The organism is Priestia sp. SRI_019 (assembly GCF_057586255.1).
Genome location: NZ_JBYCZN010000001.1, coordinates 749,730 through 980,415 on the forward strand (window position 1 = coordinate 749,730; position 230,686 = coordinate 980,415).

The window sequence follows — 230,686 nt, forward strand, 5'->3', positions numbered from 1 at the left end:
ATTTTGGGAAAGTCGCAACAGCGATGGTAACGCCTTTTGATCATAAAGGAAATATTGATTTTGAAAAAACAACGCAGCTTATTAACTATTTAATCAGCAACGGTTCGGATGCGTTGGTTATTGCAGGAACAACGGGTGAATCTCCTACGCTTTCAACAGAAGAAAAGCTGGCGCTGTTCCGCCACTCAGTAAAGGTAGTAGATGGCCGTGTACCTGTTGTTGCTGGTACAGGAAGCAACAATACGTATGCATCAATTGAATTAACAAAAAAGGCAGAAGAAATCGGCGTAGATGCGATTATGATTGTAGCACCTTATTACAACAAGCCGAATCAGGAAGGCTTATATCAGCACTTTAAAACAATTGCTGAAAGTACAGAGCTTCCTGTCATGTTATACAATATTCCAGGGCGATCTGTGATCAATATGTCTGTTGATACAATTGTACGCCTAGCTGAACTGCCAAATGTTGTAGCGTTAAAAGATGCAAGCGGAGACCTTGACGCAATGACAGCTATTATCGCACAAACAAGCGATGATTTTGCTTTATACAGCGGTGATGATGGCTTAACACTACCGGTATTAGCAATTGGAGGAACTGGCATTATTTCTGTTGCCTCTCACGTTATTGGAAATGAAATGCAAGAGATGGTTAAGCTGTATGATTCGGGAAATCCGAAAGAAGCAGCAAAAATTCATCAGCGTATTGTACCCGTTATGAAATCTCTTTTTGCAGCTCCAAGTCCAACGCCTGTTAAAACGGCTTTACAGCTAAAAGGGTTAGACGTAGGATCTGTACGATTACCTTTAGTTCCGTTAACGGAAGAAGAACGCCAAACGTTAGTCAGCACATTAAATACGATATAAGCTCTATAAGTATGTTTTTTAAACGTCTCTTCATTGACCGTATATACGAGTCGATGAAGAGACGTTTTTTTCTTATAAGATAATAGAAGAGCAGATGACGGAAATAGACGAATGAAATTTCTTGTATTCCAATTCTTACTTCAGTTATAATGTAAGCAAATGAAATTGTACGGGTGAAAGTAAGTAGGAGGAGCTTATGGTACTAGAAAAGACAGAAAATATTAAAATTTCAGCCTTGGGTGGAGTCGGAGAGATTGGAAAAAACATGTATGTTGTGGAGATAAATGGAAACATATATGTGTTAGATGCAGGATCAAAGTTTCCGGGAGGAGAAATGTTGGGGATTGATATTGTCATTCCGGACATTACATATTTAGTAGAAAATCAGCAGAACGTAAAAGGCATATTTGTTACTCATGGACACGAAGAGCAAATTGGCGCTATTCCCTTTATACTTCAAAAATTGGATGTGCCTGTATATGGTACAGAATTAACGCTAGCACTCATCAAAGAAAAGTTAAAAGAGTATGGAATTAAAAAATATGAAGCTTTACATCCTATCACTTCGTCAACGGTTTTATCGTTTGAAGGAGTGGATATTTCATTTTTCAGAACGCAGCACAGCATACAAGATTCAGTCGGCATTTGTTTACAAACAAATCAAGGTGCGATTGTATATACAGGTGATTTTAAATTTGATCAAAATTCAGTCAGCATTCAAAGCGCGGATATTGGAAAAATGGCTGCCATTGGGGAAAAAGGCGTCCTGTGTTTGCTTTCAGACAGTACAAATGCGGATAAGCCGGGCTATACAGTTTCCGAAGCGGTTATCGGACAAAATATTACCGACGCTTTTTATAAAAGCAAAGGTCGAATCATTGTGGCTGCATACAGTTCCAATCTGCACCGCATTCAGCAAATCATTCATGCCGCATATCAGCACGGCCGTAACCTGATCGTTATGGAAAAAAGTATGCTGAAAATCATTGATATTGCAGCAAAACTTGGACATTTACAGCTGCCTGAGGATTTAATTGTTCCTGTGCAAAAGCTAAAAGATCTTCCAGAACATGAAACGGTTATTTTAACAACAGGCCATCACGGAGAGCCGATTTTAGGTCTTACTCGAATGGCTAAACAGTCCCATAAATTGATTCAAATCAAACAAGATGATACGGTCCTGCTGGCTGCTACACCTGTGGCGGGGCACGAAACGACCTTTTCAAAAACAATTGACGTCATCTTTCGTTTAGGAGCAAGCGTAGTGTTTGCTCAGAAGAAAGTGCAGGCTTCCGGACACGGAAGTCAAGAAGAATTAAAATTTATGATTAACTTAACAAAGCCGAAATATGTCATACCTGTGAATGGAGAGTATCGAAAACAAAAAGCTTATGCAAAGCTGGCCGGTCAATTAGGAATATCAGAAGATCATATTTGTTTGCTTGAAAAAGGTGAGCGAGTTGAGTTTAAAGATGCTCGCATGTACCCTAGCGGTTCTATTCAAGCAGGAAATACGCTCATTGATGGACTAGGCGTAGGTGATATTGGAAATATCGTTCTGAGAGACCGCAGGCTGCTGTCACAGGACGGAATCTTAACGGTAGTAGTTACGATTAATAAACGCCAAAAAACGGTAGTAGCGGGGCCAGAAATTATCTCCCGCGGATTCGTCTATGTAAGAGAATCAGAAAAGCTTTTAGAAGAAGCAACGAAGATTGTTCAGCAAATTTTAGAAAAGTGTATGGAAGACAAAGTGATCGAGTGGTCTTCATTAAAATTAAAAATGAGAGAAAGTTTAAATCAATTTTTATATGAAAAAACCCGTCGTAAACCGATGATTTTACCGATTATCATGGAAATCTAATGTGAAGCCTTCCCGCTGGGAAGGCTTTTTATTTGCAGCTGATGCGGATGTAATAACTATGAGAAGTTCATACTACTACTATCAATAAGTGAAAGGAGCTAGAATATGTTTGAAAATAACGAAAGATTACATTCTGATGAAGCGCCTCAGCAGCCTAATAAAAATGAAGAAAGCAAGGGCGGAATATTAGATAAAATTCAACAATTAGGACAGACCAACGTGGCTCAGCTTCCTCAGGATTCTAATATTCACTGTTTAACGATTGTAGGACAAATCGAAGGGCACATGCAGCTGCCTCCTCAAAACAAAACGACAAAATATGAGCATGTCATCCCGCAAATTGTGGCGATCGAACAAAATCCAAAAATTGAAGGATTGCTTATTATCTTGAATACAGTAGGTGGAGATGTAGAAGCCGGTCTTGCAATTGCTGAAATGATTGCTTCATTATCCAAGCCCTCTGTGTCCATTGTGTTAGGGGGCGGACATTCAATCGGTGTTCCAATTGCAGTTTCAACTGATTATTCGTATATTGCCGGTACAGCGACCATGACCATTCATCCTATTCGCTTAACAGGTCTTGTTATTGGTGTACCGCAAACATTTGAATACTTAGATAAAATGCAAGAGCGCGTGATTAACTTTGTGAGAGAACACTCTCATATTTCAGAAGAAAAGTTTAAAGAACTTATGTTTTCAAAAGGGAACTTAACGCGTGATATCGGGACAAATGTAGTTGGCGGAGATGCTGTTTCATACGGGTTAATTAACGAAGTAGGCGGAGTTGCTCAAGCGATCAAAAAGTTGAATGAATTGATTGAGCAAGGACGTCAGAATGAGGAGCAGCTACTGCAATGATTTTGTATACAATGATGCCGCAAGAACTAATCTTTCAGCAGTCTTATCAACAAGAACAATCTCAGCCAAAGCTTATTAGCCATAATGGAATCCCGGTTATTGTTGAAGAAAATGAACAAAAGCAACAGCAAATTGTGAGGATTTTAAGTACGAATCCTCAAGATTATTTGAATGAAAATTATTATCCTGGTCAAATTTTGTCGTAAGGATTTCAGTATAATTATGGTGAATATGGTATAATGAATATGATGAAGAAGGCAGCCGCTGTATTGGCTGCTTTTTTATTCAACTGATAAAAGAAACAAAATCAACATAGAGTGTTGGACGTTGATTGGAGTGGAAAAATGGCAAAGAAAAAACGAAGAGGTCAAATAAAAAAGGATGAATGGAAACGCATATTGCGCTTTGAGCTTATTGGCTTATTTTTATTAGCATTAACACTAATTTCCATGGCAGGACTTGGTGCTGTAGGACAGGCCCTTGTACTAGTGGTCCGCTTATTTATTGGCGAATGGTATATGCTGTGTTTAATCGGAATGGCTATTTTATCTGTTTATATTATTTGGAAAAGAGAAATGCCTCCTTTAGTGACGCGGCAGCTTATTGGTACATATCTCATTATTTTATCTATTTTACTGTTTAGTCATGTTACGTTATTTGAAAATTTATCAAAAAACGGAACGTTTACAGATCCGTCTGTCATTATGAACACGTGGGATTTGTATATGCTCGAAGCAACGGGCCAATCGAATCACAGTGATTTAGGCGGAGGGATGATAGGAGCTATTATGTTTGCTATGTTCTACTATCTATTTGATAGCTTAGGAACAGAACTTATCGCTGCCTTGCTTATTGTGATTGGGGTACTGCTTATTACCGGACGTTCGCTTCACGAAACGGTATTAAAACTTTTGTCACCTCTAGTGAATTTTTTAACAACGGAGTTAAAAGAAGGTTGGCAAGATATTCAGACGTGGAAACATAAAAAGAAAAAAGCTCCCAAAACAACAAAAAAGAGACGCCAAGAAAAAGCTGTTCAAGAACCTGAAGAAAGCATGGACATAGAAGTAGAAGCACCTTCGCCTCCAATTATTGAACACTTTGACTACGGAGAGGAAGAGTCTAGTCAACCTCCTGCTGCTCCTATGACTCCAGTGCCGCCGGTTGTGGAAGCGAAGCCTGTAGCTGCTGCACCGCAACAGCCAAGGCCGCAAAAGGAACAGGAAGAAGAAAAAGCTCCTATGATTACATTTACTGAAACGGAAAATAAAGAGTATGAGCTTCCTCCTATCAAGCTATTAACGATGCCAAAGAAAAGCAACCAGGCAAAAGAGCATAAAAACATTTATAAAAATGCCGAAAAACTTGAAAAAACGTTTCAAAGTTTCGGCGTAAAAGCAAAAGTGGCAAAAGTTCACCTTGGACCAGCTGTTACAAAATATGAAGTATATCCTGATGTAGGAGTAAAAGTAAGTAAGATTGTTAATTTAAGTGATGATCTAGCACTTGCATTAGCTGCCAAAGATATTCGGATTGAAGCTCCAATTCCCGGGAAATCAGCGGTAGGAATTGAAGTGCCGAATGAAGAAGTAGCGATGGTTTCACTTAGAGAAGTACTTGAAGCAACTGAAAATAACCGACCGGATAAAAAGCTATTAGTTGGTTTAGGAAGAGATATTTCAGGCGAAGCGGTGCTAGCAGAGCTTAATAAAATGCCTCATATGCTTGTAGCAGGGGCAACAGGAAGCGGAAAAAGTGTGTGTATCAACGGTATTATTATTAGTATTTTAATGAGAACAAAGCCTCATGAAGTAAAATTAATGATGATCGACCCTAAAATGGTTGAGCTCAATATGTACAATGGTATTCCGCATTTATTGGCTCCTGTTGTAACGGATCCGAAAAAAGCTTCTCAAGCCTTAAAGAAAGTTGTAAATGAAATGGAGCGACGTTATGAGCTGTTTTCACACAGCGGAACGAGAAACATTGAAGGATATAACGATTTAGTAAAACGTATGAATGACGATGGAGACGCGGATGCAAAACAGCCGACTCTTCCTTATATTGTGGTGATTGTCGATGAGTTGGCTGACTTGATGATGGTTGCTTCATCTGATGTCGAAGATTCGATCACACGTCTTGCTCAAATGGCTCGTGCTGCCGGCATTCATTTGATTATTGCTACACAGCGACCATCAGTAGATGTTATTACGGGAGTTATTAAAGCTAACATTCCTTCCCGAATCGCTTTTAGTGTATCTTCACAAACTGACTCTCGTACGATCTTAGATATGGGAGGAGCTGAAAAGCTTCTAGGAAGAGGAGATATGCTGTTCATGCCTGTTGGAGCTTCAAAACCTGTACGTGTGCAAGGTGCCTTTTTATCAGATGAAGAAGTAGAAGAGATTGTTGATTTTGTAATTGCACAGCAAAAAGCGCAGTATCAAGAAGAAATGATTCCAACCGATGCTCCTGAACAAGTTGATGATTTTGCAGATGAGCTATATGACGAAGCGGTACAGCTTGTAGCAGAAATGCAAACAGCTTCTGTTTCTATGCTGCAGCGACGCTTTCGAATTGGCTATAACCGGGCTGCACGCTTAATCGATGCAATGGAAGAGCGTGGAGTGGTGGGACCTTATGAAGGAAGTAAGCCGCGTTCCGTCCTGATTTCTCAGCAAAATGAGGATGTTGGATCTTAATAATGTTACTAGAAAAGATGACTTGCGTATGTGCAAGTCATCTTTTTTATGAAACGAAAGAGAGGAATAATAGTATCATACAAAAATATGTCATGCTAAATAAATGAAATAAAAACGAATATTAAAAAATTTAATGACTAAAATGTTTGGTTTTTATCTAATATTAGAAGAAAAGCAGGTTGTTAGGTATGCTGACATTAAAAAATAACAAAAATTCATTTTTTTAAAAAAATATTAAAAATTTTAATAAAAAATTAATATAACCTATTTATTTATCTGTCGAAAAATGATATATTATTTTCGATTAAGTAGTCGAACATCAGAGGTCTGATGACTTTTTAATATGGAGGAAGAGTGATGTCTATACGTGCGGATAATCGGCACTTGTATTTACAAGTGATTGATAAAATTAAACAAAATATAGAAAAAGGAATTTTTAAAGAAAAGGAAAGACTCCCTTCAGAGTTTGATTTATCAAAGCAGCTAGGGGTTAGCCGCGCAACGCTACGTGAGGCACTTCGCATATTAGAAGAAGAGAATATTATTGTTCGCAGACACGGCGTGGGAACATTTGTCAACACGAAGCCTACTTTTTTGTCAGGGATTGAACAATTAAATAGTATAACACATATGATCGAACAAGCCGGTATGAAGGCTGGAACAATCTTCTTATCTTCTCAAATACAAGAGTTGTCTGAAAATGATTTAGCACGTTTTGCATGCGGGGAAGACGAACAGATTTTATTTGTTGAACGGGTGAGAACGGCAAACGGAGAGCCGGTTGTATATTGCATGGACAAGGTTCCTCAAAGAATATTGCCTGAAAATTTCGAATATAAACAAGAGTCTTTGCTAGAAATTCTTGAAAAACAAGCAGGAAAGCACATTGCATACGCCGTGGCAAACATTGAGCCTCTTGGCTATCATGAAAAAGTTTCTCCTATTTTACAATGCGAGCCAGAAACCGCTTTGCTTGTACTGAAACAAATGCATTATGACCAGCATGATGAACCCATTTTATATTCCATCAATTATTTTAAAGCAGATCAATTCAGTTTCCAAGTACTGCGTAAACGCGTCTAGTTTTTTTGTAGTTAAATGTCAGAAAATTTCCAACTGTTTAACATTGTCCTTTTAAGGAGGTGTCAAATGTAGGTCACAAGGACGAAATAGAAAATTGGCTTTATACTTTTAAAACTATTCAGGGGGTTAAAACATGTTAAAACGTAAAACGGGACTTGCATTATCACTAGTATTAGCGGCAGGAACACTTTTAAGTGCGTGTGGCTCAGACGACGCAGGTAAGAGCGGCGGAGATAAAAAAGCGGCGGATTTTAAAGTGGGAATGGTAACAGATACGGGCGGGGTAGATGATAAATCGTTTAACCAATCTGCTTGGGAAGGTCTGACAAAGTTTGGGAAAGATAACGGACTTGATGAAGGGACTGGATATAAGTATTTGCAGTCTACAAAAGCGTCTGAATACGAGAGCAATCTTTCTAAATTTGCTGAGAGTGGCTACAACTTGACGTATGGAATTGGCTTTTTGTTAAAAGAAGATATTAAAAAAGCAGCAAAGCAGTATCCAGACGCTAACTTTGCATTAGTAGACGATACGCTAAAGTCAGAGAACTTAGATAACGTGGCAAGCATTCTATTTAAAGAAGAGCAAGGCTCTTTCTTAGTAGGTGTAGTGGCAGCTAAACAAACGAAAACAAACAAAATCGGCTTTATCGGAGGCGTTGAATCTCCATTAATCAAGAAGTTTGAAAACGGATTTAAAGCAGGTGTTAAATCTGTAAACCCAGATGCTGAAGTTATCTCTCAATACGCAGAAAGTTTTAACTCTCCAGAAAAAGGTTCGGCTATTGCTTCTACTATTTACAGCAAAGGCGCTGATATTATTTATCAAGCGGCTGGCGGTACTGGAAACGGCGTATTTACAGAAGCTAAAAACCGTTCAAAAGGCGGGAAAGACAAAAAGGTTTGGGTAATTGGAGTTGACCGCGATCAGCATGAAGAAGGTATGCCTGAAAACGTAACGTTAACTTCGATGGTTAAACGCGTTGACTTGGCTGTAGAAGATGTTGCTAAAAAAGCAATGGACGACAAATTCCCAGGTGGTAAAGAAGTTGTGTTTGGCTTAAAAGAAGACGGAGTAGGAATTGCTCCATCACAAGATAATGTAAGCAAAGATGCGTTAAAAGCAGTTGATGAGTATAAGCAAAAAATTCTAGACGGTGACATTACAGTGCCTCAAACGGATAAAGAATTTAAAGAGTTTGAAAAAACGCTTAAAAAATAAGCTGACGTCTGTTAAGCAATGATTATATGAGTATAAAAGGCTAGTGAAAACTAGCCTTTTTCATAGCCAAAAAACCGAAGACAGAATCCTGTAACAGGCAGGAATAGGGAGTGAAAGCAGTGGAATATGTTATTGAAATGCTAGATATTCGCAAAGAGTTTCCCGGTATTGTCGCTAATGACAATATTACACTCCAAGTGAAAAAGGGAGAAATTCATGCTTTGTTAGGAGAAAATGGTGCGGGTAAGTCAACGCTGATGAACGTTTTATTTGGACTTTATCAGCCTGAAAAAGGGCAGATTCGTGTAAACGGCCAAGAAGTCAAAATCACGGACCCTAACGTAGCGAACGACTTAGGGATTGGGATGGTTCATCAGCATTTTATGCTCGTTCAAAACTTTACAGTAACAGAAAATATTATTCTTGGGAACGAACCGACGCGAACGGGGAAAATCAACATTAAAAAAGCAGCTCAAGATATTCAAGAGCTTTCAAATCAATATGGATTATCGGTAGATCCATATGCGAAGATTCAAGATATCTCAGTTGGCATGCAGCAACGAGTGGAAATTTTAAAGACGCTTTACAGAGGAGCCGATATTCTTATTTTTGATGAACCTACTGCTGCCTTAACACCTCAAGAAATTACGGAATTAATTCAAATTATGAAAAAATTAATTCAAGAAGGAAAGTCAATTATTTTAATTACGCATAAATTAAAAGAAATTATGTCAGTGTGCGACCGCTGTACAATTATTCGAAAAGGTGTCGGAGTTGGCACGGTAAATGTGCAAGAAACGAACCCTGATGAACTTGCTGCTTTAATGGTAGGAAGAGAAGTTCATTTTAAAACTGAAAAGAAAACAGCGACTCCAAAAGAAGCTGTGTTAACAATAAAGGAATTAGTAGTAGAAGACAGCCGAGGAGTAGAGGCTGTAAGTTCACTTAATCTAAGCGTTCGAGCAGGCGAAATTGTAGGCATCGCGGGTGTAGATGGGAATGGTCAAACAGAGCTGATTGAGGCAATTACGGGTCTGAGAAAAATAAAGTCGGGTTCGATCACATTAAAACATCAAGAACTGTCTACGTTATCCACTCGTAAAATTACGGAGTCAGGAATAGGACATATTCCGCAGGATCGTCATAAGCACGGACTGGTATTAGATTATACAATTGGTGAAAATATCGGTCTTCAAACGTATTATCAAAAGCCGATGTCTAAATCAGGTATTTTGAATTATAAAGAGATGTATAAAAAGGCAAAAGAGTTAATTGCAGAATATGATGTGCGAACGCCTAGTGAATATACGCAAGCGCGATCGCTATCGGGCGGAAATCAGCAAAAAGCCATTATTGCCCGTGAAGTAGACCGCAGTCCGGAACTATTAATTGCAGCTCAGCCAACGAGGGGGCTGGATGTAGGAGCCATTGAATTTATTCATAAAAAGCTGATTGAAGAACGAGATAAAGGACGGGCAGTGCTGCTCGTTTCGCTAGAACTGGATGAAGTAATAAATTTAAGCGATCGCATTGCGGTTATTTATGAAGGGAAAATAGTTGACATTGTAGATTCAAAAGAAACGAATGAACAAGAGTTAGGCTTATTAATGGCAGGCGGTACGCGTGAGAAAGCGGGTGGAACAGCATGAATAAACTTGTGAAAAATGAACGTGTAATGATGATTTTGATCCCTGTTGTATCGGCCATATTAGGACTCATTGCCGGAGCGGTTATTATGTTACTAGGCGGCTATGATCCAATGCTTGGCTATCAATCTCTTTTTGACGGGATGTTTGGAACGCCAAAAGCCATTGGCGAAACGATTCGTGCCATGACTCCTCTTGCTCTGGCTGGTATTGCGGTTGCGTTTGCTTATAAAACCGGTCTCTTTAACATTGGAGTAGAAGGACAGCTTTTAGTTGGCTGGTTGGCTTCAGTATGGGTTGGGTATGCGTTTGATTTACCAGCAGTCATTCATATTCCTTTAGCTGTATTAGCAGCAGCTGCAGCTGGAGCAGTTTGGGCGTTTATTCCAGGATTTTTGAAAGCAAAATTTCATGTTCATGAAGTAATTGTTTCCATTATGATGAACTATATTGCTCTTTATACAACGAGCAGCTTAATCCGTACGTATTTATATGCGGGTAATGAAAAATCGTATGATATTAAAGAATCGGCATCTTTAGCATCAAGCTTTTTAGCACAGTTAACCAATAACTCTCGCCTTCATTACGGCATTCTTATTACCATCGCTGCAGCCGTCGTAATGTGGTTTATTTTGAATAAAACAGCTAAGGGCTTCGAGCTAAGAGCTGTTGGTTTTAATCAACATGCTTCACAGTATGCAGGAATGAATGTAGGCCGAAACATTGTTTTATCCATGGCGATTTCAGGCGCTTTTGCCGGGCTTGCCGGGGCAATGGAAGGGCTTGGAACATTTCAGTATATGGGCACATTCACTGCGTTTACGGGTACGGGGTTTGACGGTATCGCCGTAGCCCTTTTAGGAGCTAACAGCGCAATTGGAATTTTATTAGCTTCATTCTTTTTCGGAGGAATGCAAACGGCGGCTCCTCAAATGAACTTTATGACAGGTGTACCGTCTGAATTAATTCAAATTGTCATTGCGCTTATTATCTTTTTTGTTGCATCTAGTTATTTAATTCGCTGGGTGCTTGGCCGTGCAGGCAAGGGGGGAGCAAAATGAACTTCTTAGAGGTGTTAGCCATTATTATTCCAGCGGCGCTTTATTCAGCTGCACCGCTTATCTTTACCGCGCTCGGAGGGATATTTAGTGAACGTTCCGGGGTCGTGAACATCGGATTAGAAGGGCTGATGATGTTTGGCGCGTTCACAGGTATTGTTTCAACCCTTTTACTTCAGGATTCATTAGGTGCTTGGGCCCCGTGGGTAGCGATAGTAATTGCGGCTGTTGTTTGCGCTGTGTTTTCGCTGATTCATGCTGTTGCAAGTATTACATTAAAAGCAGATCAAACTGTAAGTGGTGTAGCGCTGAATTTTCTAGCTGCGGGTCTTTCAATCTTTTTAATCAAAAAGATTTTTGGGAAAGGACAAACAGATTTTATCCAATTCCGTATCGATAAAGTAAGTATTCCAGGTCTATCAGACATTCCAGTAATCGGCAAAATTTTGTTTTCGAATGTTCCTATTACGTCTTATATTGCAATTGCGCTAGCTTTTGCTGTATGGTACATCATTTATAAAACGCCGTTTGGTCTTCGTCTTCGTTCAGTTGGTGAACACCCAATGGCAGCAGACACGATGGGGATCAAAGTTGTGAGAATGCGGTACGTTGGCGTTATGATTTCCGGCATGTTCGCTGGAATCGGCGGAGCGGTGTATGCTACGTCTATCGCTACAAACTTTGCAGCGGGAACGATTGCTGGACAAGGGTTCCTTGCTATTGCAGCTATGATTTTTGGAAAATGGCATCCTATTGGTGCTTTAGGTGCAGCGATGTTTTTCGGATTAGCACAGTCTTTGAGTATCACGGGAGCTCAGATTCCGGTTATTCAAGATATCCCATCCGTCCTTTTAACCATTGCACCGTACGTATTAACAATCTTAGCACTCACTGGTTTTGTAGGACGTGCCGAGGCTCCTAAAGCGCTAGGCGTTCCTTATGAAAAAGGCCGCCGCTAATAAATCCTCTATACGAGGTCTAACAATGACTAAAGTTGGATAAATATAGAAGGTGGAGACAAAGAAATCATATTCTTTTCTCCGCCTTTTTTTCATTGAGAGAAAGAATATGAAAAGAAATGAGGAAGCGCGCGGCAAGTTACTTGAAAATGTTTCCTTGAATTCGATATAGTGGTTATAAGACTAAAATTAGCGTTAAAGATTCAAAATAGAAGTATTGTCTAGTTAATACATCAAAATTTAAAAGGAGGTTTATATATGAAATTATTGACTGAACAAAAACATGAACTAGAAGGATTGACTGTTCATACCATTCAAACAGCTAAGTACAAAACAAACACGTTCATTTTAAAACTAAATGCCCCTTTAGATAAGAAAACGGTGACAATGCGTGCCCTTTTACCTTATGTGCTTCAAAGCGCTACCGAGTCGCTGCCGTCTACGACAAAGCTTCGTACATATTTAGATGAGCTTTATGGTGCTACTTTACAAGTAGACTTAACAAAAAAAGGTGATAACCACGATATTACGGTTCGCATTGATATAGCGAATGAAAAATATTTGAAAGATTCAACTCCGCTTTTGCAAAAAGCGTTAGCGCTTCTTGGCGATATTTTATTAAAGCCAGCAGTTGAAGGGGACTCTTTTTTAAAGGATATTATGACAAAAGAAAAGCGTTCGCTTCGTCAGAGAATTCAAGCCGTATTTGATGATAAAATGCGCTATGCTAATTTAAGACTAGTCGAAGAAATGTGTAAGGAAGAACCTTACTCTTTACATGTAAACGGTCAAATTGACGACGTGGAAGAAATTACAGGTGAAAGTTTGTACGCCTATTATCAGCAGGTGTTAAAAGAAGATGCCATTCACCTTTATGCTATTGGAGATTTGCAAGTCGAAGAGGTTTTACAAACAGTAAAAGAAACATTTACTTTACCAAAGCGCGAGCAAAAAGACATTGAAGATTCTATTACCTCTAAAGATATCTCAAAAGTAAATGAAGTAGTGGAAAAACAAGAAGTAAAACAAGGGAAATTAAATATTGGCTACCGCACAAATGTTGTATACGGAGATAGACAGTATTTTGCTCTGCAAGTATTTAACGGTATATTCGGAGGTTTCTCACATTCTAAGCTATTTATCAATGTGCGTGAAAAAGCAAGCTTAGCCTATTATGCCGCTTCAAGGGTAGAAAGTCATAAGGGATTACTGATGGTCATGTCGGGTATTGATGCTAAAAATTACGACCAAGCCGTTACCATTATTAAAGAACAAATGCAGGAGATGAAGCAAGGGTCGTTCACAGACGGCGAAATCGCTCAAACAAAAGCCGTCATTCACAATCAGCTGCTTGAAACGGTGGATACTCCACGGGGACTAGTAGAGGTTATGTATCATAATGAATTAACAGGCAAAGACATTTCAATTGACGAATACTTAAAGCATATTGATGCGGTATCTAAGCAGGAAATTATTAAAGTGGCTGAGAAAATTGAAATGGATACAATTTATTTCTTAACAGGAACGGGCGGTGAAGAAAATGGAGAAAATTGAATTCTCGCAGCTTCAGGAACAGCTGTATCATGAAAAAATGGACAATGGGCTGCAGGTATATATTTTGCCAAAGCCGGAGTTTAACAAAACGTTTGCTACCTTTACAACGAACTATGGATCGATTGACAATCAATTCGTACCGCTAAATGAAAATGAAATGACAAAAGTTCCGGACGGAATCGCACACTTTTTAGAGCATAAATTATTTGAAAAAGAAGACGGGGATGTCTTTCAGCAGTTTAGTAAACAAGGTGCTTCGGCCAATGCATTTACTTCTTTTACGCGCACAGCTTATTTATTCAGCTGTACGTCAAATTTTGAAGAAAATCTTGAAACATTAGTGGATTTTGTACAAGAGCCGTACTTCTCAGAAAAAACGGTCGAAAAAGAAAAAGGCATTATCGGTCAAGAAATTACAATGTATGACGACAATCCGGACTGGCGCTTGTATTTTGGCACCATTCAAAATATGTACAAAAACCACCCTGTTAAAATTGATATTGCCGGCACGATTGAATCGATTTCACATATTAATAAAGATTTGCTGTATACATGCTATGAAACGTTCTACCATCCAAGCAACATGCTGTTGTTCATTGTAGGTCCTGTTGATGCGGAAAAGGTAATGAAGCAAGTTCGAGACAATCAGCAGAAAAAAGATTATAAAGAAATCTCTGACATACAGCGTCATTTTGACGAAGAGCCTGAAACGGTGGATCAAGAAAAACAAGTACTAAAAATGCCGGTGCAGTCTTCTAAATGTATGGTGGGTCTAAAAGCGAAAAATCCGCAGCGTTCAGGTGGAGAAATGCTTAAATATGAGTTAGCAATGAATATTATTTTAGATTACGCATTTGGAAAAAGTTCTTCGTACTATGAGGAGTTATATGCAGACGGGCTCATTGATGAAACATTTGCTTATGATTATACGGAGGAAAGAGGATTTGGTTTTGCTCTTATCGGAGGAGATACGGACCAACCCGAACAGCTGTATGATCGAGTTAAACAAATTTTACTTGAAATGAAAACAAAATCACTAACAGAAGAAGAGCTTGAGCGTATCCGTAAAAAGAAAATCGGCGGATTTTTACGTTCATTAAACTCACCTGAGTTTATTGCTAATCAGTTTACACGCTATGCATTTAATGATATGAATTTATTTGATATTGTTGAAACGCTGGAAAAACTGAAGGTGAACGAAATAAAAGATGTGCTAAACGAGATTATTGATGAAAAGAACTTTACGGTTTGTGAAGTAGTACCTAAATAAAGATGATTGTTGCCAAAAAAGCTGATGTTCATCAGCTTTTTTGCATGTAAAGGAGAGAAGGTTATGGAGAAATTTGCCCTTGTGACAGGTGCAAGCGGAGGAATTGGCACAGCGATTGCTAAGCAATTGGCTGAGGAAGGATATTCGCTTATTTTGCATTACCATCAACGAAGAGACAGAATAGAGGCGCTTGCACATGAGCTTGCGGAAAAGGTAAAAACCGTGTTTACGGTACAAGCGGATTTATCATGCAAAGAGGGAGTGGAGAAGTTTTTAGAGGAAATTATTGTTCCGGTAGAGGTTATTATTCATAACAGCGGACGAAGCGTTAGCGGGTTAATGACAGATACTCCGGCAAAAGAAACTGAAGAAATGATCTATCTTCACATCACGGCGCCCTTTGTTATTACCAAAGCTTTATTACCTAAAATGATTAGTGCTAAAAGCGGACAAATCATCATGATTTCTTCCATTTGGGGACTTACAGGAGCTTCATTTGAAGTCCTTTATTCCATGGTAAAAGGTGCACAAAATACGTTTGTAAAAGCTTTGGCAAAAGAGGTTGCACTAAGTGGGATTCGAGTAAATGGAGTTGCGCCCGGAGCGATTGAAACGGATATGATGGCTAGCTATTCAAAAGAAGAGGTTAAAGAGCTGGCTGAAGAGATCCCTTTAGGAAGAATAGGATATCCAAAAGAAGTGGCAGATGCCGTTTCATATTTAATATCTTCACGAGCTTCCTACATAACGGGACAAATATTATCGGTTAATGGCGGTTGGTACATATAAAGTGTGCATAAAATCAAAAACACGGTACAAACTATGATATGAATAAACCTTAAGGAGGGCTACTCATGTCAGTATTAGAAAACTGGGATAGCTGGAAAGATTTTTTAGGCGACCGTTTACATCATGCGCAAAACGAAGGAATGCAAGAGGAAGTTATTCATGATCTTGCTTATCAAATTGGTGGATATTTAGCAAACCAAGTTGATGCAAAAAATGATCAAGAGCGAATTTTAGCAGACCTTTGGAGCGTTGCTTCTAAAGAAGAGCAGCATGCGATTGCGAGCAGCATGGTGAAATTAGTTCAAAATAACGGATCAGTAAAATAAGTTATCGTTTCTAAAAAGGAGCTAATTCACCGCGTGTGAAAGCTCCTTTTTTCTTAGAATTAAATAGTACAAATAAATAAGCGCTTACATACATAACAAATGTAGAACTACTTGTCTTTAGGGTTTATAATATAATGGAAATCATTTATAGTTAAACTAGGTGAAAAAAAGGGGGCACCTCTCGAAGGCCAGCCAAGAAATGGGAGGGGTTTGATGGAGAAAATTGAGTGGTATTTAGAATATCAAATACAAAAAAATCGTCCGGGTCTTTTAGGTGATATTTCATCGCTTCTTGGAATGTTGTCAATTAACATTGTCACAATTAATGGAGTGGATGATATTCGCCGTGGGTTATTGCTGCGCTGTGATTCACATGAGCAAATAGACAGGCTTGAATCTATTTTGAAAACAATGGATAATATCATTGTGACAAAAATGAGACCGCCTAAATTGCGTGATAAGTTAGCAGTGCGTCACGGTCGCTATATTCAGCGGGACGCAGATGATAAAAAGACGTTCCGTTTCGTAAGAGATGAATTAGGTTTGCTCGTAGATTTTATGGCGGAACTGTTTAAACAAGACGGTCATAAGCTTATCGGCATTCGAGGTATGCCGCGAGTAGGCAAAACCGAATCCATTGTAGCAGCTAGCGTATGCGCGAACAAAAGGTGGCTTTTTGTGTCTTCTACACTCTTAAAACAAACGATTCGCAGTCAGCTTATTGCTGACGAATACAACGCTGATAATATTTTTATTATTGACGGGATTGTATCGACAAAACGAGCGAATGAAAAGCACTGGCAGCTTGTTCGAGAAGTAATGAATGTACCCGCGACAAAAATTGTGGAGCATCCGGATGTATTTGTACAAAATACCGAGTATTCGTTAGATGATTTTGCCTACATTATTGAAATAAGAAACGACCCCAATGAGAAAATTACATATGAAATAATGGAAGGTCCTCAAATGTTTCAAGACGGTGGATTATCGATGTTTGATTTTTAGCATAATTGGTAGGTGTTAGCATTGACAGAGTTAGGACAAAGGTTAAGACAAGAACGAGAAAGCAAAGGATTGTCGTTAGAGGATTTACAAAAACTAACGAAAATTCAAAAACGCTATTTACTTGGCATTGAAGAAGGCAATTATGAGGTTATGCCTGGGAAATTTTACGTACGAGCGTTTATTAAGCAATACTGCGAAGCAATTGGGTTGGACACAGATGCTATTTTTGAAGAATACAAATCAGACATTCCTTCAACTCAAACAGAAGACATGCCGCAGCAGCTTTCGCGCGTTCGCAGCCGCAAAGAAATTCCTCAGCATACAAAAGGAGTTTCAAAAGCATATGACTACCTTCCAACTGTTCTAGTGGTGGCGGGAGTTGTAGTTGTTGGGATTATTATTTGGGTAATCGCTCAAAATATCGTCTCGGATAAAAACAAGGAGCAGGCTAACCAAGAAGCTCCAAACAGCGAAGTTCAGCAGTCTAACACGCAGGAAGAAACGAATGAAACTACTGCAAAAAATGACAATAGCAAGTCAGAAGATGAACAAAGTGCTGCTGATAAGAAAGAACAAGAAAAAGAAAAAGAAAAAGCTGAAAAAGAAAAAGCCGCAAAAGAAAAAGCGGAAAAAGAAAAGAAAGACAGCGGTAAACAAGAATACAAGGAAGTTCAAAAAACAGGCAGAAGTGCTACGTATGCTCTTTCCGGTACAGATGCATTTAATCTAGAAGTAACATCCACTCAAGCAGATACTTGGTTAGATGTGAAAAATGGAAAAGGAAATGCTTTCTTTAGCTCCATTCTAAAAAAAGGTGAAACAAAAGAATTTGATTTGACGAAAGAAACTGAAGCACGTGTCAACATCGGTTATTCACCTGGAGTAGAGTTAAAAGTAAATGGAAAAGCGGTTGACTTGCCGTTTGATTCATCCAAGCAAGTTCGACAAGTTGTAACGATTCAATATCAGCCGGCAGAAGCACAGTAAACAGCCTGTTTTAAAAAGTGATCAGGGTGTAAATAAAGATAATATGTGAATTAATTACTCATTCACGCTATAATAAAACCAAAGCCGTGCAAACAACTTCGTTTGCACGCTTTCAGTTTGTAACAGTAATTGGAGGCAGAAGAAGTGAATTTACCAAACAAGATTACCATTTCGCGAATTTTTCTAATTCCCGTATTCCTCATTTTTATGATGGTGCCGCTACCATTCGGTACAGTGGAGGCAGCAGGAAAAGAAATTCCAATCGCTCACCTATTAGGGGCAGCATTATTTATTATTGCATCTACAACAGACTGGATAGACGGATACTATGCTCGAAAGTACGATTTAGTCACGAACTTGGGCAAATTTTTAGATCCACTAGCAGACAAGCTATTGGTTTCAGCTGCGCTTGTAGCTATTGTTGACTTAGATTTAATTGCAGGTGCAGGATGGGCTGCTATCATCATTATTAGCCGTGAATTTGCTATCACAGGTTTAAGACTTGTACTAGCAGGGGAAGGGGAAGTTGTAGCAGCAAATATGTTAGGTAAAATTAAAACATGGACTCAAATTTTAGCTATCTCAGCTATTCTGTTGTATAACTTGCCTTTTGAATGGGTTTCCATTCCATTTGCTAGCGTAATGCTTTGGATCTCAGTGATTTTTACGGTTATTTCAGGCTGGGACTACTTTGCTAAAAACAAACAGGCTTTTGTTAACTCAAAATAAGTAAGATGGAGATGATATGATGAACGCTGAAATTATTGGAGTCGGCTCTGAGCTGCTGCTTGGACAAATTGCCAATACAAACGCTCAGTATTTATCGAAAAAATTAGCCGAACTTGGAATTAATGTTTACTATCATACGGTAGTAGGAGATAATGCACAGCGCTTAAAAGAAGTGATTGCTACAGCTCAAACGCGTGCGGAGTTAATTATTTTCACAGGCGGGCTTGGTCCTACAAAAGATGATTTAACAAAAGAAACAATTGCGAGTGTGCTAGGAGTAGAGCTGACAACAAATGCAGAAGCGCTTGAAAGCATTGAAGCCTATTTCAAACAGTCAAATCGTATCATGACACCTAACAATAAAAAACAGGCAATTGTGCTAGAAGGTTCGGCAGTGCTCCCTAACGATTACGGAATGGCTCCAGGTATGGGGCTTACAGTAGAGGGAAAACACTATATGCTATTTCCAGGGCCTCCAAAAGAGCTTTATCCAATGTATGAATCGTATGGCCAAGAATTTTTAGCTCAAAAGCTTGAATTAAAAGAAAGTATTGAATCACGCGTTCTTCGCTTTTTCGGAATAGGAGAATCGCAGCTTGAGACGGAAATTGAAGATTTGCTTGATGCACAAACCAACCCGACGATTGCGCCGCTAGCAGGAGATGGGGAAGTGACGCTTCGCTTAACTGCTAAGCACGCTGATGCTGCTGAAGCACAGCGCATGTTAGACGAAGTGGAAAAAACCATTTCAGAGCGCGTAGGCGAGTATTTATATGGATACGAGGCAACTTCTTTACATAATGAATTGGTAAAAGAATTAACGGCACAAGGATTAACGATTGCTTCAGCCGAAAGTTTAACCGGCGGTTTATTCAGCGAACGTTTAACAACTGTTTCAGGTGCTGGAGAAGTTGTAAAAGGCAGCCTGGTCGCCTATCATTATGAAATCAAGCAAAATATTCTCGGAGTGAGCGAACACACGTTGAATCAGTACGGAGCCGTTAGCGAGCAGTGCGCGGCTGAAATGGCTCAGCGTATTCAACAGTTATACAAAACGGATATTGGCATCGGGTTTACAGGTGTAGCTGGGCCCTCCAAACAAGAAGGACATCCTGTAGGAACAGTATATATAGGGGTAGCCTATAAAGATCAAGCTCCTCAAGTTTACAGCCTGCAGCTATCCGGAAGCCGCCAGGGGATTCGTTCACGAACGGTTAATTATGGCTGTCATTACGTATTAAAGATGATAAAGAAATAAAGAAAAAAGGCTGTTTGGTTTTTCCAAAACAGCCTTTTTTTTATAAAATAATAAACGAACATTTATTCGCTTTTTGCTTGTCAAACGACTCAAAAACTAGTATAGTAAGTTATAGAAAGTTGTTAATTCGACATTGCTACTACATCGTAGTAAGTTTGCAGTTTATAGATGATTTCAAAGAGATAGAGGAGGAAATTGAGTGAACGATCGTCAAGCAGCCCTTGATATGGCTTTAAAACAAATTGAAAAGCAATTTGGTAAAGGTTCAATTATGAAACTAGGTGAACAAACGGAAAAAAGAATTTCTACGATTCCAAGTGGTTCATTAGCGTTAGATATAGCTTTAGGTGTAGGTGGATATCCACGTGGACGTGTAGTTGAAGTATACGGTCCAGAAAGCTCAGGTAAAACAACAGTTGCTCTTCATGCGATTGCAGAAGTTCAACAGCAGGGCGGACAGGCTGCATTTATCGATGCGGAGCACGCGTTAGATCCTGTATATGCTCAAAAATTAGGTGTGAATATTGATGAGCTATTATTATCTCAGCCTGATACGGGAGAACAAGCTTTAGAAATCGCTGAAGCTTTAGTTCGAAGCGGTGCAGTAGATATTATTGTTGTTGACTCAGTAGCAGCATTAGTGCCAAAAGCGGAAATTGAAGGAGAAATGGGAGACTCTCACGTGGGTCTACAAGCTCGTTTAATGTCTCAAGCATTGCGTAAACTATCTGGAGCTATCAACAAGTCTAAAACAATCGCTATCTTTATTAACCAAATTCGTGAAAAAGTCGGCGTTATGTTTGGTAACCCTGAAACAACTCCTGGTGGACGTGCGCTTAAATTCTATTCTTCAGTGCGTCTAGAAGTGCGTCGTGCAGAGCAGTTAAAGCAAGGAAACGATATTGTAGGTAACAAAACAAGAATTAAAGTTGTGAAAAACAAAGTAGCTCCGCCTTTCCGTGCTGCTGAAGTAGATATTATGTACGGAGAAGGTATTTCAAAAGAGGGCGAAATTTTGGATATCGCTTCTGAACTAGATATTGTTCAAAAAAGTGGATCTTGGTATTCATATAATGACGAGCGTCTAGGTCAAGGTCGTGAAAATGCAAAACAATTCTTAAAAGAAAATACTGATATTCGTCAGGAAATTGCCGGACAAGTGCGTGAACATCATGGTTTAGATCAAGATGGAGAGCCAGCTCCTGAGGATGACGATCAAGGCGATTTAAATATTTAATTTGCTGCGAGATAAAAAAAGACTCCTCTATTTCAAAGAAGGGGTCTTTTTTTTGTAAAAATTGTTAATGCTAGAAAAGTAACATACGAAATTTCAATATATACTGTAGAGGCAGGCTTGACAATAAAAATGCACAGATTTACAATTAAGATGTATATTTTCCCTTTTTAAAACATTTTAGCGTTTAAAAGCCTTTGTGTGTATATTGAAAGGTGAATACGATGTACATGCCGACATGAAATTTAAAACTTACAAGTTTATAGCAAGGGGAGGTGAAATGATGGATACTAATACAATCATCTTCGCTTTGCTTGGCCTAATCGTCGGTGCAGTTGTTGGCTTTTTTGTTTGTAAATCGATTGCTGAAGCTAAAATTGCGGGAGCAAAGTCTAGTGCAGAACAAATTATTGATGAAGGAACCCGCGAGGCGGAAGCTTTGAAAAAAGAAGCTTTACTAGAAGCGAAGGATGAAATCCATCAGCTTCGTACAGAGGCAGAACAAGATATTCGTGATCGTCGAGCAGAACTTCAAAAACAAGAAAATCGATTAATGCAAAAAGAGGAAAATCTTGATCGTAAAGACGAATCACTTGATAAACGTGAAGCGTTACTTGAAAAGAAAGATGATTCTCTTACTGTTAAACAACAGCATATTGAAGAGATGGAAAGCAAAGTTGAAGAAGTAGTACGTGCACAGCAAACAGAGCTAGAGCGCATTTCAAGCTTAACAAGAGAAGATGCAAGAGCGATTATTTTAGATCGTGTTGAAAATGAACTTTCCCACGACATTGCAATAATGGTAAAAGAAACAGAAAACCGTGCAAAAGAAGACGCCGATAAAAAGGCGAAAGAAATTCTTTCACTTGCTATTCAGCGTTGCGCAGCAGATCATGTTGCTGAAACGACTGTCTCAGTTGTTAACTTGCCAAATGACGAAATGAAAGGCCGAATTATCGGTCGAGAAGGTCGAAACATCCGTACGCTTGAAACTTTGACAGGAATTGATCTTATTATTGATGATACGCCAGAAGCAGTTATTTTATCAGGATTTGACCCAATTCGTCGTGAGACAGCAAGAATTGCACTTGATAAACTCGTTCAAGATGGTCGTATCCATCCCGCGCGTATTGAAGAAATGGTTGAAAAATCTCGCCGTGAAGTGGACGAATATATTCGTGAAGTTGGTGAACAAACGACGTTTGAAGTCGGTGTTCACGGGTTGCACCCAGACTTGATGAAAATTCTTGGTCGCTTAAAATTCAGAACAAGCTATGGTCAAAATGTGCTGAAACATTCGATGGAAGTAGCGCATTTATCAGGACTTATGGCTGCTGAATTAGGTGAAGATGAAACGTTAGCCAAACGAGCAGGATTGTTACATGATATTGGTAAAGCGATTGATCATGAGGTAGAAGGAAGTCACGTAGAAATCGGTGTTGAATTAGCTACAAAGTATAAAGAACATCCGGTTGTTATTAACGCGATTGCTTCTCACCATGGAGATACAGAACCAACATCAATCATTGCTGTACTAGTTGCAGCAGCGGATGCATTATCTGCTGCAAGACCAGGTGCTCGTAGTGAGACGTTAGAAAACTACATTCGTCGTCTTGAAAAGTTAGAAGAAATTTCAGAGTCTTATGAAGGCGTTGAAAAATCATTTGCGATTCAAGCAGGGCGTGAAGTTCGTATTATGGTTAAACCAGATACGATTGGTGATCTAGAAGCGCATCGACTTGCTCGAGATATCCGAAAACGAATTGAAGATGAGCTGGATTATCCTGGCCACATCAAAGTAACCGTTATTCGTGAAACAAGAGCAGTAGAGTATGCAAAATAAAAATGAAGTGGCGTTTCGCCACTTTATTTTTTTTCGTAGAGATGAAGATGCAGATTAAGAATGAAGTATAGGAGCTTTTACATGAGAATTTTATTTATTGGAGACGTAGTTGGTTCTCCAGGCCGTGAAATGGTTGAAGAATATTTACCAAGATTAAAAAGAAAGTACTCTCCGGGACTTACAATTGTGAATGGAGAAAATGCAGCTTCAGGAAAAGGCATTACTGAAAAGATTTATCGTCAGTTCTTGCAAGCAGGGGCTAACATTATTACCCTTGGTAACCACGCGTGGGACAAACGTGAAATTTTTGATTTTATTGACGATGCAAAAAATCTTGTTCGTCCTGCTAATTTTCCTGAAGGTACACCGGGCAAGGGAATTACGTATTTTACGTATAATCAGCTTGAGGTAGCCGTGATTAATTTACAAGGGCGCACGTTTATGGCCCCGCTTGATTGTCCATTTCAAAAAGCAGATGAACTGATTGAAGAAGCACGTCAGCGCACTTCGCTTATTTTTATTGATTTTCATGCTGAAACAACAAGTGAAAAGCAAGCGATTAGCTGGTATGTGGACGGTCGTGTCAGCGCTGTTGTCGGCACTCACACGCACGTTCAAACAGCTGACAATCGTATATTGCCAAAAGGAACAGCTTACATCTCTGACGTAGGAATGACGGGACCATATGACGGCATTTTAGGGATGGAGCGCGAAGCTGTTATTAAGCGTTTTTTAACGTCTCTTCCTGTTCGATTTGAAGTGCCAAAAGAAGGAAGAACGCAGCTTAGTGGAATCGTTATTGATATTGATCAAAAGACGGGGAAAGCAACAAAAACAGAGCGGATTTTAATTAACGAAGACCATCCGTTTTTTGAATAAAGGGAAAAAGTCAATGTGTCGAAAGACGATACGTTGGCTTTTTTATTTTGTCAAAAACGTAAAAAGAAAAAAGAAAGGTGTAGAAATATAAGTTTTTGAATATTTAGGAAAAACAAGCAGGAATACGTTTGACATATCGTGAATATAGTAACATTGAAATCAATTAAGTCATTGGTCTAATGATCTCTCATCATACATTGTAAAGAATAAGGAGGAGCTAGATATGGAAATATTAAAAGTTTCAGCAAAGTCTAATCCAAATTCAGTTGCTGGTGCCTTAGCAGGCGTACTGCGCGAACGCGGCGCAGCAGAAATTCAAGCCATTGGGGCCGGGGCGCTTAATCAAGCAGTAAAAGCTGTAGCAATCGCAAGAGGGTTCGTTGCACCAAGTGGGGTTGATTTAATCTGCATCCCAGCTTTTACAGATATTCAAATTGATGGAGAAGAGCGAACAGCCATTAAATTAATTGTAGAGCCGCGATAATTATAAAAACCACGGACCTGTAAAGCATAGAAGCCAAACAGGTCCTTTTTGTATAGAGTTAAAGGGGTGTGGGTTGTGGTATTTGATGCTCATTGTGATGTATTGATGAAACTCTGGTTAAATAAACGTTTATCTTTTACATATGATTCAGCGCTGCATGTGACGTTAGAAGGAATAAAGAAAGCAAAAGGGAAAGTTCAGCTATTCGCTATTTATATTCCAGAAGCGGTTCCCGCAGCTCAGCGCTTTGATGTTGCGTTAGAAATGATCCAGCTGTTTCAGAGTCATATTTTATCGCTTCCCGATGTGAAATGGGTTCGTTCAAAACGCGATATAGATAGCTTGAAAAAAGGTGAAATAGGAGCAATGCTGACGCTTGAAGGCTGCGATGCCATTGATACAAGTTTAGTTCGCTTAAAGACGCTTTTTTCACTGGGTGTGCGCTCAGTAGGTTTGACATGGAATTACAGCAATGCCGTGTGTGACGGGATTTTAGAACCTCGAGGCGCGGGGTTATCTTCTTTTGGAAGAGAAGTTGTTGAATTGAATAATGAACATAAAGTGTGGACGGATGTCTCTCATTTATCGGTAAGAGGTTTTTGGGATGTGATTGAGCTAGCGCAATATGTAGTGGCTACTCATTCCAATTCGCACGTATTGTGTTCTCATCCCCGGAATTTAAGAGACGATCAAATTCATGCTTTAATAAAGCGAAACGGCGTGATTGGCATTACGTTTGTGCCTGAATTTTTAACGAGTTCTGCCAAAGCACAAATAACGGATGTGATTCGTCATCTTGATTACATGTGTGAAAGGGGAGGCGAATACGCCGTTGGTTTTGGTTCGGACTTTGATGGCATTGACAAAACGGTTCATCGTCTCGGAAGATATGAACAGTATACGAATTTAATCGAAGAACTCCTTAAGCATTACACTGAAGAGCAGGTAAAACGCTTTCTGTTTCAAAACTTTGCTGATCGTGTATGCAGCTAATAAAAAAAGAGCTTTTTCTTCTTGGAAAAGCTCTTTTTTATAGAAATTATTTATATAATAATGCCTCATGTGAAGGCAGAAAAGATCATTAAAAAACTTCATCTTATTCATTAAATATAAATATAATTAAAACGATTGAGAATTCAATGGAAAGGGTTGCATTTTTCTGGCAATCGGAATAAAATTGAAAACGGATTATGGAGCTGCTCAAGCAGAAACGTATCCTGCACAGCGACAAGGTGCTGTGGGAGTTTTGCAGATGATTTTGGTTGGTGAAATGCAGAAGCAAATGAAATCGTTTGCTAATTTACTTTTTTCAGTTTTTATCAATAAAATAGATTTCTATATTATGAGCAATTAAAGGAGTGGCGTTGATTTATGGTACAGCAACTTTCATGGAAAGTTGGCGGACAGCAGGGTGAGGGAATCGAAAGTACGGGAGAAATCTTTTCAACCGCTTTAAATCGATTAGGTTATTACTTATACGGCTATCGTCATTTTTCTTCTCGTATCAAAGGTGGACATACAAATAATAAGATTCGAGTGAGTACAACTCAGGTTCGATCTGTGTCAGATGATTTGGATATTTTAGTTGCGTTCGATCAGGAAACAATCGATGTAAACGTCCATGAGCTGCGCGTAGGAGGCGTTGTAATTGCAGATGCGAAATTCAACCCAAGTCTGCCCGAAACATGTACAACTGCTACGCTATATGCTGTTCCGTTTACGGAAATTGCAACGGAATTAGGAACGTCGCTAATGAAGAACATGGTTGCTGTAGGCGCTTCAAGTGCTGTGCTTCATATTGACACAGAAGTATTTGAAGAAGTAGTGCTTGAAATCTTCGGTAAAAAGGGCCAAAAAGTTGTACAAAAAAACATGGAAGCTATTAAAAAAGGTGCAGATTACATTCGTGAACAGCTAGGCGAACAGTTAGAAACCATGAAACTAAATCCAGCGGATGGTAAAAAACGTATGTTTATGATTGGAAACGATGCGATTGCGCTAGGCGCTTTAGCCGGTGGGGCTCGTTTTATGCCAGCATATCCAATTACCCCTGCTTCGGAAATCATGGAATACTTAATTAAAAAGCTTCCTCAATTCGGTGGAACCGTTATTCAAACAGAAGATGAAATCGCAGCATGTACGATGGCTATCGGAGCTAACTATGCAGGCGTACGTGCGCTGACAGCATCAGCTGGACCTGGCCTATCATTAATGATGGAGTCGATTGGATTAGCGGGCATCACTGAGCAGCCTGTTGTGATTATCGATACGCAGCGCGGCGGTCCAAGTACAGGGCTTCCAACTAAGCAAGAACAGTCTGATTTAATGGCCATGATTTACGGTACGCACGGTGAAATTCCGAAGATTGTCATGGCGCCAAGTACGGTTGAAGAAGCATTCTACGATACGATTGAAGCGTTTAACTTAGCAGAAGAATATCAGTGTCCAGTTATTATGCTAACGGATTTACAGCTTTCACTTGGGAAGCAATCAGTAGAACCGCTTGACTATAACCGCGTTGAAATCCGCCGCGGTAAGCTTCAGCAAGAAGAGCTAGAAGAGCTGGAAGAAAAACAATATTACAAGCGCTACCGCGTAACAGAAGACGGCGTATCACCACGCGTCATTCCAGGAATGAAGCATGGTATTCATCACGTGACGGGAGTAGAACATGATGAGACAGGAAAGCCATCTGAATCTCCGGTGAACCGCGATGATCAAATGAATAAGCGTCTTCGTAAAACAAAAGGAATTCGTTTTAATACGCCAATTCATGTTCACTCTCATGAAAAAGAGTCTGATATTTTATTTGTTGGATTTAATTCGACGCGTGGAGTCATTGAAGAGGCAATGGAACGTTTGGAGCAGGACGGTATAAAAGTAAATCACGCTCACATTCGTTTGATTCATCCTTTCCCAGCTGACGAACTGCTTCCTTACGTGCAAGGAGCTAAAAAAGTAGTCGTCGTTGAAAACAATGCTACTGGACAGCTTGCTAATATTTTAAAAATGAATATTGCAAGTCATGATAAAATTCAAAGCGTATTGAAGTATGATGGAAATCCATTTCTTCCGCAAGAAGTATACGCAAAAAGTAAGGAGATGTTTGTGTTAAATGGCAACGTTTAAAGATTTTCGTAACAGTGTAAAACCTAACTGGTGTCCGGGGTGTGGAGATTTCTCCGTACAAGCAGCTATTCAACGCGCATCTGCTAACGTAGGTTTAGAACCTCATGAGCTTGCTGTTATTTCAGGTATTGGATGTTCTGGACGTATCTCTGGTTATATTAATTCATATGGTTTTCACGGTATTCACGGACGTGCGCTTCCAATCGCTCAAGGTGTAAAAATGGCTAATCGTGACTTAACCGTTATCGCATCTGGCGGTGATGGAGATGGGTTTGCTATCGGTATGGGACACACGGTACATGCGATTCGCCGAAACATCGATGTAACGTATATCGTAATGGATAACCAAATCTACGGTTTAACAAAAGGACAAACATCTCCTCGCAGTGAAGTAGGATTCAAGACAAAAAGTACGCCTGAAGGATCAATCGAGTCGTCTTTATCTGTTATGGAGCTTGCGTTAACTTCTGGAGCAACGTTTGTGGCGCAAAGCTTTTCAACGAATTTAAAAGAGTTAACAAGCTTAATTGAACAAGGCATCCAGCATAAAGGTTTTTCTTTAATTAACGTATTTAGCCCGTGCGTAACGTATAACAAAGTGAACACGTATGATTGGTTTAAAGAAAACCTAACTAGTCTTAGCACAATTGAAGGTTATGATGCAAACAATCGTATGCAAGCTATGCAGACGTTAATGGAGCATAAAGGGTTAGTAACAGGGCTTATTTATCAAAATGCGCATCAGCCGTCGTATCAGCAGCTTGTTCATGGTTATAGTGAAGAGCCGCTGTCAAAAGCAGACTTAGGTATGACTGAGGAAAAATTTGATGAGCTAGTAGCTGAATTTATGTAAAAGAGGCTGCAATAAAAGCAGTTTAGTAGAGGGAAAATCCGAACGGTGAACTGAGATTCTTGATGGAGAATCCAACTCGTTCGGATTTTTTCATAGTAATAGCGAACGTAGGTTTCATATAGGTGGTGGCTTCTGGCTGTTGAGTGGAGAGTAAGGTGAAGGCTCTTGCGGGAAAAGGGAAATAGGTGAGAACTCGCGGGAGCGACAAGGAAGCTCATCGGCTGCTCGCGGAAAGCGAAGGCTTGCACGGAAATCAACAGGGGTGGAATGAGCGATTTACATGAACTCTTTTATACCATTTGTTCGTCTCTAAAATAGATTAATTGAGTTATGTATCAATCTCTTTTTGTGATTTAATAAATGTTTCGAAAGTCGAATGAAATTTTAACGAAACAGGTATAGAAAATAGGTATATGATTGTGTTCGCTACTTGAAAGTTATATACTATGTTAATGTGATGAGTTTTATGCATAAGCATAAAGCTGTCACATTTTTTTGCGATTTACAGGTGCAACGTGACAATTGTCATGGCGAAAGGAGATTTTTTTATGAACGAAAAACAACGTTTAGAAAGCAACCAAGTTAATCCAGCGGACAAAAAATCCGAAAAGGATTACAGCAAATATTTTCAAACAGTATACATGCCACCTTCTTTAAAAGATGCGAAAAAACGAGGAAAAGAAGAAGTTTCCTATCACAATGATTTTGCAATCGATGAACAGTTTCACGGAATGGGACAGGGACGCAAGTTTTATATCCGTACGTACGGCTGTCAAATGAATGAGCACGATACAGAAGTAATGGCTGGTATTTTTCTAGGCCTTGGCTACGAGCCAACTGACTCTGTTGAAGATGCTCATGTTATTTTATTGAATACGTGTGCGATCCGTGAAAATGCGGAAAATAAAGTGTTTGGTGAATTAGGACACTTGAAGGCCTTAAAGCGCGAGCGCCCTGAGCTATTGATCGGCGTCTGCGGATGTATGTCTCAAGAAGAGTCAGTTGTAAATAAAATTTTACAAAAACATCAGCACGTGGATATGATTTTTGGTACACACAACATTCACCGTTTGCCTCACATTTTAAACGAAGCATACTTAGCAAAAGAAATGGTGATTGAAGTATGGTCTAAAGAAGGGGACGTTATTGAAAACCTTCCAAGAGCACGTAAAGGCAGCGTCAAAGCATGGGTTAACATCATGTACGGCTGTGACAAGTTCTGTACGTACTGTATCGTTCCGTATACGCGAGGAAAAGAACGAAGCCGCCGTCCAGAAGACATTATCCAAGAAGTACGTCATTTAGCTGCTCAAGGCTACAAAGAAATTACGCTTTTAGGTCAAAATGTTAATGCGTACGGAAAAGATTTTGAAGACATCACGTACGGCTTAGGCGACTTAATGGACGAAATCCGTAAAATTGACGTTGCTCGTATCCGTTTTACAACAAGTCATCCTCGTGACTTTGATGACCGTTTAATTGAAGTTCTTGCTAAAGGCGGAAATCTTGTCGACCACATTCACTTGCCTGTTCAATCAGGAAGCAGCGATATCTTAAAAATTATGGCACGAAAATATTCTCGTGAACATTATTTAGAGCTTGTTCGTAAAATTAAAGAAGCCATTCCAACAGCATCATTAACAACTGATATTATTGTTGGTTTCCCAAATGAAACGGATGAGCAGTTTGAAGAAACAATGTCACTATATCGTGAGGTTGAATTCGATAGTGCTTATACATTTATCTATTCACCTCGTGAAGGTACGCCAGCTGCTAAGATGCAAGACAATGTACCAATGGAAGTGAAAAAAGAGCGCCTTCAGCGCTTAAATGCTCTTGTAAATGAAATTTCTGCAAAGAAATTGAAGGAATATGAAGGTAAAGTTGTCGAAGTATTAGTAGAAGGTGAAAGTAAAAATAATCCGGAAGTATTAGCAGGCTACACGGAAAAAAGTAAGCTTGTAAACTTCAAAGCACCTAAGTCAGTGATTGGGCAACTTGTAAAAGTAAAAGTTACAAAAGCCAAAACATGGACGCTAAACGGGGAAATGGTAGAAGAAACAGCAGAGGTGAAGTAATATGGCGCAGTATAACAAGAGTGACGTAATTAAACGTGCTCAAGAGCTGGCAAAAATGATTGCTGAAACGGAAGAAGTAGATTTCTTCAAGCGTGCCGAAGCTCAGCTTAACGAAAATCAAAAAGTGCGTGAAACCATTGCAAGCATTAAAAGTTTGCAAAAACAAGCTGTTAATTTCCAACATTATGGTAAAACAGAAGCGTTAAAACAAGTGGAGGCAAAAATCGATCGTTTACAGGAAGAGCTGGATGAACTGCCGATTATTCAGCAGTTTCAAGAGTCTCAAATAAACGTGAATGATTTGCTTCAACTTGTTGCTAACACTATTTCAAACACAGTAACGGATGAAATTATTGTGTCAACAGATGGTGATTTACTGCGCGGTGAAACAGGTTCACAGGTGCGGAACAGCCCTGGATCTAGCTGCTCATAAAGAAAAAATACCTCAGCAATTTGCTGAGGCATTTTTTTGTGCATCCCGTGGCATGAAAATTGGGCAGATTTTCTCTCTAATAATTGTCACGTTTTTCTATATCCTTGCATACAATGGAACATAGGTTTTTTATGCCTTAAACCTAGTTTCTTAAAAATAATGTGCAAACAAGTGAATGAGCCTGCATAGGATGAAATGAAGATAGTTTGAGGAGGGTATGCTCACATGTCACAACACTATAGAGAAATTATTACAAAAGCAGTCGTAGGTAAAGGTCGCAAGTTTACACAATCGTCTCATACGCTTGCACCGAAAAATCGACCAACAAGCATCTTAGGGTGCTGGGTGATTAACCATGAGTACAAAGCAAAGAAAAGCGGCAGCAATGTAGAAGTTGACGGAAGATATGATATTAACATCTGGTATTCGTACAATAATAATACAAAAACCGAAGTTTGGACGGAAACCGTATCATACAAAGATAATATTAAGCTGCGCTATAAAGACGAAGATTCGATTGGAGACGATTACGAAGTAATTGTTCGCGTGCTGCAGCAGCCAAATTGTCTAGAGTGCACAATTTCACCAAATGGCAATAAAACGATTGTTCAAGTAGAGAGAGAATTGTTGGCGGAAGTGATTGGCGAAACCAAGGTTTGTGTTGCAGTAAATCCGAAAGGATGCGATGATGAAGACGAGTTTGATTTAGACGTAGATGACGATGAATTTGAGGATTTGGATCCTGATTTTATATTAGGGGACGATGAGTAACTAGGAAGAAGTTCTTCCTAGTTTTTTTATTTTTACTATTTTAAGAAAATTCTTATAAAAATAAAAAAATATATTGCTTTTTGTCGAATGCGCAGTGTATAGTAAATCTAAAGAAAATAATGCATTAATTTTCAGAAAATTTAGTTATATCAGATAAGTATTTTTGGGGGTTTACTATGAGCTTATTTCGTAAAAAATCAATTCAAACGTTAATTAGTGAAACCAACTCTAAAGGTGTTAAATTAAAAAAGGATTTAGGCGCTTTCGATTTAACGATGTTAGGAATTGGTGCCATTATCGGAACCGGAATTTTTGTATTGACGGGCGTAGCCGCCGCTGAACATGCCGGTCCAGCTTTAGTTATATCTTTCATCATGTCAGGACTTGCGTGTGTGTTTGCAGCTCTTTGTTATGCAGAGTTTGCCTCAACAGTTCCTGTTTCAGGAAGCGCATACACTTACAGTTATGCAACATTTGGTGAATTAATCGCTTGGATTTTAGGGTGGGATCTTATCTTGGAATACGGTCTTGCATCTTCTGCTGTAGCCAGCGGATGGTCCGGGTATTTCCAAGGATTGTTAGCAGGGTTTGGCATACATTTTCCAAAAGCTTTAACAAGTGCATACAATCCTGCAAACGGCACGTATATTGATATTCCAGCAATTATGATCGTGTTTTTAATCACATTGCTTTTAACGCAAGGAGTAAAAAAATCTTCACGTTTTAATGCTATCATGGTTATTATTAAACTGGCTGTTGTACTTCTGTTTATCGGGGTAGGAGTTAGCTATGTTAAACCAGAAAACTGGACGCCGTTTATGCCGTTTGGTTTCTCGGGAGTAGCGACAGGAGCAGCAACTGTATTCTTCGCCTACATTGGTTTTGATGCTGTAGCAACAGCGGCCGAGGAAGTACGCAAGCCTCAGCGGGATATGCCAATCGGAATCATTGCATCTCTTGCGATTTGTACAGTTCTTTATATCGTCGTATCGCTTATCTTAACAGGAATCGTACCTTATACAGAATTAAATGTTAAAAACCCTGTAGCATTTGCTTTAAGCTACATTAACCAAGACTGGGTAGCAGGCTTTATTTCATTAGGCGCAATTGTGGGTATTACAACAGTATTACTCGTTATGATGTATGGACAAACTCGTTTATTTTATGCGATCAGTCGAGATGGTCTATTGCCGAAGCCTTTTTCAAAAATCAGTGAGAAAAAACAAACACCAGTAGTAAATACGTGGATTACATGTTTACTAGTATCCATCTTCTCTGGTTTAGTACCATTAGGAAGATTAGCAGAGTTAACAAACATTGGTACTCTTTTTGCTTTCATGACCGTATCAATTGGAATTTTATATTTACGTAAATCAAAACAAACTTCAGAATCCACTGGTTTCCGCGTACCGTTCGTGCCGGTGATTCCAATTTTAGCTTTTGTGTTCTGTTTATACTTAGCACTTCAGCTTCCAAAATTAACATGGATTAGTTTCGTAATTTGGCTTGTACTAGGGCTAGTGGTTTACTTCTTATACGGACGTAAGCATAGTCATTTGAACAGCAGTAAATAATGAAAAGCTTCGGACAAGCTTCTTCCTTCGTCCGAAGCTTTTTTATTTGTTTTATAAAAAGAAATTGAAGATTGTTCTATTTGAATAAATTAAGTTTAAGAAAGACTTATGTTATAATACGTGTAGCAAAAACGCACAACTAGATGTGGTATGGAGGAATAGTATGGCAGCGTATACGCCAATGATACAGCAATATTTGAGAATTAAGGCAGAGTATCAAGATGCCTTTTTATTTTTTAGATTAGGTGATTTTTATGAAATGTTCTTCGAAGATGCTACGACAGCTTCTCAAGAACTTGAAATAACATTAACAAGCCGAGACGGAGGAGGACAAGAGAGAATTCCGATGTGCGGGGTTCCGTATCACTCTGCTCCTACGTATATCGAGCGTTTAATTGAAAAGGGATTTAAAGTAGCTATTTGTGAACAAGTAGAAGACCCTAAGCATGCAAAAGGTGTTGTAAAGCGAGAAGTGGTGCAGGTGATTTCACCCGGAACACTGATGAACGAACGCGGACTGCATGAAAAGGAAAATAACTATATTTGTTCTGTTACTGCGTTCGAGGATCAAACGTTTGGTCTTGCTCTTTCTGATTTGTCTACAGGAGAAAACAGCGTAACGCTTGTTAGTTCGTTCCACGATATAGTCTCAGAGATTTATGCAAAAGAAGCAAAAGAAGTCGTTGTAAGCTCTGAGTTTCCTGCTGACTTATTACAAACACTAAAAGAGCGCATGACGATTACCATTTCTTATGAGAATAGTACAGAGCAAGTAGAAGGACTAGATTATTTAGTAGAGTCGCTTCAGCAGCAAAAGCTTATCGCAACGTTTGCGCGTATTCTTCAGTATTTAACTCGCACGCAGAAGCGTTCGCTTGAACACTTACAGCCCGTGCAGTTTTATCAAATCAATGAATATATGAAAATTGATTTGTTCTCTAAGCGAAACTTAGAGTTAACCGAAACGATACGTTCAAAAGGAAAGAAAGGCTCGCTTCTATGGTTATTAGACCAGACCGTTACGGCAATGGGCGGCCGTTTATTAAAAAATTGGATTGACCGTCCGCTTTTAAAACAAGCGGATATTGATAATCGTTTGAATATGGTAGATGTCTTAATGAAACAGTTTTTTGAACGAGAAGAACTGCGTGAGTTGCTAAAAGACGTATATGATTTAGAACGCTTAGCTGGTCGAGTCGCTTTTGGTAATGTAAATGCTCGTGATTTAATTCAATTAAAAAAATCATTGCAAAATGTGCCTCATATCCAAGAGGTTGTGAATCGTTTGAATCATCCTTATGCGACAAAGCTTGTTGAAGACATTGATCCTTGTGAGCGATTAGCTAATCTTCTTGAAAGAGGATTAAAAGAGCACCCTCCTTTGTCAATTAAAGAAGGAGACATTATTAATGACGGCTATCATGAACAGCTTGATCAATACCGAGATGCAAGCCGAAACGGAAAAACGTGGATTGCGTCACTTGAACAGCAAGAGCGTGAGAAAACAGGGATCCGCTCACTGAAAATTGGTTATAATCGCGTGTTCGGCTATTATATAGAAGTAACGCGGGCAAATCTGCATCTTTTGCCTGAAGGAATGTATGAACGAAAGCAGACGTTAACCAATGCAGAACGTTTTATTACGCCTGAGCTGAAAGAAAAAGAAGCGCTGATTTTAGAAGCGGAAGAGAAAATTGTAGAGCTGGAATATGAATTGTTTTTACAAATTCGTGAGGAAGTAAAAGCATATATCCCAAGGCTGCAAGAACTCGCTAAAAAAGTAAGTGAGCTTGACGTACTGCAGTGCTTTGCAAAAATCAGTGAAGAACGTCATTACACGAAGCCTATTTTTTCAAGTGAAGATATTTCGATTCAAAATGGACGCCATCCCGTAGTAGAAAAAGTAATGAATTCACAGGAATATGTGCCAAACGACTGTCAAATGAAGGATGATAGTTCAATTTTACTGATTACAGGACCCAATATGTCTGGTAAAAGTACGTATATGCGTCAGGTTGCTTTAACGGCGATACTAGCTCAAATTGGCTGTTTTGTGCCAGCGGACGAAGCGGTTCTGCCGATTTTTGATCAAGTGTTTACACGTATCGGAGCAGCCGATGACTTAATTTCAGGGCAAAGTACGTTTATGGTCGAGATGCTAGAAACGAAAAATGCAGTGACAAATGCCACTCAGTCGAGTCTAATTCTGTTAGATGAAATTGGACGAGGTACGTCTACGTATGACGGAATGGCTCTTGCTCAAGCAATTATTGAATACGTTCATGAACATATTGGCTGTAAGACCCTATTTTCTACTCATTATCATGAATTAACCGTCCTCGATGAGTCGCTTCCTGCGCTTAAAAATGTTCATGTAAGCGCGGTTGAAAAAAATGGAAAAGTCGTCTTTTTACACAAAATCAAAGATGGTGCCGCAGATAAAAGTTATGGTATTCACGTAGCGGAACTAGCGGAACTTCCAGATCCGCTTCTAGAGCGAGCTCGCGTCATCTTACATGACTTAGAACAATCTTCTGAGCGTGAACCTGTACGTCAGGCTCCAAAAAGAGAAGAGATGACACAGCAAGTTCCACAAGAAGGTGCTTCTTTGGTTCAAGAAGAACGTGCAGATAGTAAAAAAGCAGATGAAGCCAATCAGCTTTCGTTCTTTGAAATAGAAAAGAAAAAAGAAAAGCCTGCGCTTTCGAAACGTGAAAAAGCAATTATAGATCGTTTAAAAGAGCTGGATATTTTAGAAATGACGCCTTTAGACGCAATGAATGCGATGTATGAACTGCAAAAATCATTAAAGAAGAAATAGAGTGAGAGGAGTGAGTCTGTGGGTAAAATTGTGCAGCTTTCAGACGAACTTTCAAATAAAATTGCTGCCGGAGAGGTTGTTGAACGACCTGCTTCGGTGGTGAAAGAACTAGTCGAAAATGCTATTGATGCAAACAGTACAGTTATTGAAATTGAGCTAGAAGAAGCTGGGCTTTCAAAAATTCGTATATTGGATAATGGAGACGGCATTGCTTCTGAAGACTGCTTGACCGCTTTTAAAAGACATGCGACAAGTAAGATCAAAACAGAACAAGATTTATTTCGAATTCGAACGTTAGGATTTCGCGGTGAAGCTTTGCCAAGTATTGCTTCGGTTTCAATGCTTGAACTCAAAACGAGTACGGGAGAAGAAGCCGGCACTCATCTTAAACTTAGAGGCGGAGAAATCGTTCATCACGAATTAACGTCAAGCCGAAAAGGTACCGAACTTGTTATTGAAAACTTATTTTTCAACACACCTGCACGTTTAAAATATATGAAGACGGTAAACACGGAGCTTGGTAACGTAACGGATGTCGTCAATCGTCTTGCAATGTCTCATCCTGAAGTTTCAATTAGGCTGATGCATCAAGGAAGACAGCTTCTGTATACGAACGGAAGCGGAGATGTGCGCCAAGTGCTTGCCGCTATTTATGGAATGGCAGTAGCCAAAAAAATGATTCCGATTAACGTTCAGTCACTTGATTATGAAGTGAATGGTTACGTCGCTCTTCCTGAAATCACAAGAGCTTCTCGCAACTATATGTCCACCATTATTAACGGTCGGTTTGTTAAAAACTACGGGTTGTTAAAAGCGGTACAGCAGGGCTATCATACGCTTTTACCTATCGGTCGTTTTCCGATTGTGTTTTTAACCATTACAATGGACCCTTTATTAGTGGACGTGAATGTTCATCCAGCAAAATTAGAAGTACGGTTAAGTAAAGAAGCGGAGCTGTTTGAGCTTATTGAACAAGGAGTGAAAGCTGCTTTTAAAAAGCAGCAGTTAATTCCAGATGCTGTAGTGCCAACTAAGTCAAAAGCAGCTGTGCAGCCAACTGAGCAGCAGACCTTTACATTTGATCATCAGTCTAAACCGTCTGGCTATCAGCCGTCTAATACGGTTCGCGAGCCTAGCTTTAAGGAGGCTCCTGCTCGTGTAGACGAGATCATGCCGCCTGTTAAAACAGAGGTCATACGTCAAGATGAAGAACTTGAACCAACGTTTCGAGAAATAGAACAATATGAAGAATCGGTGGGAGAAAACGCCCCTATTCCAGAACCAAACCATTCAGCCAAAGAGCAGCCAGAACCCCGTGTTCCTGCGATGTACCCAATTGGCCAAATGCACGGAACGTATATTTTGGCACAAAATGAAAAAGGATTATTTATTATTGATCAGCACGCGGCACAGGAGAGAATTAAGTACGAATATTTTAAGCGAAAGCTTGGAGAAGTAGATTCAGAAGTTCAAGAACTGCTTATGCCGCTTACGCTAGAGTTCTCGGGAAATGAAGCCTTGATTTTAGACGAGTACAAAGATATGCTTGCTGAAGTAGGAGTCTTTTTAGAACCGTTTGGACAAAACTCCTATATAGTTCGTTCGCATCCGCAGTGGTTTCCAAAAGGAGAGGAACAGGAAACCATTGAAGAAATGATTCAGCAAATCTTTACGATGAAACGAGTCAATATCGAAAAGTTACGAGAAGAAGCGGCTATTATGATGAGCTGTAAAGGATCGATTAAAGCGAATCATCATTTGCGAAACGATGAGATTTTTGCTTTACTTGAAACGTTGAGAAAAACAACAGATCCATTTACGTGTCCGCACGGACGACCAATTATTATCCATCATTCGACGTATGAAATGGAAAAAATGTTTAAGCGAGTGATGTAGGCAATGCGGCTAGCTGCAGCTGGCCGTTTTGTTGAATAAATCATGACCATTTGGATAAAATGGAATGATGTGAATGCCTATAGATGAAAGTAGTGTTGTTATGACGGGAGAGAAACCAAAACTTATTGTCATTATTGGACCAACTGCGGTTGGTAAAACAAAATTGAGCATTGAACTTGCCAAACAGTTAGACGGAGAAATTATTTCAGGTGATTCCATGCAAATTTATAAAGGGATGGATATCGGAACAGCAAAGGTATCAGAAGAAGAGATGCAGGGTATTCCCCATTACCTGATCGATATTAAGGAGCCGGATGAATCGTTTTCTGTGGCAGAATTTCAAGAGATTGTAAGAAAACAAATCGATGATATTCACGCTAGAGGAAAAATGCCGATGATTGTTGGAGGGACGGGTCTTTATATTCAATCCGTTATTTATGATTATCAGTTCACAGAAACTCCTAGTGATGAAAAAGTTCGTGAACGAATGGAAGTATTTATTAAAGCTCATGGCATTGATCCCCTGTATGAAAAGCTAAAAGAAATTGACCCAGACAGTGCAGCTGCTATCCATAAAAACAACCATCGCCGTGTAATCAGAGCGCTTGAAGTTTATGAAGTAACCGGCAAAAAATTCAGTGACTATACAAAAGAACAGTCGCAAGAGTTATTATATGACGTAAGCATTATTGGACTTACAATGGATAGAGACGTATTATATGAGAGAATTAATCACCGAGTCGATATGATGATGCAGGCTGGACTGCTTGATGAAGTCAAATCATTGTACGAAAGTGGTCTGCATGATGTACAATCAATTCAAGCTATCGGCTATAAAGAGCTGTATGCTTATTTTGAAGGACGCTGCACGCTCGAAGAAGCCGTTGAACAGTTGAAACAAAATTCACGCAGATATGCTAAGCGTCAGTTAACGTGGTTTCGAAATAAAATGCCTGTAAAATGGATAGAGATGGAAGTTGACAAATTTCCCGAAAAGTTTGCTGAAATTTTTACATATATTGCAGGAAAGCTGAAGAAAGAAGCGAATTAAGTAAACAGATAGAGAAACGAGGAGGCCGAATAATGAAACAATCAGTTAATATTCAAGACCAATTTTTAAATCAATTACGTAAAGAAAATATCTATGTGACGGTATTTCTTTTAAATGGTTTTCAATTAAGAGGACTAATTAAAGGATTTGATAACTTTACTGTCTTAATTGAATCTGAGGGAAAACAGCAGCTGATTTATAAACATGCGATTTCGACATTTGTACCAAATAAAAATATTACAGTAGAACTTGAATAGAGATTAAAGAGAAGCATCCGCATATTCGGATGCTTTTTTTATGCAAATAAAGGCTTAAAAAAGTTTCTTAACATTGTTTTTACTCATCGAACATAAACCTTATAATAGACGATTATTTCTTCGGTAATAAGAGATCATTGTCTTCGTATCGTTCATCGCATGCAGCTATGCGATACAGAGAAGTGGGATGAAACGAGAGGTGAACATGGTGGAGCAGCCGATAACTCTTAAAAATAATGGGCAAATTAATATCATTTTAAATAATGAAACAAAAAAGGAAAAATCGTACACGACATCAATTCCGCGTCCTGCCAAAAAAGCTGTCATAAATCATGAGCCGCTTCGGGAAATTGAACGAGAAATGAGCGGACTGGTTGGAATGGAAGAATTGAAAAAAATGATAAAAGAAATATATGCGTGGTTATATATTAACAAAAAAAGAGAGGAACAGGGCTTAAAAGCGGGAAAGCAGGCGCTGCATATGATGTTTAAAGGAAATCCAGGAACAGGGAAAACGACGGTAGCCCGCCTGTTAGGTAAATTATTTTTGAATATGAACATCTTGTCTAAAGGACATTTAATTGAAGCAGAGCGGGCAGATTTAGTTGGAGAATACATTGGCCATACCGCTCAGAAAACGAGAGATCTTGTAAAAAAAGCGCTTGGAGGTATTTTATTTATTGATGAGGCTTATTCTCTTGCAAGAGGGGGAGAAAAAGATTTTGGCAAAGAAGCGATTGATACATTGGTCAAACATATGGAAGATTCAAATGATAAGTTTGTATTGATTTTAGCTGGTTATCCAAGAGAAATGGAAAATTTTTTAAGTCTTAATCCAGGGCTGCGCTCTAGGTTTCCGTTTATTTTTGATTTTCCGGATTATGATGTAAATGAACTGATGGACATTGCCGGTCACATGATGAATGACAGGCAGTATCAGTTTAGTACAGAGGCCTATAAAAAGCTAAAAGATCATTTCATGGACGTGAAGTACAATCAGACGCCTAGGGATTTTAGTAACGGTCGATATGTGCGAAACATTATCGAACGTTCCATACGTACTCAATCCATGAGGCTTTTAGAAGAAGAAAGCTTTGAGCGCAACGAGCTTCTAACTTTAACGTCAAGCGATATTCAGCTGTAGAAAAAAAGCCTTTCGTCACGAAAGGCTTTTTTTCTACATATTTGGTTGTCGAATCGTTTTGATCGGCAGGCGCCATTTGTAAATATATGAACACATCCGAAGACCTACAAGTAAGATAAATAACGTATAAAGTTCTATAGGCGTATTTGTAATATGTAGCCCTACGCTAAATCCTGCGATAATCGCCCATACCGCATAAATTTCATCTTTAAGAACAGTAGGCTTTCGGCGTGCTAATAAATCTCGGATAATCCCGCCGCCGCTTCCTGTTAAGACCGCAGCTACAATAACCGCGCTAAGCGGATGGTTCATATGAGTGGCATAAAGCGCTCCTTGAATCGCGAATGCTGCAAGGCCGATGGCGTCCGAAAAGTTTCCCCATCGCTTCCAATGTTTTAAGATATTGTTTGGAAATAAAAAAGTGGCAGTAATAGATAATAAAGCAATCTGAAAAAAGAGTCCTTGTTCCCAAAGGGCAGACACGGGTACACCGATAAGCAGGTTTCGAATGGCTCCTCCGCCAAAAGCCGTTACGATTCCCAATATGTAAACGCCTAAAATATCATATTCCTCTTCCATGGCAATGAAAGCTCCGCTGATTGCAAAAGCAATCGTTCCAATAATGCTAAGTACGTCCCAAGTCATGATGCTATCCCCTTTATTCTGTTTTCACCAAGTAGCGACTAGTATTTTAAAATCAGGCAGCCTGATTCAAATTTCGATAAGTAAACCAATTCAAATTGTATACAGAATTTCGTGATATTTCAATGTTTTTTTAATCATCGTTTTATAGATTTTAAAAAGGGTGTTAAACTAGTAAAAGACAATGTATTCTGTCTCTTTTGCAAAGATGGAGAAATGGACATTTTTTTGATATGATATGAATGATTTGTCAATTTAATAGTAAGGGAAGGAAAAATCTTTGACAGCAGAAATGAATACTGAACTTGAACGCGTAATTTTAGTCGGATGTCAGCTTCATGACGATGACGAACGTTTTGAATATTCAATGGATGAGCTAGCATCTTTAACTGAGACTGCAAAAGGCGAAGTACTGGTAAGGTTAACGCAAAAGCGCGATCGCATTCATCCAGCTACTTATATTGGAAAAGGGAAAGTAGAAGAACTTGTGGCTCTTGAAGAAGAGTTAGAGCCTGATTTAATTGTATTTAATGATGAATTGTCACCGAGTCAAATCCGCAATTTGTCAGCAGGATTATCTGCGCGTGTTATTGACCGTACGCAGCTGATTTTGGATATCTTCGCACAGCGTGCTCAAACGCGAGAAGGAAAAATGCAGGTGGAACTTGCTCAATTAAATTATCTGCTGCCTAGGTTAGTAGGACAAGGTACCGCTTTGTCACGTCTTGGAGGCGGAATTGGAACAAGAGGTCCTGGTGAAACGAAACTTGAAAGTGACCGCAGACATATTCGCCGTAAAATTGATGAAATTAAGCGTCAGTTAAAGACAGTGGTAAGTCACCGCGAACGTTATCGAGAAAGACGTAAGCGTAATCATGTCTATCAAATTGCAATTGTGGGCTATACGAACGCTGGTAAATCGACGATCTTTAACCGCTTAACAGAGGCGGGTATTTTTGAAGAAAATCAGCTGTTTGCAACTCTTGATCCAACGACAAGACAGTATACGCTTCCGTCAGGACTAACCGCTCTGTTAACGGATACGGTTGGATTTATTCAAGATCTTCCAACAACGTTAGTAGCCGCGTTCCGTTCAACACTTGAAGAAGTAACCGAAGCTGACCTTGTTCTGCACGTGGTAGATTCATCTAATCCAGATTACAACAACCACGAAAAAACAGTGCATCGCTTACTAGAAGAGCTGAACGTAACGGACATTCCGATGCTGACAGTTTACAATAAAGAAGATATGCAGCATGAACTATTTGTCCCATCCGCTTCGACATCTTTATCAATGAGCGCTTTTAAAGCTACTGATTTAGTGAAGCTTGGGGAAAGAATTCAAGAAGAAATGAAAAAAGAAATGGCATTTTTTCATGTGCTGCTGCCGGCTTATGAAGGAAAAATGCTCGCTGAACTCAAAACGGTCTCTATTCTTGAGTCGTTAAAATTCAATGAAGAAACTGAGAAGTATCAGTGCAAAGGGTATATTGCAAAAGAGCATCCCCTTTACAAAAAGCTACAAACGCTTGAAGAAAGTTGAGGAACAAAGAAATGATGTTTGATCAGTTAAAAAACGGGGCACGCATTCGGGAACTTGCTGCAAAAGTAGAAAAACAAATTAAGCCCGTACATGAGAAAATTGACGAGCGCATTGAAGCAAATCAATTTCGGGTGCTGCAAAGCTTTCAGCAAAATCGAGTGAGTGATTCACATTTTAATCCGACAACGGGGTATGGATATGACGATCTAGGCCGCGATACGTTGGAGAAAGTATACGCGGATGTTTTTGGAACAGAAGCTTGCCTGGTGCGTCCGCAAATTATTTCAGGTACGCACGCAATTGGCATTTCGCTGTTTGGCGTACTGCGTCCTGGAGATGAACTATTATATATAACTGGAAAGCCTTATGACACTCTTGAAGAAATTGTTGGTATACGAGGAAGCGGCGTAGGCTCTTTAAAAGAATATAATATTAGCTATAAATCAGTAGATTTAACAGCGCAAGGTCAAGTGGATTTTGAAGAAGTGAAAGCGTCTATTCATGAGCACACAAAGATGATAGGCATTCAGCGCTCAAAAGGTTACGGCATTCGCCCTTCTTTTACAGTCGCGCAAATAAAAGAAATGATTTCTTTTGTAAAGAGTATTAAGCCTGACGTTATAGTATTTGTCGATAACTGCTACGGTGAATTTGTAGAAACAATCGAGCCAACGCATGTAGGAGCAGATTTGATGGCAGGGTCGCTTATTAAGAACCCCGGTGGAGGCCTTGCTAAAATCGGCGGTTATATTGCAGGACGAAAAGACCTAGTGGAAGCTTGTTCATACCGAATGACAACTCCTGGAATCGGTGCAGAAGCTGGAGCGACGCTGTATAGCTTACAAGAAATGTATCAAGGGTTCTTCTTGGCGCCGCACGTAGTCGGTCAAGCATTAAAAGGAGCGGTTTTCTCATCCGCTATGTTCGAAGAGCTAGGGATGCAAAGTGAGCCGAAGTGGAACAGTGAACGAACGGATTTAATTCAATCCGTGCAGTTCGATGACCGTGATAAAATGGTTTCTTTTTGTCAGGCTATTCAATTCGCCTCGCCAATTAATTCACACGTAACGGCCTATCCTGCTTATATGCCAGGGTACGAAGATGATGTGATTATGGCAGCTGGAACGTTTATACAAGGAGCAAGCCTCGAGCTGACGGCAGATGGACCTATCAGGCCCCCTTATGTCGCTTACGTGCAGGGCGGGTTAACATATGCTCACGTAAAAGTAGCAATATGTATGGCAGTAGATCAAATGCTGACGAAAGAACTTTCATAAAATATAAGATAGAAAGACTATTTTCTCCCCGCTAAGAAAGAAAAGATAGGCTTATAAAAATAAACCAAGTGCTATTTATTTGTATAGAAGAAATGTTCAGAAAAATTTATGTTAGAATTACTAACATTCGGTTGACAGGTGAACTAACATAGCATACAATGTAAATAGTTAATCCAAAGGAGGAACTGAAATGAGTGACAACATTCGAAGAAATACGCCACTTTTCCCAATTGGAATTGTGATGCAGTTAACTGAGTTGTCGGCTCGCCAAATTCGCTACTATGAAGAACATGAATTAGTTGCACCAGTAAGAACAGAGGGAAATCGACGATTATTCTCATTTAACGATGTTGATAAGCTGCTTGAAATCCGTGATCTTATTGAACAAGGTGTAAACTTAGCAGGTGTAAAACAGCTGTTTCATCTTCAAAAGGAGCAAAAAGGGCATAAGCAAGAAGAAAAAGTTGTGGCAGCAACAGCAAAGCCAGAATTAACGGATGATGAATTGCGAAAAATGCTTCGTGCAGAACTTATGCAAGCAGGCCGTTTTAATCGAGCAACTTTAAATCAAGGAGATATGTCCAGGTTCTTTCATTAATAAAGTTATCAATATTTATGCCGTTCGTATATGAGGGGTATAGATTATAAATATTATATAGAGATTTAGGGGAGGATCACACGATGGCAAAGTACACAAAAGAAGATATTTTCCGCAAAGTTCAAGAAGAGAATGTAAAATATATTCGTCTTCAGTTCACTGACATTTTAGGAACAATTAAAAACGTTGAAATTCCAGTAAGTCAATTAGAAAAAGCGTTAGACAACAAAATGATGTTTGACGGTTCTTCTATTGAAGGGTTTGTACGTATTGAAGAATCAGATATGTACCTATTCCCGGACATTGATACATTTGTTATTTTCCCTTGGACATCTGAAAAAGGTAAAGTAGCACGTTTTATTTGTGACATCTACAATGCAGATAGAACTCCGTTTGATGGCGATCCACGTAATAACTTAAAACGTGTGTTAAAAGAGATGGAAGAGTTAGGATTTACTGATTTTAACCTTGGACCTGAGCCAGAGTTCTTCTTATTCAAATTAGACGAAAAAGGCGAACCTACATTAGAATTAAATGATAAAGGTGGCTACTTCGACTTAGCGCCAACTGACCTTGGTGAAAACTGCCGTCGTGACATCGTATTAGAGCTTGAAGAAATGGGCTTTGAAATTGAAGCATCTCACCATGAGGTAGCTCCTGGACAACACGAGATTGACTTCAAATATGCTGCTGCATTAAAAGCTTGTGATGATATCCAAACGTTCAAACTTGTTGTAAAAACAATTGCACGTAAACATGGCTTACATGCTACATTTATGCCAAAACCATTATTTGGTGTGAATGGTTCAGGTATGCACTGTAACGTTTCATTATTTAAAGATGGTCAAAACGCATTTTATGATGAAAACGGTAATCTAGAGCTAAGTGATACTGCTCGTCAATTTATCGCAGGTATCATCAAGCACGCACACAGCTTTACAGCAGTAACAAATCCTACTGTAAACTCTTATAAGCGTCTAGTGCCTGGATATGAGGCTCCTTGTTATGTTGCATGGTCTGCTCGTAACCGTAGCCCATTAATCCGTATCCCAGCTTCTCGCGGCGTAGGAACTCGTGTTGAAGTACGTAGCGTAGACCCAGCTGCTAATCCATATTTAGCAATGGCTGTTCTATTAAAAGCTGGTTTAGATGGAATCAAGAACAACCTTGAAGCTCCAAAACCTATCGATCGTAATATCTATGTAATGACAAAAGAAGAGCGTGTTGAAGAAGGTATCGTAGATTTACCTGCAACATTAGCTCAAGCTTTAGATAGCTTCCAATCAAACGAAGTTATGGTTTCTGCATTAGGTGAACACTTAGCAGAGCACTTCGTTGAAGCGAAAGAAATCGAATGGGATATGTTCCGTACACAAGTTCATCCTTGGGAACGTGACCAATACATGAGCCAATATTAATTCTTAAAGGTCCGAGAGATCGTTTATACGTTCTCTCGGACTTTTTTGTTTTCAAAATGAATAACATTGCGCATATTAAATATTGAACTAAACTGTTCATAAAATAAGTATAGCTGCCTGTCGTACAATTTACGGAAGGCTTTTTGTTGTTTTGTTATATACAGGAAAGAATTTGGTTATATGAATTAAAAAGGATAAGCTTTTTGTCTCATTGAATCTATATGTAAAAGTAGTGTATAACAGATAGAGAGATTGTTTATGTGTTCACTCTGCACTTCAGTATAACTTCAGAGAATTTTCAGCCAGTCGTAGTGTCATTAGAAAATACTGTTGGAGAGGAATGGAATGAAAATGCAAGAAGGAAATTTTTTTAAAGGTTTAGTAATAGGCATATTAATAAGCATTCCAATTTGGATTATTCTCATTGTTATAGGCGTTCTGCTTTTTAAATAGGCCCGTTCTCATAATAGAATAGACAAAACTTTCCTTTTAGTGTATACTTCAAATGAAAATGATAATTATTATCATTTAATCAACGAATCAACACTCTGCATATAGCTGTCACTCCTTGAGAGCTATCCCTATTTATTTAATATTCTGTCTACAACGCAGAATAAACCGCTGCCTTTGAGTAGCGGTTCTTTTTTTTAGTAATTTTCTACTTAGTAGGCTAGTATACGTAGCACTTATTGACCTCATGCATATGTTAGCAATAAGGAGGGACAAGTAATATGAAAAAAATCTATCTTGACGCAGGACATGGTGGGGCAGATGCAGGAGCAGTTGGAGCGAACGGACTGTATGAAAAAAACTTAGTTTTAAAAATTCAACAATATTTAATAAGCTATTTAAATAGCACGTACAGTGATTTTACGATTAAAACCACTCGTACCACAGATGTTTTTTTATCGTTATCTCAGCGCGCTTCTCAAGCTAATTCGTGGGGCGCAGATGCATTTATGTCTATTCACGTAAATGCTGGTGGAGGAACGGGGTACGAAGATTATGTTTATAGAAGCGCTAGCAATGCCAGCAAAACGTTTCAATCGATTGTCCACGGCCAAGTACAGCCAGCGCTGCTGGCGTATAATCATCCGAATCGCGGTCGGAAATCAGCCAATTATGCGGTGCTTCGCTTAACAAATATGCCGGCAGTACTCACTGAAATAGCCTTTATTGATAACCGCACAGATGCAGCACTTCTTCAAAATGAAGCTTTTTTAAAAAGTATGGGTGAATCGTATGCAAAAGGAATTGCCGTCTATTTGAATTTACCTCGTCGTGCAGTTCCAAACCCAAATCCAACACCAACACCGAATCCATCGCCTTCTGAACCGGGTACAAAAACGTATACGATCAAGCAAGGAGATACGCTTTACAGTATTGCACAGAAGTACAGCATAACAGTGCAAGCGCTTCAAGAAGCCAATACAGGGCTTTCTGATCCTCTCACACTACAGGTTGGAAAAACAATTGTTATTCCTTCAGGGACTTCACCAAACCCATCTCCAACACCGTCACCAACTCCACCTTCGGAACAATATCCGCTTCCAAATGGAATTTTAAAACAAGGTGATTCTGGAGAAGCTGTGAAGCAGCTCCAAAAAGCATTAAACGCGGTGAATTTTAAAGTAGGATCAGTAGACGGAATATATGGAGTTCAAACGAAAGATGCAGTAAGGCGTTTTCAGCTTGTGTATCTTCCTTATGATGTGGATGGCATTTATGGTCCTCAAACAAAAAACAAGCTAGCAGCCGTTTTAAAAGCAAAAAGTTAAAGCAAAAAGGTCTTCTGAAAGCGGGCAGAAGGCCTTTTGTTTTGCTGTTAAAAGCGCCTTAAGTACTATTTTATGGTTTACGTAAAATAATGCTTTACAAACCATTTGTACGGGAGTATATTATCTAAGAACAAAGGATAGTTATGAAAGAAACATGTTATTGATCATACCCTTTAACCGAAAATTATATTGACCTGTTATCGCTTAATTCGTCAGAAGTGGGGGACCCAAATTTGTGCATTGTCACTTGGGGTGAATCCTTTTTTAAAGGTAGGGCTACTCTCATAGCCCGAATCCGACAGCTAACCCCATAAGCGTTTTGGAGAGGAGGTTTAAGCTGTGTAAAAACGCTGAGAACCCTTAGTGTTTTTTTTGTGCGCTTTTTTAACATAAAAAGGTATTTTTTAGGAATAATAGCACTTATTCATGAACTTGTAACGGCGCTTAGCAATGGACAGTAAATAGTAGCTAAGCGATCATCGGAGGGAAATTACGTGAACTATTCAGTTCTCAAAAGATTATTGATTGGAAAGCCGCTCAAAACAAAAGAGTTAGGCGATCAAAAGCTTAGTAAGCTTAAAGCACTGGCTATTTTATCATCAGATGCCTTATCTTCAGTGGCTTATGGAACAGAACAAATTTTGATTGTACTTGCAACAGTCGGCGTTCTTGCCTATTGGTATTCGATTCCAATTGCGATTGGGGTATTGGTGCTGCTGACGGCTTTAATTCTTTCATACCGTCAAATTATTTATGCGTATCCGCAAGGCGGAGGAGCTTATATTGTTTCCAAAACCAATTTAGGAGAAAATCCCGGGCTTATCGCTGGGGGATCACTGTTGGTAGATTATATTTTAACAGTTGCTGTGAGTGTTTCAGCAGGAACCGATGCTTTAACTTCGGCTTTTCCAACGCTGCATCATTACAATGTAGTAATTGCGTGTTTGCTGGTGATTTTTATTACCGTCTTAAACTTACGTGGTGTAACAGAATCCGCTTCTGTATTAGCTTATCCGGTTTATTTATTTGTTATTGCTCTTATTTTGTTAATAGCGGTAGGCTTGTTTAAAATAGCGACAGGTCAAGTTTCACCTGAGCTGCATCCCTCTCTCGGTACAGTAGTGCCAGGTATTAGTTTGTTTTTATTATTAAAAGCTTTTTCGTCAGGCTGTTCGGCATTGACAGGTGTAGAAGCCATTTCAAATGCAGTGCCTAACTTTAAAGAGCCAGGTGCAAAAAATGCTGTTCATACATTAATGCTGATGGGCGGTATTTTAGCCGTTTTATTTTCTGGCATCACGTTTTTAGCTTATTGGCTTGGCATTTCTCCAAAAGCAGATGAAACGGTTGTATCACAAATTGCATCGAGTGTGTTTGGACGAAATGGATTTTATTATTTTATTCAAGGCACAACAGCTCTAATTCTAGTGCTAGCGGCGAATACGGGGTTTTCAGCTTTCCCTTTGCTGGCTGTCAACTTATCGTCTGATAAATACATGCCAAGAATGTTTCAAATTCGTGGCGATCGATTAGGCTATTCAAATGGAATTGTGACCCTTGGAATTGCTTCTATTGTCTTAATTGTAGCTTTTAAAGGAGCGACTGAACAATTAATTCCTCTTTATGCAGTCGGGGTGTTTATTCCATTTACGCTTTCTCAAACAGGGATGATTGTCAAATGGGTCAGAGAAAAGCCCGCCGGCTGGCAAGGGAAGCTAGCTATTAACTTAATTGGGGCCCTCATTACCTTAACGGTGCTAATCATTTTGTTTACAACGAAGTTTTCACAAGTATGGTCCGTGCTCATTTTCTTGCCGGTTATTGTCTATATTTTTCATCGCATTCATACGCATTATGAAGCGGTAGGAGAGCAGCTTCGCATTAAGCAAGGAGAAAAGATTGGAAAGCTTGAAGGAAATGTGGTCATTGTTCCTGTAGCAGGAATGACAAAGGTAGTAGAAAATTCATTAAATTATGCACGAACGATTGGCGATACCGTTATTGCAGTGCACGTGGCCTTTGATCGAGAAAGCGAAAAGAGAATGGAAGAGAAGTGGGAGAAGTGGCAGCCTGATATTCGTATTGTTACGTTTCATTCTCAATACCGCAGCTTAGTGCGGCCGCTGTTTCGATTCATCGATATGGCCGAGGAAAAAGCGCGGGAAAACAATATGGCTATTACGGTCGTTATTCCGCAATTCATTACGAAAAAAAGCTGGCAAAATATCCTTCACAATCAGTCCAGTCTGTTGTTAAAAGCACATTTGCTTTACCGTAAAAATGTAATTGTTACAACTGTACCGTACCGTTTTAAAAAATAATGAAACATGACTAAAAACCTCCAACTTGTATGTTGGAGGTTTTTAATTTTTAAATTCACATACACTAACCGTAATCGAATCTCATCAAAGGCGCAAACGGAGGGATTGTATGAGTGAATTAATTAAATTGTTGCGAAAAGGAAATAAATCGGCCATGATGGCCGCTATAGTGAATACCATTATTTCCATTATTAAAGGAATTGCTTTCGCTTTAACAGGGAATGTAGCGATGTTTGCTGAAACGATGCACAGCTTAGGAGATGCAGCTAATCAGTTTTTTGTCTTTATAGGTTCGGCATTAAGTAAAAAAGCCCCGACCAAACGCTTTCCAAATGGTTTCGGCCGATTGGTTAATCTTGTTCTATTAGGAGCGGTTCTTGTAGTAGGGATTATGGCGTTTGAAACGATTAAAGAAGGATATCACCATATTCTTCATCCAACGAAGTCTTCAGGCTTTATTTTAAATATTACAGTACTTGGCATCTCGGTATTGCTTGAGATGTTTGTCTTATTTAAGGCAATGAAAGAAATTTTGCACGATGTCGGAATGAATACCGCAGAGGTCAATGTTTTTACGCAAAGCTTTGTTCATTTAAAGAAAGCAAAGCCAGCAACCAAGCTGGTCTTTATGGAAGATCTGGTAGCTACTGGAGGAGGCGTATTGGCGTTAATAGCCGTTTTCATTTCACGGTTTACACCTTTTCACCAAGCTGAAGGAATTGCTTCTATTTTAATTGGGCTTATGATGTTTTTCGTAGTAGGACGAGTATTTTTAGATAATGCTGCTGGAGCCCTTGGTGAAGCAGATAAAGAAATGGAAATAAAAATTGCCGCGATTGTCATGCAAGATGTACAAGTGCGGGATATTCAAACGTTAATGGTGATGAAAGAAGGAGAAGAGCTTCACGTTGAATTAAAAGTAGAAATTGATCCTTCTTTAACAGTGGCCGAAGCTGATGATATTAAAGATCGTCTGGAAAATCGTATTTTACAGGAAAAAGGAGTAACGGATGTTATTATTGAATTTGATGAAGATGATGGAATTCCGGACTGGGCGCCAAGTGATTTACAGCTTCAAAAAGAATAAAAACAAGGAAGAAAACAACTGTTTTCTTCCTTGTTTTTAGCTATATACTTTTTCACGTACGTTTGGAGAATCTGTTGAAGCTTTCGAAAAGTTAATGGTTTCACGTACAACGTAAATAGGTCTATTTTTACTTTCATCGTAAATTCTTGCGATGTATTGTCCGACTAGACCTAAACCAAGTAGCTGAATACCGCTAAAGAAGGTGATAGCTACCATAATGGAAGTCCAGCCAGGCTGAATATTTTTCCCTATCAGCCAAACAACAATCGAATAACTTAAAACTAAAAGTGATACAAAAACCGATAATAAGCCAATAACCATTACTAAACGCAAAGGCTTCGTTGAAAACCCAATAATTCCATCTGAAGCAAACTTGATCATCTTTTTTAAAGGATATTTTGTTTCACCAGCAAAGCGTTCATCACGCTCATATTCTACATATGTTTGCCTGAAGCCAATCCAAGACATCATTCCTCGTACAAAACGATTGCGTTCAGTCATTTTTTTGAATACATCCGCTACTTTTCGGTCGATAATACGAAAATCTCCCGTGTCTTTAGGGATTTCGATATCAGACATATAATTTAAAAAGCGATAAAAATACTTAGCCGTGGCTAATTTAAAAAAGGTCTCTCCGCTTCGTTTCTTGCGCTTTGCATATACAATTTCATAGCCTTGCTGCCATTTAGCAATTAATTCGGGAATCATTTCTGGCGGATCTTGTAAGTCCGCATCAATAATAACGATAGCATCACCTTGAGCATAATCAATGCCTGCTGTTACGGCAGTTTGGTGCCCGAAATTACGAGCAAAATCAATAACTTTTACGTTAGAATCCATAGCCGCTACGTCTTTCAAGATTTCAATTGTTCGGTCGGTGCTGCCGTCATTGACGAAAATGAATTCATAGTTAATATGATTTTTATGCATGACGGAAAGCAAGCGATTGTAGCATTCATTAGCTACTTCTTCTTCAAAATACATAGGTACCACAATTGAAATTAGTTCTCTCATGCTTTACCTCCTAGCGAGTGATGGTTTGTGTGCTTAAACGTCCATATTTTATTAAGGAAAAAATTGATAAACATTCCTATACAAGTAGACAACAGTTGTCCAATTATTGGATTAGCAGGTGTATAGTGTACAAGAAGGAATAAGCAGCTTGTATTAATTGCTAAAGTAATAAGGTTTACGATGAAAAATTGAGCTAACATCCATTTATGTACAGTTGCTTGAAACACCCACGATTTGTTCCAATAGTAGCTGTTTATGACGCCAATGAAATAAGATAGCACGTTAGCCAATATATAATTCATATCAAAATGAATGAGTGCTAAGTAACTGATAATAGTGAGCAGGGTATTCATTATCCCTACAAATCCGAATTTCAGGAATTTTATCACGGTTGTATAATCCCTTCTATTTAATTTATCTCTTCACATTTTGTCTTGGGTTCATTTTTAGTAAATCGTACTATTAAATAGGATAGAATCACTGAAATACCAAATCCTTCGAGCAGCATAAAGCTTGGAAAAATAAAGAATCGATAGCGAGTTTGAATTTCAATAAGCAAGTGAATAAGAACGTATCCTATGATTAGTAATAAAAACAGTGTATACGGATATTTATCCTGCTTCCTCAGGAATAAACATATAAGGACAATAATGGAAAGAATAGTAGTTGAAACATAAATGATTCTTTCATAACTTTGAGCAGCACTAATTAATTTCTCTTTATTAAAAGGTACATCTTCTTGAGGAGTTAATGAAATGCTCCAAAATGTAGATGCATCCGTTCCGCCCCACATATTTAGGAATTTAATGTGAAAGAGATCTAAAAGCTGCTCTTTATCTGCTACCCGTTCTTTAATTACCTCTTTTTCTGCTTCAGCTCGTTTTTCTCCAATTGGCATACCCATAAAACGACTAGCATCCTCTGAAGAATAAGAACCGCTTGTTTCATAATTAAAGCCAATGACGAACTTCCATAAAGGATCTCTGTTACTTAAAGGATATTTAGAAATACCGCTGGCTACAAAAGAATAGTTGATCAGCGCATTTGCAATAAAAAAAGTAGCCAGTATGCCTACGAGGTTTTTTCCTATTTTCTTTCGACGAGCTTTTAACTCAGCAGCATTCTTCGTTTTAATGTAAGGTTGAAGAATTTGCAAGATGAAATAAATGAAAACAGCGACGATAATAATGGGTCCTAGAGGGCGCATTAAATTTCCTAACGACAATAGAAGGCCAATATAAAGCCAGCTAAACTTGTTATGAGCATATCTTTTTATAATAAGGTAAAAAGCTGTATAAAATAAAAAAGTAGCTAAATGCTGGTTAGTTAACACTGAGCTATAGAGAATGTTCGGAATGTAGAACGCATATAGAAAAGCTGCCATTCTCCCAGCAAGTTCATTAAATACTTTTGCGCCAATTAAATAAATAAAAATAACGGTGCCAGTGGAATAAAAAATATTTAACAATTTTAATATAAAAATATTATCTCCAAAACAGCGAATAATAACAGATTCATAGAATGAAAAGCCTAGCTGATATACCCATGTAGTAAAATAAACGCTTTGGTTAAAGTCATAATTTCCTTTTGCGATATTACGCGCGGCATCTAACATGACAAGAAAGTCAGATTTTACAGGCGTTTGAACAGAAAGCATCCATGCTAGTCGAATACCTAAGGTCAAAACGATCAGTGAAATAAAAAAAACAGTTTTGTTCATGTATCTACTTGCAATAGCTATTAGAAAAATGACAAGGAAAGTGATAAATATTCCTTCAATAATAAATGAATTACTTAAAGCCAAGCCCTTTAATTCCAATGAATTTGTCATCGCATTATAACTGCCCCATAGAGACCACGTGAGAATAATGACACATAAAAAGATCAGGCTTTTGGATAAAAATGAGTTAAGCATATTACCTCCTGCAAATTATTTCAAAGATAAGGTACAAAATTCCTACCCTATGATACCATATTTTATTATTTTGTATATATTTTTCTTATAGAGTATAATATTAGACTGTTCTGAAATTACAACAGCGGCATAACGTTTGATAAAAGGGTAAGCGGAGTAGGCAGTGATTTAGTAATAGATAAAAGAGGTTGAGAAAAAAGGATTTTAGTCGAAGTGAAAAACGAACCATTAATCACCATGTTTGATTAGTGGTTCGTTATGGTGAACGTAGTTTCATTTGTTTAGTTCCTTCCAGCAGTTGATTGGAGGGCAAGACGAAGACTCCCGCGGAAAGCGAAGTCTTGCACGGAAATCAACTGCGGTGTAACAAGCAATCCCTACTAGCTTATTTATTCCATTTGTTCTCCTATAGATTCGCTTGATTTAGTTATGTCTCAATCTCTTCTTTTTTATCATGTGTTTTCTGATGCGAACAGCTTTTATGTTTTAAACCGATCTTTTAATAAATTCCATAGGGAACTCACTCCGAGACTAATGCTGATCAGAATTCCTGATAGAGCTACTATTAAAGCGATATATTCAAAGATAGAAAACTGCTTCATGCTATCCCAATTGATGTTTCCCTTTAGTTTGCTAATAACTAAATTCATTCCGTAAATACCGGAAAGAACCGTATAAATCGTTAAAATTAATAATAAGTAATTGTGACGTTTGGCTGCGATTTTCTCTTGATTTTGGTACAAAGTGCCAAGGGTTTCTTTGACTTCTTGATAAAGAGAATTGATGTGAAAGATTTTTTTAAAAAGCTCAGAAAACTCTTGACCTTCTGTGCGCGAGCTAATTTCTAAAAATAAATATTTACCTGAAAATACGGTAATAGAGCGGATTAGTCGTTCAATGCCCTCTGAATTTTTATGAAACGTGAGCTGAGAATACTCATAAGATAGTTTTAGCAACACGATTTTATAGAAAAAATGTAAAAATAAATTATAGTAATGCTGGCCAAATAGATGATTCATCAAAAGCTGATCCGTTTTAGAGTCTGTCGATTTAGAAATACATGAAAACACATGGTCTGTTATGACGTAATAGGTTTCAGGAGCCCACCTTTCATACACGTGTTTAGTATTATACGTTTTAATATACTCATGATTGTGTGCAGAAATAAACGCTTTCCCGTCAGGCGTATAGCTATTTAGCTGCCCAGTACGAAATAAAGTTGTGGAATTAATTTCTTGCTCTTGATTTACCGTTACATAACTTAACACAAACATCCGTTCATCGATAAAATAAGGAAGGCTCCCAACGTGCTGTTCACGCGTGGCTTCTTTCTTGATGTGTTCGTTCAAAAATGGCGCAAGCTGTGAAAAAATATAATCTTGCACTTTGCTATAGCGATGATGTTCATAGGTAATGGTGGATCCGTGCTCTTCAGCAAGCTTCGGTTCTAATACACGAAAATGATTCATGAATTCTAAAATATCATCATAGGTGTAATGATTATGGCTCATCTCAGTGCGAATGGTCATGACGCCAATTTCAAAAGGACATAAAAAAACATCCACAGACAGCACGTTGCTAGACACGGTGGTGGAGGAAGTGTGTAACGTAATGGTATGGTCTATTTTTTTTGAAAATCGAAGCAGCCCTTCTTTTTCGCACGAGTCAGGGAATAGAATACATTCAATGTAAGGAAGAAAATATTGATCCAGGCTATCATGAGATACGTAATACTGTTCTCCGTAGTATTCTTTTTCTAAATGTTTGTTTTGAATGGAAAAAAAATCGAACAAATTTTCTTTCAGTGCATGAACAAGCTGCTCTTTATTTTTTCGATCAAAGGAAAAAGGAAAAAGAAACATGTTCATTGCTTTGGTAGGTACAATGGTTTGAAATGGTTCTGTTTTCCTTGGTGTATTGGTCATAAACTACATCCTTCTTATGGTCGGTTGTATTTCCTTGTAAGAGTCGCGGAAATGCAGATAGAAAGTAAAAGGTGAAACAAGCTTTACAAAAACCGTTCTACCTGCCTGCGGTGATTCAACGTATCATTTATAATATGCCAATTTTTTTAGAAAACAAACGTAAAAAAAACCAACTAACATCATGATTAGTTGGTTTTACATACAGTGTCTGATTAGTGAATCGTGCGATATACACCAGTTACTTTTCCTAAAATCGTTACGTGGCGAAGAATAATAGGCGCCATCGTTGAATTTTCAGGCTGTAAACGAACGAAATTTTCTTCTTTAAAGAAACGTTTTACCGTTGCTTCGTTGTCCTCGGTCATAGCGACCACAATATCTCCATTATTAGCTGTTTGCTGCTGACGTACGATTACCATATCGCCATCTAGAATACCAGCTTCAATCATACTTTCTCCCATAATTTCAAGCATAAATACATGATCATCTGGAGAAACGAATTTATCTGGAAGAGGGAAATATTCTTCCACATTTTCAACGGCTGTTATAGGAAGACCCGCTGTTACTTTACCGATGACAGGAACATTAATGACATTGCTTTTAGGGATGTTTACTTCATCTAGCTGAAGAACTTCGATTGCTCTTGGTTTTGTTGGATCTCTGCGAATTAACCCTTTGCTTTCTAAACGAGCTAAATGCCCGTGTACAGTGGAGCTAGAGGCTAATCCTACCGCTTCCCCAATCTCGCGAACAGAAGGCGGATAGCCTTTTAATTTTACTTCGTGCTTAATAAAATCTAGTATGTCTTGTTGACGTTTTGATAGCTTCATATTTTTCACCTCGATTTTAGCTATTCTTTAGGTGAATTATACCACGTGGTGTGTCAATATACAAACATAAGTTCGAAGAATTCCATTGACAGAAACAAATGTTCTCAATAAAATAAGAACATATATTCTGATAGGGGGATCATAATATGCAACAATTCTTACATTCTATGAAACATTACGCTATTTTTTTTGCAGTTATCGCTGCACTTACATATGTATTGACGCTGGTTTTAGGAGCGGATAAAGTAGATTTAGACAAATATTCAACGGTTACTATTACAAAAGGAGATACGCTTTGGGACTTGTCCAACAAGTATCATAATCACCATCATTTGACCACCAATGAATTTGTCAAATGGGTTGAAGACGTTAATGATTTAAACTCAGATACTGCCCAGTCTTTATCTCCTGGAGATAAATTATATATTCCTGTTTTAAAAAATGAGTTACATAATCAAGTGGCAATTGAACAGTAGTGTGTAACGGCCGTTCCTGAATATTGTTAGAAGCCGAAAAGGTCGTGATAAAAGTGGACGCCATTATTTATTGCCGTGTCAGTACGGATAAAAAAACCCAAGAAACATCTTTACAGCGCCAGCAAGAAGAATTAAAAAAGCTTGCTAATCTTCATCATCTAGAGGTGAAAAAAGTCGTGATGGAAAAAGCAAGCGGATATGATGTAGACAGAGAGGGTATTTTGGATGTTCTTCATACAATGAAAGAAGAGAAAATATCCGTGCTGCTCATTCAAGACGAAACACGATTAGGCAGAGGAAATGCCCGAATTGCGCTGCTTCATGCTTTTCATAAAGAAAATGCTACCATCTATACGATTAGTCATCAAGGTCAGCTTCAGCTTTCAGAATCTGATTCAATGGTGTTAGATATTATTAGCTTAGTGGAAGAGCATCAGCGGAAATTACATAATGCTAAAATTAAAAGAGGAATGAAAAGAGCCGTAGAAAACGGTTATCGTCCGCAGAAAAATTTAAAAAATCAAGGAGTTAACTCGGGAAGAGAAAAAAAAGAAGCGCCGATTGAAGAAATTGTCCGCCTTCGTCATAACGGCTTAACCTTTGCTGAAATTTCAGTTACGCTAAAAGGTTTTGGTTATAATATTTCAAAAGCGACGGTACATCGCCGCTATCAAGAGTACCAAGAGAGTGCTCAATCTCTTGATAAAACGAAAGAGATTTAGTAAGATGACTACATGTTGCCGGAGCGGTTCGGTAATTTTAATTATTGATTATAAGGAGATAGGTTTTATATGCTATCAAAAGATAAACTTGCTCGTATTAATGCTCTTTCAAAAAAGGCAAAGGCTGAAGGGCTGACAGAATCTGAAGCGAAAGAACAGCAAGAGCTACGTCAGGAATATTTAAAAGTTTTCCGACAATCTATGACAAATCACCTTCATACGATTAAAGTTGTGGACGAAGAAGGTAAAGATGTTACGCCTAAGAAGTTAAAAGAGAGTAAAAAGAAGCGTCTTCACTAAGACGTTCTAGTAAAACTAGAGGGAGTGTTCCCTCTAGTTTTTTGTATATTTTTAATAAGGGGCACAAAAACTGTAAAAGTGGAAATTTTTTTGGTTCAAGTATTGTACAAATAAGCAAATCATTAGTATGATAACATATGTACATAGTTTTGAAAGGAATGAAGAGTATGACACAACGTATTGAAGATCTTTCGATTGCAACAATTCGTACTTTATCAATCGATGCGATTGAAAAAGCAAATTCAGGTCACCCAGGTATGCCAATGGGAGCTGCTCCAATGGCATATACATTGTGGACAAAATTCATGAACATCAATCCAAAGAATCCAAACTGGTTCAACCGTGACCGCTTTGTATTATCAGCAGGACATGGATCGGCACTATTATACAGCTTGCTTCATTTAGCTGGATATGACTTATCAATTGAAGACCTTAAAAACTTCCGTCAATGGGGAAGTAAAACACCAGGTCATCCAGAGTTCGGTCATACAGCAGGTGTTGATGCAACAACTGGTCCACTAGGACAAGGTATTGCAATGGCTGTTGGTAAAGCAATGGCAGAACGTCATTTAGCTGAAACATACAACAAAGAAGGTTTAGAAATTGTAGACCACTTTACGTATGGTATTTGTGGTGACGGAGACTTAATGGAAGGTGTATCTGCTGAAGCAGCTTCATTAGCGGCACACTTAAAATTAGGACGTTTAGTTGTTTTATACGATTCAAATGATATTTCTTTAGACGGAGATTTAGATCGCTCGTTCTCTGAGAACGTAGAAGATCGTTTCAAAGCTTACGGATGGCAAGTAATCCGCGTTGAAGACGGCAATGACTTGACAGCGATTGCAAACGCAATTGAAGAAGCAAAAGGCGATTTAACACGCCCAACGCTAATTGAAGTAAAAACAACAATCGGATTTGGTTCCCCAAACCACGCGGGTACTTCTGGCGTGCACGGTTCTCCATTAGGTTCCGATGAAACAAAATTAACAAAAGAAGCTTATGCATGGACATTTGAAGAAGATTTCTATGTGCCAGAAGAAGTGTATGCTCACTTCAAAGCTACAATTGCTGAAGATGGCCAAAAGAAAGAAAACGAATGGAACGATGTATTTGCACAGTATAAAGAAAAATATCCTGAACTAGGTCGTCAATTTGAACTAGCAGTAGAAGGAAAGTTACCGGAAGGCTGGGAAGAAACGCTTCCAGCATACGAAACGGGTTCAAGCTTAGCTAGCCGTGCTTCTTCTGGAGAAGTATTAAACGCAGTAGCACAAGCTGTACCTCAATTCTTCGGCGGTTCAGCTGACTTAGCTGGCTCAAATAAAACAATGATTAAAGGTTCAGAAGACTTCACTGCAGCTGATTACAGCGGACGTAATATCTGGTTCGGTGTACGTGAATTTGCAATGGGAGCTGCATTAAACGGTATGGCTCTACACGGCGGTGTAAAAGTATTCGGAGGAACATTCTTTGTATTCTCTGATTATCTTCGCCCAGCAATTCGCTTAGCAGCTTTAATGAAGCTTCCTGTAACATATGTATTCACACATGACAGTATCGCAGTTGGAGAAGACGGCCCAACACATGAGCCAATTGAACAATTGCCATCACTTCGTGCAATGCCAGGTCTTTCAGTGGTTCGTCCTGCAGATGCAAATGAAACAGCTGCTGCATGGCGCTTAGCATTAGAGTCAACTGACCGCCCAACGGCGCTTGTATTGACTCGTCAAAACTTGCCAACGCTTGAAGGTACAAAAGAAAATGCATACGAAGGCGTGTCTAAAGGTGCATATGTTGTATCTAAAGCTGGTAAAGACCAAGCGGATGCATTAATACTTGCAACAGGCTCTGAAGTAAGCCTAGCAGTAGAAGCACAAAAAGCATTAGCTGCGGAAGGCATTGACGTATCTGTAGTAAGTATGCCTGCATGGGATCGTTTCGAAGAGCAATCTGCTGAGTACAAAGAAAGTGTTATCCCTAAATCAGTGAAAAAACGTTTAGGTATTGAAATGGCTTCTACACTTGGCTGGGAACGTTATGTTGGAGACGAAGGACAAGTTCTTGGTATTAATCACTTTGGTGCATCTGCTCCTGGTGAAACAATCATGAAAGAATTTGGTTTTACAGTTGAAAATGTAGTAGCAAAAGTGAAAAGCTTGCTTAATGCATAATTCTTTTTCATAAGAAAGAGCAGACTCCTGTGGTCTGCTCTTTTTTTTCGACAAAAAAACAAAGGAATTTTTTCATCGATAGACAAGCATTGCGTACACCATTCGGTATAATGGTACAAAAAAGAACGAGCCGAAAGGGAGGATGAATCGTGAGAACGTATGAAGTATATTTAATGGAGGAAGAAGTTGCATCATCCTATTTTCGAAGAGAAAAGCTCATTTATCAGCTGCTGATTGAATATAGAATGAAACGTCACTTGCAGGAAACGCACTTACAAAAACAAGTTCATTACATTACTCGCCAACTGCCCATTTCATTTATTCAACGAGAATTGCTTCAGGCGTTTTCTCATTATCCTCATTTTTTTACTCATCAAGAGACGTTTGTGCTGGAATATCCTCATAAAAAAAGTCGAGCATCTATAAAATTAACGAATCGCTGTATAACAATTGAAGGAGATGGCAATGTTGATGCTGAGACAGCTTTTTTTGAAGTATTACGCAAGCTAGATCCTTGTTTTTTAGCAGTGAATTATGGAACGGATGAATACGGCTGGCTGAGGCCTGTGAAAACAAGAAAATTTGTGTAATTATTTAAGGAAATTGGAACGGAAATATTGTATAATAGCGTATGGTCTAGTACACTGTAAGTTAGACAACACGAAGGAGGAAGTAATACCATGGGAATGTATATTCTAGTTGGTGTTCTAGCATTAATTGTTGGGATAGCGCTAGGATTTTTCATTGCTCGTAAGTATATGATGAGCTATCTGAAGAAAAATCCACCAATTAATGAACAAATGTTAAAAATGATGATGATGCAAATGGGCATGAAACCATCGCAGAAAAAAATTAACCAAATGATGAAAGCAATGAACGGCCAAATTAAATAATGGTTAATTGGACAGACACTCTCTATTCAGAAGGGTGTCTTTTGTTTTATGATAGAGATAAGAAAATGGTTGTGGGGCTAGGGGGATACAATGAAAATTTTTCGAGAGTTATGGTGGTTTTTCAAACAGGAAAAAAAGTCTTACATAACGGGGGTAGCGCTGCTCATGATCGTGGCAGCATTAGAACTTCTCCCGCCTAAAATTATTGGTTTAACGGTAGATGGCATTAAAGAAGGGACGCTGAATGGAAAGCGCTTAATGCAGATGGTTTGCATTTTGCTAGGAGCTGCTGTTGTGGCCTATTTCACGAGATACATATGGCGTATTATGATATTTGGTTCATCTGTTAAACTAGCCAAGCAGCTGAGAAATACCCTCTACACTCATTTTACCAAGATGAATCAGGCCTTTTATCAACGCCGGCGAATTGGGGATTTGATGGCCCATGCAACAAACGATATTCAAGCTATTCAACAAACTGCAGGTTCGGGCGTTTTGACACTCGTGGATTCCATTGTCACAGGAGGGCTTGTTCTATGCACAATGGCCCTCACAATCAGCTGGAAATTAACGCTTATTTGCCTTATTCCTATGCCGCTTATGGCCGTTTTAACAAGTTACTATGGTACATTGCTTCATGCGCGGTTTCATCACGCACAAGCAGCATTTTCTACTTTAAATGATAAGGTTCAAGAAAGCATTAGCGGAATTAAAGTCATTAAGACGTTTGGGGAAGAAGCAGCTGATGTCGAAGAATTTCGCATCAAGTCTGCAGATGTTGTCCAAAAGAACATGAAAGTAGCCCGAGTAGATGCATTGTTTGATCCGACCATTTCGATTATTGTAGCACTTTCTTTTTTACTTGCTCTTATTTTTGGCAGCAAGATGGTTATTAGTGAAGAGTTAACACTGGGGCAGCTTGTTACCTTTACAACTTATTTGGGTCTTCTTATTTGGCCGATGCTCGCGTTTGGCTGGCTATTTAACATTGTGGAACGTGGAAGAGCATCATATGACAGGGTATTTTCTTTATTAAAAGAAGAAAATTCGATTGAAGAAGCAGCGCATCCTAGTGTTGAAATGCCAACAGGAAATATTGAAGCTGTTATTCATAGGTTTTCGTATGGTAAAGAAGACGAATATACGTTAAACGACATTTACTTTACACTTTCTCGCGGTCAAACGTTAGGTATTGTCGGAAAGACGGGTGCTGGGAAGACCACGCTTTTGAAGCTGCTGCTTCGTGAATTTGATGTAAGAGACGGAGCTGTTTTATGGGGAGGAAAAGATATTAAAGACTATGCTTTTGATTCATTGTACAAAAGCCTTGGATATGTTCCTCAAGATCACTTTTTGTTTTCAACAACAGTTGCTGATAATATCGCTTTTGGAAAAAGAGAAGCAAGCAATCAAGAGATTAAAGAAGCGGCTAAAGTTGCCAATGTACATAGAGACATCCTTGATTTTACAGATGGCTATCAAACAATAGTAGGCGAAAAAGGCGTTTCGTTATCGGGTGGACAAAAACAGCGTATCTCGATTGCAAGAGCTCTTCTATTAGATCCTGAGCTTTTAATTTTAGACGACTCGCTATCAGCGGTAGATGGAAAAACGGAAGCGGGTATTTTACAAGCGCTGAAGCAGAAACGTCAAAATCGAACAACGATTATTACAGCACATCGGCTGAGCTCGGTTACTCATGCAGACCTGATTCTTGTACTTGATAAAGGGAAAATTATTCAGCGAGGAACTCATGAGGAGCTGCTTAGCGTGAGCGGCTGGTACCAGGATATGTACGATAGACAGCAGCTTGAACGTGCGGTAGAAGAAGGAGAGACGAAAAATGAAAATTGAGCATTCTTCGGTACATAAACGTCTGTTTCGCTATACAATTCCGCATAAAAAATCATTTTTTTTAGCGTTCACACTATTATTAATTGCTACGGCTGCGGATTTATTAGGGCCCATTTTGATTAAAATTTTCATTGACGATTATTTAACTCCTAAGTATTTGCCTCTTCAGCCTCTTGTGTGGCTTGCAAGCAGTTATTTGCTTTTACAGCTTTTAAAAATTGTCGTTCAATACTTTCAGCTTCTGCAGTTCCAAAAAATTGCGCTTCAAATTATTCAGCAGATTCGAATTGACGTTTTTTCTCATGTTCATCGCCTGGCTCTTCGCTTTTTTGACAACACCCCCACAGGAAGCCTGGTATCTCGAATTACAAATGACACGGAAGCCATGAAAGAAATGTTTGTGGAAGTCATCGCGGTTTTTATTCAAAATGGGGTGTTTTTGGTCGGTATTTTTATAGCCATGTTTATGCTAGATGTGAAGCTGGCTTTTTATTGTTTAGTTCTTCTCCCGTTCATTTGGGGACTTATGAAGCTTTATCAGCGTTACAGCGCTATTTACTACGGACAGCTTCGAGAGAAACTAAGCCAGTTAAATGCCAAGCTTCATGAGTCTTTGCAAGGCATGTCTATTATTCAGTTATTTCGTCAAGAAAAGCGGCTGCGCTCGGAATTTGAAGAAATCAATGATGAACATTACAAAGCGGGGATGCGCAATATTAAGTTGGATGGTTTGCTGCTAAGGCCGGCAGTCAAAATTCTTTACATTTTAGCCGTTATTCTTGTGCTCAGTTATTTTGGTATTTCCGTAGCTGACAGTCCTGTTAAAATTGGTGTTCTTTACGCGTTTATCAACTACTTGGATCGTTTTTTTGAGCCTGTTAATGAAATGATGCAGCGTCTTTCTATGTATCAGCAAGCGATGGTATCAGCCTCTCGGGTATTTGACGTGATGGATGAAAAAGAAAAAAATCCAGTCATGACAGGAGAACAAAAGCAGGGGGTACAAAAAGGAACAGTAGAATTCAGAAACGTAACGTTTTCCTATGATGGTGTTCGAGATGTACTTTCTGATATATCGTTTACGGTAAATGAAGGAGAAACAGTGGCTTTAGTAGGCCATACGGGAAGCGGGAAAAGCTCCATCATTAATTTATTAATGCGTTTTTATGAGCAGCAAAAAGGAGACATTTTGATCGATAATAAACTGCTATCGTCTTTTTCAAATAAACAGCTTCGAGATGAGGTAGGGCTAGTGCTTCAAGATGCCTTTTTATTTGCAGATACCGTAAAACGAAATATTACGCTGCACGAAGACCATTTTTCTGATGAACAAGTAAAAGCAGCGGCGGAATTTGTGCAAGCTCACGCATTTATCGAAGCACTTCCTAATAAGTATAATGAAGTGCTAGTCGAAAGAGGTTCCACTTTATCAAGCGGCCAGCGTCAGCTCTTAGCATTTGCAAGAACGGTCATCCGGAATCCTAAAATCCTTATTCTTGATGAAGCAACAGCACACATTGATACAGAAACAGAAGAAGCGATTCAAGAAGTGTTAAGAGATATGGGAAAAGGCCGTACAACAATTGCGATTGCCCATCGTTTATCCACTATTCAACACGCCGACTGTATTTTAGTACTGCATAAAGGAAAAATCGTCGAAAAAGGCACACATACTGAACTGCTAAACAAAGGCGATTTGTACTATAATATGTATCAGCTTCAGCACAGTGAAAAAGAGGAGAATTTCAGCAAAGAAACAGGAGTAAAAGAGACTTATACAGAATTGATAGAGTGAAGGCAAAAAAAGAAACAACCTTCATGGAGAGGTTGTTTCTGTCGTTTGAGCAGGGAATTCATTGTAAACGTTTAATAAATGATCTAATTCTTGACTATGTTTAATAGCAGGTGGAGAGTTTAATCCACTTACTCGGACTATGCGGATGAGTTCTTCTCGTTTCTTTTCAATCGCTAATAGAATATCTTTTTTGGCCAATGCTATGTATCCCTTCTAACAAGTCGTTTACCTAATTATACAAGATAATGGTACTATTTGAAAGAAGTGAGATAAGACAATTTGGTTACAAAATGGTAACGAAAAAGAACAAAAAGAACAAAAAAGGGAAGTGTGAAATGTGGGAGATTTAAATTTGTTTTTGGCATTTGGCGCAGGTTTTTTATCGTTTATTTCACCTTGCTGTTTGCCTTTATACCCAGCTTTTTTATCGTACATAACGGGAGTATCAGTTAGCGAGCTAAAGGAAGGCGCTAAGTCGCATCAGCGAAAAGCTTTTATTCACACAGCTTTCTTTTTGCTTGGGTTTTCTGTCATTTTTATTATGATTGGTTTTGCGACGTCTTTTATTGGTCAGTGGTTTTTTAACTATAAGGATTTAATCCGGCAGATTGGCGCTATTCTTATTATTTTCTTTGGTCTAGTTGTACTAGGGATTTTTAAGCCTCGCATTCTTATGCAAGAACATAAGCTTAGATTCGCAAATAAGCCGGCTGGTCTCTTAGGTTCTTCTTTCATAGGCATGGCGTTTGCTGCGGGCTGGACTCCGTGCACGGGCCCTATTTTAGTATCGGTTATGGCGCTTGCAGCGACAAACCCAGGCTCTGGCCTTTTGTATATGATAGCTTATTCACTTGGATTTTCTATTCCATTTTTTATCATGACGTTTTTTATTGGGAAAATGAACTGGTTAAAAAAACATATGAATTCCATGATGAAAGTTGGCGGATACGCAATGATTGGCATGGGATTTGTTTTGTATTTTGACTGGATGACAAAAATTATTATTTATACAACGAGCGTATTTGGAGGGTTTACGGGCTTTTAAGGAAAATGATACAAAAAAGAATCTGATAATTGACAGATTCTTTTTATTTTTCAAAAGACAAAATAGTTACTTTCGCTCTTAGGAAATATACAAGAATATGGGGTAAAAAAATATATAGAAAAAATTTATTTTTACTATATCTTCTATAAATACGGAGTGATACAATGAAATCGTCATATTTTTAATTGTTAAAAAGAGGTGTGTAAATTGAAAGATATTTTGTTAATCTTGCTTTTGCAACTGATCTATGTACCGATCTTGACGCTGCGCACAATTTTTTTAGTCAAAGGTATGAGTATGTATGCCTCAGTTTTTGGATTTGTTGAAGCGTTAATTTATGTATTCGGCTTATCTCTTGTATTTTCAGGAGATCAAAGCACGCTTGCTATGGTTGTATATGCAGTTGGGTTTGGAGTGGGAATTATCCTTGGAAGTTATATCGAATCTAGGCTTGCTATCGGATATACAACATTCTTAGTTAACCTTATGACCAAAAATGAAGAGTTGATTAACCGCCTTCGACAGGAAGGTTTTGGTGTTACTGTTTACCAAGGAGAAGGAAGAGACAGTGCACGCTATAGATTAGACATTTTAACAAAAAGAAGTAGAGAAGAAGAGCTATTAGCATTCATTGAAGAATATGAGCCTCGTGCTTTCATTATTTCATACGAGCCGCGTAAATTTAAAGGCGGGTTCTTACTAAAAGCAATGAAAAAGCAAAAACAAAAGCAAAAAGCAAAAGCAGATATCACCTCTACTAAATAAAAACAGAAGAGATCCTCTTCTGTTTTTTTGTTGCACTTTTACTTCTGATGTTTTTTGGATTATAATATAAGTAAACACTAAACTATAGTAAAGGAAGGATTTCATTGGTTATTGCTTCGACACTTGTCGCAATTTTTATGGCTTCTTTCATATTAGTTGTTCGAATGAAAGCTGCTGATAAACCAACGAATGCAAAAAAAATTATACTTCCGCCTTTTTTTATGAGTACGGGAGCGTTAATGTTTATTTTCCCAATGTTTCGAGTAACGGGTGCAGAACTGCTTGAGGCGTTAATAGCAGGCATGATTTTCTCAATCCTGTTAATTAAAACGTCTAAATTTGAAATTCGTGACGATCATATTTACTTGAAGCGTTCAAAAGCTTTTGCATTCATTATTATTGGTTTGCTTATTATTCGAATTGCAATGAAAATATATTTAAGTTCTTCAATTGATGTTGGCCAGCTTGGCGGTATGTTCTGGATTTTAGCATTTGGTATGATTGTACCTTGGCGCATTGCGATGTACACATCGTACAAAAAGCTCGAACGAAAGCTGCATAATGATCGTCTTGCTAATACAACAATATTAAACTAAAAAAGGTGGCTACGCAGCCACCTTTTTTGATTTAAAATAAATGCTGATAGGGGACGGCATCTATTTTTTGTTTTTTTAATGTTTTTAATAAAAATTTATGATCACGTTTAGGCGTAGCTAAAATGTATCCACGTACGATTAAGTCTTCCGTTATAGAGGCTGCTTGTTCTTCAATTGCGAGTTCCCCAATTTTCCCCGCGATTTTTTGTTTGGCTACATCGCGAAACAGTTCAGGTACTGGTTCAACAAGAACGTTTAATAGCTGCTTTTGATCAGCTGACCAAAGGTGGACGGTTTTGGAAAGATAGTGATCTTGCCAATCAAGCTCAGACATGCCGTCTTCTTTTGGTAAGCGCTTTAAAAACTTCCTGAACATAAAAAATCCGCCGATAGCAAACATGCTCATTAAAAAGACTACCCAAAATAAAATAACCCATAAAAACCAGCCCTCTAGCATATTTTTCACTCCTTTATAAAGAGGTCACTCCTAATATTACTATATTTATACATTTATTATAAAAGCCTTGTTCCTTTTATGGCAATATAAAATTCCTGTACTTTGTGCGAGAGGGAAGTCTTTTTTGACTCGTCGATAAGTTTATATAGACTCATTAATGAGTGAATTATCGTTAGAATTGTCTAAAAATGCTTATTTTTCAGCTTTTTAAAAGTTGGCACGTTTTTTGCATATAAACTAATTGAAGAATTATTTAATATGAGAGGAAGATAAAAATGAGTCAAACTTTTAGCAAAGTAGCAACAAATTTACCGGGAGAAAATGCAAAGCAATTATTAGATAGAAGACACCGTGCCATTCCGAAAGGTGTAAGTTATGGCATTCCGACATTTGCTGATACGGCTGAAGGGGCGATCGTTAAAGATGTCGATGGCAATACGTTTATTGATTTCGTAGGCGCAATTGGCACAATCAATGTAGGACACAGTCATCCAAAAGTAAAAGAAGCGCTTCACAAACAAGTAGACCGTTTTATTCACACAGGATTTAACGTAATGATGTATGAGTCATACGTAGAGCTTGCAGAAAGATTAGCAGCAATTGCCCCTGGTGAATTTGACAAGAAAGTATTACTTTTAAATAGCGGAGCAGAAGCTGTAGAAAACGCAGTGAAAATTGCTCGTAAATATACAAAGCGTCAAGGAATTATTTCCTTTAACCGCGGTTTCCATGGCCGTACATTAATGACAATGACAATGACAAGTAAAGTAAAACCATATAAATATGAATTTGGACCGTTTGCTCCTGAAGTATACAAAGCTCCATATCCTTATGAGTATCGCCGTCCACAAGGATTATCAGTTGAAGCATACGAAGATTTCATGATTACAGAATTTAAAAACTTCTTAAATACAGAAGTAGCACCGGAAACGATTGCAGCTGTTGTAATGGAGCCGATTCAAGGTGAAGGTGGCTTCATCGTTCCAGGTAAACGTTTTGTGCAAGAAGTGTATCAATTATGTAAAGAGCACGGAATTTTATTTGTATCAGATGAAATTCAAGCAGGATTTGCACGTACGGGCCGCTACTTCGGTATTGAACATTTTGACGTGGCGCCTGATTTAATTACGGTATCAAAATCCCTAGGAGCTGGCGTACCAATCAGCGGTGTCATTGGCCGTGCTGAAATCATGGATGAATCTAATCCTGGTGAGCTTGGTGGAACGTACTGCGGAAGTCCTCTTGGATGTGAAGCAGCCTTAGCTGTACTTGATATCATTGAAGAAGAAAAGCTAAACGAACGCGGTGAGTACCTTGGAAAAGTAGTAACATCACGATTTGAAAAACTAGCAGAAAAATATGACTGTATCGGTGATATTCGCGGATTAGGAGCGATGTCTGCTATCGAGCTTGTAAAAGATCGTGAAACAAAAGAAGCGGACAAGGAGCTTACACAGCGTATCGTAAAAGAAGCAAACAAGCGTGGATTATTACTGCTTAGCGCAGGAGTATTTGGAAACGTTCTTCGTATCTTAATGCCAATTGTTATTACGGATGAGCAGCTAGAAGAAGGCTTAGCTATTTTTGAAGCAGCACTAGAAGCAAGCGTGCAGCAAACGGTTGAAGTATAAGAGAAACTGAGGCATGAGTGAAGAGAGGGCTCTTCACTCATTCTTCATGAATCACAAAGAATGGGTATGTTTGGACACTCTATTTATAGATTTTTCATTTTCTGATAAAATAAAATAATAATTATTTTTTGACGAAAAGGTGATTCAAATGACCATTCATAAAAGGCATATTCAGCAAATTAACGACGAACTTTACGATATATTTGAGTCATCATTTGATGAAATCTTTGTAACTGATGCGAATGGATATGTGTTAGTTGTAAATTCAGAGTGTGAAAAAAACTATGCTTTGAAAGTGGAAGATTTTATTGGAAAGCACGTAAAAGAACTGCAGGAAATGGGTATTTTTTATCCTTCGGCCACGTTAAAAGTGATTGAATCCAATCAAGCGATTGAATTGGTTCAAAAAACAAACTCCGGCAGGTATCTTCATGTGCGGACAAGGCCGGTATTTACAAACGACGGTCATTTAAAAAGCGTTATTAGCTATTCACGAGATCTCACAGACTTGATGGAATTAAAACGAAAAGTAGAAGAGATGGAAGAACAGCTTGAAAATTATAAAAAAGAGTTAAACGAAGCCGTCGATTTAGAAGGCATCGTGACAAAAAGCGAAGCGATGAAAAAAGTTTTTTCAACCATTCAACGAGTTGCTTCTGTAAATACAACCGTTCTTTTACTTGGAGAAACAGGAGTAGGAAAAAGCAGAGTAGCAAAACTGCTTCACCAGCTTAGTACAAGAAAACAGCAGCCGTATCATGAACTTAACTGTGCAGCGCTACCCGAACAGCTTATTGAATCAGAGCTATTTGGCTATGAAGGCGGTACGTTCACTGGAGCATTTCGAGAAGGGAAAAAAGGGATCATTGAGCTTTCCAACGAAGGCACGCTTTTTCTAGATGAGATTGGTGAACTTTCTCTTTCGGCACAAAGTAAGTTGCTCCACGTGCTGCAAGACCGTACCATTCGTCCCGTGGGCTCAACAAGAGCAGTATCAATAGACGTACGAATCATTGCTGCTACGAATCAAAATCTAGAACAAATGGTGGAAGAAGGAAAGTTTAGACGTGATTTGTACTATCGGCTAAACGTAGTGCCGATTATCATACCTCCTTTACGAGAGCGAAAAGAAGATATTCTGCCGCTTGTCTATCAGTTTCTTCACCATTTTAATACAGTATACGAACGTAATGTACGTTTATCACCAAAGGCGTTAGATGCGTTCTTAGGACAAGAATGGAAAGGAAACGTTCGTGAAGTGGAAAATATCATTGAGCGTCTGGTTGTTACAGGTGAAGAAATGATTACGCTTAAAGATTTGCCTTTTGCAAAAGAGTTTGCTGTCGATCCACCTGTCCATACGCTTCCTGAAATGATTGAACATGTGGAAAAAGAGATGGTCATAAAGGCGTTTGAACAGCATAGGTCGTCTTACAAAGTAGCGGAACAGCTTGGTATTAGCCAATCACAAGCGAGTCGTAAAATTCGAAAGTACGTTTCGGACAGCACAGAACAGTGAGTAGATAAATTTAAGCAGGGAGTGAAGAAATATGAAGCAAGCAAACTTATATATTAACGGAGAATTTGTTTCAGCAAATGATACATACGAAGTGGTAAATCCAGCAACAAATGAAGTAGTGGCTACTGTTGCAAAAGGTGGAGAAAAAGAAGCGAAGCTAGCAGCAGATGCTGCTTATGAAGCGTTTCAAACATGGTCTAAAAAAACAGCAGAAGAGCGCGGTAAATTATTATTTAAATGGCATCAGCTGATTGAAGAACATACCGATGAACTTGCTGAAATAATGACAGTCGAACAAGGCAAGCCTCTTAAAGAAGCAAAAGGTGAAATTGGCTATGCCAACGGATTCGTTTCATGGTACGCAGAAGAAGGAAAACGCATTTACGGAGAAACAATCCCAGCTTCTTCTCCTAATAAACGATTATTTGCTCATAAGCAGCCTGTGGGAGTCATGGCAGCTATTACACCTTGGAACTTCCCGGCAGCTATGATTACGCGTAAAGTAGCGCCAGCTTTAGCAGCTGGATGTACAGCGGTTATTAAACCGGCAGAACAAACGCCACTAACGGCTCTTCGACTAGCAGAGCTGGCACAAGAAGCGGGTATTCCAAAAGGCGTAATTAATGTAGTTACGGGAGATGCAAAAGCGATTGGAGAAGCGTGGCTTCAAGATGGACGCGTACGTAAACTATCGTTTACGGGCTCTACAGAAGTAGGTAAACTGCTAATGCGCGGAGCAGCTGATACGGTTAAAAAAGTGTCTTTAGAATTAGGCGGACACGCTCCGTTTATCGTAACAGCAAATGCTGATTTAGATAAAGCAGTAACAAATGCAATTGCTTCTAAATTCCGTAACGCTGGTCAAACATGCGTATGTACAAACCGCATCTACGTGCACGAATCTGTTGCTAAACCGTTCGCAGAGCAGTTTGCAGCGGCTGTTAGTCAGCTGAAAGTCGGAAACGGCTTAGAAGAAGGTACGGATATCGGACCTCTGATCGATGAAAAAGCGTTAGAAAAAGTAAAGCGCCACTTAGATGATGTTGTAGCAAAAGGCGGAAACGTCTTAACTGGAGGGGCTGTACGCGAAGAAGGAAGCGGACTTTTTGTTGAGCCTACGGTTGTAAATGGTGCAACAGACGATATGCTTTGTATGTACGAAGAAACATTCGGGCCAATTGCTCCAATTGCGACGTATCAAACAGAAGAAGAAGTTATTCGCCGTGCAAATAACTCGCCTTACGGATTAGCAGCTTATGTGTTCACTGAAAATATTTCAGAAGCTATTCGTATTGCTGAAGCTTTAGAATATGGTATTGTAGGACTAAATGATGGACTACCTTCTACACCACAAGCGCCGTTTGGCGGCTTTAAAGAAAGTGGACTTGGACGTGAAGGCGGACATTACGGAATTGAAGAATACTTAGAAGTAAAATATATTTCTTTAGGCTTTTAACAAAAAGTGATTTCGCTTTCCTGCGAAATCACTTTTTTTAGTAATAGTACACGTGGGGAATTTGTGCATGGATTGATTGAAAATTCATGAATAAAAAACAAAATTCTTCTAGAGTACAGCATTCAAGATCTTCGCAATCGTGAGAGTTAAAAAAATCTTCAAGTATAGTTGCCTCCACGTCTTTAAATAACCAGTGGTGTTCAACATCCTCAAAATTGCCGCGATAAACCTCACTTAACCCATAGAAGTCGAATATATCTTCCAACTGCTTCTGTTGCATAGCCATCCCTCCTCTTCCTAGTATAAGAAAAAGAAAGAGATATTAAACAAGCCGTCATACTACTTTGTTTTTTTTATAAAATCTCGTATAGTTAATAGTAATGACAAGCAAAGGAGTTTCGGTATGTTTACATATATCACGTTATTTGGTTTTCTTGGATTCGCTGTGTATTCGAGTACGTGGATTTATTCTATTGTCAAAAAAGATGGAAGAGCAAAGAAAAATGGAAAGGGTACTCTTATTAGTTTTCTTGTGATGCTTATTGGGTTAGTCGGTCTGCAGCTTACGTAATCATAGATTATTTTGACATTTTTACCACCTTCACTTATAGTTAACGTTGGGCGAACATATGTGTGATTTTGTTCACAGTGCTTGCCTTAAGTTGAAAAAGAAAGAAGGTGGCATATTTGAGATATCACACACATATTGCAACATCGATTGCTGCCGGTGCCGGTGTGGCTATAACAGGAGACGCTTCGTTTACATTTCCTTATGTTGTAGGCATTGCGATTGGAGCGCTGCTTCCTGATATTGATGAACCAAATTCATATATTGGTAGAAGATCTCTTGGTCTCGCAAAAGTCATTAAATCTATTTTTGGACACCGAGGTATTACGCATTCTATTCTTGCAAGTGGACTTATTTTTTATTTACATACGATGTATAACAACGATTTTACATTAGGGATAGCCTATGGATACGCTTTTCATATTCTTGGAGATTTCTTTTCTAAACGAGGGGTACCTTTTTTCTCTCCTCTTAGCAAGAAGAAGTTTAAGCCTCCTTTAACATATGAAACAGGTGGTGGAGCAGAGACTCTCATCTTTTACCTGGCAGTGATAGGAAGTTTTTATATGCTTTATAAGTATCAGCTGTACACTCAGCTGTTTTAAAGGAAGAAGAGGCTGGGACAACAGTATGTTAGCTGAGGTGAATGACGAACCATTGATCAAAATATTTGATCGGTGGTTCGTTTTTTATTGGAATGGTAAACGTGGGTGTTATCTGTTTTGTTGCTTCTAGTGGTTGACTGGAGGGCAAGGCGAAGACTCCTGCGGGGAAAGTAGACTAAGACTAGATACGACCCCGAAGGAGCCTAGCGACGAGAAGGCTCATCGGCCGCCCGCGGAAAGCGAAGCCTTGTACTGATATCAACAGCAGTGTCATAAGCGAGCGAGCCGTGCGATCTCATTTGTTCGTCTTTAAATGGAAGTGATTTAGTTATGTCTCAATCTCTCTTTTAGGCTTCCACTACGTAAAGTTCAGTCGTTTTCATAGGAAGGGTAATGGTAATACTTGTGCCGTCATTTTTTTCACTGGCTACATGAAAAAAACCATTATGTTCGTTAATAATTTTGTTGCAAATTGTTAGTCCTAGGCCTATTCCTCGTTCTTTTGTTGTATAAAAAGGCTCTCCTATATGAGGGATACGCTTTGAATCAATTCCACATCCATTGTCTTTTATCACAATGCACAGCGTTTCTCTAGCTGATTTTTCAATTGATACTGCCAGCTTGCCGCCGCTTTCCATCGAATCAATGGCATTTTGTATAACATGAATAAATACTTGGGTTAGCTGTGTTTTTTGTCCACTAATGAGCAGGGGATGTTCTTTTGGATAATGGCGAATGATGTGGATGTTTTTGACTCCAGTAGCCGGTTCAAATTGCTTTAATACCTCATCTAACAAGTCGGTAATAACAAGGTTGTCTGTATATACGTACTCTTGTTTAGCTAAACTCATAAACTCTGTGATAATATGTTCAATTTGTGAAAGTTCATGCTGAATGAGATCTCGATAAATCATTGTTTTTTTCGGTTGCTGTGTCTCACTGAACAGTTGTATAAACCCTTTAATGGTTGTTAAAGGATTTCTAACCTCGTGTGCGATACTTGCAGCAAGGTGACCAATGACAGAAAGTTTTTCTGAATTTCGGATCTTTTTCTCTGCTTGTCTTTTTTCTGTTACGTCTCGTGAGACAAATACAAACCCTTCGATTTCTCCCGTAGATGTGATAATTGGAGCGCCTTTACATTCTAATAAAACGATGGTGCCGTTCACATGAAACTTTCGGTATTCAAATGTGGAGGCCTCTTTTGTTTTGCTCATGTTAGCTAAAATAGTGGAGATTATGTGTTTGTCTTCGGGATACGCATTGATAAGCACATGTTGTCCAATAAGTTCATCGGGATAAACGCCTAACGTTTTAGCGTAAGAAGGAGAAGCGTATTCATAAATCCCATCTTCAGTAATAGCACATACTAAATCATGGGTATGAGATAAAATAGCTTGATGCTTTGGTTCATTGTCATCTGTAATGATTCGATCTTTTAATGGATAAAAAAGCTGATCTTCTTGGTTGGTGAAGGTGTGCCGAACTTGAGTGCCGCACATTCTACAAAAATTATAATCTTCCTTATAGTTACAAGAAGGACAAACGGACATCGAATCACTCCAATCAGATCTATGCAATGAGAGAGTTCTCAAGCATATATAATCATTATTATATATTCAAATTATAGGAAAAAATATGAAAAATCAAATGTGCTATAGGGAGGGGAATAGGGCTTGAAAACCCTATATAGAGATTTCAAATACATGTTTTTAGTTGCAAATAGATAAGAAAGGGAATTTTTTACACGTTTAAAAAATTCAGCATATCAAATAAGAGGCGTGATTTACCTCTTATTTGATATGCTGATAATGCTCTAGCGCGCGCTCTCTAGCTGCTTTATGATCGACAATTGGAGCCGGGTATGTTTTATTAAGTGTAACGTTTGCTTTTTCTAATACGTCTGCTGGGGCCTCCCAAGGTTTATGAATATAAGAAGAAGGAATATCCTTAAGCTCTGGAAGCCACTTTTTAATATATTCTCCTTCTTTATCAAATTTTTCTGATTGAGTAATTGGATTAAAAATACGAAAATATGGCGCGGCGTCTGCACCCGAGCCTGCAACCCACTGCCAGCCCATTGTGTTATTAGCTAAATCTGCGTCTACTAAGGTATCAAAAAACCAATTTGCTCCGTGTTTCCAATGAATTAAAAGGTGCTTTACTAAAAAGGAAGCAGCTACCATTCGAACTCGATTGTGCATAAAACCTGTTTCCCACAGCTCTCGCATTCCGGCATCGACAAGGGGATAGCCGGTTTTTCCATTTTTCCAAGCTTGAAGCTCTTCATTGCCGTCAGCCCACTGAAATTGCTTAAATTTTTCATTAAGCGGTTCAGTTGTAGTGTGCGGGAAATGATAAAGCAGCTGATAAGCAAAATCTCTCCATATAAGTTGACGAATAAACATTTCAGCTTGCTGTTCAAAAGCATCAGAACGTACTTTTTCAGCTTTAGTTCTCAAATAATGATAAAGGACTCGAGCTGAGAGCTGTCCTGTGGCAAAATAAGGAGATAGAAACGAATTTAATGCTTCAGCAGGAAAATCCCGTCCTTTTTCATAATGAAGCAGCTTATTCTTTAAAAACGTTTTGAAGACATCCACAGCGCCTTTTTCCGTAGCTTCCCACGTTGACCTAATCGTTTCATCCCACGGTATGCTTGGAAGCAAATCGAGATCGGAGACTGAAAGAGACTCAACAGGTTTAGAGGAAGCCTGTATGGAAGTAACTTTTTTTACAGCAGAAGATACGGAATGTTTTTGAGAAGCTTTATAATAAGCTGTAAATACTTTATAAGGGTCTCCATTTTCTTTTGTGATTTTCCAAGGTTCATGAAGGAGAAATCCCTCAAATGTGCGAATATTTATTTGTTGCTCTGAAAAAAAAGCTTGAAGCTCTTTATCTCTTTTTAGCGCATGTGGTTCATAGCATCTATTCCAATAAATATCTTGTGCATTCGTTTCATGGAGTAATTTTTGCAACACATCTTTAGGGTTTCCTTTTTGTACAATCAGCGTTCCTTCTATTTTTTCAATCGAGGTTTTAAAGTCATTCAGCGCATGGTGAAGCCACCATTTACTTGCACTTCCCATTGAGCTTTCTTCATAGTCGTCATGGATATAAATAGGTACAACTATTCCTTCTTTAGCTGCGTGAAATAGAGCTGGGTTATCAACCAGCCGAAAATCTTTTCGAATCCATACGATAATGGTTTTATTCATCATGTGCCACCTTTCTATCTGCAATTTGCCTCGATTATAGCTTTTTTCTTATACGTTCTACAATTTTGAATGTGTAGAAGGCCTATTTTCTTATGGACGAATTTCAGATTGATGGTAAAAAGAATAACGTAAACAGAGTAAGAGAATGGGAAGGAGCCCTTAAAAATGAGAAATTCGTATGGAATGAAACAAACCGGACAACCGATATCCAATCCATATATGCAAGCAGCACCTAAACCTGCTAAAATGCCGCCTATGCCTTCTGCAAAAGAAATGCAGGTAATGCCGATGCAAGAAGGCGCAAATCAAATGCCAATGCATGGAGAAATGCCGCCGATGCAAAAAGAAATGAATCAAATGCCAATGTACGGAGAGCTACCGCCAATGCATGAAGGAATGGGTCAAATGTCGATGCAAGACGGAATGCCAATGCACGGAGGAATGGGTCAAATGCCGATGCAAGGTGGAATGCCGCCAATGCACGAAGGAATGGGTCAAATGCCGATGCAAGGTGGAATGCCGCCAATGCACGGAGGAATGGGTCAAATGCCGATGCAAGGTGGAATGCCGCCAATGCACGGAGGAATGGGCCAAATGCCGATGCAAGGTGGAATGCCGCCAATGCACGGAGGAATGGGTCAAATGCCGATGCAAGGTGGAATGCCGCCAATGCACGGAGGAATGGGTCAAATGCCGATGCAAGGTGAAATGCCGCCAATGCACGGAGGAATGGGCCAAATGCCGATGCAAGGTGGAATGCCGCCAATGCACGGAGGAATGGGCCAAATGCCGATGCAAGGTGGAATGCCGCCAATGCACGGAGGAATGGGTCAGATGCCGATGCATGATTGCGGATGCCGCGATTTATCAGCACCAGTTGATCATCAGCAGCCTCATTCTTTAAATGATTGGATGTTCATGCAACAAACAAATCCACGTTCTTTTTAATAAACCCTTTACCCTAGATAAAAGGGATGTATTTTTGAATCTTTAGTATAAATATAGAATTTTATTAATTGAAACGTCATGAGAAAAAGAATAGTTCTTACTCTTTTTCCATGACATTCAATTTTTTGAAAATATTAATCACATCTTTTGGGTGTTTTCTTACATAAGAGAGTTTGGTAGAGTTTTTTAAGTATAAATACAGGGAAAAGAAGGCAAAAGCTCTATATTAAAGGGGAAAGGGTGTTTTTAGAATGATATTAGAAGTCACAGCTGCAACCTTACATGATGCTAAAGTTGCCCAGGAACATGGTGCCGATCGTATAAGCCTTGTAACTGGAATCGGTGAAGGCGGCTTAACCCCAAGCTACGGTTTGATGAAAAAAGTGAAAGAAACGATACATATCCCAATATTTGTGATGATTCGTCCGCATAATCAATCTTTTCAATATGATGAAGATGACTTGCAAACAATGATTGAAGATATTCACTATGCAAGAGAAATTGGCATTGATGGAATTGAAATGGGCTGTTTAACAGAAGACAAAATTATTGATGAGCAAGCTTTAAAGCGACTGCTGGATGCGGCAGGAGAAATGAATGTAACGTTCCACTTAGCATTTGATGAAATCAGTGATCAAGAAAAGGCGCTTGAAACGCTTTTAAGCTATAAGCAAATTCAGCGTGTCATGACTTCAGGAGCGGATAAAAGTGCACTAAACGGTATTCCTCATATTAAAAAACTGTTAAGAAGAATGAAAGATAAAGATATTATTTTAATCGGGACAAAAGGGCTGAAACCTGAAAATCTTCAAGCGTTCTTATCCGTTACTCCCGTGAAAGAAATTCGTATTGGTTCAGGAGTTCGAGTGAATTGTCAATATACGAAACCGCTTGACCCAAGGAGTGTAAAAGCTGCAAAAGAGACGATGAATAAACAAAAGTAACAGAAGTGCTACAAGAAATTGTAGCACTTTTTTATTTGCAAATAAAAAAGGACTTATGACATAGTTTTCCCAAATTGGAAAACATCACAAAGCCTATTAAACCCTTGATACGTATAAGAATGCTAAATTTTTAAGCGTCTAGAGTGGAATAGGAATAATTTCATATTTTCAGAATAATCATTGACAGTGATAATCATTATCATTTATTGTTGTAATTGTTAATGAAAATCATTATCAATTGAATAAACAGGAGGATATGATATGTCAACGTCAACGAAACAACTTACATCAAATGAAATGCTGCTTGCTATGCAAAATGAACGAGAATCCAATGCAAGGTCTTATCCGAGACGCCTTCCTATTGCAATTAAGCAAGCAAAAGGCGCCGTGATCACGGATATGGATGGAAAAGAGTATATTGATTGTTTAGCCGGAGCCGGTACGCTTGCTCTAGGTCATAACCATTACGTAGTTCATGAAGCAATTCAAGACGTTTTAGCAAAATCTATTCCTTTACATACATTAGATTTAACAACGCCTGTGAAAGAAGCTTTTGTTGATGAAGTATTCGCTAGTTTACCAGAAAACTTTGCAAATAAAGCGAAAATCCAATTTTGCGGTCCAACTGGAGGAGACGCGATTGAAGCGGCTTTGAAGCTTGTAAAAACAGCAACAGGCAACCGAACGATTTTATCTTTTCAAGGGGGATATCACGGCTCCACGCACGGAACGTTAAGCATCAGCGGTACAACGAGTCCCAAAAAGCACATTCATGCACTAGTACCTGATACACATTTTTTACCTTATCCATATGAATACCGCTGCCCGTTTGGCGTAGGTTCGGAAGGCCACACGTACATTAGTACATATATTGAAAATATGCTGGATGACCCGGAAAGCGGAATTGTGACTCCAGCGGGTGTTGTAGTAGAAATCGTACAAGGAGAAGGAGGTTCTGTTCCAGCGCCGATTCCATGGTTAAAAGAGCTTCGCCGAATCACAAAAGAACGAAATATTCCGCTTATTGTAGATGAAGTTCAAACTGGAATTGGACGAACAGGAAAGCTGTATGCATTCGAACACGCTGATATCGAACCGGATGTATTAGTACTATCTAAAGCAATTGGAGGAAGCCTGCCTTTATCCGTTGTTCTATATGATAAAAAGCTTGATCAATGGGAAGCAGGTGCACATATCGGCACATTTAGAGGAAATCAGCTTGCGATGGCTACAGGACGAGCTACTCTGCAATTTATAAAACAAGAAAACTTACCTGCACATGCTCATGAATTAGGAGCTTATATTCAGAGTCAGCTAAAACATATTCAAAAGCAAGTATTCTCAATTGGTGACGTACGCGGAAGAGGTTTAATGCTGGGCGTTGAAATCATCGACGCAACAAAGCCGGCTAATAAAATCGGCAGTCATCCTGCAAACGGTGAGTTAGCTAAGCTGATTCAAAAAGAATGTTTCGACAGAGGCGTCATTTTAGAAGTGGGCGGAAGACATGGTGCTGTTATTCGTTTGCTTCCTCCATTAATTTTAACGAAACAACAAACGGATGAAATATTGACGAGATTTGAAGAAGCGGTAAAAGCAGCAGAAGAGAAGTGGGTGAATAAATAGAATGGCGCCGTTTGAAAAGTGGTTTTTATCATCATCAAAAGAAAGCCTCGAGAATTATGAAGCGATGATAGGCGGAATGACTGAGATGATTAAACGTCACTACCATACACTAAAAGCCCCTTATACTCACAAAGACATTCACGAACTATCGAACTTAGTCAATCGCTCGGTCTATTTTAACGAGCATGAACAGCCGCTAGAAGATCTGTTTGATGACGTACAAGCCGTAGTGATGGATCATTCGCTTCATATTTCGCATCCGGGGGCAATGGCGCACTTGCATTGTCCTCCGATTATACCGGCCCTTGCTGCAGAAGTGATGATTTCTGCTTTAAATCAATCTATGGACTCGTGGGATCAAAGTCCGGCAGCTACGTATATAGAAGATCAAGTGATTGATGAGTTAACACAACAAATTGGTTATCCAAGCTCTTCTTCCGGCGTTTTTACAAGCGGAGGGACTCAGTCGAATTATATGGGACTTCTGCTTGCTCGTAATGAGTATTGTCATGCTGCATTTTCCATCGATGTTAATGAAGAAGGCTTACCGTTTGAAGCTAAAAAACTGCGAATTTTCTGCTCCGAAAAAGCCCACTTTACGGTACAGCAATCTGCAGCTCAGCTTGGACTGGGCATGAATGCGGTGGTGAGTGTAAAGTGCAATGAAAGGCACGAGATGGATATAGAAAATTTAGAAGAAGCAATACGGGAAGTTAAAGCACAGGGAAACCTTCCTTTTGCTATTGTAGCAACGGCAGGCACAACGGATTTTGGCAGTGTGGATCCTCTTTTTCAAATAAGTGAGCTAGCTAAAAAAGAAGGGCTTTGGCTTCATGCTGACGCCGCTTATGGAGGAGCGCTGCTGTTTTCACATAAATATCGTGAGCGCTTAAAAGCTCTTGAACGAGCAGATTCTATTACGATGGATTTTCATAAGTGGTTTTATCAGCCGGTAAGCTGCGGGGCATTTTTGCTGAAGAATTCAGCTATGTTCAAACACATTCAGCTTCATGCAGATTATCTAAATCCTGAAGAAGATGAGCATGTACATTTGGTAGATCGCAGTATTCAAACGACCAAACGATTTGACGCCTTGAAGCTATGGCTGACTTTCCGTGCAGTAGGTACAAATGAGTATGGAAAAATGGTTGATCATACGATTGAAACGGCTAAGCAAACAGCTGAACATTTACGAAAGCAAAGGAATATTGCGGTGTTAAATGATCCTTATATGAACGCGGTTGTATTTCGCTATGTGCCAGGCACTTTATATGGTGATTGTCAAAAACAGCAGCATTATGAAAATAAGTTAAATCAGCGTATTCAGCAGCATTTATATGAAAAAGGCACTTTTATCATGGCAAAAACAAAGCATAAAGAGCAAGCTTATTTAAAGCTAACGATGTTAAATCCTATGATTACAGTTGATTCTGTTGCCACTCAGTTAGAGGAAGTCGTGGCTTTAGGAAAAGAGTTGGAGAAAAAGGAGGAGCGATTACGTGAACGCTCAGTTATCGGCTAATTTTATTACGATGCAAAATATTATTAATTGCTATATTCGAGAAACAGGTAAGGGAGTATGGCAGTCCGTTTCAGAAATGAAAAGCGAGGAAACGCTCGTTCTTAGGCTAGAAAAACAGCCGGTAACTCTTTACTTTCCAGTAAAGTACCGCTCAGCTACCGGACGTCACTTGTTCTTTCCGGTCTTTTATTATCGCATTCAGAAAGAGGAGATCAAGGAGTTAGATGTCGTCACTCTTTTAGCCTTTCTTTTAAAAGAAGTAACAGATCATTTACTACAGGTGAATGAGTTAATTGTACGTGTGCTACTAAGCTATGAAAATATGAAATTGTTCATTGAAAAAAGACAGAAAGAGTTAGAAGCGTGCTATAAATGGGACAAAACGTTCTTAGAATCTGAGCAGTCCTTGCTTATTGGCCACCAGCTTCATCCAACACCTAAAAGCCGCCAAGGGATATTACCTGAAGAAGAAGAGGTATTTGGGCCTGAAGTGAACGGCAAATTTCAGCTTCATTATTTTAAAGCACATAAATCGCTTGTTGCAGAACAGTCCGCCGGGAGTCAAACCGCATCACAGCTTATTAAAGAGCAGCTGAAAAAAGATAAGAAGGTTTCTGACGAATTCATACAGTCGTATTGCCAAGCGGACGACTATTCACTTATACCTATGCATCCGCTGCAAGCTCGTTATCTTTTAGGAAAAGAAGAAGTGTGTGAATGGATTCAAAAAGGCAGGCTTGCTTATCTAGGGCCACACGGTCAGCCGTTTTACCCAACTTCGTCTGTTAGAACCGTATACAGCGAAGATGCAGATGTAATGTACAAATTCTCTATTCCGGTGAAGATTACGAATTCGCTAAGAGTGAATAAACGTAAAGAATTAAGCAGAGGTGTAGAAGTGAGTCGTTTATTGCAAAAGGGACTACAGGCGGAGCTTCAAGAAAATCATCCGGCTTTTCAAGTGATTGAAGACCCTGCTTACATCACGCTTGGAACAAAGGAGCTTGGGTTTGAAGTCATGATTCGAAGCAACCCTTTTCAAGGTGAGCACGGGAACCGTACAACGCTCTTAGCAAGTTTGTGTCAAGATCACGTGTTTGGGAAAGCTTCTCAAATTGAAAATATTATTAATCATATTGTTTCAAGTGAAAATAGCACGAATGAAGACATAAGCAAGCGCTGGTTTAAACGCTATTTAGATGTTTCTTTTCATCCTATGATGTGGCTTTACACTAAAAAAGGAATTGCGCTGGAAGCTCATCAGCAAAATTCCGTTATTAAACTTGATGAAAACGGATATCCATCGATGTTTTACTACCGTGACAACCAAGGCTATTACTTTATGAAATCAAAGGAACAAGAGCTTCGCAAATTGCTTCCTTCCTTAAACGGAGAAAGCGATACGGTATGTGATGATGCTGTAGCAGAAGAAAGATTTCGTTATTACGTATTATTTAATCATATTTTAGGATTAGTTAATGCTTTTGGTGCAGCTGGCCTCGTTCAAGAGTCAGATCTGCTATTGATTCTGCGACAAGAAATAGAGATGTACAAAGAAAAAGATCATACGAGGCTTGTTTCATCGATGTTAGAAGAGCAAGTGCTTCCTTGCAAAGCCAATTTCTTAACGCGCGTTCATGATATGGATGAGCTGGTAGGCTCTCTTGAAACGCAGTCTGTTTATGTAAATGTTGAAAATCCTCTGTACGAATCTGCAGGTGTACGGGTATGAAATCGGGATTACAAACGCAGTATCCATTTATGATTCAGCAAAAGGAGCAGAGCATCACCTTTCGCTCTGTTTCTTTTGCAAAAGATTTCGAACGGCTGTACAAGTGGATGCATGAACCGCATGTTATTCCGTATTGGAATTTAAATATTTCAAGACAGGCGTATGAGCAGCATTTAAAAACATTTCTAGCTGATTCCCATCAAAAACTGTTAATTGGAGAAATTGACGGTGTACCTATGAGCTATTGGGAATCTTATACGGTTGACGGCGATATTATCAGTAACTATTACCCTTACGAAAAAGGAGATCAAGGGATTCATTTATTAATTGGAGAACCTGCTTTTTTAGGAAAAGGCTATATTTATCCGCTCCTTCTTGGTTTACTAAAGCACAAGTTCGAGGTAGCAGATACTGCTAAAGTAATAGCGGAACCAGATATACGAAATGAAAAGATGATTGCAGTATTTAAAAAATGCGGCTTTCAATTTATGAAAGAAGTGTCGCTGCCTGATAAAACAGGTGTACTGCTGAAATGTGAAAGAAAAGTATTTGAAAGAAGGTGGAGCGAATGGAACAACGGGACATTTTAGACGTAATTGGAGTAGGAGTTGGTCCATTTAATTTAGGATTAGCAGCTTTAATTGATAAAGCAGATTGTACATATAAATGTTTTGAACAAAAAAATGAGTTTAATTGGCATCCAGGAATGCTTTTAGAAGGGACCACTCTTCAAGTCCCGTTTATGGCAGACGTGGTCACGATGGTGGATCCGAAGAGTCCGTACACGTTCTTAAATTATTTGCATGAGCAAGAGCGTTTGTATCAGTTTTATTTCTTTGAGAAGTTTCACATTCCGAGAAATGAATACAATCATTATTGCCGCTGGGTAGCAAGCCAGCTGAGCGGGCTTGAATTTAACAGCACAGTAAAAGAAGTAAAAATGCATGAAGATGCTAAACCTTACTACGAAGTAATAGTTGAAAAAGAAGGGAGGCTTCATACCTTTTACAGCTATCATCTTGTAACCGGAGTAGGTACTCAGCCCGTAGTGCCAAGAGACTTTCAATCAGTAGCCAGCGATACGTTCTATCACTCCGCTCAGTACAAAATGAATCGTGAACAAACGCTGAAGGCTAAAAGTATAACCGTAATTGGCTCTGGACAAAGCGCAGCTGAAATTGTCTACGATTTACTTCAACAGCAGCCTGAATTTGATTACAAGCTGAATTGGTATACGCGCTCAAAAGGGTTTTATCCGATGGAGTATTCAAAGCTTGGCCTTGAACATTTTTCACCGGATTATACCCGCTATTTTTACAGATTGCCCGAAGAGAAAAAAGAGAGCGTTTTACGAAATCAAGCTCTTTTATACAAAGGAATAAGCTTTGAAACGATCGGTGATATTTATGAGTTGATTTACGAACGAACGATTGGCGGGAAAGAAGTGCCGCTAACAATGCGCGCGCTTACGGAACTTGCAGGCGTTGAAAAGACAAACGATACACATCTTCTTACTCTTCACCAATACGAGCAGGACTCGTTTGAAAAAGAAGAAAGTGAAATTGTCATTATGGCTACTGGCTATCATGCAAAAGAGCCTGCTTTTATGGAAGGTTTAAAAGAACATTTGCTGTTTGATGAAAAAGGACAGCTGAAAATTAGCGAATTCTATCAAGTTGAGATGAAGAAAAAAGGCGCTCCGCTATTTGTTCAAAACGGAGAGCTTCATACACACGGGGTTGGAGCACCAGACTTAGGTTTAGGCGCTTATCGAAATGCTGTTTTGATTAATCAAATTGCAGGTAAAAACGTGTACAAAATATATGGAAATACTGTCTTCCAAAAGTTTGGATTTTAAGAAATGATTTCTCCGCGCTTTGTTTTTATCTGTTTGTTTATGACCATGACGTCAGAGGTATTATTATCACCATTTTATCCACAGTATTTTACAAATGCTTTCCATGTAGATGGAGTCGCAATGACGTCTTTTTTTATTATTTGCTGCCGGATTGTGGTCATTGTTATGACTCCTTTATGGGGAATGCTGCTTAAAAAGTGGAAAATAAAACATATAATCGTAGCGTCACTTCTAATGACAGCCTTAATTAAAGTCATTCTGAGCGAAGTTTCTACTTTTTATGGATTTTTAGCCACTTCGTTAGTATTACTTGTGTTTCAAAGCAGTTTATATCTTTTGTACCCATATTTAGTAGGCGGCATAAAAAATGGACAGAAAAAGGCAAGTGCCGCAACAACCTATGTATTTATTGTTCATACGGCTATTATTGTCGCTAGCTTGTTTGGAAGTACGATTATTGCATGGGAAATGCCGCTTAAAGTATATCAGTACTTTGCTTTAGCTGATATGGTACTGGCCGTATGGCTCATAACAAGAAAAGCTTCATCTTTAAAAAAAGAAAAAACATCAGCATACATTCAAAGTATAAACGAGCCTATTTTTTTCTATTTGCTGGCTATTTTCTTTTTTCACCTTGGACACAATGTCATTCGCCCTTATTTTACATTGTTTACAAGTGACACATATGGCATGAGCAGTCAAGGCAGCGCTTTGTTATATGTGATGCCGAGCATTATGGCGATCATCTTAAAGCTTACGGTACCTACAAAGCTATTTAATGGCAAAGTTATACCGCTTTTTTATGGCGTAACAGGTACTAGTGCTTTACTGCTATGTTTGCAAGCATATGCCGATCATCTCAGTATGTTTATTATAAGTCGAATTTTATATGGAGCCGGGTTTTATCTCAGCATGGTTATACTTGATATCTATTTATTTCAAAAAAGCAAAGAAGGAGCTGCTTACTATTACAGCTGGCTTATTGCTGTTCAAAACATTGCCCTGCTGATTGCACCGCTTTTAGCACTAGAAATCAGCAAAGTAAATTTAGCGCTTCCTTTAGCAGCTGGTGCCGCTGCTTTGCTAGCTGCTAGCGCTGTAATGCCGCTGCGTAATAAAACGATCCCTATTCTAAGACAAGTAAAGGAGAATGAAGGATGAAAATCAAAGAAACGAATCTTTCCGTATTTAATAAGCAATCATGGGAAAAAGCAAATCGACAGCTTTTAGCTAAAATGCTGCAGGAATTTATGTATGAACATATTATTGCACCGAAGGAACTGCAAAAGCAGGGGGAGATTTCCACCTACCAGTGGGAAGACCACCGGGGCGTTACGTATACATATCAAGCGAAACAGCGATTGTTTGACAGTTTTTCTGTACTGCCAGAAAGTATTAAGCTGACATCTAAAACGTCAATCCCTACATTTTCTGAGGCATTGCAGCTGTTAATTAGCCTATCTGAAGACAAAGGAATGTCTAGCTCAACCGCAGGTCACTTAGCAAAAGAATATTTTCATACGTTAATAGCAGACGTGCATTTGCAAAATCGAAAATCAGCTGATGAATTAGCAGATATGGATTATGCGGAGCTAGAAGGTGAAATGGCGGGACATCCTTGGATTACATACAACAAAGGCCGCATCGGATTTGGCTATGATGATTATCTGCGGTTTGCACCTGAGCAAAAACAAAAAATTCAGCTTTCATGGATTGCTGTAGCGAAGCAAATTGCTTCTTTTCATTCATTAGATACCCTCGGCTTTGACGATGTTATGAAACAGGAGCTAAGCAGTGAGAGGCTAGCTGAATTTGAAAAAGAATTAACAAGCCAAGACCTTTTAGCGGCGGACTATTACTATATTCCCGTTCATGAATGGCAGTGGATGAACGTGATTGTTCCTTTATTCGCTGAATACATTGCAAATGATTTAATTGTTCCGTTAGGAGAAGGTGAAGATCAATACTTGCCTCAGCAGTCGATTCGTACATTTGTGAATACAACAAATCGAGATAAATATCATGTAAAGCTTCCTATGAGTATATTAAATACGCTTGTGTACAGAGGTCTTCCAAGTGAGCGGACGGTAATTGCTCCTCAAGTAACTCAGCACATAAAAGGCATACGAGATCGCGATGCGTTTTTAAAAGATACGTGCAAAGTAGGACTTTTAGGTGAAGTGGCTACGTTAAACGTAACTCAGCCGACGTTTGCTTCTATTAAAGACGCGCCTTATCAGTATTTAGAAATGCTGGGAGTCGTTTGGCGTGAAAGCATCTATCAAGAGTTAGAAGAAGGAGAGCATGCGATTACGCTAGCTGCGCTTTTACATGTTGACAGTAAAGGGAAAGCTTTAGTTTCGTCGTATATAGAAAAGTCGGGCTTAACTCCTGCCGGGTGGATCGATGCGTTAACCAGCGCTGTGTTGCCCCCGCTTCTTCATTACTTGTACCAATACGGTACTGTATTTTCCCCGCACGGTCAAAATACGGTATTGGTGCTTAAACATAACAAGCCCGTTCGAATTATTATGAAAGATTTTGTAGATGACGTGAATATTAGCGATCAGCCGTTTGAAGAACTGCAGCAGCTATCTTTTGAATTGAAAGAAGTGCTGCGCAGCGAAGAGCCGGAAGGACTGACGCAGTTTATTTTAACAGGGTTATTTGTTTGTCACTTCCGCTATTTAGCAACTATTTTAGAAGAGCATGAAGGCGTAGAAGAAGCGGACTTTTGGAAAAGTGTACGAGCAGAAATTTTACATTATCAAGCATCATTTCCACATTTAAAAAAACGATTTGAACTATTTAATTTATTACGTCCAACCATTACGAAATTAACGTTAAATCGAAATCGAATGTTTGATTACGGATACGAAGATGACGGAGATCGTCCTCACGCAAGCGAATATGGCAAGGTACAAAATGCTCTGCATGAAGTGAGTGAAAAAGCTGTGCAATAATAAGGAAAAGTCGCTGGTGTTGTGCTGGCGGCTTTTTTATGGTTAATTCAAAAGCAGGAAGCGAAGGGGATGAGCTGCAGCACTTTAGGAAACACTCACTTTATGTATGTGTAGAATGTAAAGGTGAGTAAATGAACGATTTGATGTAGTAGATGTTAGAACAACAAATACACAAGCCGATGCAAACGTTTCGGCTTTCTTTTGTCAAAGCACTATTTCAATGTCGCATCGCTACAAGGATAATGGTACAATTGTCTGTATATTTAAAAAAAGAGAGGGAATTACATGAAATCGCATATTCAAAAACATTTAACTTCATATAAAGAGAAATATAAAAATCGAGGTCGGCTGCTAATTAGCTGTCCGGACAAACCGGGTATTGTAGCCGCTGTGTCTACGTTTTTACATGAGCACGGTGCAAATATTGTAGAATCAAGTCAACATTCAACGAACCATGAAGGGGGTATGTTTTTTATCCGTTTCGAATTTGAATGTGAGGATTTATTAGCTAAAGGAACAAAACTAGAAGAAAGCTTCAAAAAAATTGCCGATACATTTTCAATGAACTGGCAGTTTACATATGCTCATAATTTGAAAAAAACAGCTATTTTTGTGTCAAAAGAGCCTCATTGTCTACTAGAACTGCTGTGGGCATGGGAAAGCGGAGATTTGATGACAGACATCGCTGTCGTTGTGAGCAATCACGAAGATGCGCGCGAAGTGGTTGAATCATTCGGTATACCGTTTAAACATATACCGGCGACAAAAGACATTCGCCAAGAAGCAGAAGCCAAACAGCTGCAGGTATTAAAAGATTATAATATTGACGTGATTATTTTGGCGCGTTATATGCAAATTTTAACGCCAACTTTTGTGGCGGAAAATCCGTATCGTATCATTAATATTCACCATTCATTCTTACCGGCATTCATTGGAGCACGTCCATATGAACGCGCATATCAACGAGGTGTAAAATTAATTGGTGCTACGTCTCACTATGTAACGGACGACTTGGATGAAGGTCCAATTATTGAACAAGATATTGAACGCGTGAACCACCGTGATGATGCGGATGACTTAAAGAAAAAAGGCCGCTTAATTGAACGTACGGTGCTCGCACGTGCTGTGAAATGGCATTTAGAAGACCGCATTTTAGTGCATGAAAACCGCACAATTGTATTTAATTAACAAAGACTAAGCTATTAAAAAGTAGTTTAGCCGAAGGAAGATCCGAACGATGAATCGAGATTCTTGAGAGAGAATGAAATTCGTTCGGATTTTTTTATGGTCATGGTAAACGTAGATTTCATCTGTTTAGTTGCTTCTAGCGTTTGATTGGAGGGACTCCTGCGAGAAAAGCGGAACAGATGAGAGACCCCCCAAGTGCCCCCAAGTGTAAGCGAAGAGGAGGCTCATCGGCCGCCAGCCTTGCACGGAGATCAACCGCGGTGTCATAAGCGATTCATACGCGATTATTTAATTGATTTTGTTAGGTCTCATTCTCGTTTTTTCCGGGGAAATCGCGTATCTAAATGATAAAAAACTTTTCTGCATGAGCTGAGATTTAGTTGTTTACTTAGCTCGTGAACACTTATACAATAGAAAAGGACTTTTTAATAAAGGAAGTGTCGGAAGTGAAACAATATCTTGAACTTTGCGAGCATGTGTTAGCAAATGGAACAAAAAAAGAAGATCGGACAGGAACAGGTACAATTAGCACATTTGGCTATCAAATGCGTTTTAATTTACAAGAAGGTTTCCCGGTATTAACGACAAAAAAACTTCATTTGAAATCAATTATTCATGAACTGCTTTGGTTTTTACAAGGAGATACAAACGTTAAGTATTTACAAGATAACGGCGTGCGCATTTGGAATGAATGGGCGGATGAAAACGGGGAACTTGGCCCTGTGTATGGTCATCAGTGGCGTTCATGGCCAACTCCGGACGGAGAAAAAATTGATCAAATTACAAATGTTATCAATCAGATTAAAAACAACCCTGATTCTCGCCGCTTAATGGTAAGCGCCTGGAATGTGTCTGATGTAGACAATATGGCTTTACCGCCGTGTCACTGCTTATTTCAGTTTTACGTAGCGGACGGCAAATTGTCTTGTCAATTGTATCAGCGCTCAGCTGATATTTTCCTAGGCGTACCGTTTAATATTGCTTCATATGCGCTGCTTACAATGATGGTGGCACAAGTGTGTGATTTAGAGCCAGGTGATTTTGTTCATACGTTTGGCGATGCGCATATTTACAGCAATCACATTGAACAAGTAAACCTGCAGTTAACGCGTGAGCCTCATGCTTTGCCAAAAATGAAAATCAATCCAGACGTAAAGTCAATTTTTGACTTTAAATTTGAAGACTTTGAGTTAGTAGACTATAATGCGCATCCTCACATCAAAGGAGCTGTGAGCGTATGATTTCCCTCATTGTCGCAATGGATCAAAACAGGCTGATCGGTAAAGAAAATGATTTGCCATGGCGTCTTCCGGAAGATTTAAAGTATTTCAAGCGCATCACAACGAGTCATACGACTGTAATGGGAAGAAAAACATTTGAATCAATTGGACGCCCGCTTCCTAATCGCGAAAATGTGGTTCTTACGCGTCAAAAAGATTATCAACAAGAAGGAACAACCGTTATTCATTCAGTTGAGGAACTAGAAGCATTAGATGCTGAAAAAGAAGACGAGCTCTTCGTGATTGGCGGAGCTACTCTGTATGAGCAAACATTAGACGTTGCAAACCGACTTTATATTACGCATATTGAAGAATCCTTTGAAGGAGATACACATTTTCCTGCGATTGATTTAAGCGAATGGAAAGTTATTTCGAAGCAGCAAGGAATTAAAGATGAAAAAAATCCCTACACGTATTATTTTACCGTATACGAGCGAAGCTGATCTCTTTTGTTTGTAAAAAACGCGAGTCTGGTACAAAAGTATGTTAGTTGAAGAAAAATCCGAACGTTGAATCGTTCGGATCTTTTCATTATGAGGGTGAAGGTAGATTTTATGTATGCAGGTGCTCTTAGCAGGTGACTGGAGGCTCACGGGCCGCCCGCGGGAAGCGAAGTCTCGTATGGAAATCAACTGCGGTGTAACAAGCGCCCCCTACTAGCTAGCTCTTATATGCCATTTATTCGCCTTTAGGTTGATTTCATTATGTTTCAATCTCTTTTTATATTGATTTTAATTGCTTCATCATTTCGTGAAAAGCCGTTGGGCTCACAAACTGTTCAGGTCTCCAGTTAGCTTCAATCCATTCAATCAGTTCGCTTGGTGTATTAAAAACTTCTCCGCTCGTATCTGCTTTGCGAAGCATATATCTACCGTTTTCTTCATCTGCAACTATTTCGCACGGAACGGCACTTTCATGACTTTGAAGAGAAAACTCCATTTATTCCACAACCTTTCTTAATTTATACCTGTTATCGCCGCAGCTGCATGTAGAAAGTATGGGCAATTTTGCAAGTCTATTTAGCGTTTGCCAAACATATGTAAAGTATGTGGACAGTAAAATAGTTGGAAAAGTTTTTTTAGTTAGTATTAATAAAAAATAATGATTTTTCTAAATTTTTTGTGATATAATGTACAAATTAATAATGGTAGAAGAGGAAGGAAGTTGGTTATGAAACAACAAGTAGATAATCGAACAAAACACGTACATTTAGAGGACATCATGATTGCAAATCAATTGATTAAAGATGTTGTTGTGCATACACCACTACAGCGTAATGACGTTTTGTCTGAACGATATGAATGTAATATCTATTTAAAACGTGAGGATTTACAGGTGGTGCGCTCATTTAAAATTCGCGGTGCCTACAATCGAATCAAAAAGTTATCCCCAGAAGAATTAGAAAATGGAATTGCCTGTGCAAGTGCAGGAAACCACGCACAAGGTGTAGCATATGCGTGCCGTCATTTAAATATCGATGGTAAAATCTTCATGCCGAGCACAACACCGCGCCAAAAAATTAATCAAGTGAAATTTTTAGGCAAAGATAACGTAAAGGTCGTACTAATCGGAGATACGTTTGATGATTCTTATGAACAAGCTATTGCATGCAGTGAAGAGGAACATCGAACATTTATTCACCCATTTAATGATGTAGACGTTATTGCAGGGCAGGGTACAGTAGCCGTTGAAATGTTCAATGACTGTGAAGATGAAATTGACTACGTATTTGCGGGTATCGGCGGGGGCGGATTAATTTCCGGTGTCGGCACATACGTAAAAAGCATCTCGCCTCAAACAGCTGTGATTGGGGTAGAACCAGCAGGCGCGCCTGGCATGCAGACATCTTTAGCAAATGGAAATGTAGTGACGCTACCGGCAATCGATCCATTTGTAGACGGAGCAGCTGTTAAAACAGTTGGAACGCTTCCGTATGACATCAGTAAAGAACTTGTGGACGATATTGTAGTTGTTCCTGAAGGCAAGGTTTGTACAACCATTTTATCTCTATACAATGAAAATGCGATTGTAGCAGAACCAGCAGGCGCTCTTTCGATTGCTGCTCTTGACTCATACCGTGAGCAAATTAAAGGGAAAACGGTTGTTTGCGTCATCAGCGGAGGAAACAATGACATTGGACGTATGCAAGAAATCAAAGAACGTTCGATGATTTATGAAGGATTACAGCATTATTTTATCGTTAATTTTCCTCAGCGCGCAGGAGCTCTTCGTGAATTTCTTGACGAAGTGCTTGGACCGACAGACGATATTTCGCGCTTTGAGTATACGAAAAAGAATAACAAAGACAGCGGACCAGCACTTGTAGGAATCGAGCTTAAGCATAAAGAAGATTATTATCCATTGATTAATCGTATGGATAAAAAAGGATTCCCTTATACGGAAATTAATAAAGAAAGCAACTTATTTCACTTATTTATTTAAATAGAAGGTCATTTTAAAAAGGAATGCTTCATCAACTGTCGAATAAGTTGATGAAGCATTTTTATTTTAAAAAATATTTGTATTTTCTTTTTATTTTATCAAGACAGAAAGTGCCTCAAGCATTATAATAAAATAAACGGGTAAAAAGAGGGTTGATCGCCTTGCTATTAAAAAGCCTTGAATTTAAACATGTCAGTGGTCAAAGAGTAAAAATTACTGAAATTCCAGTTTTAGAGGAAAATAGCACGTTTCGGTTCATGTTATCTGCAAAACTTGATTTATTTATTAGACAAATCACGAACGAATCAGTTCCGAAGCAAACCTACTCGTTTCAAGAATATTTAAAACGCGTGTTGAAATGGAAAGATTACGAACAGCTCTTTAAGTCTCATGTATTAAAACATAATGCATAAACGTAAAAGTTGACTTTTCTGAATATTTCAGCAGAGTCAACTTTTTTTTGTTGATATAAAAGGTTGAACTTGCGTTTTACGAATTAGCAAAACTTGCATTCTATTATAACTATATTGTTGAAAGCGTTCATGTTATACTAGTCTGCAATGCATCTTATAGGGGTGAACACATGGCGAAAATTAAAGTGGTAACGGATTCAACAATTGATTTAACGTTGGAAGAAGCTGAAAAGTACGGTATTGAGATGATACCTTTATGTATTAACATTGATAATAAAACGTATTTAGATCGCGTGGAATTAACGCCGACAGATTTTATTGAAAAAATGAAAAATTCAAAAGAATTACCAAAAAGCTCTCAGCCAGCTATTGGTTCTTTTGTTGAAGTATATGAACGATTAGTTAGTGAAGGGTATGACGTCATTTCGATTCATATGACTGGGGGAATGAGCGGAACTGTTCGAGCAGCTGAAAGCGCGGCTCAAATGGTAGAAGGAAACATCACCGTTGTTGATTCTATGTACATTACAAAAGCTCTTTCGTTTCAAGTCTTTGAAGCGGTGAAAATGATTGAAGATGGGCATACAGTAGAAGAAATTATCACGCGCTTGGAAGAGGTGCGTCAAAATACGAATCTTTTTGTCGTAGTTGATACGCTTGAAAATTTGGTTAAAGGTGGACGTATTGGACGAGGAAAAGGATTGATCGGTTCTCTTTTAAATATTAAGCCGATTGCTTCTCTAGCTGACGGAGTATATACTCCTGTTGCTAAAGTGCGCAGCCATTCTCAAGTTGTTAAGTTTTTAACGAAACAGTTCGAAGAGCATACAGAAGGAAAAAGTATTAAAGGAGTAGGGCTTGTACATGCAGATGGATTTGGACTCGCCTCTAAATTAAAAGAATCAATTGTGAAGGCAAGGGGCTATACGCAATTTTCAATTGAAGATACGACGCCTATTATCTCGACGCATACAGGTATTGGTGCAATTGGTTTTATGTATTTTGCTGAATAAAGTGGGTTGCTTTTTGCAAGTCACTTTTTTGGCTTTCTCTTTTTTGGAAAAAGGGGAAAGAGAAGTGGACGAACGTATGATATAATAGAATCAACTTTCTACCAGCGAATGCTGTGCTGGTTACTATTCTTTTGAATCCGGAGTATACCGATGAAAAAATATATTCGAAATTTGAGTGTGTTTAACAAAACGGTTTTATTTTCTACTTTAATTGTAGTTGCCCTTGGAGTCATTTCTTTAGCCATTAGCTATCAAGTTCAAAAAAAGATGGCAAAAGAGACACTAACGCAGCACGCGTTAATTATGGCTGATTTATGGAGGGAGTCTTTATCTAAACAAGACGTAATAGCAGCAGTGGATTCAAGAAACGGGACGACTCCTGAAACAGACGAGCTAGAAAAGCAGTTTAGAAAGATTTATGAATTGCATCCGTCGTACTTGCAGGGATATATTATGACGACCGAAAAATTCAAGTCGCATGGAAATAAGATTATCGTAACAGCGAATAAGAAAATTAAGCAATCACTAGAGCCGTCCATGATTTACTATGGAGGAAAAGAATTTTACAAATCATTTAAGCAAGCAGAACAAGAAAAGAAGAATATCGTAACATCTACATACAAAGACGAATTCGGGACGTGGATAACCGTTTTATCGCCTATTACAAACAGCTCTGGAAAAGTTGTCGCTATTCTTGGTGTAGATATAGATGCAAGCGCTATCTATATCTACCAAAAACGTTTAATTGTGGCTTTGATCGTTGCGTTTACGATTTTGTTTACCTTCATTATTGTTATTCAAGACTGGGGACTAAGGCGATTAATGTCGCCCCTAGGGGAATTAATAGAAGGAATTCAAGCGGTAAGTCAAGGGAAGTTTGATGTGAAGCTGACACATGAAAATGATTCTGAGTTAGGGAATGTACACACAAGATTTAATGAAATGACCGAGCGGCTTCAGCAGCTTTTTCAACAAGTGTCAGCAACAAAAGAACAGCTGAACGTAGAAACGAATTTCAGTCATTCAAAAGATGGAATTGCTAAAGCGATTGATGAATTAGAAGTTATTATGGAAAAAACGAGGATGCAAAAGGAATTGCAGCGAGCAGAGAAAATGAATGCAATTGGTCAATTAGCTGCTTCTGTAGCGCATGAAATTCGAAATCCTATGACGGTGGTAAAAGGGTTTTTGCAGCTGTTTCAAGATAACACAAAGCTTTCAAACACTGAATTAAGTTACCTTCATCTTATGATTAACGAAATGGACAGAGCAGAAGCGATTATTCATGACTATTTATCTTTAGCCAAGCCGGATGTTCATCAGCATCGTTTTATTAACTGCTTAGAGTGTGTTACAAGCTTAGTAGACTTATTATCTTCTTATGCTTTGTTAACAAACAATATACTCATAGAATTAGACGCAAAAGAAGAGATGTATGTTCGCGGCAGCCGAAACGAATTGAATCAAGTTCTGCTTAATATTATGAAAAATGGAATTGAAGCTATGAGAGCTGGAGGAACGCTTCGAGTAGGACTTTACAAGCGACAAGGGCATGTACATATTCAAATTGAAGATACTGGTATAGGCATGACCAGTGAACAAGTGAACCGGCTGGGAACAGCGTTTTATTCTTTAAAAGAAAAAGGAACAGGGATTGGTCTAATGGTTTCTTATCAGCTGGTCGAACAAATGAATGGAAGAATTGAAGTGGAAAGCATACCAGGAAAAGGTTCAACGTTTACCTTGATTTTCCCTAGCTATGACTAAACTTTAACCGTGCAGGAGGAACATATGAAAAGCTGGTCTTATAAATTGTTTTTTTTACTGCTCATTAGTTGTATGATGTTAGCAGCCTGTGGTTCCAAAATAGAAAATCCGCTTAATTGGAAGATGAACTCTTTTTCTTATGTTAACCAAGATCAAAAGAAAGTAGGGCTAAGTCAGCTGAAAGGGAACGTTTGGATAGCTAACTTTATCTTCACAAGCTGCGAAACCGTATGTCCCCCAATGACGGCTCATATGGCTAAATTACAAAGAATGGCCAAGGATGAAGGGCTGGACGTTCGCTTTGTTTCATTTAGCGTAGACCCTGAAGTGGATACTCCACCAAAAATGAAGGACTATGCGACTAAATTTGGCGCTGATTTTTCGAATTGGAATTTCTTAACGGGGTATAAACAAGCGGAAATTGAGAAGTTTGCGCTGGACCAATTTAAAACGATTGTGAAAAAGCCGCAAGAAAATCCGCAGGTTATTCACGGTACAGATTTTTTTCTAATTGACAAAGATGGAGTCGTTCAAAAATCTTATCAGGGAGTGACTGACCCTCCTTATGAAGATATGTTAAAAGATATCAAAACCCTTCAGTAAGAGCTATAAATCCGTCAAAACTATCCGTCAAACACAGCTATCTTTATAGTGATGTGTTAGCGGATATTTTTATGAAAGAAACATGCTTATCCTTTTTTTTACATATACTATATATAAGAAACGTAGTAAAATATCAACTTGACATAGTATGATAAGATATAAAGATATAGTTATTCAGAGCGGTAAGCAGTATTGCTTGTGACAGCGAGAATACAGCATAGTTAGTAGGTGTTATGATGAGAAAATGGAAAAGTATAGTAATAAGCAGTATGAGTGCGGTGGTGTTAGCAAGCTGTTCGACGACGACTTTTTTGCCAACGGACAATAAAGAAGAAGCCGTTCAGAAAGAAGTGGATTTAACACCTAAAAAGCATATTCCGAAAGGGTTTTTTCCTGTAGATTTAGATATCGTAGCCATTGGTGACTCATTAACAGAAGGAGTAGGAGATGAGTCTAAAAAAGGCGGTTATGTACCATACTTAACTAAATACCTTTCTAAACAAAATGAAGTGCAAAATGTACGAACAGAGAATCTAGGCAAAAGAGGAAATCGGACGGATCAGCTATTAGCGAGGTTAAATCAGCCGGGAGTAGCAGCTGAAGTATCAAGAGCAGACATTGTTTTCTTGACGATTGGCGGCAATGACGTGATGAAAGTGGTAAGAGATTACTTTTACAATATCTCAATTAAGACGTTTGAATCACAGCAGTCAAAATATGAAAAACGTCTAAATGACGTGTTTTCACGTATACGTAAGCTGAACCCTAATGCTCATATTTATTTAATTGGTTTTTATAATCCATTCTTTAAATCGTTAAGTGATGTGAAAGAAATTAATGTTGTTATTAATGAATGGAATGCGGCAAGCGAGAAAATTGCTTCTCAATATGATAATGTAAGTTATGTAAAAATTGATGATATTTTTTATGATTCTGACGTAAATTTATTAGGGAAAGACGAGTTTCACCCTAATAAAAAAGGGTACAAACTAATGGCTGAACGCATTAGTAAATCATTGGAGGAAGAAGATCCTCTCGTTGGAGACCAGAAAAAGGAAACAGCAGAAGAAGTTACATCTGATGAAAAAGAGAAAAACACGAAAGAGAGTGGGAACGAGTAAGGAGATTGTTATATGAAGAAGTGGAAAACCCTATTTATCGCGTTATTAGGGATTAATGTTCTAGGGGCTATCCTTATTATTGCGTTTATTTTTCAACCGGTTGATAAGGCCAATCCAACTCCCTCTGAAAAAGTAGAAGGAGACGCAGAACTAACAATTTTGGCTAAAAAAGCGGACTTAAATGTACTGATTGATAAATATTTAAAAAAAGAATTTAAGAATCAGCCGCTTAACTACAAAATTACTCTTACGGATGTAGTAAGAGTAGACGGTACGATTCAAGTATTCGGCGATGATATTAATATTCGAATGACATTTGATCCAATCGTACAAAAAAATGGAGATATTGTGCTTGAACAGCAGTCGCTTTCTGTTGGAAAGCTGCAGCTTCCTGTCCGCACAGTGCTTCGATACGTAAATAATAACTTTGCGCTACCAGAATGGGTAACGATCGATCCAAAGAATGAATCAGTATACGTAGCGTTACAGCAGATGAAGTTAGAGAGTGATTTTGCTGTAAAAGTACAAAAATTTGATTTAAAAAATGATGATATTCGCGTACGTTTAATTTCGCGCAGTGAATAAAAAAACCTTCCAATTTGGAAGGTTTTTTTCGTTAACGATCTTGGGAAATCAGCGCTTCTAATGCAGGACGGTTCTTAGTAAATCCGACGGCATATACCGTATATGTTCGATTCGGACGAAGGTTCAGTGCCGGGATTTCGAGTACTACATTTTTGGTTCCTGCTATGCGCACACTAAGTTGAACATGCATGGGGGACAAAGGCAAATATTTTGTGACTTCTTTAAACTGCACGCCAGAAAAAATGACGTCTCCGCCTCTAGCCGCAATATCCACAGCAGGAGCATCAGGAGAAAGATGCACAAATCGAAGCTTTGTTTCTCCACTTGGCACATCCGTATTGTCATAGATAAATAATAAATCAAGCTTGTTTAGCTCATCTACCGCCGCTACCGTGTAATTTCGGTTTCCTTCAAATGTAAATGATTCCGTTAAAACAGGTCTTCCCGTTTCTCCAGCGGGATAAATAGAAATTGTATATCTTCCAGGTTCTTGTAATTCAATATAATCTGTTTCTTGTTTATAAGTTAAATTGCGAATCACTCGTTTGTTGTTAATATAAATATCTACAGATGGAGAATCTGGAGAAGCGTGAAGTATACGAATTTGCGGCGGGTTTACGCGCAGATTCGTATTTTCAGAAGAAGTTAAGATGGCCTGCTGGATATAGTACAAATGCTTTTGATAATAATGAATATGCTTAGATGGATCACTATACTTATAGTAGTTAGCTAGAAAATCGTATTTCATTGCTTTTTTAATATATTGATCAAAGGAATAATTAGCCATATGTTCAGCTCCCTTATTGTCGGAGTATAAAAATATTTCCATACGTAACCAAACATATGCTAAAACTCATAATTTATGCCGATCACTGATCACTCCCGAGACCTCCAAGAAGAAACAATGAGCCAAATGCCCTCTATGTGCATATACTGAATCAAATTATTGACTGAAGGCTTATTGTACGACCGAATTTAGTATAGGAAAAAGGAGTGAGAGCATGCGCGATTTTTATGCTCGGGTGCTACGGTTAATTATGTTAAGTTTTTTACTGCTGCTACTTTTAATTCAATTTACAGAGCGCTCTACTTCATTTAATCACATTACCCCCGTGCTAAATAAAGTAACCGAGCGAATTGAGCTGATTACCTATGATCAATAAATGTATGTTTTCCGCGTTTCGATATGTACTTGTTCTTTATGCAATTTGCTTTACATTTGTATTTGTTAGTACAGTTCCAAGCCTATTTGGTTTCACCGTGACCGTTCAAGAAACGGATTATCACCACCTGCATCGCGGAGATATAGTTGTCTTTAGAGACGAATCATCTTCTTCAAAAAATGAACTTGTACTGGCCCATAATCAAGAGCTTGATGTACTGGTTACAGCTCAAAGAGATTCTTTGCCTGCTTCTTTTAAAGTGAATGGAAGCTACGCATACCATCTCCCGTATATAGGGGTCATTATTGAGTTTATGAAAAGTTTTACTACGTTACTGGTGATGGGAAGTATTTTACTTTTGTTGTTTTCGTATACGCTGCAGCCTAAAAGGCGAATATGGCGTAAGAGAAAGTGAAAAATGGGCGAATACACATACAGGACAATCAACTAACGCATATAAAGTACAGTGTACGAAATGAAAAAAAACAAGAGGAGAGATTGCTATGTATAACTACGATTGTTACGACCCATGCCATCACGGAGGCTATCACCACTTATATGATACTTGCCATTATCCAATTGGCGGTTATCATCATTGTGGATCGGGCCAGTCATTTGCATTAATTGTTGTGCTATTTATTTTATTAATCATCATTGGCTGTACTTGTTTTTGCTGATTAGGCCTCATTTGCTCGCAGGTGCGAGCTTTTTATAACAGATGGAAAAGGACAAACTTACATATAAATTGTTTAAATAATAAAAAAATTTTGCCAAATCAACATTTACCATATTATACTATAGCTAGTAACTCAATAAGCGAAGGTGAATATATGGAAAAGGAAAAAGTATTTCAACAGCTATTTTCAATGTCATTTACACCAATGCTCGTAATGAATATGGATGGAGATATCCAAATTTTAAATGAAGCGTGCTGCCACCTTTTTAAAACGACGGAGGAACGACTTCTTTCCTGTAATGTATTTGAAGAGCCCAATCGCTTTTTTATTGAAAAGCATGAAGTGGGACCGTTAAGAAAGCAAGAGGAAGAAGTTGTTTTACTTAAGAAAAAAGTAGATCAGCAGTTTCCGATGCACATCCATATTCAGCGCACGGAAGGGGATATTCCACTCTTAGTTGTTCAGTGGAAAGAGTTTTCCTCAAGTATTGAAAAGCAAGAGGAAGTCATTCGGAAAATGAAGCAATATAAGCAGTTTGTCCAGCAAAGCCAAGATGCATTTATTGTAACAAGAGAAGGCAGAATTCAATATTTGAATCCCGCTGGTGTTAAACTTCTTGGCGGCGAGAAAAAAGAAGAGTATATCGGGCGTCCTTGGCTTCATTTTATTCATCCCGAACATTTAGAAATCGTAAAAGAACGAATGGTTCAGCTAATGAACGGAATGTCAGTGAGGCCGCGTGTTGATGTGAAACTATTGACTAAAAAAGGAGTCGTCATTATTGAATCTTCGGCAACCAAAATTAAGTTTGAAGGACAGGATGCCATTCAGTATATTATTCGCGACGTAACCGATCGAAAAAAATATGATGAAATGGCAAGCAAATCTGAAAAGCTTACAATGGTGAGCAAGTTAGCGGCAGGAGTAGCACATGAAATTCGTAATCCAATGACGGCGATTAAAGGTTTTATTCAGCTGTTAAAAGCATCAAAACAGTATAACGAAGAATACAATGATATTATGCTTGAAGAATTGAATCGCGTCGAATCCATTATTCAAGAATTTTTAACGCTTGCCAAGCCTAAAATTGAAAATTCATACCACCCAAAAAGTCTCAATCAAATCATCCGTCACGTGACATTACTATTAGATACACACGCCAATTATAAAAACTGTCGTATTATTAATGAAATTAGTGATGAGATTACAATCTTTTGTGAGGAAAATGCGCTTAAACAAGTTTTTATTAATTTGATTCAAAATGCGCTTGAGTCAATGAGCAAAGGTACAGTTAAAGTCACCGCTGAGAAAAGAAATGAATACGGCGTGGTCATTATCGAGGATGAAGGCTGCGGAATTGATGAGCAATCTTTAGCGCGGCTAGGTGAACCGTTTTATTCTACGAAACAAACAGGAACGGGGCTAGGGTTAATGATTAGCTACCGGATAATCGAACAGCATCAAGGGCATATTTCATTTGCGAGCAAAGTAGGAGTAGGAACAAAAGTAGAAATTGCTCTTCCATATATTAAAGAACCAGTGAACATTTCATAGCGCTTGCTATTCGTTCACTGGTTTTTATTTGATTGGAATAAAAACGAATATTTTTTTATTTTTTTATTTTAATGTTCGTGTATATTGTTGACTAAAGGGTTTGTTTTTGATATATTATCAAATGGCTAGAAAATAACCGAATGATAATAAAAAAAGAAAATTCGGTCAATAACTTTTATCTTTTACCCAAAGAAAAAAGATGATGGGAGAATGTACAATGAACTCAAATTATGATGTTATTGTGGTAGGGGCAGGACCCGCTGGGATTTTTACTTGCTATGAGTTAACGTTAAAATTACCGGAAGCAACTATTTTATTAATCGATAAAGGACACGATATCTATCGACGTAATTGTCCGATTCTTCAGAAAAAAATTGAAAAATGTCCGCCTGCGGTTGGCAAAAAAGAGTTTGCTGGCTGTTTGCCTGCTTGTTCTATCACAAATGGTTTCGGTGGAGCCGGCGCATATTCAGATGGGAAATTTAATATCACAAGTGAATTTGGAGGCTGGATGACGGATTATCTGTCTGAATCACAGGTGGTAGATTTAATTAAATACGTGGATGAAATTAATTTAAAACACGGAGCAACCGATACGATCACGGATCCGTTAACTGATAAAGTTCGTGAAATTGAAAAACGCGGATACGCAGCAGGATTAAAGCTCTTGCGTGCCCAGGTGCGTCATTTAGGAACAGAGCAAAATTTAGAAATTTTAAAAAGCATTTATGAATACTTAAAAGAAAAAATTGATATGCAGTATAAAACGGAAGTAGCCGATTTAATAACAGAAAAAGAAGATGGTCAGCATATCGTGCGCGGTATTGAATTGAAAAATGGTGAAAGAATTACGGCTGATAAAGTGGTGGTTTCACCAGGTCGAGACGGCTCGAAGTGGATGAGCGACTTACTAAAAAAACGTCGTTTGAAAATGATTAACAATCAAGTGGACATCGGCGTTCGAGTAGAAACATCCAACGTTGTTATGGAAGAAATCAACAAGCACTTGTACGAAGGGAAATTCATTTACAATACGTCCGTAGGTACAAGAGTCAGAACGTTTTGCAGCAATCCTTCAGGACATGTGGTAGTAGAGAATCATTCAGGTATTATGTTAGCAAATGGACACGCATACAAAGATCCGAAGCTTGGAAGTCAAAATACGAACTTTGCGCTGCTTGTTTCTCATAAATTTTCGGATCCATTTGATCAGCCGAACGAATATGCGCACGAAGTATCAAGATTAGCTAATATGCTGTCAAACGGGGGCTTAGTTGTTCAAAAGTATGGAGATATTTTAAAGGGCCGTCGTTCAACAGCGACTCGAATTAAAGAGGGCTTTTTAGAACCAACGTTAAAAGAAGCTGTACCGGGTGACTTAGGCTTAGTGCTTCCTTACAATACGATGAAAAGCTTAATTGAAATGACAGAAGCACTGGATCATGTAACGCCTGGGTTAGCATCTGAACATACGCTGTTTTACGGTGTGGAAGCGAAATTTTACTCAGCCCGCCCGAAGTTAAATGATAAGTTTGAAACTGAAATTTCCGGTTTATACGTGGGAGGAGACGGAGCTGGTATTACGCGAGGACTCGCGCAGGCAAGTGCGTGCGGTGTGTGGGTAGCGCGTGACATTGTTGAAAAATTAAAGAATCGCAAAGCAAGTTCTGAACCTGTTACTGTATAAGAAAAAGAGGCCGTCACGCCCTCTTTTTTTATATGTGTTAAATAACGAGAGGGAATAAGTAAAAAGTAAAGAACTTGTACCGCTCCAAATCCGATAGTTTTATATGATAATTACCCGCTCCTTTTTTAAAAGGTATTACGGGATCCATATTTCTATCGTGAGCAGAATTAAATAGAATAAGGCGAATTGACAATGTCCATTTATTTCTATCAACAAATTCAGTGAAATTTTAGAGAATTTATATCAAGCAATACAAGGATAAAATCAACAGTTGGAAAGAGTTATTTTTTGATGAGTAAAATATTTATGAAAGCAGTAAAGTACGTGGATGTTAGAATAATTATGCGAGTTTATGAATATAATTTAATGAGAAGAAAGTTCACTTTACAAACTATTTTTTGAATTAATTTTTTATCCATTAGATTTTAAGTCTTGTTAAATAACTATTTGTGGTTTATTGAAATATGATGTAAATATTTTAAAATATAACAATTCTCAACTTTTTATGATAAAATCATGCATTATTTTTGAATAAAAACTTGACAGAAACATATAAAATGAATTTTAATTAAAGTAAGAATTATTATCATGCAAAAATATTAAAGAAAATTATTTGCTTAATCTCTTTTGTTTTATAAGAGAACGGGGGACCCATATTTGTGCGTAGTGTACTTGGGGTGAATCTTGAATGAATCAAGTAGGGTAACTCACGTACCCGAATCCGACAGCTAACTCCGTCAGCATTCAGTGAGGGAATAACAGGTCTATGAAACCATGATATTCTCATGGTTTTTTGTATAGATAAAAATATTCCTAAACTATTAATCTGAAAATTTATAATATATTGTATATTTTGAGTGTTATCGTTCTCAATGCATGGTAAAATAAGTATGGTAGTTAGAATCATTCTAATATAATTTATTTACGGGAGGTAAATCTATGAAGCTATCGACAAAGATTATTATCGCGCTAATTGCTGGTGCTGTTGTAGGAGTGTTGATCAATGCTTTTGCTCCAAGTGCTTTTGCTCCGCTGGACAAGTACTTGTTTACACCGCTTGGCCAAATTTTCTTAAGCTTAATTAAAATGCTTGTTGTACCAATTGTGTTTTTCTCTATCACGTTAGGTGTAGCAGGTTTAGGAGATCCTAAAAAACTAGGAAGAATCGGGGCTAAAACAGTTTCCTACTTCCTAGTTACAACAACCGTTGCTATTATTATTGGTTTAATTTTAGCGTATGCAATTAAACCGGGTACGTTTGGATCTTTTGATACAAAAAACGCTTCTTTTGAAGCCGAAAAAGCACCGCCGGTTGGAGAGACATTCTTAAATATGATTCCAGTCAACCCAATTCAAGCGATGGCTGAAGGGAATATGCTTCAACTTATCGTTTTCTCTATCTTTATCGGTTTTGGTATTACAATGCTTGGAAGTAAAACAAAAGGGCTTTACAATTTACTCGAGCAAGGCAATGAATTGATGATGTATCTTGTAAATCTAGTGATGAAGTTTGCTCCTTACGGAACGTTTGGGCTTCTTGCAACCGCGGTTGGAAGTCAAGGCTGGGAGGCAATTAAAGCGATGGGGCTGTACATGATTGTAGTCGTGCTCGCACTGTTTATCCATTCGATCGTAACATATGGGGGATCAGTCGCTCTTATGGCCAGACGTAACCCTATTGAATTTTTTAAAGGTTTTGCTCCTGCGATGACAGTTGGATTCAGTACATCAAGCAGTAATGCAACGCTTCCGATTTCAATGAATGTGGCTCAAAAAAACCTTCGTGTCCCAGAGTCCATCAGCAGTTTTGTTCAGCCGTTAGGTGCTACCATTAACATGGATGGGACGGCAATTATGCAAGGTGTAGCGACTATTTTTATTGCACAAGTATACGGCGTTGACCTGTCGCTGGGCGCTCTTGTGACGGTTGTATTGACAGCGGTGCTTGCTAGTATTGGTACAGCAGGTGTGCCGGGAGTTGGTCTCATTATGCTAGCAATGGTATTGAGTTCGGTTGGCTTGCCTGTAGCAGGTATCGGATTGATTATTGGAATTGATCGCTTGCTTGACATGCTTCGTACATCTGTAAATATTACGGGAGACGCTGCGTGTGCCGTTATTGTGGCAGAGTCAGAAGCAAAGCGTATCGATAAATCTGTAACGCAATCAGCTTAATAAGCGTAAAAGCTCTAGCTATATGCTAGGGCTTTTTTTATTGGCAAGAAACTCTTCGTTTCAGCATACAGTTTAATAAGAGTGTATGTTTGAAAGGAGAGTGCGGAAATGAATAAAACTCATGTAATAAAGCCGCTGCTCGACGACGACTACCCAGTTATTTCATATGGAAAAGGAATTTATTTGTACGACCAAGATGGAAAAAGGTACATAGATGCTTCGTCGGGGGCAGTTACAGCAAGTATCGGACACGGCGTAAAAGAAATCATTGATGCGATGACCGATCAGGCACAGAAAGTTGCGTTTGTATATCGGTCGCAGTTTACAAGTGATCCAACAGAAGCCTTAGCTAAGAAACTATGTGAATTAAGCAGCAATCATTTCCAGTGGAGCTTTTTTGTTAACAGCGGGACAGAAGCGACTGAAACGGCTATGAAAACGGCAATTCAGCATTTTCAAGAGCAAGGAAAGCCAACCAAAACAAAGGTTTTGTCACGCTGGATGAGCTATCACGGTATTACAATAGGAGCTCTGTCTATGTCAGGGCACGTTGGAAGACGAAAACGCTTCTCGTCGTTGCTTGAAGATTATCCTTCGGTTTCACCTCCTTATTGCTATCGATGTCCGTTTCATCAAACCTATCCATCCTGTAATCTTGCTTGTGCACACGAATTGGAAACAGTTATCAAACGAACCGGCCCTGAACATATTGCTGCTTTTATTACAGAGCCCATTGTAGGAGCAGCCGGAGCAGCGCTTACACCTCCTCCCGGTTATTATGAAGTGATAAGAGAAATTTGCGATAAATATGATGTGTTATGGATTGCGGATGAAGTCATGACGGGAGTTGGGCGTACAGGCGTGATGTTTGCGTATGAGCACTGGGGAGTTAAACCAGACATCATGACGCTTGGAAAAGGAGTGGGAGCAGGATATACACCAATAGCCGTTACGTTGGCTAGCAGCAAAACGATTGAACCTATCATGAACGGATCCAAATTAATTATGAGCGGACATACGCTAAGCGCTAATCCGCTGTCATCCGCTGTAGGAATAGCTGTTTTAACCTATATTGAAAAGCATGATCTTGTTCAAGAAGTAGCGCTGAAAGGAGACTATTTAGTAGGGGAATTGAAGAAGCTTCAACTTCTTTACCCTATCATTGGTGATATACGTGGCAAAGGCTTACTAGTTGGTCTTGAGCTTGTGCAAAATCCAAAGACGAAGGAGCCTTTTTCATCTTCGGAAAATATGACGGCGCGCGTAATAAGTAAAGCCCAAAAAAATGGTCTTCTCCTTTATCCTTCACAAGCAGGAACAGACGGAGTCGAAGGAGACGGTGTTATTATTGCGCCACCATTTACGATTACTCATCGTCAGCTTGATGAAGCGGTCGATCTGCTTTCGAAAACATTGCATGAAGTGCAAAATGAAAAACAGGGAAATGAGGTGGAATGAGTGACAAAGGTCGAAAACTCATTTCAAAAGATGACAACTGTGGAACAAGCGATTGAATACGTGGATCATGCGGCTACGCTGATGATAGGAGGGTTTGGAGGAGTAGGCAGCCCGCCTTCTCTCATTGACGGTCTTATTGAAAGCGGAAAATCAAATTTTACATTGATATGTAATGATTCAGGCTTTCCTCATATTGGTGCGGGAAAATTGGTAAGCCAAGGAAGAATTCAAAAGCTGATCGCTTCTCATATTGGATCGAACCCAGTGGCTGGAACGCTGATGACGGAAGAAAAGCTAAAAGTTGAGTTTTCTCCTCAAGGAACGCTTGCTGAACGGATTCGAGCGGGAGGAGTTGGAATCGGAGGAGTACTGATTGATGTAGGAATTGAAAATGACATTATTCAATTTGGAAAAGAAAAAGTGGAAGTGGACGGCAAGACATTTTTAGTTGAAAAACCGCTCACAGCCGATGTGGCTTTTGTATATGCAAAAAAAGCAGATCCATTCGGCAACTTGCTTTATGATAAAAGCGCTCGAAACACTAATCCATTAATGGCTATGGCAGGTCGTATCACTATTGCTGAAGTGGATGAAATTGTTCCTCTTGGCGACATTGACCCAGAGAACGTGATGACGTCAGGTGTATTTGTGGATTATATTGTCCCTTCTAAAGGAGTGAATTGGAAATGGGTTTGGGAATAGATATTCGTCATCGTATTGCAAAACGTGCTGCGGCTGAAATCAAAAACGGCATGATTGTTAATTTAGGTATTGGCATTCCTTCTCTTATTCCTAATTATGTACCAAGCGCTGTTCATGTGATGTTTCATGCTGAAAACGGGATTTTAGGGTTAGGATCTTCCCCTCCTTTAGGTGAAGAAGATGAGAATGTTTGCAATGCAGCAGGCTATCCAACAACTACCGTTCAAGGAGCTTCATACTGTGATAGTGCTACAGCCTTCGCGATGATTCGAAAAGGATACGTCGATATGACCATTCTTGGTGCATTAGAAGTGAGTGAAAAAGGGGATTTAGCTAATTGGATTGTGCCAGGTAAGCGAGTTCCTGGGATGGGAGGAGCGATGGAATTAGCTCAAAAAGCGAAAAAAGTCATTGTGCTGATGAATCATACGAGCAAGACAGGAGAACCGAAGCTGGTTAAGACGTGTTCTTTACCTTTGACTGCTTCGGGCTGCGTGGGATTAGTTATTACAGATCGGGCGGTTTTTAAAGTAGAAAAAGATGCGCTTCTTCTAACAGAGTTAATGTCTCCTTATACCGTAGAGGATATTTTGAGTTCAACAGAAGCGACAGTTCGCCTGAGTGATCAATTGATTACGATACCATAAGGAGGACCATTACATGAACATACAGCAATCTATTCATAACTGGATGACAGAGCATCGTCAAAGTGCAGTGCGTTTACTCAAGCGTTTCGTAGAAGAAGCAAGCGTACAAGGTTCTGAAAAGCATGCGCAGGCAATTGTCATTGAACGCCTTCGACAGCTGCAGTTAGATATTGATATATGGGAACCCGACGAAAAAATACTTCGCAGCCATGAAGCTTTTGCCTCCAACCGTTCTACTTTTCGAGACAGCCCGAATGTGGTAGGCGTGTTAAAAGGGAAAGGCGGAGGCAAATCCATCATTTTGAATGGGCACATTGATGTAGTGCCACCCGGAGATCTTTCACAGTGGACGGAAGACCCTTATACGGCTGTTGTAAAAGATGGAAACTTATATGGACGCGGAGCAACGGATATGAAAGGAGGAAATGTGTCATTACTTTTAGCTATTCAAGCGTTGAAAGAGCTAGATATTTCACTAAAAGGAGATGTTATTTTTCAAAGCGTAGTAGAAGAGGAAAGCGGAGGTGCAGGAACACTTTCCTGTGTACTTAGAGGGTACAAAGCAGATGGTGCCATTATTCCAGAACCAACCAACATGAAGATCTTCCCTAAGCAGCAAGGCTCCATGTGGTTTCGAGTCACCGTGCATGGAGTAGCAGCACATGGAGGGACTCGGTATGAAGGCGTGAGTGCGATTGAAAAAGCAGCTGTGGTGCTTAAACATATTGAGGATCTTGAAAAAGAGAGAAACAGTCGAATTACCGATCCGCTCTATAATAAAATTCCCATTCCCGTGCCGATTAATATCGGAAATATACAAGGAGGAACGTGGCCTTCTTCAGTCGCTGATCAAGTAATATTAGAAGGCAGGATAGGAGTTGCTCCGCATGAAAAAATGAAAAATGTCAGAGCAGAAATGAAATCCTGGCTTGAACTTCTGCCTCAGTGTGATGAGTGGTTTGCTGAGCATCCTGCCGACTTGGAATGGTTTGGGGCCCACTGGCTTCCCGGTGAAATTGAATTAGAGCATCCGCTTATGACCTCTCTTTCGTCCTCTTTTTATCAAGTGAAACAGAATCAGCCGATCATTGAAGCATCTCCTTGGGGAACCGATGGAGGGATACTGTCACAAGTAGGGGATATTCCAACAGTGGTGTTTGGACCGGGAGTAACAGAAGTGGCCCACTTTCCGAATGAGTATATTTGTATTCAAACGATGCTTGACGCAGCAGAAATTATTGCTCTCACGGTAGCAGACTGGTGCAGTATTGCGGACTAAGCTAAAAAGGGAGAGGATACAAACAAATGGCGAAACAAGAAAATATTTGTCAACCAACCTTTGCTATGACTCTTTTTTTAGATGAATATAACAAGCGTCTGAGAATAGATGATTACCGGGGAAATGTGAATGATATTTACAGCTATATATATAAAGAAATTGATAAGGCAACGTACGAAAAGTGGATTATAAAAGCACGTGCTGAATATCTGTTGGACTGGATGAGCTTGGGATTTTCTTTAGAAGCAACTGTTCCCTACTATTTTAACGGAAGCGACGCGTATCTTTTATGCTACTATACGTCTCAATCCCGCCGAAACAGCGGGGAGACGTTAAAAGAAACAGAGCTGCTTCAAGATGTTTTGAATTTGCCGACATCTCATTATTCTCCTTTATCGAATCAACTGATCATGCGCCGAGCGATTTCATCTGACGCTAAACAACTTTCTCAGCTCTACCGTCAAATCTTCACAGTGTATCCTACTCCCCTCTACGAAGAAGAGTATCTCTCTAGTTTGCTTCAAGAAGATAGCTTGTTTTATATCATAGTTGACAAGAACGATATCGTTAGCGCTGCTTCTGCTGAAATTGACTATGTCTATCACAATGCTGAACTAACGGATTGTGCGACTCTCCCTGCTTACCGAAAGTATGGATTCATGAAGCATTTATTAAGCGCACTAGAGGCGGAGCTCAAACAGCGGCATATTTTTTGTGTATACACAATATCGAGAGCGCTTTCATTCGGGATGAACGCCGCCTTTCAGCAGCTTGGCTATACCTATACGGGACGGTTAACGAATAATTGTTACATTTATAAATCGTTAGAAGATATGAACGTATGGGTGAAGGATCTGTCAAAAAGTAAAGGGTGAGAAATAATTAACCAATTTATGGGCTGTAACATATAACAATAGTAAATCTTCATAAAGGAGCGATTGTATGTTATATGATTTATATAAGCCGTCCCGACATTGGAAAGACATTGAGTTATGGAAAGATGTTCCTGAAGAAAAATGGAATGACTGGATTTGGCAATTAACAAACACAATTCGAACGTTAGATGATTTAAAAAAGGTCATTAACTTAACTCCTGAAGAAGAAGAAGGAGTACGCATTTCAACCAAAACGATTCCGCTCAATATTACGCCTTACTATGCATCTTTAATGAATCCAGATGATCCCCGCTGCCCCGTCCGTATGCAGTCTGTTCCGGTTGGCAAAGAACTTCATAAAACAAAATATGATCTAGAAGATCCCCTAGATGAAGACGAAGATTCTCCAGTGCCAGGGTTGACTCATCGCTATCCTGATCGTGTTTTGTTCTTAGTTACCAATCAATGCTCCATGTACTGCAGGTACTGTACTCGAAGAAGGTTTTCAGGACAAATCGGAATGGGCGTTCCAAAAAAGCAGTTAGATGCTGCGATTGCTTATATTGCCAAAACACCTGAAGTACGAGATGTACTCATTTCAGGCGGTGATGGCTTGCTGATTAATGACAATATTTTAGAATATATTTTGAAGAATTTACGAGCTATTCCCCATGTGGAAATTATTCGAATTGGCACAAGAGCCCCCGTTGTGTTTCCGCAGCGAATAACGGAAAATTTATGTGCCATTTTAAGAAAATATCATCCAGTATGGTTAAATACTCACTTTAATACATCCATTGAAATTACGGAAGAGACAAAAAAAGCATGTGAAATGCTTGTCGATGCAGGAGTTCCAGTTGGCAATCAAGCGGTTATTTTAGCTGGGATTAATGACAGCGTAGCTATCATGAAAAAGCTTATGCACGATTTAGTGAAAATACGCGTTCGTCCTTACTATATTTATCAATGTGATTTATCAGAAGGAATTGGGCATTTCCGCGCACCTGTTTCCAAAGGGCTTGAAATTATGGAAGGGCTGCGAGGTCATACGTCTGGCTATGCTGTTCCAACGTTTGTTATTGATGCGCCAGGAGGAGGAGGAAAGATTGCGGTTCAGCCAAACTATATTATTAGTCAAAGCGCAAGTAAAGTTGTTCTGCGAAACTTTGAAGGAGTGATTACGACGTATCCGGAGCCAGAAAGCTATGTGCCTGGGCGTGCAGATGATTATTTTCGAGCTGTTTATCCAGCATCGGATGCTAAAGATTCTTCCATCGGCATCTCGGGTCTTATGAATGATACTCAATTCAACCTTGTACCGGAAGGGTTAGGGAGAGTAAAAAGACGTAAAACATATGAAAGTGACAGTGCTCACGAAAGCCTAAAAGACAAACGTGAAAAAAGAGATGAATTAAAAGATAAAAAGTTTAAAGCTCAATTGAAAAAAGACGGTAAAAGCGACGATGCTCCATCATCTTAAGGAGGTCCTGTAATATGACTGTTCAATGCGCATGGTGCGAAGAAGAAAAAGCGGTAGAAACAACCAATACCGCATACTGGGAATTGCCAGACGGAACGAGAAGTATTGAAATTACTCATATGCCATGTATCAGCTGTTCAGGTTGCGGGATGTCATATCAAGAAGAAGAGATCATAGAAGAAGTGGAAACACAGCTGCTTCTTGTCGATACAAAAAAACTTGATGAATCAATTCGGTATGATGAGCTATTAAAAGTGCCAAGATTATTAAAGCGCAACTACTTTAAATTCTAAAAAGCCGCCCCTTATTTTGTAAGGGGCGGCTTTGCTTATTGATAAGCCTTTGTTCCAGCAGTGCGCAGGCTGTAGGCGTGTTTTAAAGCTACTGTAACAGGACGGAAAATTGGAAGTTCGACTTCGTCTATTTTCGAAACGGGCAAGAGACCAACAGATGTGCTCGTAATAAAAACTTCATCAGCGTCTTTTAAAAAGGAAGGAGTCATATTTTGTTCTCGAATTTGAATGGCTTGTTCCTGAGCACATTCCAGTACGTTAGCGCGCGTAATACCCGATAGAATTTTTCTTGTGGCAGGAGTGGTGAACAAGACGTTGTCTTTTATCGCAAAGACATTGCTGCTCGACCCTTCGGTTATGTATCCGTCTTTTACTAAAATAGCTTCTTTACATCCTTTAGAAGCCGCAGCTTGTTTGGCAAGAAGGTTAGGAAGTAGGTTCAATGATTTGATATAGCAATTAGCCCATCGTTCGTCCTCCAAAAGAAGCGTGGAAATGCCTTTTTCATAGGCTTCTTCAGGTGTTTGGCGAGGATGGCGTATTGTGAGTGCTAATTGTGCAGGTACATCGGGAAATAAATGATTTCGAGGAGCAATCCCGCGCGTAACTTGAATATAAATATCAGCGTCTTTTAACGTTGATTTTTCCATTGCTTGGTGAATGATGTCCTTTAGCTCTTGTCTTGAAACCGGCAGTTCGATAAAGATTGCTTTTGCACTTCTTTCTAAGCGGTCTAAGTGACGTTCAATTGAAAACGGAATCCCTTTGTATACGCGAATAAATTCATAAACACCGTCTCCGAACTGGTGACCGCGTTCATCAATTGGAATAACAGCCTCTTTAATATCTCTAAACTCTCCAGCATAATATGCTAATTCCATCTTGAAAAACTCCCTTCCTTTAGATATTAAAACGTTAACATAAAATTCAGCAAAATGAAATTATTTACTTGGTTTCTTCGAAGAAAATGAAAAAAGTCATACTCCTTTAGGGGTATGACTTTTATGAAAACGTACGTTTGAATGCTAATGAAAATTTCTGAAGGGCTTTTTTAGGTGTAACAAACTGAACGATGAGCTTGGTACCGGTGATGAACCAATCGACAATACGGCTGCCGAGAAGCATCGTTACTAAAATGGACAGGGCGATTAAGACGATAATACCCCATGACGTTGGCTCTAGACTTTTTGAGAAGTCAGTTGTAAAGAACCATTTTAAAATGAAGCCGTGCAATAAATACACGTATAGCGATCGCTGTCCAATGCTTGTTAAAGCAAAACCGCGCGTTGGAATTAAAGCCATAAAGGCAAAAGATACAAGAAAGGCAATTCCATAGTGAGAAACGCGCATTAAAAATTCGGCCACATTGTCGTACGTGTTCGTTCCATACAGCATATCTGTGTAAGCCGTGTCGTCTAAGAAAGAATAGCTTCCGATTAATGTAACTAATAATACGATAGATGCAATGATTCGATTTCGCGCTGTCAAAAGATTTGTAAAAGGCTCTTGTCGCTGTGATAAATAGTAGCCTAAAAGGAAAAACGGGAAAAAGACAAACATTCGGCTAATGCTTAGAATTTTATCAAATCCGTCAATATCAATGAATCCCATTGCAAGTCCAAGCGAAATAGAGACAGTTAAGCTAATCCACATCGGGAATTTCGCAAAGAAAGGAAGCATTAATTTCCAAAAAATTAAGCTCAGTAGAAACCACATTGCCCATCTAGGAACCAAATATTGAAGCGTGTACGTTTCATCTGTATAAAGCACACTATAATAAAGGGTATAGATAGTTTGGAAAGCTAAATAAGGAAGAGCCACCTTTGTAAATATTTTTTTGTAATAGCCTTTCTTATGAAAATTTTTCGAGAAATAACCTGCTAGTAAAATAAAGACAGGCATATGGAAAATAAAGATAAAGTGATAAATGGACAGCATTCCGCTGCTATCTGTTCGGTACGGAGAAATCATGTGTCCGAATACAACTAAAAAAATTAATACGAATTTAGCGTTATCAAAGTAAGCATTTCGAGTATTCATAGTATTATTTTTCCTCAACATATGCTGATGTAAACCTCCCACCAACAAGATTTATTTAAATGGCGATTATTGTTAGAATAACCTTTCACTACGGAATTAAAACATGAATTCTTCTTTTTTGCAATTACATAAAGGCTTGAGAAACCTGTCGAATCAATGCTTTTGTTATAAAAACGATGTGTTTTTGTTACAAATGTCTTTTGGGAAAAAGAAAAATATTGATATAACAATATTTATTCGTTACGCTAATAGTGAAATTTGTTTTGTAACTGTAACATGAATTTAATATTTTTTGTCGGGTAAACCACTTATATTGCAGTGTTCGACATCTACATATCGCAGAAGAAAGTTGTAGATTTCTTGAAAAAATGATAGAAAAGATACACATACCGCTGGAGGGGGAGTACGATGAAATCCTTTTATCACTATATAATGAAATTCCGATCAAATAAAAAACATGATCGAATGGGAGAGTTTGCGCGAAGTGCTTACGATGATCACAGCTTCCCGAAATCTTCAACAGATTATGACGAACTGAGTTCTTATTTAGAGCTCAACGGACATTATTTATCAAGCATGACCGTATTTGATGAAGCATGGGAGCTTTATCAAAATAATGCGTGAGAAATAAAAAAGCAGGCTGATGGATATCCATCAGCCTGCTTTTTTTATTTTCTTAAGCTCATGTACTAAGCAGAGGTAAAAATGATAGAGAGCAATAGATAATAAAGGCTTGGTTCTAAAGATGTTATACTTCCCCTTTTTTAGTTACTGCATATAATATTGTAACTTTTCAGTAGGTGTATGTTTACTAAGGAGGTGCGACGATGGCAGGGAAGAAAAAACCTAAATACGGAATTGGTGAAACAGTCGTTGTAACAATATACGGGACCGTTGGCACTATTACCGATATAAAAGTGATGGATGGGATTTTTGTATACGAAATCAACCATAGTGAAGGTCTTTTTTTAGAAGATACAATTGAGCTTCTAGAAGAATATGAAGGTCAAATATTAGTACAGGAAAGAGTAGAGCTTGAATATAAATTTTTCTTCGGCGATATCGTCCAGGTTTTTAATTATGGAAAAGAGTTATTTAAAATCATTGGTATTCGAACAGAAATATGGCGTTATAAAGAGGATTCATGGGAAGACATTGTCTATGAATTGTCACGTGTAACAGATGGAGAATGGCTTGAGGCTAGTGAAGAAGAACTCATTCTCGTAACTCCTCATGAGGAAACAGAAAATTACGCTCAAAGTGTTGATATGTTGTATTTAGGTAAAGAAATTAAAAAGACGGAGTTGCTACCAAAGATGAAAAAACAAAACGGTTCTGAAAAAGAAGAAGTGAGGTTAACTAAAGAAAAGCATGAGATTATAAATGGTCTTTTAGATGTGTACAATGATTATAAATTTTTGTATGAGCTTTTTGAAGATGAAGAATACGCTGAAGTCATGAACTTAGTGCTGAAACATTTAAAAAAGATAGCAAAATCCGAACAAGGAAAATAGCAGGTAGATGCCTAATAAATAAAAGATAGCCGAGATAGATTATTACATCTCTCTTAGCTATCTTTTATTGTGTATACGGCGATGGTAATGAAAAAAATGGGTATAATTACCTTTCTGTTTAAACTGCTGAAATTTTAGACATACTATTGCCAAATTGTTCATAAATGTGTATAAGGTAAAACTTCAAGCAGAAGATGGAGTGAACCTATTTTTAAGAAAAATAAGGTACGCTAATCCGTTCAAACGGGATAAGGAGTGATATTGTGAAAGAAATCGAAGTGGTCATTGATACGGAAGAAATTGCGGAGTTCTTTTACAATGAACTAGTCAAGCGAGGCTATGTTCCCGCTGAAGAAGAGCTAGGCGAATTAGCGGATATAACTTTTGATTATCTCATTGATAAATGTATTATTGATGAGCAAGATGAAGAATAAAAAGATAGATACATCTGTAACGACGGGGGAACTCGTCGTTTTGTTTATGAGACAGTGGCTATGAAAAAGGGTTAGCAGCTTTAATAGCAGATTGCACTTTTATATGATGCTGAAGAGGAATTTTTTTTACTGAAGAAGCGGGAATAGACTCAAGGAGAGAAAATATGCTTTCGTCTTCAAACCACTCATCTTTTCTTAAAAAAAGGTGTACGCGGTCTCCCCAGCTCATATTTAACGTCGGGCTATACAGCTTTTTGGAATGATTTCGATTCTTTGTAAATATATCCGAATTATAATCGCTTCGAGACCCTGTGTGGGGGTGTTTGAGGCTAAATGTATAGATAGAATCATGCAAGTTTGAATAAAAAAGAAGAACGTATAAAGTTTTTCCCACTTCAATCCGCTTTAAGACAGACTCGAAATGATACACTTTTGTTCCACTTAAATCAATGTTATTACCTGAATAATAGGGAAAGACGATTTGAGTCATACCGAGAAAGTTTTGAGTGTGAAACTGCCAAGAGTGAAGAACATCCCGCTGAAACTCTTTTTTAAAGAGAACATTTTTTTCGATATGATACTGTTCGTTCACAATCAGGGCTATTGATAAGAGCGTTTTGTTTCTATGCTGCCAAAAGTCATTCCAAACAGCTTTCATAAAAGAAGATATGTGAAAAGCGGGAAGTAAATGAAACAGATTGCTGTTTTGCTCTTTGCTTTTTTCATAGAGTAAGAGCTGAGCGTAAGCATCATGAAAAATGGCGGAATTGGAATGTTCTAAAAACAAGAAGTACGCGTGCTGTTTTTCTGGAGAAAGCAGGGATTTTATTAAGGTAGTGGAAAGATCTGTCATGTAATAGCCGCCGTTTCGCGAAACCAAGTGTGCTAAAAAAGCCCAGTGAATTTCGGGGTGTTTTTGGTAATAGTCTAAATATGCTTGGGTACGTGTAACATTGTTTTGATTAGCTTTTTTTACTTTTTTTCGAATCTCTTTAATCAATTTTACGTCTTCTCCGATAAAAGACAGCGGGAGGGTAGCAGGAGGTTTGAGCTGCATCATCTGCTGCAGGCGAAGAACATCCTCCAATCTAATCAGGGGATTTGTGTCAGTAGAAGTCATGTTAAGCCTCCTTTGAAACGTTTAACTATATAAAAAAAGGGTAAGGGACTTTTTGAAACCTTTATAACATTTCGTACGTATAAAGGGTAACAAATGTTAAGAAAAGAGGTTTTCTTTATGTTCAGAAAAATTTTTGAATCATTAACTGGATCTAAACGTCGACGCTACAGCAGCAGCGATCGACACTATCGACGTCCTCGTCACTACAGCAGCAGTGATCATCACTACAGACGTCCTCATCACCATAGCAGCAGTAGCGATTATAAACGAAGCAAATATTATGACAGCCACAGTCATTCAAAATATGGCCACCACCATTACAAGCGCAAACGTAAAAGTGGAAGCTTCTTCTCAAGCTTTTTCTCAAGTTGATTTATGATGAAAAATCGAATGTTCAAACACCTTCATCGCTGGCTAGTTGACCGCCCTTTTAAAAAAGGAAAAGTCATTTCCGGGCGCTATGAAATCATAGATATACTGGGAATGGGAAGCTATGGTATAACATATGTTGCTAACGACATTGTGCAACAAAAAAAGGTAGTCGTAAAGCAACTCCGTAAAACAAAGCAGCGCACGTCTCAGGGGCTGAAGTCTTATCATTATGAAGCGAAATTGCTGTCTCAATTAAATCATCCTCAAATTCCTTCACTGTATGAAGCTATCGAAACAGATGAAGGTTGTTTCGTAGTGATGGAGTTGATTCAAGGGAAAACGTTTGAAGATTTAATTTTTGAAGAGAAGTGCGTGTATACGGAAGAACAAGCGCTTGACATTTTACTTAATATTCTAGACGTAGTTTCTGCTATTCATGAGCAAGGAATGGTTCACCGTGATCTTCGTATTCCAAATATTATTGATGTTAACGGAACCATCTATGTTATTGACTTTGGTCTTGCTAGATTTTTAGGAGACCATGAAGAAACAAGCACCCTTATAGAAGAACAGCAGTTTATGAGACAAACATCTGCTGCAAGCGATATCTATGCACTTGGTCATTTTCTTTTATTTTTATTATACTCTGGTTATGAGCCGACGGAAAAACAAGAAAGAAGCTGGGAACAAGAGCTACATTTGTCGGCGCCTATTAAGGCCATCATTCAAAAAATGCTGAGAGCAGATGAATCTTATGAAAGCATTAAAAGTTTACAAAAAGATATTTATGACTATATAAATAGTAAGAGCTCAGGGAGGGGAAAGTATGGCGCTATTTAATAAAGCGTTAGCCCGCATTGGAATTGGTGCAGCGCGAGTGGATGCTAAGCTTGTCAATGATGAATTTCGTGCTGGTGAAAAGATTGAAGGGATTGTTGAAGTATACGGAGGCAATGTTGAGCAGAAAATTGACAGCATCTATCTGCGTCTATTCACAACTTATGTAAAAGAAAGAGACGATAAAAAATACAAGCAGGATATTGAGCTTAATACGTTTAAGATTAACGACCCGTTCACGATTCAACCATCTGAAACGAAGTCTATTCCTTTTACCTTTCAGCTGCCTGATGATACGCCTGTTACATTAGGTAGAACCCGGGTTTGGGTGGCGACCAGTCTTGATATTAAAGATGCCGTTGATCCGTCAGATATTGATCATGTAAAAGTGCTTCCTAACCTTATGGTAACAAGCGCAATTGAAGCTATGGAACAGCTTGGCTTTCGCTTGCGCCAAGTTGAGTGCGAAGAAGCCCCTCGCCGGATGAGAAAAAGACTTCCTTTTGTTCAAGAATTTGAATTTGTTCCAAGCGGTGGAGTTTACGCTGGGAAAGTAGATGAAATTGAAATTATCGTGCAGCCGAGCGGCTTACATGATTACGATTTATTTATAGAAGTAGATCGACGTGCCAGAGGGTTTGGCGGCTTTCTATCTGAAATGCTGGATGCAGATGAGTCGCTCATTCATGTTCATGTTTCTGAAAAAGAAATTCCTCAGTTAAAAAATATATTAACCAGTATTATTTCACGCTATAGCTAACGTGCATAGCTCTCCTTTCTTTTTCGTATATTAAAGACAGTAAAAAGAAAGGAGAGAGGTATATGCCGCAATCAAAGCAAACGAAAAAAATAAATGCAAAAGAGGAATTTTCGGCTGAATTTGTCGTTCATCAAGCTCCTAAGCCGGAAGACTATATTCAGCCAAAACGTGTGAATAAGTAAAGCATGTAGAACGTTACATGCTTTTTCTTTTAATAGGTTGGAGGAAATAAAAAATGGGAAACCGCACTACAAAATATTCTCTATTTATTGTATCGCTTTTAGCTTTCTTTTTACTCATTTTATTTACGTTTAATACACCTTGGGTGAAACAGCTTGACTTTAATGTACTTCATACCATTGAAGGATGGAGGACGGACACGTTAACACCCATCATCATATTTATAACAACCGTAGGATCTTGGTATGTTACTGCGCCAATATGGTTTGCGATTATAGTAGTTCTTCTTTATAAACGAAAAGGGTTGCTCGCTTTATATATCACGCTTGTTTTTTGGGGAGTTCGCGCTTTAAATTGGGGATTGAAGGAGATTTTTGCAAGACCAAGACCTGATTGGAGTCAAGTCGTTCCCGCCTCTCACTATAGTTTTCCGAGCGGACATGCCATGAACTCAATGGCGTTTTACAGCGGAGTACTTTTGTTAATATGGATGTATACAAGAAGCAGGTCTATCAAAACGGCAGCTGCATGCGTAATTGCTATTGTTATTTTATTAATTGGATTTAGCCGTTTGTATTTAGGTGTACACTTTTTAACGGATATACTAGCAGGATATTGTTTAGGACTTGCTTGGTCCTTAGGGGTCTACCTCCTTTCTAAGCGCCTATATAACCAAAAATAGGAGCAATGGTTACATTTTTTTCGTTAATATTTCATTTTGTTTAAGTAGGCCTATTGATTCATCCATTCAAAAACAACTAATGATAAAATGGGAAACAAATATTTTATGTACATGTTTAATAAGAAAAAACTAGTAATTTCGACAAAAAACGTTTTGATTCGATAAAGGGTTTTCGGATTTTATCACTAATTATATAAGAATACATGACGTAAAAGAGTAAATACTTGCTTTTGGGTGGAGGGAAGAATGTTGAGTGTGTGGACCACAATAAAAAAACAATTTAATATTAGCACAGAATATGATGTAACCATTATGCAAACAGAAGAAAAAGGCGAAAAGCGCGGATATAAGCCTGTCCATCGTCTAACGATTACAGCATTCGATCATCAAGACGCAGCAACACAAGTATTTCAGATGTTTAATATTGCTGATAATTTGCCAAAAGATTGTGATGCGAGGTTTATCAGCACAGGCGATATTTTATTAATTGATGAAGGTACTCGAGGGAAGTATTACTACAAGCTATGGACAGACGGCTGGCAAAAAGTGAATCGCCTGCACGTACGTTAAACATAAGGTAAAAGCGACCTATCTGGCCGCTTTTTATTTATATGTTGACCCTTAGTAATCACGAGTATGATGGCCAGGGCCATTTTTTCGGTTTGTTGCTGAATATTCATCTCCATGGGCTTCATGTTCTGCTATAATTGCTTCCTTTGGAATATGATTATTCTTTTTAGGCGAATTTATTCGATTGCGATGTTTTTTCCCCATACATATCACCTCAGCTAACGTTAGTAAATCCCTTGCGCTATTAGCGTACCCTTATATAAAAAGACATACTACGCCATTTTTTGGGCCGTATGTCTTTTTATTTTTGTCGCATAATGTTAGAAGTAAATAGACAAGCAAGGGATACAATATGGTATAGTGAAAGCGTAAGATTTTTTACATATAGGAGGTACGAAATGAGCGTACATATTGGGGCAAAACAAGGTGATATTGCAGAAACGATTTTACTTCCAGGTGATCCACTTCGTGCAAAATACATTGCAGAAACGTTTTTAGAAGATGTAACTTGCTATAACGAAGTGCGCGGTATGCTTGGATTTACGGGAACATATAAAGGAAAGCGCGTTTCTGTTCAAGGAACAGGAATGGGTGTACCATCAATTGCTATTTATGTAAATGAACTAATGAATGAATATGGTGTTCAAAACCTAATTCGCGTTGGTACATGCGGAGCAATTCAAAAAGATGTAAAAGTACGCGACGTTATTTTAGCCATGTCTTCGTCAAGTGATTCACAAATGAACCGCGTTAAATTTGGTCCTATTGACTATGCACCGACAGCTAACTTTGATTTATTAAAGCGCGCTTACGATGCAGGTGTTGAAAAAGGCCTTCAGTTAAAAGTAGGAAGTGTATTTACATCTGATCAATTCTACAATGAAGACGGCCAGCTAGAAAAATTGGCAGCTCACGGCGTATTGGCAGTTGAAATGGAAACAACGGCTTTGTATACGCTAGCTGCTAAATACGGACGTAATGCTTTATCTGTTTTAACAGTAAGTGATCACATTTTCACTGGTGAAGAAACAACGTCAGAAGAGCGTCAAACGACGTTTAACGATATGATTGTTGTTGCGCTTGAAGCAGCAATTAATGAATGAATATAATTTCATTTCGTTTATTTGCTGAATGGCAGCGAAATGCTGCGGCGTAACAAATAAAAAGACGAGAAGCAATCAGGCTTCTCGTCTTTTTATTTGTGAAAATTAATTGTTTCCAAACGGGAAATTGTATGGTACGATTTGATACGTTAAAAACGGCTTTGATTTTCGTGAAAGTCGAAAATCGTATAAAAAATTCATAAGAGGTGATAAACCATCATGATGGCAAGTATTAAACAGCAGTGGTTTTCAAACGTTCGAGCAGATATTTTGTCTGGGATGACAGTTGCTCTTGCGCTTATTCCAGAAGCCCTTGCTTTTTCCATTATCGCCGGTGTCGATCCCATGGTTGGCCTGTATGCATCTTTTTGTATGGCAATTGTGATTGCTTTTACAGGCGGAAGACCAGCTATGATTTCAGCTGCAACAGGAGCAATGTCTTTATTGATGATTAACTTAGTCAAAGATCACGGCATTGAGTATTTATTTGCAGCTACTGTTTTAACCGGAATGATTCAAATTTTACTGGGTGTTTTGAAAGTAGGAAGGTTTTTATCATTTCTTCCTCAAACAGTTATGATTGGCTTTGTAAATGCGCTAGGTATTTTAATTTTCACAGCACAGCTTCCCCATTTTCAAGGAGCAAATTGGATGATGTACGCAATGGTAGCCGGAACGCTGCTCATCGTCTATTTGTTTCCGCTCATGACCAAAGCAATACCATCTCCGCTTGTTGCCATTGTCTTGATGACGATTGTAGCGATTGTCTTTCATTTAGATTTAAAAACGGTAGGAGATATGGGGAATATTACGCGTTCACTGCCGGTTCTTCACTTTCCAAAGGTTGATTTATCAGTGGAGACACTGCTTATCATTTTACCTTATTCGCTTCCTTTAGCGATTGTAGGCCTACTTGAATCTATGCTAACGGCAACGGTGCTGGACGAAATTACAGATACGCCCTCGAATAAAAATAAAGAAGCGCGCGGTCAAGGCATCGCTAATATTGTAACAGGTTTCTTTGGAGGAATGGCTGGCTGTGCCATGATTGGACAATCTATGATTAATGTAAAATCAGGGGGACGTGGAAGGTTATCTACCTTAGTCGCCGGAGTCTTTTTATTGTTCTTAATTATGGTGCTTGGCGATGTTGTTAAACAAATTCCAATGGCTGCTCTTGTAGGCGTTATGTTTATGGTAGCCGCCGGTACATTTGATTGGCAGTCCCTTAAAGACTTAACGAAATATCCACTATCGGATGCCATTGTAATGGTTGTTACGGTGGTTATCGTATTGTTTACACATAACTTAGCATTAGGCGTAATGGTAGGTGTTGTTTTAAGTACGATTGTATTTGGCTGGAAGATGGCTAAAATCAAAACAACTTCACAAATAGAAGGGAATATGAAGCAATATAGGGTTTCAGGGCAATTATTTTTTGCCACCATCAGCTTCTTCATGGATGAATTTCAGTATGAAACAGACCCGGATACCATCATTATTGATTTTAGTTCTTCTCATATATGGGATCAATCGGCCGTAATCGGCATCTCAAAAATTATCGATAAGTATGAGCGATTGAATAAAAAGGTTATTGTAAAAGGATTAAATAAAGACAGTAAAAAAATCGTAAGGCAAATTGGCATAACGTCGCTGTCGAACAAATAAAAGGTGTGCAGTAGCACACCTTTTTTACTTGTTTCGTTTTAGTAGCTGTATGAGCCAGGTGGAAAAAGAAGTTGTAGATGAAGATACGGATGTCTGTTTTAACAAAATAGCATAGGCTTTGCGCCGATATTGGTAATCAAGCATGCATATCTACTCCTTTTAAAACAGGATTTGGAAGCGTTTTCTTTATTGTAGCATGCTTAATAGGGAGATAAAAGAAAAAAGAGAGACCATCGTCTCTCTTTAATCATTTCCAAACATATAGCGTTTGTGGTGCCATGAGATTCCAAACATCAGACCCATTGCAAACATGTTCCCCATCAGTGAACTACCTCCATATGAAATAAAAGGAAGTGGAATTCCGGTAATAGGCAAGACTTGAATGGTCATACCGATATTTTGAAATACGTGGAACGTAAGCATTGAAATAACGCCTACACATAAGTAAGAATTGAATTCATTTTTTGTTTCAAGGCCTAGCTTGATCAAGTAATAAACGAGTACGAAGAAAAGACTAATAACAATGCTGGCGCCGATAAAGCCAAACTCTTCTCCGATAACGGCAAAAATAAAGTCGGTCTGTCCCTCTGGCAAATAGACAACTCCATTACCGATTCCTTTACCGTTTACCATTCCTGATCCAATTGCATCTAACGATTTCTTTAAATGATAACCCTCTCCAGAACTATACGACTCAGGATCAAGCCAAGAATAAATACGTCCAAATTGGTATTGCTTAACCCCTAGATACTTTTCTAATAGGCTAGGTGCATAAACAACAAGTCCCAAAATGACAGAACCAACCGCAGTAATACCTAAAAATGCAGGCGCGATGATTTTCCAGCTTACGCCTGAAACAAATACAAGTCCAACCGTGATTGCTAAGAACACAAGAGCGGTACCTAAGTCAGGCTGCTGCATGATTAATAATAAAGGTAAAGCAAGTACAGCACCCAGTTTACCAAGCAGTAAAAAGTCTTCTCTTACTGTCCGGATACGATATTTTTCATTGTGTTTCACAATGACCGTACTCAGTGTGATAATCAAAAACACTTTCATAAACTCTGATGGCTGTAACGAAAAGCCGGGAAGTGTGAACCAACTTTTTGCCCCGTTAATTTCTCTGGCAATGCTTGACGGAGCCACTAGTAAAAGAAGTAATAAAAAGTTCCCAAATCCATAAAAAACCCACGTTAGCTTTTGAAGCTGATCGGAGTCAAAACGCATGACAAACCCTATAATCACCATTCCGATTATATAAAAAACAACTTGTTGCGCTACGAAGTTCTTATCATACTGCCCAATTTTTTCAGCACTATGGATTGCCACAACGCTTACGCAAAACAATAGGAAGATTAGGAAAGCCAAGTTCCAGTCAAATCTACTAACATTTCTTTGATTTTCACCCATATTATTCACCTGTCACTATTAAATCTCATTCTTTCTTTATGATAAAAGAAAAATGCTGGTTTTTAATGCAAAGTCGATTAATGAAGAGTCGCACTAACCCCACTTTGCAGTTTTTGCTTTGAATATAGACTTGCTAAAAGTAAGAAAAGATATGTCGCAAGCTGCGTTACCATACAGCCTTTTATTATACATGAATTATTCTATAACATAAATAGGAGAAATGATAACAATTTCTTTTTTCTAAAAACTCTATTTGGAGGGACTTATTCAATTCATCTTCTTTATCTCCTTAAAGGTTAATATGAAAACATATTATAGGAATTTATCTTTTTTTGCACGTGAAAAGATAAAGAAACGTGTATATATATAACGAAAGAAAAGGCAAATAGTTTCATATGAACGACTGAAAAATTCTAAACTGCGAGGACTAAATCTAGCAAGCTATACATATGAATAATAGTAAAGATAAGAGAAAGTGTTCTACACTATCTTTTTCTACATGCAGACATTCAACTTCACTATCCTAAGTAAACAGTTGAGACAAGAATATAGTTATATTCTACTTTCTTGCTGATGAACGAACGTATGGAAGGTATATGGATGAATTACCGAATAAGAGACACAGGATATTAAGAAAATAATAGATAGAGATTAATAGAATCATAACGTAGAGAGGTGTGTTTATGATTATAGGGGCAAGTGTGACAGCATTTTTATTATTATGGTGGACAATTTTTTATAGCGGGCGCTACTATCATTATGTTTCAGAGCCTGTTGGCAAAAGAATTTCCCTTCACGTAGGGATACATGTCACCTTAGTGGTTGGAGTGAATGCATGTCTCTGGCTTGAGCAGCCGCTGCTTTTTTCTAGCATTTTAGCAGGATGTGCAGGACTAGGAGCCGGATGGTTTGTGGGGATTCCTTTTTCGGTAAAAAGTATTTTAAGTGGAATAATGGGGGGCATAGGAACGGGTGTTAGTTTTTATATCTCTATGAGCATGTGGATGGATCAATTTAACTGGCTATCTTTTTTATTAATAGGAACGAGCGTTATTTTTAGCGGAAGCTCGTTATTTCAAGTGTTAAAATCGATTCCGTCATTTGAAAAGGTACTGGTAAAAATGTGGATTCAACATCCTTTTGTGATAGCTCCTATTTTGATTACCGTATTTTGGCTGTATAATTTTATTGAAAAATATTTTCCGCAAGCAGATCCAACACGCAAGTAGTTTCCGTGTTGGATTTATTATTTCCTCCGATAAGACTCCCCTTTAAGTTTACCAAGTTTAACATCGTTCAATTAGTCTATAGAAGGTAAAAGTAGACATTCACCTATCTTCATTATGATGCATATTGTAACGTAGCAAGCATTATAAAGGGGGAGTGCGTATGTATCCATATCAATACGATCCACGTTTTCAAAATTTGTTTCCACCTGGAGGAGGCCAAGGGTTTCCATCGTTTCCACCTGGAGGAGGAGGTCAAGGATTTCCACCGCCGCCACCTGGAGGAGGAGGCCAAGGATTTCCACCACCGCCACCTGGAGGAGGGGGCCAAGGGTTTCCGCCGCAGGGAGGAGCGCAGCCGCCTTCAAGTCCACCGCCAGCTTTTACACCTGCACCAAAGCTAGGTTCAGGAGGTCCATCACTTTATGCTGTTGACCCAGGCGCTATTTCAGGATGCTTATACCGATATACCTATATATGGCCGAGAAATGGTCGACCTTACTGGTTTTACCCAACCTTTGTAGGCAGACGCTCAGTTGCAGGATATCGCTGGACAGGATTTTTCTGGGTGTATGCTGGGGTAGATGTAAATCAAATTCGAGAATTTCAATGTATATAAAACTCCGCTTGCGGAGTTTTTTTTGTGGGAAAAGGTTGACGCATAAAAAATGACGTTATATAATAAATCTCGAATTAAAGATAATTTATTTAGTAATATCTCGAATTAATAATAATAGACACTTTTTAGGAGATGACATTTATGGCAAATGTATTATATGTAAAAGTAAATCCGCAGGTTGATGAAGCATCATTTTCAACTCGTTTAGCACAGGTTTTCTTAGATGAGTATAAAACAGCAAATCCTACTGATACAGTGACAACGCTTGATCTGTATAAAGAAACAGTTCCGTTCATTGATGGAGATGTTTTAGCAGCATGGGGAAAAGCTGGAGCTGGTGAAGAATTATCAGCTGTTGAATTAGAAAAAGTAACGCGTATGGGTGAATTAGTAGAGCAGTTTTTACAAGCTGACAAAGTTATTTTCTCAGCTCCAATGTGGAACTTAAGCTTCCCTCCACTAATGAAAGCATATATTGATAACATTTTAATTGCAGGAAAAACGTTTAAATATACTGAAAATGGTCCAGTAGGATTAGCTTCAGATAAAAAAGTAGTGTTACTAGAAGCTCGTGGAGGCGTTTATTCAGAAGGCCCTGCAGCAGAGCTAGAATTTACTCAAAGCTATTTACGTACAGTGATGGGCTTCATTGGGGTCCAAGATTTCCAACTGGTTGTTGCAGAAGGCATGGCTTACACACCAGCAGAAGCAGACAATATTCTAGCAAAAGCATCTGAAAAAGCAAAAGAAGTTGCGTCAACGTTCTAATCTCAAAAGGCTGGGACAAAAGGATTTGATGAAGTGAAAAACGAACTACTGATCAAGATATTTGATTAGTGGTTCGTTTTTTTTTGTTACGGTGAACGTAGATTTCATGTTTGTAAGTCTTTCTAGCAGTTGATTGGAGGGCAAGCCGAAGACTCCTGCGGGAAAAGCGGAATAGGTGAGACCCCACAGGAGCGTATGCGACGAGGAGGCTCAGCATCCGCCCGCGGAAAGCGAAGTCTTGCACGGAAATCAACTGCGGTGTCAAAAGCGGTTCGGCTCATGTATACTAGTTGTTCATCTTTAGATTGGATTCATTTGTTTATGTCTCAACCTCTTTTTTAGGTTTAAAATTCAATATCCACCCTTCAGAAGATGTATAAAGGTTTACATGAAGTGCGACATAGAGAACGCACTTCTTATGAAAACGCTCATATATTTTTATTTACAAGACAAAAAAAGCATGGTTAAATAATGACCATGTTAACGTAACACGGGACAGGGGAAGTTTTTCTGCAGAATCATTGGGGTATGCTACAAGTACAATCTAAAAAAGGGTGATTGAGATGTTTAAAAAATTATTTGGTAATAAGACAAAATCAAAAGAAACAACCGTTCTAGCTCCGCTTTCAGGTAATATCCTGCCAATCAGCGAAGTGCCAGATCCAGTGTTCGCACAGAAGATGATGGGAGACGGTTTTGCAATCGAACCTTCAGAAGGACAAGTTGTTTCACCTGTTGCTGGGGAAGTCGTTCAGCTTTTCCATACAAAACACGCGGTAGGCTTAAAAACAGAAGCCGGTACAGAAGTATTAATACATATCGGCCTTGAAACAGTGGCAATGGAAGGCGAAGGATTCGAAGCTCACGTGGCACAAGGTGACAAAGTAAGTGTAGGAACACCTCTTATCACATTTGATTTAGCGCTTATTCAAGAAAAAGCGAAAAGCATTATCACACCAATTGTTATTACAAATAGTGATGCAAGTGAAAGTTTCGAGATTTTGGCTCAAGGGACGGTTCAAAAAGGCGAAACGGCTTGTGCAAAAGTAACGATGAAGTAATAAGCAAGGCCTTTTCCTTTAAGAAAGGAGAGCGCATTTGAAGATTTTAAAAGTGTTAAATAACAACGCCGTTGTCTTTAAGGAAGGCGGAGTTGAAAAGATTGCGATGGGTCCCGGCATCGCTTTTCAAAAAGGTAAAAATGATCTTATTAATGCTGCGAAAGTGGAGAAAGTCTTTGTCATGAAAGAAGAACAGGAAAAGTTTCAAGAACTATTAACAAACCTTCCTGAAGAGCATATTCAAGTGGCGGAAGAAATCATTTCGTATGCGGAGCAGCAGCTTTCTGCTACGCTAAGCCATCATGTGCATATTGCTTTGAGCGATCATTTATCCTTTGCTGTCGAAAGGATAGCCCGTGGAATTTCCATCCAAAATAAATTGCTTAATGAAATTAAATCTCTCTATCAGCCTGAGTATGCAATAGGAGTGTGGGCTCTTCAGCATATCAAAAAGAGGCTAGACATCACGATGCCGATTGATGAAGCGGGATATATTGCGCTTCATATTCATACGGCGAAACTGAATTCACCGGGAATGCAGCAGCTCATGATGCATACAACGATTATTAATGAAATGGTTACGATTATAAAAAAAGAGCTGAATATGGAGATTGATGAAAACAGTATGTCCTATCAGCGTCTGCTGACTCACTTGCGCTTTGCGTTAAATCGTTTAGCGCAAAATGAACCTTTTCATGAGATGGATGAAGAGATGCTCGACGTATTAAAAGTCAAATATAAAAAATCGTATCAATGTGCTGAAACGATAAAACAATTTGTCAAAGATGAGTACGAAATTAATTTTCCAGAAGCGGAGTTAGGCTACATCACGCTTCACATTTGCCGAATAGAGCAAAGAATGTAGAAAAAAGCATTGACGGATATTGCTGCTTTGAGTACAATGAAAGCGTATTAATTGAATAAGCGGGATTGTGACTGGTAAAGCAGGCAAGACCTAGAATGCGCATGAAGGACAACTATGTCTTTTATAAGTGTATTTTAGGTCTTGCTTTTTTTATGACATACAAAAAGGAGGAAGTAAGATGGATGTAAAAGAAATTGCTAAAAAACTTGTTCCGCTTTTAGGAGGAAAAGAAAATATTGCTAGTGCGCAGCACTGTGCTACGCGTTTGCGCCTCGTTATTCGAGATGAAAGCAAAATCGATCAAAAAGGTTTGGATGAAATAGAAGATGTAAAAGGGGCTTTTTCAAATTCAGGACAGTTTCAAATCATTTTTGGAACCGGTCTCGTTAATAAAATTCACGCTGCTTTTGTTAAAGAATTAGGCGCTGAAGAGGCTGCTGCCCCAGTAGATCACCAAGAAGAAATGAAGAAGAAGATGAACCCATTTGCTCGCTTTGCTCGCATGCTTTCAAATATTTTTGTTCCGATTATTCCAGCCATTGTAGCAAGCGGTTTATTAATGGGATTGCTCGGGATGATGAAAGCGTTCCACTGGGTCTCAGAAGATAGTGCGTTATTTGTCTTATTGGACATGTTCTCAGGCGCAGCATTTATCATTTTACCGATTTTAATCGGGTTTTCAGCTGCAAAAGAATTTGGTTCAAACCCTTATCTTGGAGCGGTTATCGGAGGGATTTTGACGCATCCGATGTTATTAAATCCATGGACATTAGCAGATGCTAAGCCAGAATATATGGATTTGTTTGGCTTAAGTATTCCGCTGATTGGCTATCAAGGTACGGTCGTTCCAATTTTATTAGCTATTTATGTGATGAGTAAAATTGAAAAGGGACTGCGGAAAATTGTGCCGAATTCGGTTGATTTACTTGTTACGCCTTTTTTAACTGTTATTATCACGGGCTTTGTGTCACTTGTGTTTATTGGTCCTTTCGGCCGCTATATTGGAGATTTAATTTCGATTAGCCTTCAGTCTCTATACGATGTAGCCGGAGTGTTTGCAGGAATTTTGTTTGGTGGCTTATATTCAACCATTGTATTAACAGGCTTGCAGCATAGTTTTCATGCTATTGAAGCAGGACTGCTTGCTAATCCGAAGATTGGCGTTAACTTCTTACTTCCTATTTGGGCATGTGCGAATGTGGCGCAAGGAGGAGCAGGGCTGGCTGTTTATTTTAAAACGAAAAATGCCAAAACGAAAAAAATTGCGATTCCAGCGGCTATTTCTTCCTTCTTAGGAATTACAGAACCGATTATTTTCGGCGTCAACTTACGACTTCGCAAGCCATTTATTGCTGCGGCTATAGGCGGAGCAGCCGGGGGAGGCTACGTGGTACTTATGCACGTAGTAGCCAACGCCTACGGACTCACAGGCATTCCAATGATGGCCATTGCTGCACCGCTTGGTATGAGCAATTTAATTCACTATATTATTGGCATGATTATTTCTGTAGGTGTTGCATTTGGTGTTACGTGGTTCATGAAACTAAAAGAAGACTGAGAACCAGCGGTAAGCATACGAGAATAGAGAATGGTATTAGATTTGCTCATCATATTTTATGGTGAGCAAATTTTGTGTCTTAAATATGAAACTTTTTAAAAAGTAATACGTAGGACAGTTAAAGAGATAAGTTGATGTTGTGTAACAGGAACGTAAATGCTACACTACATATATTGGATTGTACTATTATAGTCAGAAAGAGAGCTGGCACATGGAATTTTATCACGATCTTTTTCTATATGCGCCGTATTTATCTGCTTTCGTTTTATATATCCTTTGTTATTATATGCTTCGTGAAGCTAGGTTTACGGCTTTTCATGCGGAACCTGTCACCGACCATGTGAATGCAGGGATTGATCCTTCAGTATTAACAATATGGAAAAGACGAAATGTATTTATACATGTGTATAGAAAAACACCAGTTAAAGAGAAGAATAATGATGAAGAAGATCCTTTCCTTCTGAAAAACACTTCATACATTTAGTCATTATTAGGAGGAAAGAATATGAAAAGAAATAAAAAATTATTATTGCTTGGTTTAATGGGAGCGCTTCTTTTAGCTCTAGCCGGCTGTAGCAGCACAAAAACACCCGTAACCGCAACAAGCGGCGGGTTCTGGGATCATTATTTTGTTTACCCTTTATCTATGGCATTAACGAAAATTGCTGAATGGGCAGGCGGAAGCTATGGTCTTTCTATTATCATTGCGACGGTTATCATTCGTTTAGTTCTATTGCCGCTTATTTTAAAACAGCAAAAGAGCACCATGGCTATGCAAGCACTTCGTCCAGAAATGGAAAAGATTCAAAAGAAATATGCTGGTAAAAAAGATCCAGAAACACAGCAAAAGCAGCAAAAAGAAATGATGCAGCTTTACCAAACGCATAAAATTAATCCGGTTGGCGGATGTTTGCCAATCTTTATTCAAATGCCTATTATTATCGCATTTTATAATGCCATTGCAAGAACGCATGAAATTGCGCAGCATTCATTCTTATGGTTTAGTTTAGGAAAACCAGATCCTTTCTTTATTTTACCGGTAGTTGCAGCGATTACGACATTCTTACAAATTCGTGTAAGTATGACGGATGAAATTCAACCTCCAATGAAAATGATGATGAACATTATGCCAATCTTCATCTTAGTAGCGGGAATTTCACTTCCATCTGCTCTTGCATTGTACTGGGTAATCGGTAACTTATTCGGAATTGGACAAGGTTACTACTTGAAAAAACGTATGAATTTATTAAAAGAAAAAGATGCGGCTAATAATGCAGCACAAGCTAAAACAAAGCCATCACCAAAATCTAAGTCAAAATCATAATATACAAAAAGCGCAGCTATTCGCTGCGCTTTTTTATTTTTTCAAAAATGTGATGAGATGAGGAGATTTGTGTAACGCTATAAAAAAAGACAGGAGTGAACATGGTGAAAAAAATAGCGTTATGTCTGCTTTTTCTTATGTTGTTCCCTATGCAAATAAATGCTGCCAATACAGTGAAGGTCAGTTTTATACGGCAAGGAAACCTATGGGTATATGATAACGGTACCGAAAGGCAGTTATCCTATGCCCATCATGCCTCTATGCCTCAATGGTCATCACATGGAGATATAGTTGCTTATGCAGAAAATGATTCTTTAATGATTGCACCGTTAAAAGGAAAACCGCTACTGGTTGAACATGATGTGACTCATTATCAATGGTCACCGGTTGCTGAGGAACTTGCGTATATTTCGAATGGAATCTTAGTATATTACAACGTTAAAACGCACGAAAAGAAGCGTGTAGCCGTAGGAGTTGATCAATTTTCATGGTTTCCAGAAGGAGATCGATTTTTAATTACGTCAGCTGCTGCGCTGGCGCCCACGGGATGGGGACCGGTAAAGCTATATACAGTGAGCAAATATGCAGGGTTAGACGTAAAAAAAGTGGAGGCTTTTACGACGCTCCCAGCAGAAAATGATTCGTTTTTTGCGTATACAACAAGCAGCTTTAAATGGTCTCCTAACGGGCAATGGATTAGTTTTATCGCTATTCCAACGGCTTCAATGTCTGCAGATGCAAATAAGCTGTGCATCATTACAAAAGAAGGAAAAGCTTTTCAAGTAGTGGGAGATATGCTTAATGTGCCTAATTGGTTTAAGTGGAGCAATGAAGAGCAAGTACTGGCATTCATTAATGGAGAAGGAAGGTTTGCCACTGAAAATAAAAAGTTTACTTTAAAAGAGATGCCGGTTTTTAAAGAACATGTGTTTACTCCAAAAGGCTTCGCAGATTGGGATTTTACTTGGGCAGAAAAAGATAACATCATCATTTCACGTGTGCCCGAAGCAGGGTGGTCGAATGATGAAAAAAAGAGGCCACTGCCTTTTTTGTATAGCATGAACGTAAAGACCAATAAGCAAAGTCAGTTCACATTTCCACAAAAAGGATTAGGAGATTATGCGCCTGTTTATCATAAAGCAACGAATCAAACGATGTGGATTCGTACAAATCGAAAACAAGCAAATCTTTTAACACGCGTAAAAGATACGAAAAATGATAAGGTACTTATTTCAGGCTTAGACCTACCGGGAAATTATTATGAGCTGTATCGGTGGAATGAAGTATTTAGCGTGTACAGCCCTTAATAGCTAATTAAAACATAAGAAACTAAGGTGAAAAAATGAATATACGATTGTTGGTAAAAGAAGACGCTGACGTGTACTTTGAACTCCGTCTTCGTGCTTTAAAAGATCATCCCGAAAGTTTTATTTTAAGTTATGAAGAAGAATATGAAAAAGAAATTGCTGATATCCGAAATTATTTTCCAAGCAGCCAATCAGAATTTGTAGTAGGAGCTTTTATGGAAAAACAGCTTGTGGGGATCGTGGGGTTTCAGCAGCAAAAGCCTTTAAAAGTTCAGCATAAAGGAGATATTTGGGGGATGTACGTAGCCCCTGAAGCAAGGGGGAAAGGTCTTGGAAAGAAGCTGTTAAAAACCGCTGTTGAACAAGCTTTTTCCCAAACCGAGGTATTGCAAATCTACCTGGCCGTTGCTGCTAAAAATGAAGGAGCAAAAGCCCTATACAAAAGCCTCGGTTTTACTTCTTATGCGTATGAAAAAAGAGCTCTTCAAGTAGATGGTGAATTTATCGATGAAGAGCATATGGTATTGTCTATAAGAAGCCTTTGACCAGATTAAAGGCTTTTTTATACGGGAAAATTTAGCTGAAACGTATAGAGATGGAAGCACATTCCCCATAAATATGCTATGATTTAACATATAGGATTATGGAGAGGCGAGGCAGCAGATGGAAAAACTGATTGAATTAAAAAATGTTGCAAAAGTATACAAAAAACATACCGTATTAGAAAACATTCATACGACCCTTTATAAAGGAGAGACTGTCGCGATTGTTGGAAAAAACGGTGCGGGAAAAAGTACGTTTTTAAAGCTAATTGGCGGATTATCGAAACCGACTAAAGGGACAATTAACCTTCATAAAGAAACCGGTACGCCTGGATTTGTGGTGGAACAATTTCCTCAGGAGCTGCGTTTTACGCTAGCAGGTTATTTACAGCACATGGGACGAATTCAAGGATTGTCTAAGAAAAAGCGCACCTCTCGAATTGAAGAGCTGCTCGAAACTTTCGAAATGGTAGAGTTTAGACATGAAGAGATCATTTCTTTTTCAAAAGGAATGAAGCAAAAAGTCAACATGATGCAAGCGCTGCTGAGTTCTTCTAAGCTGCTATTGCTTGATGAACCTCTATCAGGATTAGATGCTCGTGCTCAGCTAGAAGTAGAACGAATTTTTACAAAGCTCAAAGAACGAGGGATGACCATTGTATTTACGTGTCATGAAGAAAGGCTCATTCATGCTGTAGCGGATCGTGTTATCACCATTGGCTCACAGCGCATTTTAAAAAATGAGCGCGTTCAACTCATTGAGCATTTAACGGTTATTGAAGCAAATGTCATTCTTAATAAGCCACTTCGTTTATTAAAAGAAAAGTGCACGAAAATTGAACAGCACGGAAACTACTGGATTTTTTATATAGATAAAAAATATGTAAACGAGTTTCTTGCAGAATTACTTGCTGTTCAAGGTGAAGTTGTAAAGTTATATCATATGGAAAGGGAAGAAATTTAAGATGGGTGCATTGATTCGCTATCATTTTATTACATATATTAAATCGTATCGATATATTCCGCCGCTTGCACTTTATATTATTTCGCTGTGTATGAACTATACATATAGACCGAACCCGGTGCTTGATAGCTTTTTTAATACGGCGCTTTTCCTCTTTTTTCTAACCACTTGGTTTACAATGTCGCTGTTTCACGCGGAAGATTCCAGTCAAGAAGTTATTACAAAACTTCATGTAGGGAAAAAGAACAAGTACTTTATAAGCAAGCTTATTAGCTGTATGCTGCTGTTTACGTTTTTATCAGCGGTTTCCATTGCTTATCCCGTGCTGCTTGATATGTTTGAAGTGGATATATCCACTAAGCAAATGGTGTTTGGGTTTATTATTCACTGGACGTTTAGTTTGCTTGGTATGAGCATAGGCCTTGTTTTCACAAGAGATGTTGTAAGAGAAGGCAGCTTATCGTGGTTTGGACCTCTATTTATTTTAATCGTTACGCTTGCAGCGGCAGGCGTTTCATTTCCGTATCAAGGAGGGGGACTGCTGCTGTATGTATTGCCGCCCGTATCTGCAATCATTCAATTTATTAACGAAGGATTAAACAAATTTTTGGTGTTTGGCTGGGCTTTGCTTTATGCCATAGTATTAATTAGCCTGTATTTGTGGAGAGCGAATAGAAGAGATGTATAAAGAATAAACACTTGCCGCGGCAAGTGTTTATTTATTATGAAGTACGTTATAAAGACGATCCGGGTAATTAGTAAACATGCCGGTTACGCCCCACTCGATAAGCATTCTCATTTGCTTTTCATCATTTACTGTATAAGGATGAACGTCTAAATCATATGAGCGAGCTTTTTGTACATATGACTTTGTCAGCGTGTTTGCATTAGGACCAATCCCGTTCGCGTACTTTTTGATTTGTCTGAACTGCTGATCTGTTAACATATTGGTTTGCTTAGAACGAATCAGTTGAATTAGTTTCATCGTAGGTCGGTATCGATGGACGGTTTTTAAGCTTTCAGGACTAAATGATTGTACAATGACGTGATTGGTATGAATGTTGTACTTAGCCATCAACGTCAACAATTCCTTTTCCATACCTAGATATTCATGAGGAGATTTTGTTTCAATATAATAGTTTGTTCGATTGCCAAACGTACGGAATATTTCTTCTAAAGTTGGAATGACGGCTTTTTTATTACCTTTTCCTGCGTTCAAACGCTGAAGCTGCTTCACTGTATACTGTTTTACATATCCTGTTTCATTTGTCGTTCGATCAACTTTGTAGTCATGAATTGCTACAAGCTGCTGATCTTTAGACATGTGAAGATCAAGTTCAATGTAATCCGCTTTTTGCTGGACGGCCGCGAGATAAGATTGCATCGTATGCTCTGGCTCGTATCCTGATGCGCCTCGATGAGCAATAATGGCTACGTTTTCTGCTTGAGTAGAAGCTGCCTGCGTATGTATAAACATAAAAATGCCGCATAAACAAAGAGTGAGTGAGCTTACAAACCACCATTTTCGTCTCATATCAAAACTCCTTTTTATTGAGGGGTCGTGCATTAGTTTACTAGTGAGATGTTGTGTTCATATTAAGGCTGTGTAAATATTTAAATAAAACGAACCAGTATGTAATTAAAAGTAATAAACGCCGATGTTTAGTGAGAAACATCGGCTGTTTTTTCCGGACGGAGGCTTGTATAAATAACGAGCCTGCGCTCATGAGTTTTCTGTTTATGATCAAACGTTCCTGTACAGGTGATTAAATTAAGCTGGTGTTGAAAAGTTGGACCAAAAATCTCTCTGATAGGAGCAGAATCTCGGGGATAAGAAGCTTTATTCGTAACAACGAAGGTCAGCTGATCCCCTTGCTGATCGGTTACAAAAATTTCGTCTCCTTTTGTGAGCTTGTCGAGATGATAGAAGATAGCGGGTCCTTTTTGATCATCAACATGTCCTGCAATGACCGCATTTCCTTCCTCTCCAGGTCTTGCTCCAAGCTTAAACCAAGCTACATCATGACCATTATCAGGAACGCTCATTTCACCTTGGTTAGTAAGGCCCATTCCTTTTATAAAAGCCTTAATATGAAGCTTCGGAATAATAAGCTGAGATGGAAGAGGCGTAGAAGCAGTTCCTGAAGATTGCAAGGATTGAGCTGATTTTGTTTCAGCCATCTTCACAACAAAATCCGTCGAGCCGTTTGCAATTGCTGATTGGGCAAACCAGGTGCTCATGAATAGTATCAAAGAAAAGGTGAAAACCCCTCCTATCCATTTCATTCGCTTTCGTATCCTCTGTGACGACGAACAACAAATATAGCGACTGCTCCAATTCCTAATAAAGTAAGAACTGGCACAATTGAATTATAATTATCCTGTGAAGCACCGCCCATACCTGTTTTTGGCATTTCGGAAGGCATAGCCGTATTATCTTTTAATAAAAGCGTTTCAAGACTGTCGGCTTTGTTAATAGCGAGCACCGTGTAGACCGTGTTAGCTTCTAAATTAAGGTTTGGAATGTCCAGTACTTTTTTATTGTCTTGACTAGTTGCAATGGTTAGATCATAGGTTCCGGCATCTACTTCAGAATAATTTGTTATTTGTTTAAAAGCAGTGTCTTTAAACAAAGTAGGGCCGTGATTAATACCTACATTAACAGCGGGAGCATCTGGAGAAAAGTGAGCAATTCGAATTTTACTCTTTCCTTTAGCTACGTTCATATCATCTTGAGCTACTTTTAATTCCAAGTGTGCAACTTGGTTAATAGCAGCAAGAGTATAGGCCTTGTTTGCTTCGACGGTTACATTAGTGGAAATGACAGGTTTTTCTTTTCCTTTTGTACCTATGGCATATACCTCTATTTTATGAGACCCCGCAGGTACTTTAAGGTAATCTGTCACATCTTTAAACGATGCGCCGACTACGATGCTTTGATTGTCCACATATATATCTACTTCAGGTGCATCAGGTGATGCATGCACAACTCGTATCATCGCCTCCTGCACAGCTGCAGAAGTGAAATTATCTGAAAAAGCTAGCAATAAAACTGCGAGTAAAGAAGCAGCAATAATCTTTACACGGTTCATAACGTTTTACTCTCCTTTTAATCTAAGTTTGTCCTGTTAGTCCCGTATGAAAAGTGGTGGGCATTCATTCACTTTTGAACGTACTCGGGCATTTATTCACTTGTTATCATCTACAATTTTATCCAATATATGCACAATTTATTTCATTAGATGAAATTTTTGTAAAAGGCCAGGTAAATAGTTTGAATTTTGTGATAATATTAAAATAAGGGTTTGGTTAGTAGTTGATGTCTCTATTACAAAAGGAGGGGAAGTTATGTGCTGCAAACGAATCATGAAATAAAAAAGGTTGTTCATCGTTCGCTATCAGCTAAAATGATTGTAAAGCGCATGCTGTTTATTTTAGTGGGAGCCCTTTTAATGGCCGTCGGGCTAGAATTTTTTCTTGTCCCTAATGAGGTTATTGACGGTGGAATTGTAGGTATATCTATTATTTTATCCCATTTAACGGATGTTCAAATCGGCTTTTATATCTTCGTATTAAATCTTCCATTCTTCTTTATTGGATACAAGCAAATTGGAAAAACATTTGCGCTATCTACGCTTTTAGGTGTTATCATTCTATCCATTGCTACCTCTATTTTTCACGACTTGCCGGTCTTAACAGGTGACCCTCTTTTAGCCACTGTGTTTGGCGGAATTGTTCTCGGTGTGGGAGTAGGAATTGTTATTCGGTACGGAGGTTCGCTAGATGGCACCGAGATATTAGCTATTTTATTTAATAAGCGTACGCCTTTCTCCGTAGGTGAGACGATTATGTTTTTTAATTTATTTATTTTGGGAAGTGCCGGTTTTGTATTTGGCTGGGATCGCGCTATGTATTCTTTAATGGCTTACTTCATTGCTTTTAAAACGATTGATATTGTGATTCAAGGGTTAGATGAGTCTAAGTCAGCTTGGATTATCAGCGAACAATATGAACAAATTGGCGAAGCAATTCTTGCTCGTTTAGGGAGAGGCGTCACGTATTTAAATGGGGAAGGGGCATATACGGGAGATGATAAAAAAGTCATTTTTTGTGTGATTACCAGGCTTGAAGAAGCAAAGCTAAAAGCGATTATCGATGAGATAGATCCATCTGCTTTTTTTGCTGTAGCAGCTATTGCTGAAGTTAGAGGAGGGAGGTTTAAGAAACGAGATATTCATTAGTGAAGGTTGTCTGCTAATGAGGCTGTCCCGTTATTACATGCAGCAGCCTTTTTAATTTTCTCTTTTTGTTTCGAGTATATGGAATGGTTTATGTCACTTCTGCTGCATCCTGCTTTGGGCATATCGAACCTCTCTTTTTTCTTGTATATCTTTAAAACAAACTTGTAAAATGTCTAAAAGATATAAAAAGAGTACATAGTAAAAAACAGAAAGAGGGAGTGACATGAAAAAAACGTTAAAAATAGTAGGAGTCGGTCTTGCCGTTCTTGTGGCGGTAACCGTGGCTTTTTTTGTTATATGGTCAGGTTTTGATTATGAACCTTCAAAGCAGCTTCACTCACTAGTAGATGAGAAAAAAGTAGTGAAGAAAGACAATTATTACGTATTCAAGCCTCAAACGAACAAAGAGATAAAAGCCGGCTATATTATTTATCAAGGTGCTAAAGTAGAACCGTTAGCATATGGCTATTATGCTCAGCAAATTGCAAATGAAGGATATCTTGTTGCTGTTGTAGATTCTCCGTTTAATATGAGTTTTTTTAGTCAAAACAAAGCGACGGATATTGTGAAGAGCTATCCGAAGATTTCCGCATGGTTTATCGGAGGGCATTCCCTTGGAGGAGTGAGTGCAGCCTCTTATGCGTATGATCATCAAAACTCAATAAAAGGCTTAGTTCTTTTAGCATCGTATCCGATGAATAAAAATAATTTTTCAACTTCCACTTATCCTATTTTGTCTTTAACCGGTGGAAAAGATGGTTTGTCGACGCCTGAAAAAATTAAAGAAACCAAGCATTTACTTTCAAAAAATACGGAGCTGGTTCAAGTAAAAGGAGCTAATCACGCACAGTTTGGAATGTACGGGAAACAAAAAGGCGACAACAAAGCCAGTATTTCCCCTAAAGAACAGCAGGATGAGCTAGTAAAAAGAACGGTCAAGTGGTTAAACAGTCAAATGAAAAAGTCCGCCAGTAACTAACTGACGGACTTTTTTCTTTTTTTTTGGAAATAATACTTGAAAAAATAACCAGTTAGTTATATAGTTAGTTACATGAGTAATGAACCACTTAAGTGAGGTAGTCAAAATGAAACAATCATTAGATCATCAGCGACCAATTTTTCAACAAATCAAAGAAACCATCGAAGAAAATATTTTGAATGATGCTTTTCCAGAAGAAGAAAGAGTACCGTCTACGAATGAATTTGCCAAAATGTATCGCATTAACCCTGCAACAGCAGCTAAAGGAATTAATCAGCTAGTTGACCACGGAATATTGTATAAAAAGAGAGGGATAGGGATGTTTGTATGTGCGGGCGCCAAAGAAGTATTGCTTACACAAAGAAAAGAAGAATTTTATAACCGTTTTATCATTCCCATGAAAAAAGAAGCACAGCATTTGGGAATTACGGTAAACGAGTTAAAAGAGCTGTTAGACAAGGGGGAAATAAAATGAATATAGAAGCGCAGCTATTAAATAAATGCTATGGATCTAAACAAGTGTTAAAAGACATTTCACTTACGCTAGCACAAAATAAAATATACGGGTTGCTAGGTAGAAACGGAGCGGGCAAAACGACTCTGATGCAAATTGTAGCCGGGCATATTCCAGTTACGACAGGAGAGGTAAAAGTAGGAAATCAATCTCCATTTGAAAACCGCTCTGTTTTGCAAAATATCTGCTTAATTAACGAAAGCGGAAATTTCAAAAAAACATTAAAAGTCAAAGACGTGCTAAAAATTGCGTCACTTTTTTATCCTTATTGGAGCCAAGAAGCTGCTGAGAGGCTGATGGAAGAGTTCGATTCAGATGGTAATATGAAAGTGAAAGCATTATCTAAAGGTATGGAATCAGCATTAGGAATTATTGTTGGGCTATCTTCTCGAACGAGCATCACAATCTTTGATGAACCTTATATTGGACTTGATGCTGCGATGCGAGCGCGTTTTTATGAGCTTTTATTGGATGAATATGAAGAATATCCACGTACGTTCATTATCTCAACGCATTTAATTGATGAGGTAAGTAATTTATTTGAAGAAGTACTTATTATGCAAAAAGGAAAGCTGATTCTTCAGGATACGGCAGAAAATTTGCAGCAGCGCTGTGTAAGTGTGAAAGGACCTAAAAGTCAAATTGAAGAATATGAAAAAGGAAAGCAAGTAATCCATGAACAAGTATTCGGAGGAGAGAAAAAAATAGTGCTCTTTAACGAAGATATTTATGCTGAGGAGCTTATAGACAGTTCATTTCATGTAGAAGCTGTTCACATACAGGATATTATGATTTATCTTACAGCAAACCGTGGAGGTGTAGCGTAATGAAAGGACAGTTTGCCGCCATTAGTTATTCGCTCTACGTTGAACTAAAGTATTTAATGATTCGCTTTTGGACGATTCTCTTAGCTTTTGTTGTAGTAGATATTTTAGTGTTCAGTCAGGTGAATGAGCATCTTCTATTAGTAACAAGTATGCCGCAGTACATCTTTTCAGGTATTGTAAGTTTTATTATCATTCGAAAAAGTTTCTCCTTTTGCTTAAAGTTAGGAGCTACCCGTAAAGCATATCTTTTAACGATGACCTGTGTTTTTGCTTTATTTGCAACTGTAATGTCCCTTATCAATGTTGTCATCATGAGCATTTCAATAAAAGTGATTAATAGTTTGAATTTAATGAATGTTCAGCTTTATTATGCGAGTGACTTTATCTTTCATGACCCTACTGTCGCTATTCACTTTTTAACGGACGCTGTATTTATCTTTTTTATTACAGCAGCAGCATGTTTGCTCGGCAGCATCGTTTACAAATTCGGGCAAACAGGAGGGATGATCACCGGTGCTGTTTTAATTTTACTATTTACCATTCCAGTGACAAAAGAACCGGTTATTCATTTTATAAAAAGCTTTTCGAACGGGTCGTTGTTACTTACATTCGGAACAATGGTTATCACAAGCTTCTTATTCTTTCTTATCAACTGGCTGTTTTTAAAAAAAGCGTCTCCTGTCCATCAAGCCTAATAAAAAAAGCAATCATTCCTTTACTGAATGATTGCTTTTTTATTGTACTTTTTTTGAACAAGCTGCATCAATATCTAGAATCCAGTCGTGAAACTTTTGCTGAAGAAGTTGAAGAGAAGACTGATTGTTCGATACAATATCCAGTCCGCGCTCGTCGTATAGGTGGAAGATGGTTTCTTTATTCAAATTCACAATGTAACACTCTTCTTCAATAGCCGGATGAATATGAAGATCTCGGTTAGCAATCGATTGCAAAAGAAGCTTTTCTTTCACATCATTTGTTTTACAGGCAATAATATATTCAGCGTTATTTAATAATGCTACGGATTGAACTTCTTGTTTCTTCAGGCGAGAGCGAATGAATTTTTTAATAGCTGTTTCTTTTTTCTTTTTTAACAGTAAATCATCCTGTGCAGCATTCGCTTTGAAAACAAGTAACAGCTCATCATTTTTTTCATGGAGTGTCTCAAAAATTTCGTAAGCGCGTGCGTACACATTTTTCATGTATTCTCGTTCCCACACGCCTTTTTGATTGGTAAGCGTAAAACGGATACCTGCGGGCGCGTTATAAAAAAGAGGTCTTTTCATTTGAACATTTGGAAACATTGTTGTTAAGTATGATTGAAGCCGCATTGTGGTCATACGCAACACCTCATTTAGTTTAGTCCTGACTTAATATGTTGAATTTAGTCTATCATGTGATTAGCTAAATTTGTAAAGAAGTAATGTTATTTAATCAAAAGGTAACCAAACTGTTATATTTTGTTGATTTTGCATTATTTCTTTACACAACCTTTGCGGATGAACAGGTTTTTTCATACGCCTGTCGTATTACTTAACGTAGTAACGACGTGAAGAAAGGGTGATATACGGTGAAAAAACAGCTTGTGCTTATTTCAATTGTTACAGCTGCTTTCTTTGTGCTTATTTTTCACAAAACGATCTTTCAAGAAGGTAATCCGCTTCCCATTGCATGGAGTATTGTGAAATTAAAGTCTTCAGGTGAAGATGTTGTTCAAATATCCGATAAGCCCAAGAGGTATCTCATTCATTCAAATGACTACTTAACGTTTATTAAACAAATGAAAAAGAAAAAAGTGAATTTTCAATATCAAGATGATAAAAAGTTTTATTTTAATAACGACAATGAACGCCAGCTGTTCGTCAGCAAAAACTATACCGATAAGTTCACGATTATGGAATTAAAGAAAAAAGAGCTGACTGAAGCTGGCGTTGAGTAATAAGAGCTAATCTCTGCCCTGTGTCCCAAAATCTTTAATTTGAACATGGACATGATAGTCGATGGTCGACTGGCTAAATATTTCATCCCATTCATGCTGATGTTTTTTCCAAAAATGAGGATGATGAATTCGTACGTAATTATGCAGGTCAATCACATCCGCTTTGTAATTATTTTGTAATAAGCGAAGTGTTTTTTCTGCGTCTTTTCGAATAATTTTTTCTATTTTTTTCTCGGTGTTCTTTACATTAGAGGCGGCAAGAGCCTGTTTTGAAGTCTCCCAATCTTCTGATAGCCTGCCGCTTGTTTGAACGTTGATGTCAAAATGAACGGAGTGATTTGAATCAATACGGGCCTTCACATCTTGCTGAACATCTCCAATTTCATAGGAAAAGGGATATGGCCCGTGTTTGCCGTAAATAATTCCGCCTTTAATATTGCCCGTTAACCATGTTAAATCCTCTACTTGGTGCTGAGTTAAGATGAATTTTGCTTTTTTATTTTTTATGATTGCCGCACCGTCTATTTCAACGCTATTTTTAATTTTAGAAAGCCGCTGTATTAAAAAGCTTTGATCTGTTTTTAACTTAGCCGATAGCTCTCCCATTGTTAGGGGGTTTAGAATTTTATTCGTTTTGAATTTATTGTAAACAAGCTCGTAAATTAAGTTGACTGGCGGCACAGACATTCCTTGAATTGTTAAAACGTTTTTAGCATCGCCTTTTGTAACAAACGCAAGGCTGCTGCGCCGTATCTCGTTATCACGAACGAATTGATTAATAAGCGCATCAAGAGGGATCGTTTTGCTCGCTTTTTCTCCTATTAAAAGCGCTCGCTGATGCTGGCTGTATATAGGATCAGATTTCAGCGAAATATTTCGCGTGATTTCATGAATGGTAGGACCAGCAGTTGTAATGTTTTTGTATGGAATGGAAGAAGACATATTTCCGGATTCCGTTTCGGTTAACGTTTGATGAGTCAGCACCAGCTGATTTTTTCCTGTTCTCGGTTCGATTTTTGATGTAATGTCCATTGCCACTCCTATAACAAGAGCAAGTTGTTCAATGTTTCGATGATTTGTACAGCCGCACAATAAAAAAATGGTCATTATGACAGGAAGACATTTTTTCGTCATTTGAACACAACCTTTTTTATTTTCATTAACATGCTGAAGAAAAGAGGGATAACTAAAAATGTCACTAAAAATGCCCATCCTAGAACAGTTGAATAATTCGACACGTCGCTAGCTGTTTTGGGCGCTAAAGAGCTCATAAATAAAACGGGCACAAGGAAGATAATATTAGTAGTTGATCTGTTTTTGAAAATCTTTTTAAATCCTGAAACAGCTAAAAAGAAATACATTACAAAGGTTAAAAAAAACTGAAGAAGCCACACAATAAGCAGAAATAATTCAAGCCTCTCAAAGAAAATTCCTTTTACTTCATGTGTCTGAACAAATTCAATTGTAGGCCAAACGGTTGTTTTTACCTCCGGAACGGATAACGCGCCGACAACTAATACGTAAGTGATAATATACAAAAGTAAAGGAATGGAAAATCCGATGATAGAAACTTTTCGTAAATGATTTTTGTTTTTCATATGCTTTGGAAGAAATACAATGGTTTCAATCCCTAAAAAGGAAACAGAGACGGTTGTAAAAGCAGAAAGAAGCGGGCTAAATCCATCGGCTAAAACAGGCTGTAAGTTTTTTAAATCCACCATTCCGATACTAAGAAGATATAAGATAAGAAGAATGAGGACCGTTACAGGAAAACATAGCGCCATTACTTTTCCGATAGAATTGATACCGCCAGTGATTAAATAGACGCCTGTCAAAATAAACGAAAGGATAATTAATTCAATGGGCATCGTTTCCAGTAAATAAAAATGAATCATTTCTGCCATAGCTCTTACTTCGAAACTTGCTACAGATGTGAAATAAACGACTATAGCAAAGTTGAATATATTTCCAATCAGCTTGCCGGTTACTTCTTGCGTGAAATCAAACATACAGCTAATCTTAAAATACTTAACCATCCAGACTAAAAAAAGAACAATTCCAATAAACAAAAGGCCGTCCATAATAAGTACAATCCATCCATCTGCATTGTTTGTCTGGTTTGTAATACTGCTTGGCAGTGTTAATAAACCGACGCCCAGCATGGTTGAAGAGATAATTGAAATGGCATAAAAGTCTGAAAGAAGCTTGCTTGATTGTGACTGTGATTGTTCCATATGGTCCTCCTTTTGTCAGTTTTGTTGAGATTTATTTTTAGACTGTTTTAGACTTTTGTTTGGAAGACGAACATAAGAGTCTTTCCACGCTTTTTTATTTAACGCAAAAAACGGTTTGAAGTAAGCCATACCAAAACTTTCGAGTTTGGTTAGATGAATGACGAGTACAAGAAAAAACATGGTAACTCCGTATAATCCAAAGATTGCTGCAATCATCATAGATACGAAACGCAAAATTCGAAACGAAAGGCCAATTCCGTACTGTGGAACGGTGAAGGACGCAATTGCCGATACGGATACAACAATAATCATAACGGAGCTAACGATATGGGCTTCCACCGCAGCTTGACCAATAACAACTCCGCCTACAAGTCCAACTGTTTGTCCAACTGGAGTAGGGAGACGCAGTCCGGCTTCACGCAATAATTCAAGCGTCACTTCCATAACCACTGCTTCGATAAAAGGAGAAAAAGGAACGTTTTCTCGTGTGGCCGCAATAGTAATAGCTAGCTCCGTTGGAAGCAGACCTTGGTTAAATGAAACGAGTGAAATATAAATAGCCGAAAAGAATAGGGTAATAAAAATAGACAAGTACCTTAGTAATCTTAGCAATGAACCCGCTATCCATCTTTCGTAATAATCATCGGGTGATTTCATAATCATATCGAAAGTTGTAGGCACTAAAAGAGCAAAAGGAGAACCATCTACTAAAATGGCTACTCGCCCTTCATTCACCGCAGCGAGAACACGATCTGGTCTTTCTGTATTTTGTACTTGAGGGAACGGTGAGTAAGGTGCTTCTTCTAAAAATTCTTCAATCATTCCTGAATCTTGAATGTTATCTAAAGGAATGTCTAACAATTTCTCTCGGACTTGATTCACAATGTGAGTTTGACAGTGTTTATTATGAAAAATGATGCTTGTTCGATGTTCCTTTGCATTTCCAATATAAATGTCTTCAATAACCATTTCTTCTTCGGTAGAACGCTGCCTTAAAAGACCTAGGTTTTCATCTAAGTTTTCGATAAGAGCAATTTTAGGGCCTCGTACTACTTTTTCTGTTGTAGGTTCACTTAAAGAGCGCTGTTTGGTCATAGACATATTCAGCGAGTATGCCGTGGTGCTTTCGCTAATGAACAGCAAGGGCTGACCTTTAAAAAAACACGAGATCGCTTGCTTGTATGTATAAACTTCTTTGTCTTTAATGACAGAAATAAACGAATCGATGTCATCGAGTGTTTGCGTTTCACTTTTTGCTTTTGTCTCAACAACATGCTGAGTAAGATTATCAAGTTTTTCTCCGTCTACTAATCCTTGGAGATAAATAATACATATATATTTTGTGGGAGACAGCCATAATTTTTTGGAACCAACATCTGTATTTTGACCCACCAAATCTAGAAACGTTTGAACGGTGTAGTCTGCATTGGGCTGAAATTTTGAATCGAGCATAAATAAACTCACCGCCTGTTGTGTTAATGAGCTTAGTGTTTACGATGTAAAAACGAGTTATGCGAAAAATGTGGAAGAATAGAAAAGATATGTTATGGTAAAGAAAAGAGGTGATGGTATGCTACATTCATTTACGTTAAAAACGAATAAGCGTGACGAAATGATTGACGTGACGAGTCAGGTACAGGCATTAATAAGAACAGAAGGATTAAAAGAGGGGGCTGTAGTTGTTTACTGTCCTCATACAACCGCTGGTATAACTATTAATGAAAATGCGGATCCGGATGTAAAAACCGATATGATCCGACGTTTCGATGAAGTATATCCTTGGGAACGTAAGTTAGATCTTCATATGGAAGGAAATACGGCTGCGCATCTCAAAGCGAGCACGGTCGGCTCCTCTCAGCATATAATCATTCACGATGGGCAGCTGCTGCTAGGAACGTGGCAAGGAATTTATTTTTGCGAGTTTGATGGACCAAGGACTCGTACGTATTATGTGAAAATTTTATCCCTACAATAACTTTTTTTCATACTCATTGTCCAACTTTCTTTTTAAAGTTGTTATAAAACAAATTTTAGTTAATATAAATGTTATATAACAGTTAAAGGGAGAGATTGAACAATGGAAAAGATCGGTGCAGAACAAGAAACAGTGAAAAAAGAAAACGAAAAAACAAATTTTACATGGGTGGAAGAATACCCAACTATTTTAGACATTGTCAATGAGTATTACAGTACGTGTCGATAAATAAAGTGAAGAGACAAAATTATTTTAATTGAAAGAAGATCCGAATGAGTTTGATTCTTGCTTGAGAATTTAACGCGTTCGGATTTTTTCATTGGTAGGGTGGACGTAGGTTTCGTGTAGGTAGACGAGGAGGCTCATCGGCCGCTGACGGAAAACGAAGTCTTACACGGAAATCAACGGCGATGCAACAAGCAGTCGAGATCATTTATCTCACTTGTTCGTCTTTAGGTTGGATTGATTTAGTTATGTCTTACTATCTTTTTTTATAAAAAAAGATATAATAGTAGCAATTTTCCTAAAAGGTTTAATATAATAAATATTAGGGTACTAAATAGTATGAAATAAAGATAAAACGCATCGTTTCATACTATTTCCTTTTTTACCGCTAGTATAGCCTTGAAGAAAGAGCTTCATTTGATATACTAACTATACGCTTAATCTTTAAGAGAAAGATGAAGATTCATTGTCATTATTACACGCAGTGAATGAGCTGCCTTTGCTTGGCGAAAACGTCGTACAAACAAAGACAGATAGCGAATTGTTTTGGGTGCGTTCATTTAGTTCAAAACAGGGAGGCGATTAGTCTATGTTACTTGTACGTATGGCCATGATTGGTTTCTTTTCATTAACAGCCATATCATTGTTTTCTTTTCAGTCCGTTGAAATTATCCATGCCATTATGGACTTTTTCTCATCAGCTGATAAGTACTGAAAAACGATATCTTTTTTAAATAAAAAGCGGATAACCCTTAGGGGCTATCCGTCAAAAACCGCCCAAAAGGCGGTTTTTTTATGCTTGTAGCTGTGCTAACAAACGCACTGCATTCATTCTCTGGTGACAAAGTCCACGTGTTTTTTAGCTCAACATTCGTTAAAATAAGTATTTACGTACTGTTCAAACTGAAGCCAATCGTCCACGCGAGGGACATTTACTTCTTCGTTATACGGGTAGCTCATGGCAACAGCATGGCGACCTGTAGCTTGAAAAGCCTTCAAATTATGTGGTGCATCATCAAATAGCAAGTCTCCATATATTTTATCTTTTTGGTGTGTAAACACGATATTGTATTTTCCGATAAACGGAAGGTGTTTCTCAACCCACTGCTCTTTTTCTGTATAAGCATAGGTACGGCTGCTTGTGACAATTAAAATGGAAAACCTTTCATAAAGTCGTTTAAGAACCTCAACAGCATGAGGGAGAGGTTGTAAATGTAAAAAAAGCCCCGGCTGATCAAGGTAGTCATAAATTTTCGTGCCACATTCCGGCTTTACATACTTTTCTGATTCCCAGCATTTTAACTTTTCAACCGATAAGCTGTCGCAATAATCTTTGTTATATTGGTTATGCCAATCCGTCATAAGATCACAAATGACAGAATCCATGTCAATTAAAAGGGTGTGCATTTATTCAACTTCCTTTACAGTATTCATCTACACGCTTGGTTTTGCAATGTAATGTGCTGCTTCTACTATACCAAATCTTTTACATGCAGAAAAAGGGCAAGCCGCATCAAAATCGCACAGCTTGCCCTTTTTATAGAAACTACATTCTTTTAGCACCTAAATAGCGTTTGCTCCAATAGCTCTCTTTTAGAGAAGAGATGCTCACACCTTTAGATGAAGAGCAGTGAAGAAATTGGTTATTTCCTAAATAAATTCCTGCATGAGAAGGCCCTTTTGTATAAGTTTGGAAGAACACAATATCTCCAGCTTTTGGACTTGAGACGCGCGTTCCTTTTTGATAAATTTGAGCTACTGTTCGAGGAAGCTGAACCCCGCCGCCGTGTTTGAACGCATAGCCAATAAAACCGCTGCAGTCAAAGCCGCTTGGCGTGGTTCCGCCCCAGCGATATCGAACGCCCATATACTGTTTTCCTTTGTTAATCACTGCGTTAGGGTTATAGCGCGCTGAGCTAGAAGGCGATTTGCCCTTTGCTGAAACGCCTAGTTTAGCATACGTTCCTTTTCCGACAATACCATCTGCTGCTAGTCCATTTTTGCGCTGAAATGATTTTACAGCAGAAGTTGTAACAGTCCCAAAGTATGTAGTCGTATTCCCTTTAAAATAACCTTTATTTTTCAACGTTTGTTGTAGTTGTTTAACATCTTGGTGATTCATGCCTTTGCGAAGCGTTTGGTCGCCTAGAGCCGCTTGGCTGACAATCGGGCTAGTAGAAACAATAACGCCAGCAAGCGTAAGAGCTGCTATTACTTTTTTCATAAAACCAGTACCCCCTGAAAATTTTTCCTGATTTGAGTAAATTCATCATATCATCTTTCGACAGTGTTCTGCGTTACAATTTCATTACATATATGAAAAAAATGAAATATAAAGGTGAATATAGTCTTATAAAAGCTGTAACTAAAAGGGTTCTTTAGATGTGCAATATCGCTAGAAAAACTTTGAATATTTGACGGTAAATAACTAAAAGATATGAAAAAGTATGTACATTTAAAATTTAACAAAGAAATATGTTGTGAATTACTACACAAAAAGTTCGAACTCGGGTAAAATGTAGAACTATAATATAGTAGTCATGTATGTGACTTTGATGAGGTGAAAGTAATGAAAAGAATAGGTGTATTAACAAGCGGCGGAGATTCTCCAGGTATGAATCCTGCGGTTCGTGCTGTTGTGCGTAAAGCAATTCATGAAGGTATGGAAGTTTACGGTATCTACCAAGGATATCAAGGGTTAATAGAAGGAAATATTAAAAAGCTAGAAGTTGGAGATGTTGGTGACATCATTCAACGCGGTGGAACTATGCTTTATTCTGCAAGATGTCCAGAATTCAAAACAGAAGAAGGGCGTTTAAAAGGTATTGAAAACCTTAAGAAGCATGGTATTGAAGGCTTAGTAGTTATTGGTGGAGACGGATCATACATGGGAGCTGTAAAACTAACAGAGCTTGGTTTCCCTTGTATTGGTATCCCAGGAACAATTGATAACGACATTCCAGGAACAGATTTTACATTAGGATTTGATACGGCTCTTCATACGGTTATCGATGCCATTGATAAAATCCGTGACACGGCGACTTCTCATGAACGTACGTTTATTATTGAAGTTATGGGTCGTAATGCAGGAGACATTGCTCTTTGGTCAGGTCTTGCTGGCGGTGCGGAAACAATCCTTATCCCAGAAGCAAAAGATGAGTTCCAAGAAATGGTTGATCGTTTGAGAAAAGGACAAGAGCGCGGTAAAAAGCACAGCATTATCGTAGTAGCTGAAGGTGTAGCCAATGGTAATGAAGTAGCGAAGCAGCTTCATGAAGCTGCAGGTATTGAAACGCGTGTAACAGTATTAGGACACATTCAGCGCGGTGGTTCCCCAACTGCTCAAGATCGCGTGCTAGGAAGCCGTTTCGGCGGTCGTGCAGTGGAGCTTTTGCTAGAAGGTAAAGGCGGCCGTGCAATCGGTATCCGTAAAAATGAAATTGTAGATTATGATATTATGGAAATTTTAGGTGAACCTCACCATATCAATGCTGATATGTACCGTTTATCTAAAGAACTTTCAATCTAATCACAGTGTTGCTGAGGCGAAACTTCTTATATGGAAGGAGTTTCGTCTTTTTTTGATTGCATCCCTGTCCCTTCGCAGTGTTTGCATGTTTTCATGTAACCGATACCAGGAATAACGGCTAGCTTTCCGAGTCCTTTGCAAAAAGTGCAAATTAATTCAAAACCAAACATCGTTCCATCCCCTCTGTACAAGTTTTCTTTCAGTTTATCATAAAAGTAGACAAATAATTTTAAAAATTATAGAAATAATCAAAAAAATGATTACATTTGAACAGCGAGTGATATAGTAAAGAGAGAAGACCATTTTACAAAAGAGGAGAGGAAGCGTGATGTTTAAACGAATTTTACTTGCCTCAGATGGCTCAGAGCATGCAGCTAAAGCAACAGAAAAAGCCGTTCAGCTGGCTCAGCTGACGGAAAACAGTTTTATTCAAGTTATTTATGCAGTAGAGGGTGATTCAAGATTAAAATCACTTAGCCGCGATGAGGAACGGGAAAGTCGGATACATACAACAGATGAAATTTTAAAGCAAGGAAACGTGGAGTATGAGATTACGTTTATGCACGGAGACGCGGCTAAAACAGTAATTCAATTTGCTAATCAAAATTCATTTGACCTTGTAGTAATAGGAAGCAGAGGGTTAAACCCTGTAAAAGGCATGCTGCTTGGAAGCGTTAGTTCTAAGATTGCACAGCAAGTAACGATTCCTGTGCTAATTGTTAAATAGGAGAGAAATGCAATGGTAAAACAGTACAAAGAGTTAAAACAGCTTATTGATGATGCTAAACACATTTGTTTTTTTACGGGAGCAGGAATGAGCACAGAGTCGGGTATACCTGACTTTCGCTCCCAAAATGGCTTATATCGCCAAAACAAAAGCTTTGTGGACGTAGTAGCTGCTGACTTCTATGAACAGTATCCTCATGAATTTTGGCCGCTGTTTAAAGAAATTTTTCATATTAAAATGCTGCATCAGTATAAAGCAAATACGGGCCATCGCTTTATTGCTGAATTAGAAGAAGCCAAAACCGTGCATGTAATTACGCAAAATATTGATGGCTTGCATCAAGATGCAGGAAGCACGAACGTTTTTGAAATTCATGGGTCCATTAAGAGAGCTCATTGTCCGAGCTGTAAACAAGAGTATGACTTAGCGTATTTAAATCAGTCAGCGCTCCCACAATGTACAGCGTGTGAGCGCCTTTTAAAGCCAAATGTTGTTCTTTTTGGAGATGCCATTCATCAGTTCGATGAAGCAGTTACAGCAGCGCTGTCATCTGATTTATTCATCGTGCTTGGTTCATCACTTGAAGTAGCACCGATTAATCAGATTCCGCTGCTTGTGAGCCGGTACAATCGTACAAACATGGTGATGATTAATAAAGAACCTACGCATTACGATTATTTGTTTGATTTGGTTATCTATGATTCCATTGGACAAGTGGTCGCAAATTTATAAGCGTCTATGCATGGACATAGCGCTTTTTTAGCATTTAGTGATAAAGTGTAGGGATGTATCATATGGTGTAGTACATCATCCATTCGCTAATGGATAGAAGGGATGTTTGCGTATATGAGTGGAGGCTTGAGAGTTTGTCTCTTCATTGTTGGTATTGCACTCAAAGTGACATCTGTTTTGACTTTGATTTTTGAAATGAATCTCGTCCCTATTCATGGAAGGAGTCTCGCATATTATGCTGAAGCAATAGGTATGAAACTCCCCCTTATCTGTTTTGTCTTTGGTTTTTTTTGTGTAGCAGCAAGCTTTTATTTACCTGCTAAAAATCGCCGCACTAGTAAATAGCAAGGGCAGGAGACTAACTAAAACGTTTGACTGCAAAGTTTTTAACATTTAAAATAAAGTCAATAAGTTTAAAAAGAAATAGGATAATTATTCCTTAATCTTTTTAGATATACGGAAATAGAGGTGATTGGATGGGGCAGTGTACCACGTTGGCGAAGTAGCATTATATGCACCAGTGTCAAAGCGTACAATACAGTATTATACAAACCAACATTTGCTTCACGCATATCGCTCTTTATCACATAATCGCTCTTTTAAGACGTTAACAGACTTTAACTTTATAAAGATTGGAAACTACTAAATTTTTTATAAATGAATGAAAGAGAGAATCAGCGCTGAAGCAACATCATGAAATGAAGCGATGTGAGCCATTGCTTCACATCTAGAACAGCTGAATAAAGAATGACCTGCTACATTAACGAGTGAAACGTGAGATAAGGAAGAAAGACTGGCAGTTTTGCTCCATATAAAAATGTTTATACATTTATCATGTGATTCCTCCTTATAGGCACTTTTCCAAGTGATCAGTACAGGGATAGAGTTCTTTATCCAAATTTTTTATTTTTTAGGAGGTGAGTCCTTACTCGTTTTTAAACGAGCTAAGGAACTTGATTGGACATATTTAACTTGATTTTACTAGCGGTACTGATTGCATTAACTGCTTTTTTCGTTGCTACCGAGTTTGCGATTATTCGCGTGAGGAGTTCCAAAGTGGATCAGCTTATAGCAGAAGGGAGCAGCAATGCAAAAGCTGCGAAGCAAGTTATTTCAAATTTAGATGAATACTTATCTGCGTGTCAGCTTGGTATTACGATTACTGCGCTGGGAATTGGTTGGTTAGGAGAGCCTACACTTTCGCATCTCCTCTCCCCATTACTTGATCAACTAGGGATAAGCGGAGCTTTAACAAAAGTACTATCTGTTGCGATTTCTTTTGCGATTGTTACATTTATAAATGTTGTGGTCGGAGAGCTTGCTCCGAAAACATTTGCAATTCAAAAAGCAGAGAAAGTCACTTTATTATTTGTTCGTCCGCTTATACTCTTTTATAAAGTAACCTATCCTTTCATTTGGCTATTAAACAGTTCTTCTCGTTTAATAACAGGGTTATTTGGTCTAAAGCCTGCTTCAGAAAATGAGCTTGCACACAGTGAAGAAGAGCTTCGCATCTTGTTATCAGAAAGCTATAAAAGCGGTGAAATCAATCAATCGGAGTTTAAATATGTAAGTAAAATTTTTGACTTTGATGATCGCGTTGCCAAGGAGATTATGGTGCCGCGTACGGAAGTCGTTTCGATTGACCAAGAAGATACGGTCGAATACATCCTTGAGATGGTCCAAGAAGAGCGGTTTACCCGCTATCCGGTCATTGATGGAGATAAAGACCATATTATTGGAATGGTCAATATGAAAGAGATTTTAACCGAGATTGTCATGAATAACAGCAAGGAAAAAATAGATTTAAAACAGTATATCCGTCCTGTTATTGAAGTAATTGAATCGATTCCTATTCATGATTTATTGCTTAAGATGCAGCGTGAACGCATCCATATGGCTATTTTAATTGATGAATACGGTGGAACAGCAGGGATTGTAACAGTAGAGGATATTTTAGAGGAAATTGTCGGTGAAATTCGTGATGAATTTGATGCAGATGAACTTCCATTAATTCAGAAAGTCAAACCTGATCATTATATTGTAGATGGAAAATTATTGGTAAGTGAGCTTAATGAGCTGCTTGGCACAACAATTGATGATACGGATGTTGATACAATTGGAGGCTGGGTCTTGACGGAGAAATATGACGTCAAGCAAGGAGAAAGCCTTAGCTTTGAACAGTATGACTTTACCGTTACGAAAATGGAAGGCCATCACATTCAATATATTGATGTGATCAAAAAACGTCAGGTGCATCAAATCACAGATGAAGCGGTTAATGTGTCGGACATGAACCAGTCACAAGCTTTGTCTTCATAATAAGAAGGCGCATTGCGAAAGAGCAGTGCGTCTTTTTGTTATAGAAAAGTGTGCAGGGAAGATGACAAAGTCAGACAAAGTCATATGATGGAACTAAGGGATAATATTACCGCTATGAATCTTAAAATCAATTTGCTTTAATAAAAGTATGAAAACTCTATCAAAACTTTTATTAGTAACATTGTTGTCTGTCACTCTAGCTTTTGGTCTTAATAACACTGCGCAAGCAGCAACCGTACATACCGTTCAATCGGGAGATACGATGTGGAAAATAGCAGTAAAATATCAGGTTGGCGTTTCCGAGCTGATTGAAGCGAATTCTGCTATTAAAAATCCTAATTCGATCTATCCGGGACAGAAAATTACTATTCCAACCGATAAAGCAGGAAGTTCATACGAAGAGCAAGTGGTTCAGCTAGTGAATCAAGAACGTGCTAAAGCAGGACTTAAGCCTTTAAAGTCTAATTGGGAAGTAGCTCGCGTTGCTCGCTATAAATCGCAGGATATGATTGATAAAAATTATTTCAGTCATACATCACCTACATATGGAAGTCCGTTCGACATGATGAAAAACTTTGGCATTACATACAGTACAGCAGGTGAAAATATTGCTGCTGGACAAGCAACTCCAAAAGAAGTGGTTAACGCATGGATGAATAGCGAAGGTCACCGTAAAAACATACTATCGAGTCAATTTACCGAAATCGGAGTAGGTTACGCTAAAGGCGGAAGCTACGGCCATTACTGGACTCAAATGTTCATTTCAAACTAAAAAAGAAAGGAAAAAAAGCTGACTACTAAGTCAGCTTTTTTTTAGCTTCGAGCACTTTCTAGAAATTCTTTTGGATTGCCAGAAAGCTTTCCGTCCTGCTCAACGATGAGTGTGCGCGTCGGGAAGGCAAATTCTACGCCTTCTTCTTCAAGAATGTCCATAATTTCGAAGTTTATATTTTCTTTTACATCTAGATAATCAGCAAAAACGGTTGTATTTGTAAAGAAATACAGATAGATATTTAGACTAGATTCATAGAAGCCGTCAAAATTTACAAGAATCGTTTCATTGTGAATTTCTTCGTGCTCAGTCAGCATTTTTTTAATTCTTGCCACCACGGTTTCTAACTTTTCTTTTGGTGTATTATAATTCAAGTTTAAATGAAAGGCAATTTGGCGTTTCCCCATTTTAGCCCAGTTAATAATAGGTTCATTAGAAAGAGTAGCATTTGGAACCGTTACGACTGCTTGAGCGAACGTTCGGACTTTGGTGCTTCGAAACGTAATATCTTCTACAACGCCTTCAACACTAGGTGTTTTAATCCAATCTCCAATGGTAAAAGGCTTTTCGGTAATAATTACAATTCCGCCGAATAAATTACTAACGGTGTCTTTTGCGGCTAGGGCAAAAGCAAGACCACCTAAGCCAAGACCCGCTACAAAGCCGTTTACGTTAAAACCCCATTCTTCTGCGATGATGGAGATAGAAAGCATAACAACAACGATGCGGATGAACTTTTCAATAAAAGGAATAATGATTCGATCCACTTGGATATCAAAATTTTTGGCAAACGTTGCAAAAAATAAATTGGTAGAAGCAGCTAAATTATACAAGCCCCATCCTGCAAGGCCAACAGAAGCTGAACGAACTAAATGCCTTTCCGTGTCAGCTGTTAAAACATCAAAGGGAAGATAGGGAAGAGCAAGCTTAAAACCAATAATCACAAAGATCCAGCGCAGCGGCTTTTCAAAAGCTTCTAAAACGCTCGTAATTAAATCGATTTTTTTATTTTTGACAAAACCAATAATAAACTTAAACAAATAAGTCGTGAAAAGCTTGCGAAGAATTAAAAAGATCAAAAAGATCCCAATCGCAATCACGATTTTTTTCCAATCATCTAACGATGACAGAGACTTCAAAAAATCCATACAATCCTCCTAGTTACCAAAACTGTGCTACAGTCCATTTATATCCGTCGATTGAAAGCATTCCTATGTAGAGTGTTCTTTACCCTAAATTCATGCTTTTTAAAAGCTTCTTCCCTATTAAAATAGCACAAAAATACCTGTAAATCTATTTAAGTGATAATTATGAATATATCTCTTTTTAGCAAAAGAGACAGGCAATAGTCTGAAAATAAGTTGTATAATAAATAGGTGATATTATAAACGTTAATTTATCTTATTATTTATTTAAAACATGCGTTGGAGGGAGAAGCTTTGTTAAGTCAATTAAATAGAATGCTAGAAAAATTGATGCCGTTTATTACGCCTGTCAGCTTGCTCATAGGAGTTCTTATCGGTTCGTCCTTAAGTCAGTATACCTTCTTAATTCCCTGGCTTTTTGCATTAATGACGTTTGCCGGAAGTTTGAATTCAAACTTTCACCAGTTAAATGCCACGATACACCGCCCATTTCCAATCATTATGGCCCTGTTTGTTTTACATATTTTTATGCCAGCGTGGGCTTGGAGCGTTGGCCAAGTGATTTTTCCACATGATGTATTTACAAGCACGGGTCTTTTGCTAGCAGCGATTATTCCAACAGGAGTGACTAGTTTTATATGGGTCTCGATTTACAAAGGAAGCATTCCTCTTGCGCTATCCATTATTTTAATTGATACTCTTTTGGCGCCGCTTATCGTTCCTTATACGCTTTTATTGGTGGTTGGAGACACCGTGCATTTGGAAGCGCTGAAGTTAGTCAAAGATTTATGTTTTATGATTGTCCTTCCATCTTTGTTAGGCATGTGCTTAAATCAATATACAAAAGGAACAATTAAGCAGACATTAGGACCAAAGCTGGCACCTGTTTCGAAAATAGGGCTAAGTGTGATGGTTATGATAAATGGGGGAGTGATTGCACCTTATTTAAAACATATTGATAAAAAACTGCTGTTTATTATCGTGATTGTCTTTTTAATGAGTTCAGCTGGTTATTTCTTCAGCTGGATGATTGGCAAATGGCTAAGATGGGACCGAGCAAAAGTTGTGACGCTTACGTTTTGCGGAGGCATGAGAAATATTAGCGCCGGAGCCGTGTTAGCCGTATCTTATTTTCCAGCTCCCGTTGCTGTACCCGTCGTATTAGGGATGTTATTTCAGCAGGTATTAGCTGCTTTATCAGGGCGTTTAGTTCAAAACTATTACGAGAAAAAAGACGCTGAATTTGTTTCGTTAAAATAAATGGAAAAAGCAAGGGACGAACTACAGTAATCATAAATTAAGCACTCTGCTTTAACGATCAGAGATAAGGTACTTTTACACTTGCTCAGTTCAATATAATGAGATGATTAGAAAAAGGTACGGTGTGACATACTAGAAAGAAAAAGGTCGGATATTCTTGCTTATTAATATAGCGCTGGCGTTTGTTTTACCTTGGGTTTTCGGCACCCTCTATTTACATCCTAAAAATCGTCGTTTACTGCCTTTAGTAGGAACTGCTTTTTGCATTTTAGCAATCGTTATCAATGAATTAGGGAGCTATTATGGCTTTTGGAAACTCCGGACTTCTTTAGAAAATGAAGCATTAGAAGCGCTGCCTTTTAATTTAGGTGTCTATCCTGTATTGGCCAGCTATATGATTTTTTTAATCCAGCGAATCGGAAAGCCTCATTTTTTTATTCTGCTTATTGCGCTGCTTACAACATTTTTAGAAGGAACGTATATGTATACGGACAGAGTGATATACGGAAACGGATGGAATCTCGGCTGGACATTTTTTTCCTACTGGATTCCGTACAGCGTGATTTATTTGTACTATAGGTATTTGGTGAATCTTAGACTGCTTCATTAGAAGGAAGAAAAAGAAGTAAATATGCGCATTAAAAAAAGCCGTGAATATTCACGGCTTTTTTGTTAAATTGCTTTTTTTGAGCTAGATTTATCTTCTGAATGATCCCATGCATCAATATTATCAAGTCCAGAAATACTGTCTTGATAGAAGACAGGGTCTTTTCCAGCTTTCTTTTGGGCAAGATAATCTTTAAGTGCAGAAAAGGCCACTTTCGAAAGCAAGAGAATGGCAATTAAGTTGACTACTACCATAAAGCCCATAAACAGGTCTGCTAAGTCCCATACAAGCTGAATTTGAGAAATAGAACCGAACACAATCATTGCAAGTACAGCAACACGATAAGTCATCAGCCAAGCTTTATTTGTGTTCAAGAACTCAATATTTGTTTCTCCGTAGTAGTAGTTACCAATTAACGTACTAAAAGCAAATAGGAAAATCATAATCGCAAGAGCGCCTGCTGCCCAAGAACCAATATGAGTGCTTAAAGCAGCCTGTGTTAACTCAATACCGCTTAAGTTTTTATTTGTGTAAGCACCTGAAAGTAAAATGATAAAGGCAGTACTACTACAAATAATAAGCGTATCCGTTAATACACCAAAGGCTTGAATCAACCCTTGTTTTACCGGGTGGCTTGTTGTTGCAGCGGCTGCGGCGTTTGGCGCGCTACCCATACCCGCTTCATTTGAGAATAATCCGCGTTTAATTCCTTGCATAAGAGCTGCTCCAAGAGAACCTCCGGCAACTTGCTCAAAACCAAATGCATTCTTAACGATTTGAGCGATAAGAGAAGGCATTTCTTGAATGTTCATGATAATAATGAAGAACGCTACACCAATATAAGCAACAGCGAGTACCACAACAATGTATTCTGACATTTTTGCAATACGCTTAACTCCGCCAAAAATAATCGCAGCGAAAGCCACTGTCATAATAATTCCTAACACTAGACGATTCGTTCCGAACGCATTTTCAAACGCAAGGGTAATCGTGTTTGATTGTACAGCATTAAAAATTAAGCCGAATGATAAAGTGATTAAGATGGCAAACAGTCCGCCCATCCAGCGCTTTTTTAACCCTTTTTCCATATAGTAAGCCGGTCCGCCTCGGAAGCCGCCGTCTTTGTCTTTTACTTTGTATATTTGTGCTAACGTACTCTCGATAAATGCTGAAGCTGAACCAATAACGGCAAGCACCCACATCCAAAATACAGCACCAGGTCCCCCTAAAGCGATCGCAATCGCAATACCTGTAATGTTCCCCGTACCAACGCGGGCTGCCATACTGATACAAAACGCTTGGAATGGCGAAATTCCGTCTTTAGAAGAGCTATCTGCACCTTCTTTTAATACACGAATCATTTCTTTTAACAGCCGAATTTGTAAAAACTTTGACCTGAATGTAAAAAACAAACCAAATGCAATCAGCATCGCAATCAGTAAGTAGGACCAAAGAAATTCGTTGATTGAACTAACAAAACCTTGAACTACTTCTTGCATAGTTTCACCTCTTCATGAATTATAGTAGAATAATAATAAAAAACGTGAATTTATAGAATTTTCCCTCTATTTAGATAGATCTCCCTATTTCCCCGCTGTTTTTCTTCATTATCCTTGTCGAATCTTGTTGCTAAATCTGAACCTTATATATATATAAAATAATAATTTTGGTCTTTTGTCAACTAACCTCACATGGAAAAATAGGGTGATATGACAAATGAAGCGGGTATGAAAAGGCGATAACAGCAGGGATGAAAGAAATTTCATTTTGTTTTACTTAATTGTTGCTAGAAAATAAAAGTTTTAGGCCAAGTACGCCAAAAACCGTTCCTTTTACATATTTTAATGTGTGCTGAAAGATACGGCTTTTTTTGACTTTTTTCCCAAGGCCAGAAGCAAATAGCGCAATAAGTGAAAAGATGATGAGCGTTTCGGCGATAAAGATGATACCGAACAAAATCATCTGCAAACTTACATGTCCAAGAGACGAATTAACAAACTGCGGTAAGAACGTAATGAAGAAAATAGCTACTTTTGGATTGGTTAAGTTGCTAACAAATCCTTTTCTAAAGTGATGGTGCTGCTGAACGTTTTCTGTTAATTCCAACGGACCGCTTTTCTCGCGAAACGATTGGTAGGCTAAAAACAGCAGGTACAGAACACCTACAACCTTTAGAATCGTAAAGGCAATAATTGATTTTTGAAAGATAATTGATAGCCCCACTGCGGCTAAAAGAGTATGTACAAATGTTCCCGTGATAGATCCCAATACGGTTTTGATGCCTGCTTTGACGCCTGAAGCAATACTTTGTGTCATTACGAAAATCATGTCTTGTCCTGGTATTAAGACAATGATAAGTGACACAGCTATGTAAGGTATAAGCCAAGAAAATGTCATGATGATTCCCTCCCAACAGAATTTTAACCATTTCGACAAAAAGTTCTCAAGAGTGTGTGCTAATGAATTAATAGATTAATGGAGTAAAGTTAAGGAGGTGTAAAAGCGTAAAAAGAGGTTATTCTCCTTAATAAAAATCAATAAAAGGTGTAGGAAAAAAATAGGTGGTATTGTATAATAATTCGATATACTTAATTTTTATAGAAAGAGGGTAAAAATTTATGAAGTACTGTTTAGCACAGCCGGAGGACGCTGCTACAGTTCACGATCTTATGCAACAAGCCTTCTCCGTCTATCGTGATTCTGTCCCACCGTCCAGTGCTCTTGATGAAACAACGGAATCTATTATGCAATCGTTAAAGCATGGAAAAGAAGCTGTCATTTTATCCGTCGAAAATAAGCCGGTAGCGATGGCGCGTTTTATGCTAGAAGAAGCGAGTTTATATTTTTACCGTCTATCTGTTATTCCCTCCTTTCAAGGAAAAGGAATGGCTAAGCAGCTTATTCAATGGTTAGAAGCGTACGCCAAAGAGTGTGGTAAGGAAAGTTTATCATGCAAGGTGAGAATGAGCGTTTCTCGTAATATAGCTTTGTATGAATCAATCGGCTTTTACATAGAGGAAAAAGAAATCGTACATAGAGACGGAGTGAATATTCCCGTAGTAAATATGAAAAAAGAGATTCTAAAAGGAGTAATGGCATGAATAAATCAACTCTTCCTTTACCGCCTTCTGTCTTTCTTTTAATCGGTGTATTAGCCGTTTCTTTTTCTTCTGTTTTAATTAAATGGTCGGACGCGCCTGCTTCTATTTTAGGAATGTATAGACTGCTGTTTACGGTCCTTTTATTTTTACCGTTTTTACCATGGAGGCAAATGAAAATTCTTTTTAAAAACAGCACGGTAAAAGAATGGCTAATGCTAGCTGTATCAGGCGTGTTTTTAGGGCTTCACTTTCTGTTTTGGATGGAGTCTTTTTCACATACAACAGTTGCTAGTGCTATGATTTTGACTGCGCTTGAGCCGGTCTTCGTAGTGATAGGAGCTTATTTTTTATTTAAAGAAAAAACAAGCAAAGTAGGAATCATCAGCATTTTAATTGCTGTTAGCGGCTCGGTAATTATTGCATCGGGAGATATCGGAGTATCTAAAACGGCTCTTTACGGAGACTTACTTTCTATTTTAGGTACAGTAGTTGTTTCTGTTCATATGCTGGCAGGGCAAGAATTATGCAGAAAAATGCCTTCAATCATCTATAGCTTCGCCGTTTTTTTAATCGGTGGCCTGGTTCTATTTGTCTACAATATTTGTACAAACGTATCGTTGACTCAGTATGACCCAAAAGATTGGTGGATCTTTTTACTTTTAGCGCTTATTCCTAATATTTTTGGTCATGCCTTATTCAACTGGCTTTTAAATTACGTAGGTGCTACAACGATCTCAATGGCTATTTTAGGAGAGCCAATTGGTGCCATCATTCTAGCTTATTTCTTGCTTGGAGAAATGACAACTGTTTCTCAGCTAGTGGGAGGGATGATTGTGATGATTAGTGTGATGATCTTCTTAAAGTACAAAGCAGAAGAGCCAGAAAAAGTCATGGCTCTTCAAGAAAAGTCCAATATCAGCTAATTGGATAGGCAAGCAGCACCGAGTATGATACAGTTTATTTATCATTATTTACCATTTGATAAAGAGGCTTTTATTAAACTACATAAAGCGGGTGTAAATATGCTGAAAAAACTAACGGACCATGTTTATTACTTTCCTCATTCTGAAGAAACGGATCGGCCGGTGCTCGGGCTTATATGCGGGGAGAAGTATAGTTTCATCGTAGATGCCGGGAATTCTCCTGCGCATGCATCATTATTTTTAGAAGAAGTTGGAAAAATGGGCGTCCCTCCAATCAAAGGAGTAGCGATTACGCATTGGCACTGGGATCATACATTTGGCATTCATGCCATGAACAAGTATACAATCAGCCATCATCTAACAAAGAAAAAGCTGGCTTATTTAAAGACACTGCGCTGGGACGATGATGCCTTGGATAAACGTGTTCGGGAAGGTGAAGAAATCGAATTTTGCCGGGACATGATAAAGAAAGAAATGCCGAGTCGAGAGACGTTAATTTTACAGGAGCCGGACGTAACGTTTCATCATCATATGGAAGTTGACCTAGGTGGAATAACTTGTTGCATTCAGCATATTGGAGGAGTACACGCGCAGGACTCGTCCATTGTCTACATACCCCAAGAAAAAGTCCTGTTTTTAGGTGATTGTCTATGCCCAGATCTTTATAGCGGTGACTGGAGCTATGATAAAGAAGACTTTGAGCGGATTCAAAGAGAACTTAAAAAATATGATGCGCAGTATTATCTCTCATCTCATTTTGACCCTGAAACTTCTGAGGAACTTTGGCGAGATTTAAACCAATTGAGTGCGATTGGAGAAATTGTAGGAAATGAAGTCGATTTAGAAAAAGCATGTTTTCAGTTTGAATGTGAAACGTATAAGAAGCCAACAAATGAGCAAAAAGAGAGAATACAGTATTTTGTTAATGGAAATGTCAAACGCAAAAGCAGAGAACTGTTTTGATAGTTTATGCATAATGGTAAATAAGCCCGCCTGTTCATACTATATTATGAGCAGGCGGGCTTATTCAATTGGTTGTGCTGTGATATAAGCTTTAAGTTATGATAGTAAAATAAATAACTTGACGAAACTAAGTTATAAAAATATAATAAGTTACATAAAGTAAGTTAATTAAAAAATGATATATTCAAAAGGAGAAATAATCATGAACTTTCACCGTGCACCCCATGTATTTGTTGGGAAAGTAAATTTAAAAGTAGAAAATGTAGAGCGTTCACTTGCTTTTTATCAGCAAATAATCGGGTTTAAACTTTTAGGGAGAAAAGAGAACAAAGCCTTGCTAACAGCTGATGGACGCACGGCGCTTTTATCGATTGAACAGCCGGAAAATGTTACAGCAAAACAGCCTCGTACAACAGGCTTATATCATTTTGCTCTATTGTTGCCGACTCGTTCTGATTTAGGAAATGTTCTTCAGCATTTGTTAAATAGCGGTTATCCGCTTCAAGGGGCGTCTGATCATCTAGTGAGCGAAGCGCTGTACTTGGCAGATCCAGATGGAAACGGCATAGAGATTTATCGAGATCGTCCGTCAAGTACATGGGAATGGAATGACAGTGAAGTAGTAATGGCTACAAAGCCTTTAGATGCAGAAGCGATATTATCTGAAGGAAACGGTAAACCATGGACAGGATTACCTTCAGCTACCTTAATGGGACATATTCACCTTCACGTTTCTGAATTAGAGCAAACGGAAAACTTTTATCGAAATGGATTAGGTTTTGAGGTTGTTAGCAATTACCATAATCAAGCACTGTTTATTTCAACTGGGCGCTATCATCATCACATCGGACTAAACGTTTGGAATGGAATTGGAGCGCCTAGTCCTCTTGAAAGCAGCGTTGGTTTGGAGTCATTTACACTTGTTTTTCCAGCTGAAGAAGCAAGGGAGCATGCAATAAGTCAGCTTCGTGAAATTGGAGCAGCTGTGTCTAAAGAAAACCAAGATTTCATCACAAAAGATCCATCAGGCAATATAATTAGATTAGTCCTTTAACATAAAAGCTGCCGCAGTTGGCAGCTTTTATTTATCGCAATGTTCGTCAAAATAGGAAAGAAATGTACACTTTTTTCTCAAATAGCAAGATGATAATGGCGAAAATAGTGTTATTTTCAGGGAAATAAACGAAGAGTCTTATGCTTAAAAAAGTTTGTAAACAAGCGGGCGTGGGAATAAAATACATATCTAGCATCATTTCTTATCGCTATTGAATCTTTATATAAAGTCTTTTCATATAAAACCTTGAAGGAAGGGAGCGGAAACCTGTGAGATATAAAGTGAAACATTGGCTTAGATTAACTTCAGACGAGCGCTATCTTGTATTGTTTGCTACTGCTGCTTTGCAAAAAGAAAAGCGATAAAAGAGTTGTTAATAGTAAGGAAAGTAGCTTTATATGCTAACGAAAAGGTAATAAAAGGCCTGAAAATAATATATTTATTTTCAGGCCTTTTATTGTTTTCAAACTTTTTTAAGTTAACTGTTGAGAGATAGCTTCAGCCGTTTGTTTGCCGTTTGTTATACACGCTGCAATGCCTACTCCATAGTAAGAACAGCCGGCTAATGTAATAGCGGGGTGCTTGTCATGCAATTTTTGAGTCAAGCTGCGTACAAGTTCACCGTGTTTGAGGTGATAGGTAGGCATCAATTTATCCCAATTGGTTACGTCGCTTTCAATGGGCTGCTCTTTGATTCCTAAGCTGTTTTCAATGTCCTTTTGTGCCACTGCTAGCAGCTCTGCTTTTGACATCGTCCGCAGGCTGTCAAAGTGGTGACTCGTGCTTTTATAAAATAAGCGAACTAACAAATTCCCTCGCTTAGAGGTGTGAGCCCATTTTTTGCTCGTCCACGTGCAGGCATTGGCGATTAAGTTGCTTGATTGAGAAGCAATAAACCCGGTGCCTTCAGCGGGAAGGTATTCGTCTGGAACGTCATAGCCGATGTACACGCTAATGAGAGAAGAATCTTTTAACTGCTCAAAGTCTTCGTTTAATTCGCGATCGTTCAACAGGTGCTGAGCAGTCGTGTGCGGTGTAGCTAACACCACGTAATCTGCTGAATAGGCTTGCCCCGGCGTACTGATTTGGTAGCGCTCACCGTTCCGTTTTATGCTGGTGGTTGGCGTATCTTTTAAAATCGTTACATCAGAAAGCTCTTCTTCTAAGCGGTGAATAATCGTTGATAAACCTTGTTTAAACGAAATGAATTTTTTATTTCCTGCCGTTTTAAATTTCTTTTCATTGGCGCCCATTCCTTTAATGATGCTGCCGTACGTGTTTTTGTAGTCGAGCAAATACGGGAGAGTCGAAGAAATCGTGAGTTTGTCTAAATCGCCAGAGTAGACGCCGGATAAAATAGGTGCAATTTGTTTTTCTACTAGCTCTTCTCCTAAAAAATGTTTTAAAAAGAGTCCAATTGAGCTGTCTTTCGTAAACATTGTATTTTTAGTGATTAAGTCTTTTAAAGCTGTAATTTTAGCTTTTGAAGAAATCAGCTCGCTTTTAAAAAGAGATTCCACGCTTGTTGGAATACCGAACATGGTATCTTCAGGAATTGGCAGCAGCTCATTAGCAGAGTAAATAAACGATTTGCCCGTTTCGTTATAGACTAAATCGTTTGTTAAGTACAGCTCTTCTAGCAGAGGCATAACGTTTTCTTTTCGAGCCACAATAGAATCTGCCCCTGTTTCCATAATAAATTCCCCAGCTTCACGCGTATTGATTTTCCCTCCTAAATGGGCATGTTTCTCTAGTAATAATAATTTGAGCGGGAGATTACGTTCTCGTTTTAGTTTCTGCAAATAGTACAGAGTGGTTAAGCCCGTAATTCCTCCTCCAATAACAGCGACTGTTTTCAAAATATTCACTCCTACATGTTCAACAATTAGTCTGTAATATACGAAAATCATACCACTATGACTAGGAAAAGTGTAATGAATTGATTGTGAACATAGTGTGTGCAAACGCGAAAAGAAATATTGAAACTATACGATTAGATATTTTGAAATTACATAAAATAAAAGCTCATACACGTAGAGAAAATGACTGAAACGCAGCAGTGAAGAAAGGAGGAAGCATCATGCTCGGCGGTTTTATGGAAACGCTGAAAAAAGACTGGCTCGCTTTAGTATTAATAAGTGTTCTTATATGCGGTATTACCTTAAACGTACGAGCTGAAGAGAAGAGCGGACGAAGCGGATACATCGAACCAAAGCTAGTTTTTCCTGTGATCAGTGATGTTCATATTAAAGAAACAGGAACGCTTGATTTGCGTACTTTTCAACATGCGTTAACGCAGTTAAATGAACAGGCACCGAAACAAGATGCATTTGTAGTAGTAGGAGATTTGGCTGATACCGGTGCGTTAAAAGAATACGACCGCTTTTTTTCTATTTATAATCAAAATAAACAGCCGCAGGCCGTATCTCTTTTTACGATTGGTAATCATGAATACCGGGACAGCGTAACTAATCAGCAAGCGCAGCAGCGTTTTTTATCTAAAACTAAAATGAAAGCTCTTTATTTTCACCAAGTGATAAAAGGATATCATTTTATCATGCTTGGGACAGAAAGCCGTCTGACCGCCGGTGATTATTCAATCAAACAAATTAACTGGCTTGCTGAACAGCTGAAAATAGCAAAGCGAGATGATCCTAAAAAACCGATTTTTGTCTTTATTCATCAGCCTATTAACAATACACTGTACGGGAAAAACAGATGGGGAATAGAAGTGAATGAACAGCTTCTTTACAATGCGTTAAAATCTTATCCGCAAGTCATTACGTTTTCTGGTCATACCCACCATCCGTTGGACGACCCTCGTACTATTTTTCAAAGAGATTTTACGTCTCTTGCAACGTCTTCTGTTCGGTATATATGGCCTGGTGCCGGATATTTACAAGGTGAACTTCCTCCTGGCTACCGAGATGTGAGTCAAGGTCTTCTTGTAGAGGTTTATAATCGAAAAGTAGTCGTTAAAAGGCGGGATTTTCATGCAAATAAGTGGACGGGAGAAGCGTGGGAAATTGACATACCTGCAGATACAAAAAAATTTCACTACACGAATGAACGAGATTTAGTAAAACCGATTTTTCTTCCAAGCTCTACTATTTCTGTTATACAAGAAAAAGCTTCATCGAATCAGCTTTATATCCAGTTTACGCAAGCTGTGGATAATCTGATGGTTCACTCTTATCGCATTACCGTCAAAAATAAAGAAACTGGAGAAGTGGTCAAAACATATAATGCATTTTCTCAATATTACAGCGATCCTGTTCCGGATGTTCTAAGTCTTCCATTATCGGGTTTGCAGCCTCATACTGCGTATCAAATAGAAGTAGCGGCAGTGGATGCGTTTGACAATCAAAGCGACCAAAAATTAATCATTGAAGGCTCTACTAAATAGCTAAAAGAATCCTGATTTTTATTAATTCTTTTAGCTTTTTTTCATCTGTTTTTAATGTTATTTTCATTAGATTTTTAAGTGGAGTTGCTACACTGAAACTGTATTTAAAGTCATAATATGTAATTTTTATGAAAGTATTAAAATCAAAAGGAGTTTGTATGAAAGGATCTTTTGTACGTTTTTTAGTAGTAGGGCTGGTCAATACAGCAGTAGGTCTTTCCATTATGTATGTGCTGCTTCATATTTTTCATCACTACTGGGCAGCAACGTTTATCGGAAACGCAGCAGGAGCAGTCGTCAGCTACGTGTTAAATCGAATATTTACGTTTAAAAGCGGAGTTCATTTATCCAAAAGCATACTGCGTTTTATTTTGGTTATTGGCGTTTGCTACGGCTTGTCTTACTATATTGGACTGCAGTTTTCCAGCTGGTTATTGCATCAACTTCCTGCTGCTGTGCATCCGTTCAAAAAAGATGTCGGTATATTAATCGGAACAGGTCTGTATACGCTTTTAAATTATACGGGTCAAAAATACTTTGTATTTAATGCAAAAAAAGAAGCAGTCGTCGTACACGATTAGCTTTTAGTAATTATGAAATGGAAATAGGTGTTAACAGATGAAGAAAGAAACAGCTATGAATAAAGAAAAAACATTGCTTATTATCGCTTTCCTTTTGCTGCTTGCGTATGTATCCCCAATTTTTTTGCTCGGGGAAAATTCACATATACGCGTGCATGATAATTTAGACTCAAATATTACGTGGTATAAAGTTCTGCATCGAAGCGGAGAGCTGTTTGGCTCCAGGCATGCCGTATTACCTCAAATTATTAACGGATTGCCGAGGAATACGTTTGGAACAGAATTCAGCGGTATTCAGTGGCTGTATGGTTTGTTTCCTACCATGCTTGCGTACAGCCTCAGCCAAACGATTACGCGTGTATTTGCTTTAATTGGAATGTATTTATTACTAAAAAAGCATTTTATTAAAAGCGAGGATGCTTATGCGATTCGAGTGCTTGTATCACTTGCTTTTGCACTTACGCCTTTTTGGCCTTCGGGCATGCTGAGTACATTAGGGCAGCCGCTGGCGCTGTGGGCGTTTTTAACCATTCGAAACCGCGAAGGAACGTGGAAGGAATGGCTTACTCTTTTATTGCTTCCGTTTTACGCGAGCTTTGTGTTAGGATTTTTCTTCTTTTTAACGGCGATGGGAATGCTGTGGCTAAGAGATGCAGTTAAAAAGCGAGCGTGGAACATTCCTTTTTTAAGCAGTATTGCAGCGATGACCGCTGTCTTTCTGCTCATTGAATACCGGCTTGTTGATTCTCTTTTATTTCTAGAGGCCCCGACGAGTCGAAATGAATTTTTAAGCTCTACTCTAAGCTTTGGACATTCCGTTCGCCTTGCTTTTAAGAACTATACGCTTGGGCATACGCATGTAATGACGCTTCATACCTTTGTGATTTTACCGCTTTCTTTTATTGTACTGTGGATTGTTGCTCGGAATCAGAAAGGAAAGCTTGAAAAAACGTTTTTGCAGTTATTTATTTTTAATCTCCTACTGTCGATTTGGTATGCGTTTTGGTTTTATAAAGGATGGGAGCCGTTAAAAGAAAAATATCAGCTTTTTAATACGTTTAACTTTGCTAGATTTCATTTTTTACGCCCGCTCATTATTTATTTGATGTTTGCAGTTGGCAGCTATGTTTTATGGAAACGGAGCAAGGCGTGGAAAAAGTTTGTGTGGGTGTGTTTGATTTTACAGCTGCTTGTGTTGTTTATAGCGAATCCTGAACTTTATTATCGCTACAATCACGAGCCGTCAGTCAAAGAATTTTATGCTGTCCATCAATTCGATGAAATCAGCAGATATATAGGGAAACCTAAATCATCTTATCGGGTAGCAAGCATCGGGCTTCATCCATCAATTGCTCAGTATAACGGCTTTTATACGCTAGATACGTATAACAACTTCTATCCGTTAACGTATAAACATGAGTTTCGCAAAATCATTGCCAAAGAGCTTGATAAAAATAAAAAGTTAGAAAGCTACTATGATCACTGGGGGAACCGCTGCTATGTGTTTGTTAGCGAGCTAGGGAAAAAATATGATTACCGAAAAGACTCAACGAAAAAAATCCGTCATTTGCAGCTTAATATCAGCCAATTTAAAAAAATGGGCGGTCGCTATATCTTTTCAGCTGTGCCAATCGAAAATGCTGAAAGTGACGGTTTGCACTTTTTAAAAGCGTTTAACGATAAACAGTCCGCTTGGAAAGTGTATGTATATGAAGCAAAGTAAGGGGGCAATAACATGAACAGACCTATTTTAACGATTGTTGTTCCATGTTACAACGAAGAAGAAGTATTCACAGAAACATCTTTTCAATTAACTACTGTAGTAAAAGAACTGATAAATGAACGTCTTGTATCAAGTGAAAGTACCATTTTATTTGTAGACGATGGAAGCAAAGACAGCACGTGGTCGCTTATTGAAAAAGAAAGCTGCAGCAATTTGTTTGTAAAAGGGTTAAAGCTAGCGCGGAATGTAGGACATCAAAATGCTTTGCTCGCAGGACTAGAAGCAGCCCATAAGCAATCTGACTGCGTCATTTCCATTGACGCAGATTTGCAAGATGATATCAGCGTTATTCGTACTTTTATAGAGAAATATTGGCTTGGGTATGAAGTCGTATATGGTGTTCGAGACAGCAGAGAAACCGATACATTTTTTAAACGAACCACGGCAGTAGGGTTTTACCGTGTTATGAATAAGCTAGGAATTCAGCTCGTTCAAAATCACGCTGATTTTCGTCTCATGAGCAAACGTGCTCTTGGTGAACTTATGAAATATAAAGAAGGCAACGTCTTTTTACGAGGCCTTGTACCATTAGTAGGATTTCGCTCCACGGAAGTCACATATGACCGCAAAGAACGGACAGCGGGCGAATCAAAATATCCGTTAAAGAAAATGCTTGCTTTTGCATTTGATGGAATTACATCTTTTAGCGTAGCGCCGATACGCTTATTGACGCTGCTTGGAGGAGCTTCTTTTCTCTTTAGTATTGCGTTTGGTATTTATGCGCTGATTCAAAAATATTTAGATCATACGCAAATCGGCTGGACGTCTCTTATTTTATCAATTTGGCTTGTAGGCGGCCTGCAGCTAATGGGAATGGGTCTTGTCGGAGAATACATTGGCAAGATTTTTAACGAAGTGAAACAGCGTCCTAAATATGCGATTGAAAGAGATTTATATACAAAACACTCATTAGACACACAAAAAGATTTGCTTATGCATTAATAAGAAGCTTCTCCTAAATGGAGAGGCTTTTTTGTTAAAGCGTTTATCATAATTTTTAAGTGAACAGGAAATGCTACTACTAAAATTTCTAAGGAGATTAACATCTATGAAAAGACTATTTTATACAGCCAGCACTTTTTGTTTTGTTTGGCTTGCTTTTGCAACTATTCATGTTAGTGCTCTTTCGATTGAGAAGCTTCCAATGAAGAAATCATCTGAACAATGGTCGGTTGAACTGACAAAAGCGAGCATGACGGGAGATAATCAGCTAAAGTGGAAAAATAATGTCTATCATACATATGGATTAACCGTTGAAAACATTGGAAAAGACGTAGAGCGCGTGCAGGTCCAAGCTTTTCGGCACGAAGGAAAAAACAAGACGAAATACAGCTTGTTTTCTCCTATTGAAAGGTCTAACTTAAGCAAAAGCGGTCAGCGTTTTCGCTATGCCAATTTTGCTGTTCCTGGAAAAGCAGCAGGCTTAGACATCATGATTAACTGGACGGATGAACGAGGCAATCATCAAGAACATTTTGAATTTAAATAAAAGTCTTCGCTTAGGCGAAGACTTTTTTTGCAGGAATTTATCTCTGCATGTGGAAGACGAACACGAAAGGAGAGGTCGTAATGATTGTAAAAGCTACTGAAGAAGAAATACAGGAAATTCGGACGAAATCTGCTGATGCACTGTTTGAAGGAACAACGCATCAGTTTCAACCGTCAACTGAACGCGTAAATGAATTAATTGATAATGCCCTTCAAAAAGGATGTTATTATTTAGTATCTAGACAAGAAAATAAACTCGCAGGCTGGGTTCTTGCGGGACCATCTGCCGACTTCTTTTCAAAAGAAGAAATTGGCTTTATCTACGAGTTATATGTTTTACCAGAATACCGCGGGCAAGGTCTAGCCAAGCCGTTAATGCAAAAAGCAATTGATGAATTGTCTATCAAAGGCTACCCTGAAATGAGACTCAGCGTTCATGCTGGGAATTTTGCACAGCACGTGTATCGCGAACTTGGATTTATAGATAAACAAATATCAATGAGCCTGCAGGTGGTAAAACGTCCGTAACGTTGGTGAATGTCAGCGAGTCCATAAAACATAAGATGTTATACATGCGATGAGGTTCGGTAATGAAAGTAAAAGTAAATAAGTAGCCCAAACGGCGCCTTTATCTAGTACTTCAACGGCGCCTCCACCTGTATTGTCTGAAGGGGGGGGATCTTCAAGCGCGTTCATAATCAAAGCCGCCGCTGCTAAAATAATTCCTCCAATGCTTCCGGTTGTTTTGACAATTGCAATATGGAAAGTAGATGAAAAGGCAATGCTGAGAAGCAGCAGCAAGCTTCCCAAAAAAGCAGATAACATATATCGTTTCATGTGCTCACCATCCTTTATGAAAGCATACCATATTTTACTTCTTTTTTCTTTTTATTGAAAAGCTATTGACGTAACCTATAAAACATATTAGAATAGTCAGAAATAATTTAAAAACGGAATATTCTTATCTAGAGAGGTGGAGGGACTGGCCCTTTGAAGCCTCAGCAACCACAATTATTGAATGGTGCTAATTCCAGCATAGCCTAGCTCTGACAGATAAGAAGAGGAATCTTTTTCTATGATGAAATCCTCTTCTTAGGAAGAAACATTTCGTATAGAAAAGGTGATGACATTGAACAATAGACAAACAGCGTTAAGCACTGATGATTATTTAGATCTATACTTATTAGCGAAAGAAATAAAAGACGAAACGTGGCAGCAGGAAATTTTGGCCGCGCTAAAAACGCAGCAAAACCGTTCATTTGAAGAAAAACAATCCGCCCTCGTTCAAGAGATATGGGAAGATTTTAAACAGTTAAATGAAGATATTTCTTTTACGTATCGTTTAATTCAAGAAGAACCAACTAACGAACAATTTCAGGCTAAATTAAGTCGCTTGAGAGAACGGCGGATCACGCTGAGCCGTGAGTTATATTTAGCTAAAAAACAGTATGTTGAACACACGCAATAAAAAGATCCGCTTGAGAAACAAGCGGTTTTTTTGCGTGAAAATGTTAGAATCGTTATATTTCGGGTAGTAAATAGATAAGACAAGCAAAGGAGGGATAACAGTGGCCCAAGGTGTATTATGTGAAGTGAATGAGTGCATGTATTGGAAATCCGGAAATAAATGCAGTGCAGAGTCCATTTACGTTGTGAGTCCTGAAAGTAGTCACCATGTTTCTGAAACGGAAGAACCTGGCTGTAAAACTTTTGAACCCGCGAGATAAATGCTAGTTTTTATAAAAAAGCATAAAATGAACGATGCGCTGACGGAGTTGAGTCGGCGTTTTTCTATTTTTTTAAAATACTATTACTTAGGTGCAATAATAAATACATAGTAAAAAAGCAGGGCCTATGTCTAATTGTGCGTTTAAACAAAATGATAAGATAATTTTTTTATTTTTCGACAAAAGAAAAGTGAGAGAAAGGTGATAGAATACAAATATACAGCCTAGCTGTCTTTTAGCACAAACTTATATGAAAGCGCTAACAAAAAGGCTGTGTTCATCTCGTTTTGACAGATTGGAAAAAGGGGAGACATTTATGCAGGGGAAAACTCAGGGGAAAGAATTGAAACGCGGGTTAGAAGAAAGACATGTGACGCTGATGTCCTTAGGAGCAGCCATAGGGGTAGGACTGTTTCTCGGATCTGCATCTGCTATTAAATTAGCAGGGCCAGGAATATTATTGGCGTACGGATTTAGCGGAATGATTATGTTTTTTATTATGAGAGCACTTGGAGAAATGGCGATTCAAAAGCCTGTTGCAGGTTCATTCAGCAAGTACGCACGCGACTATTTAGGGCCGCTTGCTGGTTATTTAACAGGTTGGAACTACTGGTTTTTATGGGTTGTAACATGTATGGCTGAAATTACAGCCGTTGGTATTTATATGGGGTATTGGTATCCGGATGTACCAAACTGGATTTGGGCGTTATCGGCGCTTGTCATCATGACAACGGTTAACTTCTTAGCTGTTAAGGCATATGGTGAACTGGAATTTTGGTTTGCACTTATTAAAATTTTAGCGATTGTATTAATGATTGCCGTTGGATTATTAATGATTGTGTTTGGAATCGGCAACGGCGGCGTTGCGACGGGTATTAAAAACTTGTGGGACAATGGCGGACTGTTCCCGAACGGGTTCAAAGGTATTTTGCTGTCGCTGCAAATGGTCATGTTTGCGTATTTAGGAATTGAAATGATCGGCGTTACCGCGGGAGAAGTGAAAAATCCGGAAAAATCTCTAGCAAGAGCGATTGATTCTGTCTTTTGGCGTATTCTTATTTTCTACGTCGGTGCGTTATTTGTCATTATGTCGATTTATCCTTGGCAAGAAATTGGTGCACAGGGAAGTCCGTTTGTATTAACGTTCGAAAAAATCGGCATTCCAGCGGCAGCAGGCATTATTAACTTTGTTGTACTAACAGCAGCTCTTTCTTCTTGTAACAGCGGTATTTTTAGTACAGGCCGTATGCTGTTTAACTTAGCAGAACACGGAGAAGCGCCAAAAGGATACGGCCAGCTTACAAAAGGCGGCGTACCGGGAAAAGCTGTTTTAGCATCAGCGGGTGCGCTATTAGTCGGAGTAGCGTTAAACTACATTGTGCCTGCCAAAGTATTTACGTGGGTAACAAGCATTGCAACATTCGGTGCGATTTGGACATGGGGAATTATTTTGCTTTCTCAAATTAAGTATCGCAAAACGTTAAAAACAGGTGAAGAGGCAAAGCTGAAATATAAAATGCCTTTATTTCCGTTAACATCTTATGTGTCACTTGCGTTCCTAGCGCTGGTAGTGGTTCTCATGGCATATAATCCAGATACAAGAATTGCAGTTGTCATCGGACCATTATGGTTTATCGGTCTTATTATCGCGTACTATGCAAAAGGATTCCACAAACGAAGTCAAGGTTCAGCTGCAGCTGAGCAAAAGCTAGTGAAATAAAAGAAAAGACCTCTTTCTTGAAAAGAGGTCTTTTCTTTTATTATATTTGTTCTTAATTTCCTATAAATAATTAGTTTAGGTAGGTTTCAATAATTGTTTCAATATCATAAGGAGTAATACCTTCATCAAGCGAATAAATAGTGTCAGCTTTTTGTTTGTCATGGACAAGTGTTCCTCTAGCTTGTGCGTGAAATGAAAAAAGATCATAAAGCGTTGGCTTCAACAGCTTTGTCATGGCTTTCCCCATAAGAGAGACAGATCCATTGTTTTGTTCAAGATTATTTTGAAATTCAACATGATGATGCAGCGAAATATCCGTCCAGATTAATTTTCGCTCTTGTAAATCAAAAATTAAAGGGATGGAGATGGTGGAATCACTAGCAAGATCTACTTTATTTTGTACGGTAGAAGGTTCGAATATTTCGCCGGACTCTACGTGCTGTCTCATCATCCATCCTCCAAAGCATTCGGGAAGCATAACAAAAGGTTGAACAGAAAATGAATAAACGTTCATCAATATATAACGGCCGCCTTTTTTTAGAATCGTAGGGATATGCAAGTCAATAAATTCACATGCCCCGTTAGGAGCAGATGTAATATCTCCGCTGTGAAAAGCTTTGAAGCTTTCTGAAGATAAGTTTGTATAAGAAATATGCTCTTTATACTGCCAGTTTTCATCGTAAATTCCGGCAGACAAATCAATATCTACACTACCGGTGTGCTCACCATTTACAAAGCCTTCTTTCCACCAAATGAAAAAACGAAGCGTATCGCCTTCAGGTATTGTTAATTTACTGCCTCTACTAATCGTTTTTAATGTTTTGCTGCTTGAACGCTGTGAAAATGGTATGGTTTGTTCACGCAATCGTTTATCAACCCATACATTTCCAAGAGGTGGCAGCTTGGAAAAACGGTCATGTAAAGCATCTTTGCAGGCATTTATTACACCATCACAAAGATTTTTACGAAGAGAAGGTAAGGGACTATCAAGCGCCATTACTTTGGACACATTCCCTTTTGGAAACACTACGCGCATATCTTGTCTATGATGTCGATGCTTCATATGTGAATAGAGCTGAAGCAGTACTTGCGTAGAGACATAATGAGCGACCGTTGCAAATGCTGTAATAATAGAAGCTGCTTCTTGTTCCCCAGTAGATAAGCGCAGTAAATGGTCAATTCGTCTAGCAAAGTCACCTGGACGTTTTTCTAAAAGTGAAACTGCTTTTGAGACGTCTTTTTGCTCGAGTGCTTTCTCTACTTTACTATAGAAGGTCAATGGTTTTTTATGATTTCGAACAGCATTAAACCCTTTAGCAGCGTGAGGAAATCGATGTTTGTATTCCCCAGGATGTAAAATTTCACCTAACCGAATCCACTTTACTTTATAGCGAAACATATCTTCTTCCGCGTTTGAAGTGCTCTCTAGCAGCTGCAACAAGCTTCGACGTTCAAAACGACTAAACTTCTTAAATAAAGTGGGTGATGAAAGGCTAATATCGCCATCAGATAAAGCGGTTGCCAAACGTAAAACGTCTGTTGCTGTTTTAAAATAAGAAGACAAGACATTAATAGGTAGTTTTTTTGTTTTAATTAAAACTGAGCTAACAAATGCAGCATTTTCTTTTTGAGGAATGACTTCTGGAAGTAGGTCTAATACATGTAAATTGACAAGAGACCATTCGATGTCTGCTCGATCCGTTTGCGATAATGAGGTATTGGCACCAATTAATTGACGGATCATAAGACCGAATTCTTCATCCGTTCCGAGGTCAATAATCCGCAAATCTGTAGTATCTAACAGGGGAAAAACATCTTGTTTTTCACTGTTTGGTAAAATCCCAGTCAGATAGTGAACCACGGCATTTATGTATAGTTCTGCTTCGGACGCTTGCATGACTTCATTTGGAAAGTTAGGATACATCGGTTTATATTTGACATGAGCGCCAACGAGTCTTTTTAAAGATAAGAGAAGCTGCTCATAAAAAGACATAAATTCGTAGAACGAAAGAGTGAGTAACCGATTAATTAAAGAAGCTGAAGCTGTAAATCCTAATGCCTCAATGTTTTTTAACATGGAAGCTACATAAGCAGGGGCTAATATATCTGATCCTTGCTTTATAATTACTTTAAATTGTCTTCTTAAAAAAATATCGTTTTTCATTCAAACACCACCATGTATGATTTGCACAGAAAAAGCCAGGCGCTGTGCTTCCTGACTTTGAATATATGTATAGTTATGTTAATGGATTAAGGAAAGAGATACCTCTAAATTCTAAGAGTTGGATGAGAAGGAAGAAGTATCATAGCCTTAATCTTTGAATATTGTACCATCATATTGAAAAGATGTAAAATAATAATAGTTTAGTAGGGCAGGAAGTTTTTTGTCTTTTTTATCTATCGAATTCTCTCAATTTTAAACCCATTATCAATTTGATGAAATCCGACTTTTGGATAGTAGTTCATAGCAGAAGGAGCGGAAAGTAAAATCAGCGCGGTTTCTTCGCCGATTTCTGATTGAACGTGTTTGATTAGCTGTGTACCGATTCCTTGCTTTTGATAATCTTTTACAACAGCTAAATCCGATAAATAGCAGCAGTAGCTAAAATCTGTTAACGCTCTGGCTATGCCAATGAGTTCGCTGTCGTTCCAAGCGGTAATGGTAAGAGAAGCATGATCGAGCATTCTTTGAATGCGATCAAGATCTTGTGCAGGACGTTTAATACCGGAATGTATAAATACTTCAGCAGCTTGTTCCGCACGGATTAAGACGTTAGTTTTATAAGTGATAGTCATTGCGTCATCTCCTTAATTTATAAGATATAGTCCAGTATATGAAGAAACTGAACTGAGAGTAAGTGTCAGAAACAGCGAATTTAATAGTATCAGTTAGAAAGGAAAGAACACTATGTTAGAGCTAATGCCTTTGCTTGATAAAAGAAAAGCAGATCCCTTGTACATGCAGCTTTATATCTACATAAAAAAACAAATTCAAAAAGGTACCATTCCGCCTCATGAAAAATTGCCTTCTAAACGAAAGTTAGCTCTTCATTTAAGCATTAGCCAAAATACGGTTGAAGCAGCTTATGTACAGTTAGAAGCAGAGGGATATATCGAGATACTAGCTAGAAAAGGAGCATTTGTAAAAGAGATAAAAAATGAAGTTGTGCTTCAAAAACAGCCTCCCGCCTATGTCTCTTTACCGCAAGAAGAACGGAAATCGACTGCTATTGATTTTAGCCACGGAAAGATAGATGTGGAAAAATTTCCGTATAATACGTGGAAAAAGCTAACGGTGCAAGCTATTTATCATGATGAAAGCCAGCTTTTTTACAGCGGACATCCACAGGGCGAACTGCTTCTTCGCCAAGAAATTGCGTCGTACCTTTACCACTCAAGAGGAGTGCGCTGCACAGCGGAGCAAATTGTGATAGGTGCAGGTACACAGTACCTCATGTGGCTGCTTTCTGTCATTCTAGGAAAAGAAAAGATAATTGGGTTCGAAAACCCAGGTTTTCACCGAACAAGGCACGTTTTTCAAGAACAAGGTATGTCGGTGCTCCCTATTTCTGTTGATGATTCTGGCTTGCAAGTCAAGGAACTGAAAGAAAGCGGAGCGGATGCGGTGTACATTACGCCGTCTCATCAATTTCCCATTGGTATGGTCATGCCGATAGCAAGAAGACTTGAACTACTAGAGTGGGCGGCAAAAACGAATGGCTATATTATAGAAGATGACTATGACGGAGAATTTCGCTACAAAGGAAAACCGATTCCGGCGCTTCAAGGATTAGATCAAGACGATCGCGTTATTTATACGGGGACGTTTTCAAAATCGTTAATGCCTTCTCTTCGAATAAGCTATGCCGTGCTGCCACACCAGCTTTTTACAAGATATGTGAAGCACTGTGGACTGTTTAAACAGCCTGTTTCAAGACTTCATCAGCATACGCTTTTTCTTTTTATGAAAGAAGGACACTGGGAACGTCACTTAAATAAAATGAGAACAGCATACCGCAAAAAACAAGCGCTGCTGCTAGATTGCTTGACTACTATTATGGGAGAAAGTGTAGATATTGTTGGAGAACATTCTGGCTTACATATTCTTCTTAAGGTAAAAAACGGAATGAGTGAACAGAAACTAATTGAAGCAGCTGCCGAGCAAGGGGTAACGATTTATCCAACGTCTATTTATTATCATAGTGCCGATGAAAACAAGACGCCCTATGTATTGCTTGGATTTGCGGGATTGTCTGATGAAGAAATAAAAACAGGTGTAAACCTGCTGTTTAAAGCTTGGTTTGAACGGTAGGATTGAGAGATATGCTGGGGGGATTTCTATGAAAGTAAAGCGGAAATTGTTTGGTTTATGGACAGGAGAGCTTACGGCAGCTATACTGTTTGCTGCGCTGTGGGTAGGGTACTTAAATGAGTTTTCTCATCTAAGTTTTTACTTAACAACATTTTCTAGTGTGTATGCTTTTATCATACTTGAGTTTATCTTGTTTCAAGGAAGCTTGTACTGGTTTATGAAATGGAAGCGAGTGAGGCGAAAAGAAGATTCTCATTTGCCCTCTAGCTACATTCAATTGTTTCTGCTTTTTAAAAAAATGAATAAAATTCTTCTTGTGTTAGGTGTAGGTGTACTCATTTATCACTGTGTGCAGTTAGGGATTAAGGGGCTTGCTTTTTTTCTGGGCCTTTACGCGTTTGCTTGGCTTGAATATATTAACTACTATGTGATTAGGCTTTCCTATCAAAGTCCAAGTGAAATCAAGGAGTTTTTTGAGCAGAAAAGATTTAAACGGTCTATTTTAGCAAGAGAAATAGATAAGAACCAGCGCGTTTGATTATACAGACTGCGCTGGCTTTTTTGTCTGGAAATCAAGGAACAGGCAAGAGTTGATAAGTTAGTGAATTTGAAAGTAAAGGAAAGTTTGATAGGAAGAAGATGCTTCTTGTAAGGAAGTGATAAATGTATGGAAAAGCGGCGTTACATTCATGCGGTTGTTTCTCGACCAGTCATGGTTTGCGAAAAATGATTTTCTTAGTTCGGCCGTCAGTTCAAGCTGTACTCCGGCTCTTAGCAAATTATCATTCACAATATTTTGTTCGCTTGTTCCGGCAATGTCAGAAGGAGCGTCACGGACGGTAAAGCCGTGTTTGCGCAGCGATTGATTCACCAGCTCTTTATAAAGCTGATTTTTTCCGCCTATGTATACGATAGGCTGGCTGCCGCTGTATCCGTGAATCGTCATCACGGACATACTTTGCTGAGCCATTCCTCTAGCAATCGGTTCATCAAAATTTTCTGAGGTTATGTGTAGAACTCCGTTGTTAGTGGACTTGATGCCTTCAAATAAATAATAAGAAGCGGAAAAGCGATCAGCAAGTTCTTTGGCAACTTCTGATGTGCCCGGTTCAATTCCTCCGCCGTGAATGGCCATAATGGATAGGTAGCTAAAGCGCTGTTCGTAGCGAATATCGTAGTCTTGATGGAGAATCTCGTGCTGTTGCAGTTCTGCATAGGAAGAGTAAGAGTCACCGCTTGCATAAGAGGGAAGGGGAATCAAAAAGCAGTACATCAAACATAGCAAAGTGCTCGTACTCCATTTGAATAAACGGTTCATCAATAATCACCTCTATTTATCCTATGATAGGTAGAGGTGATTATTAGTATTTCCGTCCGATATAGAGTAAATGAGAAGAAAGTCCAAGGTGATAAGAACTTGATGCTTGTTGGATAAGCAGTTGAACGATGCTGTCCATTTCTTCAGGAGACTTTTCTTTCCAGTAAGTCCATTCCTCAGAATTAACGGACGAAGCAACGTTAGAGGCAATCAGCTCAATGCATTGAAATCCATGCTTCTTTAAAAAAGGAATAATATCCTCAATATTAGCATAATAAGCGTGAGTAAACCGGCCTTCTTCGGCATGATTAAAGCAGCCTGATTCATAAAAATCATGAAGCGCTTTTGCCGTGTTGTTTGGTTTTAAACGCTCCGGGGATGTTAAAGAAGAAATGACGTGCTGGACGCGCGGCATAAACGAAATAAAGACAGTTCCGCCTGGCTTTGTGACTCGATACAGCTCTCGTACAGCTTGAATGCGATCTTGTTTCTTCTGCAAATGATACATTGGTCCAAGCATTAGTGCCGCATGAAATTGGTCATCCAGGCAACATTGAAGGTTCCGAGCATCTGCCACGTGAAAATCAAGAAATGCATTGTATACTTGCCGTTCTAAAGCCTTTTCCTTAGCTGTTTGAACTAAATGAGGCGTCAAATCAGTTAGAGTTACTTCGTAGCCGTTTTCTGCTAGTTTTAAGGCATATCTTCCAGGTCCAGCACCGTTATCTAAGATATGTCCGCTGGGAGGAAGGTGTTTTTTTATAAAATGCCAGTTTACTTGAAACTCAATAGGCTCCCGTTCTAATCTTCCCCACTCATCAAACCTGCTGTAATAATCGATAACTTTATCCACTTTAATTAGCCTCCACTTCAAAAATTAGTTATAGTAAATTATAACAAAAATAGGAATAGTTAATAGGTCCGTTTATAAAAAAGTGAAGAGAAAGGAGGGGGGAAATGACCGCAGCTTTTATTAGTCGTCTCGCGCTATCAGGTTTGTTAGGAGCTTTGGTTGGTTTAGAAAGAGAGTTTAGAGCAAAAGAAGCGGGTTTTCGCACTCATTTTTTAGTTGCTGTCGGTAGTACGCTCATTATGTTAATTTCGAAATACGGCTTTTCAGATGTGCTTCATCAAGATCATATGGCTCTTGATCCGAGCCGAGTTGCCGCACAAGTAGTAAGCGGTATTGGTTTTTTAGGAGCAGGTATGATTATTATTCAAAAGCAGCATGTTAGAGGGCTCACAACAGCCGCAGGCGTATGGGCAACGTCGGGAATTGGTTTAACCATTGGGGCGGGTATGTATACAGTCGGCATTAGCGCAACTATATTAGTGCTGATTGGCTTAGAAATATTGAACGTGATGTTTACATCTCTTTCTACTCATTCTCTTTTAATTAAGTTTCGTGCAGCGAATCAAGAGGATATTTATGAGCTCCTTGATAAGATTGAAAGGGAAAATATTATGATTTCATCCTATGAAATTCAGCAGGATCATCATCAAGGGGAACTGCTTTATTTCGTTGAAATAAAAGGAAAGGCAAAAAAGAAAGGGAATAAAGTAGAATTGATTAAATCCATTCACTCTATGGCTCATGTATTATTTATTGAAATTGAATAAGCACTTATTTATTTTTTCAAAAGAAACTGGAAGAAACATATTTTAGTTGAAGGAAGAGCAGGGCCGAACGATGAATGGAGGACGTAGATTTCGTGTATGTAGGTGCTTCTAGCGGTTGATTGGAGGGTAAGGCGAAGACTCCTGCGGGAAAAGCGGAACAGGTGAGACCCCGCAGGAGCGTAAGCGACGAGGAGGCTCAGCGGCCGCCCGCGGAAAGCGAAACCCTGCACGGAAATCAACCGCGGTGTTAAAAGTAATCCATACTAACTCATTTATCCAATTTGTTCTCTCTATCTTGCTTAAACCGTTTTGCTGTGTTTTATCATAGCAAAAAAAGGCTATTACCTAAATATAGAGAATTTTACTGGAGGTTATAAAATGAAAATTGGAGTCGTAGGTGCTACAGGAAAAGCAGGAAGTTTTATCGTGAAAGAAGCTTTAAATCGAGGACATGATGTAACGGCAATCGTACGTGATGCGAGCAAAGTAGATGAACGAGATGTTCGTACACTGGAAAAAGACATCTTTGATATCACAGCAAAAGATATCGAAGGCTTGGATGCAGTAGTGAATGCATTTGGAGCTCCTGAAGGAAAAGAACATCTGCATGTAGAAGCGGGACAGTCGTTAATTCGTGTATTTAAACATGCTCCGGACGTTCGTCTTCTTGTTGTAGGAGGAGCAGGCAGTTTGTTTGTTGATGAGGAGAAAACGACGCGTCTAGCAGATACGCCTGATTTTCCAAAAGAGTATAAAGCGACAGCTGACAATCAAGCTCAAAATTTAAAAGACTTAGAAAGTACAAGCGATATTAATTGGACGTTTATTAGCCCGGCAGCATTTTTTAATCCTTCAGGAAAACGAACGGATGCTTATAAAACTGGAAAAGATCATGTTATTTTAAACTCAGAAGGAAACAGCCATGTCAGCTATGCTGATTACGCCATTGCAGTCATTGATGAAATTGAGCGAGGAGAGCATATAAACGAACGCTTTACCGTTGTATCCGACGCTAGATAAAGGAAAAGCCGCTTTATGCGGCTTTTTTTGTGAGTGATATACTATGAAAAAAGAAAAGGAGTACAGCAGAAAATGAAGAATACAAAAAACGTAGCGCTAGCTTGTTATAGTGAATCCTACGACTCGTCTATACATAGCTATACGCTGCCTGAAGAGCAGCTCATTTATACGGCACTTCCCGCTGAAGCCTTAGCTAAGTGTGAGCAGGAAAGAGACAGAACGCCCGTTTTGATTTTGGCAGAAAACAAACTAGTCGGCTTTTTCGTGCTCGACGCAGGGGAAGCCGTTAAAGAATATACTAAAAGATCCGGCGCGCTTTTAATACGGTCGTATTCCATTCATCCTGATTATCAAGGAAAGGGAGTTGGCAAAAAGTCATTGAAACTTCTTCCTTCTTTTATCAACCATCACTTTCCGACTAAAAATGAAGTGGTGCTAGGCGTGAACTATAAAAACACGGCCGCGCAGCAGCTGTACAAAAGAAGCGGCTTTATCAACACAGGCCGGCATATCTTTGGAAGCCAAGGAAAGCAGTTTGTTTATCAGATGGACATAAAAAAAGCTTGAACCAAAGTTCAAGCTTTTTTCTTATATAACAAGTAGGAAGCTAGAGCAAATAGGCAGCGCTACAAGGGACGTTTTTAATACGGGAGCAGGGACGCGATTTGTAAACTTTGCTCCAATATATGAACCGACCATTGTGCCGACTACTACTTGGATCAACAGTGGAATATCTAAAAAGCCCTGCTGATAATAGCCCATTCCTCCGCCGATGGCAATCGGAATAATAACGAGCATTGTCGTTCCGGCTGACTGACGAATAGACAAGCCTAACACCATCATAAGGCCAAGCTGGATAAATGGAGTTGATCCAATTCCGAACATTCCTGATAGAGCGCCGGTAATTAAGCCAATTAGTAAAGAGTAGACGACAAATTTAGCTCCTGTTGGCACAGTACGTTCTTTTTGCTGACGGGAAAATAAAAACATTCGCACCCAAAGTAAAACACCAGATAATAAAAGCATACCGGCTGTTAGCCATTTTAGCTCGCCTTCTGGAATAAAGGATGAAAGGTTAGACCCAATCCAAGCGCCTAATGCACCGAGGATACCAACAGAGATACCGGATTTTAAAGATACGTTACCTTCGCGGTAATGACTGACTGCGCCAGATAAAGAAGAGAAAATCATTGCGGTAAGAGCCGTTGCGAGTGCAACGTGTACAGATACGCCGTACAGCAGCGTTAAAATCGAAATAATAAAACCTGATCCGCCTGCTCCGACAAATCCTAAGATCAGTCCGACGGCTAACATTGTTAAAACAATTGAAACATCCATAAACTAATTCCTTCTTTCAACACTTATTCTATGCAGACACATAACATTTTTAGAAAGTGCTACGTTCTTCATTTAAACATGAATTTTTTATGACGTCCAATGTATAATTTATATGAAATTGATAGTATTATGTAATAAGTAAAGGATGTGAAAAAATGGAATGGCAGCAGCTCGAATATTTTAATGTTGTAGCTCAAACGCAACATTTCACAAAGGCCGCAGAAAAATTATCAATCGCACAGCCTACGCTCAGCCGCTCAATTTCTAAATTAGAATCAGAGCTTGGCGTGCCGCTATTTGAAAGAAAAGGAAGGCAAGTTATTTTAAATCGATACGGACGGCTTTTTTACGAACGAACGGCTAAAGTATTAAACGAAATGGAAGAAGCTAAACGTGAGCTTTCAGATTTGATTCACCCTCACCGCGGCAGTATTTCGTTTGCTTTTTTAAAATCATTAGGCGCTTCGTCCGTTCCAAAACTAGTTCATGCTTTTTTACAAGAGTATCCAAACGTTCAATTTCAAATTTTTGAGAACGCCACGAACATCATGCTCGATCAGCTTCAAACGGGGGAAATTGATTTTTGTATGTCTTCTGTAACGGAATCTAGGGCAGGAATTCAGTGGGAATATTTATGGAAAGACGAGCTGTACGCGTATGTCCCTGATACGCATTCTTTTGCTTCAAGACAAGTGCTTTCGATTTCAGAGTTGGCTCATGAATCGTTTATCGCGTTAAAAAAAGGATATGGAAGCCGAACAATTTTTGATCAGCTGTTTGAAGAGGCCGAGATTGTTCCAAATATTACGTTTGAAGGAGAAGAATTTTTAACGGTGCTTGGTTTTGTAGCGGCTCATTTAGGGTTTGCCTTGCTTCCTGAAATAAAGGGAGTAGACTTGCGAGGCATTAAGAAAATAAAGCTCAAAGAAGACACAGCTTCAAGGGTAATTGGGATTGCGTGGAACAAGGATAAATATTTAACTCCTGTTGCGAAAAAGTTCCAGGAATTTTTAATTCAGTATTTCAAAGACCATCATACGGGAGGAAAACGATGAAGAAAATTGCTTGCCTGCACGCTCATCATTCGAACATCTCTTATATAGAAAAAGCGCTGCCGTTTGCGAACTGTATGCATTTCGTAGACCCAGGCCTTGTACATCGGGTAACAACCGACCCTAAGTTTGCAGCGGAGTCAGCAGCTGCAGAAGTAGAGAAGCAGTTAAAGTGGATGGAAGAATGTTCAACGGATGCCATTTTACTTACGTGTACGAACTACATTGCTCTTTTACCAGAAGCATTTACAAGCGATGTTCCAATTATTAAAATCGATGAGCCTTATTTTCACCGAATATGTGAAATAGAAGAACCGCAGCTTATCGTGTTTACAAATCCGGAAACCGTAGAAGGAACAATGAAGCGTCTAGACGAATTTGTATTTTATCAAAATGTAAAGATAAATGTTCGCCCTGTTGTGATAGAAGGTGCTTTTGAACTAGTAATGACTGGAAACCTAGAGAAGTATAAACAGAAGGTGAAACATGTCTTACATGAGCTAATAAAAGAGCATAATACTGCTGTTTCAGTAGCGCAGCTCTCGATGGTAGAAGCGGCGGCGGAGGTAAGCGACCGTATTATTACGCCTCTTCAACCGTTAGCGGAAGAAGTAAGAAAAACAATTATTAGGTCATAAGGAATGAAAGAAAGAAAAAATAAATGGTAAAATATTCACTTTATTTTGACAAAAATTTCATTTCCTTATATGATAAGTAGTGTTATAGAAACCACTTATTATATAGGGGAGGCATCGTTTTGTGAAGAAAGCAAATGCGCGCGATAAGATTTTAGAAACAGCATCGCGGCTTTTTCAGCTGCAAGGCTATCATGCAACAGGATTAAATCAAATTATTAAAGAGAGTGGGTCGCCAAAAGGGTCTCTTTATTATTATTTTCCAAAAGGGAAAGAAGAACTGGCGATTCACGCTGTTCAATATACGAATAAATACGTCCAAATCCAAATTAAAGAAAGTTTAAATAAATCTTCTGACGCAGCGCAGGCTATTCAGTATTTTATTGAAGAATTGTCCAAGCAGTTTGAACACGAAGAAAGTATTGCTGGTATGCCTGTTGGACTGCTGGCTGGAGAAACGGCGCTTATTAATGAACCGCTGCGAGAAGTCTGCTACGCAGCGTTTCAAGATTGGGAAAAACTTTTTAGAGAAAAAATGATAGAGAGCGGATTTCAAGAGAAGCAGGCAGGAGAGCTCGCGGTTGTGATTAACTGTATGATCGAAGGAGGAATCTTGCGTTCGTTAACAGAGAAAACAAGCGCTCCTTTGCAGCAGATTCAGCAGCAGATTCCGGTTCTGATTCGCAAATAAAAAAAAGCTTTTCACTTTTAGAGTGGAAAGCTTTTTTTATGGATTGACGGAATTTGGCATATATTGATAAAATTTAAAGGTATATTTTCTGAAAATTCTATTTCTTGAAAAAGAAAGAAAGGAGTAGCTCGTGATCTTTACTATTATTCAAGCTGATGATACGTGGGCACTATGGGGAATTCTAGCGATTTGGGCTTCTGTTAGTATTTTTCTCGAACAAAAATATAAGTGGGCTTCTTTTCTGTCAGGAGCTATTATTGCGCTAGCAGGAGCGCTTATCCTATCAAATTTAAAAATTATTCCAACAGAGTCTCCGGTCTATGATGCGGTTTGGGCGTATCTAGTACCGCTTGCCATTCCATTATTGTTATTTCAAGTCAATATGAAAGAATTATTTCAAGAAAGCCGGAAACTGCTTTTTATTTTCTTAATCTGTGCAGTAGGAACGGTCATAGGGAGCACAGCAGGCTTCTTGTTATTAAAAGATTATATTCCTGAACTAGCAAAAATTGCAGCTGCTATCGGCGCTTCTTATGTAGGCGGAGGGGTTAACTTTGCTACCGTTACGGCTAAATTTGAACCATCAAGTCAAATGGTTTCGGCGACGGTAGTTGCTGATAATATGGTTATGGCTTTGCTGTTTGCCGTGTATATGTTTGTTCCTTCTATGAAGTTTTTTAGAAAACATTTTAAGACGCCTCATATTCAAGAAGTAGAGGCTGGGCAATATGGAGAAAATGATCGTCATACGCTTGCAGAAAAATATTGGGCAAAAAAAGAAATTTCGTTAAAAGACGTGGCGGCTTCAATTGGTACATCATTTTTTCTAGTGGTTGCATCGTTTAAATTAGCCGAATGGTTTGGAACAATCATTCCAACCGGTCCAAATGTTTCGGTAATTCAAACATTATTACATACTATTTTGAGCGAAAAATACTTATTGCTTTCCACACTTACGTTTCTTGTCATTTATCTGTTTCCTTCTTATTTTAAAAACATTAGCGGAAGCCAAGAAATCGGCACGTACTTCATTTATATTTTCTTTGTTGTCATTGGAGTACCGGCGTCTATTCCATTAATTGTTGAAAAAGCACCTCTTTTAATTCTATTTGTGCTCATTGTGGGAATGAGTAATTTAATAGTGGGACTTATTCTAGGAAAAGTATTTAAAATTGATTTAGAACATATTTTACTAGCGAGCAATGCAACGGTAGGAGGGCCTACGACAGCAAGCGCAATGGCGATTGCTAAAGGATGGGGAAGTTTGGTTGGTCCTATCTTGGTAGTAGGAACGCTTGGCTATATTATTGGTAACTATATCGGCTTTGCACTTGGCTATTGGTACTTAACATTTTAAATAAAAAAGCGCCTCCTCTGATGACTCGGAGGAGGCGTTTTTTTATTTAGCATGCTTGACTGCTGAAGATTGATAAAAGCGACCTTTAAAGATATACGTAGCTGTAATAAATAAATAGATAGCTAGTGTAATAGTCGTAATGACAACGGATGTTGTGCAGATAACACCAATTAAAATAGCGCTTAGCGCAATTAGGGCAGTCCACGTCGTATAAGGAAACCATTTAACAGAGTAGCTGCTCGATGCTTCTGGCTGAACTTTGCGGGACTTTAAGTGTGCGATCGCAATAATCAACCAAATAAATAACACGGTATATCCTAAGGAGCCCATCAAATAATCAAATGTTTTACTTCCTGCAAATAAGGAAATCAACACGCCCACATAAAGGGATGATGTACACATTAAGATTGCATAGACAGGAACTTTGTTAACAGAAAGTTTCGAAAATACCTTCGGCACTCGACCGTCTACTGCTTGCGTATACAAAATACGTGATGAACCGTAAAGTCCTGAGTTCATTGAAGAAATAACGGCTAACAAGATCACGGCATTCATAATATGATCTGCTCCAGGAATTCCAATCATTTTAAATACCATCACAAAAGGGCTTTGAGAAACGCCGTTCACTTCATTCCAAGGAATCAAGCTCACGATGATAAAAAATGGGAACAGATAAAAAGCAATGATGCGCGTTAATGTGCTGCGCACGGCTTTTGGTACTACTTTTTCAGGGTTTTTTGTTTCAGCTAGCGTTACCCCGATGATTTCAGTTCCACCGTAAGAGTAGATGACAACTAGCATCGCTGTAATTAACCCAGTTGGTCCTTTTGGAAAGAAACCGCCGTGATTGCTCAAGTTCGAAAAGCCCGCTGCGGTATGGTGACCAAATGATACAAATAGTAACAGAAGTCCAGCAATGATAAAGGTCACAATGACCGTAATTTTAATTAATGCTAACCAGTATTCCGTTTCAGCAAATGCTTTAACCGAAAGCAAGTTAATAACTGTGACAATAACGGATACGCCTAGAGCAAGCATCCAAATTGGATAATCAGGAAGCCAGTACTGAATAAAAATAGCTGCTACAACGGCTTCAGCTGCAATGTTTAACACCCACATTTTCCAGTAAATCCAGTCTAAAAAATAAGCGGGGTAGCTTCCTAAAATCGACTGAACTAAATCACGAAACGTTCGTGCATCACTGTTTCGAACCGCCATTTCAGCAAGACCTTGCATAATGAATAGTAAAATAATTCCGCCAATTAAATAAGCAATGATAACTGATGGTCCTGCCATATCAATAGCTGAGCTGCTTCCTTTAAATAAACCAGCGCCAATTGCTCCACCTAGCGCCATCATCATAATGTGACGTGAAGTCATTGTTCGCTGCAAACCTTGGTTGTCCTTCTTCATGACTTTTCCCTCCACTTTTTTATAAAATAAAAAAAGCTTATCGTCTCCTACCTCATTATCAAATGAGAGAAGAGACGATAAGCTTTAGCTAACCGCGGTACCACTCTTGTTGGCTCTTAAAGAACCCTGCTTAAAACCTGATAACGAAGGTTAGACGTTAAAACTTAGAGAATACTTCTGCATTCTTTCTGATTTACCACTCCTGGGCGAGTTCAAAGTATTATTGGACTACGTTGCACCAACCCGTAGCTCTCTTGACCGAATAATAAGCTTCTACTACTCCCAATCGCTGTGTTTTTGATTGAAATCTGAAAGTTCTTGATGAATAACCATTACTATACGTGCTTCCTTTTTCTTTGTCAACAGCTATTTTTGAAAAAGTGAAAATGATTGAACTCTGTTTTTTATAGAACTCAAGACTGGTTATTTTGGTAAAAAAATCAGTCATTTCACCTAATTTTCACCAACTCTGCTTACATTAAGAAATATGAAAAAGAGGTTGTTTTGACAAATACATAGGTGAGGAGAATGAATAGAGTGAAAAAGATGATGTACGTCCGGTTTGGACTGGATCTTTTAATGGCCGTTACGTTTGTTTTATTTTTTAACAAACAAGTATTGGGAGGGTTAACGTTTCATGAAATTGCGGGGTTGGCGATTGCCGTCGCCTTTTTTACCCACGTGCTACTAAACTGGCAGTGGGTAAAGAAAGTTACGGTTAAATTATTTGATCGTAAGCTTCCGCGCAGAACAAAGTTCGGTTATTTTTTAAATATCATGCTGTTGATTACGATGTCATTTATTATGATTAGCGGTATTTTTATTTCAAGAGTAGTATTTCCAAATATTAATGTTGGGAACGAACAGTGGTTTAAGGTTTCGCATATTTCGGTATCATTCTTAGTGTTAATTTTAGTAGCCGCTCACATAGGTCTTCATTGGCAATGGGTTATAAATGTATGCAAAAATATGACGAAATTCAAAAAATCAAAGAAAAGCTTGAGCATAGCAGCTAAGCTCGCAACCGTTGCACTGTTAGTCGTTGGCATATACGAAATAAATGAGACTGATTTTCTTGGAAAGCTTGGAGGAGTAGCGAGAGTGCTGAATTTAAGTTCCTCAGATATGCCACAAAAAAGCGGTGGGAAGCCGGATTTTGATCGCCGTTCATTTAGCGAGAACAAATCTCCAGCGACGGCATCTGCTGGTCACGAACGTCCGAACTTTGATCACGATGGCGAAGGTTTGGAAAGAGGGATGAAAGGAAAAGAAGGCGGTTTTGAAAGTCCGAATCCTTTTGTTGTAATCGGTACTTATTTTGCTATTATGTCGGTTTTTATTATCATTATTTATTATATTGAAAAAATATTAACAAGAGTAAAAAGACGCAAAAAAATGGCTGGTCTGGCTGCAGGAATTTAAAATAAAAAAGCTTTCTATTTCACTGTTTTTTCATCGTACAGAAGTAAAATCATTTATGTAAAAGCGAATTATGTAAAAGCGAATGCTTTGCAAAATTAAAATGAGATAAACTTAGGTGGTGGAAATCGTGAAACAACACACACAGCCTGAAACGGAACATAAGAAAAATTGGTTTATTAATGCGCTATTGAATTTTGGTATTTATAAAAAAGGAAATCGGCATCTATACGAACTGACACTTCAAGAGTTAGAAGCTCAATATGTAAAAGTAAAAGCATTTATGTATAATCAGGAACCTCTTTCGCAATGATAAAAAGGCACTCAGTCTATGAGTGCTTTTTTATATGAGAAAGTCTTATTCTTTGACAGGAAAAACTGTACAGATTAAAATCACAGTATATTTTAAAGTTACAGTTTTAAATGGCACATATTAATATTATAGGAAGGAAAATAGTTTCTACCTATAATATGCCACTATTTTTGACCGTATCATTTTTGGAGGGAAATAAAATGACAAATAAAAAGTATGAGCCGCTTCTACAGCCATTTACTTTTTCAAATGGCATTAAATTAGATAACCGCGTTATTCTTGCGCCTATGACAAATTTTTCATCAAATGAAGATGGAACAGTATCAAATGCAGAAGTAGACTACTATGTACGACGTTCAAAAGGTGTTAGCATGGTCATTACAGCATGTACATACGGAACGCCGAACGGCAAAGGATTTCACGGAGAGTTTGCTGCAGACAGCGATGAAATGATTCCTAGCCTGCGCCGCTTAGCAACAGCCATTAAAAATCAAGGAGCAAAAGCCGTTCTTCAAATTTTCCACGGAGGCCGCATGTGTCCGCCTGAGCTTGTTCCAAATGGAGAGGTTGTTAGCGCAAGTGCTGTTGCTGCAGAACAAGAAGGAGCACCGGTGCCTCGAGAGTTAACAAATGAAGAAATCGAAGGCATTATTCATGATTTTGGTGAGATGACGCGCCGTGCCATTGAAGCAGGATTTGACGGGGTTGAAATCCACGGAGCAAATAACTATTTAATTCAGCAGTTCTTTTCTCCGCATTCTAATCGCCGCGAAGATAAATGGGGAGGCAGCGTAGAAAAACGATTAACATTCCCGCTAGCAATTGTAGACGAAGTAAAGCAAGCCGTTTCTAAACATGCAAAAGAGTCATTTTTAGTAGGTTATCGCTTCTCACCAGAAGAGCCTGAAACGCCTGGAATTACAATGGCTGATACATTGAAGTTAGTTGATGCACTAGCAGAAAAAGACCTTGATTACCTTCACGTATCGCTAATAGAATTCTGGTCAAAACCGCGCCGAGGCGTGGAAGATACTCGTTCACGTATTGAGATTATTCAAGAGCGCGTAGGAAGCCGCGTGCCTGTGATGGGCGTAGGTTCTATTCATACAGCAGACGAAGCAGCAGCAGCTCTTGAAACCGGCATTCCACTGCTTGCGATTGGCCGTGAATTAATTATGGATCCAGACTGGGTTCAAAAAGTCAAAGAAGGCCGGGAAAATGAAATTGTGACAACATTAAGCAAAAAAGATCAGGAAAAGCTTGTGATTCCTGACCCGCTGTGGCAAGCCGTTATTAACACACCAGGCTGGTTCCCGGTTGAAGATTAAAAGAAAGACAGAAAAGCGCAAAGACGATGGGACTGACTCCATGTCTTTGCGCTTTTTTGCTTTTTTATGGAACAGAGCTTTTGAACCATTAATTTACAAATGGGCTTCTTTATGTTTGAATAATAATAGTTTTCTGAAAGTGAGGTAGAAAAATGAAAGCAGGCCCAACAGTAAAAATGATGGTTTCAATGAGTATTTTTGGTTCAATTGGCTTTTTCTCCACACAAACTGGACTGCCTTCTTTTGATTTAGTATTTGTTCGCTGTATTTGTGCAACGCTTTTTCTCGGAATGTGCTGGTTTGTAACGGGTGAATATAAAAGAGAAAAATGGAATGCCAAAGAAATAAAGCAGATTTTACTGTGCGGGATATTCCTTGTATTTAACTGGGTGTTTCTATTTAAAGCATTTGAAATGATGTCCGTTACGGTAGCTATTTCTATTTATCATCTTGCACCCGTTTTAGTATTGCTTCTGGGGAGCTTTATGTTTAAGGAGAAATTAACGGTTCTTGGCGTTATGTCTACCATCATTTGTTTTGCAGGAACACTTCTGATTATTGGGGTGAAGGAACTTACGATTGATGGCTTCATGTCGTCGGGAATACTGTGGGCGCTTTTAGCCGCTTTGTTTTATGCATGCACGACGCTGCTTGGCAAAGGAATTATTCATACGAGTGCTTACGCTGTTACATTTCTTCAGACTTTTTTAGGGATTTTTTTATTATTGCCATTTGTTCATTTCAGTGATTTTCATTTCCTAACAACGGCCAACTGGACAGCTATTTTAGTAACGGGCTTTGTACATACTGGCTTAGTGTATTATTTGTTTTTCGATAGCCTGCGCTACTTAAAAACTCAAGTGATTTCAGTTCTGGTATTTTTAGATCCGGCCGTTGCTATTTTATTAGATACAGCATTCACGGGATTTCGCCCGACGCTTTTTCAGCTGGCAGGCATTGTTTTGATCTTTTTAGGAATGCTTTTTACTTTGAAGCCAAAACCTTCATCTAAAAAAAGTATTTCCAATAGCAAGATTAAAAAGATCACATAGAATTTCTATTTTAACTGCAGGTGTTCATTTATTAAAAAAGGGGAGCTAGTCATGAAAGTCAGTAAGCAAAACGCAGAACACTACGTGTGGGGAGGAAGATGCGATGGGTGGCACCTAGTGAAAAATAAAGACGTAAGTATTATTCATGAGCGCATGCCCCCTCATACAAAAGAGGTAAGGCATTATCATACGAGAGCACAGCAATTTTTCTTTGTGCTAAAAGGAACAGCTGCTCTAGAAGTAGACGGAATTATTTATGATGTAAAAGCACATGAAGGAATAGAAGTGCTTCCATCCATTCCTCATCAAATGATGAATCGTTTGAGTGAAGAGATTGAGTTTCTTGTTATTTCACAGCCCTTTGCACAAGGAGACCGCATAGCTGTTGATGAAGATAAAGACTAAGCATAGATCAGTCTATTTTTACTAGTCCTAACAGTAAGCGAAGCATACCGTCCAGTACAATAGTACCTTTTCATTCAGTAAGTGAAATATTATGCCTAATAAAATAAAAATACTTTTATTGCAGAGCAGAAATGTGGTAAATTAATATGTATGCAATATAGGGAGAACAAAATTTACAAATTAACAATTGTGTAATATTAACATCAAGATAAAAAAATAAGAGATTACAAGTTAAAGTGTAAATTTTGTAGATGACTAAAAAAAGAGATGAAGATGATATTGTTTGACAAATTGAATCATTTTCAGGTAATCTTTTGCAGGACGTAACCGTTACGATTTAATGTAGGGGATTTTCCTGAGGTTAGCTGAACATGAAATCTCTACTTTTTAGTGAAAGGAATTTGAAAATGAAAAAACTATTTTCAAAGCCGTTGTTTTACTTTTTTATAGCGGTTTTATTCATGTGGATCAAGTCTTACATGTCTTACAAAGTGGAGTTCAACTTAGATATAAGTGACTCAATGCAAAAAACGTTATTGTTTATTAATCCAATTAGTTCAACTTTGATCTTTTTAGGGTTAGCATTGTTTGCAAGAGGGAAAAGAGCCATCGTTTGGACGCTTATCCTTAGTACAATCATGACGGTCATTTTGTACAGCAATATTTTATATTATCGATTCTTCAATGACTTTGTGACATTGCCTACTTTAACGCAAACAAGCAATGTGGGTCATTTAGGAGGCAGTATCGCTGATTTAGTAAAAGCTCACGATATTTTTTACTTTGTAGATATTATTTTACTGATTGCGCTATTGTTTGTTAGAAAAATCGAATGGCCAAAAGCACGCCTTAAATTCCGCTATACGTTCATGGTATTAGCGGCAGGAGCTATCGCTTTTGCAATTAACCTGCACTATGCTGAAAAAGATCGCCCTGAATTATTAACAAGAACATTTGATCGCAACTACCTAGTGAAATATTTAGGAGCATACAACTACACGGTGTATGATGCAGTTCAAACGTTTAAAAACTCAAAGCAGCGAGCATTCGCAAGCAGTGATGACTTAACAACAGTGAAAAACTTCAGTACAAGTCACTATGCAGCTCCAAATATTGAGTATGCCGGTAAAGCAAAAGGAAAAAACATTATTAAAATTCATCTAGAATCATTTCAGTCATTCCTGATTAACTACAGGTTAAACGGGCAAGAAGTAACGCCGTTTTTAAACTCATTAGCAAATGGAAATGAATTTATGTATTTTGATAACTTCTTCCATCAAACAGGACAAGGTAAAACAGCTGATGCAGAGCTTATGATGGATACGTCATTATACGGCTTGCCTCAAGGATCAGCATTTAGCTTAAAAGGCCGCAATACTTACCAAGCAGCACCAGCGATCTTAGATCAAGAGGGCGGCTATACAAGTGCCGTTTTACACGGAGACTATAAAACGTTCTGGAACCGTAATGAAATTTATAAACAGTTCGGTGTGGATAAATTTTTTGACGCAAGTTATTACAATATGACTGGTGATAACAAAGTAAACTATGGATTAAAAGATAAGCCATTCTTCAAAGAATCTATGCCAATGCTACAGTCATTGAAGCAGCCTTTCTATGCGCATATGATTACATTAACAAACCATTTCCCATTTGTCCTTGATAAAGGCGATGCTAGCATTGAGCCGGCAAACACAGGAGATGGAACGGTAGACCGTTATTTCCAAACGGCTCGTTATTTGGATGAATCACTGCAAGAATTCTTTACGGAGCTAAAAGCTTCAGGCTTATATGACAACTCAGTTATTATGATTTACGGTGACCACTACGGTATTTCTGAAAATCATAACAAAGCAATGGAAAAAGTTCTTGGCGAGAAAATTACGCCATATAAAAACGCTCAGCTTCAACGCGTACCGTTCTTCCTTCATGTACCAGGTGTAAAAGGTGGAGTGAACCATACGTACGGCGGTGAAATTGACGTAGTACCTACGCTTCTTCACTTAGTGGGAATTGATAGTAAAGAGTATGTTCAATTCGGTACAGATTTATTATCAAAAGACCATGATCAGGTAGTAGCATTTAGAAACGGTGACTATGTTTCTCCGAAATACACGTCAATTGACGGCAAGTATTACGATACAAACACGGGAGAAAGAATCACAGCAACAGACGAAGCGAAAGCTTATAAAAAGAAAGTTGGAAGAGAGCTAGAACTTTCTGATAAAGTGTTATACGGTGATTTATTACGATTTAATAAATTAGATGACTTTAAACCGGTCGATCCATCAAAATACATGTATGGAAAAGACCAGGAAACAGAAAAGTAATGTAAGCTTTCACACCATACAATCCAAACAAGCAAGTAGAGGAGCTTTTTAAAAGCTTAGCTACTTGCTTGTTTTATGAGAACTTCATTGAAAAGAAAGCTGGTGACAGAAACGTGGAGCGAACAAGACGCAAAAGAAGAAGAAGAGTTCGATGGGGCAGAGTGTTCTTTGCTTTGTTGTTTCTTTTTATTATCGTTGGAGGCATATACAGCTATTTCCAATATAAGCAAGGGCTATCGATGGCAAGCGATGGTAAATTTGCGGATGACGGCACGACATTTGAACAGTTTCAAGGCAGTCTCCCAAATAACGGAGAAGTAAATATGCTGCTGTTAGGAAGTGACTCGCGCGGGGAAAAGCATTCTCGTACAGATTCTATTTTAATTGCTCACTACGATTCTAAAAGCAAACACCCGAAAATTGTTTCCCTTATGAGGGATATGTACGTGGATATTCCAGGACACGGCAAGCAAAAGCTGAATGCTGCTTACGCGTTCGGAGGTCCTGAGCTGCTGCGTAAAACAATCAAACAAAATTTTGATATCGATATTAACTATTATGCAGTTGTGGACTTCGAAGGGTTTTCAAAAATTGTAGATACGATTGCACCTGATGGCATTGAAGTAACCGTGCCTCACGACATGTCTTCGGGAATTGGTATGACGCTTCACAAAGGTACCCAAGTTTTACACGGTGAACAACTGCTTGGCTACGTACGTTTTCGCCATGATAACATGAGTGATTTTGGACGCGTTCAACGGCAGCAAGAAGTCGTTTTAAAGCTTAAAGATGAAGTAGCAAGCCTAAACAGCGTGTTTAAAATACCGAAGCTTCTCGGCGTAATGGATCCTTACATCGATACAAATTTAGATACAAAAAGCATGATGCTTCTAGCTAAAGATGTGGTAACAGGAAAGATGAAAGATGTTCAAAGCCTGCGACTGCCGTTAGACGGATCGTTTGAAAACAAAACGTATAGCGGTGTTGGTATGGTGCTTGATATTGATTTAGATAAAAATAAAGAAGCGCTGCAAGAATTCTTAAATGACAAATAAAGAAAAGCCTCGAGCATGTCTCGAGGCTTTTTCCTTACACATAGACGATGATGCGCTTGAATGACGTAATGATACTGGTCACTATACCGGAGCATACAACAATAAATAATGAATAAATAGCTGTATCGTTTTGAAGCAGTAAAATACCTGAAATAATAATAGATGCGTCAATCACTAAAATGATGATGCCGGGGTTTAAAGATAACCATTTCGCAAGTATCAGAGAAAATAAGTCGACCCCACCTTGACTTGCGTGCTGCCGGAGCATGATGCCGGTTCCGATTCCGTTAAAAACACCTCCAAGGCAAGCGCTTAAGATAATGGGAAGGTGAAAAATCCCGTGAAGCGGAAACAGCAAATCAATCATAACGGCTGAGAGAACCATGCCATAGATAGCATTTAAAAAATAAGAACGGTTAAAACCTAGGGCGAGAAGATAAATCGGCAAGTTTAAGCAAAAAATCATCACGCCTACTTTATAGCCAAGTAAATAATTAAGAATTAAGCTAATTCCCGTAATGCCTCCTGTTACAAGCTGAAGCGGAAGAATAAAAACGTTAATTCCGATACTAACAAACACACTGCCAATTCCAATTGCAATTAATTTTTTATACATGCTGTCTCATCCTTGTCTATGAATCTCTTTATATGTATATGAAGACAAGCAGAGTTTCAGCACAAAGACCGCTTCAGAAATCATAATGAACGGATTAAATATATGCAAAGGAAGCTGTTTTAAGATGCAAATGTGTTGCATAAACATGGTTCACCATAGACAATAAGAACTAACGAAGAAGGTAAATGGAGGAGAAGAAGTTGATCGTTCGAAAAGCTAGAGAAGAAGAAACATTATCCATTGAAACAGTGACGCTTGCTGCTTATGAGCAATATGCAGCTGTAAAATCAGAAGCACACTGGAAAAGATATCGAAAGGGAATTTTACATACCCTGAGTGAAGAAAAGAAATTTGAGTGCATTGTAGCTGAAATTGATGGAGAAATGGCAGGAAGCGTTTTGTTTTATCCGCCGAATACGGACGTATACGGAGGATTGTTAAAGCCGTTTCCATGGGCTGAAATTCGTCTGCTGGCAGTTGCTCCGTCTCATCGCCGAAAAGGAGTCGCGAATGCGCTTCTTGAAGCGTGTGAAAAAAAATCTCGGGAGCTAGGATGTTCTTATTTAGGTTTACATACAGATCATTCAATGGAACATGCCATTAAGCTGTACACTAAAAGAGGTTACGTTCGCTTTCCTGATAACGATTTTTATCCGGTAAAAGATTTGCACGTTATGGCATTTAGAAAATCAGTTTAATAAAAAAAGCCTTTGAAATCATTGATTTCAAAGGCTTTTGTATTTATATAACGTGACGATTCCAGTGGCGGTGAGCTGAAATAGCTTCAATAAATTCATCTGTAAAGCGTGTAGTTTCTCCAGTTACGACACCGGGACTATTATCTAATCCAGCAGCTTTTAGCCACTTAACACCTTCATCCGTCGCGCCAATTGGTTTAAAATGCTCGAATGCTTCTTGAGCAAACGTCAGTGCTTCTTTACGAAACTTTTCATCAGCCGACGAACTTCCGACAACATAAACCGCATCGAATAAGACAGAATCACTTGTTAAGAACGTGTGCTGTACTTCAAGTTCTGACCCATCTGTTCCTTTTACGTTTTGGAGGGTTGTGCTTACAATTTCAGGCTGAATACCCTGTTGTTTTAAACTGTTTAACACCTGTGGTAGGTCACTGCTAAAGTCATCAGCTACAATGACAGCTACTTTACGTGTATTCGGCTTTTTAATCGTCTGTTCCTGACTAAGAGCCGGAGATGACTTGGTCACTGGCGCGTCTTCTCCTGATGGAGGCGTTGCACCAATCGCTTGTGCTACTTGTTTAGCTAGCACTGTACTGACGTTGGCAAACATATCAACGACCTGCTGCTGAACAGATTTGCTTTTCACCTTTCCAAGCTCGAAGCTGAAAGCACTGATAATATGCTCCTTTTCAGGGTCGCTCATGCTATTCCAAAATAGCGTTGCCTGTGAAAAGTGGTCTTTAAAACTTTCGCTTCGACTTCGAACTTTTCTTCCTTCCACTTTTTCTTGATAGTGAGCATAACCGCCCTCTGACTCTGAGACAGGAGCCGGGGTATTGGCTGCAAGAGAGTTTCTGTGATAGCTGACAGGCCCTTTGTTAATCGTTTGACGTCCGTAACCGTCTCGTTGATTGTTATGAAACGGGCACACTGGACGGTTGATCGGAAGTTCATGAAAATTCGGACCGCCAAGACGAATAAGCTGGGTATCCGTGTATGAAAACAATCTTCCTTGTAAGAGAGGGTCATTGGAAAAATCAATTCCCGGTACCACATGCCCCGGATGGAATGCGACTTGTTCCGTTTCGGCAAATACGTTGTCTACATTTCGATTTAAGATCATTTTTCCAACCAATTTGACGGGAATGTCTTCTTCTGGCCAAAGCTTAGTTGGATCGAGAATGTCAAAGTCGAACTTAAATTCATCTTCCTCATCTATGATTTGAATGCCTAGCTCATATTCAGGATAGTCTCCGTTTTCAATCGATTCCCATAAATCGCGGCGATGAAAATCAGGGTCTTTCCCAGAAATTGTTTGAGCCTCGTCCCAAACAAGGGAATGCGTTCCGAGCACAGGCTTCCAGTGGAATTTGACAAAATGAGCTTTTCCTTCTGCATTAACTAAGCGAAAAGTATGTACGCCGAAGCCTTCCATCATACGCAAACTGCGTGGAATTGCACGGTCTGACATTGACCACATGACCATGTGAGCAGACTCTTGGTTATTGGCGACAAAATCCCAAAACGTATCATGTGCTGAAGCCGCCTGCGGCATTTCGTTGTGTGGCTCAGGCTTAACAGCATGAATTAAATCTGGGAATTTGATCGCATCTTGGATAAAGAACACGGGAATGTTATTTCCAACTAAGTCATAGTTTCCTTCTTCTGTATAAAATTTTGTTGCAAAACCACGGGCGTCGCGCACCGTTTCAGCTGAACCTTTAGAACCAGCTACAGTAGAGAAACGGACAAATACAGGTGTTTTTACAGACGGATCCTGTAAAAATTTAGCTTTTGTATATTCACCGAGAGAGTCATACAGTTCAAATTCTCCGTGAGCAGCGAAGCCGCGTGCATGAACGATGCGTTCAGGAATGCGCTCGTGGTCAAAATGCGTCATTTTTTCACGGAAATGAAAGTCTTCCATAAGGGTTGGACCGCGTTCACCTGCTTTTAAAGAAAATTCATCTTCGGAAAGCTTTAACCCTTGATTGGTTGTGAGCGCTTGGTTTCGATCATCTGTTTTAAACTGCTCAAGCTGTTCTTGCTTGCTTTTTTCATTTACAGGGTGCTTTTTTGTCATACATGTCTTCCTCCTTGATTTTCAGTTAATAATCATTACAAAATGTGTACCCTATCAAAAGTTGAAGCAAACAGAAATGTTGGAATTTTTTCGTAGGAAATCCGTTATTTTCTTGTTATGATTATGAATAAGCATTCATAATTAAAAAATAAAAGGAGAGGGGATACATAGATGAAAACACGGGTAACAGATTTATTAGGGATTCAATATCCAATTGTACAAGGAGGTCTTGCGTATTTAGCGTACGCAGAACTTGCCGCTGCTGTCTCAAATGCAGGAGGGCTTGGACAAATTACAGCTATGACGCTCCGAACCCCTGAGAAACTTCGAGCTGAAATTAAGAAAGTGCGTTCCTTAACTGAGCATCCTTTTGGCGTTAATTTTGCTGTTGGAGGTCAAACGGAAGGTTCTTATAAAGAACTTCTCGACGTAGCAGTAGAAGAAAGCGTTCCGGCTGTTTCCATAACAGGAGCAAATCCCGCACCTATTTTTGAGAGATTAAAAGGAACGGGAATTAAAACGCTCGTACTGGTGGCAAACGTGCGTCAAGCTCAAAAAGCTGAGAAGCTAGGAGCAGATGCTGTCATGGCAGTGGGGCAAGAAGCAGGAGGACATATCGGACGTGAGGATCTCGGCACAATGGTATTAATTCCTCGAGTAGCTGCGGCTGTGTCAATTCCGGTCCTAGCAAGCGGAGGGATTGGAAACGGACAAGGGTTATTGGCAGCGTTATCATTAGGCGCCGAAGGGATAGAAATGGGAACACGTTTTATCGCGACAAAAGAATGTGTAGATGCCCATGATGCGTATAAACAAGCTATTGTAGAAGCAAAAGAAACCGATACTGTGGTTATTAAACGTTCGTTCGGGGCACCTGGACGCGTATTGAAGTCCCACTACACTCTTGACATTATCGAGCGTGAGCAGCAAGGAGAGCGGTACGAAGAGTTAAAAGACGTCATTAGCGGAGGGGCAAACTGCCGGTATATTTATGAAAATAAAATCGATGAAGGCTATGGATGGGCAGGCCAAGTCGTTGGACTGATTGATAGTATCCCAACGGTGCAAGAGCTTTTTAACAGTATGATAGAAGAAGTAGAAGTCGGTTCTAAACGACTGCTGAGTATAGTGGAAAAGAAGTAGAGATACAAGCCGTCATACTGCAGCAATTGATCGCATATTTATAATCTATATCTCTAAATGAGGTGAGAGAATGAAAAGAATGCGAGCATTTGCTATTATGACGTTTTTAGTAGTAGGTTCAGGATATGCAGTTTTTATTAAAAAAGAAGAAGTGTCAAAAACAGAACAAGCACAAGCATACGAAGAGGCAAAACCTGTTATTAAACAAATGGACAAACTGGATATTTGGCATAAAATCAGCGGAGGTTTAACTGAAGCGGGCTATGAATCAAGGGGCGTGAATTCTTCCCTTTACTCAAAGGACAGAGTAGAGCTGGACGTGTATATGGAGCCTTCCGTTTCATCTGATGCCAAAACGCAAGAAACGATTAAACAAATGGTATATAAAATACTCGAAGAAAATAAGTTTCAGCAAAAGGCCTTTCATGTAACAATTAAATTCCTGCCCGAAAAACAAGCAAAATAGACTTGTCTCGGCCAGGAATTTTTTTTGTTAAAATGCTTTTTCATTGGCAGCTGGAATACTCTCTGGGAGAGAAATTTCAGCATTTTTGGGCTGATATGCAATTTTTCCGTCCAGCACATCATTTGCTTTTTGTAGATCTAATAAATTTTCCCATCGTGCGATAATAAAAGCAGCTACCGCATAACCAATAATATTAACTGTGGTCCGGTAATTACCCATAAAGCGATCGGGAGCGAGCATCAGAGCAACGGCTGCTACCGGAATGGCTCCGGTTGCTGCTGCTGTAGCAGAGAGAGCAACAAAGGCTGAGCCTGGAATGCCAGCCATTCCTTTAGATGTAAGAAGAAGAACACCAAGCATTAAAAGCTGATCAGTGAGGCTCAAATCTACGCCCGTTGCTTGTGCCAAAAAGACGAGGGCAAGAGACAAGTAAATGGAAGCACCGTCTAGATTAAACGAATAGCCCGTAGGCACAACAAGGCCAACGACTGCTTTGTTGCATCCTGCTTGTTCGAATTTATCCATGAGCTGCGGCATAACGGCTTCAGTGGAACCCGTAGCAAATGCCAGCATAATTTCTTCTCGTATATATAGAATGACTTTCCACAAACTTAATTTTAAATAGATTCGTAAAATAACAGCTAAAACAAGAACAAATGCTAGACAAGCAATTGTCATAGCGATAAATAGCTTTCCGAATGCAGCAAGTGTTCCAAGACCGTACTGACTAACTGCAAATGCCATGGCACTAAACGTGGCAAGAGCCGTTAATTTCATAATGTATCCCATAATTTTAAACAATACATCATTTACTTTCTCCAATACATTTAAAAGGGTCTCTGCTGTTTTTCCACCTATATGGACAAGCGCGATGCCAAACAAACAAGAAATTAAAAGCACTTGAAGCATGGAGTTGCTTGAAAAAGCACCAACTGCACTGTCTGGAATCATATTAAGAAAAAAATCACCTTCACTCGGAAGTTCGGAGCCGTTAGTCTTCGTGTCCACTTCGCTTGTGCTTAAGCTTGAAGGGGCAACATTCATACCGGTGCCGGGATTCATTATGTTTGCTACTAATAGACCGATCAATAGAGCGAATGTTGTGACAATTTCGAAGTAAAGAATGGTTTTTCCGCCGATACGCCCAACTGTTTTAATGTTTCCAACCTTCGCAATTCCAACAACGACTACTCCAAAAATAAGAGGAGCAATCAGCATTTTGATAAGCTTAATAAAACCGTCTCCAATCGGTTTCACAGCATTTCCAAAGCTTGGCCACAGATATCCTACGGCTATGCCAAGTACAATTGCCATCATAATTTGAAAGAAAAGACCTTTGTAAAAAGGTTTTTGCTTACTTTTTGCCGCTGTTTGTGTCATGTGTTCTCCCTTCGTCGTACAATTTTTTAGATATCACAATAGATGTTATGTTTTTTTACATTTTAACGTAAGGTTGTTTGAGGTGTCATTGGTCTCTTTGACTAAAATTTAATAAAAATATTAGTTGAAGTGTATAAGAAGGGAAGGGAGTGGTTTAAAACATTATTATTTTTAATGTAAATCTTTAAAAAAACTAATAAAAAGCACATGCAAAGGCATGTGCTTTTATTTGTTAAATTAATTTAATTCCGCTGATTAGAATGATGGTTGCCATAATGGCTTGAAGCGGTCTTGAAGGCACTTTCGTTGATAAACGGCTTCCGATTAACACACCTGGAATAGATCCAGTTAATAGGTTAGCAGTCAACATGTAATCCACGCTTCCAAAGCTTGCATTTAAAATACCAGCCACCGTAACGAGAAGAAATGCATGTGCAATATCAGTTCCAACCAGCTCAGATGTCTTAAGCTTAAATAAGTACAGCATCGCAATCGCAAATAATGAGCCCGAACCAATCGATGTTAGTCCGACAATAAATCCAAAGACTACGCCAATTCCGATTGTTAATCCTTTTTTCTGATTTAAGTCCATTTCCTGAAACCGATTTGGGCGAATTAATTTATCAAAAAAGACGCGAAAGATAATTGAAATGGCAACCAGCGTCATGACATATCCAAGAGCGTGCTTAATAATCGTTTCTTGATGCTCGTGAAAAGATGGAAATGCATGAAGTGTGACAATAGCCAGCACAGCGCTCGGAATACTTCCGAAAGCTAAATATTTTGCTAATTTAAAGTTAATGGTTCGCTGTTTGTAGTGCTGAGCGACTCCGAATAATTTTGTGATAGAATTGTAGACAAGATCTGTTCCTACGGCAATGGAAGGGTTAATGCCGAGTACAATCAGTAAAGGTGTTAATAAAGCGGCACCTCCAACCCCCGTTAAGCCTACAAGGGTTCCAACGAATAATCCCATTAAGGTAATTGATAGTTCCATATTTCGTCCTCCTACTCTCAAAACCAAGTACATTGATCTGATTATAGAGCATTGTAGCTCATATGTAAATAAAATTCTGAATATTTTTAGTGGAGTTGAAAAGGTTTTCTTAGCCTTCACTATTTTAGGGAACGGACGATAAAGTGATAGGAAGTTGTAAAAAAGTAAATAGAATACGTTTATTTATCTATGATTACGCTCTAATTTGTGTTACAAATGTAAATGCAATAAAAGAGTTTATTTTTATCTCATTTGAAAGACCGGTGAATGCATGAGTTTTGTCACAAAAGATTTGTTAATTAATTTTCTATTTATTTTATTGGCGCTATTTTTAGTTCAGATGTTTTATTTAATCAAGTATGCTAAAAAAATTCATTGGTGGAAAGATCGTTATATCGCAGTATTTCCGATTTTAGCTATTACCTTCTGCCTTTTGTTTCCCGTCAACGGAGCTTATGTCCCGGATGACTATCGAATGGATCTACGAAGAATTCCTTATATTTTAGGAACGTTATATGGAGGCTGGCCGCTAGGGAGCTTGCTTTTTGTCTTTATTTTACTGCTGCGCTTGCTAATTGGCGGGTATGATGTAGGGTTTTTATCAACATTAATTGCTCTTCCGATTTTATCCATTCCTTTATTTTTCCTAACAAAATACTTTTTACATTTCTCATTAAAAAATAGAATTATCGTGAGCACCTGTCTTAGTATAATCGGTTCTTTATTAGCTATGCTTGTATCCATTTTTGTCTTGCACGTAACAAGCATTCCTATTAGCGTGTGGGTTCAATTCGCGATTTTAGATGTAGCAGGCATGTTTGTAATTACCATACTGTGGGAAGCGATACGGGCAAATTTACTAGTGCTGCAGCGCCTGATGAAAGCAGAGAAACTAGAAATTGTCAGTCATTTAGCTGCCAGCATCTCTCATGAAGTGCGAAATCCTCTAACGGCAAGCAGAGGATTTATGCAAATGCTGCAAGAAGATGAAAAAGAACCTACTAAAAAACGCTACATTTCAATTGCGATTAATGAACTAGACCGCGCAAAAGAAATCATTGATGATTACTTGCTGTTTGCCAATTCTGCACCAGAACGAAATGAAAAAATGAATATTTCAGAAGAGATTCATCACGTCACCCATATTATGACGCCTCTTGCCAATATGAATGGAGTCGCGATTGATTTTACATTTGATGAAGAAGTGAAGTGCTTCGTAATGGGAGAAAGAAGAAAGCTTCAGCAGTGCTTAATCAATTTATTTAAAAATAGTATTGAAGCGATGCAAAACGGAGGCACGTTAACTATTAAAGTAGGAAAAGAAGGCGGAGCTGTTATCGTGGATATTATTGATACGGGCTGCGGCATGACGCAAGAACAAATCAACCGGCTAGGCGAACCGTATTTTACAACAAAAGAAAAAGGTACGGGACTTGGAACGATGGTATCTTTCAGCATTATTCATTATATGAAGGGAAAAGTGAGTGTGTCTAGCATAAAAGGGAAAGAAACGTGCTTTTCACTTGAGTTTCCACTTTGTAAATAAAGAGCAGCCTTAGGGCTGCTTTTTTATAAGCAAAAGTTTTAGAGATAGATAATAGTAAACTGATTATTAAAAAAAGTATTGAATTTAATAAATGAAAGCGTTACAATCTATTTAAAGTTATCCGAAACGTTTTGGAGGAATTTTGAGTGACAACGATTAAAGATATAGCGCGAGTTGCTGGCGTATCTGTAACAACGGTGTCTCGAGCTTTAAATGGTTATTCAGATGTAAATGAAAAAACACGGCAAAAGATTGCAGCCGTAGCAAAAGAGCTGAATTACAGCCCTAATACGTTAGCTCGAGGACTGGTTATGCAAAAGTCAAAGACAATTGGACTATTGGTTTCAGGCATCAGTAGAGAAAGCGTAAAAGATAATTTTACATTTGAAGTGCTCTGCGGTGTAAATGAGCGAGCCTCTACTTTAGGGTATGATTTGATTTTATTCAATACAAACACGATGATGCAACGAGAAAAAACGTATACCCAGCTTTGTCGAGAGCGAAGGGTGGACGGGGCAATTATTCAAGGTATTAAAAAAGAAGATCCCTATTTAAAAGAAGTAGTAGAAAGTGATATTCCTTGTGTTTTAGTTGATATTCCCGTTCATTCTAATTCAGTGGGCTATGTCACCACTGATAATGCCCTGGGAGCTAAAAAAGCAGTTGAACACTTAGCGAGTCTTGGCCATAAGCATATTGGGATGATTAATGGACATGAAGACGCATTTGTCAGCCAAGAACGTCTCAATGGATACAGAGAAGCGCTCAAAGAATGCGGTTTGTCGTTTCGTTCTGAGTGGGTTGTAAGTGGGAATTTTGAAGAAAAAAAAGCAGAGAAAGCTGCTCGCGAGTTTTTAAATCGGCATAAAGAGGTCACGGCTATCTTTTGTGCAAGTGATTTAATGGCACTTGGAGCGCTAAAAGCATGCAAAGAACTTGGCCTTCATGTACCGAAAGATATTTCGATTGTCGGATACGATAATATTGTTCTTGCCTCTTACTCGTCTCCAAATTTGACGACCGTAGGACAGGAAGTATATCAAATTGGCTATCAAGCTGCAGATTTACTAATTGAGATGTTAGAAGGAAAAGAAACAAATACGAAGCGTTATCTTGATACAAAGCTGATTATTCGAGAATCAACAGCTAAAAACCACAAATAGTGGTTTTTATATAATGTAAAACCGAAACGTTTCGGGTGCTGTGCGCTTTTTCCAAAACGTTTCGGTAAAAATTAGGGGGATGGAAATGGATTACCGTGTTATTAAAGAAAATGACTTATTTTTACTGACTGATCCAGCAGGAAATATCAACGAAAACCATCAATATGGTTTAGGATTATATATGAAAGATACGCGTTTTTTGAGCAAGTTTCATTTGAAAATTAATGATGCAGATCCTGTATTATTGGCCTCAAGTGCAGAGGAGAATCTATTAGCCACAATTCTTCTTACTAATCCGCATATGGAAAAAGAAGGAGAGCTTGCACTATGGCGAGAGTCTTTAGAAATAGAAAGAAAGCGCTTTATATATGGAGGGGTTTTCTACGAAAAAATAAAGTTAAAAAGCTATTTTCCTAAAAAAATTGCTTTTACATTAAGTATCCAAGCAGATGTTGATTTTAACGATATGTTCATCGTAAGAGGTTTTCAAACTGGAAATGTCGGAAAACGAACGGGACAAATAAAAGGAGAAAGCAGCCTAACATATACATACAAAGGAGCAGATGATATCAAACGGGCGACACGGATTCTCTGGGATAAAGAAGCTTCATATGTGGATGAGCAAGGAGAGGTTACATTTTCTTTTGAACTCAATCATCAAGAAGAAAAAGAAATTACTTTAATGGTTCAGCCGCAAATGGGAGAGGACACCAATGGGGATATTTTATCAGCCGGTGAAGCATTTAGTTTACTAAGCCAGTCATATAAAGAATGGGAAAAATCTTCTGCAAAAGTAACAACTGATCATCCGACAATGCAGCGTCTTATTACAAGAGGACTTAACGACCTGCGCGTACTGCTAACGGACGTAGGATTCGGTGTCTTTCCAGTAGCAGGATTGCCTTGGTTTGGTGTGCCGTTTGGAAGGGATAGTCTAATCGCAGCGCTTCAAATGCTGGCTTTTAATCCCGAAGTAGCAAAAGGAACGCTGCGTACGATGGCAGCGTATCAAGGAACGGCAAATGATCCATGGCGTGATGAACAGCCGGGTAAAATTATGCATGAAATACGTTACGGAGAACTCGCCAACACCAATCAAATCCCTTTTACGCCGTACTATGGAACAATTGACGCAACGCCATTGTTTTTAATTTTATTAACGGAATATGTAAAGTGGACGGGAGACTTGGAGTTTGTACAGGAAATGCAAATGACTATTGATGGAGCTTTGACATGGATCAATGAATATGGGGATCGAGACGGCGATTTATTTCTTGAATATCATCAGGAGTCAAGTAAAGGAATTGCTAACCAAGGCTGGAAAGACTCAGGAGATTCCGTTGTCCATCGCAGCGGTGAATATGCAAAAACTCCCATTGCTTTAGTGGAAGTACAAGGCTATGTATATCAAGCAAAAATGGGTATTGCTTCTTTATATGATAAGTTACACAAAACAAACGAAGCAAATAATTTACGTGAAGAAGCAAAGCAACTGCGTAAAAAATTTAATGAAGCCTTTTGGATGGATGACGTATCATTCTACGCAATCGCACTCGATGAACATAAACATCAAGTAGGAACAGTTACGTCAAATCCAGGTCATGCACTTTTAGCAGAGATAATGGATGAGGAGAAGCTGAACAAAGTAGCAGAAAGGCTAGTATCAGAAGCTATGTTTTCGGGATACGGCATCCGCACAATGGCAGAAGGAGAAGCAGGCTATAATCCAATGAGTTATCATGACGGGAGCATTTGGCCGCACGATAATAGTTTAATTGTTCTTGGTTTGAGTAAAGCGAACAAGCAAACAGAAGCCAATAAAATTATAAAAGGGCTGGTTGATGCAGCTGGGCATTTTGAATACGACCGCCTTCCAGAATTATTCTGCGGCTATTCAAGTAAACTTGACAAGCCTGTTAAATATCCCGTTGCCTGCTCACCTCAGGCTTGGGCAGCCGGCACGCCTTTAGCTTTCGTACAGGCAATACTGCGACTGTTTCCAGATAGTACAGCAGGTACTATACAGATAAATCCTTTGCTCATAGACGATATGAATGAACTCTCTGTAGAAAATCTTGTGATTGGCAGTGGAAAACTGTCATTAACGGTTAAAAAAGAAGAAAGCGAAACTATTATTTACGTGAAGGAAAATACGACAAAATACGAGCTTCTATCTCAATGTAAAGTAAGAGCTCACGTAGGTTAATTCGACGGCGGCTTATTAAGCGTCACTTAATAAGCCGCAGGTCAATGAAATGAAAGGAGACAACCGATGAAGAAGTGGATACTTGCTTTATGTCTGCTGCTGGCAGTGACCGGAGCAGTTTTAACTGGATGTTCAAACGTACAAGAAGTTTCTGGGGAAAATGATCGAGTCGAAATTGTGTTGGCCGGATGGGGAGGCAACCCAACAGAAACGAAGCTGCTTAATCAAACTATTCAAGACTTTGAAAATCTTCATCCTTCCATTCATGTGAAGCATGAAGTAATCACTGATCAATACATGGATATTTTAAAAACACGTTTAATTGGCGGAAACGGTCCAGATGTTTTTTACCTTGATGCACTTGAAGCGCCTGGTCTTATCAATACAGGGGTTTTAGAACCTTTGAAGTCTTATGTAAAGTCCAATTTTGATGTTCAAGATTTTGAGAAACCATTATTGAAAGCGTTTCAAAAAGATGGAGAAACGTATGGTTTTCCGAAAGATTACTCCACGTTAGGCTTATTTTACAACAAAAAGCTGTTTAAAGAAGCAGGAGTAGAAGTACCAAAAACATGGGATGAGTTTGAAGCAGTTTCAAAGGTATTCAAAAAGAAAGGGATTCAAGCATTTGGGGTCACGCCGGAATTAGCGCGTGTCTTTTATATGGCGCAGGCAAACGGAGGAGACGTGGTAAAGAACAATAAGGCAAACTTTGCTACGAAAGAAGTGGTAGACGCTCTTCAGCCGCTCATCGACCAGCATTTAAAAGATAAAACGTCTGTACAACCCTCTGATGTAGGTGCAAGTTCAGGTACGGACATGTTTGCACAACAAAAAGTAGCTATGGTAATTGAAGGGAATTGGATGATTCCGTTTTTACAAGAGTCCTTCCCAAAACTTGATTACGGTACAGCGGAAGTTCCGACAATAAACGGTCATAAAAATACAATGGCATTTACGGTCGCGTATGTAATGAATGCTGATTCAAAAAAGAAAAAAGCATCTTGGGAGCTCATTCAGTACTTAACAGGAAAAGAAGGAATGGAAACTTGGACAAGCAAGGGTTACGCATTACCAACAAGAAAATCCGTAGCGGATAAGCTTGGTTTTGCTGAAGATGAAAAACGAGGTCCGTTAGTAAAAGGAGCTGCTTATGCTACTGTCTGGCAAGACGGCCCGTATTTACCTATTATCATGAATAACTTTAATAACCAGTTTTTAAGCGCCTTTTTAGGACAAAGTGATTTAGAAACAGCTTTGAAAAAAGCACAAAAGCAGGCAAACCAAGAGATTAGTATTTATCAATAAGACTAGGCGGGGGAGTGGAGGAAATGAAAAACAGAAAAATACGAACGTACAAACCTCGTGATGTTGGGCAAGGATATGCTTTTATGTCACCTACACTGTTTGTGCTTTTGTTATTTGTTATTGCACCTATTTTTTACGCCATCTTTTTATCTTTACATAAAGTTCAATTACTGGGTGGGACTGAGTTCCATTTTCGAGGGCTTGAGAACTACATGAAGGTTCTTGAAGATGACAAAGCTAAAATTGCTCTTTGGAATACGGTGAAGTATGTAGTAATTGTTGTACCGGTACAAACCGCATTGGCACTTATACTGGCTGCCACATTAAATGCAGGGCTAAAAGCAGAAAAAGTTTTTCGTATTATTTATTTTTTACCAACGCTTACATCATCGGCCGTGTTAACGCTTATTTTTATGTGGATGTACAATCAAAATGGGATTGTGAACGAGTTTTTAAAGTTTGTTGGTCTCCCAACTTACAATTGGCTTGGAGATCCGCAGGTCGCTTTGATTGCCATTATGATTATGAACATTTGGGCAACAGCACCATTTTTTATGGTTATTTATTTGGCTGCTTTGCAGGACGTACCCGATTCGCTGTATGAAGCAGCTCAGTTAGATGGTGCTAATGTGTTTCAACGATTTTGGCATATTACAGTTCCGAATCTGCGTCCGGTTACATCGTTCGTGGTGATCATGGGACTAATTGGTACGTTTCAGCTGTTTGATCAATCGTTTATTTTTTCAGGAGGTTCAGGGGGGCCTAATAACTCAACTCTAACTGTTGTTCTTCTTATTTATCAATATGCATTTAAAAATTTAGGAACCATGGGATATGCTGCAGCACTAGCTTTTATGTTGGCGCTCGTGATTTTGGTGGCAACGGTTATTCAGCGAAAGTTTTCAAAAGAGGAAAGTATGTACTAAGGGGGGAAGAAAAAGATGAAGAAAAAAACGGGAGTCCTCATTTTATATGCTATTTTAAGCATATACGCACTGATTACGCTAATTCCATTTATTTGGGCGCTGTCAGCTTCTTTTAAAACGCTTGAAGAAATTGTGTCAGGTACGGTGAACTTTATTCCGAAACACTTTACGCTAGACAACTATAAACAAATTTTTGTGGAACAAAAGCTGTTCCCGCGCTGGATGTTTAATAGCTTATTTATTGCTTTAGTAGGAACAGCTCTGAATTTGCTCTTTAACTCAATGGCTGGTTATGCCCTTGCACGCCTCAGTTTCCCGGGAAAGAAAAGTTTGTTTATTATTATTTTAGCTGTGCTTATGATTCCTGGGCAAGTAACCATGATCCCTAATTTTTTAATTTTGAAAGAGTTAGGCTGGTTAAATACCTATCAGGGAATGATTGTACCAGGAATGGTAAATGCGACTTTTATATTTATGATGCGTCAATTTTTTATCAATTTCCCAAAAGAACTTGAAGAAGCAGCGGAGTTAGATGGGTTGTCAAAGTTTGGAACATTCTTCAAAATAGTCCTTCCACTTGCAAAGCCTGCGCTAGCAGCACAAACAATTTTTGTGTTTATGGGTTTTTGGAATGACTTTATGAAGCCTTTAATTGTGATGTCTGATGAAAATATGTTCACGTTGACTTTAGGCCTTAACACATTTAAAGGTCAGTATATCAGTTATTGGAACTATATTATGGCAGCTTCCATGGTTTTTACCCTTCCAATTTTGCTCATTTATGCGTTTTTTAACAAATATTTCATTAAAGGAATCTCGTTTACTGGAGGAAAATAAAAAAGAGGCTGGGATAAAAGTATTTTAGCTGGAATTACAAACGAACGATTAATTAAAAAATATTAATCGTTCGTTTTTTTGTTATTATGATGAACGTGAATTTTATATGTTTAGCTGCTTCTAGCCGTGGATTTCCGTTCAAGACTGCCCCCTGAAAGCGAAGCCTTGCACGGAAATCAACAGCGGTGGAACAAGAGGTTCAGCTCATGTATCTCATTTGTTCGTTTTTAGATTGTATTGATTTCGTTATGGCTTAATTTGTTTTTAATGAAGTTCACTCACATACTGATCAATCATCGTCTGTAAATCCTCTAGCGTTGTCTTACTTTTGTTGACAGACAGCTGCTGTAACGAATGAAGAGCACTATCAACAACAAACTTCCGGGGATTTGACTGTTTAAACAGCTCTTCTTCAATAAAACTAATAAGCTCTGTGCATTTTTGACGTTCGAATTCATCAGTAAATTGTTTGTGAACCTGTTTTTTTAAATCGATAAGTGCTGCAGAAATATCCTGTTCTATTTGATTTTTAGTATTCGGGCAAGATGGAAGCCATTCTTTAATCGTTTGCGGATCGAGCAAAATGTCTCCTGAATTTGCTACTTCGTCTACAAGAGGAAGCAAGCGTTTGACACTGTAGCTTATGATCTCATGTGGGTCAGTATTTGTGCCATTAACCATAAAATTATAGTGAAAGTTGCGATGAAGCATGCCAAGAAACATAATTGCACAATCTAGCAGGTACGGTTTCTTTTCTTGTCCAAATAAATCAATGAACCGCTTGTAAACCCAGTTTACTTCGATAAACTGGGTTTTTTTTATGTACGCTTTTAAGTCAGGATCATTGGAAACAAATACTTCTTCAAGTAATGTGAAAAATTTATGTTTATGATGGTTTTTCATCTGTGCATCAATCTGTTTAACAAATACATCTACATCGGTCAGACTTTTACCAACCAGCAGCTGATTCCGCTCTTGTTCAATGGTCGTATGAAGCCATGTGAAAACAGCGATTAATAATTCATTTTTTGAAGAAAAATAGTTGTAGAATGTTCCTTTTGAAATGCCGCTATAATCAATGATGTCTTGAATAGAAGTAGCTTGAAATCCTTTCTCAACGAAGAGATGGTGTGCATTTTTTACAACTTGCTGTTTTCGGTTATTCATTATTATCACCTAAATATAAAATTAGACTCATGATCCAACTTTATGATACATGATTTAAAGCGTTTACACAAATGTTCTTTTCGAAAAAATAGACGATACCGCGAAAATGCATTGATATAAAAGGATTATAGGACTAAAAAAGTCGATAAAATAAAGGGTATGAACGCAAGATTTTTCACTTGCATAAATTGAACTCACAGTATAATATACTCTATGTAGAACATGTGTCTAAAAAAATGAACTTAAAGTATAAGGAGGTACAATAATGAGTCAATCGATAAATCAAATGGAAAAGCCGCCTTATGGCATAATTGCTATTTTGTTAATTGGCGCTTTTATCTCATTGTTGAATGAAACATTATTAAACGTGGCGCTGCCGTCTATTATGAAAGACTTAGAGGTGACAACGTCAACTGTCCAGTGGCTTTCTACTGGTTATATGTTAGTGAATGGTATTATGATTCCAACTACCGCTTTTTTAATTCAGCGCTATTCTGTCAGAGGCTTATTTTTAACGGCTATGACTTTATTTACAGCAGGAACAATACTTGCCGGTGCTTCGCCCGTATTTTCGGTCTTGTTAACCGCTCGTATTATTCAAGCATCAGGCGCAGCCATTATGATGCCGCTTTTAATGAACGTATTGCTCACAAGTTTTCCATTAGAAAAACGCGGAGCTGCGATGGGGATTTTCGGTTTAGTTATGATTTTTGCTCCGGCAATTGGTCCTACTTTATCAGGGTGGCTAATTGAACACTATGAGTGGAGAATGCTGTTCCACCTTGTTACGCCAATCGCGGCAATTGTATTAATAGGCTCTTTCTTCCTATTAAAAGACAAAAAAGAAAAAGTGGAAATCAATTTGGATTTCCTATCGCTTGTGTTATCTACGATTGGATTTGGGGGACTTCTATACGGATTTAGCTCAGCAGGAGATAAAGGCTGGGATTCTGTGGAAGTATACGGCACCATTATCGTAGGAGCTGTGGCGCTGATTTTATTTATTACGCGTCAGTTCAAGCTTAAAACACCTATGCTTGAATTCCGCATTTTTAAATATCCAATGTTTGCTTTATCATCAACGATTTCAATGGTGATCACAATGGCATTATTCTCAGCCATGCTGCTAATGCCAATTTATGTTCAAACGGTACGAGGCATTTCTCCGCTTCATTCAGGATTACTAATGCTTCCGGGTGCGCTATTAATGGGTGTGATGTCACCGATTACCGGAAAATTATTTGATAAATTTGGAGCGCGTGCACTGGCTGTAACCGGTCTGACAATTACAGCCGTTACGACGTATTTCTTCAGTAACTTAGAGCTTGATACGACGTATACAACGCTCATTACGCTTTACACACTTCGCATGTTCGGAATGTCTATGGTGATGATGCCGGTTATGACAAACGGATTAAATCAGCTGCCGCAGCGCTTTAATCCGCATGGTACTGCGATGAATAACACGCTTCAACAAGTATCGGGAGCTATTGGTTCGGCTCTTTTAGTAACGGTGATGTCAAACCGTACAGCTACGCATGCAAAAGAGCTCGCTCAAGATGCAATGAGCGGAGCGGGAGCAGCGAATGCAACCGCAGCCGGGGCAGCTCAAATGAAAGAACAGATTGGGATGCAGGCAATGGTACAAGGGATTAACGATGCGTTTGCCGTCTCAGTAGTACTAGTGGTGGTTGCCTTAATTCTTTCATTATTTATGAAACGCGCAACGCCGGCAAGTGAAGATGAAGTGATAAAGGAAAAAGCAGGACGTGAGCAGTTCGCTAAATGAAAAAGAAATCCCCGCTGAGACAGCGGGGATTTTTTTAGCTTGTATATCTAAAACTTAAGCCCATTTTCTTTAATAGTTTCCGGTAGCCGATGGACGTTTGATCAGCCATAATGTGCGCTTCCATCTGCAGGTCTAAAGGCAAGTCTTCAGGTTTTTGATTTTCAACCATTTCACGGTCTTCGTCAAAGACGCGAAGGTTAAAGTCATACACACCTTCAACGCTCGAATCTTTGTCAAAGTTTCGAGCGATTGGTGCGAATAAACGTGTTTCGCGGGCTGAAATAGGAGAGACTGCATTCATAATCCACAGCTCTGCGCCTTCTGGGAAGTATACTTTTAGCGTAGCTGTAAACGGTGGATAAACATCAAAGACACGAAGCCATTTAAAATCAGGTGGATTTAAATGCTGCTGTTCTTTGGAATAATTGCTCACGGTGCTCGTATATTCTACATGAAGCCCATACTCTGTATCGCTTACTTTATACTTAGGCACAAAGGCGTTGTTTCGATCACCAAATGTGTCCGTGTGAACCCAAGCAAAATGAGCTACGTCTAAAAAGCCTTCCATTTGACGACCGGCCGAACCCATGATATCAAAGCTCGGACAAACAATTTGCTGAAAATCAGGGTCCTCCCACGCATCGAAGTAAGGCAGGTTATCTTGTTCTCCTGTCAGGGAAGTCCACACTAATCCAAATCGTTCAATAACTGGATAGACGGCCATACACAAGCGGGGAGAAATATTGGCATCAGGGTGAGCTGGAATTGATGTGCATGCGCCGTCCGTTGCATAGCGGAAGCCGTGGTAAGGACAGACAATTTCATCATCTTCCACCCAGCCCATGCTAAGCGGGGTGCCTCGGTGAACGCATAAATCACGAGCCGCTACTACTTTGTGTGTGGTACGGTATAGAACTAGATTTACATCTAGCAGTTTTACGGACGTTGGTTTCTCTGTTACATCACTGCAGCGTGCGACGGGGTACCAATACTTAGCGAGCGTCGTCCAATCTTCCAGGCTGAACGTGCAGTCTCTTGGGTAGGGAGTTGCCGTTTTTGATTTGGTCATGGTTGGTTGTTGTTCCATCTATTTTCTTCCCTTCTTTTGTAAGCTCTTTTACTAAGGGTAATATAAAAAAAGAAAATTCACACAATTTGTGTGAGGAGTTCTAACATAAAATATGGAACTTTGTAGAAAGTGCGAATTTCAGAAGATGCAAATTAGAGAATATACCAATAAAAAAATTTAAAAAAGCGCTTCCTAAATGATTTTAAACGTGATATAATTTTCCAAGACGCTGGTGTAGCTCAGTAGGTAGAGCACTTGCATGGTAAGCAAGAGGTCGCAGGTTCGATCCCTGTCGCTAGCATACTAAAAAACCTTCTTTCTTGTTGAAAGAAGGTTTTTTTATTTGTGATGGCTTTAAAATTCTTCTCCGTCTTGTGAAAACTTTAACAGTTTGATAGCCTTATTAGGACGCTGTGAGAAAACATGTATATCTTTTTCACTATGTCTTATGAATCATATTTAGAAATATTCTTAAAAGAATGTTTATTGCCTCTAAGCATTGGGTACACGAAACTAGGGGTTAAATTTCAACAAGGAGTGTGAACGATCATTTGATTACGTTTAAGAATGTGTCAAAGCAATATCCAGACGGTACGACCGCCGTGAAAAATATTAATCTAGAAATTAAAGAAGGAGAGTTTTTCGTTTTAATTGGTCCGAGTGGGTGTGGGAAAACAACCACCTTAAAAATGATTAACCGTCTTCATGATATTACCGAAGGAGAACTATACATAAAAGATAAGCTCGTATCGGACCACAACATACATGAGCTACGCTGGAACATTGGTTATGTCCTACAGCAGATTGCTCTTTTTCCTCATATGACCATTGCTGAAAATATAGCTATTGTACCCGAGATGAAGCATTGGAAGAAAAATAAAATCAAAACGCGCATTGATGAACTGCTTACCTTGGTAGGACTAGACCCAAAGCAGTATCGAAACCGAAAGCCGTCTGAGCTCTCAGGTGGCCAGCAGCAACGTGTAGGTGTAGCGCGTGCCCTCGCAGCTGATCCCCCCGTTATTTTAATGGACGAACCCTTTAGTGCCCTCGATCCGTTAAGCCGCGAACAGCTTCAGCAAGATGTTATTAGCTTAAAAGAAAAAATCAAAAAAACATTTGTGTTTGTTACGCATGATATGAGCGAAGCGATGACGCTTGGAGATCGTATCTGCCTAATGAAAGACGGGGAAATTGTTCAAGTTGGAACCCCGGAGGAATTCATTCAAAAGCCTAAGAATGAATTTGTAAAAACATTTATTGGAAATCAAGGAAATGCTTTATTTGAGACATTGGATATGTTTCTCAAAGAAAGTGAACAGCCAGACGTAGAACCTACTGAAGAGCTAGCTTCAACCGCTACTGTTCAGCAGGCAATGGACGCCCTTTACGACCATGAAGCAATAGCCGTGAAAAAAGGGAGCAAACGCATTGGCGTTGTAACGCGCAAAACTCTATTAGCGTTTCTTTCTGATAAGACGAAAGAAGGAGGAGCGCTGTAATGAATGCACTAAGCACATTACTAGATCAACGAGGAGACGCACTGTTTCAAGCTCTTCTTGAACACATTCAAATTTCAGTACTGGCCCTTGTTATCGCCGTATTAATTTCAGTGCCGCTCGGACTGTACTTAACGAGACATGACCGCATTGCTGAACCGATCATTGGCGTAACAGCCGTACTGCAAACTATTCCTTCACTCGCTTTATTAGGATTACTGATTCCTCTTGTCGGAATTGGAACCTTTCCCGCGGTTATTGCACTGTTTTTATATTCGCTTCTTCCTATTGTACGAAATACATATACCGGAATTAAAGAAGTGGACCCATCTTTAATTGAAGCATCCAAAGCCATGGGGATGAACTCGTGGAGACGATTAATTAAAGTAGAACTTCCTCTAGCGCTTCCTGTCATTATGGCCGGAATTCGCACAGCGATGGTACTCATTATTGGTACAGCGACAATCGTGGCTCTTATCGGAGCGGGCGGACTCGGAAGCTTAATTTTGCTTGGTATTGACCGAAGCGATAATAGTTTGATTTTATTAGGAGCCATTCCAGCAGCATTATTAGCGCTTATTTTTGATGGAATTCTGCGAACGATTGAACATTCAGCTAAAAAAGGGTCCAAAAAACGCTCGTTTATTATGATCATCGTATTAATACTCATTCTTGGTTCTCCGTTTGCAGCGATGAGCGCAACAAAACCAGACCTTGTTATCGGAGGTAAAATTGGTGCAGAACAAGATATTTTAATTAATATGTACAAAGAATTAATTGAAGATCAAACCGATATGAAAGTAAATCTTCGATCGTCGCTTGGAAAAACAGTATTTGTATTTGAGGCTCTGCGTAACAAGGAAATTGACTTGTACCCTGAATATACGGGTACAGCCATTGTGACGCATCTAAAGGAACAGCCGGAGAGCAAAGATGAAACAGAGGTGTACAACCAGGCAAAAGAAGGATTTCAAAAGAAATTCGGCCTTGTCTATTTAGATCCAATGAAGTTTAATAATACGTACACATTGACAGTAACAAAAGAATTTGCAAAAGAAAATAATCTAACCACCGTTTCAGATTTGGCAAATGCAACAGATAAAGTAAAAGCAGGGTTTACGCTTGAGTTTAAAGATCGTGAAGACGGCTATGTAGGCATTCAAAAAGAATATGGTCTTACCTTCCCGAATATTAAAACGATGGAGCCGAAGCTTCGCTATCGCGCTGTAGAAAAAGGCGATATTAATATGCTGGATGCTTACGCAACAGATCCTGAAATCAAACAGTTTGGTTTGAAAGTCTTAAAAGACGATCAGCAGTTCTTCCCTCCGTATCAAGGAGCGCCTGTGCTTCGTGAAGATATGCTAAAAGAGCATCCTGAACTGAAAAAAATCTTAAATCAACTGGGCGGTAAAATCAGTGATGACGAAATGCGTGAAATGAACTATCAAGTAAATGCAAAAGGAAAAACAGCTGAAGAAGTTGCTCATCAATTCTTAGTGAAAAAAGGATTAATTAAAGAGTAAAAACGAAGAAAAAAGCTAGGACAACAGTATGTTCGTTGAAAGAAGATCCGAATGATAAATCGTTCGGATCTTTTTATTTTAGCTGTTTCTAGCAGTTGATTATCCATACTCGATTATTTACTCCATTCGTCCGTCTTTAGATTGGCGTGATCTCGTTATGTCTCAATCTCTTTTTAATGCGAGAGAAGCATTAATGAAAATGAGGCCTTATGAACAAGCTAAAGGTACCAAATTTGTTTTCTGATGGAAGGGAGGCGGTTTTATGAATTCATTTTTTACGTGCCATCCTGTACAACATTCCTTTCAGCTTTTTTCAGTTGAACATCTTGTAACTTTAGCTATTATCGTGATCATAGGAGCATTTATTTTTTTGTGTCGAAAGCAGCTACGACAAAAGAGGTTTGTGTTCGTTTTGCTTTCACTCGTTCTAATTGCTTCAGAAACAGCCTACCAGGCTTGGGAAATCGGATGTCATCAGTGGTCTGCTGAAACTTCCTTGCCGCTTCAGCTCAGTGATATAGTCGTGCTGCTGGCTGCTATTATGCTGATAACCAAAAGCAGGTTTCTTTTTTATTTTGTGTACTTCGCGGGAATCAGCAGCTCTGTTCAAGCCATGATTACCCCGGATCTTGGCGGCTATGCATATGCCCAGTTTCGCTATGTGCAGTTTTATGTATCGCATGGCGGTGTGGTACTTGCTTGCTGTATGCTAATTGCTGTTTGCAGATATGAGCCGACGTTTCGTTCTTTGTGGGTAAGCGTAGTATTTGTTAATCTGTACGGAGGTTTTATCTATGCTATCAATCGTTTACTCGGGGCGAATTATTTATACATGATGAAAAAACCAGGGCACGCTTCCTTGCTGGATGTTCTTGGACCTCATCCTTGGTATTTAGTATGGATTGAAGGAATTATGATTCTTAGCTTTCTTGTCCTTTATTTGCCGTTTTGGGTACATAAAAAAATTAAAGGTGATAAAACCAAAGTCAATTTTATTGAAGCAAAATGATAATACTGGTAGTTTATAAGTGGAAACTAACTCGTATTTCCTGAAGGAAAAGGAAGAATGACTGAACAAGCTGTGAGAGGCAAGCGTAAAAAACAGAAAAGAAAAAGCAAGCACAGACATTAGAAGGAGAGTATCAAAATGAAAACACTGGTTATTTTAGCGCATCCAAACTTAGCATCTTCTCGTATTAATAAAGCGTGGGCAGAGCGAGTGAAAAAAGAAGAGAATGTGTACGTTCATGATTTATACGCAAACTACCCCGATTTCAAAATTGATGTAGAAAAAGAGCAGGAGTTAGCTGTTCAATTCGATCGTATTGTTTTTCAATTTCCATTTTACTGGTACAGCTCACCAGCACTCTTAAAAGAGTGGCAAGATGTTGTCTTAACATACGGCTGGGCTTATGGAAGCAAAGGTACTAAACTTCAGGGAAAAGAGTTTGTCGTAGCTACTTCGACAGGAGGCCCTCCAGAAGCTTATCAAGAAGGGGGATACAACCGCTATCCAATGAATCATCTGCTTCTTCCGTTTCAAGCTACGGCAAATTTAACAGGCATGAAGTTCCAAACGCCATTTCTATTTCAAGGAGCAGGCGGTGACCTGAGTGACAAAGTTATTCAAGATAGTGCAGAAAGCTACGCTCGATTACTAAGATAATAAAAAAAAGCCGCGTTAACGCGGCTTTTTAATTTACATTTGTTCGTGAAAAAGAAGTAAGCAGCTTTTGAGGAGCGATATCTAATCCTTCAATGAGTAATCCCGTCATAGCCGTTAGACTCCCGACTTCAAACGATTCCCCGGCTCTCCAAAATGCGGATTCACCTTGTTTAATATAAATTTTCAGTCCGTTATCGCCAGCTACCCAGCCTTCCCCGTGAACGACTAAAAGAAGCTGTGGAATCGTAGCTTCTTGACGGGGGGTATAATCATTTTCTTGAAAAGATAAAAAGCTGATTTTAACATCTCCAGTATGAGAAAGCAGCGGGTTCACTTTATAGGTGGAATGAAGAAAGGAACGCTCTTCTTCAGATTGAAAACCATATAATTTCATACGTTCATCTCCTTGAATCAAAAATATAAAAAAGAAGTCCTTCTCCTTTCATATACGCATGTAGTAGAAAAAATAGAACTTCAAAGAAATAGCTGTTTCCTGGAAAATGGCTTCATTTTTTGTCGAAGCTCAAATTTTTTTGAAGGATAGGGAGGAAAAACAGAAGTTTTTTTGAATAGTATAAAAAAGGTGTCCGCTAATGGACACCTTTTCCTAATTTAAAAATGACTGTAACGCTTGTTTGTTTTCTTCAAGGTCGATGCTTAAAACAGCACCAATACCGGATACTCGTTCATTTGAATAGGAACCTTCGACCGGTAAACGAAGAGATTTTAAATCTGGCTGATTCCCAACTAAGAAATCTTTTCCTATCACGATAAATGTTTTTGGAGGAATATTTGTATCCACATATGGATCAATGACGCCCCATAGCTTAGGAGCTTTTGCCAGCGTCTTTACTTGAAGAGCTTCATCCATTAATTTACCGATCACTTCTTGTTGACGCTTCACGCGCCCGAAATCACTTTGGCTATCATGTCGGAATCGCACGTATCCTAGTAATTTATCTCCGTGAAGAGTTTGTTTTCCAGGTTTTAGCGTCATGCCGATTCCTGATGACATTTCGTGCGGCACGGTAACCGTAATTCCCTCAGGGGCAATCGTATCGGCAACTTTAGAAAAACCTTTAAAATCAACAACGGCATAATAGTTTACATCTACGCCGAAATTTTCTTTAATTGTCTTACGCATTAATTCGGGCCCGCCAAATGCATAGGCTGAATTTAATTTGTTTTTGCCATGTCCAGGAATATCCACATATGAATCACGCATCAAAGAAACAATTTTAGGCTGATTGCTGTCTTTGTCATAATGAGCAATCATGATTGTATCGGCACGCGAATGTTCTTCACCTCGAGAGTCAATTCCAAGAAGCAGCACATTCATGCTATCTAAATTGGCACTTGCACCATTAAAATCAAATTGTCCATCTTTCCCAAAAGCTCCGTCTGCTTCTGCTAACCCTTGTTGGTATTGATAATACACATACGCACCAGCGGCGATTACAAGAATGAGAAAGAAAAGAAGTAGCTTTCTAAAGCGTTTCTTTTTTCTTTGCTTTTTTCTTTTATGTTGTTTACGTTCTGTACGTTCTTCCAAATGTCTCACCATCGCATTCAAAAATATTAATACTTTTTGTTTGAAACCAATTATGCAAAAAATTATAAAACAACATAATAAAATTAACACTAAGGGATTAGATTAGCAAGTACGTTCACTAGTAAATCTGCGAAGACAGCTAAAATAAGAAAAGTGTATAAATAGAAGAAAGAGGAAATAAAGGTTATTTTTTTCGAAGATATTTGTTATAATCTATCATAGTTAGGGAAAAAGTTCTGTCTTTTAAGAATGGAATAAGAGGAAAGTCTCTGTTTGCGGAGAATCAAATATAGGTCTAAATGCAGAAAAAAGGAGTGAAGCGAATGAGTATATATGTGTCATCTTCGAACCTTGTGCTGATTCCAGAAGCGGCGTTAAGTCATTGGAAACCTTATGGCACGGGGGAATTGACCGGAGCTATTATTTCAGGTAAAGATAGTGCTGAAATAATTAAAGAGCTTAATCAATCGTCTATTCTGCCTTTTACAAGTTTTTTCTATCGAAAGCATTTTGTTATTCTATTTGATAAAGAACAAGTGAAAAATCATTTTGAACAGCTGCTTTTACTATATAAATCTCAGGGCTATATTTTTTATTCTTCTACTTTATACGATGATCACTGGTCCCAGGTCCTTGAAGGAACGAAGCAGCTGCTAACGGTCAATGGACAAGTGGTGCCGGTGCTCGAGCTTGAACAAAACGGTGAATTTGATGTTGTACGTGATGAAGGCGGTCTGCACATTGTGATAGATGATGATGAAGACGAAGAGAAGCAGCTAGAAAAAAAAGTTCATGAGCTTCCGCTTGAAGAAGGTACCTATTTTATTGGCGATCCGGGATTTGTTGAAAACCGGGATATGCTGGTAAAAGAATATTTTCCTAAAGGTACGTACGAATTTATTTATAGATACGGAGAAAATGGCTGGCTGATGAAAGTAAGCATTCAGCGAAAAGCGATTAAAGAGCAGCTTACTACTCTTCACGCGGCTTTGTCTTAACCTCTATTCATTGTACAATATTGCTAAATAACTATGTTATAATAGTAATATTGCACAATGAAAGGGGTTTTTTTAATGGAAGCACGTTTGCAAAAAGTCGTATCGTGGCTGGAAGAAAAAAATGTAGAAGCGGCCTTTATTTCGTCAACCGAAAACGTATTTTATTTAACTGGATTTCATACGGATCCGCATGAGCGTTTACTTGGCTTATTTGTGTTTAACGAAGCAGAGCCAATGCTTGTTTGTCCATCAATGGAAGTGGGACAAGCAAAAGAAGCCGGGTGGAAGTTTGATGTGATTGGATATGAAGACCATCAAAATCCTTGGGAACTTATTAAAGAAGCTTTACATAAACGAAACGTAATAGATGTGAAAAAGGTTGCTGTAGAGAAAGAGCAGCTGCTGTATGCGAGAGCCGAAGAACTGCTTAGCTTATATCCAAATGCTGAGCTAGTCGGAGCAGAAGAGAAGTTAAATCAGCTGCGTTTAATTAAAGATGAGCGTGAAGTTGAGATTCTGCAAAAGGCAGCTGCCTTAGCTGATTTTGGTGTAGAAGTAGGCGTATCTGCTTTAAAAGAAGGCGTTACGGAAATGGATGTTTTGGCTAAAATTGAATACGAGTTAAAGCGAAAAGGAATTCGTGAGATGTCGTTTTCAACGATGGTTTTATTTGGTGAAAAAACGGGAGAAGCGCACGGGAACCCAGGTCTTCGCACGTTAAAGCCAGGAGATATGGTTCTGTTCGATTTAGGTGTAGTGCTAGACGGATACTGTTCAGATATTACGCGTACAGTCGCTTACAAGTCTATTAATGATAAGCAAAAAGAAATTTATGAAACGGTACAGCGCGCTGAGCAGGCAGCTCTTGAAGCTTCCAAGCCCGGCACTCGCATTGGCGACTTGGACATGGTAGCACGCAATATTATTACAGAAGCAGGATATGGAGAGTATTTCTTGCATCGTCTTGGTCATGGTCTTGGTATTAGCGTGCATGAGTTTCCTTCAATGAGCCGCAACAATGATGATGTGCTTCAAGAAGGCATGGTATATACAATTGAACCGGGTATCTATATTCCAGGACTTGGAGGCGTGCGTATTGAAGATGATGTAATCATTACAAAAGATGGATACGAAACGTTAACGAAGTACCCAAAAGAATTACAAATTATTTCATAATAACGTCATAAAAAATAGAGGCTGCCATGGTGCAGGCTCTATTTTTATAGGAAAAGAAAAAATTGGTTAAGGTTTCTTGTTTGCTTCTTGATACAATTTCATAGTATGTTACGAAACGATAACATTTCTATCACATTTTCTAAAAACTATATCGTAAGCGAGTGCAGTAGTATATGCTGTACAGTAGGGAGCTTTTTAAGGTCGCAAGCAAGGAGGTTTTTTATGAGTAATTTTACAAAAGATGAAGAATTAATTATACATAAAGCAATAGATGTATTTGGTCAAAAGGATCGAATTGAAGATTATTCAGATGAAAGAAAAAAGCATGGTATTCACGTTGTGGCGTGCGAAAATCATCCGCGTCAAGACGTAACCGCGTATGCAACGCTCGGTGGTCATCAATGTCCGACAGGCTACACAGTTGGAGGAATCCCGCTTCGAATTGAAATCGTTGGGGCTTGTCATGAGGAATTCGGTATTTATTCTGCTATTTTAGCAAACTGTATTTTCCATATGATGAAATCTCACGTGTCCATCTTCCCAGGAGCTATTTATAAAGACGTTATTGCAGTCCTTGATGACAGCTTTCATATGCAGCACATTTTGCTGATTCCGCCGTTTTTATGGGATAATTTTTCAACGATTGAACTATCTGATAAAAAAGTAACGTTCCTGCAGGCCGTTCCGATTTCAGAAAATGAACGTGCTTTTGCACTTGAGTACGGAGTAGATTCGTTGCTAAGCCGCTTTGATGCTGAGCAGGTGAATGTCTTCAATTTAGAAAGAAGATCTGTTGTATAAACAAAAAGAGCGCCGACTGAGACGCTCTTTTTTGTTATTGATTAGTAGGTCAATTCTTTTTGCGGTATAGCTTTTTTATGACTCGTTTGGTAGCTGTGAAGCACCATGCCTGCTATGATAACGCCCATTCCAACCCAAGAAAGAATCGATGGCAAAGGGCTTGATAGAAGGAAGACCTCTCCTAGCAGGGCAAATAAAACTTCCATCGATTGTGTAGCTTCAACTGCACCTAACTTTTGAGAATCTTTTTTAACAAGGTCGGTTGCTGCAAAAAATAAGACCGTTGCACATACTCCTGAAAGTAACGCAACTAAACTGCTTTGATAAATTTGAGTTGTTTTTGGTAATCCATCGGTCACGTAGGCATAGACAGAAAGAATGATCCAAAACGGCAGGCTTGAAAGCGTCATTCCAAGCACACGCTGAAACGTATTAAGTGACGACACTTCCATCATTTTACGGTTGCCAAGCGGGTATGCAAAAGAGGCAATCAAAATGGGAACGGTACAAAGCAAGGCAGTAGCGGCGGACAGTTCAGTCGCATGTTCAAGCTGCATGAGCACAACTCCTATTAAAATAATAAACGAAAAACCTAGCTGCTTGAAAGGAATGCCTCCTCGCTTCTTTCCTTCCTTGTAAAACAAAGGAGCTAGGAGAGACCCCGATAAAATTGTGATTTGCCAAGTTCCTGCAATAAGCCAGCCGGGACCGTAGGCTGAAGCAAAACAAAGAGGAGCGTAAAATAACCCAAATCCAACCGTGCTCCAAAGCAGCCATTTTTGCGGCTGGGCTTTTATTTCTGCCACCACAGGTTTAATACCACCCCAAAAATAAACGAGTACAAGCAAAAGAGGTATCATAAAAAAATAGCGCAGCGATGCGCTCCACGCCCAGCTGCCTCCGGATAAATCCATTGCTCGATTTAAAACGAATGTAAAAGCAAAAAAGAATGAAGCAGCAATGCCTAATAAAAGAGGATTCACTTGGATTCCTCCTCACTTGTCAGCGCTTCACCTAACGTCAGCCAGTTCGTTTCGACAAGCTGCGATGCCAGTGCGGCATCTTTTTGACCGCAAGCGTTTATGATTTCTTTGTGCTGATCAACGGAAGCAAGGCTAGCAAGAGACGAAAAACGAGCGATTTCCAGACGCTGAATTTTGGCGCTTGTTTGTTTTACAACACGTTCTAGCTCTATATTGTTCGCCCGTTTTAAAAAGACGGAATGAAATGCTTCATCCGCTTCGATTGCTTTAAGGACATTTCTTGTTTTGATCGCATGTTCTAGAGATTGATTGTGCTTGATTAGTTCGCCCATATCTTCTTCTTGTAACGAAGTACAAGCCAGCTTAGCAGCAAGTGCATGAAGAGCTGCGACGACAATAAAAGATTGTTTTGCCTCCTCAAGGTTTAATGGAGCCACTTTTGTAGAAGAGCCGGGTGTCGTTTGGACAAGGCCTTCATCTTCAAGTCTTTTTAATGCTTCTCGAACAGGAGTGCGGCTAACTCCAAATTGCTCAGCCAGTTCTTTATCCTGAAGCTTTTGTTCCGGCTGAAATTCAAGCATGACAATATTGTGTTTAAGTGTTTGATAGACTTCTTCTCTTAAAGAAAGTCGTTTGAGAGGTTGAATGTTATTTTTCATAAAACCAATATATCGCATATTAGATTAAATAACAATGTGAAAACTAAAAAAACTTCGTCTAAAAAGCAGACAGCTGCTTTTTAGATGAAGAGCTTAATTACTGCTGCGCAAAGATTTAGATAAAATGCTCGCAATCGCTTTGCTGTGCTCAACCTGCGTTTTTTTTGACTCTTTTCGTTCAAGAGCTACTTTTTGAAGACTTTTTTCTTCTTCAGTTTGAGCAATAACTTGAGGAACAGGGGCAGGTTTCCCTTTTTCTAATGCAACAAAGGTGAGAAAAGAAGTAGCTGCAATACGTTTTATTCCCGTTAACAAATTTTCGGCAATCACTTTAACGAAAATAATCATGGAGCTTTTTCCTGTAACAACAACGAATGCTTCATATGAAATAAAATCTTCTTCGGTGACGGGTTCGATAAAATCAACGTGATCAATGGAAGCCGTAACACACGTCTTTCGGGAATGTTTAGCTGCTGAAAGAGAAGCTGTCATGTCCATGTCAGCGACAATTTTTCCCCCAAAAAGGGTGTGGTGATTGTTTAGGTCATTTGGAAAAATGTGCTGTGATTTGACTACTCGTGAGACGCTGCAAAGTACTGCTTTTTCACTCATTGAAAACACTCCTTCAAACTGTTTATATGGTTTAATGTATGTTGACTACTTGTTCTTATGTATACAAGTTATAGAAAGCCCTTTCGTAAAAAGCTCTTCAAAAGCTTCTATATGGTAAAATAGAACAAATATGAAAGAGAGGATGAGAGCATGAACTTAACTCAATTTTCTAGAAGAAAATATACGGATTCCCCTACACCTTTAGAAAAGCTATCGGTTTTATCTCAGCAGTTAAATGGACCTTCAATTTATATGAAACGAGATGATATGCTTGGACTGACAGGGGGAGGAAATAAGACGCGCAAGCTTGAATATTTAGTAGCTGATGCAAAAGCGCAAGGAGCAGACGTGTTTGTAACGTGCGGTGCGATACAATCCAATCACTGTCGTTTGACGCTCGCTGCTGCCGTAAAAGAGCAGA

Annotated in this window: 226 protein-coding genes, 1 tRNA gene, 1 pseudogene, 3 riboswitches and 1 other annotated feature (2 of these 232 only partly in view); of the genes and pseudogenes, 178 read left to right on the forward strand and 50 right to left on the reverse strand. The window is 38.7% G+C overall.

Annotation, left to right across the window (positions count from 1 at the left end; genetic code table 11):
- The 35 genes from dapA to spoVK form a co-directional block, all read left to right on the forward strand.
- Positions 1-866: the 3' portion of a 4-hydroxy-tetrahydrodipicolinate synthase gene (gene dapA / locus AC2YJL_RS03865; protein WP_487374628.1), read on the forward strand. It extends 7 nt beyond the left edge of the window; 866 of the gene's 873 nt are visible here — the last part of the coding sequence; its start codon lies off the left edge, out of view; the stop codon is at positions 864-866.
- Positions 867-1,062: 196 nt separating this feature from the next.
- Positions 1,063-2,730: a ribonuclease J gene (locus AC2YJL_RS03870; protein WP_487374629.1), complete on the forward strand. Its 1,668-nt coding sequence runs from the start codon at positions 1,063-1,065 to the stop codon at positions 2,728-2,730.
- Between the two features lie 105 nt (positions 2,731-2,835).
- Positions 2,836-3,588 (forward strand): ClpP family protease, encoded by a 753-nt coding sequence (locus AC2YJL_RS03875; RefSeq protein WP_013058820.1) that lies wholly within the window; start codon positions 2,836-2,838, stop codon positions 3,586-3,588.
- A complete protein-coding gene (locus AC2YJL_RS03880) occupies positions 3,585-3,794 on the forward strand; it encodes a YlzJ-like family protein (protein ID WP_025750284.1) in 210 nt (69 codons plus the stop codon). Before AC2YJL_RS03875 ends, AC2YJL_RS03880 begins: the two co-directional genes overlap by 4 nt.
- A 138-nt stretch (positions 3,795-3,932) precedes the next feature.
- Positions 3,933-6,290: an FtsK/SpoIIIE family DNA translocase gene (locus AC2YJL_RS03885; RefSeq protein ID WP_487374630.1), complete on the forward strand. Its 2,358-nt coding sequence runs from the start codon at positions 3,933-3,935 to the stop codon at positions 6,288-6,290.
- Positions 6,291-6,647: 357 nt separating this feature from the next.
- A complete protein-coding gene (locus tag AC2YJL_RS03890; protein ID WP_230933484.1) occupies positions 6,648-7,373 on the forward strand; it encodes a GntR family transcriptional regulator in 726 nt (241 codons plus the stop codon).
- A 133-nt stretch (positions 7,374-7,506) separates the two neighbouring features.
- Positions 7,507-8,595, forward strand: a complete 1,089-nt coding sequence (locus AC2YJL_RS03895; protein WP_013058816.1) for a BMP family lipoprotein — start codon at positions 7,507-7,509, stop codon at positions 8,593-8,595.
- A gap of 119 nt (positions 8,596-8,714) precedes the next feature.
- Positions 8,715-10,244, forward strand: a complete 1,530-nt coding sequence (locus AC2YJL_RS03900; RefSeq protein ID WP_195696001.1) for an ABC transporter ATP-binding protein — start codon at positions 8,715-8,717, stop codon at positions 10,242-10,244.
- Positions 10,241-11,302, forward strand: a complete 1,062-nt coding sequence (locus AC2YJL_RS03905) for an ABC transporter permease (protein WP_195696002.1) — start codon at positions 10,241-10,243, stop codon at positions 11,300-11,302. Before AC2YJL_RS03900 ends, AC2YJL_RS03905 begins: the two co-directional genes overlap by 4 nt.
- Positions 11,299-12,258 (forward strand): ABC transporter permease, encoded by a 960-nt coding sequence (locus AC2YJL_RS03910; RefSeq protein WP_013084750.1) that lies wholly within the window; start codon positions 11,299-11,301, stop codon positions 12,256-12,258. Before AC2YJL_RS03905 ends, AC2YJL_RS03910 begins: the two co-directional genes overlap by 4 nt.
- A 258-nt stretch (positions 12,259-12,516) precedes the next feature.
- Entirely contained in the window at positions 12,517-13,812 is a 1,296-nt protein-coding gene (gene yfmF, locus AC2YJL_RS03915; RefSeq protein WP_195696003.1) for an EF-P 5-aminopentanol modification-associated protein YfmF, read from the forward strand.
- On the forward strand, positions 13,799-15,082 hold the full coding sequence (gene yfmH, locus AC2YJL_RS03920; protein WP_025750276.1) for an EF-P 5-aminopentanol modification-associated protein YfmH: 1,284 nt from the start codon (positions 13,799-13,801) through the stop codon (positions 15,080-15,082). The genes yfmF and yfmH overlap by 14 nt, the downstream gene beginning before the upstream one ends.
- A 63-nt stretch (positions 15,083-15,145) precedes the next feature.
- On the forward strand, positions 15,146-15,871 hold the full coding sequence (gene ymfI, locus AC2YJL_RS03925) for an elongation factor P 5-aminopentanone reductase (RefSeq protein ID WP_195696004.1): 726 nt from the start codon (positions 15,146-15,148) through the stop codon (positions 15,869-15,871).
- Positions 15,872-15,936: 65 nt separating this feature from the next.
- Entirely contained in the window at positions 15,937-16,197 is a 261-nt protein-coding gene (locus tag AC2YJL_RS03930) for a DUF3243 domain-containing protein (RefSeq protein WP_013058809.1), read from the forward strand.
- Between the two features lie 213 nt (positions 16,198-16,410).
- Positions 16,411-17,202, forward strand: coding sequence for a DUF3388 domain-containing protein (locus tag AC2YJL_RS03935; protein ID WP_013058808.1), 792 nt, complete (start codon positions 16,411-16,413; stop codon positions 17,200-17,202).
- Positions 17,203-17,214: 12 nt separating this feature from the next.
- On the forward strand, positions 17,215-18,189 hold the full coding sequence (locus tag AC2YJL_RS03940) for a helix-turn-helix domain-containing protein (RefSeq protein WP_230933482.1): 975 nt from the start codon (positions 17,215-17,217) through the stop codon (positions 18,187-18,189).
- Positions 18,190-18,333: 144 nt separating this feature from the next.
- Positions 18,334-18,918, forward strand: coding sequence for a CDP-diacylglycerol--glycerol-3-phosphate 3-phosphatidyltransferase (gene pgsA / locus AC2YJL_RS03945; RefSeq protein ID WP_013058806.1), 585 nt, complete (start codon positions 18,334-18,336; stop codon positions 18,916-18,918).
- A gap of 16 nt (positions 18,919-18,934) precedes the next feature.
- Positions 18,935-20,176 carry a competence/damage-inducible protein A gene (locus AC2YJL_RS03950; RefSeq protein ID WP_028410856.1) on the forward strand — a complete coding sequence of 414 codons (1,242 nt, stop codon included), beginning with the start codon at positions 18,935-18,937 and terminating at the stop codon, positions 20,174-20,176.
- Positions 20,177-20,375: 199 nt separating this feature from the next.
- The gene (gene recA, locus AC2YJL_RS03955) at positions 20,376-21,413 is read left to right on the forward strand and encodes a recombinase RecA (protein WP_013058804.1); all 1,038 of its coding nucleotides are present in this window, start codon (positions 20,376-20,378) and stop codon (positions 21,411-21,413) included.
- Between the two features lie 280 nt (positions 21,414-21,693).
- Complete coding sequence (rny, locus tag AC2YJL_RS03960) at positions 21,694-23,253, forward strand: ribonuclease Y (RefSeq protein WP_013058803.1); 1,560 nt, start codon at positions 21,694-21,696, stop codon at positions 23,251-23,253.
- A gap of 81 nt (positions 23,254-23,334) precedes the next feature.
- Positions 23,335-24,132 carry a TIGR00282 family metallophosphoesterase gene (locus AC2YJL_RS03965; RefSeq protein WP_025750269.1) on the forward strand — a complete coding sequence of 266 codons (798 nt, stop codon included), beginning with the start codon at positions 23,335-23,337 and terminating at the stop codon, positions 24,130-24,132.
- A 223-nt stretch (positions 24,133-24,355) separates the two neighbouring features.
- Positions 24,356-24,616, forward strand: coding sequence for a stage V sporulation protein SpoVS (gene spoVS, locus AC2YJL_RS03970; protein ID WP_003181955.1), 261 nt, complete (start codon positions 24,356-24,358; stop codon positions 24,614-24,616).
- Positions 24,617-24,691: 75 nt separating this feature from the next.
- Positions 24,692-25,609, forward strand: coding sequence for a dipeptidase (locus AC2YJL_RS03975; RefSeq protein ID WP_195696008.1), 918 nt, complete (start codon positions 24,692-24,694; stop codon positions 25,607-25,609).
- Between the two features lie 184 nt (positions 25,610-25,793).
- On the forward strand, positions 25,794-25,970 hold the full coding sequence (locus AC2YJL_RS03980) for a hypothetical protein (RefSeq protein ID WP_155660653.1): 177 nt from the start codon (positions 25,794-25,796) through the stop codon (positions 25,968-25,970).
- Positions 25,971-25,987: 17 nt separating this feature from the next.
- Positions 25,988-27,745 (forward strand): 2-oxoacid:acceptor oxidoreductase subunit alpha, encoded by a 1,758-nt coding sequence (locus tag AC2YJL_RS03985; RefSeq protein WP_195696009.1) that lies wholly within the window; start codon positions 25,988-25,990, stop codon positions 27,743-27,745.
- On the forward strand, positions 27,732-28,598 hold the full coding sequence (locus AC2YJL_RS03990; RefSeq protein ID WP_369361618.1) for a 2-oxoacid:ferredoxin oxidoreductase subunit beta: 867 nt from the start codon (positions 27,732-27,734) through the stop codon (positions 28,596-28,598). Before AC2YJL_RS03985 ends, AC2YJL_RS03990 begins: the two co-directional genes overlap by 14 nt.
- 548 nt (positions 28,599-29,146) lie before the next feature.
- Entirely contained in the window at positions 29,147-30,676 is a 1,530-nt protein-coding gene (miaB, locus tag AC2YJL_RS03995; RefSeq protein WP_013084741.1) for a tRNA (N6-isopentenyl adenosine(37)-C2)-methylthiotransferase MiaB, read from the forward strand.
- A 1-nt stretch (position 30,677) separates the two neighbouring features.
- Positions 30,678-31,109, forward strand: coding sequence for a YlbF/YmcA family competence regulator (locus AC2YJL_RS04000; RefSeq protein ID WP_013058797.1), 432 nt, complete (start codon positions 30,678-30,680; stop codon positions 31,107-31,109).
- A 225-nt stretch (positions 31,110-31,334) separates the two neighbouring features.
- Entirely contained in the window at positions 31,335-31,880 is a 546-nt protein-coding gene (locus AC2YJL_RS04005) for an outer spore coat protein CotE (protein ID WP_013058796.1), read from the forward strand.
- Positions 31,881-32,056: 176 nt separating this feature from the next.
- Positions 32,057-33,454, forward strand: a complete 1,398-nt coding sequence (bcaP, locus tag AC2YJL_RS04010; RefSeq protein WP_013084740.1) for a branched-chain amino acid transporter BcaP — start codon at positions 32,057-32,059, stop codon at positions 33,452-33,454.
- A 163-nt stretch (positions 33,455-33,617) separates the two neighbouring features.
- Positions 33,618-36,275 carry a DNA mismatch repair protein MutS gene (gene mutS, locus AC2YJL_RS04015; protein WP_230933479.1) on the forward strand — a complete coding sequence of 886 codons (2,658 nt, stop codon included), beginning with the start codon at positions 33,618-33,620 and terminating at the stop codon, positions 36,273-36,275.
- Positions 36,276-36,293: 18 nt separating this feature from the next.
- Complete coding sequence (gene mutL, locus AC2YJL_RS04020; protein ID WP_050689607.1) at positions 36,294-38,171, forward strand: DNA mismatch repair endonuclease MutL; 1,878 nt, start codon at positions 36,294-36,296, stop codon at positions 38,169-38,171.
- 100 nt (positions 38,172-38,271) lie between these two features.
- A complete protein-coding gene (gene miaA, locus AC2YJL_RS04025; protein ID WP_050689712.1) occupies positions 38,272-39,222 on the forward strand; it encodes a tRNA (adenosine(37)-N6)-dimethylallyltransferase MiaA in 951 nt (316 codons plus the stop codon).
- 32 nt (positions 39,223-39,254) lie between these two features.
- A complete protein-coding gene (gene hfq, locus AC2YJL_RS04030) occupies positions 39,255-39,479 on the forward strand; it encodes an RNA chaperone Hfq (protein ID WP_013058791.1) in 225 nt (74 codons plus the stop codon).
- A gap of 187 nt (positions 39,480-39,666) precedes the next feature.
- The gene (gene spoVK / locus AC2YJL_RS04035) at positions 39,667-40,623 is read left to right on the forward strand and encodes a stage V sporulation protein K (RefSeq protein ID WP_016765353.1); all 957 of its coding nucleotides are present in this window, start codon (positions 39,667-39,669) and stop codon (positions 40,621-40,623) included.
- Positions 40,624-40,656: 33 nt separating this feature from the next.
- Here spoVK and AC2YJL_RS04040 read toward each other — a convergent pair whose 3' ends face one another.
- Complete coding sequence (locus AC2YJL_RS04040) at positions 40,657-41,268, reverse strand: trimeric intracellular cation channel family protein (RefSeq protein WP_013084735.1); 612 nt, start codon at positions 41,266-41,268, stop codon at positions 40,657-40,659.
- Between the two features lie 277 nt (positions 41,269-41,545).
- Between AC2YJL_RS04040 and hflX the strand changes: the two genes are divergently transcribed.
- The 7 genes from hflX (at position 41,546) to AC2YJL_RS04075 (ending at position 51,287) form a co-directional block, all read left to right on the forward strand.
- Positions 41,546-42,808 carry a GTPase HflX gene (hflX, locus tag AC2YJL_RS04045; protein ID WP_016765352.1) on the forward strand — a complete coding sequence of 421 codons (1,263 nt, stop codon included), beginning with the start codon at positions 41,546-41,548 and terminating at the stop codon, positions 42,806-42,808.
- Positions 42,809-42,822: 14 nt separating this feature from the next.
- Positions 42,823-44,085, forward strand: coding sequence for a methionine gamma-lyase family protein (locus AC2YJL_RS04050; RefSeq protein ID WP_230933736.1), 1,263 nt, complete (start codon positions 42,823-42,825; stop codon positions 44,083-44,085).
- A 190-nt stretch (positions 44,086-44,275) separates the two neighbouring features.
- Complete coding sequence (locus tag AC2YJL_RS04055; RefSeq protein WP_013058786.1) at positions 44,276-44,683, forward strand: MerR family transcriptional regulator; 408 nt, start codon at positions 44,276-44,278, stop codon at positions 44,681-44,683.
- Positions 44,684-44,766: 83 nt separating this feature from the next.
- Positions 44,767-46,101: a type I glutamate--ammonia ligase gene (gene glnA / locus AC2YJL_RS04060; RefSeq protein ID WP_013084732.1), complete on the forward strand. Its 1,335-nt coding sequence runs from the start codon at positions 44,767-44,769 to the stop codon at positions 46,099-46,101.
- 731 nt (positions 46,102-46,832) lie between these two features.
- On the forward strand, positions 46,833-47,879 hold the full coding sequence (locus AC2YJL_RS04065) for an N-acetylmuramoyl-L-alanine amidase (RefSeq protein ID WP_195696011.1): 1,047 nt from the start codon (positions 46,833-46,835) through the stop codon (positions 47,877-47,879).
- 191 nt (positions 47,880-48,070) lie between these two features.
- Positions 48,071-48,211, forward strand: a riboswitch (cyclic di-AMP (ydaO/yuaA leader).
- Positions 48,212-48,373: 162 nt separating this feature from the next.
- A complete protein-coding gene (locus tag AC2YJL_RS04070; protein ID WP_230933478.1) occupies positions 48,374-50,200 on the forward strand; it encodes an APC family permease in 1,827 nt (608 codons plus the stop codon).
- Between the two features lie 109 nt (positions 50,201-50,309).
- Positions 50,310-51,287, forward strand: coding sequence for a cation diffusion facilitator family transporter (locus AC2YJL_RS04075; RefSeq protein ID WP_195696013.1), 978 nt, complete (start codon positions 50,310-50,312; stop codon positions 51,285-51,287).
- A 36-nt stretch (positions 51,288-51,323) separates the two neighbouring features.
- Here AC2YJL_RS04075 and AC2YJL_RS04080 read toward each other — a convergent pair whose 3' ends face one another.
- The 5 genes from AC2YJL_RS04080 to lexA form a co-directional block, all read right to left on the reverse strand.
- Positions 51,324-52,301, reverse strand: coding sequence for a glycosyltransferase family 2 protein (locus tag AC2YJL_RS04080; RefSeq protein ID WP_098901231.1), 978 nt, complete (start codon positions 52,299-52,301; stop codon positions 51,324-51,326).
- Entirely contained in the window at positions 52,298-52,690 is a 393-nt protein-coding gene (locus tag AC2YJL_RS04085; RefSeq protein WP_195696014.1) for a GtrA family protein, read from the reverse strand. The genes AC2YJL_RS04080 and AC2YJL_RS04085 overlap by 4 nt, the downstream gene beginning before the upstream one ends.
- A gap of 20 nt (positions 52,691-52,710) precedes the next feature.
- Positions 52,711-54,216 carry a glycosyltransferase family 39 protein gene (locus AC2YJL_RS04090; protein WP_487374631.1) on the reverse strand — a complete coding sequence of 502 codons (1,506 nt, stop codon included), beginning with the start codon at positions 54,214-54,216 and terminating at the stop codon, positions 52,711-52,713.
- Between the two features lie 479 nt (positions 54,217-54,695).
- On the reverse strand, positions 54,696-56,141 hold the full coding sequence (locus tag AC2YJL_RS04095; protein WP_230933476.1) for a magnesium transporter CorA family protein: 1,446 nt from the start codon (positions 56,139-56,141) through the stop codon (positions 54,696-54,698).
- 212 nt (positions 56,142-56,353) lie between these two features.
- Positions 56,354-56,971: a transcriptional repressor LexA gene (lexA, locus tag AC2YJL_RS04100; RefSeq protein WP_013058778.1), complete on the reverse strand. Its 618-nt coding sequence runs from the start codon at positions 56,969-56,971 to the stop codon at positions 56,354-56,356.
- Positions 56,972-57,117: 146 nt separating this feature from the next.
- Here lexA and yneA point away from each other — a divergent pair, with 146 nt between their 5' ends.
- The 8 genes from yneA (at position 57,118) to AC2YJL_RS04140 (ending at position 65,185) form a co-directional block, all read left to right on the forward strand.
- A complete protein-coding gene (yneA, locus tag AC2YJL_RS04105; protein WP_369361615.1) occupies positions 57,118-57,447 on the forward strand; it encodes a cell division suppressor protein YneA in 330 nt (109 codons plus the stop codon).
- Between the two features lie 53 nt (positions 57,448-57,500).
- Entirely contained in the window at positions 57,501-58,169 is a 669-nt protein-coding gene (locus tag AC2YJL_RS04110; RefSeq protein WP_369361633.1) for a YneB family resolvase-like protein, read from the forward strand.
- Positions 58,170-58,238: 69 nt separating this feature from the next.
- Entirely contained in the window at positions 58,239-58,469 is a 231-nt protein-coding gene (locus AC2YJL_RS04115) for a DUF896 domain-containing protein (RefSeq protein ID WP_013058775.1), read from the forward strand.
- Positions 58,470-58,636: 167 nt separating this feature from the next.
- Entirely contained in the window at positions 58,637-60,643 is a 2,007-nt protein-coding gene (gene tkt, locus AC2YJL_RS04120) for a transketolase (RefSeq protein WP_013058774.1), read from the forward strand.
- Between the two features lie 149 nt (positions 60,644-60,792).
- Positions 60,793-61,233, forward strand: a complete 441-nt coding sequence (gene sirA, locus AC2YJL_RS04125) for a sporulation inhibitor of replication protein SirA (protein ID WP_013084721.1) — start codon at positions 60,793-60,795, stop codon at positions 61,231-61,233.
- Positions 61,234-61,323: 90 nt separating this feature from the next.
- Positions 61,324-61,536: a YneF family protein gene (locus AC2YJL_RS04130; RefSeq protein ID WP_013058772.1), complete on the forward strand. Its 213-nt coding sequence runs from the start codon at positions 61,324-61,326 to the stop codon at positions 61,534-61,536.
- A 90-nt stretch (positions 61,537-61,626) separates the two neighbouring features.
- Positions 61,627-63,390, forward strand: coding sequence for an ABC transporter transmembrane domain-containing protein (locus tag AC2YJL_RS04135; RefSeq protein ID WP_195696019.1), 1,764 nt, complete (start codon positions 61,627-61,629; stop codon positions 63,388-63,390).
- Positions 63,380-65,185 (forward strand): ABC transporter ATP-binding protein, encoded by a 1,806-nt coding sequence (locus AC2YJL_RS04140; RefSeq protein WP_487374632.1) that lies wholly within the window; start codon positions 63,380-63,382, stop codon positions 65,183-65,185. Before AC2YJL_RS04135 ends, AC2YJL_RS04140 begins: the two co-directional genes overlap by 11 nt.
- A gap of 21 nt (positions 65,186-65,206) precedes the next feature.
- Here the strand turns inward: AC2YJL_RS04140 and AC2YJL_RS04145 are convergent, their stop codons facing one another.
- Complete coding sequence (locus tag AC2YJL_RS04145; protein ID WP_014458520.1) at positions 65,207-65,383, reverse strand: aspartyl-phosphate phosphatase Spo0E family protein; 177 nt, start codon at positions 65,381-65,383, stop codon at positions 65,207-65,209.
- 139 nt (positions 65,384-65,522) lie between these two features.
- Here AC2YJL_RS04145 and AC2YJL_RS04150 point away from each other — a divergent pair, with 139 nt between their 5' ends.
- From AC2YJL_RS04150 to AC2YJL_RS04160, 3 genes are all read left to right on the forward strand, one after another.
- Entirely contained in the window at positions 65,523-66,230 is a 708-nt protein-coding gene (locus AC2YJL_RS04150; protein WP_487374633.1) for a cytochrome c biogenesis CcdA family protein, read from the forward strand.
- Positions 66,231-66,437: 207 nt separating this feature from the next.
- The gene (locus tag AC2YJL_RS04155) at positions 66,438-66,995 is read left to right on the forward strand and encodes a DUF2179 domain-containing protein (protein WP_013058767.1); all 558 of its coding nucleotides are present in this window, start codon (positions 66,438-66,440) and stop codon (positions 66,993-66,995) included.
- Positions 66,996-67,099: 104 nt separating this feature from the next.
- Entirely contained in the window at positions 67,100-67,591 is a 492-nt protein-coding gene (locus tag AC2YJL_RS04160) for a CcdC family protein (protein ID WP_013058766.1), read from the forward strand.
- 31 nt (positions 67,592-67,622) lie between these two features.
- Here AC2YJL_RS04160 and AC2YJL_RS04165 read toward each other — a convergent pair whose 3' ends face one another.
- Positions 67,623-68,048 carry a DUF2621 domain-containing protein gene (locus tag AC2YJL_RS04165; protein WP_013058765.1) on the reverse strand — a complete coding sequence of 142 codons (426 nt, stop codon included), beginning with the start codon at positions 68,046-68,048 and terminating at the stop codon, positions 67,623-67,625.
- A gap of 275 nt (positions 68,049-68,323) precedes the next feature.
- Here AC2YJL_RS04165 and gabT point away from each other — a divergent pair, with 275 nt between their 5' ends.
- From gabT to AC2YJL_RS04180, 3 genes are all read left to right on the forward strand, one after another.
- Complete coding sequence (gene gabT / locus AC2YJL_RS04170) at positions 68,324-69,679, forward strand: 4-aminobutyrate--2-oxoglutarate transaminase (RefSeq protein WP_195696023.1); 1,356 nt, start codon at positions 68,324-68,326, stop codon at positions 69,677-69,679.
- 148 nt (positions 69,680-69,827) lie between these two features.
- Positions 69,828-71,198, forward strand: a complete 1,371-nt coding sequence (locus AC2YJL_RS04175; RefSeq protein ID WP_487374634.1) for a sigma-54 interaction domain-containing protein — start codon at positions 69,828-69,830, stop codon at positions 71,196-71,198.
- Positions 71,199-71,229: 31 nt separating this feature from the next.
- Positions 71,230-72,654 carry an NAD-dependent succinate-semialdehyde dehydrogenase gene (locus tag AC2YJL_RS04180; RefSeq protein WP_230933470.1) on the forward strand — a complete coding sequence of 475 codons (1,425 nt, stop codon included), beginning with the start codon at positions 71,230-71,232 and terminating at the stop codon, positions 72,652-72,654.
- 37 nt (positions 72,655-72,691) lie between these two features.
- Here the strand turns inward: AC2YJL_RS04180 and AC2YJL_RS04185 are convergent, their stop codons facing one another.
- Positions 72,692-72,934 carry a hypothetical protein gene (locus AC2YJL_RS04185; RefSeq protein WP_028410878.1) on the reverse strand — a complete coding sequence of 81 codons (243 nt, stop codon included), beginning with the start codon at positions 72,932-72,934 and terminating at the stop codon, positions 72,692-72,694.
- Positions 72,935-73,057: 123 nt separating this feature from the next.
- On the opposite strand from AC2YJL_RS04185, the gene AC2YJL_RS04190 reads away from it, so the two are divergent.
- Positions 73,058-73,225: a hypothetical protein gene (locus AC2YJL_RS04190; protein WP_014458527.1), complete on the forward strand. Its 168-nt coding sequence runs from the start codon at positions 73,058-73,060 to the stop codon at positions 73,223-73,225.
- Positions 73,226-73,332: 107 nt separating this feature from the next.
- The gene (locus AC2YJL_RS04195; protein ID WP_228459494.1) at positions 73,333-73,827 is read left to right on the forward strand and encodes a metal-dependent hydrolase; all 495 of its coding nucleotides are present in this window, start codon (positions 73,333-73,335) and stop codon (positions 73,825-73,827) included.
- Between the two features lie 347 nt (positions 73,828-74,174).
- On the opposite strand, the gene AC2YJL_RS04200 is transcribed toward AC2YJL_RS04195, so the two are convergent.
- Both AC2YJL_RS04200 and AC2YJL_RS04205 read right to left on the reverse strand, forming a co-directional pair.
- On the reverse strand, positions 74,175-75,380 hold the full coding sequence (locus AC2YJL_RS04200; RefSeq protein ID WP_230933469.1) for an ATP-binding protein: 1,206 nt from the start codon (positions 75,378-75,380) through the stop codon (positions 74,175-74,177).
- Between the two features lie 240 nt (positions 75,381-75,620).
- The gene (locus tag AC2YJL_RS04205; RefSeq protein WP_374199238.1) at positions 75,621-77,048 is read right to left on the reverse strand and encodes a cryptochrome/photolyase family protein; all 1,428 of its coding nucleotides are present in this window, start codon (positions 77,046-77,048) and stop codon (positions 75,621-75,623) included.
- A gap of 165 nt (positions 77,049-77,213) precedes the next feature.
- On the opposite strand from AC2YJL_RS04205, the gene AC2YJL_RS04210 reads away from it, so the two are divergent.
- The 12 genes from AC2YJL_RS04210 (at position 77,214) to AC2YJL_RS04265 (ending at position 91,552) form a co-directional block, all read left to right on the forward strand.
- A complete protein-coding gene (locus AC2YJL_RS04210; RefSeq protein ID WP_487374635.1) occupies positions 77,214-77,996 on the forward strand; it encodes a hypothetical protein in 783 nt (260 codons plus the stop codon).
- 251 nt (positions 77,997-78,247) lie between these two features.
- A complete protein-coding gene (locus tag AC2YJL_RS04215; protein WP_195696027.1) occupies positions 78,248-78,940 on the forward strand; it encodes a copper homeostasis protein CutC in 693 nt (230 codons plus the stop codon).
- 261 nt (positions 78,941-79,201) lie between these two features.
- Positions 79,202-80,566, forward strand: coding sequence for an aspartate aminotransferase family protein (locus tag AC2YJL_RS04220; protein ID WP_251568425.1), 1,365 nt, complete (start codon positions 79,202-79,204; stop codon positions 80,564-80,566).
- A 1-nt stretch (position 80,567) separates the two neighbouring features.
- A complete protein-coding gene (locus tag AC2YJL_RS04225) occupies positions 80,568-82,088 on the forward strand; it encodes a pyridoxal phosphate-dependent decarboxylase family protein (protein ID WP_251568426.1) in 1,521 nt (506 codons plus the stop codon).
- Positions 82,066-83,820, forward strand: a complete 1,755-nt coding sequence (locus tag AC2YJL_RS04230) for an IucA/IucC family protein (protein WP_251568427.1) — start codon at positions 82,066-82,068, stop codon at positions 83,818-83,820. The genes AC2YJL_RS04225 and AC2YJL_RS04230 overlap by 23 nt, the downstream gene beginning before the upstream one ends.
- The gene (locus tag AC2YJL_RS04235; RefSeq protein ID WP_195696031.1) at positions 83,817-84,410 is read left to right on the forward strand and encodes a GNAT family N-acetyltransferase; all 594 of its coding nucleotides are present in this window, start codon (positions 83,817-83,819) and stop codon (positions 84,408-84,410) included. Before AC2YJL_RS04230 ends, AC2YJL_RS04235 begins: the two co-directional genes overlap by 4 nt.
- Positions 84,389-85,678, forward strand: a complete 1,290-nt coding sequence (locus tag AC2YJL_RS04240; RefSeq protein ID WP_251568428.1) for a lysine N(6)-hydroxylase/L-ornithine N(5)-oxygenase family protein — start codon at positions 84,389-84,391, stop codon at positions 85,676-85,678. Before AC2YJL_RS04235 ends, AC2YJL_RS04240 begins: the two co-directional genes overlap by 22 nt.
- 3 nt (positions 85,679-85,681) lie before the next feature.
- A complete protein-coding gene (locus AC2YJL_RS04245) occupies positions 85,682-86,839 on the forward strand; it encodes an MFS transporter (protein WP_195696033.1) in 1,158 nt (385 codons plus the stop codon).
- On the forward strand, positions 86,836-88,641 hold the full coding sequence (locus AC2YJL_RS04250; protein WP_487374636.1) for an IucA/IucC family protein: 1,806 nt from the start codon (positions 86,836-86,838) through the stop codon (positions 88,639-88,641). The genes AC2YJL_RS04245 and AC2YJL_RS04250 overlap by 4 nt, the downstream gene beginning before the upstream one ends.
- 285 nt (positions 88,642-88,926) lie before the next feature.
- Entirely contained in the window at positions 88,927-89,829 is a 903-nt protein-coding gene (gene purU, locus AC2YJL_RS04255; protein WP_230933463.1) for a formyltetrahydrofolate deformylase, read from the forward strand.
- A gap of 446 nt (positions 89,830-90,275) precedes the next feature.
- Positions 90,276-91,070 (forward strand): thymidylate synthase, encoded by a 795-nt coding sequence (locus AC2YJL_RS04260; protein ID WP_013058746.1) that lies wholly within the window; start codon positions 90,276-90,278, stop codon positions 91,068-91,070.
- A complete protein-coding gene (locus AC2YJL_RS04265) occupies positions 91,067-91,552 on the forward strand; it encodes a dihydrofolate reductase (protein WP_487374637.1) in 486 nt (161 codons plus the stop codon). Before AC2YJL_RS04260 ends, AC2YJL_RS04265 begins: the two co-directional genes overlap by 4 nt.
- A 277-nt stretch (positions 91,553-91,829) precedes the next feature.
- Here the strand turns inward: AC2YJL_RS04265 and AC2YJL_RS04270 are convergent, their stop codons facing one another.
- Positions 91,830-92,048: a hypothetical protein gene (locus tag AC2YJL_RS04270; RefSeq protein ID WP_195696036.1), complete on the reverse strand. Its 219-nt coding sequence runs from the start codon at positions 92,046-92,048 to the stop codon at positions 91,830-91,832.
- 231 nt (positions 92,049-92,279) lie between these two features.
- Here AC2YJL_RS04270 and ilvA point away from each other — a divergent pair, with 231 nt between their 5' ends.
- The 7 genes from ilvA to AC2YJL_RS04305 all read left to right on the forward strand — a co-directional run bounded on the left by ilvA (position 92,280) and on the right by AC2YJL_RS04305 (position 99,053).
- Complete coding sequence (gene ilvA / locus AC2YJL_RS04275; protein WP_013084697.1) at positions 92,280-93,551, forward strand: threonine ammonia-lyase IlvA; 1,272 nt, start codon at positions 92,280-92,282, stop codon at positions 93,549-93,551.
- A gap of 161 nt (positions 93,552-93,712) precedes the next feature.
- On the forward strand, positions 93,713-93,964 hold the full coding sequence (locus AC2YJL_RS04280; protein WP_195696037.1) for a DUF2535 family protein: 252 nt from the start codon (positions 93,713-93,715) through the stop codon (positions 93,962-93,964).
- A 170-nt stretch (positions 93,965-94,134) separates the two neighbouring features.
- Positions 94,135-94,977, forward strand: a complete 843-nt coding sequence (locus AC2YJL_RS04285) for a DegV family protein (protein WP_195696038.1) — start codon at positions 94,135-94,137, stop codon at positions 94,975-94,977.
- A gap of 150 nt (positions 94,978-95,127) precedes the next feature.
- The gene (locus AC2YJL_RS04290) at positions 95,128-96,744 is read left to right on the forward strand and encodes an ATP-binding protein (protein WP_251568430.1); all 1,617 of its coding nucleotides are present in this window, start codon (positions 95,128-95,130) and stop codon (positions 96,742-96,744) included.
- Between the two features lie 24 nt (positions 96,745-96,768).
- Complete coding sequence (locus tag AC2YJL_RS04295; RefSeq protein WP_285852801.1) at positions 96,769-97,347, forward strand: SCO family protein; 579 nt, start codon at positions 96,769-96,771, stop codon at positions 97,345-97,347.
- A 233-nt stretch (positions 97,348-97,580) separates the two neighbouring features.
- Positions 97,581-98,468 carry an SGNH/GDSL hydrolase family protein gene (locus AC2YJL_RS04300; protein WP_487374638.1) on the forward strand — a complete coding sequence of 296 codons (888 nt, stop codon included), beginning with the start codon at positions 97,581-97,583 and terminating at the stop codon, positions 98,466-98,468.
- A gap of 12 nt (positions 98,469-98,480) precedes the next feature.
- Positions 98,481-99,053, forward strand: coding sequence for a YpmS family protein (locus tag AC2YJL_RS04305; protein ID WP_013058738.1), 573 nt, complete (start codon positions 98,481-98,483; stop codon positions 99,051-99,053).
- 31 nt (positions 99,054-99,084) lie between these two features.
- On the opposite strand, the gene AC2YJL_RS04310 is transcribed toward AC2YJL_RS04305, so the two are convergent.
- A complete protein-coding gene (locus AC2YJL_RS04310; RefSeq protein WP_251568433.1) occupies positions 99,085-99,840 on the reverse strand; it encodes a DUF4397 domain-containing protein in 756 nt (251 codons plus the stop codon).
- Positions 99,841-100,054: 214 nt separating this feature from the next.
- Between AC2YJL_RS04310 and AC2YJL_RS04315 the strand changes: the two genes are divergently transcribed.
- The 13 genes from AC2YJL_RS04315 (at position 100,055) to AC2YJL_RS04375 (ending at position 113,043) form a co-directional block, all read left to right on the forward strand.
- Complete coding sequence (locus AC2YJL_RS04315) at positions 100,055-100,216, forward strand: hypothetical protein (protein ID WP_230933459.1); 162 nt, start codon at positions 100,055-100,057, stop codon at positions 100,214-100,216.
- Complete coding sequence (locus AC2YJL_RS04320) at positions 100,206-100,631, forward strand: hypothetical protein (RefSeq protein ID WP_251568434.1); 426 nt, start codon at positions 100,206-100,208, stop codon at positions 100,629-100,631. Before AC2YJL_RS04315 ends, AC2YJL_RS04320 begins: the two co-directional genes overlap by 11 nt.
- Before the next feature lie 88 nt (positions 100,632-100,719).
- On the forward strand, positions 100,720-100,893 hold the full coding sequence (locus AC2YJL_RS04325) for a YjcZ family sporulation protein (RefSeq protein ID WP_195696041.1): 174 nt from the start codon (positions 100,720-100,722) through the stop codon (positions 100,891-100,893).
- A 153-nt stretch (positions 100,894-101,046) separates the two neighbouring features.
- Positions 101,047-102,447, forward strand: coding sequence for an ATP-binding protein (locus AC2YJL_RS04330; RefSeq protein WP_251568435.1), 1,401 nt, complete (start codon positions 101,047-101,049; stop codon positions 102,445-102,447).
- Between the two features lie 217 nt (positions 102,448-102,664).
- Positions 102,665-104,134 carry an NAD(P)/FAD-dependent oxidoreductase gene (locus tag AC2YJL_RS04335; protein WP_013084690.1) on the forward strand — a complete coding sequence of 490 codons (1,470 nt, stop codon included), beginning with the start codon at positions 102,665-102,667 and terminating at the stop codon, positions 104,132-104,134.
- 604 nt (positions 104,135-104,738) lie between these two features.
- A riboswitch (cyclic di-AMP (ydaO/yuaA leader) is annotated at positions 104,739-104,893 on the forward strand.
- A gap of 180 nt (positions 104,894-105,073) precedes the next feature.
- A complete protein-coding gene (locus tag AC2YJL_RS04340; protein WP_014458546.1) occupies positions 105,074-106,309 on the forward strand; it encodes a dicarboxylate/amino acid:cation symporter in 1,236 nt (411 codons plus the stop codon).
- A 108-nt stretch (positions 106,310-106,417) separates the two neighbouring features.
- Positions 106,418-107,767, forward strand: a complete 1,350-nt coding sequence (locus AC2YJL_RS04345) for an aspartate aminotransferase family protein (protein WP_251568436.1) — start codon at positions 106,418-106,420, stop codon at positions 107,765-107,767.
- Positions 107,768-108,469: a CoA transferase subunit A gene (locus AC2YJL_RS04350; protein ID WP_230933454.1), complete on the forward strand. Its 702-nt coding sequence runs from the start codon at positions 107,768-107,770 to the stop codon at positions 108,467-108,469.
- Complete coding sequence (locus AC2YJL_RS04355) at positions 108,454-109,116, forward strand: 3-oxoacid CoA-transferase subunit B (RefSeq protein WP_016765314.1); 663 nt, start codon at positions 108,454-108,456, stop codon at positions 109,114-109,116. Before AC2YJL_RS04350 ends, AC2YJL_RS04355 begins: the two co-directional genes overlap by 16 nt.
- 13 nt (positions 109,117-109,129) lie before the next feature.
- A complete protein-coding gene (locus AC2YJL_RS04360; RefSeq protein ID WP_050691576.1) occupies positions 109,130-110,395 on the forward strand; it encodes a peptidase in 1,266 nt (421 codons plus the stop codon).
- A gap of 26 nt (positions 110,396-110,421) precedes the next feature.
- Positions 110,422-111,270: a putative beta-lysine N-acetyltransferase gene (ablB, locus tag AC2YJL_RS04365; protein ID WP_195696046.1), complete on the forward strand. Its 849-nt coding sequence runs from the start codon at positions 110,422-110,424 to the stop codon at positions 111,268-111,270.
- 67 nt (positions 111,271-111,337) lie between these two features.
- The gene (kamA, locus tag AC2YJL_RS04370; RefSeq protein ID WP_195696047.1) at positions 111,338-112,750 is read left to right on the forward strand and encodes a lysine 2,3-aminomutase; all 1,413 of its coding nucleotides are present in this window, start codon (positions 111,338-111,340) and stop codon (positions 112,748-112,750) included.
- A gap of 14 nt (positions 112,751-112,764) precedes the next feature.
- A complete protein-coding gene (locus tag AC2YJL_RS04375; RefSeq protein ID WP_013058725.1) occupies positions 112,765-113,043 on the forward strand; it encodes a YokU family protein in 279 nt (92 codons plus the stop codon).
- A gap of 35 nt (positions 113,044-113,078) precedes the next feature.
- On the opposite strand, the gene dat is transcribed toward AC2YJL_RS04375, so the two are convergent.
- On the reverse strand, positions 113,079-113,924 hold the full coding sequence (gene dat / locus AC2YJL_RS04380) for a D-amino-acid transaminase (RefSeq protein WP_251568437.1): 846 nt from the start codon (positions 113,922-113,924) through the stop codon (positions 113,079-113,081).
- 121 nt (positions 113,925-114,045) lie between these two features.
- The gene (locus AC2YJL_RS04385; protein WP_195696049.1) at positions 114,046-115,083 is read right to left on the reverse strand and encodes an acyltransferase family protein; all 1,038 of its coding nucleotides are present in this window, start codon (positions 115,081-115,083) and stop codon (positions 114,046-114,048) included.
- 408 nt (positions 115,084-115,491) lie between these two features.
- Between AC2YJL_RS04385 and AC2YJL_RS04390 the strand changes: the two genes are divergently transcribed.
- The 3 genes from AC2YJL_RS04390 (at position 115,492) to AC2YJL_RS04400 (ending at position 117,031) form a co-directional block, all read left to right on the forward strand.
- Positions 115,492-115,707 carry a YozE family protein gene (locus AC2YJL_RS04390; RefSeq protein WP_013058722.1) on the forward strand — a complete coding sequence of 72 codons (216 nt, stop codon included), beginning with the start codon at positions 115,492-115,494 and terminating at the stop codon, positions 115,705-115,707.
- 203 nt (positions 115,708-115,910) lie between these two features.
- On the forward strand, positions 115,911-116,597 hold the full coding sequence (locus AC2YJL_RS04395; protein ID WP_013058721.1) for a hypothetical protein: 687 nt from the start codon (positions 115,911-115,913) through the stop codon (positions 116,595-116,597).
- 263 nt (positions 116,598-116,860) lie between these two features.
- The gene (locus tag AC2YJL_RS04400; RefSeq protein ID WP_013058720.1) at positions 116,861-117,031 is read left to right on the forward strand and encodes a YozD family protein; all 171 of its coding nucleotides are present in this window, start codon (positions 116,861-116,863) and stop codon (positions 117,029-117,031) included.
- A gap of 58 nt (positions 117,032-117,089) precedes the next feature.
- Here the strand turns inward: AC2YJL_RS04400 and AC2YJL_RS04405 are convergent, their stop codons facing one another.
- Complete coding sequence (locus tag AC2YJL_RS04405; RefSeq protein ID WP_230933451.1) at positions 117,090-118,151, reverse strand: DUF2515 family protein; 1,062 nt, start codon at positions 118,149-118,151, stop codon at positions 117,090-117,092.
- A gap of 117 nt (positions 118,152-118,268) precedes the next feature.
- Between AC2YJL_RS04405 and AC2YJL_RS04410 the strand changes: the two genes are divergently transcribed.
- From AC2YJL_RS04410 to AC2YJL_RS04430, 5 genes are all read left to right on the forward strand, one after another.
- Complete coding sequence (locus AC2YJL_RS04410) at positions 118,269-118,523, forward strand: hypothetical protein (protein ID WP_195696051.1); 255 nt, start codon at positions 118,269-118,271, stop codon at positions 118,521-118,523.
- Between the two features lie 3 nt (positions 118,524-118,526).
- Positions 118,527-119,363: a serine/threonine protein kinase gene (locus tag AC2YJL_RS04415; protein WP_230933450.1), complete on the forward strand. Its 837-nt coding sequence runs from the start codon at positions 118,527-118,529 to the stop codon at positions 119,361-119,363.
- Positions 119,350-120,120 carry a sporulation protein gene (locus AC2YJL_RS04420; protein WP_251568438.1) on the forward strand — a complete coding sequence of 257 codons (771 nt, stop codon included), beginning with the start codon at positions 119,350-119,352 and terminating at the stop codon, positions 120,118-120,120. The genes AC2YJL_RS04415 and AC2YJL_RS04420 overlap by 14 nt, the downstream gene beginning before the upstream one ends.
- 235 nt (positions 120,121-120,355) lie before the next feature.
- Positions 120,356-120,982, forward strand: a complete 627-nt coding sequence (locus AC2YJL_RS04425; protein WP_195696054.1) for a phosphatase PAP2 family protein — start codon at positions 120,356-120,358, stop codon at positions 120,980-120,982.
- A gap of 246 nt (positions 120,983-121,228) precedes the next feature.
- Complete coding sequence (locus AC2YJL_RS04430; protein WP_013058713.1) at positions 121,229-121,552, forward strand: hypothetical protein; 324 nt, start codon at positions 121,229-121,231, stop codon at positions 121,550-121,552.
- Positions 121,553-121,603: 51 nt separating this feature from the next.
- Here AC2YJL_RS04430 and AC2YJL_RS04435 read toward each other — a convergent pair whose 3' ends face one another.
- The gene (locus tag AC2YJL_RS04435; RefSeq protein ID WP_013058712.1) at positions 121,604-121,756 is read right to left on the reverse strand and encodes a hypothetical protein; all 153 of its coding nucleotides are present in this window, start codon (positions 121,754-121,756) and stop codon (positions 121,604-121,606) included.
- 194 nt (positions 121,757-121,950) lie between these two features.
- On the opposite strand from AC2YJL_RS04435, the gene deoD reads away from it, so the two are divergent.
- Together deoD and AC2YJL_RS04445 are read left to right on the forward strand one after the other, a co-directional pair.
- Positions 121,951-122,655: a purine-nucleoside phosphorylase gene (deoD, locus tag AC2YJL_RS04440; protein ID WP_013058711.1), complete on the forward strand. Its 705-nt coding sequence runs from the start codon at positions 121,951-121,953 to the stop codon at positions 122,653-122,655.
- Between the two features lie 219 nt (positions 122,656-122,874).
- Positions 122,875-124,323 carry a SulP family inorganic anion transporter gene (locus AC2YJL_RS04445; RefSeq protein ID WP_251568439.1) on the forward strand — a complete coding sequence of 483 codons (1,449 nt, stop codon included), beginning with the start codon at positions 122,875-122,877 and terminating at the stop codon, positions 124,321-124,323.
- Between the two features lie 243 nt (positions 124,324-124,566).
- On the opposite strand, the gene AC2YJL_RS04450 is transcribed toward AC2YJL_RS04445, so the two are convergent.
- Complete coding sequence (locus tag AC2YJL_RS04450) at positions 124,567-125,733, reverse strand: FtsW/RodA/SpoVE family cell cycle protein (protein WP_013084672.1); 1,167 nt, start codon at positions 125,731-125,733, stop codon at positions 124,567-124,569.
- A gap of 683 nt (positions 125,734-126,416) precedes the next feature.
- Between AC2YJL_RS04450 and AC2YJL_RS04455 the strand changes: the two genes are divergently transcribed.
- The 12 genes from AC2YJL_RS04455 to AC2YJL_RS04510 all read left to right on the forward strand — a co-directional run bounded on the left by AC2YJL_RS04455 (position 126,417) and on the right by AC2YJL_RS04510 (position 136,655).
- A complete protein-coding gene (locus AC2YJL_RS04455) occupies positions 126,417-126,962 on the forward strand; it encodes a hypothetical protein (RefSeq protein WP_195696056.1) in 546 nt (181 codons plus the stop codon).
- A 160-nt stretch (positions 126,963-127,122) separates the two neighbouring features.
- On the forward strand, positions 127,123-127,578 hold the full coding sequence (locus tag AC2YJL_RS04460) for a transporter (RefSeq protein ID WP_195696057.1): 456 nt from the start codon (positions 127,123-127,125) through the stop codon (positions 127,576-127,578).
- A gap of 141 nt (positions 127,579-127,719) precedes the next feature.
- Positions 127,720-128,346, forward strand: coding sequence for an FMN-dependent NADH-azoreductase (locus AC2YJL_RS04465; protein WP_014458563.1), 627 nt, complete (start codon positions 127,720-127,722; stop codon positions 128,344-128,346).
- 129 nt (positions 128,347-128,475) lie between these two features.
- Entirely contained in the window at positions 128,476-128,688 is a 213-nt protein-coding gene (locus AC2YJL_RS04470) for a hypothetical protein (RefSeq protein ID WP_195696058.1), read from the forward strand.
- 221 nt (positions 128,689-128,909) lie between these two features.
- The gene (locus tag AC2YJL_RS04475; RefSeq protein WP_013084668.1) at positions 128,910-129,407 is read left to right on the forward strand and encodes a PTS sugar transporter subunit IIA; all 498 of its coding nucleotides are present in this window, start codon (positions 128,910-128,912) and stop codon (positions 129,405-129,407) included.
- 37 nt (positions 129,408-129,444) lie between these two features.
- Positions 129,445-130,272 carry a PRD domain-containing protein gene (locus AC2YJL_RS04480; RefSeq protein ID WP_195696059.1) on the forward strand — a complete coding sequence of 276 codons (828 nt, stop codon included), beginning with the start codon at positions 129,445-129,447 and terminating at the stop codon, positions 130,270-130,272.
- Between the two features lie 178 nt (positions 130,273-130,450).
- On the forward strand, positions 130,451-131,830 hold the full coding sequence (locus tag AC2YJL_RS04485; protein WP_028415103.1) for a sucrose-specific PTS transporter subunit IIBC: 1,380 nt from the start codon (positions 130,451-130,453) through the stop codon (positions 131,828-131,830).
- A 505-nt stretch (positions 131,831-132,335) separates the two neighbouring features.
- Entirely contained in the window at positions 132,336-133,154 is an 819-nt protein-coding gene (gene yidC / locus AC2YJL_RS04490) for a membrane protein insertase YidC (protein ID WP_195696060.1), read from the forward strand.
- A gap of 101 nt (positions 133,155-133,255) precedes the next feature.
- Entirely contained in the window at positions 133,256-134,461 is a 1,206-nt protein-coding gene (locus AC2YJL_RS04495) for a TolB family protein (protein ID WP_195696061.1), read from the forward strand.
- A 35-nt stretch (positions 134,462-134,496) separates the two neighbouring features.
- Positions 134,497-135,006 carry a GNAT family N-acetyltransferase gene (locus AC2YJL_RS04500; protein ID WP_195696062.1) on the forward strand — a complete coding sequence of 170 codons (510 nt, stop codon included), beginning with the start codon at positions 134,497-134,499 and terminating at the stop codon, positions 135,004-135,006.
- Positions 135,007-135,124: 118 nt separating this feature from the next.
- Positions 135,125-135,967 (forward strand): ATP-binding cassette domain-containing protein, encoded by an 843-nt coding sequence (locus tag AC2YJL_RS04505; protein ID WP_195696063.1) that lies wholly within the window; start codon positions 135,125-135,127, stop codon positions 135,965-135,967.
- 1 nt (position 135,968) lies between these two features.
- The gene (locus AC2YJL_RS04510) at positions 135,969-136,655 is read left to right on the forward strand and encodes an ABC transporter permease (RefSeq protein ID WP_195696064.1); all 687 of its coding nucleotides are present in this window, start codon (positions 135,969-135,971) and stop codon (positions 136,653-136,655) included.
- Between the two features lie 27 nt (positions 136,656-136,682).
- On the opposite strand, the gene AC2YJL_RS04515 is transcribed toward AC2YJL_RS04510, so the two are convergent.
- The 3 genes from AC2YJL_RS04515 to AC2YJL_RS04525 form a co-directional block, all read right to left on the reverse strand.
- Positions 136,683-137,501: a glycerophosphodiester phosphodiesterase family protein gene (locus AC2YJL_RS04515; RefSeq protein WP_195696065.1), complete on the reverse strand. Its 819-nt coding sequence runs from the start codon at positions 137,499-137,501 to the stop codon at positions 136,683-136,685.
- Positions 137,502-137,629: 128 nt separating this feature from the next.
- Positions 137,630-138,253, reverse strand: coding sequence for a class F sortase (locus tag AC2YJL_RS04520; protein ID WP_230933446.1), 624 nt, complete (start codon positions 138,251-138,253; stop codon positions 137,630-137,632).
- Complete coding sequence (locus AC2YJL_RS04525; protein ID WP_050688342.1) at positions 138,250-139,059, reverse strand: DUF4397 domain-containing protein; 810 nt, start codon at positions 139,057-139,059, stop codon at positions 138,250-138,252. Before AC2YJL_RS04525 ends, AC2YJL_RS04520 begins: the two co-directional genes overlap by 4 nt.
- 258 nt (positions 139,060-139,317) lie before the next feature.
- Here AC2YJL_RS04525 and AC2YJL_RS04530 point away from each other — a divergent pair, with 258 nt between their 5' ends.
- From AC2YJL_RS04530 to AC2YJL_RS04550, 5 genes are all read left to right on the forward strand, one after another.
- On the forward strand, positions 139,318-140,208 hold the full coding sequence (locus tag AC2YJL_RS04530; protein WP_013058693.1) for a YitT family protein: 891 nt from the start codon (positions 139,318-139,320) through the stop codon (positions 140,206-140,208).
- Between the two features lie 223 nt (positions 140,209-140,431).
- A complete protein-coding gene (locus AC2YJL_RS04535; RefSeq protein WP_230933445.1) occupies positions 140,432-141,187 on the forward strand; it encodes an alpha/beta hydrolase in 756 nt (251 codons plus the stop codon).
- 106 nt (positions 141,188-141,293) lie between these two features.
- Entirely contained in the window at positions 141,294-141,662 is a 369-nt protein-coding gene (locus tag AC2YJL_RS04540; protein ID WP_195696069.1) for a GntR family transcriptional regulator, read from the forward strand.
- Positions 141,659-142,528 (forward strand): ABC transporter ATP-binding protein, encoded by an 870-nt coding sequence (locus AC2YJL_RS04545; protein ID WP_487374639.1) that lies wholly within the window; start codon positions 141,659-141,661, stop codon positions 142,526-142,528. Before AC2YJL_RS04540 ends, AC2YJL_RS04545 begins: the two co-directional genes overlap by 4 nt.
- The gene (locus AC2YJL_RS04550) at positions 142,528-143,223 is read left to right on the forward strand and encodes a hypothetical protein (protein WP_230933443.1); all 696 of its coding nucleotides are present in this window, start codon (positions 142,528-142,530) and stop codon (positions 143,221-143,223) included. The genes AC2YJL_RS04545 and AC2YJL_RS04550 overlap by 1 nt, the downstream gene beginning before the upstream one ends.
- Before the next feature lie 39 nt (positions 143,224-143,262).
- Here the strand turns inward: AC2YJL_RS04550 and AC2YJL_RS04555 are convergent, their stop codons facing one another.
- Positions 143,263-143,865, reverse strand: a complete 603-nt coding sequence (locus AC2YJL_RS04555) for a DUF3885 domain-containing protein (protein ID WP_013058688.1) — start codon at positions 143,863-143,865, stop codon at positions 143,263-143,265.
- A gap of 230 nt (positions 143,866-144,095) precedes the next feature.
- On the opposite strand from AC2YJL_RS04555, the gene AC2YJL_RS04560 reads away from it, so the two are divergent.
- On the forward strand, positions 144,096-144,464 hold the full coding sequence (locus AC2YJL_RS04560; RefSeq protein ID WP_050688339.1) for a hypothetical protein: 369 nt from the start codon (positions 144,096-144,098) through the stop codon (positions 144,462-144,464).
- 6 nt (positions 144,465-144,470) lie between these two features.
- Here AC2YJL_RS04560 and AC2YJL_RS04565 read toward each other — a convergent pair whose 3' ends face one another.
- Genes AC2YJL_RS04565 through AC2YJL_RS04575 form a run of 3 tightly spaced genes read right to left on the reverse strand, consistent with a single transcriptional unit; the run spans position 144,471 to position 148,150 of the window.
- Positions 144,471-145,598 carry a Ger(x)C family spore germination protein gene (locus AC2YJL_RS04565; protein WP_195696071.1) on the reverse strand — a complete coding sequence of 376 codons (1,128 nt, stop codon included), beginning with the start codon at positions 145,596-145,598 and terminating at the stop codon, positions 144,471-144,473.
- On the reverse strand, positions 145,595-146,698 hold the full coding sequence (locus AC2YJL_RS04570; RefSeq protein WP_050688337.1) for a GerAB/ArcD/ProY family transporter: 1,104 nt from the start codon (positions 146,696-146,698) through the stop codon (positions 145,595-145,597). The genes AC2YJL_RS04565 and AC2YJL_RS04570 overlap by 4 nt, the downstream gene beginning before the upstream one ends.
- A gap of 15 nt (positions 146,699-146,713) precedes the next feature.
- A complete protein-coding gene (locus AC2YJL_RS04575) occupies positions 146,714-148,150 on the reverse strand; it encodes a spore germination protein (protein ID WP_050688336.1) in 1,437 nt (478 codons plus the stop codon).
- A 118-nt stretch (positions 148,151-148,268) separates the two neighbouring features.
- Here AC2YJL_RS04575 and AC2YJL_RS04580 point away from each other — a divergent pair, with 118 nt between their 5' ends.
- The 3 genes from AC2YJL_RS04580 (at position 148,269) to AC2YJL_RS04590 (ending at position 149,613) form a co-directional block, all read left to right on the forward strand.
- A complete protein-coding gene (locus tag AC2YJL_RS04580; protein WP_195696073.1) occupies positions 148,269-148,673 on the forward strand; it encodes a secondary thiamine-phosphate synthase enzyme YjbQ in 405 nt (134 codons plus the stop codon).
- A gap of 102 nt (positions 148,674-148,775) precedes the next feature.
- Positions 148,776-148,901, forward strand: coding sequence for a hypothetical protein (locus AC2YJL_RS04585; RefSeq protein ID WP_016765283.1), 126 nt, complete (start codon positions 148,776-148,778; stop codon positions 148,899-148,901).
- 586 nt (positions 148,902-149,487) lie between these two features.
- The gene (locus tag AC2YJL_RS04590; protein WP_013058681.1) at positions 149,488-149,613 is read left to right on the forward strand and encodes a hypothetical protein; all 126 of its coding nucleotides are present in this window, start codon (positions 149,488-149,490) and stop codon (positions 149,611-149,613) included.
- 149 nt (positions 149,614-149,762) lie between these two features.
- Here AC2YJL_RS04590 and AC2YJL_RS04595 read toward each other — a convergent pair whose 3' ends face one another.
- Positions 149,763-150,305, reverse strand: a complete 543-nt coding sequence (locus tag AC2YJL_RS04595) for a 5' nucleotidase, NT5C type (protein ID WP_028415087.1) — start codon at positions 150,303-150,305, stop codon at positions 149,763-149,765.
- Between the two features lie 139 nt (positions 150,306-150,444).
- On the reverse strand, positions 150,445-151,122 hold the full coding sequence (locus tag AC2YJL_RS04600) for a C40 family peptidase (protein WP_057242964.1): 678 nt from the start codon (positions 151,120-151,122) through the stop codon (positions 150,445-150,447).
- Between the two features lie 345 nt (positions 151,123-151,467).
- On the opposite strand from AC2YJL_RS04600, the gene pfkA reads away from it, so the two are divergent.
- Positions 151,468-152,427 carry a 6-phosphofructokinase gene (gene pfkA, locus AC2YJL_RS04605; RefSeq protein ID WP_013058678.1) on the forward strand — a complete coding sequence of 320 codons (960 nt, stop codon included), beginning with the start codon at positions 151,468-151,470 and terminating at the stop codon, positions 152,425-152,427.
- A 26-nt stretch (positions 152,428-152,453) separates the two neighbouring features.
- Here the strand turns inward: pfkA and AC2YJL_RS04610 are convergent, their stop codons facing one another.
- A complete protein-coding gene (locus tag AC2YJL_RS04610; protein WP_013058677.1) occupies positions 152,454-152,597 on the reverse strand; it encodes a hypothetical protein in 144 nt (47 codons plus the stop codon).
- Between the two features lie 158 nt (positions 152,598-152,755).
- Here AC2YJL_RS04610 and AC2YJL_RS04615 point away from each other — a divergent pair, with 158 nt between their 5' ends.
- From AC2YJL_RS04615 to safA, 5 genes are all read left to right on the forward strand, one after another.
- Positions 152,756-153,154, forward strand: a complete 399-nt coding sequence (locus AC2YJL_RS04615) for a universal stress protein (protein WP_013058676.1) — start codon at positions 152,756-152,758, stop codon at positions 153,152-153,154.
- Between the two features lie 12 nt (positions 153,155-153,166).
- Positions 153,167-153,886: an NAD-dependent protein deacylase gene (locus AC2YJL_RS04620; protein WP_195696074.1), complete on the forward strand. Its 720-nt coding sequence runs from the start codon at positions 153,167-153,169 to the stop codon at positions 153,884-153,886.
- A gap of 114 nt (positions 153,887-154,000) precedes the next feature.
- Positions 154,001-154,231, forward strand: coding sequence for a YuzI family membrane protein (locus AC2YJL_RS04625; protein WP_195697142.1), 231 nt, complete (start codon positions 154,001-154,003; stop codon positions 154,229-154,231).
- 612 nt (positions 154,232-154,843) lie between these two features.
- A complete protein-coding gene (locus AC2YJL_RS04630; protein WP_195696075.1) occupies positions 154,844-156,208 on the forward strand; it encodes a hemolysin family protein in 1,365 nt (454 codons plus the stop codon).
- Positions 156,209-156,356: 148 nt separating this feature from the next.
- Positions 156,357-156,980 (forward strand): SafA/ExsA family spore coat assembly protein, encoded by a 624-nt coding sequence (gene safA, locus AC2YJL_RS04635; protein ID WP_082178423.1) that lies wholly within the window; start codon positions 156,357-156,359, stop codon positions 156,978-156,980.
- 41 nt (positions 156,981-157,021) lie between these two features.
- On the opposite strand, the gene AC2YJL_RS04640 is transcribed toward safA, so the two are convergent.
- Positions 157,022-158,128 (reverse strand): mechanosensitive ion channel family protein, encoded by a 1,107-nt coding sequence (locus AC2YJL_RS04640; RefSeq protein WP_251568441.1) that lies wholly within the window; start codon positions 158,126-158,128, stop codon positions 157,022-157,024.
- Between the two features lie 291 nt (positions 158,129-158,419).
- Between AC2YJL_RS04640 and AC2YJL_RS04645 the strand changes: the two genes are divergently transcribed.
- Both AC2YJL_RS04645 and AC2YJL_RS04650 read left to right on the forward strand, forming a co-directional pair.
- Positions 158,420-159,385: a bile acid:sodium symporter family protein gene (locus tag AC2YJL_RS04645; protein ID WP_028410933.1), complete on the forward strand. Its 966-nt coding sequence runs from the start codon at positions 158,420-158,422 to the stop codon at positions 159,383-159,385.
- 157 nt (positions 159,386-159,542) lie between these two features.
- Positions 159,543-159,995: a CBO0543 family protein gene (locus AC2YJL_RS04650; RefSeq protein WP_251568443.1), complete on the forward strand. Its 453-nt coding sequence runs from the start codon at positions 159,543-159,545 to the stop codon at positions 159,993-159,995.
- Between the two features lie 62 nt (positions 159,996-160,057).
- On the opposite strand, the gene AC2YJL_RS04655 is transcribed toward AC2YJL_RS04650, so the two are convergent.
- Positions 160,058-161,491 carry an alanine/glycine:cation symporter family protein gene (locus tag AC2YJL_RS04655; protein ID WP_195696076.1) on the reverse strand — a complete coding sequence of 478 codons (1,434 nt, stop codon included), beginning with the start codon at positions 161,489-161,491 and terminating at the stop codon, positions 160,058-160,060.
- 277 nt (positions 161,492-161,768) lie between these two features.
- Positions 161,769-162,389: a LysE family translocator gene (locus tag AC2YJL_RS04660; protein ID WP_013058667.1), complete on the reverse strand. Its 621-nt coding sequence runs from the start codon at positions 162,387-162,389 to the stop codon at positions 161,769-161,771.
- A 221-nt stretch (positions 162,390-162,610) separates the two neighbouring features.
- Between AC2YJL_RS04660 and AC2YJL_RS04665 the strand changes: the two genes are divergently transcribed.
- The 4 genes from AC2YJL_RS04665 (at position 162,611) to AC2YJL_RS04680 (ending at position 166,033) form a co-directional block, all read left to right on the forward strand.
- A complete protein-coding gene (locus AC2YJL_RS04665; protein ID WP_195696077.1) occupies positions 162,611-163,093 on the forward strand; it encodes a GNAT family N-acetyltransferase in 483 nt (160 codons plus the stop codon).
- On the forward strand, positions 163,090-164,016 hold the full coding sequence (locus tag AC2YJL_RS04670; protein ID WP_251568445.1) for a DMT family transporter: 927 nt from the start codon (positions 163,090-163,092) through the stop codon (positions 164,014-164,016). Before AC2YJL_RS04665 ends, AC2YJL_RS04670 begins: the two co-directional genes overlap by 4 nt.
- 24 nt (positions 164,017-164,040) lie before the next feature.
- Positions 164,041-164,979, forward strand: coding sequence for an MBL fold metallo-hydrolase (locus AC2YJL_RS04675; RefSeq protein ID WP_195696079.1), 939 nt, complete (start codon positions 164,041-164,043; stop codon positions 164,977-164,979).
- Positions 164,980-165,181: 202 nt separating this feature from the next.
- Positions 165,182-166,033 (forward strand): VOC family protein, encoded by an 852-nt coding sequence (locus AC2YJL_RS04680; protein WP_195696080.1) that lies wholly within the window; start codon positions 165,182-165,184, stop codon positions 166,031-166,033.
- A gap of 473 nt (positions 166,034-166,506) precedes the next feature.
- Here the strand turns inward: AC2YJL_RS04680 and AC2YJL_RS04685 are convergent, their stop codons facing one another.
- Positions 166,507-167,892, reverse strand: coding sequence for a protoporphyrinogen oxidase (locus AC2YJL_RS04685; RefSeq protein WP_251568447.1), 1,386 nt, complete (start codon positions 167,890-167,892; stop codon positions 166,507-166,509).
- A 221-nt stretch (positions 167,893-168,113) separates the two neighbouring features.
- Here AC2YJL_RS04685 and AC2YJL_RS04690 point away from each other — a divergent pair, with 221 nt between their 5' ends.
- From AC2YJL_RS04690 to AC2YJL_RS04715, 6 genes are all read left to right on the forward strand, one after another.
- Positions 168,114-169,439: a metallophosphoesterase gene (locus AC2YJL_RS04690; RefSeq protein WP_195696082.1), complete on the forward strand. Its 1,326-nt coding sequence runs from the start codon at positions 168,114-168,116 to the stop codon at positions 169,437-169,439.
- A gap of 158 nt (positions 169,440-169,597) precedes the next feature.
- Entirely contained in the window at positions 169,598-170,020 is a 423-nt protein-coding gene (locus AC2YJL_RS04695) for a GtrA family protein (RefSeq protein ID WP_230933439.1), read from the forward strand.
- 37 nt (positions 170,021-170,057) lie between these two features.
- Positions 170,058-171,743, forward strand: a complete 1,686-nt coding sequence (locus tag AC2YJL_RS04700) for a DUF6044 family protein (RefSeq protein ID WP_251568449.1) — start codon at positions 170,058-170,060, stop codon at positions 171,741-171,743.
- Between the two features lie 12 nt (positions 171,744-171,755).
- Positions 171,756-172,745: a glycosyltransferase family 2 protein gene (locus AC2YJL_RS04705; protein ID WP_016765263.1), complete on the forward strand. Its 990-nt coding sequence runs from the start codon at positions 171,756-171,758 to the stop codon at positions 172,743-172,745.
- Between the two features lie 106 nt (positions 172,746-172,851).
- Complete coding sequence (locus tag AC2YJL_RS04710) at positions 172,852-173,292, forward strand: hypothetical protein (protein ID WP_230933437.1); 441 nt, start codon at positions 172,852-172,854, stop codon at positions 173,290-173,292.
- A gap of 80 nt (positions 173,293-173,372) precedes the next feature.
- Positions 173,373-173,819: a GNAT family N-acetyltransferase gene (locus AC2YJL_RS04715; protein ID WP_251568450.1), complete on the forward strand. Its 447-nt coding sequence runs from the start codon at positions 173,373-173,375 to the stop codon at positions 173,817-173,819.
- A 12-nt stretch (positions 173,820-173,831) separates the two neighbouring features.
- On the opposite strand, the gene AC2YJL_RS04720 is transcribed toward AC2YJL_RS04715, so the two are convergent.
- Complete coding sequence (locus tag AC2YJL_RS04720; RefSeq protein WP_230933435.1) at positions 173,832-174,128, reverse strand: hypothetical protein; 297 nt, start codon at positions 174,126-174,128, stop codon at positions 173,832-173,834.
- Between the two features lie 121 nt (positions 174,129-174,249).
- Positions 174,250-174,351, forward strand: a riboswitch (SAM riboswitch).
- A 63-nt stretch (positions 174,352-174,414) separates the two neighbouring features.
- On the opposite strand from AC2YJL_RS04720, the gene AC2YJL_RS04725 reads away from it, so the two are divergent.
- From AC2YJL_RS04725 to alaP, 3 genes are all read left to right on the forward strand, one after another.
- A complete protein-coding gene (locus AC2YJL_RS04725; RefSeq protein WP_251568451.1) occupies positions 174,415-174,759 on the forward strand; it encodes a hypothetical protein in 345 nt (114 codons plus the stop codon).
- Positions 174,760-174,859: 100 nt separating this feature from the next.
- On the forward strand, positions 174,860-175,018 hold the full coding sequence (locus tag AC2YJL_RS04730; RefSeq protein WP_016765258.1) for a DUF1540 domain-containing protein: 159 nt from the start codon (positions 174,860-174,862) through the stop codon (positions 175,016-175,018).
- 316 nt (positions 175,019-175,334) lie between these two features.
- Positions 175,335-176,738 carry an alanine permease AlaP gene (gene alaP, locus AC2YJL_RS04735; protein WP_075419374.1) on the forward strand — a complete coding sequence of 468 codons (1,404 nt, stop codon included), beginning with the start codon at positions 175,335-175,337 and terminating at the stop codon, positions 176,736-176,738.
- Between the two features lie 70 nt (positions 176,739-176,808).
- Here alaP and AC2YJL_RS04740 read toward each other — a convergent pair whose 3' ends face one another.
- Together AC2YJL_RS04740 and AC2YJL_RS04745 are read right to left on the reverse strand one after the other, a co-directional pair.
- Positions 176,809-178,902 (reverse strand): TerD family protein, encoded by a 2,094-nt coding sequence (locus AC2YJL_RS04740; protein WP_251568452.1) that lies wholly within the window; start codon positions 178,900-178,902, stop codon positions 176,809-176,811.
- A 233-nt stretch (positions 178,903-179,135) separates the two neighbouring features.
- On the reverse strand, positions 179,136-179,534 hold the full coding sequence (locus AC2YJL_RS04745) for a GNAT family N-acetyltransferase (protein ID WP_230933431.1): 399 nt from the start codon (positions 179,532-179,534) through the stop codon (positions 179,136-179,138).
- A gap of 112 nt (positions 179,535-179,646) precedes the next feature.
- Between AC2YJL_RS04745 and pdxR the strand changes: the two genes are divergently transcribed.
- Together pdxR and AC2YJL_RS04755 are read left to right on the forward strand one after the other, a co-directional pair.
- Entirely contained in the window at positions 179,647-181,050 is a 1,404-nt protein-coding gene (gene pdxR, locus AC2YJL_RS04750; protein ID WP_487374640.1) for a MocR-like pyridoxine biosynthesis transcription factor PdxR, read from the forward strand.
- 28 nt (positions 181,051-181,078) lie between these two features.
- Positions 181,079-181,588: a hypothetical protein gene (locus AC2YJL_RS04755; protein WP_230933429.1), complete on the forward strand. Its 510-nt coding sequence runs from the start codon at positions 181,079-181,081 to the stop codon at positions 181,586-181,588.
- A gap of 60 nt (positions 181,589-181,648) precedes the next feature.
- On the opposite strand, the gene AC2YJL_RS04760 is transcribed toward AC2YJL_RS04755, so the two are convergent.
- The gene (locus AC2YJL_RS04760; RefSeq protein ID WP_369361398.1) at positions 181,649-182,368 is read right to left on the reverse strand and encodes a poly-gamma-glutamate hydrolase family protein; all 720 of its coding nucleotides are present in this window, start codon (positions 182,366-182,368) and stop codon (positions 181,649-181,651) included.
- A gap of 43 nt (positions 182,369-182,411) precedes the next feature.
- Positions 182,412-183,221 (reverse strand): class I SAM-dependent methyltransferase, encoded by an 810-nt coding sequence (locus AC2YJL_RS04765; RefSeq protein ID WP_369361397.1) that lies wholly within the window; start codon positions 183,219-183,221, stop codon positions 182,412-182,414.
- 104 nt (positions 183,222-183,325) lie between these two features.
- Between AC2YJL_RS04765 and AC2YJL_RS04770 the strand changes: the two genes are divergently transcribed.
- The 4 genes and pseudogenes from AC2YJL_RS04770 (at position 183,326) to AC2YJL_RS04785 (ending at position 185,575) form a co-directional block, all read left to right on the forward strand.
- Positions 183,326-183,988 (forward strand): MgtC/SapB family protein, encoded by a 663-nt coding sequence (locus tag AC2YJL_RS04770; RefSeq protein WP_230933427.1) that lies wholly within the window; start codon positions 183,326-183,328, stop codon positions 183,986-183,988.
- A gap of 130 nt (positions 183,989-184,118) precedes the next feature.
- Positions 184,119-184,316 (forward strand): annotated as a pseudogene (locus AC2YJL_RS04775) (hypothetical protein); the annotation flags it as partial.
- 50 nt (positions 184,317-184,366) lie between these two features.
- A complete protein-coding gene (locus AC2YJL_RS04780; protein WP_251568454.1) occupies positions 184,367-185,008 on the forward strand; it encodes an NAD(P)-dependent oxidoreductase in 642 nt (213 codons plus the stop codon).
- A 72-nt stretch (positions 185,009-185,080) separates the two neighbouring features.
- Positions 185,081-185,575: a GNAT family N-acetyltransferase gene (locus tag AC2YJL_RS04785; RefSeq protein ID WP_230933425.1), complete on the forward strand. Its 495-nt coding sequence runs from the start codon at positions 185,081-185,083 to the stop codon at positions 185,573-185,575.
- 21 nt (positions 185,576-185,596) lie between these two features.
- On the opposite strand, the gene AC2YJL_RS04790 is transcribed toward AC2YJL_RS04785, so the two are convergent.
- Positions 185,597-186,346, reverse strand: coding sequence for a sulfite exporter TauE/SafE family protein (locus AC2YJL_RS04790; protein ID WP_230933424.1), 750 nt, complete (start codon positions 186,344-186,346; stop codon positions 185,597-185,599).
- Positions 186,347-186,501: 155 nt separating this feature from the next.
- Here AC2YJL_RS04790 and AC2YJL_RS04795 point away from each other — a divergent pair, with 155 nt between their 5' ends.
- The 4 genes from AC2YJL_RS04795 (at position 186,502) to AC2YJL_RS04810 (ending at position 190,081) form a co-directional block, all read left to right on the forward strand.
- Positions 186,502-187,401, forward strand: a complete 900-nt coding sequence (locus AC2YJL_RS04795) for a LysR family transcriptional regulator (RefSeq protein WP_230933423.1) — start codon at positions 186,502-186,504, stop codon at positions 187,399-187,401.
- A complete protein-coding gene (locus tag AC2YJL_RS04800; protein WP_251568455.1) occupies positions 187,398-188,036 on the forward strand; it encodes a hypothetical protein in 639 nt (212 codons plus the stop codon). Before AC2YJL_RS04795 ends, AC2YJL_RS04800 begins: the two co-directional genes overlap by 4 nt.
- Positions 188,037-188,157: 121 nt before the next feature.
- Entirely contained in the window at positions 188,158-188,724 is a 567-nt protein-coding gene (locus AC2YJL_RS04805) for a TetR/AcrR family transcriptional regulator (protein ID WP_028410959.1), read from the forward strand.
- 130 nt (positions 188,725-188,854) lie between these two features.
- Complete coding sequence (locus tag AC2YJL_RS04810; protein WP_230933421.1) at positions 188,855-190,081, forward strand: DUF819 family protein; 1,227 nt, start codon at positions 188,855-188,857, stop codon at positions 190,079-190,081.
- A gap of 42 nt (positions 190,082-190,123) precedes the next feature.
- Here the strand turns inward: AC2YJL_RS04810 and AC2YJL_RS04815 are convergent, their stop codons facing one another.
- Positions 190,124-191,494 carry an amino acid permease gene (locus AC2YJL_RS04815; protein ID WP_369361393.1) on the reverse strand — a complete coding sequence of 457 codons (1,371 nt, stop codon included), beginning with the start codon at positions 191,492-191,494 and terminating at the stop codon, positions 190,124-190,126.
- Positions 191,495-191,561: 67 nt separating this feature from the next.
- Positions 191,562-191,793 (reverse strand) — a binding site (T-box leader).
- Positions 191,794-192,031: 238 nt separating this feature from the next.
- Between AC2YJL_RS04815 and AC2YJL_RS04820 the strand changes: the two genes are divergently transcribed.
- The 7 genes from AC2YJL_RS04820 (at position 192,032) to AC2YJL_RS04850 (ending at position 199,396) form a co-directional block, all read left to right on the forward strand.
- Complete coding sequence (locus AC2YJL_RS04820) at positions 192,032-192,916, forward strand: DUF4405 domain-containing protein (RefSeq protein ID WP_374199235.1); 885 nt, start codon at positions 192,032-192,034, stop codon at positions 192,914-192,916.
- Between the two features lie 124 nt (positions 192,917-193,040).
- Entirely contained in the window at positions 193,041-193,226 is a 186-nt protein-coding gene (locus AC2YJL_RS04825; protein WP_013058636.1) for a Fur-regulated basic protein FbpA, read from the forward strand.
- Between the two features lie 200 nt (positions 193,227-193,426).
- Entirely contained in the window at positions 193,427-194,554 is a 1,128-nt protein-coding gene (locus tag AC2YJL_RS04830) for an NADH-dependent flavin oxidoreductase (RefSeq protein WP_230933418.1), read from the forward strand.
- Between the two features lie 152 nt (positions 194,555-194,706).
- Complete coding sequence (locus AC2YJL_RS04835; RefSeq protein WP_487374641.1) at positions 194,707-195,606, forward strand: DMT family transporter; 900 nt, start codon at positions 194,707-194,709, stop codon at positions 195,604-195,606.
- 51 nt (positions 195,607-195,657) lie between these two features.
- A complete protein-coding gene (locus tag AC2YJL_RS04840) occupies positions 195,658-196,011 on the forward strand; it encodes a cupin domain-containing protein (protein ID WP_230933417.1) in 354 nt (117 codons plus the stop codon).
- Between the two features lie 407 nt (positions 196,012-196,418).
- Positions 196,419-198,341 carry a lipoteichoic acid synthase gene (ltaS, locus tag AC2YJL_RS04845; protein ID WP_230933416.1) on the forward strand — a complete coding sequence of 641 codons (1,923 nt, stop codon included), beginning with the start codon at positions 196,419-196,421 and terminating at the stop codon, positions 198,339-198,341.
- A 323-nt stretch (positions 198,342-198,664) separates the two neighbouring features.
- Positions 198,665-199,396 carry an LCP family protein gene (locus AC2YJL_RS04850; protein WP_407819221.1) on the forward strand — a complete coding sequence of 244 codons (732 nt, stop codon included), beginning with the start codon at positions 198,665-198,667 and terminating at the stop codon, positions 199,394-199,396.
- A gap of 34 nt (positions 199,397-199,430) precedes the next feature.
- On the opposite strand, the gene AC2YJL_RS04855 is transcribed toward AC2YJL_RS04850, so the two are convergent.
- The gene (locus AC2YJL_RS04855) at positions 199,431-200,012 is read right to left on the reverse strand and encodes a YitT family protein (RefSeq protein WP_195696105.1); all 582 of its coding nucleotides are present in this window, start codon (positions 200,010-200,012) and stop codon (positions 199,431-199,433) included.
- Between the two features lie 200 nt (positions 200,013-200,212).
- Here AC2YJL_RS04855 and AC2YJL_RS04860 point away from each other — a divergent pair, with 200 nt between their 5' ends.
- Positions 200,213-200,710, forward strand: a complete 498-nt coding sequence (locus tag AC2YJL_RS04860; protein ID WP_057234052.1) for a GNAT family N-acetyltransferase — start codon at positions 200,213-200,215, stop codon at positions 200,708-200,710.
- Positions 200,711-200,753: 43 nt separating this feature from the next.
- On the opposite strand, the gene AC2YJL_RS04865 is transcribed toward AC2YJL_RS04860, so the two are convergent.
- Positions 200,754-202,796 (reverse strand): catalase, encoded by a 2,043-nt coding sequence (locus AC2YJL_RS04865; protein WP_230933415.1) that lies wholly within the window; start codon positions 202,794-202,796, stop codon positions 200,754-200,756.
- 171 nt (positions 202,797-202,967) lie between these two features.
- On the opposite strand from AC2YJL_RS04865, the gene AC2YJL_RS04870 reads away from it, so the two are divergent.
- Entirely contained in the window at positions 202,968-203,939 is a 972-nt protein-coding gene (locus tag AC2YJL_RS04870; protein ID WP_230933414.1) for an NAD(P)H-dependent flavin oxidoreductase, read from the forward strand.
- A gap of 70 nt (positions 203,940-204,009) precedes the next feature.
- The gene (locus AC2YJL_RS04875) at positions 204,010-204,405 is read left to right on the forward strand and encodes a hypothetical protein (RefSeq protein WP_014458637.1); all 396 of its coding nucleotides are present in this window, start codon (positions 204,010-204,012) and stop codon (positions 204,403-204,405) included.
- Between the two features lie 27 nt (positions 204,406-204,432).
- Here the strand turns inward: AC2YJL_RS04875 and AC2YJL_RS04880 are convergent, their stop codons facing one another.
- The gene (locus AC2YJL_RS04880) at positions 204,433-205,785 is read right to left on the reverse strand and encodes a cation:dicarboxylate symporter family transporter (RefSeq protein WP_487374642.1); all 1,353 of its coding nucleotides are present in this window, start codon (positions 205,783-205,785) and stop codon (positions 204,433-204,435) included.
- A 232-nt stretch (positions 205,786-206,017) separates the two neighbouring features.
- Positions 206,018-206,782 (reverse strand): sulfite exporter TauE/SafE family protein, encoded by a 765-nt coding sequence (locus AC2YJL_RS04885; RefSeq protein WP_025750122.1) that lies wholly within the window; start codon positions 206,780-206,782, stop codon positions 206,018-206,020.
- A gap of 271 nt (positions 206,783-207,053) precedes the next feature.
- On the opposite strand from AC2YJL_RS04885, the gene AC2YJL_RS04890 reads away from it, so the two are divergent.
- The 6 genes from AC2YJL_RS04890 (at position 207,054) to AC2YJL_RS04915 (ending at position 214,768) form a co-directional block, all read left to right on the forward strand.
- A complete protein-coding gene (locus AC2YJL_RS04890) occupies positions 207,054-208,328 on the forward strand; it encodes an ATP-binding protein (protein ID WP_487374643.1) in 1,275 nt (424 codons plus the stop codon).
- A 146-nt stretch (positions 208,329-208,474) separates the two neighbouring features.
- A complete protein-coding gene (locus AC2YJL_RS04895) occupies positions 208,475-209,491 on the forward strand; it encodes a LacI family DNA-binding transcriptional regulator (RefSeq protein ID WP_195696111.1) in 1,017 nt (338 codons plus the stop codon).
- Between the two features lie 85 nt (positions 209,492-209,576).
- The gene (locus tag AC2YJL_RS04900) at positions 209,577-211,697 is read left to right on the forward strand and encodes an amylo-alpha-1,6-glucosidase (RefSeq protein ID WP_487374644.1); all 2,121 of its coding nucleotides are present in this window, start codon (positions 209,577-209,579) and stop codon (positions 211,695-211,697) included.
- Between the two features lie 66 nt (positions 211,698-211,763).
- Positions 211,764-213,005 (forward strand): ABC transporter substrate-binding protein, encoded by a 1,242-nt coding sequence (locus AC2YJL_RS04905; RefSeq protein WP_195696113.1) that lies wholly within the window; start codon positions 211,764-211,766, stop codon positions 213,003-213,005.
- Positions 213,006-213,028: 23 nt separating this feature from the next.
- A complete protein-coding gene (locus AC2YJL_RS04910; protein WP_060747159.1) occupies positions 213,029-213,931 on the forward strand; it encodes a carbohydrate ABC transporter permease in 903 nt (300 codons plus the stop codon).
- A gap of 15 nt (positions 213,932-213,946) precedes the next feature.
- A complete protein-coding gene (locus tag AC2YJL_RS04915; protein ID WP_251568466.1) occupies positions 213,947-214,768 on the forward strand; it encodes a carbohydrate ABC transporter permease in 822 nt (273 codons plus the stop codon).
- Between the two features lie 264 nt (positions 214,769-215,032).
- On the opposite strand, the gene AC2YJL_RS04920 is transcribed toward AC2YJL_RS04915, so the two are convergent.
- Positions 215,033-215,935, reverse strand: a complete 903-nt coding sequence (locus AC2YJL_RS04920) for a TetR/AcrR family transcriptional regulator (RefSeq protein WP_230933411.1) — start codon at positions 215,933-215,935, stop codon at positions 215,033-215,035.
- Positions 215,936-216,200: 265 nt separating this feature from the next.
- Here AC2YJL_RS04920 and AC2YJL_RS04925 point away from each other — a divergent pair, with 265 nt between their 5' ends.
- Positions 216,201-217,724 (forward strand): DHA2 family efflux MFS transporter permease subunit, encoded by a 1,524-nt coding sequence (locus AC2YJL_RS04925; protein ID WP_230933410.1) that lies wholly within the window; start codon positions 216,201-216,203, stop codon positions 217,722-217,724.
- Positions 217,725-217,758: 34 nt separating this feature from the next.
- On the opposite strand, the gene AC2YJL_RS04930 is transcribed toward AC2YJL_RS04925, so the two are convergent.
- Positions 217,759-218,811 carry an aromatic ring-hydroxylating oxygenase subunit alpha gene (locus AC2YJL_RS04930; protein ID WP_269870272.1) on the reverse strand — a complete coding sequence of 351 codons (1,053 nt, stop codon included), beginning with the start codon at positions 218,809-218,811 and terminating at the stop codon, positions 217,759-217,761.
- Positions 218,812-219,021: 210 nt separating this feature from the next.
- Between AC2YJL_RS04930 and AC2YJL_RS04935 the strand changes: the two genes are divergently transcribed.
- From AC2YJL_RS04935 to AC2YJL_RS04955, 5 genes are all read left to right on the forward strand, one after another.
- Positions 219,022-219,094, forward strand: a tRNA-Thr gene (locus AC2YJL_RS04935).
- Positions 219,095-219,344: 250 nt separating this feature from the next.
- Positions 219,345-220,295: an ABC transporter ATP-binding protein gene (locus tag AC2YJL_RS04940; protein ID WP_407818674.1), complete on the forward strand. Its 951-nt coding sequence runs from the start codon at positions 219,345-219,347 to the stop codon at positions 220,293-220,295.
- Positions 220,295-221,818, forward strand: coding sequence for an ABC transporter permease/substrate-binding protein (locus AC2YJL_RS04945; RefSeq protein ID WP_487374645.1), 1,524 nt, complete (start codon positions 220,295-220,297; stop codon positions 221,816-221,818). The genes AC2YJL_RS04940 and AC2YJL_RS04945 overlap by 1 nt, the downstream gene beginning before the upstream one ends.
- A 262-nt stretch (positions 221,819-222,080) precedes the next feature.
- Positions 222,081-222,827 carry a YwaF family protein gene (locus tag AC2YJL_RS04950; RefSeq protein WP_195696119.1) on the forward strand — a complete coding sequence of 249 codons (747 nt, stop codon included), beginning with the start codon at positions 222,081-222,083 and terminating at the stop codon, positions 222,825-222,827.
- A 138-nt stretch (positions 222,828-222,965) separates the two neighbouring features.
- Positions 222,966-223,484 (forward strand): NAD(P)H-dependent oxidoreductase, encoded by a 519-nt coding sequence (locus AC2YJL_RS04955; protein WP_195696120.1) that lies wholly within the window; start codon positions 222,966-222,968, stop codon positions 223,482-223,484.
- Positions 223,485-223,512: 28 nt separating this feature from the next.
- Here AC2YJL_RS04955 and AC2YJL_RS04960 read toward each other — a convergent pair whose 3' ends face one another.
- Both AC2YJL_RS04960 and AC2YJL_RS04965 read right to left on the reverse strand, forming a co-directional pair.
- Positions 223,513-223,878, reverse strand: a complete 366-nt coding sequence (locus AC2YJL_RS04960) for a hypothetical protein (RefSeq protein ID WP_014458652.1) — start codon at positions 223,876-223,878, stop codon at positions 223,513-223,515.
- A 213-nt stretch (positions 223,879-224,091) separates the two neighbouring features.
- Positions 224,092-225,048: an LCP family protein gene (locus tag AC2YJL_RS04965; protein ID WP_372482311.1), complete on the reverse strand. Its 957-nt coding sequence runs from the start codon at positions 225,046-225,048 to the stop codon at positions 224,092-224,094.
- 311 nt (positions 225,049-225,359) lie between these two features.
- On the opposite strand from AC2YJL_RS04965, the gene AC2YJL_RS04970 reads away from it, so the two are divergent.
- From AC2YJL_RS04970 to AC2YJL_RS04980, 3 genes are all read left to right on the forward strand, one after another.
- Complete coding sequence (locus tag AC2YJL_RS04970) at positions 225,360-226,034, forward strand: hypothetical protein (protein ID WP_075419345.1); 675 nt, start codon at positions 225,360-225,362, stop codon at positions 226,032-226,034.
- Between the two features lie 75 nt (positions 226,035-226,109).
- The gene (locus AC2YJL_RS04975) at positions 226,110-227,210 is read left to right on the forward strand and encodes a M24 family metallopeptidase (RefSeq protein WP_230933409.1); all 1,101 of its coding nucleotides are present in this window, start codon (positions 226,110-226,112) and stop codon (positions 227,208-227,210) included.
- A gap of 222 nt (positions 227,211-227,432) precedes the next feature.
- On the forward strand, positions 227,433-228,011 hold the full coding sequence (locus tag AC2YJL_RS04980) for a suppressor of fused domain protein (protein WP_013084584.1): 579 nt from the start codon (positions 227,433-227,435) through the stop codon (positions 228,009-228,011).
- A gap of 41 nt (positions 228,012-228,052) precedes the next feature.
- Here AC2YJL_RS04980 and AC2YJL_RS04985 read toward each other — a convergent pair whose 3' ends face one another.
- From AC2YJL_RS04985 to AC2YJL_RS04995, 3 genes are all read right to left on the reverse strand, one after another.
- Positions 228,053-228,994 carry a DMT family transporter gene (locus AC2YJL_RS04985; protein ID WP_230933408.1) on the reverse strand — a complete coding sequence of 314 codons (942 nt, stop codon included), beginning with the start codon at positions 228,992-228,994 and terminating at the stop codon, positions 228,053-228,055.
- On the reverse strand, positions 228,991-229,671 hold the full coding sequence (locus AC2YJL_RS04990) for a GntR family transcriptional regulator (RefSeq protein WP_195696123.1): 681 nt from the start codon (positions 229,669-229,671) through the stop codon (positions 228,991-228,993). The genes AC2YJL_RS04985 and AC2YJL_RS04990 overlap by 4 nt, the downstream gene beginning before the upstream one ends.
- 75 nt (positions 229,672-229,746) lie before the next feature.
- Positions 229,747-230,265, reverse strand: coding sequence for an acyl-CoA thioesterase (locus AC2YJL_RS04995; protein ID WP_195696124.1), 519 nt, complete (start codon positions 230,263-230,265; stop codon positions 229,747-229,749).
- A gap of 150 nt (positions 230,266-230,415) precedes the next feature.
- On the opposite strand from AC2YJL_RS04995, the gene cuyA reads away from it, so the two are divergent.
- On the forward strand, positions 230,416-230,686 hold the beginning of the coding sequence (gene cuyA, locus AC2YJL_RS05000; protein WP_195696125.1) for a D-cysteate sulfo-lyase. The gene runs 722 nt beyond the window's last position; the window shows 271 of its 993 coding nt (coding positions 1-271); the start codon lies at positions 230,416-230,418; its stop codon lies beyond the right edge, outside the window.

Excerpts from the sequence above, each read along its gene's own strand:
- AC2YJL_RS03870 (WP_487374629.1), top strand. The coding sequence starts at position 1,063 with ATGGTACTAGAAAAGACAGAAAATATTAAAATTTCAGCCTTGGGTGGA.
- AC2YJL_RS03875 (WP_013058820.1), top strand. The coding sequence starts at position 2,836 with ATGTTTGAAAATAACGAAAGATTACATTCTGATGAAGCGCCTCAGCAG.
- AC2YJL_RS03880 (WP_025750284.1), top strand. The coding sequence starts at position 3,585 with ATGATTTTGTATACAATGATGCCGCAAGAACTAATCTTTCAGCAGTCT.
- AC2YJL_RS03885 (WP_487374630.1), top strand. The coding sequence starts at position 3,933 with ATGGCAAAGAAAAAACGAAGAGGTCAAATAAAAAAGGATGAATGGAAA.
- AC2YJL_RS03890 (WP_230933484.1), top strand. The coding sequence starts at position 6,648 with ATGTCTATACGTGCGGATAATCGGCACTTGTATTTACAAGTGATTGAT.
- AC2YJL_RS03895 (WP_013058816.1), top strand. The coding sequence starts at position 7,507 with ATGTTAAAACGTAAAACGGGACTTGCATTATCACTAGTATTAGCGGCA.
- AC2YJL_RS03905 (WP_195696002.1), top strand. The coding sequence starts at position 10,241 with ATGAATAAACTTGTGAAAAATGAACGTGTAATGATGATTTTGATCCCT.
- AC2YJL_RS03910 (WP_013084750.1), top strand. The coding sequence starts at position 11,299 with ATGAACTTCTTAGAGGTGTTAGCCATTATTATTCCAGCGGCGCTTTAT.
- yfmF (WP_195696003.1), top strand. The coding sequence starts at position 12,517 with ATGAAATTATTGACTGAACAAAAACATGAACTAGAAGGATTGACTGTT.
- yfmH (WP_025750276.1), top strand. The coding sequence starts at position 13,799 with ATGGAGAAAATTGAATTCTCGCAGCTTCAGGAACAGCTGTATCATGAA.
- ymfI (WP_195696004.1), top strand. The coding sequence starts at position 15,146 with ATGGAGAAATTTGCCCTTGTGACAGGTGCAAGCGGAGGAATTGGCACA.
- AC2YJL_RS03930 (WP_013058809.1), top strand. The coding sequence starts at position 15,937 with ATGTCAGTATTAGAAAACTGGGATAGCTGGAAAGATTTTTTAGGCGAC.
- AC2YJL_RS03935 (WP_013058808.1), top strand. The coding sequence starts at position 16,411 with ATGGAGAAAATTGAGTGGTATTTAGAATATCAAATACAAAAAAATCGT.
- AC2YJL_RS03950 (WP_028410856.1), top strand. The coding sequence starts at position 18,935 with ATGATGAACGCTGAAATTATTGGAGTCGGCTCTGAGCTGCTGCTTGGA.
- rny (WP_013058803.1), top strand. The coding sequence starts at position 21,694 with ATGGATACTAATACAATCATCTTCGCTTTGCTTGGCCTAATCGTCGGT.
- AC2YJL_RS03965 (WP_025750269.1), top strand. The coding sequence starts at position 23,335 with ATGAGAATTTTATTTATTGGAGACGTAGTTGGTTCTCCAGGCCGTGAA.
- spoVS (WP_003181955.1), top strand. The coding sequence starts at position 24,356 with ATGGAAATATTAAAAGTTTCAGCAAAGTCTAATCCAAATTCAGTTGCT.
- AC2YJL_RS03985 (WP_195696009.1), top strand. The coding sequence starts at position 25,988 with ATGGTACAGCAACTTTCATGGAAAGTTGGCGGACAGCAGGGTGAGGGA.
- AC2YJL_RS03990 (WP_369361618.1), top strand. The coding sequence starts at position 27,732 with ATGGCAACGTTTAAAGATTTTCGTAACAGTGTAAAACCTAACTGGTGT.
- miaB (WP_013084741.1), top strand. The coding sequence starts at position 29,147 with ATGAACGAAAAACAACGTTTAGAAAGCAACCAAGTTAATCCAGCGGAC.
- AC2YJL_RS04000 (WP_013058797.1), top strand. The coding sequence starts at position 30,678 with ATGGCGCAGTATAACAAGAGTGACGTAATTAAACGTGCTCAAGAGCTG.
- AC2YJL_RS04005 (WP_013058796.1), top strand. The coding sequence starts at position 31,335 with ATGTCACAACACTATAGAGAAATTATTACAAAAGCAGTCGTAGGTAAA.
- bcaP (WP_013084740.1), top strand. The coding sequence starts at position 32,057 with ATGAGCTTATTTCGTAAAAAATCAATTCAAACGTTAATTAGTGAAACC.
- mutS (WP_230933479.1), top strand. The coding sequence starts at position 33,618 with ATGGCAGCGTATACGCCAATGATACAGCAATATTTGAGAATTAAGGCA.
- miaA (WP_050689712.1), top strand. The coding sequence starts at position 38,272 with ATGACGGGAGAGAAACCAAAACTTATTGTCATTATTGGACCAACTGCG.
- hfq (WP_013058791.1), top strand. The coding sequence starts at position 39,255 with ATGAAACAATCAGTTAATATTCAAGACCAATTTTTAAATCAATTACGT.
- spoVK (WP_016765353.1), top strand. The coding sequence starts at position 39,667 with ATGAAACGAGAGGTGAACATGGTGGAGCAGCCGATAACTCTTAAAAAT.
- AC2YJL_RS04040 (WP_013084735.1), bottom strand. The coding sequence starts at position 41,268 with ATGACTTGGGACGTACTTAGCATTATTGGAACGATTGCTTTTGCAATC.
- AC2YJL_RS04050 (WP_230933736.1), top strand. The coding sequence starts at position 42,823 with ATGTTTGATCAGTTAAAAAACGGGGCACGCATTCGGGAACTTGCTGCA.
- AC2YJL_RS04055 (WP_013058786.1), top strand. The coding sequence starts at position 44,276 with ATGAGTGACAACATTCGAAGAAATACGCCACTTTTCCCAATTGGAATT.
- glnA (WP_013084732.1), top strand. The coding sequence starts at position 44,767 with ATGGCAAAGTACACAAAAGAAGATATTTTCCGCAAAGTTCAAGAAGAG.
- AC2YJL_RS04065 (WP_195696011.1), top strand. The coding sequence starts at position 46,833 with ATGAAAAAAATCTATCTTGACGCAGGACATGGTGGGGCAGATGCAGGA.
- AC2YJL_RS04075 (WP_195696013.1), top strand. The coding sequence starts at position 50,310 with ATGAGTGAATTAATTAAATTGTTGCGAAAAGGAAATAAATCGGCCATG.
- AC2YJL_RS04080 (WP_098901231.1), bottom strand. The coding sequence starts at position 52,301 with ATGAGAGAACTAATTTCAATTGTGGTACCTATGTATTTTGAAGAAGAA.
- AC2YJL_RS04090 (WP_487374631.1), bottom strand. The coding sequence starts at position 54,216 with ATGCTTAACTCATTTTTATCCAAAAGCCTGATCTTTTTATGTGTCATT.
- AC2YJL_RS04095 (WP_230933476.1), bottom strand. The coding sequence starts at position 56,141 with ATGACCAATACACCAAGGAAAACAGAACCATTTCAAACCATTGTACCT.
- lexA (WP_013058778.1), bottom strand. The coding sequence starts at position 56,971 with ATGAAGCTATCAAAACGTCAACAAGACATACTAGATTTTATTAAGCAC.
- yneA (WP_369361615.1), top strand. The coding sequence starts at position 57,118 with ATGCAACAATTCTTACATTCTATGAAACATTACGCTATTTTTTTTGCA.
- AC2YJL_RS04115 (WP_013058775.1), top strand. The coding sequence starts at position 58,239 with ATGCTATCAAAAGATAAACTTGCTCGTATTAATGCTCTTTCAAAAAAG.
- tkt (WP_013058774.1), top strand. The coding sequence starts at position 58,637 with ATGACACAACGTATTGAAGATCTTTCGATTGCAACAATTCGTACTTTA.
- AC2YJL_RS04130 (WP_013058772.1), top strand. The coding sequence starts at position 61,324 with ATGGGAATGTATATTCTAGTTGGTGTTCTAGCATTAATTGTTGGGATA.
- AC2YJL_RS04135 (WP_195696019.1), top strand. The coding sequence starts at position 61,627 with ATGAAAATTTTTCGAGAGTTATGGTGGTTTTTCAAACAGGAAAAAAAG.
- AC2YJL_RS04140 (WP_487374632.1), top strand. The coding sequence starts at position 63,380 with ATGAAAATTGAGCATTCTTCGGTACATAAACGTCTGTTTCGCTATACA.
- AC2YJL_RS04165 (WP_013058765.1), bottom strand. The coding sequence starts at position 68,048 with ATGCTAGAGGGCTGGTTTTTATGGGTTATTTTATTTTGGGTAGTCTTT.
- gabT (WP_195696023.1), top strand. The coding sequence starts at position 68,324 with ATGAGTCAAACTTTTAGCAAAGTAGCAACAAATTTACCGGGAGAAAAT.
- AC2YJL_RS04175 (WP_487374634.1), top strand. The coding sequence starts at position 69,828 with ATGACCATTCATAAAAGGCATATTCAGCAAATTAACGACGAACTTTAC.
- AC2YJL_RS04180 (WP_230933470.1), top strand. The coding sequence starts at position 71,230 with ATGAAGCAAGCAAACTTATATATTAACGGAGAATTTGTTTCAGCAAAT.
- AC2YJL_RS04185 (WP_028410878.1), bottom strand. The coding sequence starts at position 72,934 with ATGCAACAGAAGCAGTTGGAAGATATATTCGACTTCTATGGGTTAAGT.
- AC2YJL_RS04190 (WP_014458527.1), top strand. The coding sequence starts at position 73,058 with ATGTTTACATATATCACGTTATTTGGTTTTCTTGGATTCGCTGTGTAT.
- AC2YJL_RS04200 (WP_230933469.1), bottom strand. The coding sequence starts at position 75,380 with ATGTCCGTTTGTCCTTCTTGTAACTATAAGGAAGATTATAATTTTTGT.
- AC2YJL_RS04205 (WP_374199238.1), bottom strand. The coding sequence starts at position 77,048 with ATGAATAAAACCATTATCGTATGGATTCGAAAAGATTTTCGGCTGGTT.
- AC2YJL_RS04210 (WP_487374635.1), top strand. The coding sequence starts at position 77,214 with ATGAGAAATTCGTATGGAATGAAACAAACCGGACAACCGATATCCAAT.
- AC2YJL_RS04215 (WP_195696027.1), top strand. The coding sequence starts at position 78,248 with ATGATATTAGAAGTCACAGCTGCAACCTTACATGATGCTAAAGTTGCC.
- AC2YJL_RS04220 (WP_251568425.1), top strand. The coding sequence starts at position 79,202 with ATGTCAACGTCAACGAAACAACTTACATCAAATGAAATGCTGCTTGCT.
- AC2YJL_RS04225 (WP_251568426.1), top strand. The coding sequence starts at position 80,568 with ATGGCGCCGTTTGAAAAGTGGTTTTTATCATCATCAAAAGAAAGCCTC.
- AC2YJL_RS04235 (WP_195696031.1), top strand. The coding sequence starts at position 83,817 with ATGAAATCGGGATTACAAACGCAGTATCCATTTATGATTCAGCAAAAG.
- AC2YJL_RS04240 (WP_251568428.1), top strand. The coding sequence starts at position 84,389 with ATGGAACAACGGGACATTTTAGACGTAATTGGAGTAGGAGTTGGTCCA.
- AC2YJL_RS04245 (WP_195696033.1), top strand. The coding sequence starts at position 85,682 with ATGATTTCTCCGCGCTTTGTTTTTATCTGTTTGTTTATGACCATGACG.
- AC2YJL_RS04250 (WP_487374636.1), top strand. The coding sequence starts at position 86,836 with ATGAAAATCAAAGAAACGAATCTTTCCGTATTTAATAAGCAATCATGG.
- purU (WP_230933463.1), top strand. The coding sequence starts at position 88,927 with ATGAAATCGCATATTCAAAAACATTTAACTTCATATAAAGAGAAATAT.
- AC2YJL_RS04265 (WP_487374637.1), top strand. The coding sequence starts at position 91,067 with ATGATTTCCCTCATTGTCGCAATGGATCAAAACAGGCTGATCGGTAAA.
- AC2YJL_RS04270 (WP_195696036.1), bottom strand. The coding sequence starts at position 92,048 with ATGGAGTTTTCTCTTCAAAGTCATGAAAGTGCCGTTCCGTGCGAAATA.
- ilvA (WP_013084697.1), top strand. The coding sequence starts at position 92,280 with ATGAAACAACAAGTAGATAATCGAACAAAACACGTACATTTAGAGGAC.
- AC2YJL_RS04285 (WP_195696038.1), top strand. The coding sequence starts at position 94,135 with ATGGCGAAAATTAAAGTGGTAACGGATTCAACAATTGATTTAACGTTG.
- AC2YJL_RS04290 (WP_251568430.1), top strand. The coding sequence starts at position 95,128 with ATGAAAAAATATATTCGAAATTTGAGTGTGTTTAACAAAACGGTTTTA.
- AC2YJL_RS04295 (WP_285852801.1), top strand. The coding sequence starts at position 96,769 with ATGAAAAGCTGGTCTTATAAATTGTTTTTTTTACTGCTCATTAGTTGT.
- AC2YJL_RS04300 (WP_487374638.1), top strand. The coding sequence starts at position 97,581 with ATGATGAGAAAATGGAAAAGTATAGTAATAAGCAGTATGAGTGCGGTG.
- AC2YJL_RS04305 (WP_013058738.1), top strand. The coding sequence starts at position 98,481 with ATGAAGAAGTGGAAAACCCTATTTATCGCGTTATTAGGGATTAATGTT.
- AC2YJL_RS04310 (WP_251568433.1), bottom strand. The coding sequence starts at position 99,840 with ATGGCTAATTATTCCTTTGATCAATATATTAAAAAAGCAATGAAATAC.
- AC2YJL_RS04315 (WP_230933459.1), top strand. The coding sequence starts at position 100,055 with ATGCGCGATTTTTATGCTCGGGTGCTACGGTTAATTATGTTAAGTTTT.
- AC2YJL_RS04320 (WP_251568434.1), top strand. The coding sequence starts at position 100,206 with ATGATCAATAAATGTATGTTTTCCGCGTTTCGATATGTACTTGTTCTT.
- AC2YJL_RS04325 (WP_195696041.1), top strand. The coding sequence starts at position 100,720 with ATGTATAACTACGATTGTTACGACCCATGCCATCACGGAGGCTATCAC.
- AC2YJL_RS04330 (WP_251568435.1), top strand. The coding sequence starts at position 101,047 with ATGGAAAAGGAAAAAGTATTTCAACAGCTATTTTCAATGTCATTTACA.
- AC2YJL_RS04335 (WP_013084690.1), top strand. The coding sequence starts at position 102,665 with ATGAACTCAAATTATGATGTTATTGTGGTAGGGGCAGGACCCGCTGGG.
- AC2YJL_RS04340 (WP_014458546.1), top strand. The coding sequence starts at position 105,074 with ATGAAGCTATCGACAAAGATTATTATCGCGCTAATTGCTGGTGCTGTT.
- AC2YJL_RS04345 (WP_251568436.1), top strand. The coding sequence starts at position 106,418 with ATGAATAAAACTCATGTAATAAAGCCGCTGCTCGACGACGACTACCCA.
- AC2YJL_RS04355 (WP_016765314.1), top strand. The coding sequence starts at position 108,454 with ATGGGTTTGGGAATAGATATTCGTCATCGTATTGCAAAACGTGCTGCG.
- AC2YJL_RS04360 (WP_050691576.1), top strand. The coding sequence starts at position 109,130 with ATGAACATACAGCAATCTATTCATAACTGGATGACAGAGCATCGTCAA.
- ablB (WP_195696046.1), top strand. The coding sequence starts at position 110,422 with ATGGCGAAACAAGAAAATATTTGTCAACCAACCTTTGCTATGACTCTT.
- kamA (WP_195696047.1), top strand. The coding sequence starts at position 111,338 with ATGTTATATGATTTATATAAGCCGTCCCGACATTGGAAAGACATTGAG.
- AC2YJL_RS04375 (WP_013058725.1), top strand. The coding sequence starts at position 112,765 with ATGACTGTTCAATGCGCATGGTGCGAAGAAGAAAAAGCGGTAGAAACA.
- dat (WP_251568437.1), bottom strand. The coding sequence starts at position 113,924 with ATGGAATTAGCATATTATGCTGGAGAGTTTAGAGATATTAAAGAGGCT.
- AC2YJL_RS04385 (WP_195696049.1), bottom strand. The coding sequence starts at position 115,083 with ATGAATACTCGAAATGCTTACTTTGATAACGCTAAATTCGTATTAATT.
- AC2YJL_RS04390 (WP_013058722.1), top strand. The coding sequence starts at position 115,492 with ATGAAATCCTTTTATCACTATATAATGAAATTCCGATCAAATAAAAAA.
- AC2YJL_RS04395 (WP_013058721.1), top strand. The coding sequence starts at position 115,911 with ATGGCAGGGAAGAAAAAACCTAAATACGGAATTGGTGAAACAGTCGTT.
- AC2YJL_RS04405 (WP_230933451.1), bottom strand. The coding sequence starts at position 118,151 with ATGACTTCTACTGACACAAATCCCCTGATTAGATTGGAGGATGTTCTT.
- AC2YJL_RS04410 (WP_195696051.1), top strand. The coding sequence starts at position 118,269 with ATGTTCAGAAAAATTTTTGAATCATTAACTGGATCTAAACGTCGACGC.
- AC2YJL_RS04415 (WP_230933450.1), top strand. The coding sequence starts at position 118,527 with ATGATGAAAAATCGAATGTTCAAACACCTTCATCGCTGGCTAGTTGAC.
- AC2YJL_RS04420 (WP_251568438.1), top strand. The coding sequence starts at position 119,350 with ATGGCGCTATTTAATAAAGCGTTAGCCCGCATTGGAATTGGTGCAGCG.
- AC2YJL_RS04425 (WP_195696054.1), top strand. The coding sequence starts at position 120,356 with ATGGGAAACCGCACTACAAAATATTCTCTATTTATTGTATCGCTTTTA.
- AC2YJL_RS04430 (WP_013058713.1), top strand. The coding sequence starts at position 121,229 with ATGTTGAGTGTGTGGACCACAATAAAAAAACAATTTAATATTAGCACA.
- AC2YJL_RS04435 (WP_013058712.1), bottom strand. The coding sequence starts at position 121,756 with ATGGGGAAAAAACATCGCAATCGAATAAATTCGCCTAAAAAGAATAAT.
- deoD (WP_013058711.1), top strand. The coding sequence starts at position 121,951 with ATGAGCGTACATATTGGGGCAAAACAAGGTGATATTGCAGAAACGATT.
- AC2YJL_RS04445 (WP_251568439.1), top strand. The coding sequence starts at position 122,875 with ATGATGGCAAGTATTAAACAGCAGTGGTTTTCAAACGTTCGAGCAGAT.
- AC2YJL_RS04450 (WP_013084672.1), bottom strand. The coding sequence starts at position 125,733 with ATGGGTGAAAATCAAAGAAATGTTAGTAGATTTGACTGGAACTTGGCT.
- AC2YJL_RS04455 (WP_195696056.1), top strand. The coding sequence starts at position 126,417 with ATGATTATAGGGGCAAGTGTGACAGCATTTTTATTATTATGGTGGACA.
- AC2YJL_RS04460 (WP_195696057.1), top strand. The coding sequence starts at position 127,123 with ATGTATCCATATCAATACGATCCACGTTTTCAAAATTTGTTTCCACCT.
- AC2YJL_RS04465 (WP_014458563.1), top strand. The coding sequence starts at position 127,720 with ATGGCAAATGTATTATATGTAAAAGTAAATCCGCAGGTTGATGAAGCA.
- AC2YJL_RS04475 (WP_013084668.1), top strand. The coding sequence starts at position 128,910 with ATGTTTAAAAAATTATTTGGTAATAAGACAAAATCAAAAGAAACAACC.
- AC2YJL_RS04485 (WP_028415103.1), top strand. The coding sequence starts at position 130,451 with ATGGATGTAAAAGAAATTGCTAAAAAACTTGTTCCGCTTTTAGGAGGA.
- yidC (WP_195696060.1), top strand. The coding sequence starts at position 132,336 with ATGAAAAGAAATAAAAAATTATTATTGCTTGGTTTAATGGGAGCGCTT.
- AC2YJL_RS04495 (WP_195696061.1), top strand. The coding sequence starts at position 133,256 with ATGGTGAAAAAAATAGCGTTATGTCTGCTTTTTCTTATGTTGTTCCCT.
- AC2YJL_RS04500 (WP_195696062.1), top strand. The coding sequence starts at position 134,497 with ATGAATATACGATTGTTGGTAAAAGAAGACGCTGACGTGTACTTTGAA.
- AC2YJL_RS04505 (WP_195696063.1), top strand. The coding sequence starts at position 135,125 with ATGGAAAAACTGATTGAATTAAAAAATGTTGCAAAAGTATACAAAAAA.
- AC2YJL_RS04510 (WP_195696064.1), top strand. The coding sequence starts at position 135,969 with ATGGGTGCATTGATTCGCTATCATTTTATTACATATATTAAATCGTAT.
- AC2YJL_RS04515 (WP_195696065.1), bottom strand. The coding sequence starts at position 137,501 with ATGAGACGAAAATGGTGGTTTGTAAGCTCACTCACTCTTTGTTTATGC.
- AC2YJL_RS04520 (WP_230933446.1), bottom strand. The coding sequence starts at position 138,253 with ATGAAATGGATAGGAGGGGTTTTCACCTTTTCTTTGATACTATTCATG.
- AC2YJL_RS04525 (WP_050688342.1), bottom strand. The coding sequence starts at position 139,059 with ATGAACCGTGTAAAGATTATTGCTGCTTCTTTACTCGCAGTTTTATTG.
- AC2YJL_RS04535 (WP_230933445.1), top strand. The coding sequence starts at position 140,432 with ATGAAAAAAACGTTAAAAATAGTAGGAGTCGGTCTTGCCGTTCTTGTG.
- AC2YJL_RS04540 (WP_195696069.1), top strand. The coding sequence starts at position 141,294 with ATGAAACAATCATTAGATCATCAGCGACCAATTTTTCAACAAATCAAA.
- AC2YJL_RS04545 (WP_487374639.1), top strand. The coding sequence starts at position 141,659 with ATGAATATAGAAGCGCAGCTATTAAATAAATGCTATGGATCTAAACAA.
- AC2YJL_RS04550 (WP_230933443.1), top strand. The coding sequence starts at position 142,528 with ATGAAAGGACAGTTTGCCGCCATTAGTTATTCGCTCTACGTTGAACTA.
- AC2YJL_RS04555 (WP_013058688.1), bottom strand. The coding sequence starts at position 143,865 with ATGACCACAATGCGGCTTCAATCATACTTAACAACAATGTTTCCAAAT.
- AC2YJL_RS04565 (WP_195696071.1), bottom strand. The coding sequence starts at position 145,598 with ATGACGAAAAAATGTCTTCCTGTCATAATGACCATTTTTTTATTGTGC.
- AC2YJL_RS04570 (WP_050688337.1), bottom strand. The coding sequence starts at position 146,698 with ATGGAACAATCACAGTCACAATCAAGCAAGCTTCTTTCAGACTTTTAT.
- AC2YJL_RS04575 (WP_050688336.1), bottom strand. The coding sequence starts at position 148,150 with ATGCTCGATTCAAAATTTCAGCCCAATGCAGACTACACCGTTCAAACG.
- AC2YJL_RS04580 (WP_195696073.1), top strand. The coding sequence starts at position 148,269 with ATGCTACATTCATTTACGTTAAAAACGAATAAGCGTGACGAAATGATT.
- AC2YJL_RS04585 (WP_016765283.1), top strand. The coding sequence starts at position 148,776 with ATGGAAAAGATCGGTGCAGAACAAGAAACAGTGAAAAAAGAAAACGAA.
- AC2YJL_RS04590 (WP_013058681.1), top strand. The coding sequence starts at position 149,488 with ATGTTACTTGTACGTATGGCCATGATTGGTTTCTTTTCATTAACAGCC.
- AC2YJL_RS04595 (WP_028415087.1), bottom strand. The coding sequence starts at position 150,305 with ATGCACACCCTTTTAATTGACATGGATTCTGTCATTTGTGATCTTATG.
- AC2YJL_RS04600 (WP_057242964.1), bottom strand. The coding sequence starts at position 151,122 with ATGAAAAAAGTAATAGCAGCTCTTACGCTTGCTGGCGTTATTGTTTCT.
- pfkA (WP_013058678.1), top strand. The coding sequence starts at position 151,468 with ATGAAAAGAATAGGTGTATTAACAAGCGGCGGAGATTCTCCAGGTATG.
- AC2YJL_RS04610 (WP_013058677.1), bottom strand. The coding sequence starts at position 152,597 with ATGTTTGGTTTTGAATTAATTTGCACTTTTTGCAAAGGACTCGGAAAG.
- AC2YJL_RS04615 (WP_013058676.1), top strand. The coding sequence starts at position 152,756 with ATGTTTAAACGAATTTTACTTGCCTCAGATGGCTCAGAGCATGCAGCT.
- AC2YJL_RS04620 (WP_195696074.1), top strand. The coding sequence starts at position 153,167 with ATGGTAAAACAGTACAAAGAGTTAAAACAGCTTATTGATGATGCTAAA.
- AC2YJL_RS04625 (WP_195697142.1), top strand. The coding sequence starts at position 154,001 with ATGAGTGGAGGCTTGAGAGTTTGTCTCTTCATTGTTGGTATTGCACTC.
- safA (WP_082178423.1), top strand. The coding sequence starts at position 156,357 with ATGAAAACTCTATCAAAACTTTTATTAGTAACATTGTTGTCTGTCACT.
- AC2YJL_RS04640 (WP_251568441.1), bottom strand. The coding sequence starts at position 158,128 with ATGGATTTTTTGAAGTCTCTGTCATCGTTAGATGATTGGAAAAAAATC.
- AC2YJL_RS04655 (WP_195696076.1), bottom strand. The coding sequence starts at position 161,491 with ATGCAAGAAGTAGTTCAAGGTTTTGTTAGTTCAATCAACGAATTTCTT.
- AC2YJL_RS04660 (WP_013058667.1), bottom strand. The coding sequence starts at position 162,389 with ATGACATTTTCTTGGCTTATACCTTACATAGCTGTGTCACTTATCATT.
- AC2YJL_RS04665 (WP_195696077.1), top strand. The coding sequence starts at position 162,611 with ATGAAGTACTGTTTAGCACAGCCGGAGGACGCTGCTACAGTTCACGAT.
- AC2YJL_RS04670 (WP_251568445.1), top strand. The coding sequence starts at position 163,090 with ATGAATAAATCAACTCTTCCTTTACCGCCTTCTGTCTTTCTTTTAATC.
- AC2YJL_RS04675 (WP_195696079.1), top strand. The coding sequence starts at position 164,041 with ATGATACAGTTTATTTATCATTATTTACCATTTGATAAAGAGGCTTTT.
- AC2YJL_RS04680 (WP_195696080.1), top strand. The coding sequence starts at position 165,182 with ATGAACTTTCACCGTGCACCCCATGTATTTGTTGGGAAAGTAAATTTA.
- AC2YJL_RS04690 (WP_195696082.1), top strand. The coding sequence starts at position 168,114 with ATGCTCGGCGGTTTTATGGAAACGCTGAAAAAAGACTGGCTCGCTTTA.
- AC2YJL_RS04695 (WP_230933439.1), top strand. The coding sequence starts at position 169,598 with ATGAAAGGATCTTTTGTACGTTTTTTAGTAGTAGGGCTGGTCAATACA.
- AC2YJL_RS04700 (WP_251568449.1), top strand. The coding sequence starts at position 170,058 with ATGAAGAAAGAAACAGCTATGAATAAAGAAAAAACATTGCTTATTATC.
- AC2YJL_RS04705 (WP_016765263.1), top strand. The coding sequence starts at position 171,756 with ATGAACAGACCTATTTTAACGATTGTTGTTCCATGTTACAACGAAGAA.
- AC2YJL_RS04710 (WP_230933437.1), top strand. The coding sequence starts at position 172,852 with ATGAAAAGACTATTTTATACAGCCAGCACTTTTTGTTTTGTTTGGCTT.
- AC2YJL_RS04715 (WP_251568450.1), top strand. The coding sequence starts at position 173,373 with ATGATTGTAAAAGCTACTGAAGAAGAAATACAGGAAATTCGGACGAAA.
- AC2YJL_RS04720 (WP_230933435.1), bottom strand. The coding sequence starts at position 174,128 with ATGAAACGATATATGTTATCTGCTTTTTTGGGAAGCTTGCTGCTGCTT.
- AC2YJL_RS04725 (WP_251568451.1), top strand. The coding sequence starts at position 174,415 with ATGACATTGAACAATAGACAAACAGCGTTAAGCACTGATGATTATTTA.
- alaP (WP_075419374.1), top strand. The coding sequence starts at position 175,335 with ATGCAGGGGAAAACTCAGGGGAAAGAATTGAAACGCGGGTTAGAAGAA.
- AC2YJL_RS04740 (WP_251568452.1), bottom strand. The coding sequence starts at position 178,902 with ATGAAAAACGATATTTTTTTAAGAAGACAATTTAAAGTAATTATAAAG.
- AC2YJL_RS04745 (WP_230933431.1), bottom strand. The coding sequence starts at position 179,534 with ATGACTATCACTTATAAAACTAACGTCTTAATCCGTGCGGAACAAGCT.
- pdxR (WP_487374640.1), top strand. The coding sequence starts at position 179,647 with ATGTTAGAGCTAATGCCTTTGCTTGATAAAAGAAAAGCAGATCCCTTG.
- AC2YJL_RS04755 (WP_230933429.1), top strand. The coding sequence starts at position 181,079 with ATGAAAGTAAAGCGGAAATTGTTTGGTTTATGGACAGGAGAGCTTACG.
- AC2YJL_RS04760 (WP_369361398.1), bottom strand. The coding sequence starts at position 182,368 with ATGAACCGTTTATTCAAATGGAGTACGAGCACTTTGCTATGTTTGATG.
- AC2YJL_RS04770 (WP_230933427.1), top strand. The coding sequence starts at position 183,326 with ATGACCGCAGCTTTTATTAGTCGTCTCGCGCTATCAGGTTTGTTAGGA.
- AC2YJL_RS04780 (WP_251568454.1), top strand. The coding sequence starts at position 184,367 with ATGAAAATTGGAGTCGTAGGTGCTACAGGAAAAGCAGGAAGTTTTATC.
- AC2YJL_RS04785 (WP_230933425.1), top strand. The coding sequence starts at position 185,081 with ATGAAGAATACAAAAAACGTAGCGCTAGCTTGTTATAGTGAATCCTAC.
- AC2YJL_RS04790 (WP_230933424.1), bottom strand. The coding sequence starts at position 186,346 with ATGGATGTTTCAATTGTTTTAACAATGTTAGCCGTCGGACTGATCTTA.
- AC2YJL_RS04795 (WP_230933423.1), top strand. The coding sequence starts at position 186,502 with ATGGAATGGCAGCAGCTCGAATATTTTAATGTTGTAGCTCAAACGCAA.
- AC2YJL_RS04800 (WP_251568455.1), top strand. The coding sequence starts at position 187,398 with ATGAAGAAAATTGCTTGCCTGCACGCTCATCATTCGAACATCTCTTAT.
- AC2YJL_RS04815 (WP_369361393.1), bottom strand. The coding sequence starts at position 191,494 with ATGAAGAAGGACAACCAAGGTTTGCAGCGAACAATGACTTCACGTCAC.
- AC2YJL_RS04830 (WP_230933418.1), top strand. The coding sequence starts at position 193,427 with ATGACAAATAAAAAGTATGAGCCGCTTCTACAGCCATTTACTTTTTCA.
- AC2YJL_RS04835 (WP_487374641.1), top strand. The coding sequence starts at position 194,707 with ATGAAAGCAGGCCCAACAGTAAAAATGATGGTTTCAATGAGTATTTTT.
- AC2YJL_RS04840 (WP_230933417.1), top strand. The coding sequence starts at position 195,658 with ATGAAAGTCAGTAAGCAAAACGCAGAACACTACGTGTGGGGAGGAAGA.
- ltaS (WP_230933416.1), top strand. The coding sequence starts at position 196,419 with ATGAAAAAACTATTTTCAAAGCCGTTGTTTTACTTTTTTATAGCGGTT.
- AC2YJL_RS04850 (WP_407819221.1), top strand. The coding sequence starts at position 198,665 with ATGCTGCTGTTAGGAAGTGACTCGCGCGGGGAAAAGCATTCTCGTACA.
- AC2YJL_RS04855 (WP_195696105.1), bottom strand. The coding sequence starts at position 200,012 with ATGTATAAAAAATTAATTGCAATTGGAATTGGCAGTGTGTTTGTTAGT.
- AC2YJL_RS04865 (WP_230933415.1), bottom strand. The coding sequence starts at position 202,796 with ATGACAAAAAAGCACCCTGTAAATGAAAAAAGCAAGCAAGAACAGCTT.
- AC2YJL_RS04870 (WP_230933414.1), top strand. The coding sequence starts at position 202,968 with ATGAAAACACGGGTAACAGATTTATTAGGGATTCAATATCCAATTGTA.
- AC2YJL_RS04875 (WP_014458637.1), top strand. The coding sequence starts at position 204,010 with ATGAAAAGAATGCGAGCATTTGCTATTATGACGTTTTTAGTAGTAGGT.
- AC2YJL_RS04880 (WP_487374642.1), bottom strand. The coding sequence starts at position 205,785 with ATGACACAAACAGCGGCAAAAAGTAAGCAAAAACCTTTTTACAAAGGT.
- AC2YJL_RS04885 (WP_025750122.1), bottom strand. The coding sequence starts at position 206,782 with ATGGAACTATCAATTACCTTAATGGGATTATTCGTTGGAACCCTTGTA.
- AC2YJL_RS04890 (WP_487374643.1), top strand. The coding sequence starts at position 207,054 with ATGAGTTTTGTCACAAAAGATTTGTTAATTAATTTTCTATTTATTTTA.
- AC2YJL_RS04900 (WP_487374644.1), top strand. The coding sequence starts at position 209,577 with ATGGATTACCGTGTTATTAAAGAAAATGACTTATTTTTACTGACTGAT.
- AC2YJL_RS04905 (WP_195696113.1), top strand. The coding sequence starts at position 211,764 with ATGAAGAAGTGGATACTTGCTTTATGTCTGCTGCTGGCAGTGACCGGA.
- AC2YJL_RS04910 (WP_060747159.1), top strand. The coding sequence starts at position 213,029 with ATGAAAAACAGAAAAATACGAACGTACAAACCTCGTGATGTTGGGCAA.
- AC2YJL_RS04915 (WP_251568466.1), top strand. The coding sequence starts at position 213,947 with ATGAAGAAAAAAACGGGAGTCCTCATTTTATATGCTATTTTAAGCATA.
- AC2YJL_RS04920 (WP_230933411.1), bottom strand. The coding sequence starts at position 215,935 with ATGAATAACCGAAAACAGCAAGTTGTAAAAAATGCACACCATCTCTTC.
- AC2YJL_RS04925 (WP_230933410.1), top strand. The coding sequence starts at position 216,201 with ATGAGTCAATCGATAAATCAAATGGAAAAGCCGCCTTATGGCATAATT.
- AC2YJL_RS04930 (WP_269870272.1), bottom strand. The coding sequence starts at position 218,811 with ATGGAACAACAACCAACCATGACCAAATCAAAAACGGCAACTCCCTAC.
- AC2YJL_RS04945 (WP_487374645.1), top strand. The coding sequence starts at position 220,295 with ATGAATGCACTAAGCACATTACTAGATCAACGAGGAGACGCACTGTTT.
- AC2YJL_RS04950 (WP_195696119.1), top strand. The coding sequence starts at position 222,081 with ATGAATTCATTTTTTACGTGCCATCCTGTACAACATTCCTTTCAGCTT.
- AC2YJL_RS04955 (WP_195696120.1), top strand. The coding sequence starts at position 222,966 with ATGAAAACACTGGTTATTTTAGCGCATCCAAACTTAGCATCTTCTCGT.
- AC2YJL_RS04960 (WP_014458652.1), bottom strand. The coding sequence starts at position 223,878 with ATGAAATTATATGGTTTTCAATCTGAAGAAGAGCGTTCCTTTCTTCAT.
- AC2YJL_RS04965 (WP_372482311.1), bottom strand. The coding sequence starts at position 225,048 with ATGGTGAGACATTTGGAAGAACGTACAGAACGTAAACAACATAAAAGA.
- AC2YJL_RS04970 (WP_075419345.1), top strand. The coding sequence starts at position 225,360 with ATGAGTATATATGTGTCATCTTCGAACCTTGTGCTGATTCCAGAAGCG.
- AC2YJL_RS04975 (WP_230933409.1), top strand. The coding sequence starts at position 226,110 with ATGGAAGCACGTTTGCAAAAAGTCGTATCGTGGCTGGAAGAAAAAAAT.
- AC2YJL_RS04980 (WP_013084584.1), top strand. The coding sequence starts at position 227,433 with ATGAGTAATTTTACAAAAGATGAAGAATTAATTATACATAAAGCAATA.
- AC2YJL_RS04990 (WP_195696123.1), bottom strand. The coding sequence starts at position 229,671 with ATGCGATATATTGGTTTTATGAAAAATAACATTCAACCTCTCAAACGA.
- AC2YJL_RS04995 (WP_195696124.1), bottom strand. The coding sequence starts at position 230,265 with ATGAGTGAAAAAGCAGTACTTTGCAGCGTCTCACGAGTAGTCAAATCA.